The sequence below is a fragment of the Arthrobacter echini genome, assembly GCF_004803505.1.
Classification (GTDB): Bacteria; Actinomycetota; Actinomycetes; order Actinomycetales; family Micrococcaceae; genus Arthrobacter_D; species Arthrobacter_D echini.
The window spans coordinates 1-205,568 of the sequence record NZ_SSWH01000007.1; the positions used below are offsets into that span (position 1 = coordinate 1).

Annotated in this window: 183 protein-coding genes, 5 tRNA genes and 1 other RNA gene; 111 read left to right on the plus strand and 78 right to left on the minus strand. The window is 68.3% G+C overall.

What is annotated here, in order from left to right:
• The coding region (locus tag E8P82_RS08980) for a zinc metalloprotease (RefSeq protein ID WP_246021162.1) at positions 1–1,362 on the minus strand (1,362 nt) is incomplete at its 3' end.
• A gap of 567 nt (positions 1,363–1,929) precedes the next feature.
• Between E8P82_RS08980 and E8P82_RS08985 the strand changes: the two genes are divergently transcribed.
• From E8P82_RS08985 to E8P82_RS09035, 11 genes are all read left to right on the plus strand, one after another.
• The gene (locus E8P82_RS08985) at positions 1,930–3,156 is read left to right on the plus strand and encodes a TadA family conjugal transfer-associated ATPase (RefSeq protein ID WP_136454174.1); all 1,227 of its coding nucleotides are present in this window, start codon (positions 1,930–1,932) and stop codon (positions 3,154–3,156) included.
• Positions 3,153–4,010: a type II secretion system F family protein gene (locus tag E8P82_RS08990; RefSeq protein WP_136454176.1), complete on the plus strand. Its 858-nt coding sequence runs from the start codon at positions 3,153–3,155 to the stop codon at positions 4,008–4,010. Before E8P82_RS08985 ends, E8P82_RS08990 begins: the two co-directional genes overlap by 4 nt.
• Positions 4,007–4,948, plus strand: coding sequence for a type II secretion system F family protein (locus E8P82_RS08995; protein ID WP_136454177.1), 942 nt, complete (start codon positions 4,007–4,009; stop codon positions 4,946–4,948). Before E8P82_RS08990 ends, E8P82_RS08995 begins: the two co-directional genes overlap by 4 nt.
• Before the next feature lie 56 nt (positions 4,949–5,004).
• Positions 5,005–5,250 carry a hypothetical protein gene (locus E8P82_RS09000; RefSeq protein ID WP_136454179.1) on the plus strand — a complete coding sequence of 82 codons (246 nt, stop codon included), beginning with the start codon at positions 5,005–5,007 and terminating at the stop codon, positions 5,248–5,250.
• Between the two features lie 22 nt (positions 5,251–5,272).
• Entirely contained in the window at positions 5,273–5,671 is a 399-nt protein-coding gene (locus tag E8P82_RS09005; RefSeq protein WP_246021164.1) for a TadE family protein, read from the plus strand.
• Positions 5,652–6,218: a hypothetical protein gene (locus E8P82_RS09010; RefSeq protein WP_246021166.1), complete on the plus strand. Its 567-nt coding sequence runs from the start codon at positions 5,652–5,654 to the stop codon at positions 6,216–6,218. The genes E8P82_RS09005 and E8P82_RS09010 overlap by 20 nt, the downstream gene beginning before the upstream one ends.
• Positions 6,215–6,718: a pilus assembly protein TadG-related protein gene (locus E8P82_RS09015; RefSeq protein WP_342773232.1), complete on the plus strand. Its 504-nt coding sequence runs from the start codon at positions 6,215–6,217 to the stop codon at positions 6,716–6,718. Before E8P82_RS09010 ends, E8P82_RS09015 begins: the two co-directional genes overlap by 4 nt.
• A 52-nt stretch (positions 6,719–6,770) precedes the next feature.
• Positions 6,771–7,892 carry a peptide chain release factor 2 gene (gene prfB, locus E8P82_RS09020; RefSeq protein WP_136454180.1) on the plus strand — a complete coding sequence of 374 codons (1,122 nt, stop codon included), beginning with the start codon at positions 6,771–6,773 and terminating at the stop codon, positions 7,890–7,892.
• A gap of 185 nt (positions 7,893–8,077) precedes the next feature.
• The gene (gene smpB / locus E8P82_RS09025; RefSeq protein WP_136454182.1) at positions 8,078–8,551 is read left to right on the plus strand and encodes an SsrA-binding protein SmpB; all 474 of its coding nucleotides are present in this window, start codon (positions 8,078–8,080) and stop codon (positions 8,549–8,551) included.
• A 92-nt stretch (positions 8,552–8,643) separates the two neighbouring features.
• Positions 8,644–9,011: a transfer-messenger RNA gene (gene ssrA / locus E8P82_RS09030) on the plus strand.
• Between the two features lie 96 nt (positions 9,012–9,107).
• Positions 9,108–9,335 carry a hypothetical protein gene (locus E8P82_RS09035; protein WP_136454184.1) on the plus strand — a complete coding sequence of 76 codons (228 nt, stop codon included), beginning with the start codon at positions 9,108–9,110 and terminating at the stop codon, positions 9,333–9,335.
• A gap of 31 nt (positions 9,336–9,366) precedes the next feature.
• Here the strand turns inward: E8P82_RS09035 and E8P82_RS09040 are convergent, their stop codons facing one another.
• The 11 genes from E8P82_RS09040 to E8P82_RS09090 form a co-directional block, all read right to left on the minus strand.
• Positions 9,367–10,467 (minus strand): carboxylate-amine ligase, encoded by a 1,101-nt coding sequence (locus tag E8P82_RS09040; RefSeq protein WP_136454185.1) that lies wholly within the window; start codon positions 10,465–10,467, stop codon positions 9,367–9,369.
• A 39-nt stretch (positions 10,468–10,506) separates the two neighbouring features.
• Positions 10,507–11,298: a metal-dependent transcriptional regulator gene (locus E8P82_RS09045; protein WP_246021168.1), complete on the minus strand. Its 792-nt coding sequence runs from the start codon at positions 11,296–11,298 to the stop codon at positions 10,507–10,509.
• Positions 11,295–12,218, minus strand: a complete 924-nt coding sequence (locus E8P82_RS09050; protein WP_136454187.1) for a metal ABC transporter permease — start codon at positions 12,216–12,218, stop codon at positions 11,295–11,297. The genes E8P82_RS09045 and E8P82_RS09050 overlap by 4 nt, the downstream gene beginning before the upstream one ends.
• 1 nt (position 12,219) lies before the next feature.
• The gene (locus tag E8P82_RS09055) at positions 12,220–12,981 is read right to left on the minus strand and encodes a metal ABC transporter ATP-binding protein (protein WP_136454513.1); all 762 of its coding nucleotides are present in this window, start codon (positions 12,979–12,981) and stop codon (positions 12,220–12,222) included.
• A 5-nt stretch (positions 12,982–12,986) separates the two neighbouring features.
• Entirely contained in the window at positions 12,987–13,904 is a 918-nt protein-coding gene (locus E8P82_RS09060; RefSeq protein WP_136454188.1) for a metal ABC transporter substrate-binding protein, read from the minus strand.
• 31 nt (positions 13,905–13,935) lie between these two features.
• The gene (locus E8P82_RS09065; protein WP_136454190.1) at positions 13,936–14,688 is read right to left on the minus strand and encodes a class I SAM-dependent methyltransferase; all 753 of its coding nucleotides are present in this window, start codon (positions 14,686–14,688) and stop codon (positions 13,936–13,938) included.
• 30 nt (positions 14,689–14,718) lie between these two features.
• The gene (hisN, locus tag E8P82_RS09070) at positions 14,719–15,528 is read right to left on the minus strand and encodes a histidinol-phosphatase (protein ID WP_136454191.1); all 810 of its coding nucleotides are present in this window, start codon (positions 15,526–15,528) and stop codon (positions 14,719–14,721) included.
• A gap of 135 nt (positions 15,529–15,663) precedes the next feature.
• Entirely contained in the window at positions 15,664–15,867 is a 204-nt protein-coding gene (locus E8P82_RS09075; RefSeq protein WP_136454193.1) for a cold-shock protein, read from the minus strand.
• 173 nt (positions 15,868–16,040) lie between these two features.
• Complete coding sequence (rsgA, locus tag E8P82_RS09080; protein WP_136454195.1) at positions 16,041–17,171, minus strand: ribosome small subunit-dependent GTPase A; 1,131 nt, start codon at positions 17,169–17,171, stop codon at positions 16,041–16,043.
• The gene (aroA, locus tag E8P82_RS09085; protein ID WP_246021170.1) at positions 17,168–18,532 is read right to left on the minus strand and encodes a 3-phosphoshikimate 1-carboxyvinyltransferase; all 1,365 of its coding nucleotides are present in this window, start codon (positions 18,530–18,532) and stop codon (positions 17,168–17,170) included. Before aroA ends, rsgA begins: the two co-directional genes overlap by 4 nt.
• Before the next feature lie 4 nt (positions 18,533–18,536).
• Entirely contained in the window at positions 18,537–19,142 is a 606-nt protein-coding gene (locus tag E8P82_RS09090) for a DoxX family protein (RefSeq protein ID WP_425456018.1), read from the minus strand.
• Positions 19,143–19,311: 169 nt separating this feature from the next.
• On the opposite strand from E8P82_RS09090, the gene E8P82_RS09095 reads away from it, so the two are divergent.
• Both E8P82_RS09095 and rsrA read left to right on the plus strand, forming a co-directional pair.
• Positions 19,312–20,151 carry a sigma-70 family RNA polymerase sigma factor gene (locus tag E8P82_RS09095; protein ID WP_425456019.1) on the plus strand — a complete coding sequence of 280 codons (840 nt, stop codon included), beginning with the start codon at positions 19,312–19,314 and terminating at the stop codon, positions 20,149–20,151.
• A complete protein-coding gene (gene rsrA / locus E8P82_RS09100) occupies positions 20,148–20,408 on the plus strand; it encodes a mycothiol system anti-sigma-R factor (protein ID WP_136454198.1) in 261 nt (86 codons plus the stop codon). Before E8P82_RS09095 ends, rsrA begins: the two co-directional genes overlap by 4 nt.
• Positions 20,409–20,555: 147 nt before the next feature.
• Here the strand turns inward: rsrA and E8P82_RS15500 are convergent, their stop codons facing one another.
• Entirely contained in the window at positions 20,556–20,630 is a 75-nt protein-coding gene (locus tag E8P82_RS15500) for a 50S ribosomal protein bL37 (RefSeq protein ID WP_136454518.1), read from the minus strand.
• A 129-nt stretch (positions 20,631–20,759) separates the two neighbouring features.
• Between E8P82_RS15500 and E8P82_RS09110 the strand changes: the two genes are divergently transcribed.
• On the plus strand, positions 20,760–21,725 hold the full coding sequence (locus tag E8P82_RS09110; protein WP_136454199.1) for a zinc-binding dehydrogenase: 966 nt from the start codon (positions 20,760–20,762) through the stop codon (positions 21,723–21,725).
• A 47-nt stretch (positions 21,726–21,772) separates the two neighbouring features.
• Here the strand turns inward: E8P82_RS09110 and E8P82_RS09115 are convergent, their stop codons facing one another.
• The 6 genes from E8P82_RS09115 to E8P82_RS09140 form a co-directional block, all read right to left on the minus strand.
• Complete coding sequence (locus E8P82_RS09115) at positions 21,773–23,554, minus strand: ABC transporter ATP-binding protein (protein WP_136454201.1); 1,782 nt, start codon at positions 23,552–23,554, stop codon at positions 21,773–21,775.
• Positions 23,554–24,585 carry an ABC transporter permease gene (locus E8P82_RS09120; protein WP_136454204.1) on the minus strand — a complete coding sequence of 344 codons (1,032 nt, stop codon included), beginning with the start codon at positions 24,583–24,585 and terminating at the stop codon, positions 23,554–23,556. Before E8P82_RS09120 ends, E8P82_RS09115 begins: the two co-directional genes overlap by 1 nt.
• A gap of 9 nt (positions 24,586–24,594) precedes the next feature.
• On the minus strand, positions 24,595–26,127 hold the full coding sequence (locus E8P82_RS09125; RefSeq protein WP_136454206.1) for an ABC transporter permease: 1,533 nt from the start codon (positions 26,125–26,127) through the stop codon (positions 24,595–24,597).
• Between the two features lie 103 nt (positions 26,128–26,230).
• Positions 26,231–28,021, minus strand: a complete 1,791-nt coding sequence (locus E8P82_RS09130) for an ABC transporter family substrate-binding protein (protein WP_136454208.1) — start codon at positions 28,019–28,021, stop codon at positions 26,231–26,233.
• 242 nt (positions 28,022–28,263) lie between these two features.
• Entirely contained in the window at positions 28,264–28,863 is a 600-nt protein-coding gene (locus E8P82_RS09135) for a GDSL-type esterase/lipase family protein (RefSeq protein WP_136454210.1), read from the minus strand.
• 103 nt (positions 28,864–28,966) lie between these two features.
• Positions 28,967–32,893 (minus strand): multifunctional oxoglutarate decarboxylase/oxoglutarate dehydrogenase thiamine pyrophosphate-binding subunit/dihydrolipoyllysine-residue succinyltransferase subunit, encoded by a 3,927-nt coding sequence (locus tag E8P82_RS09140; protein WP_136454212.1) that lies wholly within the window; start codon positions 32,891–32,893, stop codon positions 28,967–28,969.
• Positions 32,894–33,069: 176 nt separating this feature from the next.
• On the opposite strand from E8P82_RS09140, the gene guaB1 reads away from it, so the two are divergent.
• The 6 genes from guaB1 to E8P82_RS09170 all read left to right on the plus strand — a co-directional run bounded on the left by guaB1 (position 33,070) and on the right by E8P82_RS09170 (position 40,152).
• Complete coding sequence (gene guaB1, locus E8P82_RS09145; protein WP_136454215.1) at positions 33,070–34,521, plus strand: GMP reductase; 1,452 nt, start codon at positions 33,070–33,072, stop codon at positions 34,519–34,521.
• Between the two features lie 310 nt (positions 34,522–34,831).
• The gene (locus E8P82_RS09150) at positions 34,832–36,253 is read left to right on the plus strand and encodes a hemolysin family protein (RefSeq protein WP_136454217.1); all 1,422 of its coding nucleotides are present in this window, start codon (positions 34,832–34,834) and stop codon (positions 36,251–36,253) included.
• The gene (locus E8P82_RS09155) at positions 36,250–37,347 is read left to right on the plus strand and encodes a hemolysin family protein (protein WP_136454219.1); all 1,098 of its coding nucleotides are present in this window, start codon (positions 36,250–36,252) and stop codon (positions 37,345–37,347) included. The genes E8P82_RS09150 and E8P82_RS09155 overlap by 4 nt, the downstream gene beginning before the upstream one ends.
• 100 nt (positions 37,348–37,447) lie before the next feature.
• Entirely contained in the window at positions 37,448–38,350 is a 903-nt protein-coding gene (locus E8P82_RS09160) for a metal ABC transporter solute-binding protein, Zn/Mn family (RefSeq protein WP_136454221.1), read from the plus strand.
• A gap of 47 nt (positions 38,351–38,397) precedes the next feature.
• Positions 38,398–39,237, plus strand: coding sequence for a metal ABC transporter ATP-binding protein (locus E8P82_RS09165; protein WP_136454224.1), 840 nt, complete (start codon positions 38,398–38,400; stop codon positions 39,235–39,237).
• A 3-nt stretch (positions 39,238–39,240) separates the two neighbouring features.
• The gene (locus E8P82_RS09170) at positions 39,241–40,152 is read left to right on the plus strand and encodes a metal ABC transporter permease (protein ID WP_136454227.1); all 912 of its coding nucleotides are present in this window, start codon (positions 39,241–39,243) and stop codon (positions 40,150–40,152) included.
• A 61-nt stretch (positions 40,153–40,213) separates the two neighbouring features.
• Here E8P82_RS09170 and E8P82_RS09175 read toward each other — a convergent pair whose 3' ends face one another.
• Entirely contained in the window at positions 40,214–40,684 is a 471-nt protein-coding gene (locus E8P82_RS09175) for a Fur family transcriptional regulator (RefSeq protein ID WP_136454230.1), read from the minus strand.
• 79 nt (positions 40,685–40,763) lie between these two features.
• On the opposite strand from E8P82_RS09175, the gene E8P82_RS09180 reads away from it, so the two are divergent.
• Complete coding sequence (locus tag E8P82_RS09180) at positions 40,764–41,420, plus strand: MBL fold metallo-hydrolase (RefSeq protein ID WP_136454233.1); 657 nt, start codon at positions 40,764–40,766, stop codon at positions 41,418–41,420.
• Positions 41,421–41,428: 8 nt separating this feature from the next.
• Here the strand turns inward: E8P82_RS09180 and E8P82_RS09185 are convergent, their stop codons facing one another.
• On the minus strand, positions 41,429–42,538 hold the full coding sequence (locus tag E8P82_RS09185; RefSeq protein WP_136454235.1) for a PLP-dependent cysteine synthase family protein: 1,110 nt from the start codon (positions 42,536–42,538) through the stop codon (positions 41,429–41,431).
• 187 nt (positions 42,539–42,725) lie between these two features.
• On the opposite strand from E8P82_RS09185, the gene E8P82_RS09190 reads away from it, so the two are divergent.
• Together E8P82_RS09190 and E8P82_RS09195 are read left to right on the plus strand one after the other, a co-directional pair.
• Positions 42,726–43,553, plus strand: coding sequence for a sulfurtransferase (locus E8P82_RS09190; RefSeq protein WP_136454237.1), 828 nt, complete (start codon positions 42,726–42,728; stop codon positions 43,551–43,553).
• Between the two features lie 178 nt (positions 43,554–43,731).
• On the plus strand, positions 43,732–44,157 hold the full coding sequence (locus E8P82_RS09195; protein ID WP_136454240.1) for an HIT family protein: 426 nt from the start codon (positions 43,732–43,734) through the stop codon (positions 44,155–44,157).
• 64 nt (positions 44,158–44,221) lie between these two features.
• Here the strand turns inward: E8P82_RS09195 and hrpA are convergent, their stop codons facing one another.
• The 7 genes from hrpA to E8P82_RS09230 all read right to left on the minus strand — a co-directional run bounded on the left by hrpA (position 44,222) and on the right by E8P82_RS09230 (position 54,060).
• The gene (gene hrpA, locus E8P82_RS09200) at positions 44,222–48,271 is read right to left on the minus strand and encodes an ATP-dependent RNA helicase HrpA (RefSeq protein ID WP_136454243.1); all 4,050 of its coding nucleotides are present in this window, start codon (positions 48,269–48,271) and stop codon (positions 44,222–44,224) included.
• Between the two features lie 34 nt (positions 48,272–48,305).
• The gene (locus E8P82_RS09205; protein WP_136454245.1) at positions 48,306–48,830 is read right to left on the minus strand and encodes a hypothetical protein; all 525 of its coding nucleotides are present in this window, start codon (positions 48,828–48,830) and stop codon (positions 48,306–48,308) included.
• Complete coding sequence (locus E8P82_RS09210; protein ID WP_136454248.1) at positions 48,830–50,278, minus strand: DUF58 domain-containing protein; 1,449 nt, start codon at positions 50,276–50,278, stop codon at positions 48,830–48,832. The genes E8P82_RS09205 and E8P82_RS09210 overlap by 1 nt, the downstream gene beginning before the upstream one ends.
• Positions 50,271–51,314, minus strand: a complete 1,044-nt coding sequence (locus E8P82_RS09215) for an AAA family ATPase (protein ID WP_425456020.1) — start codon at positions 51,312–51,314, stop codon at positions 50,271–50,273. Before E8P82_RS09215 ends, E8P82_RS09210 begins: the two co-directional genes overlap by 8 nt.
• Positions 51,301–51,765 carry a hypothetical protein gene (locus tag E8P82_RS09220; protein WP_136454250.1) on the minus strand — a complete coding sequence of 155 codons (465 nt, stop codon included), beginning with the start codon at positions 51,763–51,765 and terminating at the stop codon, positions 51,301–51,303. Before E8P82_RS09220 ends, E8P82_RS09215 begins: the two co-directional genes overlap by 14 nt.
• The gene (locus tag E8P82_RS09225) at positions 51,762–52,511 is read right to left on the minus strand and encodes a DUF4129 domain-containing protein (RefSeq protein ID WP_136454253.1); all 750 of its coding nucleotides are present in this window, start codon (positions 52,509–52,511) and stop codon (positions 51,762–51,764) included. The genes E8P82_RS09220 and E8P82_RS09225 overlap by 4 nt, the downstream gene beginning before the upstream one ends.
• 532 nt (positions 52,512–53,043) lie before the next feature.
• A complete protein-coding gene (locus tag E8P82_RS09230; protein WP_136454256.1) occupies positions 53,044–54,060 on the minus strand; it encodes an MDR family NADP-dependent oxidoreductase in 1,017 nt (338 codons plus the stop codon).
• Positions 54,061–55,103: 1,043 nt separating this feature from the next.
• On the opposite strand from E8P82_RS09230, the gene E8P82_RS09235 reads away from it, so the two are divergent.
• Complete coding sequence (locus E8P82_RS09235; protein ID WP_136454259.1) at positions 55,104–55,448, plus strand: DUF7882 family protein; 345 nt, start codon at positions 55,104–55,106, stop codon at positions 55,446–55,448.
• A 77-nt stretch (positions 55,449–55,525) separates the two neighbouring features.
• On the opposite strand, the gene E8P82_RS09240 is transcribed toward E8P82_RS09235, so the two are convergent.
• On the minus strand, positions 55,526–56,266 hold the full coding sequence (locus tag E8P82_RS09240) for a DUF981 domain-containing protein (RefSeq protein ID WP_136454260.1): 741 nt from the start codon (positions 56,264–56,266) through the stop codon (positions 55,526–55,528).
• 305 nt (positions 56,267–56,571) lie between these two features.
• Positions 56,572–57,834 carry an MFS transporter gene (locus tag E8P82_RS09245; RefSeq protein WP_168796536.1) on the minus strand — a complete coding sequence of 421 codons (1,263 nt, stop codon included), beginning with the start codon at positions 57,832–57,834 and terminating at the stop codon, positions 56,572–56,574.
• 171 nt (positions 57,835–58,005) lie between these two features.
• Here E8P82_RS09245 and E8P82_RS09250 point away from each other — a divergent pair, with 171 nt between their 5' ends.
• A complete protein-coding gene (locus E8P82_RS09250; RefSeq protein ID WP_136454266.1) occupies positions 58,006–58,398 on the plus strand; it encodes a VOC family protein in 393 nt (130 codons plus the stop codon).
• Positions 58,399–58,572: 174 nt separating this feature from the next.
• Here the strand turns inward: E8P82_RS09250 and E8P82_RS09255 are convergent.
• The 4 genes from E8P82_RS09255 to E8P82_RS09270 all read right to left on the minus strand — a co-directional run bounded on the left by E8P82_RS09255 (position 58,573) and on the right by E8P82_RS09270 (position 61,665).
• Positions 58,573–58,645, minus strand: a tRNA-Arg gene (locus E8P82_RS09255).
• A 94-nt stretch (positions 58,646–58,739) separates the two neighbouring features.
• A complete protein-coding gene (locus tag E8P82_RS09260; protein WP_136454268.1) occupies positions 58,740–60,251 on the minus strand; it encodes an FAD-dependent oxidoreductase in 1,512 nt (503 codons plus the stop codon).
• Positions 60,248–61,108: an FAD:protein FMN transferase gene (locus tag E8P82_RS09265; RefSeq protein ID WP_136454269.1), complete on the minus strand. Its 861-nt coding sequence runs from the start codon at positions 61,106–61,108 to the stop codon at positions 60,248–60,250. The genes E8P82_RS09260 and E8P82_RS09265 overlap by 4 nt, the downstream gene beginning before the upstream one ends.
• Entirely contained in the window at positions 61,105–61,665 is a 561-nt protein-coding gene (locus E8P82_RS09270; RefSeq protein WP_246021172.1) for an FMN-binding protein, read from the minus strand. The genes E8P82_RS09265 and E8P82_RS09270 overlap by 4 nt, the downstream gene beginning before the upstream one ends.
• A 196-nt stretch (positions 61,666–61,861) precedes the next feature.
• Between E8P82_RS09270 and argS the strand changes: the two genes are divergently transcribed.
• The 10 genes from argS to E8P82_RS09320 all read left to right on the plus strand — a co-directional run bounded on the left by argS (position 61,862) and on the right by E8P82_RS09320 (position 75,119).
• On the plus strand, positions 61,862–63,511 hold the full coding sequence (gene argS, locus E8P82_RS09275; protein WP_136454272.1) for an arginine--tRNA ligase: 1,650 nt from the start codon (positions 61,862–61,864) through the stop codon (positions 63,509–63,511).
• A 2-nt stretch (positions 63,512–63,513) separates the two neighbouring features.
• Complete coding sequence (gene lysA / locus E8P82_RS09280) at positions 63,514–65,034, plus strand: diaminopimelate decarboxylase (RefSeq protein ID WP_136454275.1); 1,521 nt, start codon at positions 63,514–63,516, stop codon at positions 65,032–65,034.
• Positions 65,031–66,356 carry a homoserine dehydrogenase gene (locus E8P82_RS09285; RefSeq protein WP_136454277.1) on the plus strand — a complete coding sequence of 442 codons (1,326 nt, stop codon included), beginning with the start codon at positions 65,031–65,033 and terminating at the stop codon, positions 66,354–66,356. Before lysA ends, E8P82_RS09285 begins: the two co-directional genes overlap by 4 nt.
• The gene (thrC, locus tag E8P82_RS09290; RefSeq protein ID WP_136454279.1) at positions 66,357–67,460 is read left to right on the plus strand and encodes a threonine synthase; all 1,104 of its coding nucleotides are present in this window, start codon (positions 66,357–66,359) and stop codon (positions 67,458–67,460) included.
• A gap of 1 nt (position 67,461) precedes the next feature.
• On the plus strand, positions 67,462–68,472 hold the full coding sequence (gene thrB / locus E8P82_RS09295) for a homoserine kinase (protein ID WP_136454282.1): 1,011 nt from the start codon (positions 67,462–67,464) through the stop codon (positions 68,470–68,472).
• Between the two features lie 353 nt (positions 68,473–68,825).
• Complete coding sequence (gene rho / locus E8P82_RS09300; protein ID WP_136454284.1) at positions 68,826–71,150, plus strand: transcription termination factor Rho; 2,325 nt, start codon at positions 68,826–68,828, stop codon at positions 71,148–71,150.
• Between the two features lie 179 nt (positions 71,151–71,329).
• Entirely contained in the window at positions 71,330–72,409 is a 1,080-nt protein-coding gene (prfA, locus tag E8P82_RS09305; protein WP_136454287.1) for a peptide chain release factor 1, read from the plus strand.
• A 2-nt stretch (positions 72,410–72,411) separates the two neighbouring features.
• The gene (gene prmC, locus E8P82_RS09310) at positions 72,412–73,299 is read left to right on the plus strand and encodes a peptide chain release factor N(5)-glutamine methyltransferase (protein WP_136454290.1); all 888 of its coding nucleotides are present in this window, start codon (positions 72,412–72,414) and stop codon (positions 73,297–73,299) included.
• Complete coding sequence (locus tag E8P82_RS09315) at positions 73,296–74,246, plus strand: glycosyltransferase (RefSeq protein ID WP_136454292.1); 951 nt, start codon at positions 73,296–73,298, stop codon at positions 74,244–74,246. The genes prmC and E8P82_RS09315 overlap by 4 nt, the downstream gene beginning before the upstream one ends.
• Before the next feature lie 75 nt (positions 74,247–74,321).
• On the plus strand, positions 74,322–75,119 hold the full coding sequence (locus E8P82_RS09320) for an L-threonylcarbamoyladenylate synthase (RefSeq protein ID WP_136454523.1): 798 nt from the start codon (positions 74,322–74,324) through the stop codon (positions 75,117–75,119).
• Here E8P82_RS09320 and E8P82_RS09325 read toward each other — a convergent pair.
• Together E8P82_RS09325 and E8P82_RS09330 are read right to left on the minus strand one after the other, a co-directional pair.
• On the minus strand, positions 75,105–76,046 hold the full coding sequence (locus E8P82_RS09325; RefSeq protein WP_246021174.1) for an NAD-dependent epimerase/dehydratase family protein: 942 nt from the start codon (positions 76,044–76,046) through the stop codon (positions 75,105–75,107). The two genes, E8P82_RS09320 and E8P82_RS09325, sit on opposite strands and share 15 nt — an antisense overlap.
• On the minus strand, positions 76,043–77,020 hold the full coding sequence (locus tag E8P82_RS09330; protein ID WP_168796537.1) for a glycosyltransferase: 978 nt from the start codon (positions 77,018–77,020) through the stop codon (positions 76,043–76,045). The genes E8P82_RS09325 and E8P82_RS09330 overlap by 4 nt, the downstream gene beginning before the upstream one ends.
• A gap of 193 nt (positions 77,021–77,213) precedes the next feature.
• Here E8P82_RS09330 and E8P82_RS09335 point away from each other — a divergent pair, with 193 nt between their 5' ends.
• The 13 genes from E8P82_RS09335 to E8P82_RS09395 all read left to right on the plus strand — a co-directional run bounded on the left by E8P82_RS09335 (position 77,214) and on the right by E8P82_RS09395 (position 88,732).
• Positions 77,214–79,109, plus strand: a complete 1,896-nt coding sequence (locus tag E8P82_RS09335; protein WP_136454299.1) for a polysaccharide biosynthesis protein — start codon at positions 77,214–77,216, stop codon at positions 79,107–79,109.
• Positions 79,106–80,137, plus strand: a complete 1,032-nt coding sequence (locus tag E8P82_RS09340; RefSeq protein ID WP_136454301.1) for an MraY family glycosyltransferase — start codon at positions 79,106–79,108, stop codon at positions 80,135–80,137. The genes E8P82_RS09335 and E8P82_RS09340 overlap by 4 nt, the downstream gene beginning before the upstream one ends.
• A gap of 150 nt (positions 80,138–80,287) precedes the next feature.
• Positions 80,288–80,782: a hypothetical protein gene (locus E8P82_RS09345; protein ID WP_136454303.1), complete on the plus strand. Its 495-nt coding sequence runs from the start codon at positions 80,288–80,290 to the stop codon at positions 80,780–80,782.
• A gap of 1 nt (position 80,783) precedes the next feature.
• Positions 80,784–81,110, plus strand: a complete 327-nt coding sequence (locus E8P82_RS09350; protein ID WP_136454306.1) for an AtpZ/AtpI family protein — start codon at positions 80,784–80,786, stop codon at positions 81,108–81,110.
• Positions 81,111–81,195: 85 nt separating this feature from the next.
• The gene (gene atpB / locus E8P82_RS09355) at positions 81,196–82,017 is read left to right on the plus strand and encodes a F0F1 ATP synthase subunit A (RefSeq protein ID WP_136454309.1); all 822 of its coding nucleotides are present in this window, start codon (positions 81,196–81,198) and stop codon (positions 82,015–82,017) included.
• A 75-nt stretch (positions 82,018–82,092) separates the two neighbouring features.
• Positions 82,093–82,308: an ATP synthase F0 subunit C gene (locus E8P82_RS09360; protein WP_136454312.1), complete on the plus strand. Its 216-nt coding sequence runs from the start codon at positions 82,093–82,095 to the stop codon at positions 82,306–82,308.
• Between the two features lie 52 nt (positions 82,309–82,360).
• A complete protein-coding gene (locus E8P82_RS09365) occupies positions 82,361–82,915 on the plus strand; it encodes a F0F1 ATP synthase subunit B (protein ID WP_136454315.1) in 555 nt (184 codons plus the stop codon).
• Positions 82,915–83,727 (plus strand): F0F1 ATP synthase subunit delta, encoded by an 813-nt coding sequence (locus tag E8P82_RS09370; RefSeq protein WP_136454318.1) that lies wholly within the window; start codon positions 82,915–82,917, stop codon positions 83,725–83,727. The genes E8P82_RS09365 and E8P82_RS09370 overlap by 1 nt, the downstream gene beginning before the upstream one ends.
• A 99-nt stretch (positions 83,728–83,826) precedes the next feature.
• Entirely contained in the window at positions 83,827–85,461 is a 1,635-nt protein-coding gene (gene atpA, locus E8P82_RS09375) for a F0F1 ATP synthase subunit alpha (protein ID WP_136454320.1), read from the plus strand.
• 91 nt (positions 85,462–85,552) lie between these two features.
• Positions 85,553–86,446 carry a F0F1 ATP synthase subunit gamma gene (locus E8P82_RS09380; protein WP_136454322.1) on the plus strand — a complete coding sequence of 298 codons (894 nt, stop codon included), beginning with the start codon at positions 85,553–85,555 and terminating at the stop codon, positions 86,444–86,446.
• Between the two features lie 82 nt (positions 86,447–86,528).
• Positions 86,529–87,992 (plus strand): F0F1 ATP synthase subunit beta, encoded by a 1,464-nt coding sequence (gene atpD, locus E8P82_RS09385; RefSeq protein WP_136454325.1) that lies wholly within the window; start codon positions 86,529–86,531, stop codon positions 87,990–87,992.
• 5 nt (positions 87,993–87,997) lie between these two features.
• A complete protein-coding gene (locus E8P82_RS09390) occupies positions 87,998–88,291 on the plus strand; it encodes a F0F1 ATP synthase subunit epsilon (RefSeq protein ID WP_136454326.1) in 294 nt (97 codons plus the stop codon).
• A gap of 9 nt (positions 88,292–88,300) precedes the next feature.
• The gene (locus tag E8P82_RS09395; protein WP_136454329.1) at positions 88,301–88,732 is read left to right on the plus strand and encodes a DUF2550 domain-containing protein; all 432 of its coding nucleotides are present in this window, start codon (positions 88,301–88,303) and stop codon (positions 88,730–88,732) included.
• 39 nt (positions 88,733–88,771) lie between these two features.
• On the opposite strand, the gene E8P82_RS09400 is transcribed toward E8P82_RS09395, so the two are convergent.
• Positions 88,772–90,010: an N-acetylglucosamine-6-phosphate deacetylase gene (locus E8P82_RS09400; RefSeq protein ID WP_136454331.1), complete on the minus strand. Its 1,239-nt coding sequence runs from the start codon at positions 90,008–90,010 to the stop codon at positions 88,772–88,774.
• Between the two features lie 66 nt (positions 90,011–90,076).
• Entirely contained in the window at positions 90,077–90,772 is a 696-nt protein-coding gene (gene nucS, locus E8P82_RS09405) for an endonuclease NucS (RefSeq protein ID WP_136454334.1), read from the minus strand.
• Between the two features lie 83 nt (positions 90,773–90,855).
• Here nucS and E8P82_RS09410 point away from each other — a divergent pair, with 83 nt between their 5' ends.
• The gene (locus E8P82_RS09410; protein ID WP_168796538.1) at positions 90,856–91,176 is read left to right on the plus strand and encodes a hypothetical protein; all 321 of its coding nucleotides are present in this window, start codon (positions 90,856–90,858) and stop codon (positions 91,174–91,176) included.
• Between the two features lie 53 nt (positions 91,177–91,229).
• Positions 91,230–92,039, plus strand: a complete 810-nt coding sequence (locus tag E8P82_RS09415; protein WP_136454335.1) for an alpha/beta hydrolase — start codon at positions 91,230–91,232, stop codon at positions 92,037–92,039.
• A gap of 24 nt (positions 92,040–92,063) precedes the next feature.
• Here E8P82_RS09415 and E8P82_RS09420 read toward each other — a convergent pair whose 3' ends face one another.
• Positions 92,064–93,134, minus strand: coding sequence for an AI-2E family transporter (locus E8P82_RS09420; protein ID WP_246021195.1), 1,071 nt, complete (start codon positions 93,132–93,134; stop codon positions 92,064–92,066).
• 297 nt (positions 93,135–93,431) lie between these two features.
• On the opposite strand from E8P82_RS09420, the gene E8P82_RS09425 reads away from it, so the two are divergent.
• The 6 genes from E8P82_RS09425 to E8P82_RS09450 all read left to right on the plus strand — a co-directional run bounded on the left by E8P82_RS09425 (position 93,432) and on the right by E8P82_RS09450 (position 100,551).
• Entirely contained in the window at positions 93,432–95,231 is a 1,800-nt protein-coding gene (locus E8P82_RS09425) for a DUF8094 domain-containing protein (protein WP_136454338.1), read from the plus strand.
• A 55-nt stretch (positions 95,232–95,286) separates the two neighbouring features.
• Entirely contained in the window at positions 95,287–96,243 is a 957-nt protein-coding gene (locus tag E8P82_RS09430) for a co-chaperone YbbN (protein ID WP_136454341.1), read from the plus strand.
• Between the two features lie 127 nt (positions 96,244–96,370).
• Complete coding sequence (locus tag E8P82_RS09435; RefSeq protein ID WP_136454343.1) at positions 96,371–97,180, plus strand: ABC transporter ATP-binding protein; 810 nt, start codon at positions 96,371–96,373, stop codon at positions 97,178–97,180.
• Positions 97,162–98,727: a transporter gene (locus tag E8P82_RS09440; RefSeq protein WP_136454346.1), complete on the plus strand. Its 1,566-nt coding sequence runs from the start codon at positions 97,162–97,164 to the stop codon at positions 98,725–98,727. Before E8P82_RS09435 ends, E8P82_RS09440 begins: the two co-directional genes overlap by 19 nt.
• 241 nt (positions 98,728–98,968) lie before the next feature.
• Positions 98,969–99,577, plus strand: a complete 609-nt coding sequence (locus tag E8P82_RS09445; RefSeq protein WP_136454349.1) for a DUF6318 family protein — start codon at positions 98,969–98,971, stop codon at positions 99,575–99,577.
• A gap of 149 nt (positions 99,578–99,726) precedes the next feature.
• The gene (locus E8P82_RS09450; RefSeq protein ID WP_168796539.1) at positions 99,727–100,551 is read left to right on the plus strand and encodes a PKD domain-containing protein; all 825 of its coding nucleotides are present in this window, start codon (positions 99,727–99,729) and stop codon (positions 100,549–100,551) included.
• A gap of 1 nt (position 100,552) precedes the next feature.
• Here the strand turns inward: E8P82_RS09450 and E8P82_RS09455 are convergent, their stop codons facing one another.
• Entirely contained in the window at positions 100,553–101,878 is a 1,326-nt protein-coding gene (locus E8P82_RS09455; RefSeq protein WP_136454354.1) for an HNH endonuclease signature motif containing protein, read from the minus strand.
• A 176-nt stretch (positions 101,879–102,054) separates the two neighbouring features.
• Here E8P82_RS09455 and E8P82_RS09460 point away from each other — a divergent pair, with 176 nt between their 5' ends.
• From E8P82_RS09460 to E8P82_RS09470, 3 genes are all read left to right on the plus strand, one after another.
• Entirely contained in the window at positions 102,055–102,354 is a 300-nt protein-coding gene (locus E8P82_RS09460) for a DUF3039 domain-containing protein (protein ID WP_136454356.1), read from the plus strand.
• A gap of 84 nt (positions 102,355–102,438) precedes the next feature.
• A complete protein-coding gene (locus E8P82_RS09465) occupies positions 102,439–103,884 on the plus strand; it encodes an MFS transporter (RefSeq protein ID WP_136454357.1) in 1,446 nt (481 codons plus the stop codon).
• Positions 103,881–105,659, plus strand: coding sequence for a DEAD/DEAH box helicase (locus tag E8P82_RS09470; protein ID WP_136454360.1), 1,779 nt, complete (start codon positions 103,881–103,883; stop codon positions 105,657–105,659). The genes E8P82_RS09465 and E8P82_RS09470 overlap by 4 nt, the downstream gene beginning before the upstream one ends.
• A 31-nt stretch (positions 105,660–105,690) precedes the next feature.
• Here the strand turns inward: E8P82_RS09470 and E8P82_RS09475 are convergent, their stop codons facing one another.
• On the minus strand, positions 105,691–106,314 hold the full coding sequence (locus tag E8P82_RS09475; RefSeq protein ID WP_136454363.1) for a nicotinamidase: 624 nt from the start codon (positions 106,312–106,314) through the stop codon (positions 105,691–105,693).
• Positions 106,311–107,684, minus strand: a complete 1,374-nt coding sequence (locus E8P82_RS09480; protein WP_281275788.1) for a nicotinate phosphoribosyltransferase — start codon at positions 107,682–107,684, stop codon at positions 106,311–106,313. The genes E8P82_RS09475 and E8P82_RS09480 overlap by 4 nt, the downstream gene beginning before the upstream one ends.
• Before the next feature lie 89 nt (positions 107,685–107,773).
• Here E8P82_RS09480 and clpS point away from each other — a divergent pair, with 89 nt between their 5' ends.
• The 9 genes from clpS (at position 107,774) to E8P82_RS09525 (ending at position 114,440) form a co-directional block, all read left to right on the plus strand.
• Positions 107,774–108,082, plus strand: coding sequence for an ATP-dependent Clp protease adapter ClpS (gene clpS / locus E8P82_RS09485; protein WP_136454365.1), 309 nt, complete (start codon positions 107,774–107,776; stop codon positions 108,080–108,082).
• A gap of 7 nt (positions 108,083–108,089) precedes the next feature.
• Positions 108,090–108,665 (plus strand): DUF2017 domain-containing protein, encoded by a 576-nt coding sequence (locus E8P82_RS09490; protein ID WP_136454367.1) that lies wholly within the window; start codon positions 108,090–108,092, stop codon positions 108,663–108,665.
• 92 nt (positions 108,666–108,757) lie between these two features.
• Positions 108,758–109,669 carry a glutamate racemase gene (gene murI / locus E8P82_RS09495; protein WP_136454369.1) on the plus strand — a complete coding sequence of 304 codons (912 nt, stop codon included), beginning with the start codon at positions 108,758–108,760 and terminating at the stop codon, positions 109,667–109,669.
• Positions 109,666–110,463, plus strand: coding sequence for an MBL fold metallo-hydrolase (locus E8P82_RS09500; RefSeq protein ID WP_136454371.1), 798 nt, complete (start codon positions 109,666–109,668; stop codon positions 110,461–110,463). Before murI ends, E8P82_RS09500 begins: the two co-directional genes overlap by 4 nt.
• 66 nt (positions 110,464–110,529) lie before the next feature.
• A complete protein-coding gene (gene rph, locus E8P82_RS09505; RefSeq protein WP_136454374.1) occupies positions 110,530–111,318 on the plus strand; it encodes a ribonuclease PH in 789 nt (262 codons plus the stop codon).
• Positions 111,311–111,946 carry an RdgB/HAM1 family non-canonical purine NTP pyrophosphatase gene (gene rdgB, locus E8P82_RS09510; RefSeq protein WP_136454376.1) on the plus strand — a complete coding sequence of 212 codons (636 nt, stop codon included), beginning with the start codon at positions 111,311–111,313 and terminating at the stop codon, positions 111,944–111,946. The genes rph and rdgB overlap by 8 nt, the downstream gene beginning before the upstream one ends.
• An 88-nt stretch (positions 111,947–112,034) precedes the next feature.
• A complete protein-coding gene (locus E8P82_RS09515; protein WP_246021176.1) occupies positions 112,035–112,718 on the plus strand; it encodes a DedA family protein in 684 nt (227 codons plus the stop codon).
• A complete protein-coding gene (locus tag E8P82_RS09520; protein WP_211096845.1) occupies positions 112,715–113,401 on the plus strand; it encodes a GNAT family N-acetyltransferase in 687 nt (228 codons plus the stop codon). Before E8P82_RS09515 ends, E8P82_RS09520 begins: the two co-directional genes overlap by 4 nt.
• Before the next feature lie 46 nt (positions 113,402–113,447).
• A complete protein-coding gene (locus E8P82_RS09525) occupies positions 113,448–114,440 on the plus strand; it encodes an exonuclease domain-containing protein (protein ID WP_136454378.1) in 993 nt (330 codons plus the stop codon).
• A 39-nt stretch (positions 114,441–114,479) separates the two neighbouring features.
• Here E8P82_RS09525 and E8P82_RS09530 read toward each other — a convergent pair whose 3' ends face one another.
• Positions 114,480–115,394, minus strand: coding sequence for an SDR family NAD(P)-dependent oxidoreductase (locus E8P82_RS09530; protein WP_136454380.1), 915 nt, complete (start codon positions 115,392–115,394; stop codon positions 114,480–114,482).
• 40 nt (positions 115,395–115,434) lie between these two features.
• Entirely contained in the window at positions 115,435–116,460 is a 1,026-nt protein-coding gene (locus tag E8P82_RS09535) for an ADP-ribosylglycohydrolase family protein (RefSeq protein WP_136454383.1), read from the minus strand.
• A 77-nt stretch (positions 116,461–116,537) separates the two neighbouring features.
• Between E8P82_RS09535 and E8P82_RS09540 the strand changes: the two genes are divergently transcribed.
• The 4 genes from E8P82_RS09540 (at position 116,538) to E8P82_RS09555 (ending at position 122,445) form a co-directional block, all read left to right on the plus strand.
• Positions 116,538–117,716 (plus strand): exonuclease SbcCD subunit D, encoded by a 1,179-nt coding sequence (locus E8P82_RS09540; protein WP_136454386.1) that lies wholly within the window; start codon positions 116,538–116,540, stop codon positions 117,714–117,716.
• Positions 117,713–120,778, plus strand: coding sequence for an AAA family ATPase (locus E8P82_RS09545; RefSeq protein ID WP_168796540.1), 3,066 nt, complete (start codon positions 117,713–117,715; stop codon positions 120,776–120,778). Before E8P82_RS09540 ends, E8P82_RS09545 begins: the two co-directional genes overlap by 4 nt.
• Positions 120,779–120,847: 69 nt before the next feature.
• Entirely contained in the window at positions 120,848–122,176 is a 1,329-nt protein-coding gene (locus E8P82_RS09550) for an MFS transporter (protein ID WP_136454390.1), read from the plus strand.
• Positions 122,177–122,262: 86 nt separating this feature from the next.
• The gene (locus E8P82_RS09555) at positions 122,263–122,445 is read left to right on the plus strand and encodes a hypothetical protein (RefSeq protein WP_136454392.1); all 183 of its coding nucleotides are present in this window, start codon (positions 122,263–122,265) and stop codon (positions 122,443–122,445) included.
• 32 nt (positions 122,446–122,477) lie between these two features.
• Here E8P82_RS09555 and E8P82_RS09560 read toward each other — a convergent pair whose 3' ends face one another.
• From E8P82_RS09560 to bcp, 12 genes are all read right to left on the minus strand, one after another.
• Positions 122,478–123,275, minus strand: a complete 798-nt coding sequence (locus E8P82_RS09560) for an alpha/beta fold hydrolase (protein WP_136454395.1) — start codon at positions 123,273–123,275, stop codon at positions 122,478–122,480.
• Positions 123,276–123,368: 93 nt separating this feature from the next.
• Complete coding sequence (locus tag E8P82_RS09565; RefSeq protein ID WP_136454398.1) at positions 123,369–124,289, minus strand: oxidoreductase; 921 nt, start codon at positions 124,287–124,289, stop codon at positions 123,369–123,371.
• A 112-nt stretch (positions 124,290–124,401) separates the two neighbouring features.
• On the minus strand, positions 124,402–124,875 hold the full coding sequence (locus tag E8P82_RS09570; RefSeq protein WP_136454399.1) for a MarR family winged helix-turn-helix transcriptional regulator: 474 nt from the start codon (positions 124,873–124,875) through the stop codon (positions 124,402–124,404).
• A 31-nt stretch (positions 124,876–124,906) separates the two neighbouring features.
• A complete protein-coding gene (locus E8P82_RS09575; protein WP_136454402.1) occupies positions 124,907–128,230 on the minus strand; it encodes an efflux RND transporter permease subunit in 3,324 nt (1,107 codons plus the stop codon).
• A gap of 50 nt (positions 128,231–128,280) precedes the next feature.
• Complete coding sequence (locus E8P82_RS09580) at positions 128,281–129,774, minus strand: malate:quinone oxidoreductase (protein ID WP_281275789.1); 1,494 nt, start codon at positions 129,772–129,774, stop codon at positions 128,281–128,283.
• A gap of 111 nt (positions 129,775–129,885) precedes the next feature.
• Positions 129,886–131,604 carry an ABC transporter substrate-binding protein gene (locus E8P82_RS09585; protein WP_246021178.1) on the minus strand — a complete coding sequence of 573 codons (1,719 nt, stop codon included), beginning with the start codon at positions 131,602–131,604 and terminating at the stop codon, positions 129,886–129,888.
• Between the two features lie 177 nt (positions 131,605–131,781).
• The gene (locus E8P82_RS09590; RefSeq protein ID WP_136454405.1) at positions 131,782–132,516 is read right to left on the minus strand and encodes a fasciclin domain-containing protein; all 735 of its coding nucleotides are present in this window, start codon (positions 132,514–132,516) and stop codon (positions 131,782–131,784) included.
• A 402-nt stretch (positions 132,517–132,918) separates the two neighbouring features.
• Entirely contained in the window at positions 132,919–133,827 is a 909-nt protein-coding gene (locus tag E8P82_RS09595) for a carbohydrate ABC transporter permease (protein WP_211096846.1), read from the minus strand.
• Position 133,828: 1 nt separating this feature from the next.
• Positions 133,829–134,755: a carbohydrate ABC transporter permease gene (locus tag E8P82_RS09600; protein WP_136454408.1), complete on the minus strand. Its 927-nt coding sequence runs from the start codon at positions 134,753–134,755 to the stop codon at positions 133,829–133,831.
• Positions 134,756–134,826: 71 nt separating this feature from the next.
• Complete coding sequence (locus E8P82_RS09605; protein ID WP_136454411.1) at positions 134,827–136,065, minus strand: ABC transporter substrate-binding protein; 1,239 nt, start codon at positions 136,063–136,065, stop codon at positions 134,827–134,829.
• 245 nt (positions 136,066–136,310) lie between these two features.
• Positions 136,311–136,392: transfer RNA gene (locus tag E8P82_RS09610), tRNA-Leu, on the minus strand.
• Between the two features lie 70 nt (positions 136,393–136,462).
• Positions 136,463–136,936, minus strand: coding sequence for a thioredoxin-dependent thiol peroxidase (gene bcp / locus E8P82_RS09615; RefSeq protein ID WP_136454414.1), 474 nt, complete (start codon positions 136,934–136,936; stop codon positions 136,463–136,465).
• Between the two features lie 153 nt (positions 136,937–137,089).
• Between bcp and E8P82_RS09620 the strand changes: the two genes are divergently transcribed.
• The gene (locus tag E8P82_RS09620) at positions 137,090–137,602 is read left to right on the plus strand and encodes a MarR family winged helix-turn-helix transcriptional regulator (RefSeq protein WP_136454417.1); all 513 of its coding nucleotides are present in this window, start codon (positions 137,090–137,092) and stop codon (positions 137,600–137,602) included.
• Between the two features lie 204 nt (positions 137,603–137,806).
• The gene (locus E8P82_RS09625) at positions 137,807–138,565 is read left to right on the plus strand and encodes a sigma-70 family RNA polymerase sigma factor (RefSeq protein ID WP_168796541.1); all 759 of its coding nucleotides are present in this window, start codon (positions 137,807–137,809) and stop codon (positions 138,563–138,565) included.
• A 33-nt stretch (positions 138,566–138,598) separates the two neighbouring features.
• Here the strand turns inward: E8P82_RS09625 and E8P82_RS09630 are convergent, their stop codons facing one another.
• Positions 138,599–139,567 (minus strand): glycosyltransferase family 9 protein, encoded by a 969-nt coding sequence (locus E8P82_RS09630; protein WP_136454422.1) that lies wholly within the window; start codon positions 139,565–139,567, stop codon positions 138,599–138,601.
• 139 nt (positions 139,568–139,706) lie between these two features.
• On the opposite strand from E8P82_RS09630, the gene E8P82_RS09635 reads away from it, so the two are divergent.
• From E8P82_RS09635 to E8P82_RS09665, 7 genes are all read left to right on the plus strand, one after another.
• Positions 139,707–140,255, plus strand: a complete 549-nt coding sequence (locus E8P82_RS09635) for a D-glycero-alpha-D-manno-heptose-1,7-bisphosphate 7-phosphatase (protein WP_136454425.1) — start codon at positions 139,707–139,709, stop codon at positions 140,253–140,255.
• Positions 140,252–141,364, plus strand: a complete 1,113-nt coding sequence (locus E8P82_RS09640) for a glycosyltransferase family 9 protein (protein ID WP_136454427.1) — start codon at positions 140,252–140,254, stop codon at positions 141,362–141,364. Before E8P82_RS09635 ends, E8P82_RS09640 begins: the two co-directional genes overlap by 4 nt.
• Positions 141,361–142,359, plus strand: a complete 999-nt coding sequence (locus E8P82_RS09645) for a glycosyltransferase (RefSeq protein WP_136454429.1) — start codon at positions 141,361–141,363, stop codon at positions 142,357–142,359. The genes E8P82_RS09640 and E8P82_RS09645 overlap by 4 nt, the downstream gene beginning before the upstream one ends.
• Positions 142,356–143,636, plus strand: coding sequence for a glycosyltransferase (locus E8P82_RS09650; RefSeq protein ID WP_136454432.1), 1,281 nt, complete (start codon positions 142,356–142,358; stop codon positions 143,634–143,636). Before E8P82_RS09645 ends, E8P82_RS09650 begins: the two co-directional genes overlap by 4 nt.
• A gap of 74 nt (positions 143,637–143,710) precedes the next feature.
• Complete coding sequence (locus tag E8P82_RS09655; protein ID WP_246021199.1) at positions 143,711–144,316, plus strand: D-sedoheptulose-7-phosphate isomerase; 606 nt, start codon at positions 143,711–143,713, stop codon at positions 144,314–144,316.
• Between the two features lie 88 nt (positions 144,317–144,404).
• Positions 144,405–145,772 carry a PfkB family carbohydrate kinase gene (locus E8P82_RS09660; protein ID WP_136454434.1) on the plus strand — a complete coding sequence of 456 codons (1,368 nt, stop codon included), beginning with the start codon at positions 144,405–144,407 and terminating at the stop codon, positions 145,770–145,772.
• A gap of 55 nt (positions 145,773–145,827) precedes the next feature.
• Positions 145,828–146,568 carry an SDR family oxidoreductase gene (locus E8P82_RS09665; RefSeq protein WP_136454436.1) on the plus strand — a complete coding sequence of 247 codons (741 nt, stop codon included), beginning with the start codon at positions 145,828–145,830 and terminating at the stop codon, positions 146,566–146,568.
• On the opposite strand, the gene E8P82_RS09670 is transcribed toward E8P82_RS09665, so the two are convergent.
• Entirely contained in the window at positions 146,534–147,688 is a 1,155-nt protein-coding gene (locus tag E8P82_RS09670) for a glycosyltransferase family 9 protein (protein ID WP_136454439.1), read from the minus strand. The two genes, E8P82_RS09665 and E8P82_RS09670, sit on opposite strands and share 35 nt — an antisense overlap.
• A 249-nt stretch (positions 147,689–147,937) precedes the next feature.
• On the opposite strand from E8P82_RS09670, the gene E8P82_RS09675 reads away from it, so the two are divergent.
• Genes E8P82_RS09675 through E8P82_RS09690 form a run of 4 tightly spaced genes read left to right on the plus strand, consistent with a single transcriptional unit; the run spans position 147,938 to position 152,026 of the window.
• A complete protein-coding gene (locus E8P82_RS09675; RefSeq protein WP_136454442.1) occupies positions 147,938–149,347 on the plus strand; it encodes an aldehyde dehydrogenase family protein in 1,410 nt (469 codons plus the stop codon).
• Positions 149,347–150,918, plus strand: a complete 1,572-nt coding sequence (locus tag E8P82_RS09680) for a PfkB family carbohydrate kinase (RefSeq protein ID WP_136454444.1) — start codon at positions 149,347–149,349, stop codon at positions 150,916–150,918. The genes E8P82_RS09675 and E8P82_RS09680 overlap by 1 nt, the downstream gene beginning before the upstream one ends.
• Positions 150,915–151,778, plus strand: a complete 864-nt coding sequence (locus E8P82_RS09685) for a glycosyltransferase family 2 protein (protein WP_136454445.1) — start codon at positions 150,915–150,917, stop codon at positions 151,776–151,778. Before E8P82_RS09680 ends, E8P82_RS09685 begins: the two co-directional genes overlap by 4 nt.
• 59 nt (positions 151,779–151,837) lie before the next feature.
• Positions 151,838–152,026, plus strand: a complete 189-nt coding sequence (locus E8P82_RS09690) for a DUF2795 domain-containing protein (RefSeq protein WP_136454447.1) — start codon at positions 151,838–151,840, stop codon at positions 152,024–152,026.
• Between the two features lie 86 nt (positions 152,027–152,112).
• Here the strand turns inward: E8P82_RS09690 and E8P82_RS09695 are convergent, their stop codons facing one another.
• From E8P82_RS09695 to E8P82_RS09710, 4 genes are all read right to left on the minus strand, one after another.
• Positions 152,113–153,375, minus strand: a complete 1,263-nt coding sequence (locus E8P82_RS09695) for a M20 family metallo-hydrolase (protein WP_136454538.1) — start codon at positions 153,373–153,375, stop codon at positions 152,113–152,115.
• 35 nt (positions 153,376–153,410) lie between these two features.
• The gene (locus tag E8P82_RS09700; protein WP_136454449.1) at positions 153,411–155,138 is read right to left on the minus strand and encodes an amidohydrolase; all 1,728 of its coding nucleotides are present in this window, start codon (positions 155,136–155,138) and stop codon (positions 153,411–153,413) included.
• A gap of 12 nt (positions 155,139–155,150) precedes the next feature.
• Positions 155,151–156,473: an MFS transporter gene (locus E8P82_RS09705; protein WP_136454450.1), complete on the minus strand. Its 1,323-nt coding sequence runs from the start codon at positions 156,471–156,473 to the stop codon at positions 155,151–155,153.
• A 140-nt stretch (positions 156,474–156,613) separates the two neighbouring features.
• Positions 156,614–156,934: a hypothetical protein gene (locus E8P82_RS09710; protein WP_136454452.1), complete on the minus strand. Its 321-nt coding sequence runs from the start codon at positions 156,932–156,934 to the stop codon at positions 156,614–156,616.
• A gap of 719 nt (positions 156,935–157,653) precedes the next feature.
• Between E8P82_RS09710 and E8P82_RS09715 the strand changes: the two genes are divergently transcribed.
• Positions 157,654–159,090: an MFS transporter gene (locus E8P82_RS09715; protein ID WP_211096847.1), complete on the plus strand. Its 1,437-nt coding sequence runs from the start codon at positions 157,654–157,656 to the stop codon at positions 159,088–159,090.
• Positions 159,091–159,133: 43 nt separating this feature from the next.
• Here E8P82_RS09715 and E8P82_RS09720 read toward each other — a convergent pair whose 3' ends face one another.
• Entirely contained in the window at positions 159,134–159,475 is a 342-nt protein-coding gene (locus E8P82_RS09720; RefSeq protein WP_136454453.1) for a hypothetical protein, read from the minus strand.
• Between the two features lie 117 nt (positions 159,476–159,592).
• On the opposite strand from E8P82_RS09720, the gene E8P82_RS09725 reads away from it, so the two are divergent.
• A complete protein-coding gene (locus tag E8P82_RS09725; RefSeq protein ID WP_136454455.1) occupies positions 159,593–159,793 on the plus strand; it encodes a hypothetical protein in 201 nt (66 codons plus the stop codon).
• A gap of 85 nt (positions 159,794–159,878) precedes the next feature.
• On the opposite strand, the gene E8P82_RS09730 is transcribed toward E8P82_RS09725, so the two are convergent.
• Both E8P82_RS09730 and E8P82_RS09735 read right to left on the minus strand, forming a co-directional pair.
• On the minus strand, positions 159,879–160,346 hold the full coding sequence (locus tag E8P82_RS09730; protein ID WP_136454457.1) for a hypothetical protein: 468 nt from the start codon (positions 160,344–160,346) through the stop codon (positions 159,879–159,881).
• 111 nt (positions 160,347–160,457) lie between these two features.
• A tRNA-Lys gene (locus tag E8P82_RS09735) sits at positions 160,458–160,530 on the minus strand.
• 170 nt (positions 160,531–160,700) lie between these two features.
• Here E8P82_RS09735 and E8P82_RS09740 point away from each other — a divergent pair.
• Positions 160,701–161,672, plus strand: coding sequence for a 2-hydroxyacid dehydrogenase (locus E8P82_RS09740; RefSeq protein ID WP_136454458.1), 972 nt, complete (start codon positions 160,701–160,703; stop codon positions 161,670–161,672).
• A gap of 29 nt (positions 161,673–161,701) precedes the next feature.
• Here the strand turns inward: E8P82_RS09740 and E8P82_RS09745 are convergent, their stop codons facing one another.
• The gene (locus E8P82_RS09745; RefSeq protein ID WP_246021180.1) at positions 161,702–162,160 is read right to left on the minus strand and encodes a hypothetical protein; all 459 of its coding nucleotides are present in this window, start codon (positions 162,158–162,160) and stop codon (positions 161,702–161,704) included.
• 178 nt (positions 162,161–162,338) lie between these two features.
• On the opposite strand from E8P82_RS09745, the gene ilvD reads away from it, so the two are divergent.
• The 5 genes from ilvD (at position 162,339) to serA (ending at position 169,561) form a co-directional block, all read left to right on the plus strand.
• Entirely contained in the window at positions 162,339–164,042 is a 1,704-nt protein-coding gene (ilvD, locus tag E8P82_RS09750) for a dihydroxy-acid dehydratase (RefSeq protein WP_136454460.1), read from the plus strand.
• Positions 164,043–164,355: 313 nt separating this feature from the next.
• Positions 164,356–166,245 carry an acetolactate synthase large subunit gene (locus tag E8P82_RS09755; protein ID WP_136454462.1) on the plus strand — a complete coding sequence of 630 codons (1,890 nt, stop codon included), beginning with the start codon at positions 164,356–164,358 and terminating at the stop codon, positions 166,243–166,245.
• A 2-nt stretch (positions 166,246–166,247) separates the two neighbouring features.
• Complete coding sequence (ilvN, locus tag E8P82_RS09760) at positions 166,248–166,760, plus strand: acetolactate synthase small subunit (RefSeq protein ID WP_136454463.1); 513 nt, start codon at positions 166,248–166,250, stop codon at positions 166,758–166,760.
• A 58-nt stretch (positions 166,761–166,818) separates the two neighbouring features.
• Positions 166,819–167,844: a ketol-acid reductoisomerase gene (ilvC, locus tag E8P82_RS09765; RefSeq protein WP_136454465.1), complete on the plus strand. Its 1,026-nt coding sequence runs from the start codon at positions 166,819–166,821 to the stop codon at positions 167,842–167,844.
• A gap of 127 nt (positions 167,845–167,971) precedes the next feature.
• Positions 167,972–169,561, plus strand: coding sequence for a phosphoglycerate dehydrogenase (serA, locus tag E8P82_RS09770; RefSeq protein ID WP_136454543.1), 1,590 nt, complete (start codon positions 167,972–167,974; stop codon positions 169,559–169,561).
• A gap of 4 nt (positions 169,562–169,565) precedes the next feature.
• Here serA and E8P82_RS09775 read toward each other — a convergent pair whose 3' ends face one another.
• Positions 169,566–170,600, minus strand: a complete 1,035-nt coding sequence (locus tag E8P82_RS09775) for a S1C family serine protease (protein ID WP_168796542.1) — start codon at positions 170,598–170,600, stop codon at positions 169,566–169,568.
• 58 nt (positions 170,601–170,658) lie between these two features.
• Entirely contained in the window at positions 170,659–170,796 is a 138-nt protein-coding gene (locus E8P82_RS15025; RefSeq protein ID WP_168796543.1) for a hypothetical protein, read from the minus strand.
• 231 nt (positions 170,797–171,027) lie between these two features.
• Here E8P82_RS15025 and E8P82_RS09780 point away from each other — a divergent pair, with 231 nt between their 5' ends.
• Together E8P82_RS09780 and metG are read left to right on the plus strand one after the other, a co-directional pair.
• Positions 171,028–171,975: an acetamidase/formamidase family protein gene (locus tag E8P82_RS09780; protein ID WP_136454468.1), complete on the plus strand. Its 948-nt coding sequence runs from the start codon at positions 171,028–171,030 to the stop codon at positions 171,973–171,975.
• Between the two features lie 46 nt (positions 171,976–172,021).
• Positions 172,022–173,596, plus strand: coding sequence for a methionine--tRNA ligase (gene metG, locus E8P82_RS09785; RefSeq protein WP_136454470.1), 1,575 nt, complete (start codon positions 172,022–172,024; stop codon positions 173,594–173,596).
• Positions 173,597–173,642: 46 nt separating this feature from the next.
• Here metG and E8P82_RS09790 read toward each other — a convergent pair whose 3' ends face one another.
• From E8P82_RS09790 to E8P82_RS09810, 5 genes are all read right to left on the minus strand, one after another.
• Entirely contained in the window at positions 173,643–174,182 is a 540-nt protein-coding gene (locus tag E8P82_RS09790; protein WP_136454472.1) for a hypothetical protein, read from the minus strand.
• A 66-nt stretch (positions 174,183–174,248) separates the two neighbouring features.
• A complete protein-coding gene (locus tag E8P82_RS09795; RefSeq protein ID WP_136454473.1) occupies positions 174,249–176,843 on the minus strand; it encodes an ABC transporter permease in 2,595 nt (864 codons plus the stop codon).
• A 1-nt stretch (position 176,844) separates the two neighbouring features.
• Complete coding sequence (locus tag E8P82_RS09800) at positions 176,845–177,621, minus strand: ABC transporter ATP-binding protein (RefSeq protein ID WP_136454475.1); 777 nt, start codon at positions 177,619–177,621, stop codon at positions 176,845–176,847.
• 131 nt (positions 177,622–177,752) lie between these two features.
• A complete protein-coding gene (locus E8P82_RS09805; protein WP_136454544.1) occupies positions 177,753–178,433 on the minus strand; it encodes a response regulator in 681 nt (226 codons plus the stop codon).
• A 143-nt stretch (positions 178,434–178,576) separates the two neighbouring features.
• Positions 178,577–179,794: a sensor histidine kinase gene (locus E8P82_RS09810; RefSeq protein WP_136454477.1), complete on the minus strand. Its 1,218-nt coding sequence runs from the start codon at positions 179,792–179,794 to the stop codon at positions 178,577–178,579.
• A gap of 111 nt (positions 179,795–179,905) precedes the next feature.
• Here E8P82_RS09810 and E8P82_RS09815 point away from each other — a divergent pair, with 111 nt between their 5' ends.
• Together E8P82_RS09815 and E8P82_RS09820 are read left to right on the plus strand one after the other, a co-directional pair.
• The gene (locus tag E8P82_RS09815; RefSeq protein WP_136454478.1) at positions 179,906–180,958 is read left to right on the plus strand and encodes a 3-isopropylmalate dehydrogenase; all 1,053 of its coding nucleotides are present in this window, start codon (positions 179,906–179,908) and stop codon (positions 180,956–180,958) included.
• A gap of 90 nt (positions 180,959–181,048) precedes the next feature.
• Positions 181,049–182,155, plus strand: a complete 1,107-nt coding sequence (locus E8P82_RS09820) for a branched-chain amino acid aminotransferase (protein WP_136454480.1) — start codon at positions 181,049–181,051, stop codon at positions 182,153–182,155.
• A 26-nt stretch (positions 182,156–182,181) separates the two neighbouring features.
• Here E8P82_RS09820 and E8P82_RS09825 read toward each other — a convergent pair whose 3' ends face one another.
• Complete coding sequence (locus tag E8P82_RS09825; RefSeq protein ID WP_136454482.1) at positions 182,182–183,771, minus strand: putative bifunctional diguanylate cyclase/phosphodiesterase; 1,590 nt, start codon at positions 183,769–183,771, stop codon at positions 182,182–182,184.
• Positions 183,772–183,866: 95 nt separating this feature from the next.
• The gene (locus tag E8P82_RS09830) at positions 183,867–184,901 is read right to left on the minus strand and encodes a hypothetical protein (RefSeq protein WP_136454483.1); all 1,035 of its coding nucleotides are present in this window, start codon (positions 184,899–184,901) and stop codon (positions 183,867–183,869) included.
• Positions 184,902–185,110: 209 nt separating this feature from the next.
• On the opposite strand from E8P82_RS09830, the gene E8P82_RS15030 reads away from it, so the two are divergent.
• The 7 genes from E8P82_RS15030 to E8P82_RS09860 all read left to right on the plus strand — a co-directional run bounded on the left by E8P82_RS15030 (position 185,111) and on the right by E8P82_RS09860 (position 191,931).
• Positions 185,111–185,251, plus strand: coding sequence for a hypothetical protein (locus tag E8P82_RS15030; RefSeq protein WP_168796544.1), 141 nt, complete (start codon positions 185,111–185,113; stop codon positions 185,249–185,251).
• 195 nt (positions 185,252–185,446) lie between these two features.
• The gene (locus E8P82_RS09835; RefSeq protein ID WP_136454485.1) at positions 185,447–186,220 is read left to right on the plus strand and encodes a fumarylacetoacetate hydrolase family protein; all 774 of its coding nucleotides are present in this window, start codon (positions 185,447–185,449) and stop codon (positions 186,218–186,220) included.
• 83 nt (positions 186,221–186,303) lie between these two features.
• On the plus strand, positions 186,304–187,812 hold the full coding sequence (gltX, locus tag E8P82_RS09840; RefSeq protein ID WP_136454487.1) for a glutamate--tRNA ligase: 1,509 nt from the start codon (positions 186,304–186,306) through the stop codon (positions 187,810–187,812).
• Positions 187,813–187,932: 120 nt separating this feature from the next.
• Positions 187,933–188,004: transfer RNA gene (locus E8P82_RS09845), tRNA-Gln, on the plus strand.
• Positions 188,005–188,068: 64 nt separating this feature from the next.
• Positions 188,069–188,141, plus strand: a tRNA-Glu gene (locus tag E8P82_RS09850).
• 140 nt (positions 188,142–188,281) lie between these two features.
• Complete coding sequence (locus tag E8P82_RS09855) at positions 188,282–190,093, plus strand: dynamin family protein (RefSeq protein WP_136454488.1); 1,812 nt, start codon at positions 188,282–188,284, stop codon at positions 190,091–190,093.
• Entirely contained in the window at positions 190,090–191,931 is a 1,842-nt protein-coding gene (locus E8P82_RS09860; protein WP_246021188.1) for a GTPase, read from the plus strand. Before E8P82_RS09855 ends, E8P82_RS09860 begins: the two co-directional genes overlap by 4 nt.
• Positions 191,932–192,005: 74 nt before the next feature.
• Here the strand turns inward: E8P82_RS09860 and E8P82_RS09865 are convergent, their stop codons facing one another.
• Positions 192,006–192,725 carry an IclR family transcriptional regulator gene (locus E8P82_RS09865; protein WP_136454490.1) on the minus strand — a complete coding sequence of 240 codons (720 nt, stop codon included), beginning with the start codon at positions 192,723–192,725 and terminating at the stop codon, positions 192,006–192,008.
• A gap of 160 nt (positions 192,726–192,885) precedes the next feature.
• Here E8P82_RS09865 and leuC point away from each other — a divergent pair, with 160 nt between their 5' ends.
• From leuC to E8P82_RS09895, 6 genes are all read left to right on the plus strand, one after another.
• Complete coding sequence (gene leuC / locus E8P82_RS09870; protein WP_136454491.1) at positions 192,886–194,352, plus strand: 3-isopropylmalate dehydratase large subunit; 1,467 nt, start codon at positions 192,886–192,888, stop codon at positions 194,350–194,352.
• Positions 194,353–194,360: 8 nt separating this feature from the next.
• Positions 194,361–194,960 (plus strand): 3-isopropylmalate dehydratase small subunit, encoded by a 600-nt coding sequence (gene leuD / locus E8P82_RS09875; protein WP_136454493.1) that lies wholly within the window; start codon positions 194,361–194,363, stop codon positions 194,958–194,960.
• Between the two features lie 158 nt (positions 194,961–195,118).
• Positions 195,119–196,468, plus strand: coding sequence for a UDP-N-acetylglucosamine 1-carboxyvinyltransferase (murA, locus tag E8P82_RS09880; RefSeq protein ID WP_136454495.1), 1,350 nt, complete (start codon positions 195,119–195,121; stop codon positions 196,466–196,468).
• 12 nt (positions 196,469–196,480) lie between these two features.
• Positions 196,481–197,269 (plus strand): lysophospholipid acyltransferase family protein, encoded by a 789-nt coding sequence (locus E8P82_RS09885; RefSeq protein ID WP_136454496.1) that lies wholly within the window; start codon positions 196,481–196,483, stop codon positions 197,267–197,269.
• Positions 197,266–198,309 (plus strand): NAD(P)H-dependent glycerol-3-phosphate dehydrogenase, encoded by a 1,044-nt coding sequence (locus E8P82_RS09890; RefSeq protein WP_136454498.1) that lies wholly within the window; start codon positions 197,266–197,268, stop codon positions 198,307–198,309. Before E8P82_RS09885 ends, E8P82_RS09890 begins: the two co-directional genes overlap by 4 nt.
• Complete coding sequence (locus E8P82_RS09895; protein ID WP_246021190.1) at positions 198,306–199,448, plus strand: D-alanine--D-alanine ligase family protein; 1,143 nt, start codon at positions 198,306–198,308, stop codon at positions 199,446–199,448. The genes E8P82_RS09890 and E8P82_RS09895 overlap by 4 nt, the downstream gene beginning before the upstream one ends.
• 28 nt (positions 199,449–199,476) lie before the next feature.
• Here the strand turns inward: E8P82_RS09895 and E8P82_RS09900 are convergent, their stop codons facing one another.
• Positions 199,477–200,526 carry a YeiH family protein gene (locus E8P82_RS09900; RefSeq protein ID WP_136454500.1) on the minus strand — a complete coding sequence of 350 codons (1,050 nt, stop codon included), beginning with the start codon at positions 200,524–200,526 and terminating at the stop codon, positions 199,477–199,479.
• Between the two features lie 118 nt (positions 200,527–200,644).
• Entirely contained in the window at positions 200,645–204,178 is a 3,534-nt protein-coding gene (locus E8P82_RS09905; protein WP_136454501.1) for a bifunctional proline dehydrogenase/L-glutamate gamma-semialdehyde dehydrogenase, read from the minus strand.
• A gap of 145 nt (positions 204,179–204,323) precedes the next feature.
• On the opposite strand from E8P82_RS09905, the gene E8P82_RS09910 reads away from it, so the two are divergent.
• The gene (locus E8P82_RS09910; RefSeq protein WP_136454503.1) at positions 204,324–205,241 is read left to right on the plus strand and encodes a LysR substrate-binding domain-containing protein; all 918 of its coding nucleotides are present in this window, start codon (positions 204,324–204,326) and stop codon (positions 205,239–205,241) included.
• Positions 205,242–205,568: the final 327 nt, after the last annotated feature.

Below are 205,568 nucleotides of genomic sequence, written 5' to 3' on the forward strand. Positions count from 1 at the left end.
GGTACGCCGAGAGATCAGATCATCGGTGCCATTACCGTTGAAATCCCCGGCATTGACGACCATCAACGACCTGTCAAGCACCACAGGAACCGGCTTCGGAACCACAGGAGGCTTCGGAACCACAGGAGGCTTCGGCACAACCGCCGTCGTCACCTTCGGAGTCACGGTGACTGTGGCACCTGCCGAGGTCACGGAGTCGATCCGGACCTTGGTCCCCGCGTGAGTAGTGAAGGTCTGACCCTGCTGCCAGGTGAGCGAGGTGTTCCCCCACCCGGAGATCCGGGAGTTGGGCGTCAGCGCTACCGAGGCGTTGTCGTCCCATCCGAGGATGTCCTTCTTGGTGATCTTCACGCCCCGGTTGCCGCCGACCGCCGTCGGGCCGTCATAGCCGACCGGGAGCCGCGCCTCGAGATAGTAGACGTCCTTGCTGACCGGATCGGTGAACTTGGCGGCGCGTCCTGCTGCGGTTCCCGCCCACGCCTTGAGATCGACCCGCGTCGACGCGGACGGCGTGCCGAGATTCCGGATCTCCTTCCCGTTGCCGAAGCCGCCGTATTCCCACATGAAGGCGTTGATGCGCGGTGAGCTCACCTGGGCGTACCCCATCAGGTCGGAGGTGTCGCTGTACTCCGCCGAGTAGCACTCCTTGTCCGTCCAGGTACCTCCGGCCTGCGGCACATCCGAGCGTCCGTTGCTGCAGGCGAGCGAATTCGCGTGATGCAGTCCGAGGACGTGGCCGAACTCGTGGGTGACCACGTTGTTGGTCAGCGCGGAAGGGTACGGCATGATGACGCGGCCGCTCGTGGCGCCGTCGGTGAAGCCGCCGCCGAGGATTCCCCAGGAGCCGTTGTAGTTCAGTTCTGCGTGGGGGACGAAGATGATCAGCGCTTCGTAGGGGCGGTACTGCCACTTCAGCTCGTCCGAGACAGTTTTCATGATGGTGCCGTAGGAGTCCGTGATCTTTGCTGCGGACTTGTGCCGGAACTCGTTCACCTTCGAGAGGGACAGCCGGCCGGCTGAGGAGGAGTTCCAGTACTGGCTGGCGCTCACAATGGAGTTGCGCGCCGCCGTCATGTTGATCGCATCGGTATCGGCAACCGTCTTCCCCGACAGTTGCACACTGACCAGTGTGACCTTGAACGTACCCGTTCGAGGCGCGAGCGCCGCTGTTCCTCCGCTTCCGTCAGGGCTCGACGGCGCTGCCGACGTCTTCGCGGGGGCGTCCACGTAGTGTTCGCCGTAGCGGGCATTGGAGTCGGGATCGTCGAGTGGGTTCCAGTCCAGATCCGGGACGAAGGAGGTGATCTCTTCCGCTGCAGGCTTGGGCTCGGCGGACTCTTTCGGTGCGGCTTGCGTCGGCACTGTTTGGGCCGGCACTGTTTGGGTCGGCGCCGTTCGGGTCGGCTGCGCCTCCGGCGTCGTCGGAACGTCCCCCGTGGCAGGTGCCGGCTGCGCCGGGTCGGCGGGGCCGGAAGGAGCGGGGGCGACCGGCGGTGCGGTCGGCGTCGCCGTCGTGGGTGAGGGAGTCGGGGTTGCATCGAGTGCTACTGCGGGGACCGCACTGCCTATGAGACCGAAGGACAGTAGAGCGGCGCACAGAAGCCGGGCAGGGGAGGGCAAGGTCACGGGTTTCTCCAGCAGAATCCGGGCGTCAGCCAGCTAATGAATCCCGTGCAGACTACATATCCGATATCTCCATAACGAGAGTTTCGTAAGAGAGACAGGAATGCTGGGTTAAACCTGCGAGTAACCGGCGACTCCCTTTGCGTGTCGCCCCTGTGGAGGACTACTTCGCGTCCGGAACGGTACTACTCACATATTCCGGTTTCCCTTCTCGGGCAGGACTGCTTTCAGTAGGGTGAAATCCGGTGTGAACCGCAGTGGTTCCGCTGGTACGCCGACGAGGGTGTCGGGCACGCGGGAGTAGTGATGGACGCAGTGCGCATGATCGAGGACGAGGTGCGGGAACTGATCCGCAGGCGCGGACTTGACCCTGCCCTGCAGGCTGCCGAGGTGCAGTTGCTCGTGAGCGACGTGGTGGCGGACTACGAGGACCGCTCGGTCCTCGGCGTGCTGCCGCCGATCGGCAGACTCGACACGGCGCGCAAGCAGATCTACGACGCGGTCGCCGGGTTCGGTGCGCTGCAGCCACTGCTGGACGACCCCTCCATCGAGGAGATCTGGATCAACGCCCCGTCCCAGGTCTATGTTGCACGCGATGGGGAGTCCGAGTTGACCGCGCTCTCCTTCAGCGATCAGCAGGTACGCGATCTGGTGGAGAAGATGCTGAAATCCTCGGGGCGTCGTCTCGATGTCTCCTCGCCTTTCGTCGACGCCTCTCTTCCGGACGGGTCCAGACTGCATGTGGTCATCCCCGAGGTCACCCGGAAGCACTGGTCCGTCAATATCAGGAAGTTCATCGCTCGTGCCTCGAGACTGGAACACCTCGTCGAGCTCGGTACCCTGTCTCCGCAGGCGGCGCGATTCCTCGGGGTCGCTGTTGCCAGTGGGCTCAACATCCTGGTGTCCGGCGCCACGCAGGCGGGCAAGACGACCATGCTCAATTGCCTCGGAGCGGCGATAGGCCCGAGGGAACGCGTCATCACGGTGGAGGAGATCTTCGAGCTGCAACTGCCGCTGCGCGACGTCGTGGGGCTCCAGTGTCGGCAGCCGAACCTCGAGGGACACGGCGAGATCCCGTTGCGGCGACTCGTCAAGGAGGCCCTGCGGATGCGCCCCGATCGTCTGATCGTCGGGGAGGTACGCGAGGCGGAGACCCTCGACATGCTGATCGCACTGAACAGCGGCCTACCGGGGATGTGCAGTGTCCACGCCAACAGTGCGCACGATGCGATCACGAAGATCTGCACCTTGCCCCTGCTCGCCGGCGACAACATCTCGAGCGGCTTCGTCGTACCGACAGTGGCATCCTGCATTGATCTCGTGGTGCACTGCGCCCGGCTGCCCGGTGGCCAGCGCCGGGTCATGGAGATCATGGCACTCGGTCGGCGCGTGGAGAACGGCGTGATCGAGTCCTCGGACGTCTTCAGTCGCAGGGACGGCGCGCTGCAGCTCGCAGCCAGCGCAATGCCCGCCGAGGACAAGTTCGCCGCAGCCGGCGTCGACATCGCTTCCCTGTTGGGCGCGGGCGCATGAGTACCGCACTGGGGGTCCTGCTCGGAATGGGCCTGGTGCTCATCTGGTGGTCGTTCTGGGAGCGTTCGAGTAGTCAGCGCGTCCGAAGGGCTCGACGCGCGCCCATCGCAGAGCTTCTGCTGCGTGCCGGGGTGGAGCGGGTCTCGCCGAGCGGGCTGCTCGCCTCCTGTGCGGCTGTGGGCGTCCTGGTCCTGCTGCTCGGTTTCGTCCTGACCGGATCAGCGCCCATCGCCCTGTGCTTCGGGCTCTTCGGCGCTCTCCTGCCCCTCTCGATCGTCAGATGGCGTGCTGCGCGACGCACGGCCTCGCTGCGCGAGCTGTGGCCGGAGGTCGTGGACCACCTCCGCTCAGCCATCCGCGCAGGGCTCTCGCTTCCGGAGGCACTCATCCAACTCGGGGAGAAGGGGCCGGTGGAGCTGCGACCCGCCTTCCAGGGGTTCGGTTCCGATTACAGGGCCGGCGGCCGCTTCGACGACGCACTCGGTCAGCTGAAGGAGCGTCTCGCAGATCCTGTGGCCGACCGCATCGTCGAAGCGCTCCGCCTCACGAGGGAAGTCGGTGGCTCGGACCTCGGGCGCCTGCTCGGCACTCTGTCGGAGTTCCTGCGCGACGCGGCCCGCACCCGCAGTGAGCTCGAGGCGCGGCAGTCGTGGACCGTCAACGCCGCCCGGCTGGCGGTCGCCGCTCCCTGGTTCGTGCTCCTGCTGCTCTCCACACGACCCGAAGCCGTCCGCGCGTACAACACGGCCGGCGGCGTGGCCGTGCTCCTGGGCGGACTGCTCATCTCGGTACTCTGCTATCGCGTCATGCTGCGCGTGGGAGCGCTGCCCGAGGACCAGCGGGTTCTGCGATGAGCCCCGTCCTGGCACTCGCGGCCCTCTGCGGGGTCGTTCTCGGATCAGGCCTGTGGATCGCCGTCGTGCGCCTGCCGATGATGCGATCGACATCCCTGACAACGCGCGTCTCACCGCAGCTTCGCGCCGTGGACGTGAGATCCCGGCTCCTGGCGGATAGTCCGGCGAATGTCACGCCGTTCGGGCCCCTGGAGCGCATCATCCGTCCGGTCCTCACGGACGCCGTCGCTTGGTCCCACCGCTTCAACCCGGCAACCGCAGCGCTCACCCGTCGGCTGGCACAGGCCGGGAGGAACCAGTCGACGACGGACTTCAGGGCACAGCAACTGCTCTGGGCCGCAGCAGCACTGGCGACCTCGACGCTCATCATGCTCCTCCTCGCAGCCTCGGGATCCGTCAGCGTTCCTTTCGCGGTCGTGATCATCGTCGTGTGTGCCGTCCTGGGCTTCGTGGGGAGGGACTATGTCCTCTCCGTGGACATCAAGCGGCGCGAGGCCCGCATGCTGGCACAATTTCCCAGCCTGGCGGAGCTTATGGCCCTGGCCGTGTCGGCGGGGGAGAGCACGACGGGGGCGCTCGAGCGGATCAGCAGAACGGCGAAGGGCGAACTCGCCGAGGAGTTCGTCCTGGTGCTGGCAGCCACCCGGGCGGGCACGCCCCTGGCGGAGGCTCTGCAGCACTTCTCCCACCGGACACGTCTGGCCCCGCTGGCACGGTTCGTCGACGGCATCACGGTCGCCGTGCAGCGAGGGACGCCCCTTGCGGATGTTCTCCGCGCCCAGGCGCAGGACGTGCGTGATCTCGCCAAGCGCGAGCTGATGGAATCCGCAGGGAAGAAGGAGATCGCCATGATGGTCCCACTGGTCTTCGGAGTGCTTCCCCTCACTGTTCTCTTCGCCGTGTACCCGGGTATCGCGCTGATCAATCTCGGTTTCTGATGTACACCTGCCACCTACCCACACCGACAACCGATCCGACACCAGGGGGTACCCTCATGAGAATACTGACCACCACCACTCGTAGCAGTCTGATGCTCCTGACAGCTGTGACCTCGGTCCTGGGCCGGCTGAGCGCCCTGACGGGCCCACAGCGAGGGACGGACGATCCCGAGCGTGGAGATGTGCCCGGCTGGGTGATGATCACGCTCATGTCCGCGGTACTCGTGGCCGCACTCCTGGCCATTGCCGGTCCGGCACTGGAGGGACTGTTCAATCAGGCGATCGACCAGGTCTCGCCCTAGCGTGGTCCGGCTCAGGCGGGCGGTGTCAGGGGGGCCGGACGAGCGCTCCGGGGACGCCGAGCGCGGCGCTGCCGTGGTCGACTTCGCCCTCGTCGGTGGGCTGCTGACGGTCATCTTCATCGCCGTCATCCAGCTGACCCTCGTCCTGCACGTGCGGAACACCCTCATCGACGCAGCCGCATCGGGAGCCCGCTACGGCACCCTGGCGGATCGCGATCCGGAGGACGCGATCGGCCGCGCCCGGGAACTCATCGAAGGCTCACTCGCCGACTCCTACGGCTCCGACGTCTCGGTGGGTGAGAGTACGGTCGCCGGTGTCAGAACCCTCGAAGTGGTGGTTCGTGCTCCGCTACCCGTCATCGGTCTGATCGGCCCCGCCGGGCTGCTGGAGGTCCGCGGTCATGCCGCGTTGGCATCCTGAGCGGACGCTGCTCCTCGGCGCGCTCGCGAGGCCGCATGTGCGGACACACGCACGAACACGCGCGCGGACGATCGCCCGGTCGGCGGGTCCGGGTCCATCGACGATCGGATCCCGCGCCGGCAGACACGAAGCAGACGACCGCGAGCGGGGCAGTGCCGTCGTGGAGTTCGTGTTCCTCGGCGTGCTGCTCCTGATTCCTGTCGTCTACCTGGTCCTCACGGTCGCCCAGCTCCAGGGCGGTTCCTTCGCCGTCGTCGGAGCTGCGGACCAGGCTGCCAAGGTCTACGTCGATGCGGCGACGCCGGCACAGGGGGAGGAACGAGCTCGGGAAGCGGTCCGTATCGCCCTGTCGGATTTCGGCTTCAGCCAGGATCAGGCTGCGATGGAGATTTCCTGCAGCGCCCAGTGCCTCGCGCCCGGTTCCCTCGTGAGCGTCGTCGTCCGGCTGGAGGTCCCGTTGCCCCTCATGCCCGCCACCGCCGGTTCCTCGCCGGCAGCAGCGACGGTGGACGCCGCCGCAACGCAGATCGTGGAGCGGTACGGGTGACGACGTCCTCGGAGCGGCAGAAGGCGACGCCTGGGACAGCTGCGCCGCCACCGCACGACGACGACGGGCAGGTGGCGGTCCTGGTCATCGGCTATCTGCTGATCTCGCTGCTCGTCGTCACGGTCGTCCTCGCGGTGACGAGCGTCTACATCGACCACAGGAAGCTGCTCTCGGTCGCCGATGGCGCAGCGCTGGCGGCCGCGGACGACTACAGCATCGACGTCGGAGGTGGGAGCGCGGCGGGAGGTGGCACGACGGCGCCCCTGCCGGTCCTCGAGGGCGCCGGCGTGGAACGATCCACGGCGGGCTATCTCGCCTCGACCGGGGCTGCCGCCCGGTTCGACCAGCTGTCGATCGACCCGGCCACCGGTGCTCCCGACGGCCGGACCGCGAGGGTGGTCCTGAGCGCCGTCGTCCATCCCCCGATCGTCAACTTCCTCGTCCCCGACGGCATCCCGATCCTTGCCCGGGCTGACGCCCGTGCCCAGCTGGTCCGGTGAGCCGCCTGCTCCTCGAGGCCCCTGTACGGCGATGACGTAGGCTGGAACCACCATGGCAACCACCGATTTTCCCGCGGAGATCCGCGCCCTCCGCGCCCAGTACCAGTCCATCGAGCAGGTCTCGGATGTCGAGGGGATCCGCAAGGACATCGAGGAGCTCAGCCAGGAAGCCGGTGCTCCCGACCTCTGGGACGACCCGGCCGCTGCGCAGAAGGTGACCTCGAAACTCTCGCACCGTCAGTCGGCACTGGAGCGGCTCGAGACCCTGGAGAGCCGGATCGACGACCTGGAGGTCCTCGTCGAACTCGGCGAGGACGAGGCGGACGAGGACTCCCTCGCCGAGGCGGAACGGGAACTCGTCACGCTCGGCAAGGCGCTCGACGAGCTCGAGATCGTGACGCTGCTGGCCGGCGAGTGGGACGAGCGCGAGGCCGTCGTCACCATCCGCTCGGGCGCCGGGGGAGTGGACGCCGCCGATTTCGCCGAGATGCTCCTGCGCATGTATCTCCGCTGGGCGGAACGCCACGGCTACCCCACCGCGATCCTCGACACCTCCTACGCCGAGGAGGCCGGCCTCAAGTCGGCGACGTTCGAGGTCAAGGCGCCGTACGCGTTCGGCACCCTCTCCGTGGAGGCGGGCACGCACCGACTCGTGCGGATCAGCCCCTTCGACAACCAGGGCCGTCGGCAGACCTCCTTCGCCGCCGTGGAAGTGATCCCGCTCATCGAGCAGACCGACGTCATCGAGGTGCCGGACAACGAGATCCGCGTCGACGTCTTCCGCTCCTCCGGACCCGGCGGACAGTCCGTCAACACCACCGACTCCGCCGTCAGGCTCACCCACCTGCCCACCGGCGTCGTGGTCTCCATGCAGAACGAGAAATCGCAGATCCAGAACCGGGCCGCGGCGATGCGCGTGCTGCAGTCCAGGCTCCTGCTCCTGAAGAAGGAACAGGAGGACGCCGAGAAGAAGGCGCTCGCGGGAGACGTGAAGGCGTCCTGGGGAGACCAGATGCGCTCCTACGTGCTCAACCCCTACCAAATGGTCAAGGACCTCCGGACGAACCACGAGGTGGGCAATACCTCGGCGGTCTTCGACGGCGAGATCGACGACTTCATCGACGCCGGCATCCGGTGGCGGACCGACAACCGCAACGACGCCGGGAACAGCTGAGCTCCGGCTTCGGCACTGCCGAGCGCTGCATCTCGGCAGGGACGACGCACACGAGCGTCCCACCTCCCTCCGGAGTCGGCAGGGAAGCACCCCCGAGGCGCTCCGCGTGCACCACGTCGTAGAATGGAGAGTACTGTCCTCCAGCGGTTCCCCCTCCGCAGCAGTAGTGAAGAAGGAGCTCCGCCGTGCCGAAGGAAAGTGGCCGGAAAGTGGTGGCCACGAATCGGAAGGCCTTCCACGACTACGCCGTGCTCGATACCTATGAGGCGGGTATAGCCCTGATGGGCACCGAGGTGAAGTCCCTGCGGGCCGGGCGTGCCTCGCTGATCGACGGCTATGCGGTCTTCTACAACGACGAGCTCTGGCTCGAGGGCATCCACATCTCCGAGTACTCACAGGGCAGTTGGACGAACCACGCCGCACGGCGGCGGCGCAAGCTGCTGCTGCACCGCGAGGAACTCACCAAGATCTCGCAGAAGATCAAGGAATCCGGCTTCACCCTCGTTCCGCTGCAGCTCTACTTCCTCAACGGTCGGGCGAAAGTGGAGCTCGCCGTGGCGCGGGGCAAGCGCGACTACGACAAGCGCCAGACCCTCCGGGAGAAGCAGGACAACCGGGAGGCACTGCGCGCCATGCGCGAGAAGAATCTCGGTGCGTGAGGGTTCTTCACCACGACGCGATGTGCGCTAGAATGGTACAGTCGACCTCGCGATACGCGCGGCGGCCCAGGTATCACTTGATAACTGAACATGGGGATGACAGGTTTCGACGATGTTGGTCGCGACAGGGGAAGCGTGCCGAGGATACAGGGTTATCTCGTAAACGCTCCTTGTAAAACAATAAGTGCCGAACAAAAGCGCACTGACTTCGCTCTCGCTGCCTAAGCAGCCTAGCTAGTCCGTCAGACCGGGTTTGCTCTCGCCCCGGACCCTGGCGTCATTCAGAGGGCCACTGCTCCCGATCCTCATTGTAGGGATCGGGGGGACTCTTATACAACTGGGCTCGGCAGCCACTCGTTCGCACGATGGCTGGAGCCGAGAAAAACCGACGCGAACTGCGCACGGAGAAGCCCTGACAACACTGCATCGGACGCGGGTTCAATTCCCGCCATCTCCACGAATCACCCGAAGCGCCTCACCGGTCCCCGGTGGGGCGCTTCGTTGTCGGTGACGAATCAGCCCCGGGGCGTCCTGCGCCGCGAACTACACTTGGCCCATGAGCTGGACAGACAGGCCGCCGTCGTGGCTCCCGCCGCTACCGCCACCGAAGCGCGGTCGCGCCCTGATCGTGCTCGGCTGGGTCCTGGTCGGCGGAACCTTCGTCTTCATCTTCGTCATGAGCTACCTCGGCGGCACCCACACCCTCTACACCCTGCTCCCGCTGCTGCTCGGACTGCTGTGCATCATCGTCGGGCTCCTGCGACGCGACAGCCGCCAGCGGTAAGCGGGTTCGGGCGTGCGCGACGTGTACTTCGTCAGGCTTCCTGCGTGAACGTGTCCCGATACAGGGACAACAGGGCGTCGATGCCGCCGTCGCGCAGTGCCCGGCGCTGGCGCTCGGATCCGGTACCGCGCTCGGCAACGGTCGCGAGTCCCGCCTGCACGCGATCGACGTCGCCCTCGGACTCGAGCGCCGGCCCCACATGGTCCAGGAACGTCCGGAGGAGGTGCCCGGCGGGAACGGGTTCCGCCGTCGCGAGGTCCACGAGATGGTGGTTCAGCCCGTCCCTGGCCGCCTGCCACAGCGCGGCATCCAGCAGTTCGGGATCCGGGTCCAGCAGTGGTGCATCCGCTTCGGCCTCGCGCAGAGCCGTGACCACGAGGGCACGGGTGAGTGCGCCGAGGAGCACGGCGTCCTGGGCCTGAAGCTGCACGTCGCAGGCACGGAGTTCGAGGGTGGGGAAGTTGTCCGAGAGGCGGGCCACCCAGGTGAGCACTCCGCGGTCCAGGATGGCACCGGTACCACTCAGTCTGGTGATCCGGCGTTCGTAGTCGGCCACGTCGGCGAACACCGGCGGGATCCCCTGGACGGCCCAGCGGCGGTAGTGGATCACACGCCAGCTGCCGAAGCCGCTGTCCCTGCCCATCCAGTAGGGCGAGTTCACGCTGAGGGCGGTCAGCAGCGGGATCCAGGGTCGGATCCGGTTCAGGGCCTGGATCCCGCTGTCCTGGTCCGGTATTCCCACGTGGACGTGCAGTCCGTTGACGAACTGGTCGCCGACGATGCCCGGTGCGCTCACCCGCAGGTCCTCGTAGCGCTGTTTGTCGGTCAGCTCCGGGTAGTCCTGACGGATCCAGGGAGCGGTGGCGGTCGCGGCGGCGATGCTCTGGACCCGGGACGCCGCGCGCTGGAGCGTGCGGCGGAAGTTGAGCAGTGCCGCCTGCGCGTCCGGCAGCGTCTCGCAGACCGGCGTCGCGGTCTCGATCTGGCAGGACAGCAGCTCCCGCTGGATCTCCTCCGGGGTGATTCCCGGTTCTGCCTCGAGCAGCTCCTGGACTTCCGCGGCATGGTGGGCCGGCAGTCCGGAGTCCGGTTCGAGGAGCAGGTACTCCTCCTCAAGGCCGAGAGAGGTCATGGGGATGGCTCCGGTTCCGGGGGACGGCGACAGTTGCAGCTACGGGCTCAGTCTAGGAGCGGATGCGTCAGCGACACGAGTCGGGCTGATCGAACCGCGCTCGGCTCGGCCATCCTCGACGGTGCAGCCGGGGTGGGGCGTGCTGCTCTCGATCCAGAGCGCGGCGGCGAGCATGCCGTCGATGGGCAGGGGAGTGGTTGCTGCTCCGACGTGCAGTTCCAGCGCGGATCCCGCGCCGCGCCGGCCGAGCAGGAGCTCGTCGTCGAGCGCGATCCCGTGCCGGTCGAGGAAGCGCAGGACGCCGGGATCGTCATCGCTCACACGGGCGAGCGTACCCGTGTGGCCCTCGTCCAGGGAATCGAGGCGGAGCGCCGCCGGGTAGTGGACGGTGCCCTCGCGGGTGGGGATCGGATCCCCGTGCGGGTCCCGTGACGGGTGGTCCAGCTTCGCTGCCAGGCGCTCGATGAACGCTGCGGAGACGGAGTGTTCGAGCAGTTCGGCCTCATCGTGGACCTCGTCCCAGCCGTAGCCGAGTTCCCGGACGAGGAAGGTCTCGATGAGCCGGTGCCGCCGGACCATGGCCAGCGCGAGCCTGAGCCCGGCGGGGGTCAGGCTGATCGGACCGTACTTGCGGTGATCGGCCAGCCCCAGCTCCACGAGCTTGGCCACCATACCCGTGACGGAGGAGTTCGCGACGGACAGGCGCGTGGCCAGATGGCTGGCGGTGATGGCCCCGCCGTGCCACTCGGTCGAGGTGTAGAGGACCTTCACGTAGTCCTGGACGCTCGTCGACTCGATGCTCAGCACATTGCCGCGCCGGGTCGCCATCATGCGTCCTGGGACAGGACGGCGTCGGCTGCGCTCCCGGTTCGTGCCGGGGCACCCTCGCGTCCGCCACGCGTCGAGCGTCGGCGTCGTGCGAGCTGCCAGAGCAGGCCGTCAGGGCGGGCCACGAGGTACACCACGGTGAACACGAGCGCCTGGCACAGGACCACCGCGGCGCCGGTGGAGATGTCGAGGTAGTAACTGGCGTAGATACCGGCCACGGACGCGATCACGGTGAGGGAGACCGACATGACGAGCATGCGATCGAAGCTGCGCGTGAGCAGGAACGCGGTGGCGCCGGGGGTGACGAGCATGGCGACGACCAGGATGATGCCCACCGCCTGGAGCCCGACGACGACGGTCAGTGCGAGGAGGCCGAGCAGGAGCGCCGAGAGGCGGCGCGTGTTGATCCCGATCACGTGCGCATGCGTGCGGTCGAAGGCCAGCAGCGTGAGATCGCGTCGCTTCAGCAGCAGGACGGCCAGCGTGAGCGCTCCGAGGACCAGCACCTGCCAGACCTCGCCCGTCGAGACGCCGAGGACGTTGCCGAAGAGGATGTGCATGAGATCGATCTGGGACGGCGTCGCCGAGACGATCGCCAGTCCGGAGGCGAAGAGGGCGGTGAAGACCACCCCGATCACGGTGTCCGCCTTCAGCCTGGTGGTCGAGCGGACCACCCCGATGAGAGCCACGGCCCCGGCGCCGAAGACGAAGGCACCGATGGAGAAGGGCAGCCCCACGATGTACGCGAGGGCGACCCCGGGCAGGACGGCGTGCGAGACGGCGTCGCCCATGAGGGAGAAGCCCATCAGGATGAGCCAGCAGGACAGCACGGCGGCCACGACGGCGGCGGCGACGGTGACGGCGAGCGCACGCGTGAGGAACCCGTACTGCAGGGGTTCCAGGAAAAAGGCCACGAGGTCCATGTCAGGAGTCTCCTTCGCCGGAGGTGGGTGCTACCGCCTGGCCGAAGGCCAGCGCGAGATTCTGCGGGGTCAGGACCTCCGTGGGATCGCCGTGGGCGAGCACGCTGCCGTGCAGCAGGATGGCCTCGTCGCTCAGCGCCGGCGCTCCCGCGAGGTCATGGGTGGAGACCAGGACGGAACGGCCCTCGTTCCGCAGGGTCTTGAGCAGGTCGATCATGGTGCTCTCACTCGTTCTGTCCACGCCGGCGAACGGTTCGTCGAGCAGGAGCAGCCGTGCGTCCTGGGCGATGCTCCGGGCGATGAACACGCGTTTGCGCTGGCCTCCCGAGAGCTGGCCGATCTGCCGACGACGCAGCTCGGCCAGACCGACCCGCTCGAGTGCGTCGTCGACGGCACTGCGGTCGGCGGCGCGCAGTCGTCGCGTGAGTCCCAGCCGTCCGTAGAGACCCATCGCGACGACGTCCGCCACCGAGACCGGGAAGGTCCAGTCGACGTCCTCGGTCTGCGGCATGTACGCCACGAGCTGGCGCTTCCGAGCCTGCGTGGTCGGCAGGCCGAACAGCGACACCTCGCCGGCGTCGGGTGCGACGAGTCCCATCAGTGCCTTGAAGAGGGTGGATTTCCCCGAGCCGTTCACGCCGATCAGTGCGCAGATCCTGCCGGGCGCCAGCGCGATGCTGACGTCGTCCAGTGCGCGGACGTGCCCGTAGGTGACGCCGAGGTGATCGACCTGAAGCACGGGAGCCGACTGTTGGGTGGACATCATGGTCACGCGGCGAGCCCTTCGGTGATGACGCGCAGGTCGTGGCGGATGAGGTCGAGGAAGCCCGGAACCGGTCCGTCCGCCTCGGAGAGGGAGTCGACGTAGAGCGTGCCGCCCAGGGTTGCCCCGGTGGCTTCGGCAACCTGTTCCTGGGCCGAGGGGTTGATGGTCGACTCGCAGAAGACGGTGGGTACCTCGTGCTCCATGACGAAGTCGATGACGCTCCTGATCTGGCGGGGGGTCCCCTCGGCGTCGGAGTTGACCGGCCAGATGAACGCCTCCTGGAGTCCGAGGTCCCGGGCCAGGTAGGAGAATGCGCCCTCGCAGGTGACCAGGGCGTTCGCTTCGGCCGCTGCCAGGTCGGCGTGGAAGCCCGTGGTGATGTCGTCGAGCTCGGCGTTCAGCCGGTCACCGTTCCGCTCGTAGTCCGCGGAGTGCCCGGGATCGAGGTCGGAGAGGGCTGCGACGATGTTGTCGACGTAGACCTGCGCGGCCACGGGTGACATCCAGGCGTGCGGGTTGGGCAGCCCCGAGTAGTCACCGGATCGGATGTCCACCGGCTCCACACCCTCGGACAGCACCACGTGCGGGGCGTCGACCGAGTTCAGGAATCGCTCGAACCAGCGTTCGAGTCCCAGCCCGTTGTCGAGGATCAGATCAGCGCCCTGGGCCCTGACGAGATCCGACGGCGTGGGCTCGTAGCCGTGGACCTCCGCCCCGACCTTCGTGATCGACTCGACGCGTACGTGTCCGCCGCCCACCTGATCGGCCAGATCGGCGAGGACCGAGAAGGTCGTCAGGACCAGCGGTCGATCATCCTGGTCCCCGGGTGGCGCGGGTGCTGCGCATCCCGGGACCAGTGCCAGGATGCCCAGGAGGCCCACGAGCAGCCGGAGGACTCGGCGTCGCGAATTTTTAGGCATGCCTAAATATAGCAACGTCTGGAGCGGCGACTCATGTCCTCGATGCGCGCCAGGCGTGGGTGTAGTAGGGGATGCTTACGGTGGCATCCGGCGCGAAGGCCAGGTACTCGGTGAGATACCACCAGAGATTTGCCTCCACCCTGGTCCGCAGGGCATCGGACGCCCGCCGGTAGTAGCTGCGGGAGCGGGCGAGCTCGACGACGTCGGGCACGGCCAGTTGCTGCCTCCAGCGGACCAGCAGCTCCTCCGTGCGTCCGAAACGTGGGCCGAAATCGGGCCGGTACTCCGGCGAAAAGACGTCGCCCGCGTGCATGATGCGCGAGAGCCGGTGGACCCAGTGGTGTGAGACGTCCAGCTGATTCCAGACCACGGCGAGCCGGCCACCCGGCCGCAGGACGCGTGCTGCCTCGGCGGCCGCAGCGGGCTGGTCGATCCAGTGCCAGGTCTGCGCGAGGGTGAGCAGGTCGGCGGAGGACTCGGGCAGGCAGGACTCCTCCGCAGTGCCGACGGTCACGGGCACCTCGGGGAGCCGGCGGGCGAGCACGCCCAGCATGTCCTGAGAGGGATCCACGGCGCTCACCTGCAGTCCACGCTCCACCAGGAGGTCCGTGAGGATTCCCGTACCGGCGCCGACATCGGCCGCATGCACGGCGCCGGCGGGGATCAGCCAGTCGACGATCCCGGCGGGATAGGAAGGGCGGACGCGGTCGTAGCGCTCGGCCCCGGACAGGTACGCCCGGGCCAGCGTACGACGGCGCTCGTCGTCGAGGCGGGGTCCGCTCACGCGTGCGGCCGGAAATGCGCGGGGGAGGAGCTAGAGCAGATCATCCACGTCGGGGTTGAGAGTCCGCAGCGCCTGGCTGTGGAGGGCGCCGTTGGTCGCGAGCGCATTGCCCCCGAAGGGACCGTCCTCGCCGTCGAGCGAGGTGAAGCGGCCCCCGGCCTCCGTGACGATGGGAACGAGCGCGGCCATGTCGTACAGATTCAGGTCCGGTTCGCACGCTATGTCCACGGCTCCTTCGGCCACGAGGCAGTAGGACCAGAAGTCGCCGTAGGCGCGCGTACGCCACACCTGGTCGGTCAGCGCCACGAAGCTCTCGAGGGCGCCGCGCTCCCGCCAGCCCGACAGGCTCGAGTACGACAGGGAGGCATCCGCGAGGCGGGAGATGTTCGAGACCCGCAGGCGCTGCGCGGCGGCGAGCGACTTGCCGGTGTAGGCGCCCGTTCCTTCGGCGGCCCACCAGCGCTTGCCGAGGGCGGGGGCGCTGACGAGTCCGACCACGGGTCGTCCGTCGTCGACCAACGAGATCAGCGTCGCCCAGACGGGCACACCCCGGATGAAGTTCTTGGTCCCGTCGATGGGATCGATCACCCACCGGCGCGAGCCCGCCCCGGTGCTGCCGAATTCCTCGCCGAGGACGGCGTCGCGGGGCCTGGCCCGCGAGAGCTGGCCCCGGATCGCGTTCTCGGCACTCTTGTCCGCATCGGTCACCGGACTCAGATCCGGTTTCGTCTCCACCCGCAGATCGAGCGACCTGAAGCGGGACATGGTCTGGTCGTCCACGGAGTCGGCCATGATGTGGGCGAGCCGGAGATCGTCGTTGTAGCCCTGCGTGTAACTCATAGCGATCAACCTATCGTCTCGACTCCCGCAACCTGCGCGTCGGCGCGGCGAGTCAGCACAGCAGGAAGCCACCGCGGGCTGACGCCGCACGGTGGCTTCCTGTCTTCTCCCCGATCGAGCGGGGAGAGGGGAGAACTAGAGAACGGTGATGTTCTCGGCCTGGGGACCCTTGGGGCCCTGGGTGGTCTCGAAGTCGACCTTCTGGTTCTCGTCGAGGGAACGGTAGCCGTTCGAGTTGATCGCCGAGAAGTGCGCGAACACGTCGGCGCCGCCGTCATCGGGAGCGATGAAGCCGAAGCCCTTTTCGGCGTTGAACCATTTCACTGTGCCAGTAGCCATGCTGTGTCTCCTTGCCTTGAGTGCCCCGACGTTCGGGGCACATCGTGAAGTTCGTTACCCGCTTATCGTCACAAGCTGTCGAACTCCAGGTGGAGGGTCAAGGCTCAGAATCATAATGCGCAAACAACAACGCTGTTCACTCTACCAGCGATCCGCCCGCCGGCGAGCCGGTGCTACTGGTGTCCGAGCTCCTTGGCCTCATGGGCCTGTCCGCGCAGCTCGGCGGTGCCGGCTCCGAGCAGTCTGCGCAGGCTCGCGAGGCGCACCAGCCCGGACTCGCCCGCGAGTCCCTCCTCCACGAAGCTGTCCAGCCCGCAATTGACGGCATTGACGTCATGGAGGCAGCCGCGCTCGCAGCGTTCCGTTCCCGGTTCCAGGTCCGGGAAGGCCTGCAGGATCCGGTCGGGGTCCACGTGAGCCAGTCCGAAACTCCTGATGCCCGGCGTGTCGATGATCCAGGTCCCGGGCGCGGCATCGGCAGCCTTCAGGGCCAGGGCCGACGACGATGTGTGGCGTCCCCTGCCCGTCACGGCGTTCACGCCTCCCGTGGCGCGCGTGGATCCTGTGAGCGCGTTGACCATGGTCGACTTCCCTACCCCCGAGTGGCCGAGCAGTACGCTCACCTGACCGTCCAGTTCGGCGCGCAGCGCGTCGACCGCCCCGTGGGACAGCCGTGCCGAGTCGCCGTCGTCGGAGGTGGTCTCGACCCCGGTGCCCTCGTCCGTCCTGCTGATGATCACGCGCAGATCCAGGTGCTCGTAGTTCGCGAGCAGCGGGGCAGGATCCCGCAGATCGGCCTTCGTGATGCACAGCAGCGGGTCGATCCCGGCGTCGTATGCTGCCACGAGTGCGCGGTCGATGAAACCGGTCCGCGGCTCGGGATTGGCGGCGGCGACGACGATCACCAGCTGGTCGGCGTTGGCCACGACCACGCGTTCCACCGGATCGGTGTCATCCGCGCTGCGGCGCAGCACGGTCCGTCGCTCCTGGATGCGCACGAGTCGCGCCAGCGAATCGGGCCCGCCGGTGAGATCACCCACGAGAGCCACCAGGTCACCGGCCACCACCGGCTCCCGGCGCAGCTCCCGTGCGCGGGCGGCGATCACGATCCGCTCCTGCGCGGTGTCCTCCTCGACGACCGCGGTGTACCGGCCGCGGTCCACCGTCACGATCCGCCCGGTGACCGCGTCCTCGTAGGCGGGCCGATTCTTGGTGCGGGGGCGCGAGCCCTTCTTGTTGGGACGGATACGGACGTCGGACTCGTCCCAGGACCGTGAGCCACGGCGATTGCCGACCTCACTCACAGCAGGCCGTCCGCACCCGACGAGGCGTTCTCCGCCTGACGTAGCGGGTGCGCCGTGCCGGTCACGGCGGCCCAGCGCCCGGGGAAGTCGGGCATGGTCTTGGCGGTGGTGCCGATGTTCTCCACCTCGACCCCCTCCACCACGAGCCCCAAAATGGCCCCGGCGGTCGCCATCCGGTGATCGTCGTAGGTATGGAAGACGCCTCCGTGCAGTGCTGCCGGCCGGATCAGCAGACCGTCGGCGGTCTCCTCGGCGTCGCCTCCGAGGCCGTTGATCTCCGCGACGAGTGCCGCGAGCCGATCGGTCTCGTGGCCACGCAGGTGGGCGATGCCGGTGAGCATCGACGGCGTCGTCGCCAGCGCGCACAGGGCCGCGAGGGTGGGTGCGAGTTCCGACGTATCGGCGAAGCTGCCGCCGCGCAGTGTCGGGCCACCCGAGACGGTGAGGACGTCGCCGTCGAGGTCCACCGAGGCTCCCAGCAGCGGCAGGATGCTCCGCCACCGGTCGCCCACCTGCGTGGTGGTGCCCGGCCAGTGACGCACCCTGACGGTTCCGCCGGTCACGACGGCGGCAGCGAGGAACGGTCCGGCGTTGGAGAGATCGGGCTCGACCGTGATGTCGAAGGGGTTGATCTTTCCGGGTGTGATTCGCCAGTGGTTCGGCACGGAGTCATCGACCGCCACACCCACGGCGCGCAGGACCTCGACGGTCATCCGGATGTGATCGAGGCTCGGAACGGGGGCACCGACGTGCTCGAGGTGCAGGCCGTCCGTGAAGCGTGCCCCCACGAGCAGAAGCGCGGAGACGAACTGGGAGGACGCCGAGGCGTCGATCGCGAGCCGCCCGCCGCGGATGCCACCGCCGCCCGTGATCGAGAAGGGGAGGCTGCCCGCTCCGGCGTCGTCGAGGTGCAGGCCGAGTTCGCGCAGCGCGGTGATGATGCTGTCCATGGGACGACGGCGCGCATGCGGATCGCCGTCGAAGACCGTGGTGCCCGGGACGAGCCCGGCCAGTGGCGGTACGAAGCGCATGACGGTGCCGGCGAGGCCGCAGTCGATGGTGCGGGGCGCAGGCCCGCTGTCCGGTGCCAGGGGATGCACGCGCAGATCCGGCACGGAGCCCGAATCAGCCGGCAGCTCCTCGACGACCGCGCCGAGGCTCCGTAGCGCATCGATCATCAGGGCGGTGTCCCGCGAGGCCAACGGCCTTCTGATGATGCTCGGACCATCGGCAAGCGCGGCGAGGATCAGGAACCGGTTCGTCAGTGACTTGGAGCCCGGGATCGAGACCTCCGCATCCACGGGACGAGTCAGGTGGGGGGCAGGCCAGAGATCCTGACCCCCACCTGATACTGCCGTCACGGAGCTAGGAACCGACGACGTCGGATGCAGTCTTCCGCACGGCCTTGTCGGCCTTCTTCAGCTGCTTGCGCGCGTCCTTGCGCACCCCTGCAACGTTCTTGCGGGCACCCGAGGCCAGGTGCCCGGCACGCCAGGCGACGCCCGGGCGACCGTTGGTGTCCACGGCAGCCAGCAGGACCGCGCCGACGAGGGAGAGATTCTTCAGCAACTGCGAACGCCGGGCCTTCTTGTCCTCGGGAGTCTTGGCGTCCGCCGCACGGTAGTCCACCATCGTGTTCACCGTCGCGGTGATGGTGAGCAGCAGCGCGGACAGGCGCGAGAAACGCCCGATGCCGAGCAGCAGGGCTGCCCCGACCTGGGTTGCCCCGAGCACCTGGCCCACGAGCTTCTCGTTGTCGGTGACTGCTCCGAGGGAGGGAACCACCTTGGTGGCCCCGGCGAGGACGGGCTTGAGCTGGGGCGCGGTGGTGCCGGCATTGCGGAGCCTCTCAACACCCGAGAGGACGAAGCTGCCGGCGATGAGGGGTCTGGCGAGTACACGGACAAGGGTCATAACTGCCTCCAGGTTCCCGGCGAGCTGCGCCGGGCTCGGTTGTGTTGTACGAAGCATGCCGACTCTAGTTTGGCACGACCGCTCATGCGGGGCGATCCTCGCTCCACGGGCCAGTGGTACCTGACCCGTGGTAGTACGGCCAGTAGGTGGCGGACCGGAATAAGCCAACTGCCACCGGGGTTGGAAAGGACAGGACGAACAGGTCGGCGGAGAGGTGACACAACGGATGACGGGTACACGTACCGAGACAATCGAGAGGTCGGACTTCCAGCTGTCAACGAGCCCTCAGCACGATCGGGCCACAGCCCGCGGGGAGCGTGGCCGAGTAGACTTCAGCTCGATGAATACAACAGCACCCGTGGGCAGCAATCCGGCGGAAGACGCCGAGCTCGACGTCTCGATGGAATCGGACGTCGATCGCAAGGCGAGGTTCGAGCGCGACGCGATGCAGTACGTCGACCAGCTCTACTCCGCAGCGATGCGGATGGCGAGGAACCCCAGTGACGCCGAGGATCTGGTGCAGGAGGCCTACACCAAGGCCTTCTCCGCCTTCCACCAGTACAAGCCGGGAACCAACCTCAAGGCATGGCTGTACCGGATCCTGACGAACACCTACATCAATCTGTATCGGAAGCGTCAGCGTGAGCCGTTGCAGTCGCACTCCGACACGATCGAGGACTGGCAGCTCGCCAAGGCCGCCGAACACACCTCCAGCGGCCTGCGCTCCGCCGAGGTCGAGGCGCTCGATCATCTCCCCGACTCGGACGTGAAGAGCGCGCTGCAGTCCATTCCGGAGGACTTCCGCCTCGCCGTGTATTTCTCCGACGTGGAGGGCTTCGCGTACAAGGAGATCGCGGAGATCATGAACACGCCCATCGGGACCGTGATGTCCCGCCTGCACCGCGGCCGCAAACTGCTGCGCGACAGCCTCTCCGAGTACGCACACGAGCGCGGACTCGGCGCTGCACGCGGTTCGGGCACCAGTACCAGCACAGGAAACGGAAATACTGCCCCTGCGAAGACAGCGGCGGCGTCGACGACCAAGGAACAGGAGACGACGAAATGAGCGACTGCCGGAATCTCGGCGACTGCGCCGACTCGAGGATCGAGCGACTCTACGAGTACCTCGACGGCGCGCTGTCGCAGCAGGATCTCGTGGACATCAAGCAGCACCTGGATGCGTGCCCGGCATGCGCCGAGGAATATGATCTCGAACGCGTGATCCGTTCCGTGGTGAAGCGCTCCTGCACCGAAGTGGCTCCTGACACGCTGAAGGCCGATATTCTCGGTCGCATCAATCACCTCAGGACCGTGAATCACTGAGAGCACGGAATGCCCGGGTGCTGACCGCCCCCGGGGTCCGCGAAGCCGGCATTGTCGCGGCGAGGACGCGGAACCAGGTCGGGCCTACCAAGAAGGACCTCCGAGACCCAAGGGTGTCGGAGGTCCTTCTCGTTCATGCTGCCTGGATCAGGCGTTGGGGCGCTTGCCGTGGTTCGCGCTGCTGCGCTTCCGGTCGCGGCGCTTGCGTGCTCGCTTGCTCATGGCTGTCTCCTTCTCCACATAGGCTCGGCTGGCAGGACTGCTCCTGAGTATCCCACACAGCCGGGCACGTCCGCCAAAGCGTGCGCTTAGGATGAGGAGCACCATTCGCCACCGAAGGAGCACACGTCTATGCGCGCGGTCTATGCTGCAACCCAGTCCGGAGACAATCCCCTGACCGGACTCACGGTCGGTGAACTCGAGGTACCCGAGGCTCCGGCGGACTTCCGACGGGTCCGGGTTGTCGCGTCGAGTCTGAATCACCACGATCTGTGGTCGCTGCAGGGTGTGGGACTGCCCGGGGAGCGCCTGCCGATGGTCCTCGGCTGTGATGCGGCCGGGGTCGACGACGACGGCAACGAGGTGATCGTCCACGGTGTGGTGTCCTCACCCGAGTGGCGCGGTGACGAGACGCTGGATCCCAGACGGTCGCTGTTGTCCGAGCGCTATCCGGGGACCATGGCCGAGTACGTCTGGGTACCGGAACGCAATCTCGTGCCCAAGCCACCGGAACTGTCTTTCGAGGAGGCGGCCTGCCTGCCGACCGCATGGCTCACCGCGTACCGCATGCTCTTCACGGTCTCACCGGCGATGCCGGGGTCCACGGTCCTCGTGCAGGGCGCAGGAGGCGGTGTGGCCTCCGCGGTGATCTCCCTGGCTGCCGCTGCCGGGTTCCGCGTCTGGGCCACGAGTCGCAGTGAGGCCAAGCGGCAGCGTGCCCTGGAACTCGGCGCGGACCAGGTGTTCGACGCCGGTGAGCGACTGCCCGACCGCGTGGACGTCGTGTTCGACTCGGTGGGGGAGGCCACCTGGGCCCATTCGCTCCGTTCCCTCGTGCCCGGTGGAGCGGTAGTGACCTGCGGTGCGACGAGCGGGCCCGCTCCTTCGGCTGATCTGAACCGGGTGTTCTTCCTCCAGCTGCGCGTGCTGGGGTCCACCATGGGCACCAGGGAGGAACTGCTCCGCCTCGCCCGTTTCCTGGTCATGACGGGCGTCCGTCCGGTCATCGACGACGTCCTTCCCCTCGACGACGCCGCCGCCGGCTTCCAGCGACTGCTCGACGGCGACGTCTTCGGAAAGATCGTGTTCCGCCACTGAGTCCCCCGTCACTCGGGCGGGCGGTTCCCGACGGTCGCGAACCGCCCCTACTCCTCGGAGCCGGCGGCTAGGATCACGGAGCGTTGCTCACGGCGCATGGACTGCTCTTGCGGATCGGGTACGGGCGCGGCGGCGAGCAGCCGTCGCGTGTAGGGATCCCGCGGATACTTCAGGACCTGTTCCGTGCTGCCCTGCTCCACCAGGCGCCCCTTGTTGAGCACGGCGATGTGACTGGCGAGGAGTTCGACCACGGCGAGGTCGTGGCTCACGAACAGGCATGCGAAACCCCGCTCCCGCTGCAGGTCCTGCAGCAGTTCGAGCACCTTGGCCTGCACCGAGACGTCCAGCGCGGAGGTCGGCTCGTCGGCGACGAGAAGATCCGGCCGGAGGGACAGGGCTCGGGCGATGCCCACGCGCTGCCGCTGCCCACCGGAGAGCTCGTGGGGATATCTGTTCCGGAAGGCGACCGGGAGCTGCACGTCCTCCAGCAGGCCGGCTACGCGGGTGTCCAGCTCCTCGCGGCCCAGCTTCTCGTGGAGCAGCAGGGGCTCGCCGATGCTGTCGCCGATGGACAGCCGCGGATTCAGGGAGGCTGCAGGATCCTGGAAGACGATCGCGAACTTCTTGCGTAGCGGCTTGAGCTTGCGTGCGCTGAGCGTAGTGATATCGGTGCCGCCGATCGTGATGCTGCCACCCGAGGTCCTGATCAGACCGGTGACGGCCCGGGCGATCGTGGACTTGCCCGACCCGGACTCGCCGACGAGGCCCATGACCTCACCCGGATTGATGGTGAGCGAGACTCCGCTGACGGCCTTGAAGGGCGGCTGACGGAAGCGGCCCGGGTACTCGATGTCGACGTCGACGAGTTCCAGCGCAGGCTCGACCCCCGAGGCATTCTGGCTCTCCTGGGCCACCCGTGCTTCCTCGGCATACTCCTCGTGGATCTGCAGGCGCCCGTCCACGACCTCGACATCGGTCAGCACACCGCCGACCTTCGACCCGAGGTGGGGCACCGCCCCGAGGAGCTGCTTCGTGTAGTCCTGGGTCGGGGAGGAGAACAACTGTGCGGTCGGAGCGGCCTCGACGATCCGGCCCTTCTCCATCACGACCACGTGATCGGCGAGGTCGGCGACGACCCCCATGTCGTGCGTGATGAGCAGCACGGCACTGTTGAGGCGTTTGTTCAGGGTGCGCAGCAGCTCCAGGACCTCGGCCTGCACCGTGACGTCGAGCGCCGTCGTCGGTTCGTCGGCGATGAGCAGCATCGGGTCGTTGGCCAGGGCGATGGCGATCATGGCGCGCTGGCGCTGGCCGCCCGAGAACTGGTGGGGGAAGGAGTCGTAGCGCCGCTCCGCCTCAGGGATCTCGACCATGAGCAGCAGCTCGATGGCCCGCTTCTTCGCGTCCGCTGGGGAGAGCTCGGTGTGCTGCTCGATGGCTTCGCGGATCTGCTCGCCCACGGTCAGGACGGGGTTCAGTGCCGTCATGGGCTCCTGGAAGATCATGGCGATGTCGTTGCCCCGTACCTTGCGCAGCGTGCTCTGCGGAGCGCCGATCAGCTCGTTGCCGAGCATCTTCGCGCTGCCCGTGCAGCGCCCGTTGCGGGGCAGCAGGCCGAGCAGGGCCAGCGAGGACATGCTCTTGCCAGATCCTGATTCCCCGACGATCGCGAGGATCTCGCCGGGCCGGATCTCGTAGGAGACGTCCTCGGCCGCCATGACCCATTCGTTGTCCACGTTGAACTCGACACCGAGTCCCGAGACCGCGAGGATGGGCCCGGTGCCGACCGGGGTCTGTTCGTCGGTGATGACGACGGTACTGGAGCTCATTACTGCTTCACCCTTGTCTGCTTGGGATCGAACGCATCGCGGAGACCGTCACCGATGAAGTTGACGGCCAGGGCGATACCGATGATGAAGGCGCCGGGCCACAGGAACAGCCATGGACGCACCGTGAGCGCGGAACGGTTGTCGTTGATGGCCTTGCCCAGCGAGGTGTCCGGAGCGGTCACCCCGAGCCCGAGATAGCTCAGCGCGGTCTCGAGCAGGATCGCGCCGGAGATCGCCAGCGTCGTCGAGACGATGATCACGCCCACCGTGTTGGGCAGGATGTGGCGGAAGATGATCCGGGCCGAACTGGCCCCCACGGATTTCGCGGACTCGACGAACTCCTTCTCGCGCAGTGACAGGAACTCGCCGCGGACCAGGCGCGCCAGACCGGTCCAGGTCACGACGCCGAGGAACAGGGCGAACGGGACGATACCCGCCCTGGCGACGATCCCGGCCACCGCAGCTGCGATGACCAGGGTGGGGATGGTGATGACGACGTCGGTGATGCGCATCAGGACCGCCTCTGTCCAGCCGCGGAAGTAGCCCGCGATCGCGCCGACCGTGGTGCCGATGACCATGGCCACGAGCCCGACGATGAAGGCGATGATCAGAGAGGTCTGCGTGCCGCGCATCGTCAGGGCGAAGTAGTCACGCCCGAGGACGTCCTGCCCGAAGGGATGCTCACCGAGGCTGAAGGGCCACAGCGTCAGGGTGGGCCTGCCCTCGTTGAAGCGGTCGGCCAGGACGTCGTACTCCTTGTCCCACCAGCCCGGGATCCCGGCGTACCCGATGGAACTGAACGCCAGGATGATGATCAGGATCAGCAGGGTGATGCCGGCCAGGGCGCCCTTGTGCCGGAAGAACCGCTCCCGGATCAGGCGTCCCTGGCTCTTGGCCTCGGTCTGGACGCGGTCCACCTGCTGCTGTGTGCGGGGTTCCGTCGCGATGTCGGAGTCCTGGGTCAGCAGGTTCAGCTCCGACAGTTCGACCGATGCGCGGGAGTCGTCCGGCTGCTTGTCGTTCGTACTCATGGGTCAGTCCTAGCTCAGGGTGATGCGTGGATCGAGGAAGGCGTAGGCGATGTCGGCCAGCATGTTGAAGAGCACTGCTGCTGTACCGACGACCAGGAAGAACGCCATGACCGGGCCGGGGTCCACCGCGTTGATGCCGTCGACGAAGAGCTTGCCCATGCCGTTCCAGCCGAAGACCTGCTCGGTGATGACGGCGCCGCCCAGCACTCCGGCGAAGTCGAAGGCCATGAGCGTGGTGATCGGGATCATCGCGTTGCGGAAGGCGTGCTTGACCAGGACCGTCCGTTCGCTCAGGCCCTTGGCCCTCGCGGTGCGGATGTAGTCCTGGTTCATGACGTCGAGCTGGCTGGCCCTCGTGTACCGGGTGTAGGTGGCGAAGGAGATCAGTGTCAGGGCGATCGTCGGCAGCACCAGGTGCAGCGCGTAGTCGAGATTGATCTCCCAGAAGGTGCCCTCCAGATTGGCGGACTGCGACCCCGTGGTGGGGATGGGACGCCCGCCGGCCTTGGCTGACAGGGTGGGATAGGCCTGGAGCAGGCGATCCAGGACGATCAGCAGGCTCACCGAGACCGCGATCACCGCGCCGATCCTTGCCGCCTGGGTCCGGAAGGGGCCCCCGATGACCCCGGCCACCACGTAGGAGATGACGGCCAGCAGGATCACCAGAGCCACGAGTACGAGCCAGTTCGGATCGTTCAGGAGCGGGACGGACGCGAGATAGCCCGCGAAGCTGACCGCTGCGGCAGCGAGCGCGGCATGGAGCACGCGACGACGTCGGAATCCTGCGAGCAGTGCCGTCCACAGCACGGCGATGCCGGCAGCGGAGACGAGCATGCCCACGACGCCGAGACCCGGCGTCACGAACCACCCGGTCACGAGCAGCAGGTAGAGCCCCACGGCCGTCACTGCGGCGGCGACGGCGAAGACGACGAGTCGTCGCCGGCGGTCACCGCCGACGACCACCGCCCAGATCACGCCGGCGACCACCCCTATCAGGGCGATCGTGAGATAGGAGAACTGTGGATTGTCCAGCCAGGTGTTCAGGTCGATCGCCAGGTACTGCTTGAGCAGGGTGGAGAGCCAGAAGAGCGGCAGGGAGAACAGCAGGAACGAGACGAAGGTGATCGAGTAGTCAAAGACGCTGTACTGGCGGATCGCGGTGACGATGCCGACGACGACGCCGAGCACCAGCGCGAGGACCGTGGCGACCACGACGAGGCGCAGCGTGGAGCCGATGGCGTTCTCGAGCTGCGGCAGGACGGCGGCACCGGTGCGGTCCTGCCCGAGCGTGCACGAGACCCCGCCGGGGACGAGACAGTGGCCGACATCCTGCAACCAGAGGAAGTAGCGGGGGATCGGCGCGACGTCCAGATTCATGGCTGCTGTCCGCGCGGCGATGGTGGCGGCCTTCTGCGGGCCGCTCGTCTCACCCAGATCCTCGAAGGGGTCGCCCGAGGAGATGGTGAGGAAGTACATCAGGGTGGTCGCCGCGAGCGTGATGAAGAACGAGATGATGGTGCGCTTGACGATGAAGTAGAACACGAAGGGGCTCCTAGGAGGCGCTGCAGACGGCGGCGGTAGCTGGCACGGGGACGGGCAGGCCCGCAGGCCTGCCCGTCCTCACGCGGTCATCCGTGGACCGCTGTCAGTTCTGCTTCGTCCAGGTGTAGGCATTCCAGGTGATGCCGGACTGCGTGGGATTCAGTTCGACACCCTGGAGGTCTGACGTGTACCCCGCGAGACTCGGGTTCGCGTAGAGCACCACGTTGTACTGGGTGTCGGCGAGTGCCTGTTCGAGCTCGGTCTTCAGCGGGACGACCTGCTCGGAGTCGGTGCTGGTCGCGATGTCGTCCCAGAGGCTGTCCACCTCGTCATTGGTGTAACCGCCGAAGTTCTGCTCCCCGTCGGTGACGTAGATGGACTGACCGGAGGCCACGAGGCCGCTGCCGGACCAGCCGAAGATCACGGCATCCCACGCTCCGGGCTGCGGGAGTTTGGCGCTCCACTCGGCTTCGGGCTGCGGCGTGATCTCGAAGCCGGCCTGGTCGCACGAGTTCTTCACGAGGGCCACCTGGTCGGCACGGAGCTGACTCGTGGAGGCGAACATCATGGAGACGGGCACGGGCTCGGTCTTGCCGGCCTCCTCGAGGAGGGACCTGGCCCTCTCGATGTCGGCGACGCCGTCGCCCTGCGCGGCGGGGGCGCCGTCGAGCACGGTCTGGTAGTCGTCATGGCTCGGCTGGTACTCACGAAGATTCAGGACGGAGCCCTCGGGGTCCACCGGGGTGACGAACTTGTCCACCATGTCGGCCTTCGGGATGCAGGCTGCGAAGGCCTGACGTACCCGCAGATCCTCGAAGACGGCGCCGGGACGCTGATCCAGGTCGATGTGCGAGAACGTGAAGGACTGACCGGTGTCCACGGTGACGGTATCGCCGATCTGCTCGAGCGCCGTCTTGGTGTCCACCGTGGGGCTGGAGGGATCGATGATGTCGACGTCGCCGTTCTGGAGTGCCTGCACGGCCTCCTCGTCCACGACCGTCCTGAAGACCATGGTCTCCGTCTGTCCGGCACGCTCCTCGCCCCAGTAGTCCTCGTTCCTGACCACCGTGAGGGTGCCGTTGACCGCGTTGTCCAGCTTGTAGGGACCCGAGGACGGCAGCAGGGCCGTATCCGGCAGGCTGGGCAGATCGGCCTCGTAGGCCCAGCCGGTGTTCCAGAACTCGGCCACAGGAGTGAGCGCGTCGCGGTCGTCGTTCTGAATGGCGTCGACCAGCGCGGCGCCGTCGCCGTCCGCCGAGAGTCCGCCCTGCTCGGCAGCGATGTGCGCCGGCATGAAGGTCCCGGTGGTGAACAGGGCCTCCCAGTCGGCGTAGGGCTTGTCGAAGACGACCTCGAACTCCTTGTCGCCGGGCTCGCCCTCGATCATCTGCATCTGCGAGAAGCCGTTGGTGGAGGAGGCCTGGAAGAGGTCGGCCTCCTCGCCGGTCTCCTCGTCCTCCTCGCCGGTCGGGTGCGTCCCTGACATGGCGGCCCAGCTCAGGAGCACGTCGTCGTAGTCGATCGGTGTTCCGTCGGACCAGACAGCATCGTCATTGATGGTGTACTCGATGGTCAGGGGATCGTCGCTGGTCTTCTCGTAGCTCCCGAAGTCGGTGTTCTGCTCGAGCGTCCCTGACGGGCTGTACGACACGAATGCACTCGACGTCAGATTGTCGACATATCCGTTGTAGACCGCGTTGGTGGCGGCGGTGTTGCCGTTGTAGGCCGTCGGTGCCTGGCTGATCGCGATGGTGATGGTCGAGGCCAGATTCTCGTCCGAGCCCGATGATGCGGCGGAGTCGGAGTCGGAGGTGCCGCCGGCCGAACCACAGGCGCTCAGCATGAGCGCTCCGATGGAGAGAGCGGCGAGCGACATGGTGCGCTTGTTACGCATTCGATAGTCCTTACTGTGCTGGGTGCGAGGAACACAGGAAGGTCCCCCGAAGCGAGAAGCCGCAGTGACGGCAATCACACGGGGACAGCATAGCGAACAATCGTTGCCTGCGTCACTCAGTGAGTGCCTGCCCGGCCATTCGTTATCCGCACGAGATCTTCGTACGGGAGCGGGCTCACGCACGGAACACGACGACGCCCCGGGGAGCGGAGGCTCCTCGGGGCGTCGTCGTGCACAGGTGGTTACTCGGGCGTCGGGATGTCCAGCCACTGGAACCAGCCCCGGTGCAGGACGAGCCAGGCCATGAGGCCGTATCCTGCCTGCCCCGGCAGGCCGCCATTGGCTGCCAGATCGGTACGCCACTGCTCGTGTGCCAGGAGGGGCTTGAAGGTATCGACGAAGACGTGCTTGCGCCGGGTCGTGACATCACCGAAGGCGGCCGAGAGATCGGCGAGCCGACGGTTCCGCTCCGCATCCAGACCGGGCGGAGGCCCGACCACGAGAGCCTTGACGCTCAGCTGGGATGCGCCGTCGAGGATATTCGCGAGATTCAGTCGGCTCCTCGCCGTGGAGAGGTCCAGATCGAGGTCACGCTCGGAGAGCCCGATCACCAACCGGTTCTCGTGACCCTCGGCGAACCGGCGGCCCGTCTCCTGCTGCCACCTGGCGGCCAGCGCCTCGGTGCCCTCACCGGGTGCGGCGAGGCTGTACGCCTCGACGACGGCGCTGTCGGCCCGGGTCCTGGCGAGCACCCGCCCGAACCAGCCCAGTGCCCGGGGATCACCGAGACCCGCGAGGAGTTCGTCACCCACTGCGGTGAGCCGGATTCTGCGTATGTCCACTGGTCCCTCGGTGTGCTGGTCTTGAGCGTGGTCCACGCCGGACGCCGGCCGGCCACTCGGGCTCGCCGGGTGGGAGGAACCCACCCGGCGTCGTGCTGGGGCGTCAGCGCCCGAAGACCTTCTTGACCAGGGCTTCCTGCTCCACGGCGTGGGTCTTCGCCGACCCCGTCGCGGTGGAGGCGGACGCCGGTCGAGAGGCCAGGCGTACCGGGCGGTCCAGCTCCGGGGGGAGATGCAGACCGATGAACGGCCACGGACCCTGGTTCGCCGGCTCGTCCTGCGCCCAGACGATCTCCGCCTTCGGGTAGGCGGCCAGCGCCTCCTTGATCTCCTCGAGCGGGAGGGGGTAGAGCTGCTCCACGCGGACGATCGCCGTCGTGCGGTCCTCGCTCTTCTCCCGTGATGCGAGCAGGTCGTAGTACAGCCTGCCGGAGACCAGGATCACGCGCTCGACGTCGTCGCCCGGAGTCTGCAGGGTATCCGGGATGACGGGTCGGAACGTGCCCTGCGTGAAGTCCTCGATCGAACTCGCCGCGGCCTTCAGGCGCAGCAACTGCTTGGGCGTGAACACGATCAGCGGTTTGTGCGGACGGCTGTAGGCGTGGCGGCGCAGCAGGTGGAAATGCGAGGCCGCGGAACTGGGGTTCGCCACCACCATGTTCTCCTCGGCGCACATCTGCAGGAACCGCTCGATCCGCGCGGAGGAGTGATCCGGGCCCTGACCCTCGTAGCCGTGGGGCAGCATCAGCACGAGGGAGGACCGCTGCCCCCACTTCTGCTCCGCCGAACTGATGAACTCGTCGATGATGGTCTGGGCGCCGTTGACGAAGTCACCGAACTGCGCCTCCCAGATCACGAGCGCGTCGGGACGCTCCACCGAGTAGCCGTACTCGAAGCCCATGGCGGCGTACTCGCTCAGCAGCGAGTCGTAGATCATGAACTTCGCCTGGTCCTCGGCGAGATCGTCGAGCGGCAACCATTCCTGGCCGGTGACGCGATCGTGGAAGACGGCATGGCGCTGCACGAAGGTGCCGCGACGCGAATCCTGACCCGCGAGCCGCACGGGCACACCCTCCATGAGCAGTGAGCCGAAGGCCGCCATCTCACCGAAGCCCCAGTCGATCCCGCCCTCGCGCGACATCTGCTCCCGCTTCTCGAGGAGCGACTTGAGTTTGGGGTGCACGGTGAATCCGTCCGGAATCGCGGTATGCGCCGCTCCGACACGCGCGAGCTGCTCCGCGCTGATCGCGGTGCGCGTCGCCTCGCGCTCCCCGTTTCCCGACTGCTGGGCGGAGGGTAGCTCGAGGTCCGCCACGGCGTGCAGATCATCCGTGACGATCGGCATGGGTGAGGTCTGCGCGGCATGCGTCTCGGCGAAGACCCGCTCGAGCCGCTCCTGGTAGTCACGCAGCGCCTGCTCGGCCTCCTCCTGCGTGATGTCGCCACGGCCGATGAGCGCCTCGGTGTACAGCTTGCGCACCGACCGCTTCGCCTCGATGAGGTTGTACATCATGGGCTGCGTCATCGAGGGATCGTCACCCTCGTTGTGGCCCCGGCGGCGGTAGCAGACCATGTCGATCACGACATCCTTCTTGAACCGCTGCCGGAACTGGTACGCCAGCTGTGCCACACGCACGACGGCCTCGGGATCGTCGCCGTTGACGTGGAAGACCGGCGCCTGCACCATCTTGGCCACATCCGTCGAGTACACCGAGGAACGCGAGGAGGTGGGGCTCGTGGTGAAGCCCACCTGGTTGTTCACGATCACGTGGACCGTGCCCCCCGTGCGGTAGCCGCGCAGCTGGGAGAGATTCAGGGTTTCGGCCACCACTCCCTGACCGGCGAAGGCGGCGTCACCGTGGATCAGCACCGGCAGGACGGGGAAGGACTCGCCCTGGTCGAGCAGATCCTGCTTCGCACGCACGATGCCCTCGAGGACGGAGTCCCCGGCCTCGAGGTGGGAGGGATTGGCCGCGAGGTAGACCTTCGTGCGGTTCCCGGCGTCGGAGGTGAAGGTCCCCTCGGTGCCGAGGTGGTACTTCACGTCGCCCGAGCCCTGCACCGAGCGGGGGTCCTGGGTGCCCTCGAACTCACGGAACACCTGGGCGTAGGTCTTGCCGGCGATGTTCGTCAGCACGTTGAGCCGACCGCGGTGCGCCATGCCGATGGCCACCTCGTCGAGGCCGTCGTCGGCCGCTCCGGAGAGCACGGCGTCGAGCAGGGGAATCAGGGACTCCCCGCCCTCGAGCGAGAAGCGCTTCTGCCCCACGAACTTGGTCTGGAGGAAGGTCTCGAAGGCCTCCGCCGAGTTCAGCTTCTCCAGGATGCGCAGCTGTACCTCGCGGTCCGGCTTCGAGTACGGATGCTCGAGCTCCTCCTGGAACCACTGCCGCTCCACCGGATCCTGCAGATGCATGTACTCGATACCCGTGGTACGGCAGTAGGCGTCGCGGAGCACACCGAGCATATGACGGAATTTCAGCATGGGCTTGCCGCCGAAGCCTCCCGTGGGCCACTCACGATCGAGATCCCACAGGGTCAGGCCATGCGTACGGATATCGAGGTCGGCGTGCTTGCGCTGGACGTACTCGAGCGGATTGGTGTCCGCCATGAGGTGCCCACGGACGCGATAGGCGTGGATGAGCTGCTGGATCCGGGCGACCTTGTTGATCTGCTCATCCGGATCCACCTGTATGTCGGCACTCCAGCGCACCGGCTCGTAGGGGATCCGGAGGGACTCGAAGATCTCGTCGTAGAAGTTCTGCTCACCGAGCAGCAACTGGTGGATGATGCGCAGGAACTCGCCGCTACCCGCGCCCTGGATGACACGGTGGTCGTAGGTGGAGGTCAGTGTGATGGTCTTGCTGATCGCGTGCTTGGCGAGGATCTTCTCGCTCGATCCCTGGAACTCCGCCGGGTACTCGAGGGCGCCGGCACCGATGATGCAGGCCTGGCCCTTGGACAGGCGCGGGACGGAGTGGACCGTGCCGATCCCGCCGGGATTGGTGAGGGAGACCGTGGTCCCGGCGTAGTCGTCCGCCCCGAGCTTGCCCGAGCGGGCCTTCTTCACGAGTTCCTCGTATGCGTTCCAGAACTCCGAGAAGTTCATGGTCTCGGCCTTCTTGATGTTCGGTACCACGAGCGAGCGCGTGCCGTCGGGCTTGGGCATGTCGATCGCGAGGCCGAAGTTCACGTGCGCGGGCTGCACGGACGACGGCTTGCCGTCGATGACGTCGTAGTACACGTTCTGGGACGGGAACTGCGCAAGTGCGCGGATGATCGCGTAGCCGATGAGATGCGTGAAGGAGACCTTGCCGCCACGGGCTCGTGCGAGGTTGCTGTTGATGACCACCCGGTTGTCGATCAGGAGCTTGGCCGGAATGGTCCGCACGCTCGTCGCGGTCGGGACGGTGAGGCTTGCCTCCATGTTGGTGGCGATCGCCTTGGCGGGGCCGCGGAGCACGCTGACCTTGTCCTCGTCCATCTGGTCGTTGCGGTCCGAGGCCGGCAGCTGGGCCGGGATGGGGGTGGCCTTCTTCTCTTCCTGGGCGTTCTCCTCGCCGGCTTTCTTCGCGGACTCCTTGGGTACCGGCGGCTTACCGCTCTGCTGGGTACGGGCCGGGCTCTCGCCCGAGGCCTTGGGCGCCTCTGCCTCGGTCTTCACGACCGGCAGTTCCCTGGTGGGCGGGTTCGACGTCGTGCGTCCGGCCTGGGCGCGGTCCGTCGCCGGTGCACCCGCCGATCCGTCAGAGGCTGCAGGGGCGACCACAGCAGCAGGTTCCGCGGCCGAGCCGACAGCGGCACGACCGCTCTCCGCGTCGTCCGAGGTATTCTTCGGCTGCGCTGCGGCCTTCGCATTCGCGTCGTCCGATTCCTTCGATGAGCCCTCTGCGTCGAAGGAATCGAAGAGTTCCCACCACTTCTTGTCGACCGAGTGGCGGTCCTTGCGGAATTGCTCGTACAGTTCGTCAACGAGCCACTCGTTCCCGCCGAAATCTTCAGGTAAACGGTGGCTGGTTTGTTCTGACACGTCGAATACGCCTCTTCCGTAAGTTGCCCTGAGCGCGAAGCGGTCAGCAGGATCGGCAGTTGCGCCTGGTCCGGACCCTGTCCAAGTGTAGTGACAGGATCGCGCAACAATCCAATCAGGTGCGCCACCGACTAGACTCCTTGCGGCTGTCCGACCGGCCCACGACAGGGAGAACCATGCGCTTCGTCAATCCGCCCACCACCGATCTCACCTACTCCGACGTGTTCCTCGTGCCGTCCGCCTCCGAGGTGATCTCCCGGTTCGACGTGGATCTTTCCTCCGATGACGGCACGGGGACCACGATCCCGCTCGTGGTCGCCAACATGACGGCGGTGACCGGCAGGCGCATGGTCGAGACGGTCGCGCGCCGCGGGGGCATCGGCGTCCTGCCGCAGGACGTACCGACGGAGGTCATCGCCGAGGTCACGCAGTGGGTCAAGGACCGTCACCCGATCTTCGAGACCCCGCTGAGTCTGGGGCCGAGTCATACCGTGATCGACGCGCTCCACCTCATGTCCAAGCGGGCGCACGGTGCCGTCCTGGTGGTCGACGACGCCGGCAGGTGCATCGGCCTGGTGGGGGCCGCCGACTGCGAGGGGGTGGACCGCTTCGCCTCGCTCGCGTCGGTGATGCGCCCGGCCCCGTCCGCGATCGAGGCCTCCGCGTTCGACGCGGACGGGCCAGCGGCCCTGCAGCGGGCGTTCGAGGAACTGGACCGTGGGCACGTCCCCCTGGCACCGGTGGTGCGCGACGGCGTCCTGGAGGGCGTCATCACCCGCACGGGCGCGCTGCGCTCCACCATCTACACCCCTGCCCTGGACGCGGCCGGCAAGCTCCGCGTAGCTGCAGCTGTCGGTATCAACGGCGATGTCGAGGCCAAAGCGACAGCCCTGCTCGACGCCGGCGTCGACGTCCTCGTCGTGGACACCGCGCACGGACACCAGCGCAAGATGCTCGATGCACTGGCAGTCGTGCGCGGGCTCGACCCGGACGTCCCGATCGTCGCCGGCAACGTGGTCAGCGCCGATGGCGTCCGTGATCTCGTCGCCGCCGGGGCCTCCATCGTGAAGGTCGGCGTCGGCCCGGGTGCCATGTGCACCACCCGCATGATGACCGCCGTCGGACGCCCGCAGTTCTCCGCCGTGCACGAGTGCGCGCAGGCCGCTGCCGAGCTCGGCGCCCACGTCTGGGCCGACGGCGGCGTACGCCACCCGCGCGACGTCGCCCTCGCGCTCGCTGCCGGTGCCTCCCAGGTGATGATCGGCTCCTGGTTCGCGGGAACGTTCGAGAGCCCGGGTGACCTCCATACGGACAATGACGGGCGGCGGTACAAGGAGAGCTTCGGGATGGCGTCCGCCCGCGCCGTGCAGAACCGCACACAGCACGACGACGTCTTCGCGCGGGCCCGGAAGGGTCTGTTCGAGGAAGGCATCTCCACCTCCCGGATGTACCTGGATCCTGCCCGCCCGGGCGTCGAGGACCTGCTGGACATGATCACGGCGGGCCTGCGCAGTTCCATGACCTACGCGGGAGCCACCTCGCTCGCCGAGTTCCGGGAGCGGGCCCTCGTCGGGATCCAGTCGACCGCCGGATACGAGGAGGGCCGCCCGCTGCAGCAGAGCTGGTGAGCGGGTCGGAACCGGTCCACTCCTGCGCCCGGGTACGCTACGAGCAGGATCTGTAGGGTTCCAGGCGTCGGAGCCGCTAAACTGGCCCTCTTATGGACAGCCCTTCTAGGAGCCGGCTCGACGCCGGCAATCCTTCCTCCCGTGCCCATGCGCTCGCTGCGTCCGACCCGGACCGGCCGTCCGGGACCGACCCGGTGACGGTCACGGCGATCCTCCCGACCGAATCCGCGGACCCTCTCGAACCCGGGCCGCTTCGCGTCCCAGGAAGTACTTCGGGGATGACCGCCTCCGGTACGGGAGGTCGGTAGCGGTGGAATGGATCTACCTGGCCGCGGGCCTGCTGCTCATCGCCGGTACCGGTTTCTTCGTCGCCGTCGAGTTCGCCCTCGTGGCACTCGACCAGACCTATGTCCAGCGGGCAGTGGACGATGGTGACACGCGGGCCGAGCCACTGCTGCGCTGTCTCAAGACGCTCTCCACGCAGCTTTCCAGCTGCCAGCTCGGCATCACCCTGACCACGCTGCTCACCGGGTACGTGATGGAGCCCTCCGTGGGCCGGCTGCTCGAGACCCCACTGGCGGCGCTCGGGCTGTCGGATGTGCTCATCGCCTCGACGTCGATCGTCATCGCCATGGTGCTGGCCACCCTGCTGTCCATGCTCCTGGGCGAGTTGGTGCCGAAGAATCTCTCGATCGCGCTGCCGTTCAGGGTCGGTCGCGCCCTGGCACGCCCGCAGCTGATGTTCACCTCCGTCTTCAAGCCCGCGATCATCGTGCTCAACGGTTTCTCGAACCGGGTCCTGAACATCTTCGGCCTGGAGGCCAAGGAGGAGATCTCGGGAGCCAGGACGGCATCGGAGCTCTCTTCCCTGGTTCGGCGGTCGGCGGAGATGGGCACGCTCGATCAGGGCACCGCGACCTTCCTGGCCAGGACCTTCAGCTTCTCGGAACAGACCGCGGCCGATGTCATGACACCGCGCATCAGGATGGAGGTCATCGACTCGGACCAGACGGTCGCCGACGTGGTCGAGGCGGCCCGCCGCACGGGCTTCTCGCGCTTCCCGCTGGTCGGTGACTCCGCCGACGACATCCGCGGCGTGGTCCACGTCAAGAAGGCCGTGGCCGTGCCACGGGACAAGCGCGCGGAGCTGCCGGCCGGCACGATCATCACCGATGTGCTGCGTGTGCCCGAGACCGTCCACCTGGACTCGCTGCTGAGTGAACTCCGCGAGGCGAATCTCCAGCTCGCCGTGGTGCTGGACGAATACGGGGGTACCGCCGGGGTGGTGACCCTCGAGGATCTCGTGGAGGAGATCGTCGGCGAAGTGGCGGACGAACACGATGCATCGAAGCCGGGTGTCCTGCAGAGCGCTGCGGGGGACTGGTTCTTCCCGGGTCTCATGCGCCCTGACGAGGTATCGGTGCAGATCCCGGGTATCGCCGTCCCGGACGAGGCCGGCTACGAGACGGTCGGTGGGTTCATGATGGCCGAACTGGGCCGCATCGCCGAGCCCGGTGATGTCGTTCAGCTCCCGTCCGGATCGTTGACGGTGGAGCGTATGGACGGCCGCCGTATCGACCGCATCCAGTTCCGTCCGGCGCCGCCTGCGGAGAACGACGACGCCGTCCTCCCCGAACACGAAGCGGTTCCGGCCGAAACTCCTGAGGAGCAGCGGCCGCGACCGGCCTTCGCGGGCAGTACGGGCAGCACGGCGATCAGGAGCGAGCGATGAGTGACTGGGTGGGAATCTTCTGGCTGGTCGTCCTGCTCCTCGGCAACGCCTTCTTCGTGGCCTCCGAGTTCGCGATCGTCTCCGCGCGGCGAAGCCAGATCGAGCCGCTTGCCGACGAGGGCTCGAAGCGCGCGAAGACGGCCCTGTTCGCCATGGAGCATGTCTCGCTGATGCTCGCCTGCTCCCAGCTCGGCATCACGGTGTGCTCGCTGCTGATCCTGCAGGTCGCCGAACCGGCCATCCACCATCTCTTCGTGGTGCCTCTCGAAGCGGTGGGCGTGCCTGTGGCGCTTGCCGGTGGCATCGCCTTCGCACTGGCCCTGGTACTGGTGACCTTCCTCCATGTGACCTTCGGCGAGATGGTGCCGAAGAACATCTCGGTGTCCGTGGCGGACAAGGCCGCCCTCGTCCTCGCGCCTCCGCTGGTGATGATCGCCCGCGTGGTGAACCCGGTCATCAGCTCGCTGAACTGGCTGGCGAACCACATCCTGCGCGCGCTGAAGGTGGAGCCCAAGAGCGAGCTGTCCTCGACCTACACGCTCGAGGAGGTGCAGTCGATCGTCGAGGAGTCCACCAGGAGCGGCCTGGTGGACGACGAATCGGGCCTCATCTCGGGCGCCCTCGAGTTCTCGGGCCAGACCGCGGAGACCACGATGGTCCCGTTCGACGAGCTGGTGACGGTGCGCACCGACGCCACTCCCGAGGATTTCGAGCGCGCGGTGGGCCGGACGGGTTTCTCCCGATTCGTCATGGTGGACGAGCACGGCAATCTGACCGGGTACATGCATCTGAAGGACGTCATGTCCCTCCCGCAGGCCGCGTACCGCAGGCCCATCACCGAGAACAGGGTGCGCACGCTCGCCAATCTGTCGGTGGACGACGAGATCGAGGACGCCCTGGCCGTCATGCAGGGCACGGGCTCCCACCTGGCGCGTGTGCTGGGCCCCGATGGTTCCACGCGCGGGGTCCTCTTCCTCGAGGACGTGATCGAACAGCTCGTCGGCGAGATCCGGGACGCGACCCAGAACCAGGGAGCGCGACGCAGCGGGAGTACGGCCCGCACGGAGAGCACGGAGGTGCGCGCCAGACGATGATCGCGGCATGACGCAGGGAACCACACGCCGACCGGGATGGGCTAAACTCGGTCCGTTATTGTAAACAGTTCTCATTAGCTCGATCGAGGTTCGAATGCCCATGTACCGCAGGTCGGCCCTGCCCGCGCTCCTCGCGGTGACCGTCCTCGCTCTCGTCAGCTGTGGCGGCGACGCAGGAAGTCCGGCCGTGCCGGACAGCGGCGACGACGCGATCTCCGTCGTGACCAGCACCGATGTCTTCGGCTACATCGCCGCGCGGGTGGGAGGACCGGAGGTGCAGGTGACGCCCATTGTCGACGGTCCCGGACAGGATCCGCACTCCTACGAACCCTCGGTGCAGGACAAGCTGACGGTGTCCAAGGCCGACCTCGTCGTCGACAACGGCGGTGGCTACGATCCCTTCCTCGGGCGGCTCGCGGAGGACACCGGCGTCGGACCCGTGCTGACCGCGGTGGAGCTGTCGGGGCTGGGACCGGAGGTTGCCAACGAGCACGTCTGGTACAGCCTTCCGGCCATGGAAGCCCTCGCCACTGCCATCGCAGAGGAACTCGCCCGTCTCGACGAGCCGAATGCGCAGGACTACCGCGCGCGCGCCGCCGCCTTCATCCAGGAGCTCTCTCCCATCAGGGACCGGCTCGATGATCTCGATGCGGACGGTCCCGGAGGCAGCGTCGGTGTCACAGAGCCCGTTCCGGTCTACCTCCTCGAGGCGGCCGGACTCGAGAACGTCACGCCCCCGGCCTTCACGGAGGCCATCGAGGAGGGCACCGATGTTCCGGTCGCCGCGATCGAGGAGATGACGACACTCGTCTCGAACGGCACGCTGGCCTTCCTCGCCTACAACGAGCAGACGGAGAGTCCGCAGACCGAGCTGGTGCGCTCGAGCGCGGACGAGGCCGGTCTTCCGGTGCTGGACTTCAGCGAGACCCTGCCCGAGGGCGAGGACTACGTGTCCTGGATGAGGGCCAACACCGAGAACATCGCAGCCGTCCTCGAACCATGAGGGGCGCACCACTCTCCTTCGCCCCCACGACAGACTGGAAGTCGCCCATGGCCTCGACGAACCCCGGACCGGCAGCACCGCCGAAGCAGGCCGCGGTCCGGCCGGCGGTCAGTCTGCGGGGAGCGGGGCTGTCCTTCGGCACTCGCACGCTCTGGCAGGGGCTCGACGTCGACATCATGCCCGGGGAGTTCCTCGCCGTCCTCGGGCCCAACGGGTCGGGCAAGACGAGCCTGCTGAAGGTGCTGCTGGGGCTGCAGGCGCTCGATGAGGGAACGGCCCTGCTCGACGGCCGGCCGGTGGCACGGGGATCACGGGCGCTGGGCTACATCCCGCAGCAGAAGTCCTTTCCCCCCGAGACCCCGCTCAGGGCACGCGATCTCGTGGGGCTCGGCGTCGACGGCCATCGCTGGGGGGTCCGCTGGAGGACGCAGGGCTACACCGAACGGGTGGATGCCCTCCTCGAGGACGTCGGGGCACGCTCCTACGCCGATACGCCGGTGGGACTCCTCTCCGGTGGCGAGCAGCAGCGACTCCGTGCCGCACAGGCGCTCGCGGCCGATCCCGCTGTTCTGCTCTGCGACGAGCCGCTGCTCTCCCTGGATCTGCACCACCAGCAGGCGGTCAGTGCGCTGATCAACCGGCAGTCCCACGAGAGGAACAGCGCCGTGGTCTTCGTGACCCACGAGATCAACCCCGTGATCGACTATGTCGACCGCGTCCTGTACCTGGCGGACGGCAGATTCCGGGTGGGAGCACCGTCCGAGGTCATGACGAGCGAGGTGCTCTCCGATCTCTACCGCAGCCCCGTCGAGGTCCTCGAGAGCAACGGCCGGATCGTCGTCGTCGGGCTGCCCGATGCCACGACCCACCATCACGAGGTCGTCTGAGGCGTGGACTTCCAGGAGGCCCTGGCGGCTGTCTTCACCTTCGACAACTACGCCGAGCTCCTGCCGCTCGTGCGCAACTCGCTGCTGGCAGGAGCCGTCCTCGGGCTCCTCGGCGGCCTGATCGGCGTCTTCGTGATGATGCGCGATCTCGCCTTCGCCGTCCACGGCATAGCGGAACTGTCCTTCGCCGGCGCCGCCTTCGCACTGCTCGTCGGGGCGAACGTGGTGGCAGGCTCCCTCGTCGGGTCGGTCCTCGCCGCCCTCGTCCTCGGGCTCATGGGTATCCGGGCCCGCGACAGGAACTCCATCATCGGGGTGGTGATGCCGTTCGGCCTCGGTCTGGGGATCCTCTTCCTCTCGCTCTACGAGGGCCGCGCTGCGAACAAGTTCGGGCTCCTCACCGGCCAGATCGTCTCGGTCGACGACGTGCAGCTGGGTCTGCTGGTGGGCAGCGCCGTCGTGGTGATCGTCGTCCTCGCGGCCATCTGGCGTCCGCTGACCTTCGCGAGCGCCGATGCGGATCTGGCCGAGGCACGCGGTGTTCCCGTTCGTGGTCTGTCGATCCTGTTCATGGTGCTGCTCGGCGTCGCCGTGGCCCTGTCCATCCAGGTGGTCGGTGCGCTGCTGGTGCTCTCGCTGCTCATCACGCCCGCTGCAGCGGCGCTGAAGCTCACCGCGGCTCCGGGGCGCGTCGTCGTCCTCAGCGTCGCGTTCGCCTGCGTCTCGGTGGTGGGCGGGATCCTGCTCGCCCTAGGCGGACGTGTCCCTATCAGCCCCTACGTCACCACGATCTCGTTCGCCATCTACCTGGCCTGCCGCCTGATCGCCTCACGCCGCGTCACCGGTACCGCCGGCCGCAGAACCGTCAGCGCCTCCGCCCGCGGCTCCGGGGTTTCCCCCACGCCGTCGACCTGAGCTGACAGCGCCGAGCGCTGAGCTGGTGTCGCCGCTCAGTCACCGGAGATCCCGGCAGCACTCAGGTGCGGTTCCGCAGCACCGTGCACTCGGGACACACGCCCTGGATCTCCACGGTGTGCGCGGCATCGGTGAAACCGTACTCGGCAGCGATGCGTCCGGCCCACTGCTCGACGGCGGGCGCCTCGATCTCCACGGCCCTGCCGCAGTACGTGCACAGGAGGTGATGATGGTGGTGCTCCACGGCGCACCGCCGGTAGACCGCCTCGTTGTCCGCATTGCGCAGGACGTCCACCAGGCCGTCGTCGGCCATGGACTGCAGGATGCGGTAGGCGGTGGGCAGCGAGACGGACGCTCCACGCTCGCGCAGCACCCGGTGCAGTTCCTGCGTGCTCACGAAGTCGTCGAGATCGTCGAGCGCGGCGCTGACCGCCCGACGCTGACGGGTCATGCGCTGTTCGGAGCCCCTGCGGACCGGGACCGGGGCGCCGGCGCCTGCCGCGACCGCACCGGGAACTGCTTCGGGCGTCATCTCACTTCCCTTCCGTGGGCCTGCCGGCGCCCTGCATGAGCTTCCAGATTATCAGCGGCGTCAGGGGTAGTGTGGGGCCATGCAGCTGACCAAGTTCTCCCATTCCTGCGTCCGGCTCGACCAGGACGGCTCCGTGCTCGTCGTCGACCCGGGTGGTTTCTCCGAGGTCGACGAGGCCCTCGATGGCGCCGACGTCATCCTGATCACCCACGAGCACCCGGACCACATCGACCAGGAGCGCGTGGTCGCGTTCCTGCAGGCGAACGCCGCCGTGGAGCTGTGGGCACCGGCCGGGGTGATCGACGCGCTCGGTGACGCACTCGACGGGGCCACCGACCGGCTGCACGCCGTGGGGGGCGGGGAGGAGTTCTCCGCCGCCGGGTTCGAGCTCAGGACCTTCGGGAACCAGCACGCGCTGATCCACCCGCTGATCCCCGTGGTCGGCAATGTCGGCTTCCTGATCAACGGCTCCCTCTACCACCCGGGCGACTCGTTCACCGTGCCGGACGGTGTGGAGGTCCGGACGCTCCTCGTGCCCGTGCACGCTCCGTGGTCGAAGCTCTCGGAGGTCGTCGATTTCGTCATCGCGGTCAGGGCACCGCGTGCCTTCCAGATCCATGAGGCGCTGCTCAGCAAGCCGGGTCTCGATCTCTTCGAGGGCAATCTGACGCGGCTCGCCGAGCCCTTCGGGACGGCCTTCAGGCATCTGGCACTCCGCGAGTCCGTCGACCTCTGACGGCGGTCTCAGCCGGGGTACGCGCCTGCTCCGTCCAGCGTCGGCGGCCAGGAACCGGTGGCGAAGAAGTCCTCGAGGACAGCCAGCGCACCCGTCGGGTCCAGGCCGCGGTTCGCCAGCCAGGCGTCGTCGTCGTACGTTGCCGCGTAGCGGTCCCCGGAGTCGCACATCAGCGACACGATGCTCCCGGTGCGTCCCTCGGACACCAGATCGGCCACCAGCTGCCAGACACCCCAGAGGTTCGTGCCGGTGGAGGGCCCGGCATGCAGACCGGTGAGCGTGCGCAGGTGCCGGGCGGCAGCGACCGACGCCGCGTCCGGGACCTGGATCATGGTGTCGATCACGCTCGGGACGAAGCTCGGCTCCAGGCGTGGCCTGCCGATCCCCTCGATGCGGGAGGGACGCCCGCTCGGCCGGGAGCCGGGGTTGGCCCACGCCGGGTAGAAGGCGGAGTTCTCCGGGTCGACGACGGCGAGCCGCGTGGGGTGCCGGTGGTAGCGCAGGTACCTCCCGATGGTGGCGCTCGTACCCCCTGTGCCGGCGCCGACGACGATCCAGGCAGGCAGCGGGTGCGGTTCGAGGCTCAGTTGGCCGAAGATCGATTCGGCGATGTTGTTGTTGCCGCGCCAGTCCGTGGCCCGCTCGGCGAACGTGAACTGGTCCATGTAATGACCCCCGGTCCGCCGGGCCACGGCTTCGGCCTCGGCGTAGACGTCCGAGGCGTGCTCGACGAAGCGGCACGTACCGCCGTACTGCTCGATCAGCGTGATCTTCTCGGGACTCGTGGTGGCCGTCATGACCGCGACGAACTCGAGGCCGAGCAGCTGTGCGAAATAGGCCTCGGAGACCGCGGTGGACCCGCTGGAGGCCTCCACGATGATGGACCCCTCCGTGATCCAGCCGTTGACGAGGCCGAACAGGAACAGCGAGCGGGCCAGGCGGTGCTTCAGGCTTCCCGTCTGGTGTGTCGACTCGTCCTTGAGGTAGACCTGCACGCCCCAGTGCTCCGGGAGCGGCACCGCGAACAGATGCGTATCGGCGGATCTGTTGCTGTCGGCCTCGATGCGCCGCACGGCGTCGTCGGCCCATGATCTGTCCGCGGAGCTGAACCGTGCCATCGGGCCAGCGTACAAGCCGCACCCCGATCCGGCGGACGCGGGCGGCGGACGAGCACCGATGGGTGCGGGCACAGATCGGCGCGGACACTTCTTGGTGCACGCCCGCCGGTGTGGTGGACTGGCGTGCATCAGGACCGGTACGCGAAGGACCTCGCGTGCCGGTCATCCGTTCCGACAGGAGATCTCGATGAAGACTCTGATGGATGTGCAGGAACTGCAGGACCGGATGACCTCCGGCGCGCAGCTGATCCTGCTCGACGTGCGCTGGGCCCTGGGCGATCCCCACGGCCATGAGAACTACCGTGAAGCCCACATCCCCGGTGCCGTGTACGTGGACCTGGAGACCCAGCTGTGTGCCCCGGGCGGCCCGGGTCTGGGGCGCCATCCGCTGCCGGACGCCGAGGCGTTCCAGGAATCGGCCCGGCAGTGGGGGCTCGACGACGACTCCACCGTGGTGGCGTACGACGACTCCGGCAATCTCGCGGCGGCCCGCCTCTGGTGGCTCCTGCGCGACGCCGGCTTCGGCTCCGTCAGCCTGCTCGACGGCGGCCTGAGCGCCTGGCGTGCTGCCGGCTTCGACGTGGAGGGCGGTCAGGAGCAGCACTGCGTGGGCTCCGTGACCCTCTCCAGCGGGCACATGCCCGTCGTGTCGATCCCGGATCTGCTCGATGACGCCTCGGTGGACGTCGTGCTCGACGCCCGCGCGGGTGACCGCTTCCGCGGCGAGCAGGAGCCCGTGGACCCGAAGGCCGGCCACATCCCGGGTGCCGTGAGCGCCCCCACCGCGGAGAATCTCGGCCCGGACAGGCGCTTCCGGTCCGCCGCGGACCTCCGCCGCCGGTTCAGTGCACTCGGCGCCGACCAGGGGAACGTGGCGGTGTACTGCGGCTCGGGGATCACCGCCGCACACGAGATCGCCGCACTGGAGATCGCCGGGATCAGCGCGTCGCTCTTCCCGGGGTCCTGGTCGCAGTGGTCCACCACCGAGGGGCTGCCCGTCGCTACCGGCGCCTGAGCGGGCAGTACGCCCCCGTGCCGGTCCGGCGGATCACCACTGGTCCGCCTGGTCCGGTCGCGGTAGCGTCGAGGGCATGCACCCAGGACGCCCCGCACCACCACCGCTGCGCGGCCGTGTGCGGCTGCCGGGCGGCTCCGACCGGAGCTCGCCGCCCACCGATACATCAGGAGCACCCATGGCGACCATGTTCACGAAGATCATCGACGGTGAGATCCCGGGGAGGTTCATCTGGCAGGACGACGACGTCGTCGCCTTCCTGACGATCGCACCCATCACCCCCGGCCATACCCTCGTGGTCCCGCGGCGGGAGATCGTGCACTGGCTGGAGGCCGAGCCGGAGCTGCTCTCCAAGGTGATGGCGGTCGCCCAGAGGATCGGCCAGGCGCAGGAGAAGGCCTTCGACGCGCGGCGCGTCGGTGTCCTCATGGAGGGCTACGAGGTGCCGCACTTCCACGTCCACGTATGGCCCACGCAGTCACCCGCGGACTTCGACGTCAAGCGTGTGGATCTCTCCCCGGATCCCGCGGCGCTGGACGAGGCGGCACAGAGACTGCGCGACGCCCTGCGTGACGCCGGCCAGGGGGAGTACGTCTCCGACTGACTCCTCACTGCGACCGGCTCCTCACCGGCCCCGGCGCTGAGCCGTCGGGGCCGGTGACGCCGTGCTATCGGCGCGCCTCGGCGAGAGCCTCGTTCAGCGCCGTCCGGATCCGCTTCTCCGACACCGAATAGGCCGTCCCGAGATCCTGGGCGAACAGACTGACCCGCAGTTCCTCGATCATCCACCGTATGCGCCTGAGAGAGGGCGGACGGTACCGGCCCGCGGCCAGGGATGCGGCGGCGTCGTCGTAGTCGTCCTCGAGGCGCTGGACGGTGGCCATCGAGAGGCCGTCGCGCTGCACGTTCGTGGGGAGCTTCTCGAGCCTGATCTCGATCGCCCGCAGGTAGCGGGGGAGCTGGGCGAGCTGCGCATAGCCTGTCGCGGCGACGAAACCCGGGTACACGAGGTGCTCCAGCTGACTCCGGATGTCGTTCAGCGCCGTGATCAGCGCCAGACTCGTGGTGCCCTTGAGCTGCTTCTGGATGCGCCGCGTACTGGAGAGCACCTTCTCCACCGTCGCCGTCACGGTGAACACCGTATCGATGAGCTCGGCGCGCACCATTTCGTAGAGTCGGTCGAAGGCGTCCTCGCTCCAGGGAAGCTCCGCGGGGACGAGCTTGTCGATGGCCGCCAGGGTGCAGTCGCCGATCAGCTCGGCCACGCTCCCGTGCGGGTTCTGGCTGAACGTGAGCTTCTCCGTGTTGCTCAGGTGCTCCAGTATGTACTTCGCCGGGCTCGGGATGCGCAACGCCAGGAGCCTGATGATCCCTGCGCGCATGACGGTGGCCTGTTCACTCGCCGTCGGGAGGACCCGCAGCCCCACCGAGGTGCCCTCGTCCACGATCGCGGGGAAGCCCGTCACCCGGTGGCCCGCGACGGAGCGCGAGATCTCACGCTCCACGGTGCCGAAGACCCAGGTCCTCTCGCCGGTGCGCTCGGCCACGGCAGGAGCCTCCGCGAGGGCGACGCCACCGCCTGAGCCGGCAGCGGGACTGGCGGCAGCGGACGCTGCGCGGCTCGCGTCCCTACCGGTGCCCTGCCCACCGCCGGTCTGCCTGCCAGCCGGTCCCGTTCCGGCGCGTGGCCGACCCGGTCCTCCACGGCCCGCTCTTCCACGCCCCGGTGTGGCCGCCGGACGCGTGCTGCCCGGCGTCGCTCCCAGGGATTGCGCGATGGCCCGGCTGACGGCGGGGGCGAGGGACTCCTTGAGTGCTTCCAGATCGCGGGACTCGTCCAGGACGCGCCCGTCGGCGTCAACCACCCGGAACCTCATCAGCAGGTGCTGCGGGACGGCGGACCAGTTCCAGGAACCCGGAGGGATGATCTGGCCGCGTGCACGGCGCAGGACGAGCTCCAGCGACGTCTCGAGGTCGTCGTGCGCGGGATCCGCATCCGCGGCCAGGGCCGCGACCGCGGTACGGGCGACGTCGGGAGCCGGGACGAAGTTCTTCCTTACCTGCTTGGGCAGCGATTTGATGAGGGCCGTGACGAGTTCCACGCGCTGGCCGGGGATCTGCCAGCGGAACGGCCCCGCGTCGAGCTGATTGAGGAACAGGACGGGGATGGTGACGGTCACGCCGTCGTGCGCCCCCGGTGTCAGCGGCGAGAACTCATAGGTCAGCGGGAGCTCGAACCCCCCCTGGTGCCATGTGGTCGGGAACGCCGTCTCGTCGAGCTCGGCGGCGTCGTCGCTGCGGAGCTGGTCAGGGTCGAAGTCGAGCAGGTCGGGACGATCGTGGCGTGCCTTCTTCCACCAGGAGTCGAAGTGCCGCTCCGAGACCACGTCGGGACCGATGCGCTGGTCGTAGAACTCGAACAGGGTCTCGTCGTCCACCCGCAGGTCCCGGCGGCGCAGGCGGTTCTCGAGCTCCTCCACCTCGGCCAGCCGTGCCTGGTTGCGGCTGAAGAAGGTGTGGTGCGTCTTCCAGTCGCCCTCCACGAGAGCATGGCGGATGAACAGTTCCCGGGCGAGCTCGGGATCGATCCGGCCGTAGTTGATGCGCCGCTGCGGGACGATCGGCACGCCGTAGAGCGTGACCTTCTCGTACGCCATGACCGAACCCATCTTCCGGGACCAGTGCGGTTCGCTGTAGGAGCGCTTCACCAGGTGCGGTGCCACCTGCTCGGCCCACAGCGGATCGATACGCGCCACCACGCGCGCCCACAGCCGCGAGGTCTCCACGAGCTCCGCGGCCATGACCCAGTCGGGGGACTTCTTGAACAGCGACGAACCCGGGAAGATCGCGAAGCGGGTACCACGCGCTCCGGCGTACTCCCGCTTGCGCTGGTCGTACAGGCCGATGTTGCTCAGCAGGCCCGCCAGGAGGCTGATGTGGATCGGCTCGTGCAGGCCCACAGGATCCACGGGGCCGGAGTCCAGCGTGATGCCCAGCGGTTTCGCGAGCTGGCGCAGCTGCTGGAACAGATCCTGCCACTCCCTCACGCGCAGATAGTTGATGAACTCCGCCCGGCAGAGTTTGCGGAACTGCGTGGAGGACAGTTCGTCCTGCTTCTGCTGCAGATACCGCCACAGATTCAGATAGGCCGTGAAGTCCGAGTTCTCGTCCACGAAGCGCTTGTGCTTCTCCGCGGCCTGCTGCTGCTTGGCGGGCTGGTCCGCCGAGGGTCGCTCCCGCGGATCCTGGATGGTCAGGGCGGCGGCGAGAACCATCACTTCCTTCACCGCCCCGCGCTCGCCCGCCTCGACGATCATGCGTCCGAGGCGTGGATCCACGGGCAACTGGGCGAGCTTGCGTCCCACGGGGGAGAGGCCGCCGTCGTCCTTCAGGGCTCCGAGCTCGCGCAGCAGGGTCACGCCGTCGTTGACGGCCTTCGACTCCGGAGGTTCCACGAACGGGAAGTCCGCGATGTCCTTCGGCCCGCGCGTGACGCCCAGCGCCGCCATCTGCAGGATGACTGCGGCGAGTGAGGTGCGCAGGATCTCGGGTTCGGTGAAGGGACGGCGGGCGGCGTAGTCCTCCTCCGAGTAGAGCCGGATGGCAATGCCGTCGGAGACGCGGCCGCTACGGCCCGAGCGCTGGTTCGCCGACGCCTGCGACACACGCTCGATCGGCAGGCGCTGCACCTTCGTACGGTGCGAGTAGCGGGAGATGCGCGCCGTCCCGGTGTCGATCACGTACTTGATGCCGGGCACGGTCAGGGAGGTCTCGGCCACGTTGGTCGCGAGCACGATCCGCCGGTGACTGCCCGTGGGGCGGAAGACGCGGTGCTGTTCCTCGAGCGAGAGCCGGGCGAACAGGGGCAGCACCTCCGTACCACGCAGGCGCGGGGTCGACTGGATCCTGGCGCGCAGCACCTCTGCGGCGTCGCGGATCTCGCGCTCGCCGGAGAAGAACACGAGGATGTCTCCCGGCGCCTCCAGCGAGAGCTCGTCGACGGCGTCGGCCACGGCGTCGAGCGGGTCGCGTTCCTCCTCCAGCTCACTGTCCGCGCCGCTCGCGGTATCGCCGTCGTCGAGCCCGCCCGGCGGCTGGTCGAGGGGCCGGTACCGGATCTCCACGGGGTAGGTGCGGCCGGAGACCTCGATGATCGGTGCCGGCGAGGTGACCTCGACGGCGGCGTCGGCCACGAAGTGCGCGGCGAAGCGCTCGGGGTCGATGGTGGCCGAGGTGATGATGACCTTCAGGTCCGGGCGCTGCGGCAGGATGCGCTTGAGATACCCGAGGATGAAGTCGATGTTCAGGCTGCGCTCGTGGGCCTCGTCGATGATGATGGTGCTGTACTTGCGCAGCAGCCTGTCGTGCTGGATCTCGGCCAGCAGGATGCCGTCGGTCATGAGCTTGAGCTTCGTCCTGCGGCCCACGGACCCGGTGAAGCGTACCTGGTAGCCCACCTCCTCGCCGAGGGTCACCTGCAGTTCCTCTGCGATGCGCTCGGCCACGGTGCGGGCGGCGAGCCGACGCGGCTGGGTGTGGCCGATCATGCCGTGCTCGGCAAGGCCCAGCTCGAGGCACATCTTGGGGATCTGGGTGGTCTTTCCCGAGCCGGTCTCCCCGGCGATGATGACGACCTGGTTCGCGGCGATCGCGGCCATGATGTCCGCGCGGCGTTCCGAGACGGGGAGATCGGCGGGGTAGGAGATTGTCAGTGCCATAGTTGCCTACCAGTCTAGTTCCCCGTCTCCTGCGTCATCGGGGCGTGCGTCCCACCAGCCACAGGGACCAGCCACTCACGGCCGCCACGCCCGCGATCACCACGGCGAGATTCGAGCCATCATCGTCGAGGAGCAGCGCGAGGACCGCGACGGGCTGCGCGACGGCCTGGATGCGCAGGTAGGACAGGGCCAGCTCCCGCAGTGCCAGGAGGCTGATCCAGCCGTGACGCGGCAGGGGCAGGAGCAGCAGATACAGCACGAAGAGCAGATGGAGGCCGGCGACGAAGACGGGAAGCCAGGGCCACCCGGACGGCGTACTGACGGCGTAGGGCACCACCAGCAGGAGCAGGGAGAGGCAGACGAGACCGGTGGAGGGCAGGACCGCCGCGACCACGGCCACGACGAGGGGGAGTGCGAGCCACGCGGAACCGCCCCACACCACTGCTCCGAGCAGGACAGCGACCAGGGCGGCGGTGCAGCGTACTGTCCAGAGGGGCAGGAGTCCTCCGCGATCGGGAACTGCGCGTACACCGGCGGGCTGCGCCGCGCGACGTGCCATCAGCGGATGCCCCGTGCCGTGCCGGGGGCAGCGGACAGGCCCGCACCCCTGCGGGACTGGCGTGCCAGCAGCCGAAGGCCGGTGTCGAGATCCGTCCCGGCGGCGTCCGGCAGCGGTGCGCCGTGCTCGCGCTCGGACTGCCGGCCGGGTTCATCCTGCACGGACCCGGACAGGACGGTGATCCCCTCGGTCTGCAGGTCCTCCAGCAGCAGCCGACGTCGCAGGAGGGTCAGGCGGACGGTCTGGTCCTGCGCCCTCGAGGACTCGGTACGCTGCAGCACGGGCACGCAGTCCACGCCGATCACCGGGTGGCCCTGCGCGTGCCAGAGACGCAGCAGCCGCGCAGGCTCCTCGTCGAGGAACGCGGAGAAGATGATCACCACCGCTCCCTGGGGTGGGACGGGATCGCGGCGGTGCCGGCGGCGCGGCACCACGGACATGCCCGCAAGACGGGTGCGGATCTGCTCGAGCTGTCGTGATCCCGCTGCCGAGCGCAGGGGTCGGCGCGTACCGGAGAGATCATCGAGCCCCACACGGTCTCCTGCAGCGAGATACGACGCCGCGACAGTGGCAGCCGCAGTCCTGGCAACATGCAGCGAGCCCTGCCCGAGGGTGGACGTGCCGGCCGCGAACCAGTCCTCGGTGGACGCCGGCAGATCGTTCGCCCGGTCGACGACCAGGACCACCGAGGCCTCGGCGTCGGCGAAGGTCCGCCGCACCATGAGCATGTCCTGGTCGGTGGAGCGGCGCGCCGTGGCACGCCAGTCGATGCGCCGCTGCTGGTCCCCCGGCTGCATCGGGGCGATGGATCTCAGCTCGCCGCCCTCACCCGGGCGTCTCGAGGTGTGGGATCCGCTGAGTCCGCTCAGACGTCTGGACACCGGCCGGGCGAGCGTAGGACCTACCTGCGGCAGCACGCTGACCCGGACCGGCGGCGCCTGCACGAAGTCCGTGGGTCTCACCACATCGGCGGAGACTCCGGCCGAGCCGTAGGACAGCACCGCGATCTCGCCGGAGACCGGGATGTCCGCGACCAGGGGGCACTCCTCGTCCGCCTGCAGGACCAGACCGTCGGCGGGACACCCGGGAGCGGCCAGGGTGATGGCCACGAGCGACGGCGCCGCCAATGTCTTCGTGGGCTCTTCCTTGGGCCGGGGCGTGAGCAGGAGCCGGAGGGTGCTGGTGCTGCGGGTCAGGTGCCGATCGGTGGAGATCAGGACCAGGGGCTCGGTCCCACTGCGTGCTCCGGTCCTGTGATCCCGGCCGGACAGGGCGAGGAGGGCGAAGGGGACGGCCAGGGCCACGGTCCCCGGACGCCCCGGGACGAGGCCGGCGACGACACAGATCAGCGTGAGGATCACCGCGAGCGCCCAGCCGGGGGAGCGGGTGGCGCCCCTGCCCCTGGCCGTGCTGCCCCTGGCCAAGCCCGGCCCTGTGTCCCTAGCCATGCTGTCCCTGGTCACGCGGCACGGTCGATGGCGTGGGAACCTCGGCCAGGACGTCCTGGACCACCCGCTCCGTCGAGACTCCCTGCGCCCAGGACGACGGCGTCAGGGTGAGTCTGTGGGCGAGGACGGCGACGGCGGACTCCTTCACGTCCTCCGGAAGCACGAAGGAGCGACCGTCCAGCACGGCGAGCGCCCGGCCCAGCAGAACCAGGGCCTGGGAACCGCGGGGGGAGGCGCCGACGTCGATCGCCGGGTGCGTACGCGTCGCGCCGGTGAGTCGCACGGCGTAGTCGATGACGTCGTCGTCCACGTCCACGGTCTCCACGGCGGCCTGCAGGGCCAGCAGTCCCTCGGCGGTGATGACGCTCTCCACGTCGGTGGCGTCCCGACGTCGCCCGATGCGGCGGGCGATGATGTCCTGTTCGCCGCCCGGGCCGGGGTAGCCGAAGCGCAGCCGGACCATGAAGCGGTCCAGTTGGGCCTCGGGCAGAGGGTAGGTGCCCTCGAACTCGATGGGATTCGAGGTCGCGAAGACGTGGAAGGGACGGCGGAGCAGCAGGGTGGTGCCCTCTGCCGAGACCTGACCCTCGGCCATGGCCTCCAGCAGGGCGGACTGGGTCTTCGGGGAGGTCCGGTTGATCTCGTCGGCCAGGAACAGACCCGCGAAGATCGGTCCGGGCCTGAACTCGAACTCCCGCGTGGCCGGATTGAAGATCGAGGAGCCCGTGACGTCCGAGGGCAGCAGATCCGGGGTGAACTGCAGACGCCGGAAGTCCAGGCCGAGGGCCTGCGCGAGGGTCTTGGCCGCGAGGGTCTTGCCGAGACCGGGCAGGTCCTCGAACAGGACGTGTCCACCGGCGAGCACTGCCGCGAGCGCGAGGCGCAGCGGCTGGGCCGCGCCCACGACGACGGTCCCCGTGGTCCCGAGCACCTCGCGTCCGATACGCGCCGCCTGAGCCGGTTCCATGACGGAAGCGGACGTCGAGTCGGTGCCATCGACCACCGTGCGGGTGCTCCCCGGATCAGGGTTCGTCATGGGTTCTCCTGGTGGGTACGGGCGGGTCGCGGTGCAGCATGACCTCTTCGAGGTCGTCGATGATGGTCCGGAGTTCGCGGTGCCCGAGTTCGGCGGGCACGGGGCCGGCGGCGAAGGCGGCGAGCGTGGTGGGCACAGGTGCCGACCCGCGCGCTGCGACGACTGCGCGGGCGATCGTGTGGGTCTCGAGGATCGCGCGCGTACCGGGTTCGCTCGCGGAGAGGGAGAACTCCAGGGCCTGCAGATCCGCCAGGCCGGTCACCGGACGGGGAAGGGGAGCCAGTGCCGGCCGCGGCGCGTCGACGGACTCCAGGACGCCGTTGGCGATCCCCGCGGTGAGACCTGCGCCGACGAGGACCACGGCGTGCGCGGGGTCGAGTCCGAAGAACCAGCCGGCCACGAGCCCGAGGACGGTCAGGACAGCGGTGATCACCCAGGCCGAGGGCTTCATCGGCGCACCGGACGGTCGCTCGGGACAGCGGCCGCCAGCAGCCGGATGCTCCGGAGTGCGATCTCGCGATCGGCGGCGCCGAGGGCATCACGCCCGTCGTGGTGGCTGCGCGCGAAGCGGGCACGCTGGTACAGGCGGTTGAGAGTGGTCAGTGGCTCCACGGGCAGGTCGAGGGCCGTTGCGGCCGCCGAGGCGAAGTCCGACGTCGTCTGGGTCGGGCGGCGCGGTAGCCCCGCCCGGGCGCACAGCCGCTCGAAGTCCAGCCAGCAGCGGATCACGGCGTCGGAGGCATCGGCGTCCTGTATCAGGAGCTGCTCGGCGGTGCGGGTCCAGGTGGGCAGGGCCTCGGCGACGGGATCGAGAGCACTTGGCGGGCGAACCTGTGCCTCGTCGAGACTCCCGCCCCTGATCGTCGGGCGGGACCTCAACCGCAGAAGATACCGCACCACCAGGGCCAGCAGGGAGACGGCCAGCAGGAGGAGGACCGCCATGGTCAGATCCGGGTCGATCACGATGCGGTCGCCGTCGTCGATCAGTGGTGCCGGGGTCCCCTCGGCGGAGGGCGTGGGAGTACTCACGGATTCCACCGGCTCCACGGTCCCATCGATGACCGGCCGCGCGGAGAACGTGCCCACGGACGCGGCCGCCAGGATGGCCAGGAGGAGTACGACGACGGTGAGAACATACGGTGCACGGGCAGGCCCTGTCCTCGGGCCGCCAGGACGCGCGGTGCGCTTCGTTCCCACGATCCCCCTGCCGGTGGTTGCTGTCCGGGCCCGGTGGGCCGCGTGCTGTGGAGCCTACCAAAGCTCTTGCACCGCTGGACCGGGGTCCGACGGCGGTCCGGGTCGCGGGTCCGGGTGCCTCTGGTCGGCGGTCGATCCCACGTGTGGCCTCGCTTCGGTGGGATCAACAGGTCCTTCCCTGACATCAGCGGCCAGCTGTGGGATCGGAGGGTGCATCCGCGCCGATCTCCCACTTTTCGGACGCCAGCTGTGGGATCGACCGGTCGACGGCGGTCGATCCCACTCTTCACGCAGCTTCCGCGGGGTTGGCTGCTCCTTCCCGGACGTCAGCGGCCAGCTGTGGGATCGGAGGGTGCATCCGCGCCGATCTCCCACATTCCGGAGACCGTGATGGCCCACTCCTGTCCTCACATGCCCGAGACCTTGACCGAGAGCTCTTCCTCGAGGTCGCGAGTGTCGAAGACATTCCGAACGGGTTCGTTCACGGGCCGGTACGCCAGGACGATCGCTCGAGTATCCACGGGTCTCGCCCTCACACGGCCACGATCACCCGGCCACGAGTTCCACCACCGAGTTGGGCCGCGAAAGCCTCCGGAACCCTGTCGAAACCCTCGAACACCGTGTGCAGACTGGTGACCGTACGATCACGAATCCACGAACCCACCTCCTGCTCGAAGGCCGCTCGCAGGTCCTCGTGCTCGGTGACGGTGAAGCCCCGCATCGTGAGCTCATGCGAGATCATCCGGAGGTAGTTGGACGGCCCCTGCGGCGAACTCTGCCCGTACTGGGACACTGCTCCGCAGATCACTACCCGTCCGTGCATCTGCAGCTGGTCCAATGCTGCTTCCAGGAGCGGTCCACCCACGTTGTCGAAGTAGAGCGTGATGCCGTCCGGGGCTGCGGCGCCCAGAAGCTGCGCCGGGTCGCCCTCGCGGTAGTTGATGCAGCTGTCCGCACCCAGCGCCTCGACCAGTGCGGCTTTCTCCGCGGAGCCCGCACTGCCGATCACACGGGCGCCCTTCGCTGCGGTGAACTGCACGACGCAACTGCCCACTCCGCCCGAGGCAGCGGAGACGAATACGACGTCCTCAGGCTCCACCTGACCCACCTGGGCCAGTCCTACCCAGCCGGTGAAGCCCACATGGCCGAGTACCGTGAGGTGGTACTCCAGCGGCAGATCCCTCACGTCGTCGCGGACCCTGCGCAGCTCGCTGGCGGGGACGACATCCTCGGTCCGCCAGGACGCCCACTGCTGCACCACCAGGTCTCCCGGGGAGAAACTCTCGGCCTTCGACTCGATGACCTCCATGACTGCATCACTCTGCGGGACTTCTCCCACAGCCATCTGCGTCCGGGTGCTCGGCCCGGAGCCACCCGAGATGCGATTCGCCAACCCTGCATTCAGACCGAAGCGCAGTGCCTTGACGAGCACCTGACCGTCCCCGAGCGCTGTGTCGATCTCGGTTTGCACTACCTCGAAATCGTCGGGCCGGAACTTCTCCTCGACGAAGCTCGCCAATCGGATCTCGTGAATCTTCCGCCGAGTCATGGTGCCTTCCTCCTAAGCATTCACGTCGGTGGTGCCTGTGCGTCCGTGGTTCCGCGAAGGCCACTGCTCCAATCCCTACCAGGTGGTTCTGGCAGCGGGAAACGATGACGGGCATTGCACGGTCTCCGACAGCTGACCGGCCGCGCCTCCTCATGCGCATCTCATATACCGAATGTACGCTGGGCTCGTCTCCATCAGCGTTGCCGATGCGCGCGCCCACCTTTCCGATGTCAGTGCCCGAGTGAAAGGTGCAGCAGTGGTCAGCGAGCGGCGTTCTCGAGCGGCGCAAACGACGAGTACCCGTCGTCGTGCGTGCTGGACAGTATGAGCGGAGGCTCGAGGCCTTTGAAGACGCCGACGACGTCAAGGCGTCTGCCGGGGCGATGGCCGAGGAACGCTCCAGTCCCACTGTTCGATGCGTTCGTACGGGATCGGCTGATCGATCCCACATTTCAGTCGTACGCAGTGGGATCGACCGGCGCGACGGCGACCGATCCCAGATATCAGCAGCCGGTGGTGGGATCCACCGGCTGATGTCCGGTGAATCCCACTCATCCCGTAGCGGCACGCCCGATGACGTAGACGAGCTCCCAGCCGTCGATGTCGTTCCGGGGCGACGGCTTCAGCTCCGCGTGTCCGACGACGGCGCCTCCGGCAACCACGGCCCACACGGCGACTTGTCCACGGGATACACATCGGAGAAGATGCGGTGGAACAGAGCGCGATCGGCGTCCTCGGTCTCCAGGCCGTCGCCGACCTAACGGACAACCTCAGGGTCCTGGAACAATGCGACGAACGACTCCTCGTCCGAGGTCGTGTACGGGCGTAACTCGACGGGATCGCTGCGGAGGATGGGGGAAGGACTCCCGGTACTGCTCATAGGAGCAAGTCTGCCCGTTCCACGGCGACCGGCTCACTCCCGCTCATCTCGACGTCGGTCAGGGTGCCATACCGGTTCCATTAACTTTGCCTCGAGAACCGCTTACTCTTGGCACAGGCAGGTTCCGCGGTGGCGAGTAGCAAGGTGTCGGGAGGACGCTGCTATGGGCACGATCCGAATCGGTGGGTACCAGGACGATCTCGTGTTCACGATGCCGGACAATCTGACGCGAAGCATGCAGGCGGTCATCATCATGACCTTTCGGGCCGGCAGGGGACTGTTCCTCAGATCCTCTGGAGCGGTGGACGGGCGGAGTGCTGCCATGAACGTCTGGCTGGCACCCTCCCAGCCCGTCCGGTTCGAGTACGAGGCCGACGAGGTGCCGGAGCCGCACGCGGGGCTGACCAAGGTTCTGCTCAAGTCCGTCGATGCACTGGGTGGGGTGATCCTGCCGACTCAAGGGGATCTCGACAGGGCAGCTGCGGGCCCGGAGGAGTCGGATGGCTAGTTTGAAGACGTCCGCTTCTGTGCGACGGCATTGAGCCACGATGGCTTCGAGCCCGAAAGTTCGTCCGTGCCGTCTACCTACGCCTCCGGCATGGTGTTGACGATGAGACCGATATGCGTGTAGAAGTTCATTGCTCCGAAGAGCAGGAACACAATTCCTGCCACGAGCCAGAGGATGCCGACGGTGCGGACAAGAGGCGTCAGCCTACCGAGGGATGAGAACGTCCTGAGCGCGAACGGGAACAGCACCGCGCCCAGACCGATGAGGGCGAACAGCCCGGAGATGAACACTGCTTCGATCATCGGGGAGCCAGCAAAGGACCCGGCGACGGGTTCCTCGGGAGGGGCCGCGAACAGTTGGAAGATGAGTCCCGCTGCGGCGATCCCGAACAGAGCCAGGCCCAGGCCGACGACGAAGACCCCAAGTGGACCTGCGACGCTCGCAGCTTCTGCAGCCCGATCCTCCGCCTCGGTGATCTGGTCGCCTCGCTTCCACAGGTACAGAGCGGTCGCCAGCAGCAGCACGCCGAAGGCGAGGCTGGTCTCGCCGAAGACGATGTTGTCGAAGGGGAAATACCGCGCGAACGGCCAGGTCAGGGTCATGTGCAGACCGGTGACTGTCAGCAGGAACCCGAGGACGCCGGCGGTGAGCGCCCAGCCCTCGGGTTTGAAACGTTCGCTGCGCGTCAGGGCGCGTCCGATCATCACCACGAAGATGAGACCAGCACCAGCAGCGACCGACATGATGGTGTTGTAGGTCGGCATCTGGGTCCAGTCGATGACGAGGCCCGAATCTCCTCCGGTAAAGAAGTCGTCCATCGAACACCTCTCCTTCTATGTCCTTCTCGTCGTGCCGCAGCGAACCACCAAGCGACACGTTCATCGGCTCCGGCCTCGTTCATACCGAGATCGGCGTCCGTCTCCCGCTGCGATGGCCTCTTCAATCTAATCGGGGGAGAGGTCCATGACCATCGGCGTACGACCCTTCACGAACGACCGGAAAGCGCGGTATGGAAGTTACAGGCCACTGAATCCCATTACCTCGGTCGGGCACTCTCCTGTGACGGCGAGCGTCTGGTTCGATCAGGAACCCAGCCGCAGGAGCCGGCTTGCTCCAAGTAGCCTCACGTGACGGGGTCTGCCGCTGAAGGCATCACTGCGCTCGGTGCTGGTCTGTCCACGACGCCGAGTCTGATGATGGCCCACGGCCCCAGCACTGTGCCTGAGAAAATGACGGCGCCGGCGACCAGGCAGGTGACGGGCCAGGGGGTGGAGTCGTACAGGATTCCCGCGATCGCTGCCCCGATCGCTGCTCCGAGGAGTGTCGAGGCGGTATAGATTCCCATCGCCGCTCCGATCTGGTGAGGATACTTTTCTGTCACGACTGCCTGTTCAATCGGTATCACCATCGCCCAGGCCACACCGCACAGAATCCACAGCGCCGCTATCACCACGGGCCCGGCCGCATAAGCCAGGGAGATGGCGAACAGGCCGCTGAGGGCCGAACCGGCGGCCATGGCCCTGCGGCGTCCTATTCGCAGGACGACCGCGTGCATGAGCGGTGGAAGGACTCCCAGGGCGATAGCTCCCGGGAGGAAGACATAGGCGATCCCAATAACACCAAGATCCAGTTCGCGCTGAAGATGCAGGAGCACCAGGATCCCGACCATGCTCTCGGCCAGGGATGTCACCACAGTGGCGACGAGCATCGGGCGCAGCGATTTCGCCATGGCACGGGCGCCGCGGGTGGTCGGCGATGCCGGGATCCGAGAACCGTCGTGGTCGCCGGCTGTCCCGTCCACCGGAAGTGCCGGATGTCCGTTCGGCGTGCCTGGGCTGAGGAACAGGATCAGTGCACCGATCAGGCATGCCCCGGCGCAGGCCAGGAAGACCAGTGGGAACGAGTCGAACTGACCCAGAAGCAGCAGGCCGGCGACGAATGCGATCCACACACCGGTCTCCTGCACCGACATCAAGCGGGCGAAGACCCCTGCGTCCGATCGGAGCTGCTCTCCGACCATGGCGCGGAGGGCCACCCACAGGAGTGCACCGCCGATGCCGCCCAGTATGGCTGCGGCATAGGCGAGGGCCAGCGACCCGGCCAGCGCATACCCCAGGCACGAGAGCCCGTAGAGGACGGCGCCGAGACCCGCGACGACCTCACGCTTCCGGGTGTCGGCCAGGTACCCGGCAACGGGACGGGCGAGGAAGGAGACGATGAGCTCGACGGAGACCAGGAAGCCCACGTTCGCCGGAGTGGCGTGCAGAGCGATACCCGCCCAGAGCGGGGTGAGGAAGTCGAGGAGCTCGATCGGCCCGTTCGTCAGTCCGGCTGCTGCCAGGGCGGAGCCCAGACGTGTGCGGCGTGGTGCTTCCCCCTGATGCATGAACCCGATGCTATCTGTCGGGTGATTTCGTGCGGTGGAGAATGCGCTGCGACACACTGCTCTTGTATGACCGATCTTGTATGACCAGGACTCGTCGAAGCCCGCAGCCCTGCCCGACATCGGCCAGCGAGGATACCGGGAACGACGTCGTGAAGCTGGTTGGATCGCACCATGACCAGCTTCGTTTCCCATACGTCCATCGACTGCGCCGATGCCTACGGGCTCTCCGAGTTCTGGAAGGGCGTGCTCTGCTACGTCGACGTCGACGACGACCCCAACGAGCCGGGTGACGAGGAGTGCATGATCCTCGATCAGGACGCCGGCCACCGCCTGTTGTTCATCGAGGTCGCGGAGGGCAAGACGGTGAAGAACCGCATGCACCTGGATCTGCGGCCGCGGACGGGCACCCGGGACGAGGAGGTTGCGCGGCTGCTCGTCCTCGGAGCCACTGAGCTCGCCGACCGTCGCGGGGTCCACGGCCCCGGAACCGGCTGGGTCGTTCTGGCCGACCCCGAGGGCAACGAGTTCTGCGTCCTGCGTTCCTACCGCCAGATACAAGCTTAGGCGGGAAGGCCGGTCCGACGTCGATCCCACTCTTCCGGTGGGTGTTATGGGAACGACAGCCCCTGCCCAGTCCTCGCCGCCGAGGACTGGGATCGACGAGGGTCCACAGTCGTAAAACAGGACCGCCGCCAGCCCTTGGGGCCGACGGCGGTGGACTCTACGCGAGTCGTTCTGTGCCCTCGATAGGATTCGAACCTACGACCTTCTGCTCCGGAGGCAGACGCTCTATCCCCTGAGCTACGAAGGCGGAAACGGGGTTGATCCCGTACCCGAATGGGACTCATCGAGCTTAGCAGGTGCGGTCGGGGTGGGAAAACGTCGGGCAGCGGGAAACGCCGTCCTCAGTACCCCAGGAAGGCATCGGTCCGCACACGCGAGACTCCCGCCACGCGCAGCTGAGCGCGGACCTCGCGGATGAAGTGCGGCGACCCGGAGACCAGGACCGTTCGCTCCGTCAGATCCGGCACGGCGGCCAGGAGCAGCTCGGCGGTCGGCTCCGCGCCCGCACGGGTCCAGCCCGGAGGAAGAGTCGACGCGTCAAAGCCCCCCGGGCTGAACAGCACCACGCGCGTGCCCAGCTCCTGCAACTCGTCCCGGAACGCGACGTCCTGGTCGTCCCGCACCACGTAGACCAGGACGACGTCGCGCTCCTCGCCGCGGGCGGCCACATCGCGGAGCTGGGAGATGAACGGCGTCACGCCGATGCCGCCGGCGACGAGCAGCAGGGGCGCGGCTGCATCCCGCGGCAGGAGGAAGTCGCCGCCGACCACCGTGCCCGTGATCCGGGCGCTCCCGGGCAGCGAGAGGAGTGCCTTCTTCAACGAGCTCCCGGACTCCGACGTCCGCAGAGCGAAGCTCACGGCGTCGGTCCGCTGGGGTGCGGAGGTGATGCTGAAGACCCTGCGGCTACCGCGGCTGTCGGTGCCCTGATGCGGCAGGTCCAGCTCCATGTACTGACCGGCCCTGAACCGTACCGGTCGTGCGGTGTCGAACACGAGTTCCGTGCTCGTCGGTGTGAGCTGCCGCGACCCGGAGAAGATCAGCCGTACGCCCCGGCGCTGGCCCAGGAGGAAGGCCACCACGTTGCCGATCACGAGGGCGAACTCCGGGCCGAGGAACACCGGCCCGATGGAGAGCTGCAGGGCGAACAGGGCCGCGACGAGTCCGGCATAGAGCCATTGCTGCCAGCGCAGCGGAGGCAGGGTCAGCGGCTCGGTGAGCATGAAGCCGAGCAGGAACAGGACCGGGTACGAGGTCACCACGAGCTGCAGGCCATCACCGAGCGCGAGACCGCCGAGAACTAGCTTCGTGACGAGGAGGCCCAGGGCGACGACGAGGAACACCGCTCCCATGGACATCTTCCGCATCCGGTACAGGATGAGGAAGGCTCCGAGGGCGACGACGGGCAGCAGGTAGGGGTTGGCGACCCACCAGGCGGCCGCTCCCACTCCGGACAGCGTTGCGACGACGGCGCCCATCGCCGCCGGATTGACGATATGGCGGCCCCGGAACGCCAGCAGGAACTTCGACGCGCCCGCTGCCACACCGGCCGCGAGGACTCCGCCCAGCCCGGCGGTGGTGTCCGAGGGGAACATGATGAGGAAGAGGATCAATCCCGTGATCAGGGATGAGTCCCCGTGGGGGCGCAGGCGCAGGATCAGCGCCATGAGGCGCGTGCCGATGAAGGTGCCGCCCACCGAGGCCACGAGACTGCCGGCGATCTCCGCCGGCGTATAGGCGAGCAGGCCGGTGACGGAGAGCAGAAGCGCCTCGGCCGCGAGGGCCAGGAGCAGGGCCAGCACCAGCCGGTACATGCTCACTCGGCCCAGCAGGGCGTCCAGTGCTGCGGTCATGGGAACAGGGCTCCTCGGAGTGGGTCGGAGAGACGGGCGCGTCCGTCCGAGTACACCAGCACGTAGTCGAACTCGAAGGACCGCGAGAGGTCGGCGGGGTCCGCGAAGAACAGTGCCGTACACAGTCCGTCGGCGGTCATCGCGTCAGCCGCCAGGACCCAGGTGGCGACGACGGTGTCCACGCAGCGCCCGGTCCGTGCGTCGATGATGTGGTGCAGCCCGTCGCCCCAGACACGCCGGTTCGACGCCGAGGCGCACAGCGCGCCGCTGCCCAGCTCCACAGTACCGATCGCCAGCGAGGCGTCGTAGGGATGCTCGAGGGCCACGGTGATCGAGCCGGGTCCGCTCCGGCGCATGTCACCACTCGCGTCGACGATCACGTCGTCGTGACCTTCGCTGAGAAGGTACTCGAGCATCAGATCCACGAGCTGGCCCTTGCCCGCGGCGCCGACGTCGAGCAGTGCCGGTTCCCGCACGGTGATCGTGTCCCCGCCCCACCGAAGGACGGCGTCCCAGACCCGGGCGGGGGAGGGCGCCGTCGTCGGGACGAAGGAGTACCCGGCATCGTACCCCTGTTCCGCGAGGCGCTCGCCGACGAGGGGAGACACCGCACCGTCCGTGAGATCGTGCAGCGAGCGCAGCAGGCGACCCAACGCCGTCCCGTGCGGTGGCAGGGGCAGTGAGCCTCCCGACGCCGAGAGCGCCGTGACGCCGGAGTCGGCGCGGAACCTGGAGTAGAGCGCGTCATAGTCCTCGGCGAGCCGCAGGAGTTCTGTCCGCTGCGCCGGGAGCAGGGGCATGCTGCTGTCCACGCGCCAGCTCGTGCCGATCGCCGCGAACTCGAACGACTGGGTCATGGGGACTGGAACCGTGCCTCGCTCCTGATCTTGTCGGCGGCATCGTTGAATCCGCCGCTGGTCAGGGAGGAACCTGCCACCTTGTCCACCGAGAGCTCGTCGAGCCTCCTGCCGACGATCGCCTCCGAGATGCCGCCTGCGAACCGCTCCTGGTAGACCGTGGTGGTCGGGTTGTCCGGCATGGGCTCCACCTCGACGGCGGTCACCACGTCCGTTTCGAGGGTGAGCGTCACGCCGATCTCCTCGGGCCCGGCAGGGGACTGGTAGCTCCCCGTCTCGCTGTACTCGCCGTCCTGGTAGACCTGCCCGTCCGGTCCGGCCCCGGCAGGCTGCTCGGCGGCCGCCGGGTCGCCGGACGGGGCCTCGGTCGTCGCAGCATCGCCGTCCGCCGAGGCGCCGGCGCACCCGGCGGCGCCGAGCATCGAGACGGTGGCCAGCATCGTGAGGGCTCGCCTGTGACGGTGTGAGCCGGGGCCGGAGTGAGGCGCCGACGGCGGGGTGGACTGCGGGGCGGACGATGCTGCGGGGCCGAGGGCGGTCGAGGGTGGTCTGGTCACGGGGTGCTCCTGATGCATCACACGGCGGGACCGGGCGGACGATGGTTCGCACGGCGTGGACGGCCAGGTACCTGTGCGGGCCATACCACCCTCCCATGCAATCATCCGTTCCTGACGGTGTCCCGGACGGCCGCCGGAGTCGCGTCACGCACTGCCGCACTCCGGCCCCGTGCAGCCACGCCGCTATGCTGGACGAGTGACTCCCGACGAACTCTCCTCCGCCATTTCCGCCTGCCTCCGGACCGCCGTCGAGGCCGGCGACTTCAGCGTCGAGCTGCCGTCGGAGGTACGGGTGGAGCGACCGAAGAATCGTGAGCACGGTGACTGGTCCACGAACATCGCCCTGCAGCTCGGCAAGAAGGCGGGGATGAATCCGCGGGACTTCGCGCAGCTGCTCAGCACCCGGCTGGCGGGGATCGACGGCGTCAAGAGCGTCGACATCGCCGGTCCCGGTTTCCTGAACATCACGCTCGACGTCGGAGCCGCCGGGGAGCTCGCCCGCACCATCGTCGACGCCGGACCCGCCTACGGGACGAACGACACTCTCGTGGGCCAGAAGATCAATCTGGAGTTCGTCTCCGCCAACCCCACCGGACCCATCCACATCGGTGGCACGCGCTGGGCCGCGGTGGGGGACGCGCTGGCCCGCATCCTCCAGTCGCAGGGTGCCAGTGTGACGCGGGAGTACTACTTCAACGACCACGGCGCCCAGACCGAACGGTTCGCGCGCTCGCTGTACGCATCGGCGACGGGGGAGGGAGCTCCGGAGGACGGCTACGCGGGCCAGTACATCGTGGACATCGCCCAGCGCGTCCTCGCGATGGAACCGGGCATTCTCGACCTCGAGCGGGACGAGGCGATCGAGCGTTTCCGCGCACTGGGCGTCGATGCGATGTTCGGTGACATCAAGACGTCGCTGCACGACTTCGGGGTCGACTTCGACGTCTACTTCCACGAGCACTCCCTGTTCCGGGACAATTTCGTCCAGGATCTGCTGGATCAGCTGAAGGCCTCGGGGAACCTGTATCTCGAGGACGGCGCCTGGTGGCTGAGGTCGACGGACTTCGGCGACGATCGCGACCGCGTGGTCATCAAGTCCGACGGCTCCCCGGCGTACATCGCGGGTGATATCGGGTACTTCGTCAACAAGCGCCGCCGCGGGTTCGACCTGAACATCATCATGCTGGGCGCGGACCACCACGGGTACGTGGCCAGGCTCAAGGCTGCCGCCGCGGCACTCGGGGACGACCCCGACGCCGTCGAGGTCCTGATCGGCCAGATGGTGAATCTGGTCAGGGACGGCGCGCCGGTCCGGATGTCGAAGCGTGCGGGAACCGTGGTGACGCTCGAGGACCTGGTCGACGCCGTCGGTGTGGACGCCGCCCGCTACACCCTGTCCCGCTTTTCGGCCGACTCGAACATCGACATCGACCTGGATCTGCTCACCCGCCACACCAACGAGAACCCCGTGTTCTACGTGCAGTACGCCCATGCGCGCACGCACGCCGTCGCCCGCAATGCCGTCTCGGCCGGGGTGGACACCAGCGCGTTCGACGCCGCGTCCCTGAGCCACCCCACGGAGGGCGAGCTGCTCGCGGCGCTCGGCCAGTTCCCCGGCGTCGTCGCACAGGCCGCCGCGTTCCGCGAACCGCACCGCGTGGCCCGCCACCTCGAGGTCGTCGCCGGCGCCTACCACCGCTGGTACGACGCCCGCCGGGTAGCCCCGCTCCGCGGCGAGGCCGTGGAGGACGTCCACCGCTCCCGGCTGTGGCTGAACAATGCGACGCAGCAGGTGCTCGTCAACGGACTGACACTGCTCGGCGTCTCGGCGCCGGAGCGGATGTGACGATGACGACGACGGATCAGGCGTCACCGCTCGCCCCCGACTGGCTCAGCGTCCCGCAGGACCAGGCACAACTCGAGGCGAAGCTGTGGGCCGAGGACGTGCGTCGTGACCAGGACGGCGTCCTCGAGATCGACGGCGTCAGCGTCACCGAGCTCGCCCGGCAGTACGGGACGCCGCTGTTCGTGGTCTCCGAGCGTGATTTCCGCGCCCGCGCCAGGAGCTTCCGTGCGGCGTTCGACGAGGCGTTCCGCGGGTTGGGCGACGGCGTGGACGTGTTCTACGCGGGCAAGTCCTTCCTGTGCACCGAGGTGGCGCACTGGGTCCGCGAGGAGGGCCTGGGACTCGACACGTGCTCCGGCGGCGAGCTCGCCGTCGCCCTGCGAGCCGGTCTGCCCGGCCACCGGCTCGGCCTGCACGGGAACAACAAGTCGGCGGCGGAGATCATCCGTGCCATCGATGCCGGGCTCGGGCGGATCGTGGTGGACAGTCTGCAGGAGGTCACCCTCGTGGGGGATCTGGCAGTGGAGCGCGGGCGGACCGCCAAGGTGATGCTCCGCCTCACCCCCGGTGTCCACGCTCACACGCACGAGTTCATCGCGACGGCCCACGAGGACCAGAAGTTCGGCCTGTCCATGGTGAGGGAGCCGGCAGCCGGGCGGGTCTCAGCTGCCGACGACGGCGTCTCGCCGGCCGATCTCGCCGTCGCCGAGGCACTTGCTCACCCGGGGATCGAGCTGCTCGGGGTGCACTGCCATATCGGGTCGCAGATCTTCGAGCCGGAGGGCTTCGAGCTCGCCGCGCGGCGGCTCCTGGCTTTCCTGGCCCGGCTGCGCGACACGCACGGCGTCGAGCTGCCCGAACTGGATCTGGGCGGCGGCTACGGCATCGCCTACACCGAGGCGGACGAGCCACGTCCGGCCACCGAGATCGCCCGCGCCATGGCCGCCGTCGTCGGTTCGACCTGCCGTGAGCTGGACCTGCGCGTTCCCCGCATCTCGATCGAGCCCGGACGGGCGATCGTTGGGCCCTCGACCTTCACGCTCTACACCGCGGGTACGACGAAGACGGTCCACGTCGATACCGGGGGAGCAGGCGGACGAGCCCAGGGCACCGCGGCCACAGAGCTCCGCCGCTACGTCTCGGTGGACGGCGGGATGAGCGACAACGCCCGTCCGGTGCTCTACGGGGCGGACTACTCGGCCGTACTGGCCTCCCGTACCCCCGAGGCCGCGCCCGTGCTCTCCCGCGTGGTCGGGAAGCACTGCGAGAGCGGCGACATCGTGGTGCGCGACGTCTACCTCCCCGGGGACACCGGTGCCGGTGACCTCCTGGCCGTCCCCGGAACCGGCGCCTACTGCTGGGTGCTGGCGAGCAACTACAACTACCTGGCGCGCCCGCCCGTGGTGGCGGTGGCCGACGGCGCAGCGCGGTTGATCGTCCGGGGTGAGACCGAGGAGGATCTGTTCCGCCGGGACGTCCAGCGCGAGCCCGCTACGACATCAGGAGACCCACGGACCGTATGAACACCTCGACGCCCCCCTCGCCCATCCGCATAGCCCTGCTCGGCTGCGGCACCGTCGGCTCGCAGGTGGCCCGCATCCTGCTCGCGGACGCCGAGGATCTCGGCAATCGTGCCGGTGCCCCGCTCGAGCTCGTCGGCGTCGCCGTCCGCACCCTCGACGCCCAGCGAGACGTCGAGCTTCCGGACGGTCTCCTCACCCTCGATGCCGAGTCGCTCGTGGCGAACGCGGACATCGTGATCGAGCTCATGGGCGGCATGGAGCCGGCGAAGTCGCTGATCCTCCGCGCGATCGACCACGGGGCCGCCGTGGTGAGCGGCAACAAGGCCCTGCTGGCCCAGGACGGCCCCGAGCTCTACGAGCAGGCCGACGCGGCGGGCGTGCAGTTGTCCTACGAGGCAGCCGTCGCCGGTGCCATCCCGATCCTGCGGCCCATCCGCGACAGCCTGTCCGGGGACCGGATCACGCGCGTGCTCGGGATCGTCAACGGGACCACGAACTACATCCTCGACCAGATGGATTCCACCGGAGCCCGGTTCGCCGACGCCCTGAAGACCGCTCAGGACCTCGGGTACGCGGAAGCCGATCCCACGGCGGACATCGAGGGGCACGACGCCGCCGCCAAGGCCGCGATCCTGGCGTCCCTGTCCTTCCACACGCGCTTCGCCCTCGAGAACGTGTTCTTCGAGGGCATCACCTCCGTCACGGCCCAGGACATCGCCTCCGCTGCGGAGGACGGGTACGTGGTCAAGCTCCTGGCCATCGCGGAACTGCTCGGGGACGCCTCGGGCGCGGACGGCGTCGGGGTCCGCGTCCACCCCACGCTGCTGCCGCGCTCCCACCCGCTGGCCGCCGTGCGCGGGGCGTTCAACGCCGTCTTCGTCGAGGCGGAGAACGCCGGCGAGCTCATGTTCTACGGTCAGGGCGCAGGCGGCACGCCCACGGCGTCGGCCGTGCTCGGCGACGTCGTGAGCGCCGCGCGCCGCATGGTGCTCGGCGGCCCGGGACGCACCGAGACGACCACCGGGCACGTTCCCGCGCTGGGCATCGACGCCGTGCGCACGAGCTACTGCATCGCCCTGCAGGTCGTGGACGAGCCGGGCGTGCTGGCTCAGATCAGCCGGCTCTTCGCCGCGAACGGGGTCTCCATCGAGACGATGCGCCAGCGCATCCGGCCAAGCGGACCCGACGGGAGCACCACCGCCGAGCTGCGCATCGTCACGCACCGGGCCCTGGAGGCATCCCTCGCAGCGACCGTGCGGCAGGTCGCCGAGCTCGAGGTCATCACCGCCGTCTCATCCGTTCTTCGAGTAGAGGGAATCTAAGTGGCCCACCAGTGGCGCGGAGTGATCCGCGAGTACGCCGAACGTCTGCCCGTCACGGAGGCCACCGAGGTGATCACGCTCGGCGAGGGAGGAACCCCCCTCGTGCCTGCCCGGCAGCTGTCGGAGCTGACCGGGTGCAGGGTGTATCTGAAGGTCGAGGGCATGAATCCGACCGGATCCTTCAAGGATCGGGGGATGACCATGGCCATGACCGCAGCCGTGGCCGCCGGTGCCAAGGCCGTGGTGTGTGCATCCACCGGCAACACCTCGGCGTCGGCCGCTGCCTACGCCACCCAGGCCGGTATCACCTGCGCGGTGCTCGTACCGGACGGCAAGATCTCGATGGGCAAGCTCAGCCAGGCGATCGCCCACGGCGCGCAACTCCTCCAGGTGGACGGCAACTTCGACAACTGCCTCGACGTGGCACGCAAACTCTCCGAGTCCTACCCCGTGTTCCTCGTGAACTCCGTGAACCCGGCACGGCTCGAGGGCCAGAAGACGGCGGCCTTCGAGGTGGTCGACACCCTCGGGGACGCGCCCGACTACCATCTGATGCCCGTCGGCAACGCCGGGAACATCAGCGCGTACTGGAAGGGATACAAGGAGTACGCGGCGCCGTACGCGTCGATGCATCACGGCGAACTCGCGCCGGTCGCCACGCGCACGCCGATCATGTGGGGCTTCCAGGCGGAAGGTGCGTCTCCGCTCGTCAAGGGTCACCCCGTCACGGAGCCGGATACCATCGCCACCGCGATCCGGATCGGCAATCCCGCCTCCTGGGACTTCGCCGTCGCCGCCCGGGACGAATCGGGCGGACTCATCGAAGCGGTCACCGACGAGGAGATCCTCGACGCGCACCGCTGGCTGTCCTCACGGGAGGGCGTGTTCGTGGAGCCCGCGTCCGCGGCCGGGGTCGCCGGTCTGCTCAAGAAGCACGCCGAGGGCAAGGTCCCGTCCGGCAAGACGATCGTCATCACCGTCACGGGCCACGGGCTCAAGGACCCGCAGTGGGCCCTGCGCACGGCGGACGGCGCGGACATCGAGCCCACGAAGGTGGAGTTCGACGTCGTGAGCGTCGCTGCAGCGCTCGGTCTCGAGGACTGAGATGGCGCGACTGCCGGCAGTGCCGGTGCTACCGGACCTCCTGGCGCTGCCGGCCGTGGAGAGCGATCAGGAGGTCACGGTCCGCGTCCCGGCCACGAGCGCCAATCTGGGCCCGGGCTTCGACGCCCTCGGTCTTGCCCTGACGCTCCACGACACGGTGCGGGTACGCACGACGACGTCGGGCGGTACCATAGTGCGCTCCACGGGCGAGGGTGTCGAGGCCCTGCCGACGGACGAGAGCCATCTCGTCGCCGCATCGCTGATCAGCACGCTCCAGCGGGCAGGCCATCGCGTGGCCGGGCTCGAGCTCGACACGATCAACGAGATCCCGCACGGCCGGGGGCTCGGATCATCGGCGGCGGCGATCGTCGCCGGTGTTCTCGCGGGCAATGCACTGCTCCCCGAGCAGGAGCGGTTCGATGCCGCGCAGCTGCTGCAGTGGGCCGCGTCGCTGGAGGGCCACCCCGACAATGTCGCTCCCGCCCTGATGGGTTCGCTCGCGATCTCCTGGGAGAGCGGCAGGGTCTATCACAGTACCCGCGTGGAGATATCGCCGGAGGTCGTCCCGATCGTCGTCGTGCCCGATTCCGCGCTCTCGACCGACAGCGCGAGAGCGCTGCTCCCGACATCGGTCTCCCACGGGAGCGCGGCTGCCAACGCAGGCCGTGCGGCCCTGCTCGTCCACGCGCTCGGCGTCGAGCCGTCGCTGCTGCTCGCCGCGACACAGGACGCGTTGCATCAGGAGTTCCGCGCGCAGGCGATGCTGCCGAGTGCAACGCTCATGCGGGGGCTTCGCGCAGCGGGATTCGCGAGCACCATCTCCGGAGCGGGCCCGAGCGTCCTGACGCTCGCGGTGGGAGACGCCGGCGCACGCGCAGCGGAGGAGGTCATCCGGCAGCTGCTGCGTGAGGGCGGGCAGGTGTCGAACCAGGGCGGGATACCGGCGAAATGGCGCATTCTCCGGCTCGCGGTGGAGCAGGAAGGTGCTAGTGTGGAAGTGCACCAAGGGTAGTGATCGTACCGGCACACAGCGTGTGCCCTCGGTATTGCCGTGTTTCCAGAGCTACTGCGTCGCACTGACGCTCTTCGTTCTCGAGGCACTGTGTGCTCCTGCTGATCCGGCCGTCCTCCTGATGGACGCCGCCGACACCGCAGTTCCCCTTCAGCAGTTGCGCACCCTCGGTGTAGCCTCCGATCTTTTCCTCGTGCAGGCGGCTCGACGCCGCTGCACCTGGACATCCGCAGGCTTCCAGCACGTCCAGCCGATGCCGGATCATCACCGGCCGCCCGGACCGCATCGCGGCACAGGCAAACCATCGCGGACCACCGATCAGATGGCCGCCCGACGAGGGGGAAGGATCCTTCGTGACTGAAACCACTGACCTGTTACCAGGTGTGGCCACCCAAGACGCTGCAGCAGCCGGCGCACCAGCTTCGAAGAGCAGCGGCCTTGCAGGCCTGAAGCTCGCTCAACTACAGGCCCTGGCCGGTCAGCTCGGCATCACCGGTGGGTCGAGGATGCGCAAGAGCGATCTCGTGTCCGCCATCTCCGACCATCAGCGCGGCGGCGCCGTCGCGGATCGCCAGCAGGCCACGCGCCCACGCAGCGCCGATGCAGAGAGCCCCGCAGCCGCGGCCGACGCTCCTGCCACCTCACCGGCCGCTGCCCCCGAGGGCGAGCAGTCCTCGACCCCACAGTCCGCGCCCGCCGAGCGCCAGCCCCGCACGCGCAACCGTAATCGGCGCGCAGTCAGCGACGGCGTCGTCTCCACCACCGCGGCCGAGACCGGCACCGCGTCCGAGACCGGCACCGCGGGCGAGGGTCCGGCCGAGACGACGGCGTCCCCGAATTCCTCGGCCCCGACCGACGAGCAGCAGGAGCGCGGTGATCGCGAAACCGGCAATCGGCAGTCGCGCAATCGCCGCAACCGCAGGGGTGAGGACCGCGCTGACGCTCAGTCCGAGCCGGGCGAGACCCAGGACGGCTCCGGGAGCCCGGCCCAGGAGAACGCCGGGGAGAACGCATCGACCGACACCCAGCCGGCACAGGGCGAGGGCCGCGGCGAGCGTCGGACCCGCTCGCGCAACAATCGCGACGACTCCTCGAACAACGGCTCGGGGAACACCTCCGCACCCGCCGACGGTCAGAGCAACGGCCAGGGCGACAAGCAGAGCAACGGCCAGAGCGACAACCGGAACGACGCGCGCAGCGACAAGCAGAACGAGAACCGCAGCGACAACCGGAGCGACGCGCGGAGCGACAACCGGAGCGACGCGCGGAGCGACAACCGGAATGAGAACCGCAGCGACAACCGGAATGAGAACCGCAGCGACAACCGGAATGAGAACCGCAGCGACAACCGGAACACCTCGAACGACGACGAGGGTCGCGGTCGCAACCGCCGTAACCGCTCCAATCGCGGCGGGAACTCCGGCGAGGACCGCAACAACAGGTTCCGCGACCGCAACGACCGCAACGACCGCAGGCGGGGGCGCAACCAGAACCCCGACGTCGACGACGTGGAGGTCACCGAGGACGACGTCCTGCTGCCCGTCGCAGGCATCCTCGACATCCTCGAGAGCTACGCGTTCGTGCGCACCTCGGGATACCTGCCCGGTCCCAACGACGTCTACGTCTCGCTCGCCCAGGTCAAGAAGCACGGGCTGCGCAAGGGCGACGCCGTCGTCGGGGCCATCCGCGCTCCGCGTGAGGGCGAGACCCAGGCGAGCACACGCCAGAAGTTCAACGCGCTCGTCCGCGTCACCTCGGTGAACGGCAAGCCGGCGGAGGAACTGACGGATCGCGTCGAGTTCGCCAAGCTCGTACCGCTCTATCCGTCGGACCGGCTGCGCCTCGAGACGGATCCGAAGAAGATCGGTCCGCGCGTGATCGATCTCGTGGCTCCGATCGGCAAGGGTCAGCGCGGGCTCATCGTGTCCCCGCCGAAGGCCGGCAAGACCCTCATCCTGCAGTCGATCGCCAATGCCATCACGATCAACAACCCTGAGGTGCACCTCATGATGGTCCTCGTGGACGAACGTCCCGAGGAAGTCACCGACATGCAGCGCACGGTCAAGGGCGAGGTCATCGCCTCGACCTTCGATCGGCCGGCCGACGACCACACCACCGTCGCGGAGCTCTCGATCGAGCGGGCCAAGCGCCTCGTGGAGATGGGCATGGACGTCGTCGTGCTGCTGGATTCGATGACACGCCTGGGACGCGCCTACAACCTGGCCGCTCCGGCGTCGGGCCGCATCCTCTCCGGCGGCGTCGACTCCGCGGCGCTCTACCCGCCCAAGCGTTTCTTCGGCGCCGCTCGCAACATCGAGAACGGTGGGTCGCTCACCATCCTCGCCACCGCTCTCGTGGAGACCGGGTCCAAGATGGACGAGGTCATCTTCGAGGAGTTCAAGGGCACCGGCAACATGGAGCTGCGGCTGTCGCGCAATCTCGCGGACAAGCGCATCTTCCCCGCCGTCGACGTCAACGCCTCCGGGACGCGCCGGGAGGAGAATCTGCTCTCGCCCGACGAGGTCAAGATCATGTGGAAGCTGCGCCGTGTGCTGTCGGGTCTCGAGACCCAGCAGGCCCTGGAGCTGCTCACCAACAAGATCCGGGAGACGCAGTCCAACGTGGAGTTCCTGATGCAGGTCCAGAAGACCACGCTGGGCTCCAAGGACTCCGACTAGCACCCTGGCCAGCCGTCCGGGACCCGCCAGTAGGCGGGTGTCCCGGGCGGCTGCTGCTGTTAAGCCGGTGGTTCCGGCGCCGAGATCGCACTCGTGACCGCTCCAGCCCCGATCGGGTGGTCATTTCTGCCGTCTCGTCCTTCATAGACTGGCTGCACACGCCGAAAGAGGTACACCCGATGTTCGAATCCATCCAGGGACTGCTCGACGAGCATTCCGAGCTGCAGGACCAGCTCGCCGATCCGGGGGTCCACGCGGACCAGGCGCTGGCGCGCAGGCTCGGACGCCGGTACGCCGAGCTCGGACGGATCGTCGACGCGCACAACCGGTGGAGGACGATCGGCGACGATCTCGAGGCAGCGCGGGAGATGGCGGCCGAGGACCCGGAGTTCGCCGCGGAGGTGCCCGACCTGGAGAACGAGCTCGCTGCGGCGCAGGAGAGGCTGCGCCGACTGCTGATCCCGAGGGACCCCAATGACGGCCGGAACGTGATCATCGAGGTCAAGGGCGGTGAGGGCGGCGACGAGGCCGCCCTGTTCGCGGGGGACCTGCTGCGCATGTACACCCGCTACGCCGAGTCCCGCGGATGGAAGACCGAGATCCTCTCCGCCACGGAGTCCGATCTCGGTGGCTACAAGGACGTCCAGATGGCCATCAAGGGCTCCTCCAACGATCCTGCCGAGGGCGTCTACGCCCGGCTGAAGTTCGAGGGCGGCGTGCACCGGGTGCAGCGCGTGCCCGTCACCGAGTCGCAGGGGCGCATCCACACCTCCGCCGCGGGCGTGCTCGTCCTGCCCGAGGTCGACGAGCCGGAGGAGGTCGAGATCAGCCAGAACGATCTGAAGATCGACGTCTACCGTTCCTCGGGTCCGGGCGGACAGTCCGTCAACACCACGGACTCGGCGGTCCGGATTACGCACCTCCCCACCGGGATCGTCGTGGCCATGCAGAACGAGAAGTCGCAGCTGCAGAACCGTGAGGCGGCCATGCGCGTGCTCCGCTCACGCATCCTGGCGCACGAGCAGGAGAAGATCGACGCCGCGAACTCGGACATCCGGAAGTCGCAGATCCGGACCATGGACCGCTCGGAGCGCATCCGCACGTACAACTACCCGGAGAACCGGGTGGCCGACCACCGCACAGGGTACAAGGCCTACAATCTGGACGCCGTGATGAACGGTGAGCTGGAGCCGGTGGTGCAGTCGGCGATCGAGCTGGACGAGCAGGCCCGTCTCGACGCCATCGGCGCGGACGAGTAGTCGTGGAGGACGCGCTACGTGCTGCCGAGCAGCAGCTCCGGGAAGCCGGCGTTCCCAGCCCACGCGTGGATGCCGAGTTGCTCGCCGCACACCTGCTGGGGGTCTCACGGGGTCGTCTGCAGGCGCTCGTGCTGACCGGGATCCCCGCTCCGGAGGGTTTCGAGGAGTTGGTAGGGGAACGGGCCGCGCGTGTACCGCTGCAGCATCTGACCGGCACGGCGTTCTTCCGCCGCGTCGAGCTCTCCGTCGGCCCGGGGGTCTTCGTGCCGCGGCCGGAGACGGAGTCGGTGGCGCAGCTCGCGATCGATCGGGCGCTGGGGATGGAGCGGCCGAGGATCGTCGATCTGGGCACGGGGTCAGGTGCGATCGCTGCAGCCATCGCGGACGAGGTCCCCGGAGCCGAGGTGCACGCCGTCGAGCTCAGCGAGCTCGCTCTCGCCTGGGCGGCACGCAATCTCGAACCGTTCGGGGTGCACCTGACGCAGGGAGACCTGGCGACGGCGCTGCCCGAGCAGGACGGCTCGTTCGACGTCGTGGTGTCCAACCCGCCGTACATCCCGGTCGGCGCGGTCCCGGTGGATCCCGAGGTCGCGGAGCACGATCCGGAGGAGGCACTCTACGGCGGGGGCATGGACGGGCTGGACCTGCCGCGTGCTGCCGCCACGACCGCCGCCAGGCTTCTCGGACCGGGCGGCTACTTCGTCATGGAGCACGCCGAGACGCAGGCCGCCGACGTCGCCGACTTCCTCGAGCGGATGGGCTCGTGGACCGCGGTGACCACACACCAGGACCTGACGGATCGTGACCGGGCGACGAGCGCGGTGCGCAACGGAGAGCGATCCGGCCGGATACCGACGACGCCGACGACGCCCACGACGGGCACGCGATGACGCGTGAGGCCGGAACCGGGCCCGACGGCGCGGCGTCGACGGACCCTGCTGTGCCGCCACCTGCCGTCGCCGTCGCCGCCGTGACCTACGACCGGCCCGGGGAGCTCGCCCTGCTCCTGGACAGGCTCGCGGCGCAGAGCGCGCCCATCCGGACGATCGCCCTCGTGGACTCGGGGACCACACCGGCCCGTGACGTCGTCGATGCCTTCGACGGCCCGCTGGACTACCTGCGCTCGGAGGCCAATCTCGGGGGAGCGGGCGGCTTCGCCTACGCGATCCTCGCCGCCGTCGCGAGCGGCGCCGAGTGGATCTGGCTGATGGACGACGACGGACACCCCGAGGACGAACGCTGCCTCGCCGAGCTGCTCAGCGCGGCGCAGGAGCACCGCCTCGACGTCGTCAGTCCGCTGGTCGTGGCGACCTCCGATCCCACCAGACTGTCCTTCAACTTCCGTATCAACGGACTGCTCACCAACGACCGCGCCACCCTGGAGGCCAGGGGCTATCTGCCGAACATGGTCCATTTCTTCAACGGTGCGCTCATCCGCGCGGAGGTCTTCTCGAGAATCGGCCTGCCGGACATGAAGTACTTCATCCGCGGGGACGAGGTGGATTTCCTCGCGCGGGTCAGAAGGGCCGGTCTGCGCTACGGGACGCTGACGAGCGTGGCCGTGCGTCATCCCGCGACGTGGTCCGAGATGAAGCCGATCTTCGGGGGCTTCCTCACCCCGGTGATCCCGGACGGCGACTTCAAGCGTTTCTCCTACTTCCGGAATCGCGCGTACCTGGCCCGCAAGTACCGCAATCCGCGGTGGTTCGGGGCCGACGTCATCGGGTTCCCCTACTACTTCCTCACGCAGCGCGACATCGGGGGACTGCGGGCCTGGTTCGCCGCCTATTCGGCCGGGCTGCGGGGCCGGGGCTTCGGCCCGCCGCCGTCCTCCTGAGGCAGTGCGCGGGAACCGGTCAGCACGGGTGCCGCCGATGTGCGTCGTCACGTTCGGCAGTGGAAGGATGACATGGTGATATCCAGCTACGACTGTTCCGATCCCGCCCAGCGAAGCCAGGGACTCTCTGCTGCCCACCAGGCCGTGGAGCTCAAGCAGTGCGTCGTCCTGCCGACGGACACCGTCTACGGGATCGGTGCGGACGCCTTCTCCCCACAGGCAGTGGCCACGCTGCTCGCCTCCAAGGGGCGGGGGCGCGCCATGCCACCTCCGGTCCTGATACCCCGGATCCAGACACTCGACGGACTCGCGGTAAACGTCCATCCTGATGCACGGGCGCTCGCCGAGGCATTCTGGCCAGGGGCACTCACCCTGATCTGCCACGCGCAGCCCTCACTGAGCTGGGACCTCGGCGACACCATGGGAACCGTCGCGCTTCGCGTGCCCGACGACGACGTCGCCCTCGAACTGCTCGCGCTCACGGGCCCGCTCGCGGTCTCGTCCGCGAACCGGACGGGCCGGCCGGCGGCCACGACCGCGGCCGAGGCTGCGGCCCAGCTCGCCGAGTCGGTGGCCGTCTATCTCGACGCGGGGCCACGGGCCGACGACGGTATCGCCGGCTCGACCATCGTCGACGCGACGGGCGAGGTGCTGCGGATCGTCCGGCAGGGGACGCTGTCGCTCGCCCGCCTCCGCGAGGTGGTGCCGGGTCTTGCCGGCAGCGAGGACGCCGAGGTGACGCCCGCTCCTGCGGGTACGGACGATGAAGTGGTGGGGCCGCCTGCCGCCGGGGCGTCAGCGGTGGATCGGTCGGCGCCCGGACCAGCGGCCGACGGATCGGCTGACGGATCGGCGGCGTCAGCCGGCACGTGAACCCCGGTTCCCGCCGACGTGGGCCAGGACGTCCTGCACCCGGGGCTGCGGGACCAGGCCCTGCGCCGCGGCCCACCCGGGAACCTGGTCCTGGCCGAACCACAGGAGCTCGGTGCGGCGCACCTGTGCATCGAGGCGTCCGCCCAGCAGGGACGAGACGACGAATCCGGTCCCGACGGCGATCCGGCACAGGACGGCCGGCAGCAGACGCGGTCGTCCGCCTGCGGCCTGGAGCGCGGAACGTACTGTGAGTCCTTCCCAGGGCTGCAGCACGATCCTCGGCACTTCGGAGCGGTGGCGACCGATCATCAGCACGAGATCGGCCAGGGCGTCGACGGAGGTGATGGGCGAGTGCGCCGTACCGGGAGCTGCGACCGAGGCGAACGGCGACGCGGCGAGCTTCCCGAGCGACGTCGTGGTGCCCCGGTCCGGGCCCTGCACCGAGGTGGCCCGCAGGATCACCACCGGCAACTGCGCGGTGTCCATGGCCGCCAGTGCCTGTTCGCCGAGCGCCTTGCTGCGCGAGTAGGCGGAGAACGGACGCACGGTGGCCGTCTCGTCGAGCACGTGGGTGCGTCCCTGGACGGAGGCGCTGCTGAGCTGGATGACGCGGCGTACCCCGGCTGCGGCCGCCGCTCGGGCGATCACCACGGGCAGCAGAGCATTCGCGCCGAGCAGCTCCGTGCCCGCAGGTGCCGACGGGGTGGCCAGCCCGGCGGCGTTGACGACGACGTCGTGACCTCGCAGCGCTGACTGCAGGGCGCCGTGATCGGTGCGGGCGGCCTCCGCCAGCAGTTCCGGCACCGTCTCGGCATCCGTGGCGAAGCGGGGTGCCACGACGGAGCAGGCCTCGATCCCCGCTGCATCGAGAGCGCGCAGCACGGCAGACCCGACGAACCCGCTGCCTCCGACGACCGCCCAGCTCACCGGGATGCTCCCGCCGCTCCGGAGCTTTCCGTCAGTGGGGGCTCAGGGCGCCAGGTCGGATCATGGAGGATGATTCGCGCGGCACGCCAGCCGCGCCACAGCGCGCCGAGTCCGGACAGGGAGCGCTCGACGGCGATCAGCCGGACGATCTCCTTGCCCGCCGACAGGGCGGTGCCGAGGCCGAATCCCACCCTGCTGAACCGGTCGTGCAGCTGGAGATAGTGCGCCAGATGACCGCGATTGCGCATCCCGCAGAAGCGTGAGAGATCACTCGAGTCGTTGAGGTGCCGCACGCCGAGATCGATCTGGCGTTGGGCGCGCGTCTTGCGCAGGACGAAGGAGTCCACGTACGCCACGGGGTACCGCTGCGAGATGAGCCAGCCGTACGTCGTGTCGTCCCCGTTGAGGAAGAACCTGGCGTCCGGCAGCCCGATCTCCCGGACCACGTCGGCGGAGACCAGCATCCCCTCGAAACAGCCCACATTCGTATGGAAGACCGGTGAGTCCACGAAGACGTCGCCGCGGACCGGTAGGTGGACCCCGAGAGTGTCGTTGAGGAGATGCTGCCAGAAGAACGGCTCTCCGGCGGCGTCGTACCGGCGACCGTGGATGCAGGAGTAACGCCGCATCCACGGCTGGAAGGATGCCAGCGCATCGGGGAGGGCGACGACGTCGTCGTCCATGAGCCAGAGCCACCGGGCCCCCTCGGCGAGAGCGCGCACCATGCCGGCGGCGAACCCGCCGGAGCCGCCGATGTTCTGCGGCAGCCGTTCGACCACGAGCGGGAAGGGCAGCTCGGCGGCGGCGAGGATCTCCGGCGTCTCATCGGTACTCGCGTTGTCCACCACGACGACGCCGTCCGGGCGCGGGTCGAGCAGCGCGATCGAGTGCAGGAGCTGCTGCAGATAGGAGGCCCGGTCGAAGGTCGTGATGATGATGAACACGCGCTCGGCGCCGACGTCGGGGACGTGCAACAGATTCCTTCCCGGCCGCGCCGAGGCGGTGCACAGCGATCAGGGCACACGCGGTGCAGTTGGTATTCTCTTCGTGGACGCAAGTCTATTACACCGTGCTCCGCCCCTGCCCGGAACGCTCCGGTACCACTGCTGCCGGACACGAGCCGTGCAGCACCGGGAACGCGGGTACGGTCTGGCACTGTTAGGACATATGGGACTCACGGAACACAGGGACGAGCACGGGGGCGCTTCCGGCACCCCGGGGTCCACCAGGGGGACGACATCCCCAGGTGACAAACCCGCGATCTGGCTGTGGTCGCAGTACCTGCTCGACGCCGTCGCGTGGATCGTGGCGATCCTGCTCGCCCTGATTCTCCGGTACGAGCTGCTGGTCAACGAGATCAACGTACCCGGCGTCGTCGTGTTCTGCGCCGTGGCGGTGATCTCCCAGCTCGGCGTGGGGCTGAGTTTCGCGCTCTACCGCGGCAGATACAGCTTCGGCAGCTTCCACGAGGCGAAGCTGCTGGTCATCGTGGCGGTCCTGGTCGGCGTCATCCTCGTGCTCGTCAGCGTCGCCTTCTTCCCGGTGCTCGCGGTGCCACGGAGCATCGGCGTCATCGCCTTCCCCTTCGCCTGCATGTTCCTGGCGGCCACGCGGTATCTCAAGCGCATGTACGTGGAGAGCAAGACGAAACCGGGTGAGGACGCCCAGCGCACGCTGATCTACGGAGCAGGCTTCCTCGGGAACTCGCTCGTGGACCGGATGATGAAGGATCCAGGATCCCCCTACTTCCCCGTGGGCCTCATCGACGACGACGCCTCGAAGAAGCATCTGAGGTTGTCCACCGTGCCGGTCCTCGGCTCGATCGACGACCTGCGCGAGATCGCCTCGCGCACTCGGGCGTCGGTCCTCGTCCTCGCGTTCGCCGACGTCGAGGCCGCGCAGGTCCGCCGGATCTCCGATCTGGTGGCCGGTCTCGGGATCCGGGTGCTCGTGCTGCCACCGCTGCGCGACATCCTCGGCGCGCCCGGCGCTGCCATCACCGACTTCCGCGAGGTGGCCGTCGAGGACCTCATCGGGAGGCGGCCGGTGGACATCCACCCCGACGAGGTGGCCGGGTACATCACCGGCAAACGCGTGCTCGTGACCGGCGCCGGGGGCTCGATCGGCTCCGAGCTCTGCCGGCAGCTGGACGGGTTCTCGCCCGCGGAGCTGATCATGCTGGACCGGGACGAGACGGGCCTGCAGACCACCCAGATCTCCCTCACCGGACGCGGACTGCTCACGGGCCGCGACACCGTCCTGGCAGACATCCGCGACGCCGACGCGCTCCTGGACATCTTCGAGGACCGCAGACCCCAGGTGGTCTTCCATGCGGCGGCCCTGAAGCATGTCTCCCTCCTGGAGCAGTACCCGGAGGAGGCCTGGAAGACCAACGTCCAGGGTTCGCTCAACGTCCTGCGAGCCTCGGCAGCGGTGGGCGTGACGAACTTCGTCAACATCTCGACGGACAAGGCGGCGGATCCCACCAGCGCCCTCGGTCACTCCAAGCGGGTGGCGGAGAAGCTCACTTCCTGGCATGCGGAGCGGACCGGCCAGCAGTACGTCTCGGTACGCTTCGGCAACGTGATCGGGAGCCGGGGCTCCATGCTTCCGCTCTTCACCGAGCAGATCCGCAACGGTGGGCCCCTCACCGTGACGGACCCCGAGGTGACCCGCTACTTCATGACCATTCCCGAAGCGTGCCAGCTCGTGGTCCAGGCCGGGGCCATCGGCAAGGGAGGCGAGGTGCTCATCCTCGACATGGGTGAGGCCGTGAAGATCCTCGATGTGGCTCAGCGCATGATCGCCATGTCCGGCAGGGACATCAGGATCGTCTTCACCGGTCTGCGGCCGGGGGAGAAGATGCACGAGGACCTCATGGGAATCGGGGAGAACGACTCCCGGCCGCTGCACCCCAAGATCTCGCACACCTCGGTGGCGGCGCTCGATCCCACCCGGCTGAGTCTGCAGCAGTGGAAGGCCGACGGCGGCTTCGGGCAGCGCAGTCTCGAGTCCGCCGGCAACGACCAGCGCACCCCGGACGTCGCGGAGCCGCTGTCATGAACCCGCTGCTCCTGGTCGTCGGCCTCGTCGCGCTGGGACTGTCCCTGCTCCTGCCGATCGTCGTGGCACCCCTGCTGCGCCGACTTGGTGTGCTCGACATCCCGAACGATCGTTCCTCGCACACGACGGTCGTGATCCGGGGGATGGGCGTCGCCGTCGCCGTCGCCGTCCTCGTCGCGCTGGCCCTCTCACTCGCCACGCGTCTCGTCGCCGTCGACCGCTCGCTGATCCTCATCATCTTCTGCATGGTCGCTGCCGCATCGGCCCTGGGCTGGATCGAGGACTTCCGGGGGCTGTCGATCAGGACCCGCGCCTCCGTGCAACTGGGCATCGGCGCGGTCGGTACGGCTGCCCTCGCGACGACGATCAACGAGAGCAGCTACTGGTGGGTCCCGGTCGGGGCCATCGCCGTGGCCACCTACACCAACGCGGCGAACTTCATGGACGGCATCAATGGGATCTCCGGCATGCACGGGATCGTCGTCGGTGGCTTCTACGCGTGGGCGGGAGTGCTGAGCGACCAGTTGTGGCTCACGGTCGCGGGTGTGGTGGTCGCCGCCGCATTCGCGGGATTCCTGCCCTGGAACCTCGGCCGCGGCTTCGTGTTCCTCGGCGACGTGGGCAGTTACCTGCTCGGCGCCTCGGTCGCCGCGATCGCCGTGACGGGATTGCTGGCCGGAGTGTTCCTCGAGTACCTGCTCTCGCCGGTACTGATCTATCTGGCGGATACCTTCGTCACGTTCCTGGGGCGGGTACGTCGCGGGGAGCGACTGTACGCAGCACACCGCCACCACGTGTACCAGCGGCTCACCGACACCGGGCTGACCCACGTCCAGGTGGCGATCTTCGTCAGTCTCATGTCGGCGCTGACCGGCGCCGCCGGATTCGTCGCCGCGACGGCTCCACCCGCACTCGCGGTCGGTGCCGCCGTGGCGACGGCCGTCGTCGTCGCGCTGTACCTGTACTCGCCGCGCTTCTTCCGTGCTCTCACCGGCTCCCGAACCTCCGGCAGGGCCGTGGGGAACTGAGCCCGTGCCGTCGTGGTGCGGTAGGCTGGTAGGCGCCGGATACGGACCGACCGAGGGCCGTATCAGTGAGGCTTCCCCGCCGCGGACCGGCCGGGAGCCGCCGGGAGACATCGACAGAGCGGACAACGCGTGCCACGACCGGATCATCCGATGACCGGAGCCGATCGACACCCCCTGATAGAGGTCTCCGCCCCCACAGCGTCCCCCTGGCTGAGGATCCTCGGCCGCAGCACCCTCGCCGGATCGGTGACAGCTCTCGTCCTGGCAACAGCGGCGCTCATCGCGACCTCGCCGGAGGCGGCGTCGAGCGTGCTGCTGGGTGCGGTCCTCGTCATCGTGTTCTTCGGCATCTCCCTGCTCATCGGACATGTCGCCGGGGCATCGAACCCATCGGGTGCCCTCGGCCTCTTCGTGCTCACCTATGCGATCAAGGTGGTCGGATTCGGGGCGGCCCTGTTCATCCTCGGCACGCCCGCGTGGCTGGATCCCACCTGGTTCTTCGTCAGTGCGCTCGTGACCGTGATCGTGTGGCAGATCGCGGAGATCAGGACGTTCTCACGCATCCGGACCCTCCGCTACGACGACGAGGCGCCGGCACTCACGCCGCTCACGGCGCCGAAGGACCCCTCGAGAGAAGGACGCTGACATGGCAGGCCGGACGGCACGAGCCCCTGAACCGGTGGAGCCGGTGGAACCCGTGCGCGCACGCGACGACGGACGGTATTCCAACGGTGGCTACAACGCCGGCATCGCGGTCTTCAGCTACATCGTTGGCGGGATCCTGGTGTGGAGTTTGATAGGCTGGGGCCTGGATTATGTCCTCGACACGCGCTTCCTGGTGCTGTTGGGAGCGTTCCTCGGTGCAGCAGGGGGTTTCTATCTCTCCCACATGCACAATCTCATCCGGCACCACTCCGATGATCCGCCCAGCGGGTCCGGGACGGCATCCGGATCCGGGACAGGAACGACATGACGTCCACAAGTTTCATGACTCGGACCAGTAATACGGTGGCCGAACACATCCTGCCCAACGATGGACACTGCAGAGAGGAAACGCGTTGATCGCGCTTGCGCTCCCGGCCACGACAACCGACGACGGCTTCATCGCCCCCACGATCGAGGACACCCACTACCCCAACATTCTTCCCTGGGGGGGCGAGTACGGTGTGATGTTCGAGGCCGGCTTCGGCAAGCAGATGGCGCTGATGATCCTCTCCGTGATCATCATCGCGACGTTCTTCCTCATCGCCTCACGACGTCGGCAGCTCGTGCCCGGCAAACTCCAGTTCCTCGGGGAGTCGGCCTACGGGTTCGTGCGCAACTCCATCGGCAAGGACATCATCGGCGGCCGGGACTTCATGAAGTACGTCCCCTGGCTGTTCACCGCGTTCTTCTTCGTCCTGGTGAACAACATCTTCGGCGCGATCCCGCTCCTGCAGATCCCCACGTTCTCGCACCCGGGCAGCGCCTACGCCATCGCCGCGATCTTCTTCGTGCTGTGGGTGGGCATCGGGCTCAAGAAGCACGGGCTCCGCTACCTGAAGCTGGCCGTGGTCCCCTCAGGGGTCCCCTGGCCCATCCTGATCATCGTGGTGCCGATCGAGATCATCTCGAACTTCATCGTCCGCCCGGTCACGCACTCGCTCCGACTGTTCGCGACCATGCTCGCCGGACACCTCATCGTGACGCTCGCCGGATCGGCCATCGCCTACATGGTGGGAAGCGGAAGCATCCTCCTGCAGGGGACCAGCGTGCTCGTGCTCCTCGGCTTCATCGCGATGTACATGCTCGAGGCACTGATCATGGTCCTCCAGGCCTACGTGTTCACGCTGCTCGCCGCGATCTACATCGAAGGCGCGCTGCACGCCGACGCCCACTGATTCACACATGTCTTCCCCGTCGGGGATGATCCCAAGCAACCTGTCGCACCCGTGCGGCATCTTGAAAGGAACACAATGGAAGTACAGGGTAGCCTCAACCTCGTTGGATACGGTCTCTCCGCGATCGGCGGTGGTATCGGTGTGGGTCTCGTGTTCGCGGCCTACATCAACGGTGTCTCCCGCCAGCCCGAGGCGCAGCGTGTCCTCCAGCCCATCGCCTTCCTCGGCCTGGCACTCACCGAGGCGCTCGCCATCCTCGGCCTCGTCTTCGCGTTCGTCATCGGCGCCTAGCGGCGTCCGCTCCCGGAAGATGGTCGACACGTTGAAGAAAGAGGGGTGACACATGCTCAGTACAGCGATCATGGCGGTAGAGACCACCGCCAATCCGCTGGTCCCGAACGTCTGGGAACTGCTGGTGACCGTGGTCGGCTTCGCGGTTCTGCTGTTCATCGTCGTCAAGTACGTCATGCCGGCGTTCGAGAAGACCTTTGCAGAGCGCACGGAGGCGATCGAGGGCGGTATCGCCAAGGCCGAGGCTGCCCAGGCCGAAGCCGATGCGGCTCTCAGCGAGTACAGGCAGCAGCTCACGGACGCCCGTACCGAAGCCAATCGCATCCGCGAGGAAGCGCGTGCCGAAGGCGCCCAGATCCTCGCCGATCTCAAGGCGAGGGCTGCCACGGAGTCCGCTCGGATCACCGAGCAGGCGCAGGTCCAGATCGACGCCGAGCGGCAGGCGGCCCTCGTCTCGCTCCGGTCCGAGGTCGGCATGCTCGCGACCGAGCTGGCAAGCCGGATCGTCGGCGAATCACTTGCGGACGACGCCCGCTCCTCGCGCGTGGTCGATCGGTTCCTGGCGGATCTGGAAGCCTCCTCGCAGAGCGCAGGTGCAGCACAGTAATGGCCGGTATCTCTAGCGTCTCCCTGGCCACGGTGCTCGAGGAGCTCGAGCCGACGCTCTCCGGGGCGAGCCTGGCGCTGGCCGAGGAGCTCTTCGGGGTTCTGTCGATCCTCGATTCCAGTGCAGGACTGCGCCGGGCGCTCACGGATCCGTCGCGCACCGGCGAGGACAAGGCGACCCTGGTCGACCAGCTGATCGCCGGGCGCGTCTCCGCGGAGGCCTCGGACGTGGTCCGGAGGCTGGTCGAGGAGCGCTGGGCAGGTGTCCGGGACCTGGGAGACGCTCTCGAGCAGGTCGCGGCGACCGTGGTGATCGCGGTGGCGGAGCAGGGCGAGGGTGCCCAGGGGCTGGATCGGCTGGAGAACGAGCTGTTCTCCTTCATCCAGGTCGTGGCCTCCGACCACGACCTGCAGAGGGCGCTGTCCCAGACGCAGGCGGCGGATGAGTCGAAGATCGAACTCGCGCTGAAGCTCGTCCCGGGGGCGGGGCCGGCCGGAGCCCTGCTGATCACGCAGGCGGTGCGAGCGCCCCGCGGGCTCAAGCCGGCGGCGCTCGTCGACCGGTTCCTTGAGCTGGTCGCAGCACGTCAGCAGCGCTGGATCGCGCACGTGAGCGTCACGCAACCACTTCAGGCCAACCAGTTCGAGCGGCTCGAGGCGGGCCTGAACGCGTTGTACGGCCGGGAGCTCAAGATCAACGTCACCGTCGATCCCTCGCTCATCGGCGGGGTCCGTGTCAGTGTCGGGGACGAGATGGTCGATTCGACGGTCGTCACGCGACTGTCGGAGCTGCGTCGGAAGCTGGCAGGGTAGGCGCATGCGCGCCGTCGGAGCCGAGTCACATCCACAGATACATCCACCGGTCGCCGGGCACGCCGCGGGGACCTACAACACAGGAGAGCAGGGACTGAGATGGCCGAATTGACCATCAACGCCGAAGACGTCCGCAGTGCGTTGAACGACTTCGCGGCGTCTTACGAGCCCGGTAATGCGGAGCGTGTCGAAGTAGGACGCGTGAGTACCGCAAGTGACGGAATTGCCCGTGTGGAGGGTCTGCCCTCCGTCATGGCCAACGAGCTGCTGCGATTCGAGGACGGCACGCTCGGACTCGCGCAGAACCTCGACACCCGCGAGATCGGCGTCGTGGTCCTCGGGGACTACACCGGGATCGAGCAGGGACAGGAAGTGCACCGTACGGGCGAGATCCTCTCGGTCCCGGTGGGCGATGCCTTCCTGGGCCGTGTCGTGGACCCGCTGGGCCAGCCCATCGACGATCTCGGGGAGATCGCGGCGGAGGGTCGCCGCGCGCTCGAGACGCAGGCTCCCGGGGTGACGCAGCGCAAGTCGGTGCACGAGCCGATGCAGACCGGACTCAAGGCCATCGACGCCATGATCCCGATCGGTCGCGGTCAGCGTCAGCTGATCATCGGTGACCGGCAGACCGGCAAGACCGCTATCGCCGTCGACACGATCATCAATCAGAAGGCCAACTGGGCCTCGGGGGACGTGGACAAGCAGGTTCGCTGCGTCTACGTGGCCATCGGCCAGAAGGCCTCGACCATCGCCGCCGTGCGTCAGACGCTGGAGGAGAAGGGTGCGCTGGAGTACACGACCATCGTCGCCTCCCCTGCGTCCGACCCGGCGGGCTTCAAGTACCTCGCTCCCTACGCGGGGTCCGCGATCGGTCAGCACTGGATGTATGCCGGCAAGCACGTCCTGATCGTCTTCGACGATCTGTCCAAGCAGGCCGAGGCGTACCGCGCCGTATCGTTGCTGCTTCGCCGTCCGCCGGGACGCGAGGCGTACCCGGGTGACGTGTTCTACCTGCACTCCCGTCTCCTCGAGCGTTGCGCCAAGCTCTCCGACGATCTGGGGGCGGGCTCCATGACGGGGCTGCCGATCATCGAGACGAAGGCGAACGACGTCTCTGCGTACATTCCGACCAACGTCATCTCGATCACGGACGGCCAGATCTTCCTGCAGTCCGACCTGTTCAACGCCAACCAGCGTCCTGCTGTCGACGTCGGGGTGTCGGTCTCGCGCGTCGGTGGCGCCGCACAGGTGAAGTCGATGAAGAAGGTCTCCGGAACGCTGAAGCTGGACCTCGCCCAGTACCGCGACATGCAGTCGTTCGCGATGTTCGCCTCGGACCTCGATGCGGCCTCACGCCAGCAGCTGACCCGCGGTGCTCGCCTGATGGAGCTGCTCAAGCAGGGACAGTACTCACCCATGCCCGTCGAACAGCAGGTGGTCTCCATCTGGGCCGGAACCAGCGGCTATCTCGACGACGTACCGGTGGAGGACATCAACCGCTTCGAGACGGAGTTCCTGGAGCATCTCGGCCACAGGTCGCAGATCCTCACCACCCTGGCCCAGACCGGGAAGATGGAGGACTCCACGACCGAGGAGCTGAAGAGTCAGATCATCGACTTCAAGCAGGGATTCTTCGGTCAGGGTGCCGACGGCTTCAGTGCCGGGCACGAGGAGCACGAGGCGATCGACGCCGACTCGGTCGAGCAGGAGAAGATCGTCAGGCAGAAGCGCTAGGGAACCGGCGGGGCCGGGAGGACAGGATCCTCCCGGCCCGCAGGACCCCGGCACGATCGCTTCCAGGACGGGAGCGAAAGAAAGGACACTCATGGCAGCCCAGATCCGGGTCTACCGCCAGAAGATCGCCTCGACCACGTCGACGCGGAAGATCTTCAAGGCGATGGAGCTGATCGCGACGTCTCGCATCGGCAAGGCACGCTCGCGTGTGTCGGCGGCCCTGCCGTACGCCAATGCGATCACCCGTGCGGTTTCAGCCGTATCCTCGCAGACGGAGGTCGATCATCCCCTGACGACGGAGCGCAGTGAGGTCAGGCGGGCCGCCGTTCTCGTCCTCACCTCGGATCGTGGTCTTGCCGGGTCCTACTCGGCGAGTGCCCTGAAGCAGGCCGAGGGCCTGTTCGAGGTACTGCGTGCGGACGGCAAGGAGATCCAGGCGTACGTCGTCGGACGCAAGGGCCAGCAGTACTTCGACTTCCGGCGTCGGGACTACGAGCGGGTGTGGACCGGAGGAACGGACGCTCCCGAATTCGAGACCGCGCGTGAGATCGGGGAAGCCCTGCTGTCCACCTTCCTGACGGACTTCGAGGAGGGCGGAGTGGACGAGATCCACGTCGTCTACACGAAGTTCCGTTCGATGGTGGTCCAGGAACCAGCCGTGATGCGTCTGCTCCCACTCGAAGTGGTCGAGGAACAGGTGCAGCAGCCCGGCGACCTGCTGCCGCTCTACGAGTACGAGCCGGCACCGGAGGAAGTCCTCGACGCCCTGCTGCCGCGCTACATCGAGTCCCGGATCTTCGCGGCGATGCTGCAGTCCGCGGCCAGCGAGCTCGCGGCGCGCCAGCGGGCCATGAAGTCGGCCGGCGACAACGCGACGGAGCTGATCAAGCAGTACACCAGGCTCCGCAACACCGCGCGCCAGGCGGAGATCACGCAGGAGCTCTCCGAGATCGTCGCCGGCGCAGACGCGCTCAGCGCGTCCTGACGTCCTCCCCGGAGTTCCCACGGACGCCGGGCGCACCATCAGCTAGATGCCCCACGCCAGCTACATGAATGAAGTGAGAGAGATGACTGCCAACACTGTCGAACGCGGTACGGACTCCGTCACCCCCGGCGCCACCGGCCGCATTGCACGCGTCATCGGCCCGGTTGTCGACGTCGAGTTCCCGGCCGATGCAATTCCCGAGATGTACAACGCCCTGACCACCGAGGTCACCCTGAACGGTGAGACCCGCAAGATCACGTTCGAGACCTCCCAGCACCTGGGTGACAGCCTCGTCCGCGCCATCTCACTGCAGGCGACCGACGGACTCGTCCGCGGCACCGTGGTCCAGGACACCGGAGCGGCGATCTCGGTGCCGGTCGGTGAGGGCGTGAAGGGCCACATCTTCAACGTCCTGGGTCAGCCCCTGGACGTCGAGGAGTCCGCGCTGGAGATCTCCGAGCGCTGGCCCATCCACCGCAGCGCTCCCAGCTTCGCCTCCCTCGAGGGCTCGACGGAGATGCTCGAGACCGGTATCAAGGTCATCGACCTGCTCACCCCGTACATCAAGGGTGGAAAGATCGGGCTCTTCGGCGGCGCCGGAGTGGGCAAGACCGTGCTCATCCAGGAGATGATCACGCGCGTCGCCCGCAACTTCGGTGGCACCTCCGTCTTCGCCGGTGTGGGCGAGCGGACGCGCGAGGGCAACGACCTCTGGGTCGAGATGGAGGAGGCGGGAGTGCTCAAGGACACCGCACTCGTCTTCGGCCAGATGGACGAGCCGCCGGGAACGCGTCTTCGCGTGGCACTGTCGGCCCTGACCATGGCGGAGTACTTCCGCGATGTGCAGAACCAGGACGTGCTCCTGTTCATCGACAACATCTTCCGGTTCACGCAGGCCGGTTCCGAGGTCTCGACGCTGCTGGGCCGCATGCCGTCCGCCGTGGGCTACCAGCCCAACCTGGCCGACGAGATGGGCCTGCTGCAGGAGCGCATCACCTCGACCAAGGGGCACTCGATCACCTCGATGCAGGCCATCTACGTCCCGGCCGACGACTACACCGATCCCGCTCCGGCCACCACGTTCGCGCACCTGGACGCCACGACGGAGCTCTCCCGGGAGATCGCCTCCCGTGGCCTGTACCCGGCCGTGGATCCGCTCACGTCGACCTCGCGCATCCTGGACCCGCAGTACATCGGTCAGGACCACTACAACACGGCGGTCCGGGTCAAGCAGATCCTGCAGAAGAACAAGGAACTGCAGGACATCATCGCGATCCTCGGCATCGACGAACTCAGCGAGGAGGACAAGGTGGTCGTGGCGCGGGCGCGCCGTATCCAGCAGTTCCTCTCGCAGAACACCTACACCGCCAAGCAGTTCACCGGGGTCGAGGGGTCCACGGTGTCCATCAAGGACACGATCGAGGGATTCGCCGCCATCGCCGACGGCGATCTGGACCACATCGCGGAACAGGCCTTCTTCAACATCGGCGGACTCGACGACGTCGAGCGCCAGTGGGCCAGGATCCAAGAGCAGAGCGGCAGCTAGCACCGATGGCATCCAACGGTGAACTGGAGGTCGAGATCGTGGCCGCCGACCACTTCGTGTGGTCGGGTGCCGCCCGCTCGGTCAGTGCCCGCACCTCCAACGGTGATATCGGGATCCTGCCCGGTCACACCCCGATCCTCGCGGTCCTCGAGGCGGGGGAGCTCGCCGTGGTACCGGTGAGCGGGGAGCGGATCGTGGTGGGGGTCGACGGCGGTTTCTTCTCCGTCGACTCGAACCGCGTGGTGATCGTCGCGGACAACGCGCAGGTCGGTGGTTCAGTGCCCTCGGAAGCGCCCTAAGGTCCCACGGTGGAGCCTCTGGGAGCGGCGTTCGGTGTCCTGGCGGTCGGGTTCGCCCTGCTCATCGGCGTGCTCGGTGCTTTCCTGCTCCGCCGGTACCACCTCGCGCGTGCACTGGGCACCGTCGACGCCTCCATCCGCCTTCCGCCCAGCGGCTGGCGGGTGGGGGTCTGTCGTTATACGGACCGGCATCTGGAGTGGCTCAGTCTGCTCTCGCTGAGTCCGATCCCCAGGTTCCGGTTCCTGCGCAGCTCCCTCTCCGTCGCCGGGTGGCGGACAGCCACGGACGCCGAGCGCACGCGGGTCCCGCCCGGCGCGATCATCGTGCAGCTCACCCACGACGGGGAGTCGTTCGACCTCGCCATGCAGTACGACGTCTACGCAGGTCTGTCCTCGTGGATCGAGGCCGGTCCGGTGATCGGTATCGGCACCTGGCGCTGACGCTCAGATGTGGTGGGCCGACCCGGCGCTGCCGGGCGCTCAGGCATCGAGTTCGAGCGGACGTACCCACACACCGTTGCGCAGCACGCCTCTGAGCTCGAGTCCGGGCGTGACGATCACGGCATCCGCCCGCAGTCCGAGCCCCAGGCAGCCGAGCTCGTCGGACACACCGAGGACGGCGGCGGGCACCGCCGTGGCCGAGCGGACGGCGTCGCGCAGATCCACTCCCGCTGCGACGGTGGTCCTGACCACGTCGAGCAGGGTGCCTGAACCGCCGGCCAGGGCGCCCGTCGCCGTGAGCACCGCCGTGCCGTCCACCAGGGTGATGTCGCTGCCGCCCAGTCGGTGGATCCCCGATTCGGTGCCCGTCGCTGCGTTGGAATCACTGACCAGGAGGATGTTCTCCGAGCCGGCGATGGTGAAGGCCATGCGGACCGTGTCGGCGTGCAGGTGCACGTTGTCGGCGATGAGCTCGACGGCGATCTCTCCCGCATGGGCGCGCTGCAGCAGCAGCGGTACCGGGCCCGGGGAGCGATGGTGGATCGCGGGCATCGCATTGAAGAGATGGGTGGCCGTGGGCCTGCCGCTGAAACCTGCGAAGCCCGTGGAGGCCAGTTCCTCGTTGATCAGATCCAGCGCCGCCCCGGTCTGCTCCGAGGAACTGTCCGTGTGCCCGATGGAGGGGATGACGCCGTGCATCACGAGCTCGTAGACGAGGACGTCGCTGCCGCGCAGCTCCGGGGCATAGGTCATGGAGGCAAGGTGTCCGCGACCCGCCGCGACGAGCCGCGCGACGTCGTCCTGGACGGGTAGCCGGAGAAACGCGGGATCGTGAGCGCCGCTGCGCTCCGGCGAGAGGAAGGGCCCCTCGGCGTGGATGCCTGCGAGCAGACCGGCGTCCGCTGCGTCGGCGAGCCGGGCGAAGGACCGCTCGAGGTCCGTCAGCGGTGCGGCGACGGTACTCGCGAGGACGGACGTCGAACCGCTGCGATGGAGGTGCCTGGTGGCCGTCTCGATGTCCGCGGCCGAGCCCGAGGTGAAGTCTCCTCCGGCGGCACCGTGGCAGTGCAGATCGATGAGCCCCGGGAGCACCAGATACCCCTCGGGAAGGCGCAGCACGGGTTCGGTGACCGGGTCGGATCCCGGAGACCCCTCCGGGGCCGGACCTACCTCGGTGATGCGGGTGCCGTCCCAGCGCAGGACGCCGTCCTCGACGATCCCCGCTTCGGTCACCAGGCGGCCGGAGAGGGCAGTGGGCGTTCCGTTCGACAGGACCATGGTCGCCAGTCTAGGCGGTCCCCTCACGGACCGGCCGGAAGCGGGAGCGGCGGGACCCGGACGATACTAGAACAGGCGGGAGGCGCTGTCGTCGACGCCGCGCATGGCATCGTAGTCGAGCGTGAGGCAGTCGATCCCGCGGTCCGCGGCCAGGACGCGGGCCTGCGGCTTGATCTGCTGGGCGGCGAAGACGCCGCGAACGGGTGCGAGGTTGGGGTCCCGCCCCAGCAGCTCCAGGTAACGTGTGAGCTGCTCCACGCCGTCGATGTCCCCGCGCCGCTTCAGCTCGATGGCCACGGTGCGTCCCTCGGGGTCGCGCGCCAGGATGTCCACCGGACCGATGGCCGTCATGTACTCGCGGCGGATGAGGGTGGAGCCGGCGCCCAGGAGATCGATCTGCTCCGCGAGGAGGCGTTGCAGATCGGCCTCGACGCCGTCCTTGACGAGTCCCGGATCCACACCGAGATCGTGCGAGGAGTCGTGGAGCTGCTCCCGGATGGCGATCACCAGCCGGTCATCCGTCTTGGCGTGCTGCACCGTCCAGATCTCGATGATCCCCTCGGCACGCTCGGCGTCGTCGGGCTCGGTGACCCGGAGGGAGGCCGGGGGGCTCATCCAGTTGAGCGGCTTGTAGGAGCCGCCGTCGGAGTGGACGAGGACGGAGCCGTCCGCCTTGACCAGGAGCAGCCGCGTGGCCAGAGGCAGATGAGCCCGGAGCCGGCCGATGTAGTCGACGGAGCAGCGGGCAATGACGAGACGCACGACGACGACTCTACCGTCCGGTGAACGGTACTGGTGGTGCTCGGGGTGCGAAGGGAGGGGGCGCCGAATGGCAAACTGGGGTGGTGCCCCGTTCCAATCGTCCGAAGCGACCCGTGGTGGCGCGGTCCAAGTGGACCGCGCCTGCAGAGATCGATCTCGAGCGTGCCCGCGCGGGGATACCGCAGCACGAGTCGGCGCCCGACGGGGAATGGGCGGTACGGCGCATCACGGAGCGCAATGCATCCAAGACCTATACCTGCCCGGGCTGCAACAGGTCGATCCTGCCCGGAACAGCCCACCTCGTCGTCTGGCGCGAGGACTCCTTCTTCGGTCACGAGGCCGCTCTGGCCGACCGCAGGCATTGGCACGTGCGCTGCTGGCAGACCCGGAGCTTCCGCTACTGATCAGGTCAGTGCCGGTGCAGGATAGAAGCGTCCCGCCGATTTACACTGGGGCCATGTCCAGTGAATCCCCCGAATACACGTTCACCACCGCCGACAAGGCCACCGAGATCCGCGCCTCGACCGTTCTTCCCGCGGATCGCCGCAACATCGAGCTGCGCACCGAGGATTCCCTGACGCTCGTCGGTGAGCTGGCCACACCTGCCGGACGTCCACCCGTGGCGACCCTGGTGATGCTGCACCCGCTGCCCACCCACGGTGGCTTCATGGATTCCCACGTCTACAGGAAGGCCTCCTTCCGCCTGCCGGCGCTGGCGGATCTGGCGATCCTGCGCTTCAACACGCGCGGAACGTGTTCGCCCAGGGGCTGCAGCGAGGGCACGTTCGACGGCGGCGACGGCGAACGACTGGACCTGCAGGCCGCCGTCGACTGGGCGCGGGCCGAGGGACTGCCGGACATCTGGCTCGTGGGCTGGTCCTTCGGGACCGAACTGTGCCTGAAGTACGGTGCCTCGGTGCCGATCGCGGAGCACATCAAGGGCGCCATTCTGCTCTCACCCCCGCTGCACCGCGCCGATGACACGGATCTGGACTCCTGGCGCGAGAGCGGGCTGCCCCTGAAGGTCCTCGTGCCCGAACTCGACGACTATCTGGTTCCGGCCGACGCCGTCGACAGATTCGCACGCGTACCGCAGGCCGAGGTGCTGGGAGTCGACGGCGCCAAGCACCTGTGGGTGGGCGAGAAGTTCGCGGGCCGGGTACTGAACGAGATCGTCGGCACGGTCAGGCCCGACGTCGAGCTTCCCCTGCCGACGCAGTGGACCGGCCCGGCCGCCGTCGCGCCGGCCCCGCTGCCCACGGGCTGACGGGCCGGGTCGCTACGGGAGCGCCTACAGATCGTCCTGGCGGGCGATGAAGACCTCCTTGAGCAGCAGCATCACGGCTGCCGCCGTGGGGATCGCGATCAGGGCACCGAGGACACCGAGCAGGCTGCCGCCCGCGATGACCGCGATCACGGCGACGGCTCCCGGCACGGCGACCGCTCTGTGCATGATGCGCGGCGAGATGAAATAGGCCTCGATCTGCAGGTAGGCGATGTAGGGGACGGCGAAGAGCAGCGCCGTCTCCCAGCCCACGGTGAGCGCGATCAGGCTCACCAGCACGGCGGCGATGGTCCCGCCGACGAGTGGGATGAACGCCAGCAGCGCGACGACGAAGCCGAGGAGGACGGAGAACGGAACGTCCACCACCGACATCAGGACGAAGGCGAAGGTACCGTTCAGGAGCGCCACGCATGCCTGACCGATCACGTACAGCCCGACGCTGCGCGTGATCTCCTCCGCGAGTGCCTCGACGCGCGGTCGGCGCGAGCGCGGGGCGAGGCGGTACGCCCACCTCTTCATGCCGGGAAGACTCGCCAGGAAGTAGAGGGTCAGCACGAGGACCACCAGGGTACCGAACAGGCTGCCCAGGATCACCGTGCCCACGCCGAGGACGCCGCCGAAGATACCGCCCACGGCGTCGCTGTTCGCGAGGAACCTGTCGATCTCCGCGGTGACGCGGTCCCGCACCTGGAACTGGTCGTCGAGCGTGACGAAGAACTCGGAGTTCAGGAAGTCCTCCGCGTATCCCGGTGCCCGGGCGAGGACCTGGGAGGTCTGGGTCACGATCGTGGGAATCAGCAGCGCGAAGAACAGGGCGACGACGCCGACGAGGATCGAGACCACCACCGCTATACCCGCGGGCCGGGGTACGTGGCTGAGCTCGAGCCGACGCACCACAGGGTCCAGACCCAGCGCGATGAACAGTGCGGCGCCGATCCAGACGAGGAGTTCGCCCACATTGGTGACGATGAAGAAGGCCAGCAGGGCGAGTCCCACACCGACACTCGTCATGAAACCGAAGTAGATGGGATGGTGGCGCACGCTCGCCCGATCATCGCCGCTTCCGACGGGACGCAGGAGCGGCTGATCGCTCGGGACGTCCTGGTGGTCTGTCAACGACGGGTTCTGCTTTCGGGTGAGCGGGGGCCTCTGTCGCGGTCTAGCGAAAACCCTAACAGCCACGGACCCACGGACGGCGGCCCCGGCGACCTGTTTCCCGAGCACCTCGGTCCAGGGCTCGGGCTACCCCTCGGCCCGAACGATCTTCGATAGCATCGTGGATACGATTGGGTATTCCTCAGCGGTTCCGGTCCGGCCGCGATCTCCCGGGCGACAGGGACCTGGTGGTCCGCAGCAACCGACGATAGGCGACGCGTGCGTGTGAAGGCGGCAGTACCCATCATCGTCGCGGGGCTCGTGCTGATGCTGGTCGGCATCGGGCTGCAGACTCTCTGGAAGCCTGCCGAAACGCTCACGTCCAGCACGACGCGGCAGACGACCTCGGCTCCCGTGACGGTGATCCTGCCCGAAGCCCGTGGTCGACAGAGCGCCGATGTCGAGGTCACCGTCGACGGCGAGGGTCCCTTCACCCTCGCGGTGGGCCGGGCGTCCGACGTCGAGGCCTGGGTCGGTGAGGCCGCACACCTCAGCGTGACCGGCATCGATGAGGACGTGCTCTCCACCGAGTACACTGAGGGCGAGGCCTCGGTGCCCGATCCCCGGGGTAGCGACCTGTGGATCAGCGAGGAAGCCGTGCAGGGCAGCACCAGCTACCGGTGGAGTGAGCCCGTCGAGGGGGAGTGGTCCATTCTCCTGGCGACCGGCGGCCGGACGACGGCACCGACGCAGATCTCGATCACCCGGCCCAACGACCAGTCGGCATCCCTTGCCCTGCCACTGATCATCGGTGGCGCACTCGTCGTCGTCCTCGGGATCGCACTGCTGTTCATCGCGCCGCGCGACCGCTCGGGGCAGGGCCGCCCGGACGCCCCCGGCCGCCGTCGTCCGCCCGGCCGCGCCCGGGCGGCCGACGGCGGCCGGGGCGGAGCGCCGTCGACCGCCGCGCCGTCGATCGCTGCTCCGCGCGTGATCCTGGTACTCGTCGGTCTGCTCGGCGCCGGATCCCTCCTGGCCCCGCTGCCCGCCCTGGCAGCGGTCCCGGTCGACGTCGAGCGGATACCGGACACGGCAACTCCGACAGCGACAGCCACTGCCATTGCCTCAGCCACCGGCGACCCTGAACCACCGCTGGCGACGGGCGCGCCGTCGCCCGGAAGCGTGGCCAGTGGCCCACCGGTGGTTCTCGAGGAACAGCTCGAGCGCATCCTCAGGGCCGTCGCCGGGACGGTGGCGGCTGCCGACGCCGCGTCCGATCCGGACCTCCTGGAACCCCGGGTGGACGGCGCGGCCCTCGAGACCCGGGCGGCCGCCTACGCTCTCGCTGCCGCGGATGCCGGGCTGCCCGCCCCGGCGCCCGTCGCTGCCGCTCCCGTCCTGCTCGACATGATCCCCACCGATGATCAATGGCCGCGTACGCTCGTGGCACTCACGCAGGGCACCGACGACCCGGTGCCCCAGGCCCTGCTCCTGGTCCAGGAATCCCCCCGGGAGAACTACCGGCTGGTCTCGGCCGTGCAGATGCTGCCCGGCAGCACGTTCCCCACGCCGCCGGTCCCGGGCGCCACCGGGCCCATCCCGCTCGACGAGGACGGCGCACTGAAGCTCGCTCCGCAGGAAGCGGTCAGGGCCATCGCCGATGTCCTCACCGAACCGGACGGCGACAACGAGCGGATCTTCGAGGAGAACTCCTTCGCCGAGGCGATCACCCGCTTCCAGGCGGAGGTCCGGGCCGATCCCGGCAACAGTGCGGCAACCATCTCCTTCACGCACCGGGCGCAGGAGGAGAGCACCCAGGCCCTGTCGACCGGTGACGGCGGGGCGATGGTCTTCGGCTACCTCAGGCACGCCTACTCCAGCGTTCCGGCCTCCGGCGACGACGCGATCGACCTCGGGGGAACCGTGTACGAAACACTGACCGGCGAAGCGGCCAGCGCCACGGGAATCGACATCAGCTACGGGGAAGCGGTGATGATGTACGTACCGCCTGCGGGCAGTAGTGACCAGGTCCGCGTCGTCGGGGCAGTCCAGCAGTTGTTGTCCGCTCAGCTGCGCTGACAGCGCTCCACGCGGACCATCCAGACCAGTAGCAGTTCCAGAGAGAGGTAGAGCATTGTCTACACCAGCACAGCGCGGCGGAATGCCGCCGTCGAGCATGAACCTTCGCGGAGCAGTGGACCTGTCCGCACTCAAGGCGCGGGCGGAGGCCGCCGCACGACCCGATGCGGGGAGGCAGGGCGCCGGTGCACCCAGCCCGTACATCGTGGAGGTGACGGAGCAGACCTTCCCACAGCTGGTCCAGCTCTCGGCGCAGGTGCCCATCATCATCAATCTCCGCTCCACCTACAGCGACCAGTCCAACCAGGTGACGGCGGTGCTCGAGGCCGCCACGATCGCGTTCGACGGACGGATCCTGCTCGCCCACGTGGATCTGCAGGCGCAGCCGCAGATCGCCCAGGCACTCCAGGCGCAGGGAGCGCCCACCGTGGTCGCCGTCGTGAAGGGGCAGCCGGTTCCCCTGTTCGAGGGATTGCTCCCCGCGGAGCAGATCCAGGCGTACCTCGACGAGCTGATGAAGGTCGCCGAGGCCAACGGCGTCACGGGCACGCTCAACGATGGCTCGCAGCCGGAGCCCACCGGAGCGGAGGAGCCACCCCTGCCGCCCCTGCACCAGGAGGCCTTCGACGCCATCGAGCAGGGCGACTTCCAGGCGGCCGCGTCCGCCTACCGGCGAGCGCTCGCGGAGCAGCCGGCCGATGCGGACGCGAAAGCCGGTCTCGCGCAGGTCGAACTGATGGGGCGCATGCAGGACGTCGACGCCGCCGAGGTACGCCGTCGTGGCGCCGACGAACCCGAGTCGCTCGAGGCGCAGCTCGCGGTGGCCGACGTCGATGTCACGGGCGGGCACGTGGAGGATGCGTTCAAGCGCCTCGTCGACTTCATCGCCCGCAGCAGCGGCGAGGACCGGGACACCGCGCGCAAGCGCCTGCTGGAGCTGTTCGACATCGTCGGTGCCGGTGATCCGCGCGTCACGGCAGCACGCAGCGCCTTGGCGCGGGCACTGTTCTGAGCAGCCGCGGCAGCGGCGTCCCGCGCTGCCGGTGCCGGCGCACCTCGGACGTGCGCCGGCACCGTGACACGGTCCCTCCTCCTCCGGGATGACGAGGGATCACCGGGCGCGTTGCTAGCCTGAGGCCATGAGTTCTCTCGTGCCACCGCCCTCGGACCAGGACAATCCGCACGCCCGGCCGGGAACGCCGGCACTGAGTATCCGCGGCCTGGCCAAGCGTTTCGGGGACAAGGTCGCCGTGAACGGGGTGAATCTCGAGGTGCCGTCGGGCTCCTTCTTCGGGCTCGTCGGTCCGAACGGGGCAGGCAAGACGACCACGCTGTCCATGGCGACCGGATTGCTGCGCCCGGAGCACGGTCAGGCACTCGTCCACGGCGTCGACGTGTGGCAGAACCCGCTCGAGGCGAAGAAGCTGATGGGGATCCTGCCCGACGGAGTGAGACTGTTCGACCGGCTCAGCGGCGAGCAGCTCGTCACGTATGCAGGTCTGCTGCGCGGGATGGACCGGGCCACAGTGGCCGAGCGGACCGGTGATCTGCTGAGGGCGCTGGACCTCACAAACGACGCCGGCACTCTGGTGGTCGACTACTCGGCCGGTATGACGAAGAAGATCGCCCTGGCCTCGGCGCTCATCCATGCTCCGAAGCTGCTCGTCCTCGACGAGCCCTTCGAGTCCGTGGATCCCGTCTCGGCGGCGAACATCCGCGACATCCTCACCGGCTACGTGCGCTCGGGTGGTTCGGTGATCGTCTCGAGCCACGTGATGGATCTGGTGCAGCGCATGTGTGACCACGTGGCCGTCATCGCCGCGGGTACCGTGCTCGCTGCCGGCACCATCGACGAGGTGCGCGGCGAAGGCACGCTCGAGGACCGCTTCGTGGAACTCGTCGGCGGTCGCAACACGACGGAAGGGCTGTCATGGTTGCGCACCTCCTGAGACTCAAGCTGACCCTGCTACGCAATTCGCTCAGACGCAGCACCGCTCAACTCGTCGGGGTGGTGCTCGGCGGGCTGTACGGGCTGGGGCTGCTGTCACTGATCGTGGTCGGCCTGATCCTGTTGGGCTCCCAGGACCTCGAGCTGATCCGCACCATCCTGGTGATCGGTGGATCCGCCACGGTGCTCGGGTGGATCGTGATCCCGATCGCCGTGTCCGGTATCGACATGACGCTCGATCCGGCACGCTTCGTGACCTTCACGATCCCGATGCGTCAGTTGCTGGCGGGCCTGGTGCTCGGCGGACTGGTCGGTGTCCCCGGGATCGTGACGCTCATCGCTGCACTGGCACAGGTGATCACCTGGATCCGGTATCCCGCTGCTGCTCTGATGGCGCTGGTCTGCGGGCTGCTCGCGGTTCTCCTCTGTGTCGTCGCCTCCAGGTTCGTGACGACGGCGGTCTCCTCGCTGACGGGGTCACGTCGGTTCAAGGACGTGAACGGAATTGTGGCATTCCTCCCGCTGTTCTTCCTCGGCCCGATCATCGCGGGCCTCGCGGCGGGTTTCCAGAGTGCACCGGGCTTCGCGGAACGACTCGCCGACGTGCTGGCGTGGACCCCCTTCGGAGCCCTGTGGGCGGCACCGGCCGACGTCGCCGCCGGTGACCCGGGACTCGCCGTCGTGCGTCTGCTCATCGGTGTCGCCACCCTGGTGGTGTTCCTGTTCCTCTGGGGTCGCAGTCTCAGCCACGCGCTGGTCACGCCGGCCTACAACGCCGTCACCAAGAAGGCAGCCGGGAACCTCGGCTGGTTCGACCGATTCCCGGCGACTCCTGCCGGTGCGGTGGCCGCGAGGGCGTTGACCTACTGGTTCCGGGATCCGCGGTACGCGGCCTCGCTCGTCCTGATCCCGCTGCTGGCCGTCCTGTTCTTCATCTCCGGAGGGGGTGTCGGAGGGGCCTTCGCGTTCGTGGGACCCATCGCGGCATTCCTGCTGGCGTTCTCCATCACGGCCGACATCTCCTACGACAACACGGCGTTCAGTCTGCACATCACCACGGGTGTGAGTGGGCGTGATGACCGGCTCGGCAGGGCTGCTGCGCTGCTGGTGTTCGCTCTTCCCGCGACACTGATTCTGACCGTGGTTCCACTGCTCCTGGCCGGGAGGCCGGAGGACGTCCCGGTGCTGCTCGGACTGGCTCTCGGCCTCCTGCTCAGCGGCACCGGGCTCTCGAGCTTCGTCTCCGCGCGGTACACCTACAATGTTCCGCTTCCCGGGGACAGTGCCTTCAAGACGCCTCCCGGCACGAACTTCTTCGCCTTCGCCGTTCAGTTCGGGGCGTTGTTCGTGACACTGCTGCTGGCGCTACCGGAGATCGTCCTCGCGATCGCCTACTTCGTCACCGGGAATGACTTCCTCGGCTGGCTGACACTGCTGGTCGGCGTGGCGCTCGGCGGAGTCCTGTTGGTGGTCGGTATCCGGGCGGGTGGCCGGTGGTACGACCGCAGGGCTCCTGAACTGCTGCTGGCGGTCTCGAACAATCGCTGACGGCGTTACCCGGACGGCGTTACCCGCACTGCGTGCACCGATGTGCGCTGCGTCTGCATGTTTCGCCTGCGTTTTTCGGGTCCGCACACTTCGGGCGACTGCACCTGTGTACAACCTGTCGAGGAATGGTCCTACCGGGTTATGCTGATGCGCATTCCGGCGGAGCAGGCGGTTGCGATCGGGGAGTCACATGGTGTGTGCAGAGGGTCGTCGACGGGCCGTTCCCCTACTGGTGGGTGCAGTGAGCATCCTGCTGCTGGCGGGCTGTACCGGGTCTGTGGATTCGTCGGACGGCCCGACATCCGACGTGAGCTCGTCGCAGGCCCCTTCTGCGGGTGCGACATCGTCGCCGACCGCGTCGGCTTCAGCCGCACCTGAGCCGTCTCCGGCATCATCGGCTGGCCCTGCTGTCAACATTCCTGTTCCTGTCAAGCCTGCCCTGGCTGACGAGAACTCGGCGGAGGGTCTGGAGGCCTTCACGGAGTACTGGTTCGAGCTGTTCTCCTATGGCTATGAGACCAACGACTGGGCACCGTTCGATGCGGTCACCGATCCCGGCTGTAGGACATGTGCAAAGACACGGGAAGTGGTTGCAGATTACTATGCCAACGGCGGCTGGATGGACGGTGGGAAATTCGAGCTACTCGATTTCGGTACTGATCTTCAGATGAATACGTCGGGGTCTTTTCAAGCGTACGCTGAGTATCGACAAGCTGACCTGATCTACTATGATCCAACCGGTAGTGCCACGCCTGCGGATGCTCCTGAATCTTCTGTGAATGCAATATTTGCATTATACGAAGATGACGCTTGGTACATGCTGGATTTTGGGAAACCTGAGGGTACATGATGCGTTATCTGCACTCTGTACTCATTCTGCTTGTTTTTTCACTTTTCATGCCGCCTGGTTTGCCGATAGCTGATGCAGCTGATGGTCCAACAGCTTTCGCTGAACAGAATGAATTTGGGGCAGTAAATTCTAAGCAGTCGAGAAAATCGATGCTTTCGGCACCGTCGGTGCGCACCGAGAATCTTCCCTCTCCTGCCCCACCCGCTCAACCTGCCGCCCTACCCGTGAACGACGGGATCGACTACACCTACGTCCGCGCGTGCACCGCAGGCCAGAGGAGCAACCTCGATCCCGCCACCTGTCCGACCATGAATGCCCAGTGCGACGCCCAGGACGATGGCGTACTGGTCAACTGGATCGAGGTGGACAGCAACGTCCAACCTGCAACCCGGACTCCGACCGGCCGGTCATCCTGCATGTATCCCGGCGAACCGCCCGTTGCACCCGTCGAGGGAGCCGCCGCAGAGGAGGAGGCACCCATCGTCATCACCCTCGAGGAGTTCCAGAAACAGCCCGTCCTCGCAGCGCTGATCGTGTCCCAGCCGTCGAACTTCGGACTGAAGAACGCTCACTCGAACATCTTCGCTCAGGCGCAGGAGCAGGAGTTTGCGTTCGAGTTCAGGGATGCGGCCATCGTGCTCAAGGCCAGACCTGTTTCCTATCAGTGGAACTACGGCGACGGAACCAGTGCCACAACCCTCGTGCCGGGTGGACCCGTGGACGGCAACTCCTTCGACGTCGAAACCCCGACGAGCCATCAGTACGCCGAGACGGGAGACTTCGAGCTGACCCTGACGACATTCTTCGCCGGGGACTACTCAGTGGACGGTGGGCCGTTCCAACCGGTGGCCGGTGAGGCTGCTGTCGTGTCCGAGCCCCACCTCATGAGCATCTGGCGCACGAAGGGTCACAGTGTGAGCCAGGACTGCATCGAGAACCCCACCGGTATCGGCTGTGAGCCCCCCGAGCGCTAGCTCAACCGGGCGGCGCCTCGACTCCGCACTCGTACACGGCGCCGGCCGGAGAGGTCGCCGTCAGCACTCCGCCGTCCTCCTGTTCGTAGTGCCAGATGCCCTCGCTCTTCAGCATGTGGTGCTTGCGGCACAGGTGAGCAAGATTGTCGTGGGAGGTAGGTCCGCCCTGGGACCATGGTCGGGTGTGATCCAGTTCGCAGCGGGACGCCGGAACGGAGCATCCCGGATGTCGGCAGGTTCTATCGCGGACCCGCAACCATTTCTTCAGATCGGCAGGTACCGCGTAGCTGGAGCGACCCACGCTGAGTACGGCTCCGGTCTCGGGGTGGGTGAGCAGGCGGGTGAATGACGGAGCATGCGCAGCCAGCCGACGCGCTATGTCTGCCGGGATAGGACCGTACCCCTCGAGATCGGCAGGAGCATCATCCACGGCAAGAAGCGTCAGGACAGGAACGGTGACGTTGATGTGGGCCCGAACCGGCGCGTGATACTCCGCGCCGACGCGACCAGGACCAGCAGCGTCGACAGCGTCGCCTTGGTCCGAAGTGTACGGTGCCCGGTCGGCCGACCACCCGGAGTCCTCGCTCGGGGCGTCGTCGAGCAGCAGATCGGTGAGGACGTCGGTGCGCAGCTGCGGAAGTGTGCGCCGTTCTTCGGGAGCCTCCAGGGTTCGCGCGAGGCGAGTCAGACGGGCATCGATCGCCGTTGCATCCGTGGCATCCAGGAGGACATGGAGCCATGCCATGGCGTCGTCGGCCGGTTCGAAGTCGACCCGCCTCCGCAGCGATGCAGCCCGCCGACGTCCCTCGAGTGCATCGGGATGCACCTCCGTCCTGAGCTTGCGTGCTCGGTACGCAAGACGTGACACGGTGGTGGTGACGGCAATGGGGAGCAGCCTGTCCTCGACGAGCGCGGCAGTGCCGTGGGGCAGGCCGGCGTATTCGTGCAGGAGTGCCGATGCGTGATTCCACGAGATCTCACCGCCCCGCAGCGCACTGAGTGTCCGAGGGTGATGATTGACCAGGAGCGCAGAATGCTGGACGAGGCGATGCGCGGCCCGCTCGGAGATACGCAGCAGACACGCGATCTCGGTGGCAGTCGTCGTGTCTGCAATATTCGTCTTCCGCCGTTCCTGGCGAATGCACTCTTCCTTCGCTCTGGATTCACTGGAATACATGGTGTCCAGCAAGCGCTCCTCGAAGAGCTCCCGCAATTGTTCGGTGGTGGCCGCGATCTCCGCGTCGATGCGGGCTTTCTCGGCGCTCAGCGAAACAAGTAGAGCGGAGATCCGCTCGAGTTCCACACATTGCTCCGCGTTCGTTGCCATGTCTTCATTGTCCCGCGCGCCACTGACATTTCCGCGTCCGCAGGACCCGAATGGAGCCTTTCCCGGTTATTTGTGGAAAAGTTTTCGGAGGGGCCCGGGAAGGACGGTGCGGACGATGGTGACAGGACAGTCCCGGACCCTTCTTCGGCCGGTGCATCGGACGATAGACTGGATCCATGACTATGCCTGCTGATCCCTTCGAGAACGACCCCCTGGAGTCCGGCACCGGTGGCTCCACCGCAACGATCGAACGCGAGGAACTCCGGCAGGAGGTGGAGCCCGGGGACGCGGAACGCTTTGCGCACTATGTCCGCAAGGAGAAGATCATGGAGTCCGCGTTCAGCGGAGAGCCCGTGATCGCTCTGTGCGGCAAGGTGTGGACCCCCGGCCGCGACCCCGAGAAGTTCCCGGTGTGCCCGGAGTGCAAGGAGATCTACAACGGTCTTCGACCGGGCAAGGACGACTCCGACAAGTAGCAGCCCCGCCTGGAGCGCACGAGTTCGGCCGCAGCCCGGGAGACCCACCAGAACACGACCAGGACAACCAGAACACCGGGTGCAATGAAGAACGTCAGGAACGACGCCGTCGGGGCAATGTCACCCGAGCTGCGACCCCTCACACTCGGGATCCTCGCCATCATCACCTGCGCCGCATTCGAGGCGATGGCGGTGGTGACGGCGATGCCCGTCGTAGCCCGGGAACTCTCCGGGGAGTCGAGCTACGGTCTGGCCTTCTCCATGTACCTGACGGCGTCGCTGCTCGGCACTGTCGTCGCCGGCTCGTGGTCCGATCGCAAGGGCCCCGGTCCGGCGCTCGGTGTCGGTATGGCACTGATGATCGCTGGACTCCTGGCGGCAGGTGCTGCCCCCGACTTCTGGCTCGTCACCGTCGGCCGCGCCGTGTCCGGCCTGGGCGGAGGGTTCATGATCGTGGCGGTGTACGTGGTCATCGGACGATCCTTCCCGCAACAGGTCCAGCCCGTGGTCTTCGGGTGGCTCGCCGCCGCCTGGGTTCTCCCGGCACTCGTCGGTCCCGTGATCGCGGGCTTCGTCACGGTACAGTTCGGCTGGCGGTGGGTCTTTCTCGGCGTGGCTCCGATCGTGCTCGCAGCCTTCCTCCTGGTCCGGCCCAGGACCCGGAGGATCGGCCCGCTGGAGGCATCGGACACAGGTCCTGCCAAGGCCCGGACCCTTCGTGGATTCGGGCTCGCCGGCGGAGTGTTCGCAGCGCAGTGGGCGGTGGTGCGACTGGCCGATACCGCCCGTTCGGACGCCGGTACCGTGTGGAGTCTGGCTGTCCTGGCAGCTGCGGGAGTCGTCGTCGTCCTCCTCGTGCTGCCGGCCCTGCTGCCCAGGGGCACGATGGTCCTGGCGCGTGGTCTGCCCAGCATCATCGCCACGCGCGGGTTCGTCAACGTCGCCTTCTTCGGCACCGAGGCGTTCATCCCGCTGATGCTCGTGACCTCGCGCGGCATCGACCCCGGTACGGCAGGTCTGACCCTGAGCGCCGGCGCGATCGGCTGGAGTGCCGGGTCCTTCGTGCAGGCGCGCGTGAGCTTCGACCGGAAGTGGCTGCTCGTGGCCGGTTCCTCGATCCTCTCGCTGTCGCTCGGTGGATTCGCCCTCGCGACGACGGCGGAGGCACCGCTCGGCGTCCTCGCCCTCGTGTGGGCCTTCTCGGGGTTTGCGATGGGCATGACGCTCTCGAGCACCTCCGTCCTGGTACTCAAGCTCTCGCAGCAGCACGAACAGGGACGGAACTCGGCAGCCCTGCAGATCTCGGACCAGCTGGGTGGAGTGGTCGGAACGGCTGGGGCCGGAGCCCTTTTCGCACTCCTGCGCGACGACGGGAATCCGGGACACCTGCCCACCTTCGTTGTGATCTGGCTGGCTCTGTGGGTGTTCACGGCAGCGGGTATAGTTTCGGGTCTGAGAGGGGCGAGCTCAGCTGAGGACGGCCCCGATCGCACACCCAGCAAGTCGATGGAAGGTACTGTCCCGGCGTGAGTAGTGACACCCTGTTCGGTGCCGGCGCGACCCTGCCGCCCGCGTATCCGGAGCGCGCTGCCTGGGGCACGGCGCCCAAGCTGCGCCAGTGGCAGAGCGAGGCGCTGGAGAAGTACTTCCGTGAATCCCCGCGTGATTTCCTGGCCGTCGCTACCCCCGGTGCGGGCAAGACGACCTTCGCGCTCCGGGTGGCCACGGAGCTCGTGGACCGCGGTGTCGTCAACCGCGTGACGATCGTCGCTCCCACCGATCACCTCAAGCGCCAGTGGGCCGACGCGGCTGCGCGGGTGGGGCTCGCGATCGACCCGAACTTCAGGAACGCCGACGGCCGCCACGGCGGGGCCTTCATCGGCGTCGCCGTGACCTACGCGCAGGTGGCCAGCAAGCCCATGCTGCACCGCGCCAAGACCGAGGCCGCCCGCACGCTCGTCATCCTCGACGAGATCCACCACGGGGGCGACGCGCTCTCCTGGGGGGAGGGCATCCGTGAGGCCTTCGATCCCGCCGTCCGCCGTCTCGCTCTCACGGGGACGCCCTTCCGGTCCGACACCGCGGCGATCCCGTTCGTGGAGTACGCCGAGGATCGCGACGGGATCCGCCGCTCGAAGGCCGACTTCACCTACGGCTACGGGCAGGCGCTTGGCGACCACGTGGTCCGGCCCGTCATGTTCATGGCCTATTCGGGGCAGATGCGCTGGCGGACCAGCGCGGGCGAGGAGATGGCAGCCTCGCTCGGTGAGTCGGCCGTGACCAAGGACGTCACCGCCCAGGCCTGGCGCACCGCACTGAACCCGACGGGGGAGTGGATCCCGTCCGTCCTCGCCGCGGCGGACAAGCGACTGACGGAGGTCCGCCGCACCGTCCACGACGCCGGCGGCATGGTCATCGCGACCGATCACGAGGACGCCCGTGCCTACGCCGGTCAGCTCAAGCGCATCACGGGCGAGTCGCCGACGGTCATCCTCTCCGACGACGCCAAGGCCTCCGCGAAGATCGAGGACTTCTCCTCGGGGGACAAGCGCTGGATGGTCGCCGTCCGCATGGTGTCCGAGGGCGTCGATGTCCCGCGCCTGGCCGTCGGTGTCTACGCCACCTCGACCGCGACACCCCTGTTCTTCGCCCAGGCCGTGGGACGCTACGTCCGCGCCCGACGCCGCGGTGAGACGGCGTCGATCTTCCTGCCCTCGGTGCCCAATCTCATGGCCCTGGCCAATCAGCTCGAGATGGAGCGCGACCACGCCCTCGACCGCCCCGGGAAGGACGACGAGGGATTGGGCCTCGAGGACGATCTGCTGGAGGCAGCGAACCGTGAGGACAAGGCTTCGGACTCCCTGACGAAGCAGAAGTTCGAGGCGCTCGAGTCGCAGGCGTCCTTCGACCGTGTCCTGTTCGACGGCGGTGAATTCGGCACGGGAGGCGAGATGGGCAGTGAGGAGGAACTGGACTTCCTCGGCATCCCCGGTCTGCTCGACGCCGATCAGGTGGGTCATCTGCTGCGCCAGCGCCAGCACGAGCAGCAGTCGAGGCGCAGCAGGGGGCCGGCTGCCGCACCGAAAGCAGAGCCGGCCGTGGTGGATCACCGACAGCTCACGGAACTCCGCGGGCAGCTGGCGAAGAACGTCTCCGCGTGGGCCGCACGCACCGGAATGCCGCACGGCCAGGTCCACACCGAGCTGCGGCGCCAGTGCGGCGGGCCGGCCGTGGCACAGGCGAACGAGGACCAGCTCCGGCGCAGACTGCAGAAGCTGCAGGACTGGTTCATCGGCAGGAAGTAGGGGAGACGTAGGAAGCAGGAAACGGGCCCGCTCAGCGCACCAGTTCGGCGCCCGCCGACTCCAGCTCCTCCAGGGTCTGCTCGGAGCGGTCCTCGTCGACACCACGGGTCAGTGCCGTGAGCACGGAGACCGAGTACCCGGCCTCCAGTGCGTCCAGAGCCGTGGCGCGGACGCAGTGGTCCGTCGCCAGGCCCACGACCGCAACCTCGTCGACGTCGTGGTCCCGCAACCAGTCGTCGAGCGTCAGCGGGTTCTCGGCCGGCTCCGCAGTGTCGCCGCCGAGCTTCTGATCGCCCGTCGGTACCTCGTCGTCCGGTGCCTTGACCCCCTCGAACCCGGAGTAGGCGGCCTCGAACTGGCCCTTGCGGAAGAAGGCGTCGACACTCTCGATGTCCAGATCCGGGTGGAAATCGGCGCCCTTCGTCGCGGCGACGCAATGAACCGGCCAGGAATCGACGAAGTCGGGCGACTCCGAGAAGTGTGCCCCCGGATCGATGTGCCAGTCCTGGGTCGCGACCACGTAGTCGTAGGTTCCGGCGTGTTCGTCGATGTGATCGCTGATCCCTGCTGCCGTCCGGGCTCCGCCGTCGACGGCGAGGGACCCGCCCTCACAGAAGTCGTTCTGGACATCGACGATGATCAGGGCTCGGGTCATGATGCTGGCTCCTCGTACTCGGTGGGGATGACGGGTTCGCCGCGCTGCAGGCGCCGGCATGCTCCCGGCAGTTCGACGACGGATCGGGCGTGCCGGTCCGCGGCGCGGGTGACGGCGGACGGACCGGTCCAGCCGTCGAGGACGACGCCGTCCCGGACGAACTGTTCCACGAGCGGACGGTCGTTGCCGTCCTCGGTCGGTTCGATACCGACCCCCACGACCTCCGCCTGCGCCACACCCTTGGCGTCGAGACGCCGTAGTGCATGCTTCAGTCCGCCCACGGAGGCCTTGTTCTTCGATGCCTTGGCGACCGCGACGAACACGCCGTCGTCGTCCTGGCGACTGACGAGCTTGTAGACCATGCCGGCCGTCGGCGCGCCGGAGCCGGTGACCAGCGAGGTGCCGACCCCGTAGGAGTCCACCGGAGCGGAGGCGAGGAGTCCGATGGCGAACTCGTCGAGATCGGAGGTGACCACGATCCGCGTGCTGCTGTTGCCGAGGTCGTCCAGGAGCTGGCGCACCCAGCGTGCCTGGGCCACGAGGTCGCCCGAGTCCAGCCGGACGGCCCCGAGCTCGGCTCCCGCGACCTCGACGGCGGTCCGCACGCCCTGCTCGACGTCGTAGGTGTCCACGAGCAGCGAGGTGCCGCGACCCAGTGACGCCACCTGCGCCTCGAAGGCCGCCCGCTCGGAGTCGTGCAGGAGGGTGAAGGAGTGCGCCGCCGTTCCCACCGTGGGAATGCCGTACCGGCGGCCCGCCTCCAGATTGGACGAGCTGGCGAAGCCGCCGATGATCGAGGCCCGGGCCGCGGCAACCGCGGCCTCCTCGTGCGTGCGGCGTGAGCCCATCTCGATGCAGGGCCGGCCGGCCGCGGCGCCGGTCATGCGTGAGGCAGCGGAGGCGATCGCGCTGTCGTGATTGAGGATCGACAGGATCAGGGTCTCGAGGATGCAGGCCTCGGCGAACGTGGACTCGACGGTCAGGATGGGGGAGTGCGGGAAGTAGACCTCGCCCTCGGCGTAGCCCGAGATGGAGCCGGTGAAGCGGAAGTCGGCGAGCCACGCCAGCGTCGAGTCGTCGACGACGCGGTGGTCGCTGAGGAAGGACAGCTGCGGATCGTCGAAGCTGAAGGAGGCGAGCTCCTCCAGGAGCCGGCCCGTTCCGGCCACCACGCCATAGCGCCGGCCTGTGGGCAGGCGGCGCGCGAAGGCTTCGAAGACCGAACGGCGGTGGGCGGCGCCCGAGTGCAGCGCCGCCTGGAGCATCGTGAGTTCGTACTGGTCGGTGAAGAGGGCACTGTTCGGTGTCCTCGCGGTGCCCGGCGGAAGGCTCTGGGCGGCAGGCGAGACTGTGGTCTGCTGGTCGGTCACTGTCAAAACGATAGCCGGGCCTGCGCTGTGTGCGTAGCCGAACCCGGGTGCGGCCCGATGCGATGCCGATGCGAACTAGAATCGATCCCATGACAGTAGGCTTTGCAACCGGCACCGACACGCAGGAAGCGGTACGGACGGCCGGGAACACCGACCTCGATCAGCCCTGGGTCGTGGTGGTCTGGAACGACCCGGTGAATCTGATGAGCTACGTGAGCTACGTGTTCCAGAACTACTTCGGGTACAGCGAGGCCAAGGCCCGCTCCCTCATGCTCGAGGTCCACGAGGAGGGCCGGTCCGCGGTCGCCTCGGGCACCCGCGAGAAAGTGGAACAGGACACCGTCGCGCTCCACTCCTACGGACTGTGGGCCACCTTCGAGAAAGCCGGAAGCGAGTAGCCGATCCATGGCAAAACCGTTCAAGTCCACCCGACGCGGGATCACCGGAGCGCTGGAACCGGGTGAGGCACGCCTGCTCGGCGCGCTGCTCGACGACGTCGTCTCCATGCTCGAGCCCGAGACGGCGCCCAGTGAGGATCCGCTCGCAGCACTGGTGGGGATGTCCGACGCCGACGCCGCGGCGACCGCCCCCGACGACTCCGCGGTCCACAGGCTCCTGCCCGACGCCGTCCGCGGGGACGACGACGAGGCGCTGGCGTTCCGCCGCCTGACCGAGCGCTCCCTGCGGGAGCAGAAGATCGGCGCGCTGCGCGGAAGTGCGCTGCTGATCGAGTCGAATCCGATGACCCTCAATCACGACCAGGCCCGGCTGCTCGCGCAGGCTCTCAACGACGTCCGGCTCGTGCTCGCGGACCGCCTGAGCATCGAATCGGAGGAGGACGCCGAACGCCTCCACGAGATCGCCGATTCCAAGGACGTCGAGAACGTGGAGTCGTATCTGGCTCTCGTCTACAACTTCATCACCTGGCTGCAGGAGTCGCTCGTGCAGGCCCTGCTCAAGGCCTCCAAACTGCAGCGCTGATCCTCACGCCCGCCGGGGGCAGGTCCGCGTGTGATCAAGGCCACGGGTGCTCGAATAGTTTTCGTCAGCAGCACGCCCTAGTGTCAGTGGTCATGAGTTCCATGCCAGCGAAGGCGGACCGCAGCGAAGCGCCCATCGGGATCTTCGACTCCGGCGTCGGAGGGCTGACGGTCGCTCGCTCCGTCATAGACCAGCTGCCCCACGAATCGACCATGTACGTCGGGGACACCGCGAACGGCCCCTACGGGCCCCTGCCGATAGCCCGCGTTCGTGCCTACGCGCTCGGTGTCATGGACGAGCTCGTCGATTCCGGCGTGAAGCTCCTGGTGATCGCCTGCAACTCGGCGTCGGCCGCAGTGCTGCGCGATGCCCGGGAACGGTACACCGCGCGCTACGGGATCCCGGTGATCGAGGTGATCCAGCCCGCAGTACGCCGCGCGGTGGCCGCCACCCGCTCGGGCCGCGTGGGGGTGATCGGCACGACGGCGACCATCGGTTCCCGGGCCTACGACGACACCTTCGCCGCGGCCACGCATCTTCAGCTCACGTCGGTGGCGTGCCCGGCGTTCGTCGAGTTCGTCGAGGCGGGCATCACGGGAGGCGCGGAGCTGCTGCGTACGGCCGAGGAGTACCTTGCACCGCTGAAGGCCGCGGACGTGGACACGCTCGTGCTCGGCTGTACCCACTACCCCCTGCTCACCGGGGTCATCTCCTACGTCATGGGCAACGGCGTCACGCTCGTCTCGAGCGCCGAGGAGACGGCGAAGGACGTCTACCGCGCCCTCGTCTCCCACCAGCTCGAGCGTTCCGGGTCCGATCCGGGGGCGCATCGGTTCGTCGCCACGGGAGACGCGGCGAGTTTCGAGGTCCTCGCCCGGCGCTTCCTCGGCCCGGAGGTCCTCAGCGTGCAGCACCTGGACCACGTCGCCGCGCAGTACCCCACCGGCAGCCTCGCGCGCATCACGCCGGACATGGCCGCCGCAGCGGGAGCGCAGCGATCATGAAGCTCACGATCGTCGGCTGCAGCGGATCCTTCCCCGGCCCCCAGTCACCGGCGTCCTGCTATCTCCTCAGCGCCGAGTGGGAGGGCCGCACCTGGCGGATCCTGCTCGACCTGGGCAACGGCTCGCTCGGTGCCCTGCAGCGCTACACCGATCTGCGGGGGATCGACGCCATCTTCCTGTCGCATCTCCATCCGGACCACTGCATGGATCTGTGCGGGCTGCACGTCGCTGTCCGGTGGGATCCTGCGGGCTGGGAGAGGTCCCGCATCCCCGTCTACGGGCCCGCGGCGACGGCCGACCGGATGGCCAGCGCCTACGGCCTCGAGCTCGATCCGGGGATGCACGAGGACTTCGACTTCCGCTCCTGGGCCGATCGCTCAGCGGTCTCCGTGGGTCCGTTCACCGTCACGCCGTACCAGGTGGTCCATCCCGTCGAGGAGGCCTACGCCCTGCGGGTCGAGGCGCCCATGACGGGCCTGGACGGTGATGTCACCTCGCGGGTGCTCGCCTACTCCGGCGACACCGACACCTGTGAGGGTGTCCTGGACGCTGCGCGCGACGCCGACTTCTTCCTGTGCGAGGCTGCCTTCCACGAGGGACGCGACGATGCCATCACCGGTGTGCACCTGACCGGCCGGCGCGCCGGTGAGATCGCGACCCGGGCCGCCGTGAAGCGGCTGCTCCTGACCCATCTGCCCATCTGGAACGACGCGAACGTCTCCATCGGGGAGGCGCGGGAGAGCTACGACGGTCAGCTGGCCGTGGCCGTCGCCGGTGTGTCCTACCAGGTCTGAGACCGGAGGCAGGACAGCCCGGTCCTGAACGGGGTCCCGCGCCGGGCCCCGTCTAGACTGGAAATCATGACCTCCGCGAACTCCTCACCGGCAACCGATCCCGGCACTGCATCCCAGCCACCGCGCGCGGACGGCAGGACGCCGGACGAACTGCGCCCCATCAGCATCACGCGGGGCTGGTCGAAGCAGGCCGAGGGCTCCGCCCTGATCGAGTTCGGTGACACCCGGGTCCTGTGCACGGCGTCGTTCACGGCCGGTGTGCCCCGCTGGCTCAAGGGTGAGGGAACTGGCTGGGTGACCGCCGAGTACGCCATGCTGCCCCGCGCGACGAACACGCGCTCGGCGCGCGAGTCGGTCAAGGGCAGGATCGGGGGTAGGACCCACGAGATCTCCCGCCTGATCGGCCGGTCGCTGCGCTCGGTCATCGACACCAAGGCTCTCGGGGAGAACACCATCGTCCTCGACTGCGATGTCCTCCAGGCCGACGGCGGCACCCGGACCGCCGCGATCACGGGCGCCTATGTGGCCCTCGCGGACGCCATCGCCCACGCGAAGGAGAAGAAGCTGATCCCGGCCTCGGCATCGCCGCTGACCGACACCGTCGCCGCGATCAGCGTGGGCATCATCGACGGCGTCCCCATGCTCGATCTTCCCTATGTCGAGGACGTCCGCGCCGAGACGGACATGAACGTCGTCGTCACCGGCTCGGGGGCGTTCGTCGAGGTGCAGGGCACGGCCGAGGGTGCACCCTTCGACCGTGCCGAGCTCGATGCCCTGCTGGACCTGGCACTGCAGGGGACATCCCGGCTCGCCGAGATCCAGCAGGATGCCCTCGGGGACTCCCGGAATGGCTGATGCCGCGCAGCCCCGCCTCGTGCTGGCCACCCGGAACGCCGGCAAGCTGCGTGAGCTGCGCGACCTGCTGCGCGGCACGGTGCCCGGGCTCGACGTCGACACCCAGGTGATCGATGCAGCGGCCGCCGGCGCTCCCGACGTCGTGGAGAGCGGCGTGAGTTTCCAGGAGAACGCGCTGCTCAAGGCCGAACAGACCGCCCGGGCCACCGGGCTCGTCGCCGTCGCCGACGACTCGGGCCTTGCCGTGGACGTCCTCGGGGGCGCACCCGGCATCTTCTCCGCCCGGTGGGCCGGTACCCATGGTGACGACACCGCGAATCTCGAGCTCCTGCTCGCCCAGCTCGCCGATATCCCCGCAGAGTATCGGGGAGCCGGCTTCGTCTGCGCTGCGGCGCTGGCTCATCCGCCCGACGCCGCAGGCAGCAGCCACGTCGAGAGCGGCCGGCTCGACGGGCGCCTGCTGGGTGCTCCGCGGGGGACCGCAGGCTTCGGCTACGACCCGATCCTCGTCCCGAAAGGGCTCGACCGCAGCTGCGCCGAACTCTCCCCCGAGGAGAAGAACGCGATCAGCCATCGTGGCATCGCCTTCAGGGCCCTGCTGCCCCACCTGGTCCGCGCGCTCGCCTGAGCGTCAGCCAACCCCTCTGACACCACCACCCGTCAGGGTCCACCGCAAGCCGGCCGTCGCACAGGACGCCCGAAGAGGAAGACACATCGTGAGTTTCACCCAGGCAGTCGGCACATTCCAGGTCGCCACCACGACGACGTCGGACGGCTCCTCCCTCGGCGGCGTCGCGGACTGGGCCGTCGGTCTGATGGAGACCATCGGCGCGCCCGGCGCAGGGCTGGCCATCGCCCTCGAGAATCTCTTCCCGCCGCTACCGAGCGAGGTGATCCTTCCCCTGGCCGGGTTCACCGCGAGCCGCGGGAACTTCTCCCTCGTCGAGGCGATCATCTGGACCACGCTGGGCTCGGTCGTCGGAGCCCTCGCGCTCTACGCCATCGGTGCCTGGCTGGGACGGGACCGCATGCGCCGCCTCGTCTCGAAGGTACCGCTGGTGGACCTGGAGGACGTCGACCGGGTGGAGGCGTGGTTCGACCGGCACGGGTACCGCGCCGTCTTCTTCGGCAGGATGCTCCCGATCTTCCGGAGCCTGATCTCCATCCCGGCCGGTATCGAGCGCATGCCCGTGGCGAAGTTCCTGCTCCTCACCACTGCGGGCAGTCTGATCTGGAACTCGATCTTCGTCCTGGCGGGTTTCTACCTGGGCGAGAACTGGGGGGTCGTCGAGGAGTACGCCGGGATCTTCCAGTGGATCGTGATCATCGCCGTCGTCCTGTTCCTCGGCTACTTCGTGGTCTCGAAGATCCGCGCACACCGGCGGAAGCGGGCCCAGTGAGCGAACCGCACGAGTACTCCGGTGCACCGGAGTCGCTGATTCGGATCTGGCCGCTCTTCGGGCTGGTCATCACCACGCCGCGGCTCGTCCTGACCCCGGTACGCGACGAGCACCTGCCGGAGCTGATCGACGCGGCGCTGAAGGGCATCCACGATCCCGCCGAGATGCCCTTCAGCGTGCCCTGGACCGATGCGCCCCCGGATGCCCTCACCGCCGGGACCGCCGCGCACGTGTGGCGGACCAGGGCAGAGGTCGCAGCCCAGGCCTGGACGATCAGCTTCGCCGTCCTGCACGAGGGACGCGTGATCGGCCTCCAGGATCTGATGGCCCGCTCCTTCCCGCTGCTGCGCAGGGTGCACTCCGGCTCCTGGCTGACCAGGCAGGTCCAGGGCAGGGGACTGGGTACCGAGATGCGCGCCGCGGTGCTGCAGTTCGCGTTCGACCACCTGGGCGCGACGTCGGCCGTGTCCGAGGCGGCGGACTGGAACCGGGCCTCGCTCGGGGTCTCACGCCGCCTCGGGTACACCCCGAACGGCACCACGCTGATCGAGGCCCGCCCCGGAGAGACGGAAGTGCAGCAGCATCTCGTCCTGTCCCGCGAGGACTTCGTCCGGCCTCGCTGGGCGGCGGGCTACCGCGGCGTGGAGGCAGCGCGGGAACTGCTCACTGGTGGCGCGGTGTAAGCGCCGAGGATGAGGGAACCGGTCGGGAACCCGGTAAAGTAGGGGCGTGGGAATCACGTTCACGGCCATCGACTTCGAGACAGCGAACGGGTTCCGCGGCTCACCCTGCGCCGTCGGCCTGACCAAGGTCAGGGACGGGCGGATCGTGGAGGAAGCCTCCTGGCTCATGCGGCCACCTGCCGGCCACGATCATTTCGACTCCCGGAACATCGCGATCCACGGCATCACCGCGAGGATGGTCGAGGATGCCCCGCGCTTCGGTGAGCTCTTCCCCGAGATCGGCGGATTCATCGGCTCGGACGTCCTCGTGGCACACAATGCCGCCTTCGATCTCGGCGTCATCCGCTCCGCCCTCGAGGTGTCATCACTCCCCGGGCCGGCCTGGGACTACGCCTGCACCGTGCTCCTCTCCCGCCGGAGCTACTCCCTGCCGTCCTACTCGCTGCCCTTCGTCGCGGAAGCCGCCGGAGTGCCGCTGCTCAATCATCACGACGCCGTCGAGGACGCCCGCGCGTGTGCCGGCATCATGATGGACATCGCGGCCCGCTTCGACGCCGCATCCGTCGAGGAGGTGCTGGAGATCCACAGCCTCCCGCTGTCGCGGTCCGAGCAGTACGCTCCGGGGGTCGATGACGTCTCGAAGGCCACCCGGACCGCCCTGGGCCGTGCTGCGACGTCGACCGGCTGGTCGGGCTGGCCCGAGGAGGGCCTGAACCCGAGTCCCGACACGCAGGCGGACCCCCACCATCCGCTCTACGGCCAGACCGTGGTCTTCACCGGAACCCTCGGCATACCGCGTCCGCAGGCGAAGCAACGAGCCGCGCGGCTCGGCGCCCAGCCGGCCAGTTCGGTCACGCGACGCACCACGATGCTGGTGGTGGGCGACGGCTTCGTCGTCGCCGACCTGCGCCACGGACGGGTCACCGGAAAGGTCCGGCGTGTGCTGGAGCTGAAGGAGCGCGGCCACTCGATCGACGTCCTGTCGGAGGACCAGTTCCTGCAGCTGACCGGCGTATCCGCACCGTCGGGCGGACGATAGCCCGTTCTGCACTGACGCTCGAGATCCCCACAGGAACACTCAGAAGCGCAGCTCGATGCCGGTGAGACGCTCCGAGAGGTCGATGAGCCGGGACGCGGCGTTGCTGTCGCGGGCATGGCGCTTGACCGGGACCAGGGTGGGCCGGCCCTTCAGCTGGAACCAGCCGGCAGGCCCGCAGTAGGCGCCGTTGGGGATCGACCGGTCGGTCACCGCCCGCACCAGCGGCCAGGCGCCGTCGTCCTTGCCCTGGGCCACGGTCGACATGGCGCGCTGCTGCCACCCGGGCGCATCCTTGTGTGCCGCGACGCCGGGGCGGTCGGGGGTGAGCATACCCACGGCGAAACCGGGATGAGCCACCACGCTCGTGGCGCGGCTGCCGGTCAGTTCGAGCCTACGCGCGAGCTCGAGACCGAAGGCCGTGACAGCCAGTTTCGAGGTCGCATACGCCTGGGCGTTCCGGTACGACGACGGCTGCAGGGACGACGGCGTCAGCCTCGCCCAGCGGTGACTGATGCTCCCGAGGTGGGCTATGCGCGCACCTGCGGCGGAGAGGGCGGGCAGCAGCTGGGCGATCAGCGCATAGTGACCGAGGTGGTTGGTGCCGAACTGCAGTTCGAAACCGTCCGCCGTCGTCTGCCGCTCGGCAGAGCCCACCACGCCGGCGTTCGCCAGGAGCCCCGAAAGTGCCCCTCCCGCCGTGATCGAGCCCACGGCGGCCCGGATGGAGGAGAGGTCGGCGAGATCGAGCTCCTGGAAGGCGACATCGGCCTCCGGGTACCGCCCACGGATGGCACTGATGGCCCGCTCCGCCTTGTCCTGGCTGCGCGAGGCCATGACGACGCTCGCTCCGGCTGCGGCGAGCTGCTCGCAGGCGAAGTAGCCCAGACCCGCGTTGCCGCCGGTGACGAGGATGCGCCGGCCTGAGAGGTCGGGGAGTTCGCGTGGATTCCACATGCTCCCCAGCCTAGAGGCACGCGGTCCGTCCCCGGTGCACTCAGGTGCCCGTCGTCGCGGCCAGAAGCTTCCGCGCCATCGTGCGGACGACCTCGGGTGTGCCGGGGGAGGAGAGGTACGCGGACGGCAGCGCCGCGGTTCCGTGGAGAGCACCCAGGACACCGCCGGTCAGCGATGCCGCTATGACAGGTGAGGCATCCGCGGCGCCGGGAGCGACGGCCCGGGCGAGCGCCGTCGCCATCTGCTCATCGGGAGAGTCCGTCGCCGCCGTGCCCTCCCGTACGGCCTGCAGGGCGGCAGCCAGCGTCCCGGCCGCTGTCGGTGCTGCCGCAGGTCCTGCGGGAGCGGCTGCATCGCGTGTCGGACCGGGACCGTCAGGGGCACGGTCACCGAGTGCTGCGGTGAGGGATCCGCCCTCGATGACGAGGGAACGGATGATGCCGCTGTAGGCCGCGGCGGGCTCCGTGGCCCCGGTGCCGCCGTGGGTGAGTGCTGCGGCGTCGAGCGTGAGCCGCTCGACCATGGTCGCGGGGATGCGCGGGACGAGGCCGAAGGGGGCCGAGCGCATCAGGGCCCCCGGTCCGGTCGACCCCGCATTCAGGGGCCGGGCCCGCGTGCCCATCTCGCCCGAGAGAAGTGCGCGGACCGTGTCCTGGTCCGGGTGCTCCGCAGGCGGCAGATCGGGCTGCAGGTCCAGCCACCGTGGCGGCGGCGCGGGAGCACTGGCCGGAGGATGTTCGCCCTGGTGGTCCAGCCAGCGCAGGTACGCGAGCCACAGGCAGGCCGTCTCGTCGGCGGCGACGCCGTCGTTGGCCCACTCGAGGGCCTCGATCAGGCCGTCGGTGCTGTAGAGCGTCAGGGAGGTGGCATCGGAGACCGCGAGCGGAGCCGGATCCACGAACGCAGCACGGGGATCACCGCCCGTGGTGTGGAGCAGCCCGTAGGCGTCTCCTGCCATGATCCCGAGGAGACATCCCAGGACCCGGTCCTCGTAGCTGGTCGGCGCCGGCTCGGCCGCGCCCTGATCGGTGGTGGCGGTGCTGTCCGCCCGGCTGTGGTTGGTCACCTCCTCAGTCTAGGGAGCCTGCCGGTCCCGGGGCCCTGGTTCCGCGAATGTCATGGAGCGGCGGTAGCGTGAAATGCATGAGGATCCTCCACACGTCGGACTGGCACCTGGGCCGCTCGTTCCACGGCACGGGCATGCTCGATGCGCAGCGGATCTTCATCGACAATCTGGAGAAGACGGTGCGCGAGGAGCAGGTCGACGTCGTTCTCGTGGCCGGGGACGTGTACGACCGCGCGCTGCCGGCCGTCGACGTCGTCGCCCTGTTCGATGACGCGCTGGAACGATTGACGGGTGCCGGCGCGCAGATCGTGATCAGCAGCGGCAACCACGACTCGGCCACACGACTCGGTTTCGGAGGGCGCATCCTCGCCCGGGGCGGAGTCCACCTGCGGACCCGCCTCGAGGATGCCGCACGCCCGGTGACGTTCCCGCTCGGCCCCGAGGCCGAACTGGCCGTCTACGGCGTGCCGTACCTGGAACCCCGTATGGTGGCCGGAACCCTGCAGGCCAAGAACCCGACGCATACCGCCGTCATCGGCGCCGCACTCGAGTCGGTCCGTACCGATGTGCGGTCCAGGGGCGGAGAGGGCCGAATCGTGTCGATCGTCATGGCGCATTGCTTCGCGGCCGGGGGAGCGGGCTCCGACAGCGAACGCGACCTGGCCATCGGCGGGCTGGGAGCTGTTCCCGTGGAGCTCTTCGACGGCTTCGACTACGCGGCCCTCGGCCATCTGCACGGTCGGCAGCAGCTCTCGGAGACGGTGCGCTATGCGGGTTCTCCCCTGGCCTATTCCTTCTCCGAGGTGCATCAGGACAAGGGAGGCTGGCTCCTCGACGTCGGGGCCGAGGGCATCACCGCGGTCCGCTCCGTGCACTGGCCGGCCGCGCGTGCCCTGGCGGTCCTGCGTGGAACACTGGCCGAGGTGCTGGTGCGCGAGGACCTGGAGTGGGCACGGAACGCGTACTGCCACATCACGCTGACCGACCCCGAGCGCCCGGCGCGTGCCATGGAGCGCCTGAGGGAACGCTTCCCCGATACCCTCGTGCTGGCGTTCGCGCCCGAGGGCGGCGCGGCTCCGGATGCCCGCAGCTACGGTCGGCGCATCGCCGATGCACGGGACGACGCCGAGATCTGCAGCGGTTTCCTGGAGCACGTGCGCGGCAGGAAGGCCTCCACCGAGGAAGTCGCCCTGATCCGCTCGACGGTCGACACCGCGCTGAGTCTGGCGCACGAGAGCCAGGTGATCCTCCCGTGAGACTCCACCACCTCGAGCTCCAGGCCTTCGGGCCGTTCGCCGACCGCCAGCAGGTGGACTTCGACGCGCTCTCGAGCCAGGGCCTGTTCCTCCTCAACGGTCCCACGGGCGCGGGGAAATCGAGCGTGCTCGACGCCGTCTGCTTCGCCCTGTACGGATCGGTACCCGGCGTGCGCCAGGGCGCCAAGCGGCTCAGGAGCGATCACGCTGCCGCGTCGGTCGCGCCCGAGGTCATGCTCGAGTTCTCCACCGCCGATCGTCGCTTCCGGGTGACCCGCTCACCCGCCTGGGAGCGGCCGTCACGGCGGGGGAGCGGCACGACCACGGAGCAGGCCCGGACGCTCCTCAGTGAACTCGTCGGGACCCGCTGGGTGGACAGATCCACCCGGAACGACGAGGCGGGACTTGCGCTGCAGTCGGTCCTGGGCATGGACAAGGAGCAGTTCACCAAGGTGGTGATGCTCCCCCAGGGAGAGTTCGCGGCCTTCCTGCGCGCCGACGCCACCTCCAGGAGGGAGCTGCTGCAGCGACTGTTCTCGACGACGCGCTTCGAGGACCTCGAGCGATTGTTCGCGGAGCAGAGTCTTCGGCTCTCACGTGACGTCGCAGAGCAGGAGGGCAGGCTGGATCGACTGCTGCAGCGCGCGGTCGACGAGGCAGAACGCCATGGTCTCGCAACCGATGCCGAAACGGTGTCCACGGACGTCGACTCGCCGACCGACCGGGCGGCGTCCATGGACGCCCTCGTGGCTGCGGTGCGGAGCCGACGGGACACCGTCGCCGAGGAGCACATGGCTCTCCAGGAACAGAGTGTGCTCGCCGACGGCGCTCTGGCCTCGCTTTGCGGCAGACGCACGCGCCACGGGTTGCTCAGCTCTCTTCGGCAGCAGCAGCGTGAGCAGGATCAGCAGGCGGCGGGGATCGCGACGATGAGTGAGGCCCTGCGCCGTCATGACAGGGCGCAGTCGCTCGCCGCTGATCTGCGCCTCGACGAGGAGATGAGAGCGGGCGTCGAGCATGCCGCTGCAGCACACGCTGCCGCCCTCGAACGGACCCGCGACAATGGCACTGCTCTGAAGTACCTCGAGGCGGATCCCGCTGGGCCGGGCGCCCCGGAGCTCTCCGGTGAAGCACTGACCGGGGCCTGTGCCGCCTCGGCTGCTGCGCTGGCCGTCCTGCGGGCGGCGCTTCCCGACGAGCAGCGGCTGCTCGGGATCCGCTCCGAGATCCGGACACTGGGTTCGAGTATCGATGATCTCGATGATCGGGTCCGGGACACCACCGAGGCGCTGGCCCTCGTCCAGCGCCGGCGCGCGAGCGATCTCGACAGTCTCGTCCCTCTCCGCAGGGCAGCCGAGGGCGTCCCTCGGCTGCGTGCCGAGCGGGACGCCGCAACCGCCGCCGAGCAGGCGGTACAGGACCATCGGTCGGCGCAACTACGCCGCACTGCAGCCGACGAGCGTTTCCGGGAGGCGTCCGAGCACTTCCTGACCCTCAAGCAGCACTGGCTGTCGATCCTCCAGCGCAGGCTCGAACAGGCAGCGGATGAACTGGCGGAGCACCTCGTGGACGGCGAGCCGTGTCCGGTCTGCGGCAGTCCGGACCACCCGGACCCCGTGTCCTCGTCCGGCGGGGAAAGGGTCACGCTGGATCAGGAGCAGTCCGCACGCAGGGATCAGGACGACGCGGAGGCCGCGATGCACGCGGCGCGGGACGTGCGCGAGTCCGTGCTGCTCCAGCTCGCGGAGTTCGGAGCGGCCATCGGCGAGCTCACCCCCGAGCAGGCGGCGGAGGCAACCCGGGCCGCGGAGCGGCGGCTGGACGAGGCCGAGGCCGCGGATGCCCGGTCCGCGGTGGTCGAGGAGAACGTGGAGCGGCTCACGCAGGAGGCCGAACAGCGGGCAGCCGAAGTCGAGGACCTGCGCGAGCGACGGAACGATGCAGGGTCACGCCGCTCCTCGCTGCAGGAGCTGGAGGCCGAACTGGAGCTACGCCGCGCCGGACTCCTGGCAGGTGCGCCTTCCCTGGCCCACCGGATCGAGGACGTCCAGGGCGCTTCGGAGGACCTGGCCGCGCTCCGGTACGCGGAGGAGACACTGAGCCGCGCCCGCGCCGATCACGCAGCCTCGCGCCGGCGGCTCGAGGAGGCCCTGCGCGAGACCCTGTTCGACTCCGTCGACGAGGCTCGCACCGCGCTTCTGGCGGTGGAGCACCGTGACCGGATCGAACGATCGATCAGGGAGCACGAGGTCACCGGGCACCGCCTCGACGCGGCATGGGACGACGACGCGGTGCGCGAGGCTCTCGCCGAGGAGCAGGCGGGTCTGCGGGCGCCGACCGACGAGGAGGAGAGAGTCGCCGCGGACAGCGCCGACGACCAGCGCGCACGGGCGCAGCAGGCCGGTATCAGTGCAGAGGTCCTGGCGCACTCGGTGACGCAGCTCGAGGCGTACTCGCGCCGGCTCGCAGACCTCGAACGGGCGGTCGGCCCCCTCCGCGAACGGGCCCGCCTCGTCAGTGCGGTGGCGGAGACAGCACGCGGCGCCGGGGAGAACGCCTACAGGATGCCGCTGGCGACCTACGTCCTCGCCTCACGCCTGGAGCAGGTGGCAGCGGCCGCCACCGAGCGGCTCGTGGAGATGTCGGACGGGCGCTACCAGCTCGTCCACAGCGACGCACGGGCGGGCAACAGGAGATCCGGTCTCGGGCTGAACGTGATCGACGGATGGACGGGCAGCAGGCGGGACACCTCCACGCTCTCGGGGGGAGAATCCTTCATGGCCTCCCTCGCCCTCGCCCTCGGGCTCGCCGACGTGGTGCAGCAGGAGGCGGGGGGCCTGGACATCGAGACGCTCTTCATCGACGAGGGTTTCGGGTCCCTCGACGAGCAGGCACTCGAGCAGGTCATGGATGCTCTCGAGGGTCTGCGCAGCGGCGGCCGGGTGGTGGGGCTGGTCAGCCACGTACCCGAGATGAAGCAGCGCATCGGTGCGCAACTGCAGGTCGTGAAGGGACGGCAGGGATCGGTTCTTCGTCTCGTGGACGAACCGGCCCGGGTGTAAACTTGGGATGCTACGGGTCGGGCGCATCGGGAGGAGGGACGATGCGCGTCGAATGGACCCGGAAAGCACATGTACAAGAATCCTTCACCAGTCTCCTCCGAGCACCCGACCCCTGATCCGAGGGGACGGGATACAGCACCTGTCCGGCGTTCGCGCCTCGGCAGGTTCGGCGTTCTGCCCCGACTCGCAGGGTCCTCCTTCCTCGTCATCGGCTTCTTCGCCAGGCTTCCGCTGGCGATGCTCACCGTCGGCGCTCTGACGCTGGTCACCACCGCCAGTGGCTCCTACGCCGCCGGTGGGTTCGCGGCCGGCGCCGTCGGCCTCGGCTCCGCGCTGGGAGCACCACTGCTCGGGTTCCTCGCCGACAGGCTGGGCCAGCGCAGCGTCCTGCTGGTCTCGGCAGTCCTGAACACGCTGGGTATCGCCGCCCTCGTGGTCGTGACCCTGCTGACCGAGGACTTCAGCTCCGGTGCGCTCGCTGTGGTCCTGGTCTCGGCGTTCGCGATGGGGTTCACCTGCCCGCAGATCGGCCCCCTGGCCCGGGTGCGCTGGATGGCCATGACGCGGCGCCGTCCACGCACCGTGCTGGACACCGCCCTGTCCTACGAGGGGACCGCGGATGAGCTCACTTTCGTCCTCGGGCCCGCGCTCGTGGGTCTGCTCGCGAGCCTGATAGCTCCGTGGCTGCCCCTCGCCGTCGCCGCGGTCCTCACGATCACCCTCGTGAGCGCCTTCGCCGTCCACCCCACGGTCCTGCACAGCGACGCGCGGTCGAGCCCGTCCCATGACGATGACACCGACGATCCCGAGGTTTCGAGCGCGGCGTCCAGGCGTGTCCGCACGGTGTTCGTGCTGCTGCCGGTGGCCGGCATGCTGGCGATGGGAACGTTCTTCGGTTCCACGCAGACGTTCCTCACAGCGTTCCTGGGGCAGTTCGACGCCGCCGAGTCCGCGGGCCTGGTCTACGCCACCCTGGCGCTGAGCTCGGCGTTCGCGGCGCTCTCGGTGGCGTACTGGCCCGAGAGGTTCGCCCACACGCGGCGCTGGATCGTCTCGGCCGTCGGGATGACCGCGGCGGCCTCGGCACTCGCCCTCCCGGGCGGGATCATCGGCATGATGGTGGTGCTGTTCGTCCTGGGGATCTTTGTCGGACCGACCATGGTCACGATCTTCTCGATCGGTTCGGTGGTCGCTCCGCCCACCGGACTGGGCACCGTCATGACGATGCTCGCGAGCGGGATCGTCGCCGGCACTGCCCTCGGCGCCGGTCTGGCGGGAGCGCTCGCCGAGACCTCCGGCGCCGCGGCCGCCTCGATCGTGCCACTCGGAGCAGCAGCAGCCCTGCTCCTGCTCGGCGGCGTGGCAGCCGTCGCGCTCAGGAAGGTCTCCCGCGACTGAGCTGAGCAGTGGCTGTCCATCCCCATGTCAGGAGCATAGGATCGATGCGGATTCACAGTGCAGAAGGACACGATGCGGGAGGCGACATGAGTACCGAAGGCACACAGCACCAGGGCGAGGACGACGCGGACAGGCCGGAGGGGAACGAGCCGGACGGGACGGGGCCCGAGGGCACCATCCCCGTCAGCGACGACGGCGTTGCCGCAGCCTCGAGCGACGAACCGAGCCACTTCAACCCCGAGGAGGACGAGGGCGGCTCCGAGCAGTAGTCGGCGGAGTCCGTCGTCGGGAACGTAGCCCGCTACGCGAGGAAGTCGAGCGCAGCGAGCTTGAAGGTCCTCGAGGTGATCGCGCTGGCGTGGGTCCTGCCCGGAAGGGTCATGATCCTGGCGTCCGGAGCCGACTGAACGAGGTCGTCCAGACCGAGAGCGTACGGGTCCTGGTCGCCGGCGACCAGGAGCACCGGCATCCCCGGCACGGCATGATGCGGGTCGAACGGCTCGGTCTTGATCGCCGAGACCATAGCCAGGAGCGAGGGCAGATCATTGTCCGGTCCCAGCCGGGCCATCCGCAGCAGATCCACGGTGATCCCGTCGTCGGGCTCGGGCCCCCCGGCAAGGAAGCGCTCGGCACCTGCCAGGTCGAACGTCGCGAGCGGGTCGCCCGCACCCGGCCCACCGAGCACCATGCGCCGGACGAACTCCGGTTGGGTGGCACCGAACTCCCAGGCAAGCCGCGAACCGAGCGAGTAGCCGATCACGTCCACGCCGGAGGACGGCTCGTTTTCACGAAGCGGTCGCACGCGCTCGTCGGCCAGCATCTGGAGGATGTCCGCGCGCATCCGGCTCGGCGTGTAGGCGCCGGCATCGGCGGGCGCCGCGCTGGCGCCGTGCGCCGGGAGATCGATCATGAGCACGTTCCGGCCCGCCTCGTTGAGGATCCGCACCCACCCCGTGTCCACCCAGTTCTGCTCCGACGACGACCCGAAGCCGTGCAGGAGCAGCACCGGTGGTGCCGGGAGAGCGTCGGGGGCGTCGCTGCGTGACATGGTCAGCTGGGGGTCGTTGCCCTCCACAGTGTGTACGGGGTGATGATCCATGCCCTCATCGTAGGGCCGGCGGGACGCCTCGCCCGCCTCGTGCCTGCACCATGTCGGAGCAGGACCCCGGCGTCGGTGCGCTGCCGGACACACTCACCCCGCCGGCTGCAGGGCCGCGTAGTCCACACCGGTCAGTTCGACGCTCCGGTTCCACAGCCGCACGGCGATGTCGCGATCGAGGACGCGCGTGGCCGGTGCCACCAGGCGCGGGGCGCCGCGCGTCTCACCGGGACCGGAGGGACCGTAGTAGTCTCCGCCGTGGACCTCCGGTGAGGTGGCCGCGTAGAGCGTCGGCAACGCCCCGGCGGCGTCGGACTGCGTCAACCGCTTGAAGAGGTTACCGACGACGTCGAACACGGCCGGAGTGTTCATGCCCGCGGTCAGATTCGTGTTGGCCACGCCAGGGTGTGCGGCCACGGAGGTCAGCTCCCATCCCGCGTCCCGCGCGCGCCGGTCGAGTTCGACCATGAAGTACAGATTGGCGATCTTGCTCTGCCCGTAGGCCTTCCAGCGCCGGTAGCCATGCTCCGACTGCAGATCGTCGAAGTCGATCCGGCCGCGCTTGTGGGCGAGGCTGGACAGCGTCACGACGCGCGCCGATCCGGCCTCCCGCAGGTGCTCGAGCAGGAGCCCGGTCAGAGCGAAGTGTCCCAGATGATTGGTGCCGAACTGCAGTTCGAAACCGTCGGAGGTCGTGCCCTTGGGTGTCGCCATGATGCCGGCGTTGTTCACCAGTACGTGGAGTGGTCCGCTGAAAGCGGCGGCGAACTCCCTGATGGATGCCAGGCTCGCCAGGTCGAGGATGCGCATCTCGACCTGATCGCTGCCGGTCCGGGCGCGCACGCGTTTCTCGGCCTCGCGTCCGCGCTGTTCGTCGCGGCAGGCAAGCACCACCTGCGCTCCGGCGCGGGCGAGCCCGATCGAGGTCTGGAGCCCGAGACCGCTGTTGGCGCCGGTGACCACCACCCGCATGCCGGTCAGGTCGCCGATCGCATCCGCTGTGAAGCCACTCATCGAATTCCTCTCGCCTGGCACGCCCTGCCCGGACGGGTGCTGCCCGCCCGACGTCGAGGAACGCCGCCCGTACCAGCATAGGGTCGGGCGGGGAGCCGCTGCACGTCGATCGTCACCGGCCCAGGCGCGCGCTGATCCTGTCGGTCAGCGACTTCAGTTCTTCCATCTCGCCGGCGTCCAGGATCGGACCCAGCACCTCCTGGATACGATGCACGTGGGCGGATCCGATGCGTCGCTGCAGTGCTCGTCCTTCATCCGTCAGGGCCACCTCGACCCCGCGCTGATCGCTCCGGGCCGGCCGCTTCTGCAGCAGGTTCTTGGCCTCCAGGCGATCGACCATCCTGCTCAGACTCGGCTGGCTGATCAGCAGGTGATTGTTCAGTTCGTTCAGGCGGGTCCAGCCGGCGGGACGGCGGGTCAGATTGAACAGGACGTCGTACTCGGCGATCGGAAGCTCACCGAACGCGGGGTCCTGCCGGATGCGGCGCATCAGGGACACCTGTGCCCTGAAGAGCGACTCCCAGGTCTCCGCCGACTGGCGCACCGACGGCGTACCGTCCTTCGGACTGTCCGGTTCAACCACCATGTCCGACATCCTCCTCCTTCGATCCGCTTCGTCAGGCCGCACCGGCGGCAGTGCGTCGCAGGGCACGGTCCTCGCGGCGGCCCTCCACGAGCCTGTAGAGCACCGGAACGAGGATCAGCGTCAGCGCCGTCGACGAGATGAGCCCCCCGATGACGACGACGGCCAGCGGCCGGGAGATGAATCCACCCTCACCGGTCAGTCCCAGTGCCATCGGGATGAGCGCGAAGATCGTGGCGAGGGCCGTCATCAGGATGGGGCGCAGCCTGCGCCGTGCTCCCTCGCGGATGGCCTCCGCGACCCGCAGTCCGGGGACACCGTCCCGCGGCAGCCGGTACTGGTTGATCAGGTCGATGAGCACGATCGCGTTGGTGACCACGATACCGACGAGCATCAGCATGCCGATCAGCGACGGAAGACCGAGCGGGATCCCCGTGATCAGCAGCAGTGCGATCGCACCCGTCGCGGCGAACGGGATGGACACCAGCAGGATCAGCGGCTGCACCAGGCTCTTGAAGGTCGCCACCATGATCACGTAGACAATGGCGATGGCAGCCCAGAGCGCGAGGAACAACTGCCCGAAGGACTCGGCCTGCTCGGCCGTCGCCCCGCCGACGGTGGCTTCGGCGCCGTCGGGCAGGTCGATGCCCTCGAGCCGGTCCGTCACGGCGGTCGACAGCGTGCCGAGGTCGTCGTCGACGGGAGTGATCGATACCCGTGCGGTGCGCTCACCGTCGGAGCTGGTGATCGTGAGCGGAACCTCGACCTCCTCGACCGAGGCGACATCCGTGAGGGGAATGGGCCCCTGGGCTGTAGGCAGCTGGAGCGTGCGCAACTGCTCCAGGCTCGTGATCTCCGTGCCCTCGCCGACCAGGACCGGGAAGTCGTCGGCGTTGAAGCGGACGCTCCCGGCCGGAATGGGGCTGATGCTCCCTCCGAGCAGTGCTGCGATCTGTCCCTCGGTCAGGCCGGCTTCGACGGCTGCCGCACGATCGACGTCGATCTGGACCTGGGGCTGGGCCGCCGAGAGGTTGCTCGTGATCTCTCCGGTGCCGTCGAGGCCTTCCATTCCCTCGAGGACGGCGGCATTGGCGGCGTCGAGGGAATCGGGGTCGGGGGCGGTGATGTCGATGTCGATGGTGCTCGCGATGCCCAGGCCGCCCTCCTGGCCCGCCACCGTGATCTCACCGGCTCCCTCGAGCTCGTCGAGTTCCGCGCGGATCGAGTCCTGCAGCGCTTCCTGGTCGGCCTCCTCGTCCGTGATGACGGTGAAGGATGCGACGGACGACCCGCTCGAGAACTGGGCGGCGAAACCACCCTGGGCGTTGCCGATGGTCAGCTGCACGTCCTGGACCTGCGGATCATCCGCCAGGATCTCCTCCGTCCGGCTCGCCGCCTCCTCCGTGGTCGCGAGACTGGATCCTGCCGGGAGTCGCTGCGTGATGGACAGGGAGTTCTGTCCGGACCCGCCCAGGAGGTTCGTCGGCAGGAACGGCACCATTGCTGCCGTGGCGCCGAGGACGATCAGTGCCGCGACCAGGGTGATGACGGGGTGGCGCTGGGTCGTGGTCAGGATCGGCAGATATCCGCGCTGGAGCACGGACGGCCGGTCCGCGGGCGCTGCCTCGTGGGCCCCGTCGTCCTGGGCGTCGGCGGAGTGGCGCCCATGATGCGAGGCCGATACCGCTGTCGCTGCGGCCGGTTCCGCCGATGCTGCGGGCGCTTCTGCAGGGGAGGAGGTCGACCGCGGGGAGGATGTCCGCGGCAGGATCCAGTACGCCAGTACCGGGATGATGGTCAGGGAGACCGCGAGCGAGGCCAGCAGTGCTATGCCCGTGGTCACCGCGAAGGGCCGGAAGAGCTCGCCGGCCAGGCCGCCCACGAAACCGATGGGCGCGAAGACGGCCACGGTGGTCAGCGTCGACGCGGTGATGGCGCCGGCGACCTCGCGGACCGCGGTGAGGATGGCCTGCCGCTTCTCCTCCCCGTATCCGAGGTGGCGCTTGATGTTCTCGATCACCACGATCGAGTCGTCGACGACACGGCCGATGGCGATGGTCAGCGCCCCGAGCGTGAGCAGATTCAGCGAATAGCCCGCGACGGAGAGCCCGATGAATGTGATGAGCAGGGACAGGGGGATCGAGATCGCGGTGACGATCGTGGAGCGTACCGAGAGCAGAAAGATGAGGATCACGAGCACGGCGAAACCGAGCCCGAGGATCCCCTCCGTCGTCAGGTCGTCGATGCTGCTCTCGATGAACGGCGCCTGGTCGAAGACCACCGTGATGTCGGCAGCGTTGCCGAGCTCCGCCTCGAGCTCGGGGACGAGGTCCGTGATCTGCTGGGAGATCTGCACGGTGTCGCCGTCGGGCACCTTCGTCACGGTCAGTGCGAGGGTCTCGACGCCGTTGGTACGCGTGATCGAGGTGGGGGCATCGTCGGCCAGCGACACGTCGGCGACCTCGCCGATCGTCACGATCGGTGCGGGCGCGGGTGCGGGCTCGGGATCTGCCGGGAGCTCGGGTACCCCGGACGGCGGCACCGCTGGGGAGTCCGGGGTACCCGTGTCGGGCGCGGCCGGCGGCGTGCCGGCGTCGCCGGAGGGACTCCCCGATTCCGCGGGCAGGACCGGCAGCGCCGCGATGTCCTCCAGCGACCCGATCCGGCTGCCCGCCTGGATGGTCAGGGAGCGGGGGTCGTCCTCGAGGGTACCTACCGGGAACAGAGCACCGTTGTCCTCGAGCGTGCTGGTGAGATCACCGACGGTCAGTCCCGCGTCCTCGAGGGCGCCGTCACGGGGCAGGATCGCGACGTGCTGGGTGCTGCCGCCGGAGATGTCCGCGGTTCTGACGCCCTCGATCTTCTGCAGGCGGGGGACCGTGAGCCGCGCGAGGTCGCCGTTGAGCTCGCTGAGGGACTCGTCCGAGGACACGGCCATGAAGACGATGGGCAGGTCGTTGACGCTGCCCGCCAGTGACTGGGGCTCGACGCCGTCGGGCAGTGCCGGCCGGACAGCCGAGATGGCCCGGTCCACCTGGGCGCGTGCCCGGTCCAGGTCCGTTCCGTACACGAAGACGAGATTGACCGTCGAGACGCTGGTGCGGGACGTCGACGTCGAGGATTCAAGACCCTCCACTCCGCTGAGCGCGGCCTCCAGCGGTTCGCTGACCTGCTGGTCGAGGTATTCCGGCGATGCTCCTGTCACGGTGGAGAGCACCGTGATCTGGGGGAACTCCAGTGAGGGGATGAGTTCCTGTTTGAGTGACCCGAGCGTGATGAACCCGAAGACCGACGCCAGGATCGTGATGAGCGCGATCAGGGCGCGATTGGCAAGGGATAGCTGAGCCAGACGGAACAAGAGGAACCTGCCTTAGGTGCTGACGGTGGCCTGGCCGGCTCCGCCGCGAGTTACTTGAGTTTGAGGACCGAATTGGTCAGCGACTGGACTTCTGCGGCCAGGCTCCGATTGTCGTTGAGTTTGACGCCGTACCCGGGCAGCATCTCCTTGAGCTTGGGCTCCCAGGCGGAGAAGTTGCGGGGGAAGCATCGCTTCAGGAGTTCCACCATGATCGGTGCGGCCGTGGAGGCTCCCGGCGAGGCGCCGAGCAGGGCGCCCACCGATCCGTCCGAGGAGGTGATGACCTCGGTGCCGAACTGCAGGATGCCGCCCTTCCCGGGCGCCTTCTTGATGACCTGTACACGCTGGCCGGCGGTGATCAGTTCCCACTCGTCGCCGTCCGCCGACGGGATGAACGCGTTGAGGGCCTCGTTCTTCGCGTCGCGGTTCTTGAGCACCTCGGTGACCAGGTACTTCGTGAGGGCCACATTGTCCTTGGCGACCGCGAGCATGGGGACGAGGTTCGACGGACGGATGGACCCGGGAAGATCGAGGTACGAGCCCTCCTTCAGGAACTTGGTGGAGAAACCGGCGTAGGGGCCGAAGAGGAGGGAGCGCTCGCCGTTCACAAAGCGCGTGTCCAGGTGCGGTACGGACATCGGGGGAGCCCCGACGGACGCCTGCCCGTACACCTTCGCATCATGCTGATCGACGATCCCGGGATTCGTGCTGCGCAGGAACTGACCCGAGACGGGGAAGCCCGCGAATCCCTTGCCCTCCGGGATGCCACTGCGCTGCAACAGGTGGAGGGCGCCCCCACCGGCGCCGATGAAGAGGAACCTGGTGGTGACCGTGGTGGTCTCGCCCGAGGCCCTGTCCTTGACCTTCACGTCCCAGCGTCCGTCGGAGGCACGCTCGACGTCGAGCACGTCGAAGCCGAAGTGGAGATCGACGCCCGTCCCCTCCAGGTAGCTGGTGAGCTGGCGTGTGAGGGAGCCGAAGTCGACGTCGGTGCCGCCCTCCACACGGGAGGCCGCAACCGGCTGCGACGGGTTGCGTCCCTTCATCAGCAGCGGAGCCCACCCGGCGATGGTGTCCTGGTCCTCGCTGAACTCCATCGTGCTGAACAGCGGTTGCGGCTTGAGCGCCTCGTGGCGTCTGCGCAGGTAGTCCGCGTTCGCCTGACCCCAGACGAAGCTCATGTGGGGGACCTGGTTGATGAAGGTACGGGGATCGCCCACGTGTCCCTCGGACACCATGTGGCTCCAGAACTGGCGTGAGACCTGGAACTGCTCGTTGATGGCGACGGCCTTGGCGGGATCCACGGAGCCGTCCGGACCGGCGGGGGAGTAGTTCAGCTCACACAGTGCGGAGTGCCCGGTACCCGCGTTGTTCCAGGGGTCGGAGCTCTCGAGGCCGACGACGTCGAGCCGTTCGAACAGGGAGATGTCCCACTCGGGCTGGAGCTGACGGAGGAAGGACCCGAGTGTGGCGCTCATGATGCCGCCGCCGATCAGGACGACGTCGGTTGTCCTGGCGGGGGTGCCCTGCTTGTTCTTGATCAAGAGTCTCTCCAGTCACGAGGTACTAGCAGACAAAGCGTAGCCTCTGGCGGTGACCTTGTTTAAATCATCCCATGCACCCCGTGAGCAGGCCACGGAGCACAGCGGCGGGTCTCACCCGGAGGGCGCCGGTTCCGGTTCCACGTCGGCAAGATCGATCCTGTTGAAGACCTCGTGCATGACGGGACTCACGGGGTAGCTCAGAACGCGTGGACTCATCGCCAGAGCGGACACGGGCAGGGCCAGCGGTACGGCGGGAAGCCGGTCGGAGATCTGCGCGCTGATGTCGGCATAGGCATCCCGGCGCTCCTGGCCGGCAGGAAGACCGCGCGCGCGGGTGATCTTGCTCACCAGCTGTGGGTCGTCGTAGGCGAACTCGTCGCTGTAGGTGCCGAAGAGATCGCCGGTGAAGTTGTCCGGATCCTGATAGGTGCCACTCCAGCCCAGGAGGTGGAACGCCCGGTCGCCCGGCTGCTGGACGGCGTCGACGTACCCCTCGCCCCAGTCGATCGGCACCGGCCGGATGTTGAAGCCCGCCGCCACGAGCTGCCTGCTCAGCTCGGCGTATGCCTTCTCGGGCGAGGGCAGGTAGGGCCGGGAAACGGAGCGCGGGTAGTAGAAGGGAAGCTCCCTGCCGTCGTAACCGGCGTCGTCGAGCAGGTCCCTGGCGAGCTCGGGATCATAGGAGTAGTCGGTGACGGTCTCAGTGCTGATACCGAGCTTCTCGGGAAGGAACTGCGCGGTGCTCCTCGTCCCGTCGAGGAACCGGCCCTCGATGAGCGCCGGCTTGTCGATCGCGTGCGCCACGGCCTGGCGGAAGAGCGGGTCGTCCACACCGGGGAAGTCCTGGTTCATCCCGAGATACAGCACCGAGTAAGGATCCCGCTGGAGGAACTGGAAGCCGTTGCGGGCCAGGTCCACGGCGCTGTCGACGGAGATGAAGTCGTAGCCATCGATGCGCCCGGAGGTGAGGGCACGTGCGCGTGAGTTTGCATCGGGGATGGTGGTGAAGACCACGCGGTCCACCTCGCCGCGCTCGCCCCAGTAACCGTCGAAGGAGTCGAGTCGCACCTCACCGGGTTGCCAGGACACGAGTTCGAACGGTCCGGTGCCCACCGGCGCTGTGGCGAATCCCGAGGTGGGAACGCCGCTCCTGCTCGGGTTCAGCTCCCCCGTCCGGTTCGCGGTGAAGGCGGCGGGGGAGCCCATGGCGAAGCCAGGGGCAGCCAGCGCAGGGATCAACGAGGTCGTTCGGCGGGCGAGCTGGAGGGTGAGCGTGTACTGCGATGTCGCCGTGCACCCCTCGTAGAGGCTCAGCTCGGGCTGGTCCGAGAATGCCCTGAAGACTCTCTCGAAGGCCAGCAGCGGTCCATCCTGCCGGGCAGCAGGGGGCAGGGTGTACCAGCGATCGAAGTTCGCGCAGACGGCAGCTGCATCGAAGGGTTCTCCGTCCTGGAAGAGAACGTCCTCCCGGAGTGTGAACTCGTACGTCCGACCGCTGTCGCGCTCTTCCCATGACTCGGCGAGGAGGGGCGTGGGCTCGGAGGTGAGCGGGTCGACGCCGACCAGGCCCTCCATCAGCTGGCGTGTCACGCGGTACGACTCGGTGTCGTTCGCGAGCGCGGGATCGAGGGTGAACGGATCAGCGGCCGCACCGAACGTGAAGGTTCCCGGATCGCCTGCGGCCGAGCTGCTGGCGACCGGCTGCGGCGAGACCTCCGCCGCGGTGCACGACACGAGGGCGAGGGAGGCAACCAGCGCGGCTCCGGTCAGGACCCGGCCCGGGGAACGCCCCGCACGGTGCCCGGGACAGCGCGCGGCAGCAGTGTTCACGGGCGGATTCTCCGATGGGCATGGTGGCTGAAGACCCCAGTGTAGGTGATGGCTCTGATCATTCAGCCCTGCGACGCAGGGGTCCGTCCGACGACGAACCCCCTCTTCGCGCGGATGAGGGGGTTCGTCATACATCCCTGGACCGCGTTAGAGGTTCGGACCAGGGAAACCGGTGGACTAGCTCGTGGGGGGCATCAGAACCGCGTCGATGAGGTAGACGACGGCATTGGAGGTCTGGACGCCTCCGCAGACGACACTGGCATCATTGACCATGAGCTCGTCCCCGGAACCGCTGACCTCGACATCCTCGCCCTGGAGTGTGGTCTGGGTGGTTCCCTCTATGTCGGCGGGCTGGATCATGCCCTCGACGACGTGGTACGTCAGGATGTTGTTCAGGCCCTCGGTGTCGGTCTCCAGTTCCGTGACGGTCTCTTCCGGCAGTGCCTCGAAGGCCGAGTCGACCGGAGCGAAGACCGTGAACTCGCCGCTGTTGAGGGTGTCGACGAGATCGACATCGGGATTGATGCCACCGGAGATGGCGGCCGTGAGCTGGCTGAGGATCGGATTGTTGGACGCTGCATCGGCGACGGGAGCGAGTGCCATCCCGTCAACGGAGGCATCACCTTCCGGATTCTCGGCTGCATAGTCATCGCAGCCCGGGCCCACGAGGTTCGCTGCGGGATCCATCATGGCGTCGGCGGAGGCCGACGGCTCCATGCCGGCCATCCCGGTCTCCGTTGGCATGCTGCTCTCGGGAGCCATGGAGGTCTCCGGAGCCATGCTGGTCTCGCTGGCCATGCTGGTCTCGGCGGCATCGGATGCCGTGTCGTCCCCACCGCAGCCTGCAAGGCCGAGCATCGAGATTGCGGCGATTCCGAGGATCGAGAGATTCCTGCGCTGTGTGGTTGCCATGTTCATTTCCTCCATAGATGCGACCCGGCGGCTGCCGGCGGCCCGTGACGTGCGGTGGAACACATCGTGACGATGTCTCACAGCTCATTCGGGTGATCGACGCCGGCGGATGGGTTCAGGAACGCAGAAAGAGAAAAATCGTCGGAGCACGTGGTGCCGACGAGGAACAGGTAGTCACTACTCATGCAGGAGGCATCGTCGCGGATCTACTGTGCGTTCATGACGTACTCGGAGCACAAATGCCAATGCTGTGGCGAGGAATCGGACGCCGTGTTCTGCGAGGAGTGCCGGGCGGACCACGCGGACTGCTGACCCGGGAGCGGGGAAGCGGACGGGAGCGACGCCGGTGATCGTGATCCGGCTCGAGCGGACGCGCCGCCGCACTCGGCAGCAGCGGGTGCACTACTTGACGGATCCAGCGGTGAGTCCTCCGATGAGTCTCTTCTCGATGAGGGCGAACAGGATGATCACCGGGACGATCGCGACGATCGACAGCCCGAAGACGTACTGCCAGCTCGTCGCGTACTGGCCGATGAACTTGGTGAGGGCGACGGAGAGCGGCTGGTTCTCCGCGGTCGACATGATGACCAGGCTGGCGGCGAATTCATTCCACGAGGCCACGAAGGTGAAGATGATGGCGGTGACGATGCCCGGCCAGACGAGCGGCAGATTGATCCGGAAGAGCACGCTCAGTCGGCTCGCCCCGTCGAGCTGGGCTGCCTCGTCGACTTCCTTCGGGATCCCGGCGAAGAAACTGTGCATGATCCACAGCGCGAAGGACAGGTTGAAGGCCGCATTGATCAGGATCATGGCGAGCCAGGTGTCGTTGAGGTCGAGCACGAGCATCTGCCGGAAGAGCCCTGCCGTGAGAACGGCCGGCTGGAGCATCTGCGTCACGATGACGAGGAACAGGAACGCCCACTTGCCGGGGAAACTGAAGCGAGCAGTGTAGTAGGCCGCGGGTGTGGCGACGAGCAGGACGAGCAGGGTCGCGAACACCGCGATGATCACCGTGGAGATGAAGTTGTACGGCAGCGGGGTCTCGGGGGTCGACCACATGGTGAGGTAATTGCCGACCTGCAGTCCGTCCTGCGGGAGGTAGCGGGGAGGCACGGCGAGGATCTCCGATCGGGTCTTCAGCGACCCGACGAGCATGATGAGGTACGGGACGAGGAAGACGACGATGATCAGTATCCCCACGACGACGCGCGTCACCATCCACTTCCGGGTGACGCCGTCGGCGCCGTACTTCCGGGCGCGGCTGGTCGAGGGTGCCGACGCAGGAACCTCCGGTGGTGCTGCAATGGCCATCTCAGTCCTCTTTCATCGGTTTGACGATCTTCACGTACGCCGCGACTATGACGATCACGATGGCGAAGTTGAGCACACTCAGTGCGCTTGCGAGGTCCAGACGCCGGTCGAACTGGAGGACCTTGAAGATGTAGGTCATCAGGGTGTCGGCGTCGTAGCCGGGGATCGACCCGGTCATGATGCGCAGGATCGGCAGATTGTTGAAGACATTGATGACATTGATGAGTACCGCCACCGCAAGCGCACTGCGCAGTTGCGGCAGGATCACCAGGAAGTACGTGCGCACCCTGCCTGCGCCGTCCATCTTCGCCGCTTCGAGGATATCCGCCGGGACCGCCTGCAGACCCGCGAGCAGCGTGTAGGTGGTGAAGGGGATGGAGACGAAGATGCCGACGACGATCGCCGCGCCCAGGGCCGCCGTGACGTTCTTCGTGAAGCCGTAGGGGCTGTCGAGTATCCCGATGTCGACGAGGAAGGTGTTCATGATGCCGTAGTCACGGTCCAGCCCGTAGTAGAACACCGTGGTCGTCATGACCACACTCGCGGCCCAGGGGACCACGACCGCCATCCTCACCAGCGTCCGGCCGGGAAAGGGCTTGTTGAGGAAACTGGCGAGCGCGAGCGAGAGGATGACGGTGAGGGTCACGACCACCGTGACCCATACGACCGTGTTCAGCAGGATCCGGGGGAGGTTGGGATCGGCAAGTACCCGGCTGAAGTTCGCGAACCCCACGCCTTCGATGTTCGTTCCCGCCTGGCTGATCCGCCGGGTGGAGTTGTAGATCATGTAGGCGGCAGGGAACACGACGACGCCGAAGATCAGGATCAGTACCGGCCCGATCCACGGAAGCGCTGCGACGAAGCTCTCCCGGTTCCGGACACGCGCCCTCCGGATACGCGTGATGGGGGGCTGCTCGAAGGTACTCATGGGTACTGACCGTTCTTTCCGGGCGGGAGGGGAACCGACGAGGACGAGCCGGTGCCCCCGGCTCCGATGCCTCAGCTCGCGGCGTCGGCCCTCGCCTGGATCTGCTCGAGGACGGAAGCGGGGTCCTGTGTCTCCAGCAGGCCCATCAGTGACTTGAAGGCACCGTCGGTTGCGTTCCACGCCGGGTTGGACGTCGGGTAGAACTCCGCGGCCGGCAGCATCTCGAGGAACGGCTGCAGCGTCTCGTCCGATGCCATGGCCTCGGCCCCTGATTTCGTGGTCGGGAGGAAGCCCTCGGTCTGCACCCAGTCGACATACTGGTCATCGGCGAAGAAGAAGTCCATGAAGGAGGTGATGGCTTCCTGCTTGCTCTCGTCGTTCCTGAAGGCCATGAGGCGGTCTGCCACGCCGAGGGTGGCCGGCTCCCCGGTATTCGTGGGCACATTCGCGATCCCGTAGTTCAGGTCGGGGTTGGCCTCCTCGATCTGGCCGACCGTCTGCGGAAGGGCGTAGACCATCCCGATCCTGCCCTGCAGGAAGACGTTGAGCATCGGCGTACGCTGTGTCGCGCCGGGGTCGGGCTGCGTGAGTCCGTCCGTGATCATCTGCTTCATGAACTCGGCCGCCTCGAGGTTCTCCGGGGTGTCGACCGTGATCGTGGACTCGTCTCCGAAACCACCGCCGTTGCCGGCGAACCAGATGAGAGCCTCGCCCTGCGCTTCCTCGGAACCGAGCGGCATGCCGTAGCCGGGAGTGCCCGTCGCCGTGATCTTCTCGGCGGCGTCGTGCATTTCCTCCCACGTCGTGGGTGGGGCCTCGACGCCCGCGGCGTCGAACAGATCCTGGTTGTAGAACAGGGCGCGGGCAGAAGCCAGAAGAGGCAGTGCGTACTGGGTTCCCTCGAAGCTCTCGTTCACGGCGAAGGACTCCTGGAAGTCGTCCAGGGTGTCCGCGGATGCGACGTCCTCGGCGGGATAGAGCAGGCCTTCCGAGGCGAAGGCCGAGAATGCGCCGCCGTTGTAGATCTCCGGGGCCTCGCCCGCCTGGATCTTCGTCTGCAGCACTGATTCGAGGTTCTCCCAGGATTCGATCTGCAGATCGACCGTGACACCCTCATTGGCTGCCTCGAAATCCTCGATCACACCCTCCCACAGGGCCCTGGTGTCGTCGGAGTAGCTGGGGACCAGCATGTCGATCGTGGTGTCCCCCTCCGATCCGGCGGACGTGTCACCACCGAAACCGCAGGAGGAAACAGCAAGCGTGCCGATGGCAGCCATCGCCATCATCGTCGTCCTCGTCGTGCTTTTCATTGCTGGATTCCTTCTCGAGATGGTCCCGGAACAGGGATGGGCCAGGAGCGAAGAGGTCGTCAACCCCAACAACTGCTGAATCAATGTGATCGGAGCAAGGCCCCAGAAGTCAGTTGCGAGCATCCATTTTCCACAGCATGCCGTGACGCAGGTCTCAGGTCAAGTGTTTCGTGAGGCACTGTGATCCGGCCGTGTCGACACCGGGAGAGTGTCCTCCGAGGAGAATCCGATCAGGCGTTGCACTGTGCGCAAGAGGGGACTTGAACCCCTACGTCCGAAGACACTGGAACCTAAATCCAGCGCGTCTACCAATTCCGCCACTCGCGCGAGGGATGCCGCTCCGGCGAGGGCACCCGTTCCCTGCCACTCTAGCGTTCGATCCGTGGCACCGCAGGACCTACTGATCGATCCCGAGATCCCGTCGCAGCTTGGCCACATGACCGGTGGCCCGCACGTTGTACTGCGCGAGCGAGACCTTCCCCGTCGCATCGATCGCCACCGTCGACCGGATGAGCCCCTCGTAGGTCCTGCCGTAATTCTTCTTCTCCCCCCAGGCCCCGTAGGCTCCCGCGACGCGATGATCCTCGTCCGAGAGCAGCGGGAACGTGAGGGACTCCTTCTCGGCGAACGCCTCGAGCTTCCCTACCGGATCCGGTGAGATCCCGAGGACGGTGAATCCGGCAGCGCCGAGCGAGGCCAGGTTGTCACGGAAGTCGCACGCCTGCGTGGTGCACCCCGGTGTCGCGGCTGCGGGATAGAAGTACACGATGACCTCGCTGCCCCTGAAGGAGGACAGGGTCACGCTTCCGCCCTCCTGGTCGGGAAGGGTGAAGTCCGGCGCGGGTGTACCCGGGACCAACTGCTGCGTCATGCTGACTCCTCGACGATGATGGACCACCAGCAGCGGGATCGCCCTCCGGTGCAGACGGGAACTGTGACGAACCTCCCGAGCATCCAGCCTAGCTATCATGGAGCTGAGATCAGGCACCTGGCGCGGCGGGTGAGCGAGCACGAGGAAGGTTCCATGCGCAATCTGGACCACTGGTCCACGAGTCGCCTGCTCACGACGGCGGCACGCCTCGTGGAGCACGCATGGACGGAGCGGCTGAACAGCATCGGGGTCACACATGCCGGTGTCATCGCTCTCGGCGTCCTCTCGGAACAGGGCGCGATGACCCAGGCGAGGCTCGCCGAGCATGTCCGGGTGCAGGCACAGACCATGGGGAAGACTCTTTCCCACCTGGAATCGAGGGGGTGCGTTCTCCGGGAGCCGCACGATGCGGATCGGCGATCGCAGCTCCTGTCCATCTCCGCCGTCGGTCGCCAGGTGCTCGATGCGACCGATGACATCGAGCCGACCCTCGTGACCGACGGCAGCCTGGCGTCCGAGGAATTCCGGGGCCGGCTGGCGGCGATCATCACCGAGCTGGGGGCGTCGCGGTGGACGTGGACCACCTCCGCCGATGCAGCCGGTACCGAGCCTGATACCGAGGACCCGACGGGATCGGGATCCACTGCCGGTCTGCCGTCCTTATAGCTCCTGGGGATGGATAAGGGAAGGTGGTGGAGCGAAGTGGCGCCATGCACGAGGACGGTTGCATAGTTCTCCATCGCCTGTTCTGTTGGAACGTGTGAATGCTCATCCGACGACGACGACCGGCCTTCCGGGTCCGGCCACGTTCCTGGTACCGACGGCGGACCAACCGGTGACACCCTCGCGTGCCCTCCTGCTGGTGCTGTCGTGACACGGTCGGGGGCGCGGCTGGCCGCAGCGCTGCAGGACGACATCGTGCTGCGCCACCTGGGCCTTGCCGAGTCCGTCGCGCGCTCCTTCGCCCTGTCCGGTCCGGAGGCCGCCGATATCCGCCAAGTCGCCTACCTCGGCCTCGTCAAGGCGGTCCAGCGTTTCGATCCGGCTCGTGGCGTGCCCTTCACGTCCTTCGCCGTTCCGACGATCACCGGCGAGGTCAAGCGGTACCTGCGCGATTCCTGCTGGGTGATCCGGCCGCCGCGGCAGGTGCAGGACCTGCGGACCGAGATCATCAGGACCGCACCGGCACTGGCCCAGCGGCTCGGACGCGAGGCGACCGCGCGGGAACTGGGGCGCGAACTCGGCTGGTCCGAAGCGAGGATCCTCGAGGCGCAGGCATCCCACTCCAGCCTCCGCCCCGAGTCCCTGGATGCTCCCTCCGATGGTCTGGGCTGGGCCGAGACCCTCGCGGCCGGATCGAGTCAGCTGGAACGCAGCGACGACATGATCTCGCTGCGTGGAGCCGTGAACGATCTCGGGCCGGACGAGAAGGAGCTGCTGTACCGCCGCTACTTCATGGAGCAGACCCAGCAGACCATCGCCGACGCGCTGGGGATGTCGCAGATGCAGGTCTCACGGGCCCTCGCGCGGATCCTCGTGCAGCTGCAGAAGACTCTGCTCGCATCGCCGGTCCAGGACCTTCCGGTGCGGGGTGCAGCGGTCGCAGGAACTGGAACGCCCGGTGCGTGAGCGCTCCTGCCGGAGGTCGAGCCGGTGCCACAGCTATCCGACGCCGTGATCCGCCGCGGCCGCGAGTACCTGCTCCACGGTGACGGCCAGCAACGCAGGATCAGGAGCGGGCGAGAACGTCTCACCGCGGCGTACCGAGGCATCCGTCAGGACGGTATGCGGACCCGGTGGCGGACCCCACTCGGAGGCAGGTGCCGGTCCGAACAGCACGACCGAGGGCCGCGCATAGGCGGAGGCCAGGTGCGCGGCACCCGTATCAGCCGAGATGACGAGCGCTGCGCCGGCGATCAGCCCGGCGAACACATCGAGCGGCAGTTGCCCCGCGGCCACGGTGTCCTCGGGCAGGCCGGCGGCGTCGGCGACCGCGAGCGCGCGCGGGCGCTCCTTCCCGCTGCCGGTGAACAGGATCTGGTGTCCGGCGGCCGCGAGTCGCCGGGCCACCTGTGCGAACCGCTCGACGGGCCACAACCGACTCCCGTAGGCGGCCCCCACATGCACCACGACGGCGCCCGGCGCAGGGTTCGTGACCGCCGGGATGACCAGGCTGCAGTCCAGCGGGTCGGCCGGTGCGCCGTGCCAGGAGACCAGGGATGCCCAGCGCTCCCGCTCGTGGACGCCGTCCTGCCATTCGGGACCCTCCCAGCCGGGCGAGCGATGTCCCATCCGCACTCTCGCGCCGATCTCCTCGAGCCGCCCGCGGCTCTCCGGGCCGTTGCCGTGGAGATTGACGGCGATGTCGATCCGCCCGTGGTCGATGGGCAGGGGATCGTCCAGTCCGTGCGTCGGGAGGAGATCGTCGACCGCGTCGGTCAGACCGACGACGGGCCGGAGCCACTCCTGCGCGGCGTAGAGGATCCGGTGGTCCGGGAAGGCACGGCGCAGACCCTTGAGAGCGGGGACGGCGACGAGGAGGTCACCGAGCTTCAGGGCGCGCAGGGCCAGCAGCTCCGGGCGTCCGTCCGGTGCGGGGGTGGAGCCGGGGATCGTTGCCTCGGAAGTCATGCGGTTCATCCTGCCAGAGGTCCGGTCCGGCCCGGTGAGGCGCTGCCGGAGGAGAGATAGGGCCTCCGGAGGATCCGGCGAGGCGAAGAAGTTCGGTCCGGAGTGTTTAGCAGTGCTCCTTCGCGGGAACTGAACCAGTATGGATCTCTCACCCGGACGCCCGCGGACCGCTCCGCGGGCCGTCCTGTTCGATCGCGACGGAACCATCGTCAGGGACGTCCCCTACAACGGTGACCCCTCGCTGGTGGAGCCCATGCCCGGTGCCCGTACCGTGCTCGAGGACCTGCGCTCGCGCGGTGTCCGCGTGGGCGTGGTCACCAATCAGTCAGGGATCGCCCGCGGCCTCGTGACCCGGGAGCAGGTCGATGCCGTCAATGCGCGGGTCGAGGACCTGCTCGGCCCCTTCGACGTCTGGGAGGTCTGCCCCCACGGAACGGCGGACGGATGCGCGTGCCGCAAACCCCGCCCGGGCATGATCCTCTCGGCGAGTGATCGGCTGCAGCTCGATCCCGTCGACGTCGCGGTGATCGGCGACATCGGGGCGGACATGGGGGCTGCCGCGGCCGCCGGAGCGCGCGCGGTGCTCGTCCCGACGAGCGTCACCCTCGTGGAGGAGATCCAGGCGGCACCCGCCGCCGCCGGCACCCTCTCCGACGCCGTGGCCATGCTGTGGGAGGGCCGCGCATGAGGCGCCGCGTCCTCGTGGCCCGCCTGGACAGCGCCGGTGACGTGCTGCTCGCCGGCCCCGCGGTCCGGGCCATCGCTGCCGGCGACCACGGCGACTCGCCCACCGACGTCGTCCTGCTGTGCGGACCGCAGGGAGCCGCGGCCGGCCGGTTGCTGCCCGGCGTGAGAGAGGTCCTCACCTGGTCGGCTCCGTGGATCGTCGACCCCGCGCCGGAGCCGACGCCCGAACTGATCGGCGAGCTCCACGACGCCGTCGTGGCCCTCGCGATCGACGAGGCCGTGATCCTGACCTCCTTCCACCAGTCCCCGCTGCCGCTGGCCCTGCTGCTGCGCCTTGCCGGAGTGCGCCGCATCGCAGGGGCCTCGGTGGACTACGCGGGCTCGCTGCTGGACGTCCGCCTCCGGCCCGGGGAGGACTTCGACGAGGACCAGCCCGAGGCCGAGCGGGCCCTGGGGATCGCGGAGGCCGCGGGCTACGCGCTGCCGTCCGGCGACGACGGTGCCCTCCAGGTCACCGGACTTGCCGAGTCCGCGGAGCTGGCGGACCTCGTGGGCCACGAGCCCTACGTCGTGGTGCATCCGGGTGCGGCCGTACCCGCCAGGGCCTGGCCCCCCCTGCACCACGCAGCCGCGGTCGAACTCCTCACCGCAGCCGGGTTCCGGGTGGTGGTCACCGGCGGTCCCGGTGAGACCGGGCTGACAGCCACCGTTGCCGGCCCGGAGGCCCTCGACCTCGGTGGCAGGACGGACCTGGCCACCCTGGGTGCCGTGCTGGCGGGAGCGTCCGTCGTGATCACCGGCAACACCGGACCCGCACATCTGGCCGCTGCCGTGGGCACGCCGGTGGTGTCCCTGTTCTCGCCGGTGGTCCCGGCCGTCCGGTGGGCACCGTATCGTGTGCCTGTGGAACTGCTCGGGGACCAGGACGCCGCCTGCGCGCTCAGCAGGGCGAGGATCTGTCCCGTCCGGGGTCACCCGTGCCTGTCGAACGTCTCGCCCGAGGACGTCGTGGATGCCGTCCTGCGGCTCAGCTCCGGAATATCGTCACTCGGCTCACGCCGCAGTATCGGCCGTACGGACGGCCGCAGAACCACGAGGGGAAAGCGATGAGAATCCTGCTCTGGCATGTCCACGGAGGGTGGACCGATGCCTTCGTCAGGGGTGGACACACCTACGTGCTGCCCACGCGACCGGAGGGCGGTCCGTGGGGGCTCGGCAGGGCCGGACGCGACTGGCCCGGGACGGTCCTCGAGGTCCCGCCGGAGGAGCTGGCGGAGGCCGACATCGACGTCGTCGTCCTGCAGCGCGTGGAGGAGCTCGCCGAGTGCGAGCGGCTCCTGGGACGCACTCCGGGCCGTGATCTGCCCGCTGTGTTCGTCGAACACAACACCCCTCGCCGCGACACGGTGGGAACCATCCATGCCCTGGCGGACCAGAGGGACGTGCCGGTCATCCACGTGACCCACTTCAACGAGCTGTTCTGGGACAGCGGGAGGGCCAGGACCACGGTCATCGAGCACGGGATCGTGGATCCGGGGTATCTCTACACGGGGGAGCTGCAGCAGCTCGCCGCCGTCATCAACGAACCCGTCCGGCGGGGTCGGATCACCGGGACCGATCTGCTGTCCCGCTTCGCCGGCGTCGCGCCGCTGGAGGTGTTCGGCATGGGAACGGACGCACTCGGGGACGCGCTGGACCTCGATCCGACCGAACTGCGCATCGGAGGAGACCTGCCCACTGCCCGCCTGCACGCCAGGCTGGGACGCTCACGCGCCTACGTGCATCCGCTACGGTGGACCTCCCTGGGACTGTCCCTCCTGGAGGCGATGCACATCGGTCTGCCGGTGCTGGCGCTGGCGACCACGGAGGCATCCCGCGCGGTGCCGGACGGCGCCGGCGCCATCTCGACCAGGGTGGAGGATCTGCTCAGGATGGCGGCCCGCCTGATCGCGGACCCCGACGAGGCCCGCGCGCGGGGTCTCGCCGCACGCGAGGCGGCACTGGCGCACTACGGGCTCGGGCGGTTCCTCGCCGACTGGGACGATGTGCTGGACGCGGAATCCTCGCGGTTACGATCACCGGTCATGGAAGGCAGGGCGCAGTGAGAATATCAATGGTGTCCGAGCACGCGAGTCCACTCGCCGCGCTCGGCGGAGTCGACGCCGGCGGGCAGAACGTGCACGTGGCCGAACTCTCACTCGCCCTCGCGCGTCGCGGACACGACGTCACGGTCTACACGCGCCGCGATGATCCGGCACTACCGGCCCGGGTCCGCACCGATCCGGGGCTGGAGGTGGTCCACATCGACGCCGGCCCCGCGCGCGTGGTCTCCAAGGATCTCCTCCTGCCGTACATGGATGCGCTCGCCGACGGCATCGTCGCCGACTGGGGTGAGGACACACCGGATGTGGTCCACGGGCATTTCTGGATGTCCGGTCTCGCGGCACTGAACGCCGCACGCCAGGCCGAATGCTCAGGGCGCGTGGTGAAGGTCATCCAGACCTTCCACGCACTGGGAACGGTCAAGCGGCGGCATCAGGGCGCCGAGGACACGAGCCCGGCCGAGCGCCTCGCGCTCGAGGCGATGGTGGGTCGCAGCGCCGACCACGTGGTCGCGACCTGCTCGGACGAGGTGCTCGAGCTGGCGGCGATGGGAGTGCCGCAGGGCTCGGTGTCCATCGCCCCCTGCGGCGTCGACGTCGATCTCTTCACGCCCTCCGGTCCGGCGCAGGAACGCGGACGCGCCCACCGCATCATCAGCGTCGGCCGCCTCGTACCACGGAAGGGCATGGACCTCGCGATCCACGCCCTCGCCGAGCTGGACCGGAGCGACGTCGAGCTCGTGGTCGTCGGCGGGGCCGGGAACTCCAGCGACCTGCAGGGCGATCCCGAGGCGCAGCGGCTCCGCGCGCTGGCGGCGCAGCTCGGCGTCGCCGATCGGGTGATCCTGCTCGGTCAAGTCTCCCGAGCCCGCATGCCGGCGGTCCTCCGCAGCGCCGACGCCGTCGTCTGCGCACCCTGGTACGAACCCTTCGGCATCGTTCCGCTCGAGGCCATGGCCTGCGGCGTACCCGTCATCGCGGCCGCTGTGGGCGGCCTGCTGGACACCGTCGTCGACGGCACCACCGGGCTCCACACCCCACCGCAGAATGCGGGAGCCATCGCGGCTGCGATCGCCGCTGTCCTCGCCGACCCGGTCCGGGCCCGCGAGCTCGGGGAGAACGGCCACCGTCGGGTGCTGGCGCGCTACTCCTGGGACCGGATCGCCGCCGACACGGAAATGGCCTATCTCGCCGCGCTCGGGACGGCAGTACCAGGATCGGCCGGGGTTCGGCGCAGCGCCGCACGACCCCTCGAGAGCACAGGAGGACGGGTACTGTGACCACGGAACTGTCGGACACCGAAGCACGCGCGGGCGTCGGGGCGCCGGGCTCCGCCTGCGCGCTCGACGCGGAACTGGTGGATTCGGAGCAGCTCGTGCTGTCCCACCTGCAGGCGCTCACCCCGGCCATGGAATCGCTGGCGCTCAATGCCGGCACCCTCGCGGGCTGGGGACTGGAGCTGGCCACGCGGCTCATGGCGGGTCAGCGCCTGCTCGCTGCCGGCAACGGAGGCTCCGCCGCGGAGGCGCAGCACCTGACGGCCGAGCTCGTGGGGCGGTTCGACGGTGAACGCGAGCCGTTCTCCGCGATCTCGCTGCACGCCGAGAGCTCGGCGGTCACGGCGATCGCGAACGACTACGGCTTCGAGCGCGTGTTCGCCCGCCAGGTGAGCGCGCACGGCAGGGAGGGGGACATCCTCATGCTGTTCAGTACCAGTGGCAGGAGCCCCAATCTCCTGCACGCGGTGGACGCGGCGCGAGCCGCCGGGATCACCACCTGGGCGCTGACGGGGGCCGGCCCCAATCCGCTGACCGAGTGCGCCGATTCCTCCGTGGCCATCGACGCCGTCTCCGCCAGCGCCCAGGAGGGCCACCTGATAGCCCTGCACGCCATCTGCCGTGCGTTCGACGCCGCGGTGCGCCGTCGTCGTCAGGAGCAGCGATGCAGTCAGGAGCAGTGATGCCGGGCGGATCAGCCGTGTCCGGCGGAACAGCAGGACCGGGAGAAGCAACCATCCCGGGAGCAGCAGCACCATCGGAGGAACAGCAATGAGGATCGTCGTCGTCGGAGATGTGCTGCTCGACACGGATCTGTCCGGGGCAGCGGGCCGCCTGTCACCGGACGCGCCCGTCCCGGTCGTCGACATCGACACCGTGCGGCGGCGCGCCGGGGGCGCCGGGCTCGTAGCACGCATGGTGCAGGGTGAGGGACACGAGGCCGTTCTCGTCACGGTGCTCGGGGACGACGACGCCGCCGGGCTCCTGCGCGCTGAACTCGACGGCATCCAGGTCATCGAGGGCCACTCGGGTGCCCCTACCCCCGTCAAGACCCGCATCCGGGCCTCGGGCCAGGCCGTGGTCCGCTTCGACGAGGGGTGCGCGCCACCTCCCGTCCCCGACGTCACCGCCGGGATGCTGGGGGCCCTCACCGGAGCGGATGCCATCATCGCCGCCGACTACGGCCGCGGTCTCCTCGCCAACCCGCAGCTGCGGGAGCACCTGGAGTCCCTCGTCGGCTCCACTCCCGTCATCTGGGATCCGCACCCGCTGGGAGGGACACCCGTCGCGGGGGTGGCCGCCGTCACCCCGAATCTCGGTGAGGCGCTTCGCTTCGCGGAGGTGCGCGGCTCCGGCACGCAGGCCGCAGCGGCGTCCGCCGATACCCTGCTGTCGAGGTGGGGCAGTGCTGCCGTGATCGTCACGATGGGTGAGCACGGCGCCCTCGTCGCCGCTGCCGGTCTGCTGCCCCAGGTGGTACCCGCGCCGCGCGTGAGCGTGTCGGACCCCTGCGGCGCCGGTGACCGGTTCGCCGCCGCGCTCGCCGTCGGGCTCGCCGAGGGTGAGGCCATCGATACCGCCGTCCGCCGGGCGACCGGTGCCGCCGCGCAGTTCCTCGGACGCGGCGGCATCACGGCGATGGCCCCTGGCACCGAACCGGCGTTGCACCAGCTGCCCGTCGACGGATTCGATGCCCTGGACGTGGCGCGGCGGACGCGCGAGGCCGGTGGCACCGTCGTCGCCACCGGCGGGTGCTTCGACCTGCTGCATGCGGGGCATGCGCGGACGCTGGCGGCGGCACGTGCGCTCGGTGACTGCCTCATCGTGTGCCTGAACTCCGACGAGTCCGTCCGTGGGCTCAAGGGGGAGCACAGGCCCATCATCAGGCAGGACGACCGCGCCGAGCTGCTGTCGGCGCTGGAGTGCGTCGACGCCGTGCTCGTCTTCTCCGAGTCGACACCGGAGAACGTGCTCGCCCGCCTGCAGCCGGACATCTGGGTCAAGGGCGGGGACTACGCGGCCGAGGATCTCCCGGAGGCAGCACTGATGAGCAGCTGGGGCGGCAGGACCGTCACCGTGCCGTACATCCCCGCACGGTCCACCACGAAACTTGCAGCGGCGCTCGCCCGCGTCGGCTGACACCCCCGCACATCCTCGCCCGGGTCCTCCGGGCGTACGCAACGAAAGGAACAGCATGAGCGAGAACACCCAGGTCGAGAATCCTCCCGCGAACTCCTCCGGCAGCAGCTTCAACCCCGGACGCGTCCTGGTGACCGGCGGAGGCTCCGGCCTCGGCGCGGCGGTCGTCCAGGGAGTCATCGCTGCCGGCGGAACGCCCGTGGTGCTCGACCGCGACATCAGCCGCGTCAGCGGCGTGAAGGCCTTCGAGGTCGACGTCGCCGATCGTGGAGCCGTCGAGGAAGCGGTCCGGGCCGCCGCCGAGATGCTCGACGGGCTCGACGCCGTGGTCACCGCGGCCGGCATCGACCGCTGCGGTGCGCTGGACTCCGTGGCCGCCGACGAGTGGGAGAAGGTGATCGGCGTGAATCTCATGGGTACCGCCTCGACGGCGCGCGCGGCGCTGCCTCACCTCAAGCGGACCCACGGCCGCCTCATCACGGTCGCCTCGACACTCGGCATCAAGGCCGTAGGCGACGCGACGGCCTACTGCGCCTCGAAGTTCGGGGTCATGGGCTTCTCCCAGGCCCTGGCGGCCGAGACCGCAGGCCGGATCGGTGTCACGACCATCATTCCCGGCGGCATGAAGACCCGGTTCTTCGACGATCGGGACGAGCAGTACAAGCCGCAGGACGACTCGCGGCTGAACGATCCCGAGCGGGTGGCGGAGGCCATCCTCTTCGCTCTCGCTCAGCCGAAGAGCTGCGAGATCCGCGAGATGGTCATCGCCCACGCAGAAGAAGGCTCGTGGCCCTGAGTTCCGCCACGTCGGCGTAGACGGCGCCGGGCTGGACGGAGGCGACGAGTGAGTCATCGTGCTCGCAGCGTTCGGCCGTCCAGCCCACCTGGCGCAGATCGGCCCCGCACGTGGGGCAGTGCGTCACCCAGGAGAAGTGCAGGCGGTGGAGTGTGCGGCCCACCGGCCCCGCGTTGATCACGTTCCCGATCCAGAACACTCCGACCGTGGGTGTACCCAGGGCCTGTGCCAGGTGCCTGGGCCCGCTGTCGTTGCCGACCACCACGGTGCTGGCTCCGAGCACCCCCAGCAGCTCGCCGAGGTCCAGCCGGCCGGCCAGGGAGCGGACCGACGCGGTGGGCAGTTGCGCCAGGGCGAGGCGGACGATCTCCTCGGCGGCCGGGACGTCGGAGGCGTCCCCCACCACCACCACCTCGCAGCCGTCGGCTGCGGCGCGTACGGCGACCTCCGCGAACGACGACGACGGCCAGCGGCGCCTGGGATCCGTGGCACCGGGATGCAGTGCGATCACCGGTCCCGGTCCGAGCAGCTGACCCGCACGCTCGGCGTCGCGCGCGGTCAGGGACAGGCGCGCCTCGGGCTCGACGGGTGCGGCACCGGCCAGTCCCACGACTTCCAGGGCGCGGAACACCTCCTGCTGGTAGTAGACGTACGGAATGGTCCGCTCCAGTGCGACGGCGTCGTGCGTGCGTGTGCCGATGGTGTGACGCGCTTCGAGGCGCAGCAGGAACGGATTGGAGTTCCTCCCGCCACCGTGCAGCTGCACCGCGAGATCGAAGGATCCGCGTACGGTGTCGAAGAACTGTTCGACGGCGGCGGGGTCGCTCTCACCCGGTCGCACTCCGGGGTGGACCGGTAACTCCACGACCTCGCTGACGGACGCTTCCCTGCCCGTCAGGAGTGCGGCGTGAGCGGGCATGCCGAGGAGTGTGATCACCGCCTCCGGGTACCGGTTCTTCAGCGCCGCGATGGCGGGGAGGGCGAACATGAGATCTCCCAGGCCACCACCGCGCAGCACGGCGATGGTGCGGATGTCCTCGAACGGGGCGAGCAGGGGGCCGACGGATCTGCCCGGATCCTGCCGCCCGCCGAACGCCGCCGTCGTCTCTGGCTGCTGCATGTCGTACGTCCTTCGTTCGTGGTGCGGGTGCCCGGACGCCGTGCGCTGCCTGCTCCTCGAGGGGAGCACTTCGTCCTCAGCCACCATGCTAGGTGTTCGGGCCAGGGCGCCGGCAGCCCGCCGGATCGGTGGAAAATACCGCCCGGACTGTGTGAACGGCCCGATCCTGGGTATCTGACCAGTAGACGTGCGGCGCGAAGCGGCCGCTGCACGACCACCTGCACCATTGATCCATCCTCGAGGAGCGCAATGTCCATCGACGCCCAGGCACCCACCCGACGTGACGTGAGTGACGAGCATTCCATCACCATCCATGATCCGGCGGACGGGTCCGAAGTGGGCTCCGTATCCTTCGCCACGCGCGAGGACGTCCTCGCCGCGCTCGAGCAGGCGCGGGCCGTCCAGCCCGGTTGGGCGGCGACCAGCACCGCAGACCGCGGCGCGGCACTGCGTCGCGCGGCCGACGCGCTGCGCGGGTCGGCGCAGGACCTGGCGGAGCTGAACACCCGCGAGACGGGCAAGCCGATCGGCGATTCGCTCGGCGGTGTCGACGCCGCTGTCGCCACGCTCGAGCAGTACGCCGAGCTCGGCCCGGTGCACCGCGGACTCAGTCTGCGCGGCGCGGTCACCGCCACCGATTACACCGTGGCCGAACCGCGCGGCGTCGCCGTCCTCCTGACGCCCTGGAACGACCCGGTGGCTGTCGCCGCGGGCCTGATCGGAGCCGCACTGGTCACCGGGAACACCGTGATCCACAAGCCGAGCGAACGCTGCCCGCACGTGGGCGAGCTCCTCGGCGAGCTCCTGGCGCCCGCGTTCGGCGAGGGTGTCCTCACTACGCTGACCGGTGGTTCCGCGGTGGGGCAGCTGCTCACGGAGCAGACCGGCGTGGACGTCGTCGCGCACGTGGGATCGAGCGCGGCCGGGGCTGCGATAGCCCGCGCGGCCTCCGTGACCGGCGCGCACGTCATCCGGGAGAACGGCGGCAACGATCCGCTCATCGTCGACGCCGACGTCGATCCTGACTGGGCTGCGGCCCAGGCGGCCCTCGGCGCCTTCGCCAACGCGGGTCAGATCTGCACCTCCGTGGAACGCATCTACGTGCATCAGGACATCGCCGAACCCTTCCTCGCAGCCCTGGCGGGCCAGGCGCAGAGCCGCAGCGAGAGCGGTAGCTTCCCGCCGCTCGTCGACCGCCGCATGCGCGACGCCGTCGAGGCGCACGTCACCGAGGCCCTCCAGCTCGGTGCCCGGTGTCTGGCAGGTGGTGTCACGCCGACCGGACCCGGCTCCCACTACCCGCCCACCGTCCTGACGGAGTGCACCGAGGCCATGTCCGTGATGACCGAGGAGACCTTCGGTCCCGTCGCACCGGTGACCGTGGTCGGAAGCTTCGAGGAGGGCCTCCGGTTGGCGGCAGCAGGTCCCTACGGCCTGGCCGCCTCGGTGCTGACGGGAAGCATCGCCCACGCCCAGCAGGCCATCGCCGCGCTCGCCGTGGGTACCGTCAAGGTCAACGCCGTGTTCGGCGGCGCGCCCGGAGGCTCCGCGCAGCCGCGCGGGATCAGCGGCGCAGGCTTCGGCTACGGGCCCGAACTGCTCGACGAGTTCGCCCTCGTGAAGGTGGTCCACATCAGTTCTCCGCAGCAGGGCGCCTGATGACCGACAATCACGAGGTCGGTGTCACCGCGTCAGGCACACCGTCGGGTACGCCGACCGGCGAGCTGTCCGGGGTCCGTGGTCTCGCGGCCTGGGTGCCGGCCGCGATCGCTGCCGAGGCACCGCTCGTCACCGTGGTCGGCGACGCCATCCTCGACGGCTGGTGGAGCGGCACGATCGAGCGGCTGTGCCGTGAGGCGCCCGCGCCCGTCGTCGACATCCGACGGCGCGACTACGCCGCGGGCGGCGCCGCCAACACGGCGATGAATCTGGCCGCACTCGGGGCGAGGGTGCGCATGTGCGCGGTGATCGGGGCGGACGACGCCGGGGACCGGCTCCGCGGCATCCTCGAGGAGGCAGGGGTGTGCACCGCGGATCTGGTGCAGGACGAGCGCGTTGCCACCACCACCAAGTACCGCATCGTCGGCGCGGGCCAGGTCATGCTCAGGATCGACGACACGCACGAGAACCCCCCTGCGGCGGCCGTCCAGGTGCTGGCCGAACGGGTGGCCGGTGCGGTGGCCGGTGCCGACGCCGTCGTCGTCTGCGACTACGGCTCGGGCGCACTCGACGACGCGGTCCGCGACGCCCTCATCGACGCGACCGCGAGCGAACCGGACGCGCTCGTGGTCGTCGACGCGCACGACACCGCCGCCTGGTCCGCTCTGCGGCCGGACATCGTCACGCCCAACGCGCAGGAGGCGGCGGCGGTCCTGGATCTGCGTCTGGACCCGCGCTCGGACCGCGCAGCACGCGTGAGCACACGGCGTGACGACCTGCTGGACGCCACCGGTGCGGCCGCCGCCGTCGTGACCCTCGACCGCGACGGCACCGTCCTGCTCGGCCGTGACGGCGAGGACCACCGCACCTGGGCCAGGCCGGCCGACGAGAAGCAGGCCTCCGGCGCCGGGGACACCTTCGTGGCCAGCCTCACGGCGGCCCGGGCCGCGGGACTGCCGCTGTCCACGAGTCTCGATCTGGCGCAGGCGGCCGCCGACGTCGTCGTCCACCGGCCCGGCACCTCGGTGTGCACGACGGCGGATCTCACGCGCCATCTGCAGTCCTTCGCCGATACGGCGCTGACCACGGCCGAACTGCTGCGCAGGGTCGAGGAGGACCGCGCCGACGGCAAGCGGATCGTGCTCACCAACGGCTGCTTCGACGTGCTGCACCGCGGTCACACGCGCTACCTCAATCAGGCCAAGCAGCTCGGCGACGTCCTCGTGGTCGCGCTGAACGACGACGACGGCGTGCGCCGGCTCAAGGGCCCGGACCGGCCCATCAACTCCATCGCCGACCGCGCCGGGATCATCGCCTCCCTGAGCTGCGTGGACTACGTCAGCGTGTTCAGCACCGACACCCTGGTGCCCCTGATCGAGCTCCTGAAGCCGGACGTCTACGCCAAGGGTGGCGACTACACGGCCCAGATGCTGCTGGAGACCCCCAGCGTCGAGGCCAACGGCGGCACGGTCAGCATCCTCGACTACGTCCCCGAGCGCTCCACCGCTGCCGTGGTGAGCCGGATCCGCTCCCTGCCGGCGCCTCTGCCCACCGGCGATGATGCCCCGTGACACCCAGACCGTCGGGGCAGTGGGCTGCGGACACACCGGGGCGCGAGCCGCTCGTCGACGTCCTGATCCCATCCTTCGGACGGCCCGGCGAACTGGCCGTGACCCTGTCCGGCCTCGCGGCGCAGGAGGGGGTGCCCTTCCGCGTCATCGTGAGCGACCAGAGCGACGGCGACGCACTGCCCCTCGAGCAGTCGGCGGTCCAGGCCATGGTCCGGGTCCTTCGGGCACAGGGGCGCTCGGTGCAGCTCGAGCGGCACCTGCCGCGTCGCGGGCTCGCGGAGCACCGCAGCTTCCTCCTCTCCCTGACGAGGGCGCCGTCCGTGCTCTTCCTCGACAACGACGTCTGGCTCGAACCGGGATCGCTGGACCGGATGAGCCAGGCCCTGCGCAGGGCGGGCTGTGGTTTCATCGGCTCCGCCGTGCAGGGTCTGTCCTATCTCGACGACAGCAGGCCGGCCGAGCGGTCCACGCTGAGTCTGTGGCCCGATGATGCGGTGGAGCCGGAGCGCATCCGGCCCGGGACCGAGGGGTTCGAGCGCTGGCCGCTGCACAATGCCGCGAATCTGGCGCACGCCGCCGTCGAGCTCGCCATCCCTCCGGGCGAGTGGCGGCTCTACCGCGTCGCCTGGGTGGGCGGGTGTGTCCTGTTCGACCGGCAGAAGCTGCTCGACGTCGGCGGATTCGACTTCTGGGACCAGTTGCCGGCGGAGCACGCGGGGGAGGATGTCGCGGTCCAGTGGCGGGTCATGGAGCGTTTCGGGGGCGCCGGCATCATTCCGTCGGGGGCCGTGCACCTCGAGGCTCCTACCACGGTGACCGACCGTGGCACAGACGCTGCCCAGGTGGTCCTGGGTCAGTGACAGGAGTTCCCGTCCGGGGAGCGCCTGCAGCAGATGGAACCGACACGAAGGAGCAGCACATGGCAGATCCGAGCCCGATCGATCTTCAGAAGGCCCTCAAGGGCATGGACTACCCGGCGTCGAAGGACGATCTGGTGAAGCGCGCCGAGGACAACGGCGCCGACCCGTCGGTCATGGAGACCCTCCAGGGTCTCCCGGACCGCCAGTTCGACTCGCCGGCGGACGTGAACAAGGACGCCTCGAACTAGGAGTTCCTCCCTCCGGCGGTGGTGACTCCTTCCGCGAGCCACCACCGCCGATGGACCTGCGTTCCACGGTAACGAGCGAGGGCGGGTCAGCCACCGGCGACGAAGTCGCCGCCGACCACGCGGCGGAGCACCTCGGTGAGGAGGTCGACACCGGCGAGCATGTCCTCGTCCCGGGTCAGTTCCTTCTCGTTGTGGGAGATGCCGTCCACGCTCGGGACGAAGAGCATGATCGTGGGGACGATGTCTTTCATGTTCGTCGAGTCGTGGCCCGCCAGAGTGCGAACGGTGCCGTAGGTCAGACCGAGTTCCTCTGCCGCTGCGGCGGCCAGCGCCATGCCGGAGGCGTCATAGGCCTTCGACGCCCAGATGTGCTCGGCGCCGCGCTCGATCGACACGTCGGCGCGCTCCTCGATGGCTGCGACCCGCCGGTGCAGCTCGGCATCGGCCGCTGCCAGCACGTCGTGGTCGGTGCTGCGCAGATCGACGAGCAGGTCCACGCGGCTCGCCACCACGACGGGGGAGTTCGGGAACACCGTGAACTCGCCGCACGAGGTGATGACCGCGTGCTCGTCGGTGGAGAACTCGTCGGCGATCTCACGTGCAGCGGCCACCAGCAGCGATGCACCGAGCAGGGCATCATGACGGTCGGCGATGACGGTGGCGCCGGTGTGTGCCTGTTCGCCGTGCACGACGAACTCGTACTTGTTCGCGCCCCAGGTGGATTCCACCAGCCCGATGGAGAGCCCGTGGTCCTCCAGCGAGCGCCCCTGTTCGATGTGGATCTCCAGGTAGGCCGCGACCTCCAGACCGAAGTCGCCGACGGTGCCGATCGATTCCAGTGCCTCACGCACCGTGGTGCCGCGCGGATCGGTGGTCGCGAGGACCTGCTCGACCGGGAGCTTGCCCGTGAACACGGCACTGCCCATCATCGAGGGCTTGAAGCGGCACCCCTCCTCGTTGAACCAGTTGATGACGGCGATGTTGAACGCGGGGGCAGAGGCATCCGCCAGGGCCGCCCGGAGGCGGATGGCCGCATGTGCGGCAGCGAGCACTCCGTAGGCGCCGTCGAAGCGCCCGCCCAGCGGCTGGGAGTCCAGGTGGGAGCCCATCGCCACGTAGGGCACCCCGGGGACGAGTTCGAGCAGCGCGAACTGGTTGCCGACGGCGTCGTAGCGGACCTCGAAGCCGTGGCCCTCGACGAGCCCTCGGAACCAGTTCCGCGTCTGCCCGTCGGCCGCTGTGCCGGCCTGGCGGTCCACCCCTCCGCCGGTAGTGGCACCGAACGTGCTCATCGAGCGGAAGTCGGCGAGGAAGGCTCGGGCCGCCTCGTCACGTTCGGTGGAGTCCATGCCGTCGGGGGAGGCGGTGGTGGAATCGGTCGTGCTCATGCTGCGGCTCCGTTCGGCCTGGTGGATTCGGTGGGGACGCCGTCGAGGGTGGAGTGGGTGAATCGGCCGCCGACGAGCGTGGCCAGGACGTCGAGTGCGGCGATGTCCGGGGCGTCGAGCGGCGAACCGGAGAGGACCGCCAGATCGGCGAGCTTCCCGATACGCAGCGAGCCTTTCTCGGCCGCGGTACCGGTGGCGGCGGCACCCCAGGAGGTGTAGGCGCGCAGCGCCTCCTCCGGTGAGAGTCCCTCCACGGGGGCGCCGTCGTCGTCGGCACCCCCGAGGACACGGCCGGTGGAGGTGCGGCGGTCGACCCAGGCCTGCATGCCGCGGCGGACGTTGTTGTCGGACACCGGCAGGTCGGAGGAGCCGGCGAGCAGACCGCCGGCGTCGACGACGGAGCGGCCGCGGTAGAGCCAGCCCTCCCGGTCGGGGCCGACGAGGGCTGCCATCTGGTCGCCCAGCGGGCCGATGAAGGCGGCCTGTGGCGTGACGGCGATACCGTGGCGGGCAGCGAGGTCGACCTGGTCAGGTCGGGCGATCCCGAAGTGCTCGATCCTGTTGGGCAGCAGATTGGCGCCGTAGGCGTCCTGGCAGGTGACGATCAGGTCCAGGGCCAGGTCGATGGCGGCGTCGCCGATGGCATGCAGGGCGATCGGCCAGCCGGCCCGGTAGACAGCGGTGACCGCATCGCGGTAGGCGGTCTCGTCGTCGAGCAGGTAGCCGCGGGTGTGCGGGTGGCCGCAGAAGTCCTCGGTGACGGCGGCGGTGGTGCCGAGCAGGGAGCCGTCCAGGAAGACCTTCACCGGTCCGAGTGAGAGCCAGGCATCACCGAAGCCGGCCCTGATCCCCAGATCCAGCCCCCGGCCGGGGGACCCGTGCAGGTCCTCGGCGTGGGCGGCGATCTGGTGCAGGGCGTCGAGGGTGGGCATCAGCTGGGCGCGCGCGTGCAGGCGGCCGGTGCTGCGGGCGTGCTGGTAGGCGTCCACTTCCAGGGGGCTGTGCCCTATCCATCCGGCGGCGATGCCGGCCTCGGTGAAGCTGGTGATGCCTTCGGCGGCGTACCGGGAGGTGGCGGCGTCGAGCGCATCGACGATGGCGGCGCGCGAGTAGGGCAGCAGCAGGTCCTGCACGAGCCCCTGGGCGGCCTCCTCGACGACCCCGGTGGGTCGGCCCTGGCCGTCGCGGCGAACGGAACCACCCACCGGGTCCTCGAATCCCGGCTCCAGGGCACCGGCCAGCGCCAGGGTTGCCGTGTTGGTGATCGCCTGGTGGCCCGAGACGTGTCTCAGGTACAGCGGACGGTCGCCGGTGACGGCATCGAGCCGGGCGATGTCGGGGAAAGCGCCACCGTGGTGCTCGTGGTTGAATCCGGTGCCGTGCAGCCAGGCGCGGCCGGCTGCCCCGCCGTCGGGCTTCTCGTCCTCCTCCAGTCGTGCCGCCTCGGCCTCGAGCAGGGCGTAGAGCTCGTCGAGGCCGCGGGCGTGCTGCAGGTCCACCGACTCCAGCCCGAGGCCCCACCAGGTGGTGTGGCAGTGGGCGTCGATGAACCCGGGCACGATGGTTGCTCCGGCGAGGTCGATCTCACGGGTGGCGGTGCAGCCGGCGAGCTCGTCGTCGAAGCCTGCGATGCGCCCGTGCAGGATGCCGATGCTGCGCGCGCGGGGGCGCTCGTCCTCGAGGGTGATGATGTGGGCACCGCGCAGGATCAGGTCCAGGTTCATGCGCAATCCCTCCTAGTGCCGGAAGCCGGGCAGGTCCACGCTCATGCGCGGTGCGAGATACCCGGCGACGGCGGTGAACAGCGACAGGACGACGAGGATGGTGGCAGCAGGCCACCACTGCCTGTCCGCAGCCGCGGTGAGACTGACGGCCAGCAGCGGGATGAAGCCGGAGAGCATGCCGGCCACGTTCTGGGAGAATCCGACACCCGTGTAGCGGGTGGTCGCCGGGAACAGGCCGGTCATCACCGTGCCCGATGCCGCGTAGGGGAAGGACAGCGTCGCAACGGCCAGGACCACACCCAGGACCACCAGCACGTCGTTGCCGCTGGCAACCAGGAGGAACGCCGGCACGGCGACGACGGCGGAGAGCAGTCCGCCGTAGATGATCACCTTGCTGCCGCCGAAGCGTTCGCCCAGCCGTCCGCCGATGATCAGCACCGGAATCTCCACGACGGCGGCGACGATCGTGGCGAGCAGCATCAGCGAGGCGCTGTAGCCCAGCACCGTCGTGCCGTAGTAGACCATGAACGCGGTGACGAGGTAGAAGCCGCCCACACCGAGCAGCGCGGCGGCCATGCCGACGATGATGTGCTTCCAGCTCTGCTTGAGCACGGTGCGGATGGGTGCCTTCTCGGTGGCTCCGGCCTCCAGCAGCTCCGCGAAGACCGGGGACTCGTCCAGCCGCGAGCGGATGAACAGGGCCAGCAGCAGCATCGGGAAGGCGGCCAGGAACGGGATGCGCCAGCCGAAGGAGGTGAAGGACTCCTGCGAGAAGTACAGCGTGGCCAGGAAGAAGCCGCCGGAGGAGAGGATGGTGCCGATCGGGGAGCCGATCTGCGGCAGGGCGGCGTAGCGGGCGCGGCGCTTCAGCGGCGCGTTCTCCACGACGATCGTCATGGCCCCGGACCATTCACCGCCCACGAAGAGTCCCTGGAAGATGCGCAGCAGGACCAGCAGGATCGGTGCGGCGACCCCGATCGCCGAGTAGTCGGGCAGCAGTCCGATCAGCCCGGTCACCAGGCCGATGCCCACGATCGTGATCATCAGGGTCCTGCGACGGCCGATCCTGTCGCCCATGGCGCCGAAGAACATGCCCCCCAGGGGACGGGCCACCAGGCCCACGCCGAACGTGGCGAAGGAGGCCATCGCGGCCGCCGTGGGGTTCTCGTTGGTGAAGTAGTGGACGTTGAAGATGAGCGCTGCGGCGGCACTGAAGAGGAAGAAGTCGTACCACTCCATGGCGGTGCCGACCAGGGCTCCCATGGCGACCTTCGTGGCTTCCTTGTCGGTGACCTGGTGGGTCGCTCCCGCTTCGAGATTGGTCTGCTGGGTCATGTGTGCCTCCACACTGGTGCTCGGGGCGGGACGGCGGGACTGCCGCGCTGAGGGACTGCCACCAGTCTCGCAGCGTGAGGAGGCTCACTCCAAGGGACGTTCGGCACGGGTTCATCGGCGTTCCTCTCACGCGTGATGCGTTAGCCCCACCACGAGCACTCCCCGCTGCCGGCGCAGAACTCCGCCGTACCGGCGAGCAGTCCTTCGAAGCGCTGATCCGCAGCCTGCGCTGCACGCGCCCCTCGGGCGAGCCGGACGAGCTGCGGGACATCACGCTGGACATCGCCACCGACGTCGGGGTCTCCCGCGCCCGCGTCGACATCCCCGTCGACGCGGCAGGGACTGGTCGCATCGGTCTTCGGGGTGACCGCGGCATCACCGACCGTCGTCGAGCGGGCCGCCACCGCGGTTGGTCTAGTCGTGCTCGACACGGACGTGGTGATCGGGGTTGCCGACTTCATGCAGCGCTTCCACCCGCCTTCGTCCGCTACGGAACCCGACCAACTTCCGGCCGTGCCACGCTCCGCGACGTGTGTGCCCGACCACCGTAGCCGCATCGACGATCGACGATCGACGATCGACACACCGTGGTGCCATCATGGCACCACGAAGAGGATGAACTTGCGGGACGTTCCCGACGATGTGTACGCAGCGCTGGCGGCGCGGATCCTCGGCCGTGAGGTTGGAGGGCTGCGTCTGGCTTAATGGCGACAGCCTGCTAGAAGCGTCGCGCGACTGATTCAAGGTGGTCGCGGTACTGCCGCCACAACGTATCGTCCCCAACAGCCATGGTGTCGTTGCCTTTCCGACGATTGGCGCTTCCGTCGACAAGTTCACGTCGGCCTATTTCCACGTGATCGCATCGCGACCCTCCTGCAGATACCGGTGCAGGTTCGCCTTGAGATCATCATTCATGCGCGTCAGGCTGCCGCACTGTCATACTCCCGGCAAGCGCTCAGCGGACAGCTCCCGGTGAGGCGGCGCTGAAGTTGCATACCTCCCGGGCAGCACACGCGTATGATGGTCAGTCCTCGCCTCCCAGGGATCATCGACTGCACAAACAGCAGCCGGTAGGGTCGGCCGACTACGAGTCGGTCACAGAATGATCATGACCGACGATTGGAGTTCTGGGCAGTATGAAGACCTTGCGTACCTGGTGGAGTTGCGGGCGGTGCAACACATGAGCAACACGCTTCCGTTTCCATGCACTGGTGGGGCCGTCGCCGCACAGGTCAAGCAGCCGGCGGGTCTGAACAAGCGGGGAACCCTGATCTCCACGATCCTGGGTTCGAGCCTGGCGTTCGTCGTCGGATCGATCATCAACGTCGCTCTGCCGCAGATGCAGCAGGAATTCGAGGCCGGGGCAACCGGAGCGCAATGGATCGTCAATGCCTACCTGTTGCCGTTGGGTGCCCTGGTCCTGCTCGGTGGTGCTCTTGGTGACAAGTACGGGCGACGGCGGATCTTCCTGGCAGGACTCGTGATCTTCGCTGTCGCGTGTGTCCTGTGCGCGGTCGCATGGAGCTTCCCGGTGCTCTTGCTCGGGCGGGTCCTGGAAGGCGTCGGCGCCGCGATGCTGGCACCCACGTCCCTCGCAATTCTGGCCGACGGCTTCTCCGGGCGTGAACGAGGCGCTGCCATCGGTACCTGGACGGCTGCGAGCGCTGCTGCGGGGGCTGCAGCACCGCTCCTCGGCGGGGTGATCGTCGATGTCGCCGGCTGGCGCTGGGCATTCGTGCTGATGGTGCCGCTGTCCCTCATCGCTCTGGTGGTCGCCTTCCGCTCCGTGCGCGAGAGCCGGGCCGACGCCGAGGAGAGTGCGCCCCTGGACTGGGTCGGTGCAATCCTGTCCGGGGTGGGCCTGTTCGCCCTGATCTGGGCATTGATAGCACTGCCGGATCGTGGCCCGACAGGCGTGGTCTGGGGTGCGCTCGGGTTGGGGATCCTTCTGCTCGGCGCCTTCGTCCTCGTCGAGCATCGACTCGGGGATGCTGCGATGACCCCGCTCGTGCTCTTCACCATCCGTACCTTCTCCGGCCTGTCGATCCTGACGTTCTTCCTCTACGCCGCTCTCGGCGGGCTGATGGTCCTGCTGCCCTACGTCCTGATCGAGGAGATCGGATACTCCGCCACCGGAGCCGGCGCCGCGATCCTCCCCTTCCCGCTCCTGATGTTCCTTCTTTCCCGCTTCGTCGGTGGAACCCTGTCCGAGCGATTCGGCACCAGAACCCTGTTGACGGTCGGTTCCAGTCTGGTCGCTGCGGGCTTCCTCCTGTTGTCGGCCGTCCCCCCGATGGACGTGAGCTACTGGCGTCACATCCTCCCCGGGCTCGTCGTCCTCGCCTGCGGGATGGCCACCTCGGTGACCCCGCTGACCACTGCGGTGCTCAACAGTGTGGGGCAGCGCTACACGGGCGTTGCCTCAGGGGTGAACAACGCCATCTCGCGCATCGGCGGTCTGGTGGCAACGGGCCTGCTCGGGCTGGTCCTCATCGGTTCCGCCGACAACCTCCTGGAAGGGTTCGCCGCCGCAGCCTGGGTGGGAGCGGGGCTTGCATTGCTCAGCGCCGTCACGGCCTTCCTCCTCGTCCGCGATACTGCGGAATCGGCCGACTGACGGCGCCTCGCGACTGCTATGCATCCTGACCGCGGACGAGCCATCAGAATGATTCCCTGCGACGATGCATCCGCGTCTGCCGTTCCAGGGTAGCTGCGCGCCCTATCAAAGCCCAGAAGCCACCGACGACGACGATTCCAGGCAGACTCAGAACAAGCAACAGGGAAAAGACGATTTCCAGATTTGCGGATTCAGGGCTCGGTGGTGCGTCAAGTCTGCCCTGCATCATTACCAGGATGAACCACGCGATGACGGCAAGACCGACCACCCACAGGTATCGCACCCAAGCTCGCAGGTCGGGTTCTCTCCTGAGAACGAGGAACCCGACGACCAGAACGCCGATTGGCAACGCGGCGAAGCCAAGCATGAACCAGATGAGTTCCATGGGACTCATACTTGCGCATAGTTGCGTCGAAAGATCGCTCGACGGTTCTCCTGGTGTCCGTTGGCGGTCCCATCGCCGCCCTGTCGCTGCGCCTAGTATGGCGGTATGGGGACTGTCGTGGATGAGGAGCGACGGCATGTCGTTCCGATCGTGGTGGTAGGGGTATTGATGACCGCAGCGTATGCGTTGATCGGTGCGCTGCAGATCCTGGTGTGGAACCCGTTGGCGGCAGTTCCCGACATGAACCGTGACGAGATCAAAGCTGCGATGTCCGCCGCCGCAGACACCACCTCCTCTCCAACAGAACCTGATCGGTGAAAGAGGTCGTTGACGTTATCGACCACGAGCGGGTATGAGTGTGGGGCGGTGAAGGCCTTGCATGTGCGCGGTACTGCACGCCGCGTCAGGGCGGTGACGAGCCCCGACGCGATCCGATGGCTCCGGCGACGCTCTGCTCGAGGGAGTCGATCGTCGCATCGGGCAGGACGATCAGCCCGTCGAGCTCACGGCGTGCCCGGCGGTACGCGGCCTGCCGTTCGGCTGCGGTGGCGGCGTCGTCCACTGCCACGGTGACGAGCTTGCGTGCGGTCTCCAGGCGGGTGCGCTCGTCCACCGTGAAGCCGCTGGCCTTCACGCGGCGCGCCTCGGTCTCGGCGACCTGGAAGGCGACGTCGTAGGCGGTGACGGCGGACCGGTAGGCAGCGAGATCCTCGGGATCCACGTGCGCTGCGTTCGGGTGCTCGAGTCGGTACAGCTCCACCCTACGTCGGTGACGCTTTTCCGCAGCCTCCGACCAGCCCTCGAAGGCGAGCGCGGAGAGCGGGAGCACGAGCCACCAGTAGTCTCCGGCGACGGCGAGGAGTTCGTTCACGGGACCATCGTAGGCGTCCACCACTCGCACCGGCCGCGTCGGCACGACATTCCCGGACAGAACGATTCCCCGCCCCTCAGGCGGCGAGACCTGACGAGCGGGGAATCGAAGTGCACCCCTCGGGACTTGAACCCGAAACCCATTGATTAAGAGTCAATTGCTCTGCCAATTGAGCTAGAGGTGCGTGGCGTCTTCCTTCCCGGTTTGACCCGGTCCGGCGATCCGCAACAGCACTGAACATTACCAGCATCCGCGCTGAATCATGAAACCAGCGCACGTGGTCGGCTCTGATATACCGGCGGTGGGGTCGCAGTGCCGGACCCTGCCCGGGGATGCGCACACTAGGCTGACGGCATGACGACTCCCGTGCCGGACGCCGACCACCGACCAGTGCGCACCCTCAGCGTCCCGACAGCCGAGCTCAGGGATGCCCTCGCCGACGCCTCACCGCAGGTCGACGTGGTGCTCTGGGACTTCGACCACGCGCCCGACGGCGTGGATCCCGCCCATCTCGACGCCGTCGTCCTGCCGTACACGGGCGAGGCCGATCTGGCCGGAGCGCTCGCCGCGGCCACCAACCTGAAGCTCGTCCACACGCAATCGACCGGCTACGACGGCGTCGCGGGCCTCGTGGGACCGGACGTCGCGATCGCCACGGCAGCCGGCGTCCACGCCGCCGCCACGGCGGAACTGGCCGTCGGACTTGCCCTGGCATCGCTGCGCGGCATCGACGACGCCGTCCGGCAGCAGGCCGAGGGCGTGTGGCGCAGCGCACGCTATCCGGGCCTGGCCGATCGCAGGGTGCTGCTCGTAGGCGTCGGTGGCATCGGTCGTCAGATCCTCAGGCGGCTGGAGACCTTCGAGACCGAGATCACGCGGGTGGGCAGTGTCGCCCGCGACGACGAGCGTGGCCACGTCCACGGAAGCGACGAACTGGAGGAGCTCGCACCGCACCACGACGTCGTCATCGTCATCACGCCGCTGACCGACTCGACGCGCGGACTCATCGGGCGGCGGGTGCTGGCGGCGCTGCCCGACGGCGCGCTGGTGGTCAATGTGGCGCGCGGACCGGTCGTCGACACCGAGGCCCTGACCCGCGAGGTCATCGCCAGCCGGCTGCGAGCCGCGCTCGACGTCGTCGACCCGGAACCGCTGCCGTCGGGCCATCCGCTGTGGAGTGCGCCGGGAGCACTCATCACGCCGCACAACGGCGGCAACACGGGCGCTTTCCCACCGCGCATCCGCGCACTGCTCCACCGCCAGATCCGCGTCCTCGGAGAGGGTGGGGAACCGGACAATCTGGTCCGGCGGGGCCCCTGGCAGTGACCGTTCCGGCGCAGGGTGCCCGCGGTGCCTCAGGCCAGGGCGATGAATGCCTCCATGAAGGCGGTGAAGTCCACGAGGTCGTCGGTCTGTTCGAGGAGCATCGGTGTACCCGGGCCGATGTCGAGCACCGGTTCGGCCTCGAGGCCGAACCGGAAGACCCGCCCGGTGCTCGTGCCCACCTCGTAGCTGCCGTCCTCCCACTGGAGAGCGTGGGCCAGATTGGTCATGTTCACGTCGGAGGGCACGCCCGCGCTCGTGATGCCCGAGAGGTCCGTCGGGGCGATCATCAGTTCGGCGGGCTTCCAGCGGTAGCCGACGACGAATGCCGTTCCCGTGCCGTCCCCGATACTGGCACCGTGCCGGAAGGCGACCACCAGGTTGTAGTCACCGTAGTTCGGTATCTGCCGGTCGAAGACGCCTCGGAGCGCGTTCTTCAGTCCCTGCCCACCCTCGAGCGGTGAACCTGATCCGGAATCTTCGGAAGTCATATCACGCCGCTTCGCTAGGAGGCTGTCGGTCTGGTCCCGTCGGGGAACCGGTCGCGGTACATCCGTCCGCCGGGCTGGGAAGATCACCCTCCGAGCCAGCCTACCGGAGCCTGCAGCGGCTGTAACAGGACAGTCATACTGCCGAAGGCGACCCTTGCACACGCCTAGACTCTCCCCTATGAGTGTGGAGACGACCCCGGACATCAAGCCCAGAAGCCGTACTGTCACGGACGGTATCCATGCCGCCCCGGCCCGCGGCATGTTCCGGGCGGTCGGCATGGGGGACGACGATTTCGCCAAGCCGCAGATCGGCGTCGCAAGTTCCTGGAACGAGATCACGCCCTGCAATCTGTCCCTCAACCGCCTCGCCCAGGGCGCCAAGGAGGGTGTGCATGCCGGGGGAGGGTTCCCCATGCAGTTCGGCACCATCTCCGTGTCCGACGGCATCTCCATGGGACACCAGGGCATGCACTTCTCCCTCGTCTCCCGCGAGGTCATCGCCGATTCGGTGGAGACCGTGATGGAAGCCGAGCGGATCGACGGCTCGGTGCTCCTGGCAGGCTGCGACAAGTCCCTGCCGGGGATGCTGATGGCCGCCGCGCGCCTCGATCTGGCGTCCGTGTTCCTCTACGCCGGCACCATCATGCCGGGCTTCGCGAAGCTCGAGGACGGCACGGAGAAGGAGGTCACCCTGATCGACGCCTTCGAGGCCGTGGGTGCGTGTGCCGCCGGGACGATGAGCCGGAAGGATCTCGACAGTATCGAGCGCGCCATCTGCCCGGGCGAAGGAGCCTGCGGCGGCATGTACACCGCTAACACGATGGCGTGCATCGGTGAGGCGCTGGGGATGTCGCTCCCCGGGTCGGCGGCCCCTCCCTCGGCCGACCGCCGCCGTGACATGTTCGCCCGCAAGTCCGGCGAGGCCGTGGTGAATCTGCTGCGCCTCGGGATCACCGCCCGCGACATCCTGACCAAGAAGGCGTTCGAGAACGCCATCGCGGTGACCATGGCCTTCGGCGGATCCACGAACGCCGTCCTGCACCTGCTCGCCATCGCCCGCGAGGCGGAGGTGGACCTCACCCTCGAGGACTTCACGCGCATCGGGGACCGCATCCCGCACCTGGGGGATCTCAAGCCCTTCGGGCGCTACGTGATGTTCGACGTCGACAAGGTGGGCGGCGTCCCGGTGATCATGAAGGCACTGCTCGACGCCGGGCTGATCCACGGTGACTGCCTCACCGTCACCGGTAAGACTGTCGCCGAGAATCTCGCGGAGATCGACCCGCCGGATCTGGACGGCAAGATCCTGCGGGCGCTCGACAATCCCATGCACAAGACCGGGGGTATCACGATCCTCCACGGCTCGCTCGCTCCCGAGGGTGCCGTGGTCAAGAGTGCAGGCTTCGACGCCGACGTCTTCGAGGGGACCGCGCGCGTCTTCGAACGCGAGCAGGGTGCCCTCGACGCCCTCGACGCGGGGGGTATCCAGGCGGGCGACGTCGTCGTGATCCGCTACGAGGGACCCAAGGGCGGACCGGGCATGCGCGAGATGCTCGCCATCACCGGAGCCATCAAGGGCGCAGGCCTCGGCAAGGATGTCCTCCTGCTCACCGACGGGCGCTTCTCCGGCGGGACCACGGGACTGTGCATCGGGCACGTGGCGCCCGAGGCCGTGGACGGCGGACCGATCGCCTTCGTGCGCGACGGCGACCGGATCAGGGTGGACATCGCCGCGAAGAGCTTCGACCTGCTGGTGGACGGGTCCGAACTCGATCGGCGCAGGGTCGACTGGTCCCCGCTTCCCGCACGCTACACCAGGGGTGTGCTCGGCAAGTACGTGAAGCTCGTGCACTCGGCGTCGACCGGTGCCTACTGCAGTTGACCGAGGGGTCGCTGTCCACGCACTGGACGCGAATGTCCACGATGTGAGACGAGCAGGGGAACGTTTGACACGCTTTCCGGGGGCCGGGGACACTACAGGTATGCATTCCGCACCCGTAGTCGTCATTCTTACCCAGCGCGTGGTCTGAAGCCCGTTCGGTAGACGACTTCACCCACGCGTAACCCCTCGAAGAGCCCCACCGGGCTGAGGGGTTTTTTTGTTGACACGATCTGTCGACACAGTTCGCGCGGGAGAAGGTGCGTCCGCAGTCATAGCAGCAGCAAAGCAGTAACCGTTCCGAAGGAAGTTCCAGATGTCCAAGGGATCGCCCATCAGCCCAGCGCTGTTGGCAGCAAGGCCAGCACCGCAGGCAGCGCCTGTACGAAATGTGGCCCCGGAGCGTGACGCGGCGCCGGTCAGCGCCGTCCGTGGCCCGAACACCGTCGTCGCGCCCATCCCGATGCTCGGTTCCGCGGCGATCGTACGGTCCCTCGAGGAACTCGGGGTCGATGACATCTTCGGTCTGCCCGGAGGGGCGATCCTGCCCACCTACGACCCGCTGATGGCCTCCTCGAAGCTCCGCCACATCCTCGTGCGCCACGAGCAGGGCGCCGGGCACGCGGCCCAGGGCTATGCCATGGTCACGGGCCGGCCCGGGGTATGCATCGCGACCTCGGGTCCCGGCGCCACCAATCTCGTCACGGCGATCGCGGACGCCCACATGGACTCCGTACCCATGGTCGCGATCACAGGTCAGGTCTCCAGCGCGGTCATCGGCTCCGACGCGTTCCAGGAAGCCGACATCGTCGGCATCACCATGCCGATCACCAAGCACTCCTATCTCGTGACCGACGCCCAGGACATTCCCAGGGTGCTGGCCGAAGCCTTCCACATCGCCACCACGGGCCGTCCGGGACCGGTGCTCGTGGACATCGCCAAGGACGCCCAGCAGGGCGAGATGACCTTCTCCTGGCCGCCGAGGATCGAACTGCCCGGGTATCGTCCGGTACTCCGCGGGCACGCCAAGCAGGTCCGCGAGGCCGCCCGCCTCATCGCGGAGTCGCAGCGGCCGGTGTTCTATGTGGGAGGCGGCTGCATCAAGGCGCACGCCGCCGCGGAACTGCTGGAACTCGCGGAGCTGGTCGGCGCCCCCGTGGCGACCACCCTGATGGCGCGGGGAGTGTTCCCGGACTCGCACGAGCAGCACGTGGGGATGCCCGGGATGCACGGCGCGGTCTCGGCCGTGACCGCTCTCCAGCAGTCGGATCTGCTGATCACCCTCGGGGCACGCTTCGACGACCGCGTCACCGGTGTGCTCTCCAGCTTCGCCCCGAACGCGAAGGTCATCCACGCGGACATCGACCCCGCCGAGATCTCCAAGAACCGTCTGGCCGACGTGCCGATCGTGGGCTCGGTGAAGGAGATCATCCCCGAGCTGACAGCGGCGCTCCGTGGTGCCTTCGATGCGCAGGGCCGGCCTGACATCTCCGCCTGGTGGAAGACGCTGGACCGCCTGAGGGAGACCTACCCGGTGGGCTTCACGCAGCCCGACGACGGCCGTTCGGCACCGCAGCAGGTCATCAAGCGCATTGGCGAGCTCACCGGACCAGAGGGCGTCTTCGTCTCCGGTGTGGGGCAGCACCAGATGTGGGCCGCCCAGTTCATCCAGTACGAGCGCCCCCATTCCTGGCTCAACTCCGGGGGCCTGGGCACCATGGGGTACTCGGTGCCCGCGGCGATGGGGGCCAAGGTCGGCGATCCGGACCGCGTGGTGTGGGCCATCGACGGTGACGGCTGCTTCCAGATGACCAATCAGGAACTCGCCACCTGCGTGATCAACAACATCCCGATCAAGGTCGCGGTCATCAACAACTCCTCGCTCGGTATGGTGCGGCAGTGGCAGACCCTGTTCTACGAGGGCCGGTACTCCAACACCGATCTGAACACCGGTCACGACACCGTGCGCGTACCGGACTTCGTGAAGCTCGCCGACGCCTACGGGTGCGTGGGGCTGCGCTGCGAGCGGGACGAGGACATCGACGCGACCATCGAGCAGGCGCTGGCCATCAACGACCGCCCCGTGGTGATCGATTTCGTGGTCAGTCGGGACTCGATGGTGTGGCCCATGGTCCCGTCCGGCGTGAGCAACGATCTCATCCAGATAGCCCGCGGCATGACACCGACGTGGGAAGAGGAGGACTGACCATGGCACGCCACACCCTCTCCGTCCTCGTCGAGGACGTCCCCGGTGTCCTGACGCGCGTGGCGAGCCTGTTCGCACGTCGGGCATTCAACATCAACTCCCTCGCCGTCGGACCGACGGAGGTTGCGGGCATGTCCCGCATCACCGTGGTGGTCGAGGCCGAGGGTGACCTGCTGGAGCAGGTCACCAAGCAGCTGAACAAGCTCGTCAACGTCCTGAAGATCGTGGAGCTGACCACCGAGCAGTCGGTGCAGCGCGATCATGTCCTGATCAAGGTCAGGGCCGACGCCGCGACCCGTCTGCAGGTCACGCAGGCCGCCGACCTGTTCCGCGCATCCGTCGTCGACGTCGCGATCGACTCACTGATCATCGAGGCCACCGGGACCGCCGAGAAGCTCTCGGCGCTCCTGTCGGTCCTCGAGCCGTTCGGTGTCCGCGAGATCGTCCAGTCGGGCACCCTCGCGATCGGTCGCGGCGCGAAGTCGATGAGTGAGCGCGCGCTGCGCAGCGCCTAGCGCCGCACCGACAGTCCTTCCCAGTCCTACCCGATACCCCGACAGAGGAGAAACACCCGTGACCGAGATGTTCTATGACGACGATGCAGATCTGTCCATCATCCAGGGCCGCACGGTGGCCGTCATCGGCTACGGCAGCCAGGGCCACGCCCACGCGCTGAGCCTGCGTGACTCCGGCGTCGACGTGCGCGTGGGGCTCAAGGACGGATCCTCATCACGGGCCAAGGCCGAGGCCGAGGGCCTCCGGGTGCTGTCGGTGGCCGAGGCGACCGCCGAGGCGGATCTGATCATGGTGCTCACGCCCGACCAGGTGCAGCGCCACGTCTACAAGGAGGACATCGCCCCGAACCTTCAGGCGGGCGACGCGCTGTTCTTCGGCCACGGCTTCAACATCCGCTTCGGTTACATCGAGCCACCCGCTGACGTCGATGTGGCACTCGTGGCACCGAAGGGACCGGGTCACATCGTCCGCCGGGAGTTCGAGGCCGGCCGCGGTGTCCCCGATCTCATCGCCGTCGAGCAGAATCCCTCGGGTTCGGCCCGCGAACTCGCGCTCTCCTACGCGAAGGCGATCGGCGGCACGCGCGCCGGCGTCATCGAGACCACCTTCACCGAGGAGACCGAGACGGATCTCTTCGGTGAGCAGGCAGTGCTCTGCGGTGGCACCTCGCAGCTCGTGCAGTACGGCTTCGAGACGCTCACCGAGGCCGGCTACCAGCCCGAGGTGGCCTACTTCGAGGTACTCCACGAGCTCAAGCTGATCGTGGACCTCATGGTGGAGGGCGGCATCGCCAAGCAGCGCTGGAGCGTCTCGGACACCGCCGAGTACGGCGACTACGTCTCCGGCCCGCGGGTGATCACCCCGGACGTGAAGGAGAACATGAAGGCTGTCCTGGCGGACATCCAGAGCGGGGCCTTCGCGAAGCGGTTCATCGACGACCAGGACGCCGGAGCGCCCGAGTTCACCGCGCTGCGCAAGAAGGGTGAGGGCCACCCCATCGAGGCCACGGGACGAGAGCTCCGCAAACTCTTCTCGTGGATCAAGACGGACGACGACTACACCGAGGGGTCCGTCGCACGCTAGCGGCGCATCCATGTCCCGGCAGGGCACGTGCTCGACGGCGAGCAGGTGTCCTGCCGGAGCCATGTCCGGCCCCGCTCACGTTCCTGCCCTCCCGACCCCCTCAACGACTCCTGAAGGAAGCCCCGTGATACCCAAGCCCGTCGTCCTCATCGCCGAGGAACTCTCGCCCGCCACCATCGATGCCCTCGGCCCCGACTTCGAGATCCGCAGCACCGACGGAGCGGACCGCGGTCAGCTCCTGGCGGCCCTGGCCGACGTCGACGCCGTCCTCATCCGCTCCGCGACCCAGCTGGACGCAGAAGCCATCGGCGCCGCACCCAAGCTCAAGGTCATCGCCCGCGCGGGCGTCGGCCTGGACAACGTGGACATCAGGGCCGCCACCCAGGCAGGCGTCATGGTGGTCAATGCCCCGACGTCGAACATCATCTCCGCTGCCGAACTCACGGTGGGTCACATCCTCAGCCTCGCCCGGAACATCCCGCAGGCCAGTGCCGCCCTGAAGGCGGGGCAGTGGAAGCGCTCGCTGTTCTCGGGCAGCGAGCTCTACGAGAAGACGATCGGGATCATCGGGCTGGGACGCATCGGGGCGCTCGTGGCCGAGCGGCTGCAGGGCTTCGGCACCACCATCCTCGCCTACGACCCCTATGTGACCTCGGCGCGAGCGGCCCAGCTCAACGTGCAGCTGGTGTCCCTCGAGGAGCTGCTCCGCGCGTCGGACTTCGTGACCATCCACATGCCGAAGACCCCCGAGACCCTCGGCATGCTCGGCGCCGAGGCCTTCGACCTCATGAAGGACACCGCATACGTGGTCAACGTGGCGCGCGGCGGGCTCGTGGACGAGGTCGCGCTCCACTCCGCGCTCGAGGACGGCCGGCTCGCCGGCGCGGGCATCGACGTCTTCGTCGAGGAGCCGAGCACCGATCTGCCGTTCTTCACACATGATCGCGTGGTGGTGACTCCGCACCTGGGAGCGTCCACCGACGAGGCACAGGAGAAGGCGGGCGTCTCGGTCGCCAAGTCCGTGCGGCTCGCCCTCGCCGGGGAACTCGTGCCCGACGCCGTCAACGTGGCCGGCGGCGTCATAGATCCCGCGGTGCGCCCCGGCATCCCGCTCATGGAGAAGCTCGGACGTATCTTCACCGCGCTCACGCATGACTCCCTGACCCAGATCGAGATCGAGGTGGCCGGCGAGATCGCAGCCCTCGACGTGAAGGCGCTCGAGCTCGCAGCGCTGAAAGGTGTCTTCACGGACATCGTCTCCGAGCAGGTCTCCTACGTGAACGCGCCCGTCCTGGCGGAGCAGCGCGGCGTGGCGGTCCGCCTCGTCACCACCGCCGAATCCGAGGAGTACCGCAATGTGCTGGCCCTCCGTGGTGCGCTCTCGGACGGGTCGCAGATCTCGGTGGCCGGGACCCTGACCGGACCCAAGCAGGTGGAGAAGCTCGTGGGCGTGAACGGGTACGATCTCGAGATCCCCATCAGCGACCACCTGATCGTGCTGCTCTACGCGGACCGCCCCGGGGTGATCGGCACCCTCGGCCGCCTCCTGGGTGAGCACGACATCAATATCGCGGGCATGCAGGTGGCGCGGAGTCGCGAGGGCGATCAGGCGCTGTCCCTGCTCACGGTGGACAGTTCGGTACCTCAGCAGGTCCTGGAAACCATCCGGGCCGAGATCGGCGCGAGTGTCGCACGTGAAGTGGACCTGCAGGACTGACGCTTCAGAGCTCTCCGGGGTCACACTCGACGGGCGGGCCGGCAGGGCGGGTGACCTGTGCTATGCGCCAGGCAGTTCCGTCCCATTCCATCTGGTATCGATTCGTCCAGATGGAACACTCCTGGCCCTCGGGGCCGTCGGCGGCGGACTGCTCGGTACGTAGTTCCACATCAGCGAGGAGTACGTCCCCCTCACCGGTGACCTGCTCCAGCGTCAGCGTCCGCCAGTACGTCGTGAGAAGACCGCTCCGCCAGGTCTCGAGACCACCGAGCGACTCCTGGAGTTCCGGAGTGAACACCGCGAATGCTGTCTCGTAGGCGCCGTGGTTGATCGACTGGCCGTGGACGAGCAGGCTCTGGGCGATGTTCGTCGCCTGGTCATGGGTCGACTGCACATCGATGACGACGTCGGCGCTGGTGGATTCTTGTCCGCCGTCGCAGGTCTCGGGCGGAACGGGTACCGTGCGCTGCTGCCACTCGGTCGAGGCCTGGTAGGCGCGCGGCCCGGACACGGCGTAGGCCGTCCCCTCCGCGCTGAAGTCCTCTGCGGTCCCGGTCCCGAGCACCCAGGTTCGCTTCGCGCTCATTACTCCGGCGACCTCCCCGTCGATCGTGATCAACGGTCCACCACTGTTCCCCGGGTTCACGGCTGCATCTGTCTGGATGAGGGGCTGCGCGGTCCCGGAGGCGGTGGGGTCCACATTCAGGCCACTGACGGCACCACGGGTGAAGGTGAGATCGGCGCGCAAGGGGTAGCCGAGGGCCGCGACCTCCTCACCGACGGCGGGATCGGCGTCGGTGAACGAGAAGATATGGCCACTGAGGTCGGTGGTCGTTCTGAGCAGCGCGAGATCCGCCTCGGAATTGATACCGAGCACCTGCGCGCTCGTCACCTCACCGCCCACGGCGACGTTCAGTGCTGTGGCGCCCTCCACGACATGTGCGGCGGTGACGATAAGATCGTCGTCGACCAGGAATCCCGTGCCCTGCCCTGCGGCGTCGCATGTGGTGACCGTGAGACGGGCGACTCCCGATTGCACGGTTTCGACGGTCGCGGGCCAGGAAGGTGATGGAGGCGGAGGGAGTGAGGGCTCGGGGTCAGAAGGGACGGTGGTCTCGACGGGCGGTTGCGTCGTCGGCGGTGGAGCTGGTGTGGTCACCGGCGGCGGCGGCGGTGGTGGTGGTGGTGCCGTCGCCCCACCGGCCGGCGAAGGGCCGCCCGGCACGGTGATGCATGCACTGGTGGTGCCGAGGACCAGGAGCCACACGGCGCCCATCTGCAGTCGCGTTCTGCCAGCATGATCCTTCATGATGTCCTCGATTCCGGGCGCGGCCGACCACTTGTGATTACGGTCGCACCAAGAGGACACTGCCACAAGTGGTTCGACTACTCGCTTTCGGGTGAACCTGAGCCGTGGGTACAGGTACCGTACGGAAGAATGCCCTTCTCGAGCAGAAAGGATCCGTATGAGAACACACCAGCTTCCCGCCGAGCAGTCGACGGCGGTCCAGGTCCTCTCGCGGGACACCTCGCCCGTCCTGCGGGTGGAACCCGGGGACCGCGTCGTGGTCGAATCTCTGGACGCCTGGGGCCATCTGGAACGGCAGGTGGCACCGGGGGAGCCGGGCAGCTACCGGTTCCCGGACCGGATCGGGCACGCGCTCACGGGGCCCATCGAGGTGGCGGGAGCCGAGCCGGGGGACACCCTCGCCGTCCACTTCGAATCGCTCGAACCGTACGAGTGGGGGTGGACCGTCGCGAACCGGCAGGACGACGCCTTCCTGCGCGGTCTCGGGCTCGACGGCGCGGAACCGGCGTGGCTGCTCTGGGACCTCGACCGGAGGATGGGCTCGGGGACGAACCAGTTCGGACACAGTGTCCTGCTGTCCCCGTTCCTCGGCGTGGTGGGCCTGCCGCCGGCCGAGCCGGGGGAGCACTCCACGACGCCGCCCCGGACCGCCGGGGGCGGAAACATCGACTGCCGTGAGCTGACGGCGGGTTCCACGCTGTTCCTCCCGGTCACGGTGCCCGGCGCGCTGCTCCATCTCGGGGACGGGCATGCCGCTCAGGGCGACGGCGAGGTGGGCGGCACGGCGATCGAGTGCGGCATGACGACGACCTTCACCGTGGACCTCGTGCAGGATGCCCCGCTGGAGGTCATCCACGCCCTGACGCCCACCGCGCGCATCACCTTCGGCTTCGACGCCGACCTGAACCGCGCGACGTCGGAGGCACTCGGTGCGATGCTGACGTGGCTGCAGCAGCTGTACGGGCTGGAACGGAACACTGCGCTCGCCCTGGCGAGCTCCGTGGTGGATCTGCGCATCACGCAGATCGCCAACCGGACGTGGGGCGTGCATGCGGTTCTCGGGCTCGACGCCGTGCTGGAGAGCGGTGCCATCAACGCCGGCTGAGCGGCAGGCTTGGGCGAATGAGTGCCCACCGGGGTAATTTCGTAGGGTGACCTCCCCAGCCGAGACGAAGCCCCCGTACTACCTCACCACGTCGATCTCCTACCCCAACGGCGTCCCGCACATCGGGCACGCCTACGAGACGATCGCCGCGGACGCCCTGGCCCGCTTCAAGCGGCTCGACGGCTATGACGTGATGTACCTGACGGGTACCGACGAGCACGGCCTGAAGATGCAGCAGGCCGCCGATCGCGAGGGGATCCCCGTCCGTGAGCTGGCCGCACGCAACGCCCTGGCGTTCCGGAGGATGAACGACGTCGTCGGCACCTCCTACGACCGGTTCATCCGCACCACGGACGAGGACCACTACGCGGCCGCAACGCAGATCTGGAAGCGTATGGAAGCTGCCGGTGATCTCTACCTCGACACCTACGCCGGCTGGTACTCGGTGCGGGACGAGGCGTTCTGGCCCGAGGACGAGACCGAGGTCCGTGAGGACGGTGTGCGGTACGCGAGCCAGACCGACACCGAGGTCACCTGGACCGAGGAGGAGAGCTACTTCTTCCGGCTCTCCGCCTACCAGCAGAAGCTGCTGGACCTCTATGCGGCGGAGCCGGAATTCTGTGCCCCGCAGTCCCGCTTCAACGAGGTCATCTCCTTCGTGCAGCGCGGCCTCGAGGATCTCTCCGTCAGCCGCACCACGTTCGACTGGGGTGTGCCCGTACCGGGCAATGACAGGCACGTCATGTATGTGTGGGTGGACGCGCTCACCAACTACCTGACCGGTGTGGGTTTCCCCGACACGGACTCGGAGGCGTTCCGCAGGTTCTGGCCGGCCGATCTCCACGTGATCGGCAAGGACATCTCCCGCTTCCACGCCGTCTACTGGCCCGCCTTCCTGATGTCCGCCGGGCTCGAGCTCCCGGGACGCGTCATGATCCACGGACACCTGAACAACCGCGGCGTGAAGATGTCCAAGTCGCTCGGCAACACCGTGGCACCCGAGGACTGGGTGGAGCAGTACGGTCTGGACCAGACCCGCTTCTTCCTGCTCCGCGAGATCCCCTTCGGGGCGGACGGCTCCTACAGTCACGAGGCGATCGTGGGCCGCATGAATGCCGACCTCGCGAACAATTTCGGCAATCTCGCCCAGCGGTCGCTGTCGATGGTGGCCAAGAACTGCGACGGCGTCGTACCCGCACCCGGGGACCTGGAACCTGCGGACACGGGGATCCTCGAGAAGGCCCACGCCCTGCTGGAGACGAGCCGCGCCGCCTACGAGCGCCAGGAGTTCTCCCGGGCGCTGGAAGCCGTGTGGCTCGTGCTCGGGGACACCAACGCGTACTTCGCGGAACAGCAGCCCTGGGTGCTGCGCAAGACCGATCCCGAGCGGATGCGGACCGTGCTCTACGTGACCCTGGAGGTCCTGAGAGTCGTCGCGATCCTCTCACAGCCCGTCATGCCCACCGGCGCCGGCCGCATCCTCACACTGCTGGGTCAGGGGACAGGGGAGAATGCCGAGGCTCGATCCTTCGACGCCCTCGGTCGGCGGATCGAGCCGGGAACGCCCCTGCCCGCACCGAGCCCGGTGTTCCCGAAGTACGAGGAACCAGCCGAGGGCTGATCCGCTCCCGCGCAGCTGTGCCGACCGACCCTTGCCGACGTCGTTCTCAGCGCCGCCGGAAGCGATCGGCGGCAGTCGCCGTCATGATCCCTGCCACGAGCTCCTGCTGGCCCCGGCAGTCTGCGAGCGAGCGCTCGATCGCGGCATGACCCGGAACGCCCTCACCCGCCCGCGCCCAGTCCTCCAGCGGCACGGCGAGCAGGGTCAGCCACAGGGCCTCCTTGCCCTTGAGCACGGAGAGCAGTGATTCGAGTTCCAGCTGGGCTCCGCCGCTCGCCGTCCGTCGACGGGGATTGAGCGGATTGCGTGCGGAGACCAGCGCCATGACGCGCGCGAGAGACTGCTTGGGCAGGCTCGGCCGGTGTCCCAGCGCCTTGATGAGCCGCTTGAGCATCGCCCGCTCCTCACGGACGGTCATCCGCAGCCGGCCGAAGTCCGCCTCGTACTGTGTACCCGTCCACGAGCTGTGGGCGGCGTCGAAGAGGCGGATGCCGTTCGAGGCACCCATGAGGTGCAGATCGAGATACGGGTAGAGCGTCGAGGGGTCGAACCGTGCTGCTGGCGTGCGCTCCGTGTCCGGCGTCATCGCGGGTTCCTTCCGTTCGTACCCAGCGCCGGGGTCGGCGGGAACCCGCAACGATACCGGGCGGCCTCACTCGGTCGCCAGTCCCGCCACCGGCGAGAGCCTCGCAGCGCGTCGGGCGGGGAGCACGGAGGCGAGCAGACCCGCAGCGACGGCGACTCCGAGCACCGCGATGAGCTGGCCCACCGGCACCGACACGCTCACGTCCGCGATCCCGCCGAGTGCCGATCGTGTCCCGAGCCAACCGTAGAGAATGCCGAGAACGCTGCCCAGCAACGCCGCGACGCCGGCGATGAGCACGGCCTCGACGGCAAGCATCCCGCGGAGCTGACCGCGCGTGAGGCCGAGTGCGCGCAGCAGGGAGTTCTCCCGCCGCCGTTCCAGCACGGACAGCGACAGCGTGTTGGCAACCCCGATCAGTGCGATCAGCACCGCCACCGCGAGCAGGCCGGTCACGATCAGCAGCATGACGTCGATGATCTCGTTGAAGGCGACCCGCTCGAGGGCGGCTCCACTCACCTGGTACTCCGGGACACCGGTGACGTCCACGATCCGGGACTGCACATCCCTCACTGCTTCGGTGTCCATCCCGGCGTCGAGCCCGAGCCAGAAGGAGCTCCCGACGTACGACGCGAGGGTTTGTGCTGCTGGTTGCTGATCCTCCGGAACAGGACCCGCGAGGTACGTCGCCAGGGCATCAGGCGGGGCACCACCGAGGCGCTCGGCGGTCGCCCTGCTGATGATCGGCACGAAGAACGCGGCATCTGTCGTGACCACGGGGAGGGCCGAGGGGCCGTCGCCGCCGTCGAGCACCACCTCCTGGTCGGTCCAGCCCTCAGGTGCCAGGACCACGCCGTCGGTGAGCTCCTTCCCCTCCGAGCGCAGAACACCCTCGAGAGCTGCGGGATCGGTCGCGTAGACGAGTGACCCGCCGTCCTTCCTCGCGAGCATGACCGGCGTGAGTTCCACGACGCTCCGGACGCCGTCGATACCGAGCAGGACCGATGCCGTGTCCTCCGGTGAGGTGGTCGCAGCCGTCGTGCCCGGCATCACGACGGACGAGGCACCGATACCCGCGACCTCGAGATCGACGGTGTAGTTCCGGTCCAGTTCGGCGTCGAAGGTGGACCGCGCGCTCTGCCCGCCGACCATCACCATGGCCACGAGCGTGACACCGACCATCAGCGCCACCGACGACGCGGTGGTGCGGGCAGGGTTCCGTACGGCGTTGACGGCGGCCAGGGTACCGGGGACACCCAGCGGACGGGCGATCCGGCCGACAGCGGCGACACTCGCAGGCACGAAGAACGGTGCCAGCAGGACGACGCCGAGGAAGGACGACGCGCCGCCTGCGACCGCCGGGACCAGTGAGGCCCTGAGTGCCCCGACGGCGAGCAGTGCCACACCTGCGCCGAGGATCACCAGTCCTGTTGCGAGGCGGACCCGCCCACTCCTGCTCCGGACGGCCACGGGATCGCTGGGGCGCAGGGCGGCGAGCGGCGCCACGCGGGTAGCAGCGCGCGCCGGCAGGAGGGCGGCCAGGAGCGTGACGGACACCCCCACGGCCACTCCGACGAGGGCGGCGGCCGGAGGGACGGCCAGCACCGCGAAGGAACCGAACTCGGTCTGCCTGGCCAGCCCCACGAGCCCGGCCATGACACCGACGGCGAGAAGGACGCCGAGCACCGAGCCGACCAGACCCACCAGGGCCGCCTCGATGAGTACCGACGAGCGGATCTGCCGTCGGTCGGCGCCGACGCACCGCAGGAGGGCGAGCTCACGCGTGCGCTGGGCCACGAGGACCGAGAAGGTGTTCGAGATGACGAGACCGGCGACGAGGACGGCCACGGCGGCGAATGCGAGGAGGATCAGGGTCAGTGCATCGTCACCACCGGAGAGCTGCGCCACGTCGGCGAGTGTCTGCTCCTCCGCCGTGCGTACCACGAGGTCGGCAGTCCCAGCGGTGGAGGTGCCGGCCAGGACAGAGGAGATCTCCAGGGCCACCGCACCGGTGTCGGCGGCAGGGTCGAGGGCGAGCTGGACATTCTGCAGGATGGTCTCTCCGCCGTTCAGTGCGCGGATGACCGATTCGGCGGCGAGGATCTGCATGCCGCCGGCGAGTCGCGGATCGGCACTCGGCTCGATCAGCCCCGTCACCAGCAGATCCGACGACACCGTGTCGGACCCTGTAGCCCCGGCCATGCCGCCGCGATCGAGAGCTATCACATCGCCCGGTACCACCTCCAGGCGCGCTGCCGAGGCGGCATCGAGCGCCACCTCGTCGGGCTGCGACGGGTAGGAGCCACTCGTGACCACGGCGGGTTCGAGGCCGTCCGGAGCCGTGCCGGTCAGGACCGCGAAGGACGTCGTCGAGCCGGTGCTGATCCGGCCGTAGCCGCGCTCGAGACCGTGGACGCCCTCGACCCCGTCGACGGCGGCGAGTTCCTCGACCACCCCGGCGGGTACGTAGGGTGTGTCCTCACCGGTGACGACCAGGTCGGCTCTCGCGTACGAGGCGCCGATGCTCTGACCGAGGCTTGCGTTCGTGGTGGCACCGACCATGAGGGTGGCGGAGAGGAAGGCGACGCCGAGCATGACGGCGATGCCGACGGCGATGAAACGCCGGGCGTGCACCCGAACCTGTGCCAGTGCCAGCTGCAGCATCTCAGCTCCCCAGTTTCGCGAGCGCCTGCAGGATCGCCTCCGGGGAGGAACGCTCGAGTTCGCCGACGAGGGCTCCGTCCTTGAGCAGGACCACACGGTCCGCATATGCTGCGGCCACGGGATCATGGGTGACCATGACGATGCTGCGGCCCATCTCGCGGCAGCTGCGCCGCAGCAGCGAGAGCACCTCGGCGCCCGTCGCGGAATCCAGGTTGCCGGTGGGCTCGTCGCCGAAGATGACATCCGGTCGGGTCAGGAGTGCCCGGGCGACGGCGACGCGCTGCTGCTGGCCACCGGAGAGCTCGTGCGGGCGGTGTGAGAGCCGGTCGAGCAGCCCCAGCGAGGAGGAGATCTCCTGCAGCCAGCCCTCGTCGACCGCGGTGCCCGCGAGGGTGACGGGCAGCGTGATGTTCTGCTTCGCCGTCAGGGTTGGCACGAGATTGAAGGCCTGGAAGACGAAGCCCACCCGCTCGCGCCGCAGCCGGGTCAGCTCGGCGTCGGGCAGATCCGTGATCTCCGTACCGCCGATCCAGAGCCTGCCCGCATCGATGTTGTCCAGCCCCGCGAGGCAGTGCATGAGCGTGGACTTGCCCGAGCCGGAAGGGCCCATGATCGCGGTGAAGCGCGCCCGCTCGAAGTCGAGGGATATCTCGTGCAGGGCACGCACGGCGGTGTCGCCACGCCCGTAGCTCTTGGAGACGCCGCGGGCGGACAGAGCGGCCGAGGTGGCGTCGACCGGGAGCGGCTGCTGCGCTGGGCTGTTCGTGGAAGTGGTCATGGTCCCACGCTATGGCCGCCGGCCACTCCTGGAATCGGCGCAGGGACCCGGATCCAGGCCGGCTTTCCTCATCCCACGGAATGAGCGACGCCGGGCCCGGTATCCGTCGGTGGGACGGGTCCGCCCGGTGCTCAGGGGCGGACGACGCCGGTCTCGTACGCCATCACGACGGCCTGGACGCGATCACGGGCCCGAAGCTTCGCGAGGATATGGCTGACGTGCGTCTTCACGGTGGCCTCGGAGAGATACAGCCTCGTCGCGATCTCCGGATTGGACAGACCGCGGGCGATGAGTTCGAAGACCTCGTGCTCGCGGGAGGTCAGGCGCTCGACGGCCGCCTGGTGGGTGTCCTGGCCGGGGGAGGGACGGCGTAGCAGTGGCGCCACGTGGTCCAGGAGGCGGCGAGTGGTGGACGGCGCGATGACGGCGTCGCCCCGATGGACCGTCCTGATGGCCTCGAGCAGTTCCTCGGGTGGCGCGTCCTTGAGGAGGAATCCGCTGGCTCCTGCCTGGATGGCAGCCAGAGCGTACTCATCGAGGTCGAAGGTGGTCAGGACCACGATGCGCGGTGCGATGGCGGGCTGACCGCGGTCCGCCGACGTGTGGCTCGCGAGGATCTGCCGGGTGGCCTCGATGCCGTCCATGCCCGGCATGCGCACGTCCATCATGACGACGTCGGCGTGCGTCACGGTGAGCGCTTTCACCGCGTCCTGGCCGTCCGCGGCCTCACTGACCACCTCGAGATCGGGCTGGGAATTGATGAGCATCGCGAAGCCGCTGCGCACCAGGTGCTGATCGTCGACGATCGCCACCCGGATCGGGGGAGGTGTCGGGATGTGCTCGAGGTCCGGCGACAGCCCGGCGTCGGACTCATGCCGCCGAGCGGTGTTCCTGGTGCTGTCCACATCGGTCCGTTCTCTGAGGTGTGGTGCGTGCTCGGTGAGGGTCCGGGCAGCTATGTCGGGGTGTAGGGGATGAAGGCTTCCACACGGTAGCCGCCTCCGACGCGCGGTGCCGCCGTGACCACTCCGTCGTAGAGCCGGACGCGCTCACTCATTCCGGTGATGCCCTGCCCGGCGCCGGCCGTCCCGGGCAGCGGTGCTGCTCCGCGTCCGTCGTCGTCCACAGCCACGGTGAGGCCACGGCCGCCGTAGTCGAGGGAGACCTCGGTGGTCGAATTCTCGCCGGCATGCTTGAGTACGTTCGTCAGCGACTCCTGCACCACGCGGTAGGCGGTGAGTTCGGCGCCGAGGGGAAGCGGCCTGAGCGGGGTCCCGATGCGGCGACAGGAGACCCGCACACCTGCGCGGCGCACCGATTGGACGAGCGCGTCGATGTCGTCGAGCGTGGGTACGGGACGCGTCGAGGAGCGCTCGTCGCCGCGCAGCACGCCGAGGAGCCGGCGCATCTCCTGCAGCGAGCTTCGTCCCGTATCGGCGATGGTGGCGAGGGTCTGTACCGCGAGTTCCGGGGCGTGCGCGCTCGCGTACCGGGCGCCGTCGGCCTGCGTGATGATCACCGACAGCGAGTGGGCCACGACGTCGTGCATCTCGCGGGCTATGTGGCTGCGCTCGTCGGCCGCGGCGAGATCGCGCTCCTGCTGCCGTTCCACTTCCAGCCGCCGTGCCCGGTCCTCGAGGGCCTGGAGGGTCATCCTGCGGGAACGGGCGAGATCGCCGAGGGTCCAGGCGAGCAGGACGAGCGCTTCGACGAGGAAGAGCACCAGGAGGAACTGCGGGAGCGCACTCAGCACGGAACTGCGTGCGCCGAGGCCGAACAGATCGCCGTACTGCACGATGCCGACGGCCGTTCCCGTCATGGCCAGGATGAGGGCTCCCAGGCTCGCCCAGCGCGGGCCGTGGGCAGCCAGCGTGTACACCGTGACGAGGATGGCGAGCTGACCCGGCACCGGCTGTACTCCGATGAGGAGCTGCAGCACGCAGATGCCGGCGACGATGCCGGCGGACAGGAGTACCTGGGATCGTCGCCAGGCCAGCGGCAGGACAAGCGCCAGGGAGACGATCACGAGCTGCCAGTACCCCTCGAAGCCCATGTTCGAGAGAGGAAGACCGAAGGGGAGGACGAGCAGCAGGAAGAGTCCCACCGCGAGGCACGCGTCGATCGTTCCGGGGTGTGCGCGCAGCCAGCGTGCGAGCCGGAGGTGCAGATCCATGTGACCAATGTAGGTCGCAGCCATCACCGGCCACATCCGCCGACGGAATGAGCCGCGTCTCACCCAGCGGACCGACTGTTGCGGCCCGTGGCGCTTTCCTACGCTGGGGTCATGACTGCTGCCCCGCACCGACTCGACATCGCCGTGATCCCCGGAGACGGGATCGGGCCCGAGGTGACGCGGGAGGCGGTGAAGGTACTGCGCGCGGTGACCGGTGACGACGTCGACCTCGCTCTCACCGACTACGACCTCGGCGCCGACCACTGGCTGGCGACGGGCCAGACCCTGCCCGATGCGACGCTGGAGCAGCTGCGGACCCACGATGCCATCCTCTTCGGCGCGGTGGGCGCCGCTCCGGGGGACACCCGCATCCCCTCCGGACTCATCGAACGCGAGCTCCTGCTCAGGCTCCGCTTCTCCCTCGACCACTACGTCAATCTCCGGCCCTCCCGCCTCTACAGCGGCGTTCCGAGCCCGCTGGCCGATCCCGGCGTCATCGATTTCGTCGTCGTGCGGGAGGGAACGGAGGGGCCCTACACCGGCAACGGTGGAACCCTGCGCGGCGGTACACCGCACGAGGTGGCGACCGAGGTCTCGCTCAACACCGCGCACGGTGTGGAGCGCGTGGTCCGGGACGCCTTCGCCCGGGCAGCTGCGCGCCGCGGCAGGCTGACGCTGGTCCACAAGCACAACGTGCTGGTGTATGCCGGTCGGCTGTGGAAGCGCATCGTCGAGGCGGTCGCCGCTGAGTTTCCCGACGTCGTCCACGACTACCTGCATGTGGATGCCGCCATGATCTTCCTGGTCACGGATCCCTCCCGCTTCGACGTGATCGTGACGGACAACCTGTTCGGTGACATCGTGACCGATCTCGCTGCTGCGGTGACGGGCGGAATCGGACTCGCGGCGTCGGCGAACCTGAACATGGATGGAAGCGCGCCGTCCATGTTCGAGCCCGTCCATGGGTCTGCGCCCGACATCGCGGGCCGGCAGCTCGCCGACCCCACGGCCTCGATCCTCTCGGCGGCACTGCTGCTGCGGCACGTCGGTCTGGACGATCCGGCGGCGCGCATCGAGCGGTCCGTCGCGGAGGACATCGCCTCCAGAACCGGGAGCCGGAGTACGGCCGCCATCGGCGACGCCATCGCCGCCGCCGTGTCCTAAAGTGGTCATACATCCCCGGTGCCACGGCACTGACCACCCACGGGCGACGGCGGCCCTGCCGCGTTCGGCTCGTTCCAGCGCGGAGGAATCATGGTAGCCACCGATACCCACTTTGCCCAGCACCTCTCGACACAGCGGGTTCCGGCCGGGAAGCGGGAGGCCATCCTGGCTGATCCGGGCTTCGGCAACTACTTCACCGACCACACGGCGATCATCGACTTCAGCGCGGATACGTCCAACGTGGGGAACTGGCACGACGCGCGGGTGGAGCCCTACGGTCCGATCGCCCTGGACCCGGCAGCCGGTGTGCTGCACTACGGCCAGGAGATCTTCGAGGGCATGAAGGCCTACCGGCACGACGACGGATCCATCTGGACCTTCCGTGCCGACGCCAATGCCGCACGGCTCAATCGTTCGGCGATCCGACTCGCCCTGCCGCAATTGCCGGAGGAACTGTTCCTGGAGTCCTTGCGCCAGCTGGTGAGCGTCGATCAGGACTGGGTCCCCACGCGCGACGGCGACAGTCTGTACCTGCGGCCGTTCATGATCGCCACGGAGGCGTTCCTCGGCGTGCGCCCTGCACGCGAGGTGTCCTTCCGCGTGATCGCCTCCCCGGCCGGCAACTACTTCGGGGGTGAGGTGAAGCCCGTGGACATCTGGGTCTCGCGCACCTATGCGCGCGCGGGACGCGGCGGCACCGGTGCGGCCAAGGCGGGCGGCAACTACGCGTCGTCCCTGGTGGCGCAGATGGAGGCCGAGGCCCACGGCTGCAAGCAGGTCCTGTTCCTCGACCAGTTCAATCACAATGCGGTCGAGGAACTCGGAGGAATGAATGTCTTCTTCGTCTTCCGCGACGGTTCGATGGTCACACCGGCGCTCTCGGGGACCATCCTCGAGGGCATCACGCGCGCGTCCGTCATCCAGCTCGGCCGGGACCGGGGGCTCCACGTCACCGAGCGCACCATCACGCTCGACGAGTGGCGTGACGGCATCGCGTCCGGCGAGATCACGGAGGTCTTCGCGTGCGGTACGGCGGCCGTCATCACACCGATCGGGCAGCTGCGCGACGGCGACGAGCTGATCGGTGCAGCCGGTGCTCCGGCCGGCGAGGTGACCATGTCCATCCGCAGCCAGCTGCTGGGTATCCAGGCCGGACTCCTCGAGGACACGCACGGCTGGCTCACGCGCCTGGTGTAGTGGCCGGTGAGTGCAGGGCAGACGACTCAGCGCACGGCCGGGATCCCCGTGTCGTCGATCTCGTTGAGCTCGTCCATCTCGTCGCGCTCTCCCAGGTAACGGGTGGCACCGAGGAGTGCGCCCATCTCGTCCGCCGGCAGCGGCTTGCAGAAGTAGAAGCCCTGCCCGCTGTTGCACCGCATGGCCCTGAGCTGATCCGCCTGCTGACGCGTCTCGATGCCCTCGAACACCGCCTCGAGACCGGCGGCCGTGATCAGTTGCAGGATCGCTGCGACGAACTCGAGCTGACCCGGTCTGGTGTTCAGCTCGGTGAGCAGCGAACGGTCCACTTTGACCATGCTGACCGGCAGTTCGCGCAGATAGCTGATCGAGGAGTATCCGGTCCCGAAGTCGTCGATCTCGATGCCGACGCCGAGCTGTTTGAGGCTCAGCAGTGAGTACATCTCCACCTCGCCGCGAGTGACGATCGCGGTCTCGGTGATCTCGACGACGAGGCTGCTGGCGGGAAGATCGAGTTCACGCAACAGCGCCCGCACATGATCCACGAGGTCGAGCTGTTTGAGTTCGACGGCGGAGAGATTGACCCGGAGCTGGAAGTCGTCGTCGAGCGCCAGCTCCTTCTTCCATCGAGCGAGCTGTCGCAGGGAGGTGGACATCACCCAGCGGTCGAGATCGTGGATCACCCCGATCTCCTCCGCGAGCGGGATGAACGTGTCCGGTGGGATGAGGCCGCGCACCGGGTGCTGCCACCGGACGAGGACCTCGACTCCCAGGATCCGGTTCGTGGCGAGTTCGACGACCGGCTGATAGTGCAGCACGAGCTCGGTCGAGGCGATGGCGTCCCGCAGCTCGGCGGCCATCTGGCTGCGGAGCTGCCGTGAGTAGAGCATGACCGGCTGGAAGATCTTGATGATGTTGCGGCCCTCACGCTTGGCCGCGTACATGGCCGTGTCGGCGTCCAGCAGCAGCTCCTCAGCACTCTGGTTCGTTGTGCCGATGCGGATGCCGACGCTCGCGCGGCATTCGATATCGACCGCATCGACCCGGATCTTCTCCGCGAGCGCTTCAACGGCCCTGCGTGCCACCTGCAGGGCGATGTCCAGCGTTGCACCGGGAAGCAGGACGGCGAACTCGTCGCCGCCGAGGCGCGCCACGAGATCGCTCTCGCGCACCACCCTGTTGAGTCGGTGCGCGACCACCTGGAGCACGCGGTCGCCGGTGTCGTGACCGAAGCGATCATTGATGTTCTTGAAACTGTCCAGGTCGAGGAGCAGGAGAGCCGGGGGCAGGGCTCCCTCGGCGATCTGACCGAGGGCTTCCTCGATCCCGTCCATCAGGGCCACGCGATTGGCGAGTCCCGTGAGTGCGTCCGACATGGCCATCTTCATCATGTCGACATGGGCCTGGCGGAGCATGGCCGTGCGGCTCTCCACCCGTTTCTCGAACTGCTCGTAGACCTGCTGGAGCTCTTCGGCGAGGAGATTCACGCCGGTGATGACGGCGTCCACCTCGTCCCTGGCGCTGGAGGGCTCGAGACGACTGCTGAGCTCTCCCTTGGAGAGCCGGACGATGCTCTCGACCAGCATCGCGAGTCGGGGGTCCTTGTCAGCGCTCATCGGACCCAGCCTACCGTCAGGCAGAGATTCATCCGCAGCGGAATGGCCAGGTTAAGCGAGCGCGGGGAGGTGACGCCGGAAGATTTCAGCCACACCTATCGCTGCTGAAGATCGTCGATGAGTTGCCTCGCTGTCGCTGCCCGGTCCTGGGCGCCGGACTGCAGGAAGAGGTCCTCGCCGAGCTCGAGCTGAGTGATGGCATCCGCAGTGCTGCCACTTTCGGCCAGCGCCTGTCCGAGGAGGAGGTGGGCCTGGGCAGCGGTGTGTGATGCGACGAGGTCCTTATGGTCGATCACTGAGTGCAGCAGCTCAGTCGCTGTATCGAACTGACCCGTCAGGACAAGCCAGTGAGCGCGCGTGAGCTTGAGTTCCTCGCGGTCCCGGTCAGTGCCACCGATGATGAAGTTGGCCATTTCAGCCCGCTCGATGCACTCGAGAGTCTCAGACTCGACGACGCCTGCAGAGAGTCGAAGCGACGCCGATGCTCGGTTGAACCGGGACCAGAGATCGAGGTCGTTCATGGGAGAGATAGTTTTCGCAGCTAGCCGATGGTAGTAGACGCCCTCGTCAATCTGCTTCAGTAGGAACGCAACATTTCCCATGGCCCAGTAAGACTGACCTGCATAGGGGCTCTCAGGGTGGGACACCAATATCGCAGCAAGACTTTGGCTCTCCTGCCAGGCAGCCTCCCTTTGATCGCTATCGGCCAGAGCGGCAATGAGTGCATTTAGCGCCTCTACCAGTATATTTGGTTGCCCTATCTCACTCGACGCGATCTCGACGGCGTGTCGGCCGGCGGCGATCGCGGGTGCCAAGTCACCACTACCTTGCAGAGCGAAGGAAATCAAACTTGAGACCCTCGCGCTGAGTGCTTTCGAGCGCTGTGTCAGAGGATGGTCGGCGAGCCGCTCTGCTATCGCCGCTGATTCCCTCATCATTCCCTGCTTCCTCGCGCACTCGGATACGAGGAAAGTGGCGTTCCACCACGACAGATCGTCTCCATCGTGCTGCGCGGATGATGCGAGTTGTCTTGCAACATTTTTGGCGCCCGCGTAGTCGCGACGGTTCCATGCGTCGCGGGCCTGCAGTTCGAGCAGCAGCCGTGCACCGACCGCTTCGTCGTAGGCCATGACCCTCTTCAACTCTCCATCTGACATAAGGCTGTATCCCTCATTATTAGGGCTCTTCTTTGGTAGAGCGACCCAAGCTGGGGATTTATGAAGAATCTGTTCAAGGTTGTTACAAAAGTGACTGGTGTGGCTTACGATGAAAAGCGAGCCGCCCGTGGTACTACGCGCGATGCTCGCAACCACTGAAATCACTACATAAGGATGTCTTCATGAAGCGTTTTACCTCAGCCCTCGTTCTCGCCACCATGCTCGTCACCGGTTCTGCCGCAGTCGCAAATGCTGCTCCTGCGAAGGCCGGTTCCGACGTGCCGGTGTCATCCGTAGACCGTGTAAACAACTGGCCCTTCTAGGTCCCTATCGGCCGACCGGCGCCTTTCGTTAGGTACCGGGCCACATCGGTAGGCTGAGCAGACAAATACCGCGGGCGCCCTCCACTGGGGAGGGAGCGTCCGCGGTATCTGTTTAACCACGTATGACGAATCTTTACGGGCTACGCGATGCCGGGGGAGTGCAGAGGTCAGCACGCCGGGCACTAGGCTGGTTCAATGCGAATCGCACGCTTTGTCGTCCAGGATGACCCAATGTTCGGAGTGGTCGAGGGTGCCACCGGAAGTGAGGAGATCGCCGTCATCCAGGGCGATCCCTTCTACAACGGTATCGAGCCCACCGGTGCGCGCCACGCGCTCGAGGATGTGCGGCTGCTCGCCCCGGTGATCCCGCGCAGCAAGGTAGTGGGGGTCGGGCGCAACTACGCCGACCACATCCAGGAGATGAACAGCGAGACCCCGGCAGCTCCACTGCTGTTCCTCAAGCCCAACACCTCGGTGATCGGCCCGGGGGACCCCATCATGCTCCCCTCCTTCTCGGACCAGATCTCGTACGAGGCCGAGCTCGCCATCGTGATCGGGCGCATCTGCAAGGACGTGCCGCTGGAGCGCGTGGACGACGTCGTCTTCGGCTACACCTGCGCCAACGACGTGACGGCGCGCGACGTCCAGAAGACCGACGACCAGTGGGCGCGGGCCAAGGGCTTCGACACCTCGTGCCCCATCGGTCCGTGGATCGAGACGGATCTGAATCCCGACAACCTCAGGATCACCGGCGCGCTCGACGGCGATCTCCGCCAGGACGGCTCCACGAGCGAGATGGTCTGGGGCGCCCGCGAACTGGTGTCCTACGTCTCGCAGGCGTTCACGCTCCTTCCGGGTGATCTGATCCTCACCGGAACACCTGCCGGCGTCGGACTGATCACCGACGGCCAGCGGTACGACATCGACATCGAGGGCATCGGACGCCTGTCCAACATCGCGCGCCGCTGAGCGGCTGCCTCGTCGGGCCCGGCCGGTGGAACGAGCGGTACGGCGCGAGGAGCCATGATGGTCCCATTTAGACTGGGACCATCATGACTACTGCCGCCGAAGTACCGACCGTCACCGATACCACGCCCGTCAGGGTCCGGTTCTGCCCCTCACCCACGGGTACACCGCACGTGGGACTGATCAGAACCGCGCTCTTCAACTGGGCGTACGCGCGTCACACCGAGGGGAAGCTGATCTTCCGCATCGAGGACACCGATGCGGCCCGTGACAGCGAGGAGAGCTACCAGCAGCTCCTGGACGCCATGAACTGGCTCGGCATCGATTGGGACGAGGGAGTCGAGGTGGGCGGACCCCATGCACCCTACCGCCAGTCGCAGCGCGGTGAGCAGTACCGGGACGTCATCGACCGGCTCCTCGAGGCCGGTCATCTGTACGAGTCGTTCTCGACACCCGAGGAGGTCGAGGAGCGTCACCGGGCCGCCGGGCGCGACGTCAAGCTCGGCTACGACAATCACGACCGCGACCTCACGGCCGAGCAGAAGGAGTCCTTCCGCGACGCCGGCCGCACCGCCGTCCTGCGCCTGAGAATGCCCGACGAGGACATCACCTTCTCGGATCTCGTGCGAGGCGAGATCACCTTCCGTGCCGGCAGCGTGCCGGACTTCGCGGTCGTGCGCGCCAACGGCGCCCCGCTCTACACGCTCGTCAACCCGGTGGACGACGCCCTCATGGGCATCACGCACGTCCTCCGCGGCGAGGACCTGCTCTCCTCCACGCCTCGCCAGGTGGCGCTGTACCGGGCGCTGATCGACATCGGCGTGGCGCGCTACATCCCCCTGTTCGGTCATCTGCCGTACGTCATGGGCCAGGGCAACAAGAAGCTCTCCAAGCGCGACCCGGAATCCAATCTGTTCCTGCACCGCGAGCGCGGCTTCATCCGCGAGGGGCTGCTGAACTACCTCTCCCTGCTCGGCTGGAGTCTGTCGGCGGACCAGGACATCTTCTCCGTACAGCAGCTCGTCGAGAACTTCGACGTGCGTGATGTACTTCCCAATCCGGCGCGCTTCGATCTCAAGAAGGCGGAGGCGATCAACGGTACCCACGTCCGGTTGCTCGACCCCGCCGAGTTCCGCAGCAGGCTCCTTCCCTACCTCGTCGCAGCCGACGTCATCGGTGCGGCGCCCACCGAAGCCGAGCTGAGGACCGTGGCCGAAGCCGCCCCGCTCATCCAGGAGCGCATCACCCTGCTCGGTGAGGCCCCGGAGATGATCGGGTTCCTCTTCAAGGCCGACGACGCCGTCGACATCGCCGACGACGCCCGGAAGGGGCTGCCGGACAACGCCGGCGCGGTGCTCGATGCAGCCCTGACAGCACTCGAGGGCGTCGCGGCCTGGGAGACGGACGTGCTGCAGGCCGCGCTGCGCGAGGCGCTCGTGGACTCGATGGGGCTGAAGCCGCGCGTCGCCTTCGGGCCGGTCCGCACCGCGGTCTCGGGTCGCAGGATCTCCCCGCCGCTGTTCGAGTCGATGGTGATCCTCGGGCGGAAGTCCTCCCTGGCACGCCTTCGTGCCCTGCGCGCGACTCTCGGCTGACAGGCAGCAAGCAGGCGGGCGTTTTGCAGTTCCCGGCTCCGGTCCGGTAACGTTGTTTCTCGGCGCGGCGCGGAAACGTGGTCGGATCCCAGCAGGATTCGGGACTTCGAGGAACGCCCTTGGGGTATGGTGTAATTGGCAACACACTGGTTTCTGGTACCAACGTTCTAGGTTCGAGTCCTGGTACCCCAGCGCACTCCGGCTCGTTCCGGATGGCACAAGCAGGTCAACAGCAGTAGTAGCATGGAACAGTACTGGCCCCATCGTATAGCGGCCTAGTACGCTGCCCTCTCACGGCGGTAACGCGGGTTCGAATCCCGCTGGGGTCACAGATGTCCGAGAGGACACTGAAGGAAGTCCCGGACGCTCAGGCGTCCGGGACTTTCCTCGTCGAGGACGGCGTTTGCTGCCCCGCTCGAGCAGGCGCCCGCTTCCCGGAACCGTGTGCGGCGGCTGGCATGATGGAGCGATGAGCACACCTCCCGTCGCCGGCCAGGCCCAAGGGATCTCCCTTGCGCTGCAGGAGGTCGACGCCGGACTCGAGGGTCTGGTCTTTCCCCTCCACCTCGCGAGTTCGGCCGCGGGCCGGGCCTCCGCCACTGCGGCTCGCTCACAGCTGAACGACTACCTCCTGCCCCGGCTGGCCAGTCTCGACGCGCCGCTCGTCGCCGTGGTCGGCGGATCGACGGGTGCGGGGAAGTCCACGCTGGTGAACGCCCTCGCAGGACGTCCCGTAGCGACGACGGGAGCAGTGCGTCCCACGACGCGGCAGCCCCTGCTGCTCCATCATCCCGACGACGTCCACTGGTTCGACGACGCGCGCATCTTCCCCACCCTCGGCCGCGTCCGGCTCGCGGGCGACGACGACGGAACCACGCGCGGGTCCGGGGCGGCATCGGGGCTGACCCCGCCCCGGGGATCGCCCCCGCAGGGGTCCGTACCGGCCGGGGGGACGCTGCTGCTGCGACCCGAGCCGACGCTACCGCGGGGCCTCGCGCTGCTGGACGCACCCGACGTCGACTCGATCGCCGACGAGAACCGCAGGCTGGCCGCACAGCTGCTCGCAGCGGCGGATCTCTGGATCTTCGTCACGACCGCCAATCGCTACGCCGATGCCGTTCCATGGACGTTGCTGGCCGAGGCCGGGCGGCGGGACGTGCTGGTCGCCGTCGTGCTCGACCGGGTGCCGGACGGTGTGGAGGAGGAGATCAGGAGCGATCTGCTGAGCCTGCTCTCCGCCGAGAATCTGGGTCACGCACCGATCTTCGTGGTGCCCGAGGTGAAACTCGGGACGGACCGCATGCTCCCGGGGGACGTCGTCCAGCCGATCACGGACTGGCTACGGGCTCTGGCGGCGGACGCCGAGGGGCGACGTGAGATCTCACGACGCACGGTACGGGGAGCGATGAACGCCCTGGCGTCGCAGGTCGATGACGTCGCGGCCGCCGTCGCGCAGGAGCAGAGCGTGGGGGATGCACTGCGGACGGCGGTCGACGGCGCCTACCGGGACGCGCTCGACGGCGTCCTCGCTGCCACGGAGGACGGCCGCCTGCTCCGCGGGGAAGTGCTGGCCCGCTGGCAGGACTTCGTGGGGACCGGGGAGTTCATGCGTGCGCTCGAATCGAGGGTGGGGCGGGTACGGGAGCGCATCACCGGTTTCTTCACGGGCAGACCCGCTCCGGCTGACACAGTGGCCGAGGCCATCGGAAGCGGACTGCAGACCGTCATCGTCGAACAGGCGGCGCAGGCGGACGAGTCAGCACGACGCCGCTGGCGCACCGAGCAGGCCGGGGCCGTGCTTTTGGAGGACGTACCGCCCTGGCAGAGCGAGGCGTTCTCCTCGGACGTGGCGCGCGAGATCCGGGCGTGGCAGCAGGATCTGCTCGAACTCGTGCAGGCCGAGGGGGCAGGCAAGCGCTTCACCGCGCGCATGCTCTCCTTCGGCGTGAACGGCATAGCGGTGTCCCTCATGGTGGTGGTCTTCGCCTCGACCGGTGGACTGACCGGGGGCGAGATCGGCGTGGCCGGCGTCTCGGCCATCGCGGGCCAGAAGCTCCTCGAAGCGATCTTCGGCGATGATGCGGTACGGCGCCTGGCGGTGATCGCCCGGCGGAATCTGTCCCGTCGCGTGGACGGCCTGCTCCGCAGCGAGCGCGCCGCCTTCGACCGCTGCCTCGAACCACTGTCGCACCAGACCCCGGCGGAGACACTGCATGTGCTGGCCCGTCGGCTGCGGTCAGTGCTGCCCACGCAGGCCAGCGCCGAGGAGCCCGGGGCATGAGCGGGCAGGAGAGCGCCGTCGAGCACGCGATGGCCGCCACGGCGCTCACCGGGGTGCTCGGCGAGCTGCACCGGGCGCTGGAGCTCGGCCGGGGTCGCGTGCCCGGGGACGTCCTGGAGCACCTGGACGCCATGCTGGAGCGGGCCGATGACCGCCGGTCGCTGTCCTCGGAGCACACGGTGGTCGGGCTGTTCGGGCCGACCGGGAGCGGGAAGTCCTCCCTGAGCAATGCGCTCAGCGGCACCGCTGCTGCGCGGGTCGCCGCACGGCGTCCGACGACGTCGGAGCCGCTGGCGCTGGTCTGGAACAGGCAGGGAAGCGAGGAGCTGCTCGACTGGCTGGGTGTGGGCCGGCGCGTCGAGCTACCCGCCGGCGCGCCGCTCGTGGGCGGGCCGGGCAGCATCGGGCGGTCCGCCCCGGCGCCGGGCAGCTCTGCGCCGCAGGCAGCCGCTGACCGGTCGGAGGATCCTGCGGAAGTGACCGGCCGGCAGGGACGGGCGAAGGGCCTGCGCGGGCTGGTCCGGCAAATCGGCCGGGGCCGCCCGTCGCCGTCGGACACCGATGCCGGCGCGGCGCCGCCGCGGGAGGCAGCCGCTCCGGGCGCGGGTCTGATCCTGCTCGATCTGCCCGACTTCGATTCGATCACGCAGCAGCACCGGGAGGTGGTGCTGCGCCTCGCCGGACAGGTGGACGTGCTCATCTGGGTGGTCGATCCGCAGAAGTACGCCGATGCTGCCCTGCACCACGGATTCCTGCGCAACCTGGCGACGCACCAGGCCGTGACCCTGGTGGCGCTGAACCAGGCGGATCGGCTGGAGCAGGACGATCTGGCAGCCGTCCTGTCCTCGCTGCGCGGCATCCTCGCGGACGAGGGGCTGGAGGGGGTCCGGGTCATTCCCGTGTCCGCGCAGACCGGTCGGGGCGTGGACGAGCTGGCCTCCGCCGTCAGGGACTTCGCGCAGGGCCGGGCAGCAGCAGGGCTCAGACTCCGGGCGGATGCCGCCCGCGCCGCAGCACAGCTCGTGCCGTTCGTGGCGCACACCCGCGTGCCCGGTCCCACCGATCAGGCACGGGCCGTCCTGTCGGAAGAACTTGCCGGGGCAGCAGGTGTTCCACTCGTCGTCGACGCCGTCCGGAGCTCCTACCGACGCGATGCGCGCTCGGCCACCGGGTGGCCGGTGACCCGCTGGCTGGGCGGCTTCCGGCCGGATCCGCTGAGGCGGCTGAATCTCCGGCGGCAGGAGGTGGCTCCCGAGGTGAGCCGGTCCTCGATCGTACGCGCGCAGCCGGCGCAGCGGGCCGCGGTGGACCACGCCCTGCGCGTCTTCGGCGCGGCGGCGGCGGGCGACGTCGTCGAACCGTGGCAGACATCCATCCGCGACGCCGCGCGCGACACCGCGGGTCAGCTCCCGGACTCCCTCGACACCGCCGTCACGGGCACCGACCTGGAGACGGGCGGGCGGCCGTGGTGGTGGGTGATCCTCGGCGTCCTGCAGTGGATCGCCTTCGCGGCGCTCGTCGCGGGAGCCGGCTGGCTCGGCGTCCTGGCCGTACTCGGCTTCCTGCAGCTGCCCGCCATCGACATGCCGCGCGTGGAGGGCTTCCCGCTGCCCACGCTGCTGATCATCGGGGGAGTCGTGGCGGGACTCCTGTTCGCCGGTGTCGCAGCGGTGCTGGCACGCTGGGGTGCCCGGCGTCGGGCGGCGAGAGTACGCCGACGCCTGCTCCTTGCCTGTACGGCGGTGGCCGACGACGTGGTCCTGCGACCGGTGCTGGACGAGGTGCAGCGGTGCAACGAGTTCGGCGACGCCGTCCTGACGGTGACGGGCGAGCGCTGACAGCGCCGCGGCCGATGCGCCCGGCCGGCTGGCGTCCCCACCCGTGCCGGTGGCTCAGGACCGACGCCTGCGTATCAGGCGGCGCTCTTCGCGACGGCGAGCGTCAGCTGCTTGCCGGCGTCGGAGACGGCCTCGGCGTGGAGGCGCCCGGGCTGGCGCGTGAGCCGTTCCATCGGTCCGGAGATGGACACGGCGGCGATCACCCGACCGGTGGGGCCGCGCACCGGGGCGGACACCGAGGCGATACCTGCCTCGCGCTCGCCGAGACTCTGCGCCCAGCCACGACGCCGGACTCCGGCCAGCACGGTGGGCGTGAAGCGGGCCTGCTCCAGTCCCTCCAGCAGGCGGTCGTGGTCCTCCCAGGCCAGCAGGCACTGCGCTGCGGATCCGGCCCTCATGGAGAGCCGGGTGCCCACGGGAATGGTGTCGCGCAGGCCCACCGGTCGCTCCGCGGACGCCACGCAGACGCGCCACTCGCCCTGCCGGCGGAACACCTGGGCGCTCTCGCCGGTGGCGTCGCGGAGGCCGAGGAGTACCGGACCGGCTGCGGCGATGAGCCGGTCCTCCCCAGCGGCCGAGGCCAGCTCCACGAGCCGGCTGCCGAGGACGAAGCGGCCCTGCATGTCCCGCCCGATCAGCCGGTGGTGTGCCAAAGCGAGAGCCAGTCGGTGAACGGTCGGCCGGGCCAGCCCGGTCGAGGAGACGAGCTGGGCGAGCGTGCTCGGTCCCGCCTCGAGAGCGTCGAGGAGGGTGGCCGCCTTGTCGATCACTCCGACGCCGCTGGAGTTGTCCATAAGGTGATATTGCCGTCTCATAATCTGAGACGCAAGTAGTTGGAGTGGCACCTCGGCGCGGGCGGTGCTTGAGTTGGAGCACCGATAGCACAGCAGACGAGAACAGTGCGCGCCGCTTCCGATCGGGAGTGGCGCACAGGAGCGGAACAGGACGAAGGTCATGGGCAGGACACTGGCAGAGAAGGTCTGGGACGCACATGTGGTCCGCAAGGGCGAGGTCGTCGGCACCGAGGCGCAGCCGGACCTCCTCTACATCGATCTGCACCTGATCCACGAGGTCACCTCGCCGCAGGCCTTCGAGGGTCTCCGTCTGGCGAACCGTCCGCTGCGCCGACCCGATCTGACGATCGCCACCGAGGACCACAACACGCCCACGCTGGCGATCGACAAGCCCATCGCCGATCCCACCAGCCGGACGCAGATCGAGACACTCCGTGCGAACTGCCGGGAGTTCGGGGTCCGGCTCCATTCCCTCGGTGACGCCGAGCAGGGCATCGTCCACATCATCGGCCCGCAGCTCGGCCTGACACAGCCGGGTCTGACGGTCGTCTGCGGTGACTCGCACACCTCCACCCACGGCGCGTTCGGCGCCCTCGCCATGGGGATCGGGACCTCCGAGGTGGAGCACGTCATGGCCACCCAGACCCTCTCCCTCAAGCCCTTCAGGACCATGGGCATCACGGTGGAGGGCACCCTGAAGCCGGGCGTCACCTCCAAGGACATCATCCTGGCGATCATCGCGAAGATCGGTACCGGCGGCGGGCAGGGTTACGTGCTGGAGTACCGCGGTTCAGCCATCCGGGCTCTGTCGATGGAAGCACGCATGACCATCTGCAACATGTCCATCGAGGCCGGTGCCCGCGCAGGCATGGTGGCGCCCGACGAGACGACGTTCGAATACCTGAAGGGACGCCCGCACGCACCGCAGGGCGCTCAGTGGGACGCCGCCGTCGCCGACTGGCGTGAGCTGCGTACCGACGACGACGCCGTGTTCGACGCCGAGGTCTTCCTCGACGCCGACGACCTGGAGCCCTTCGTGACCTGGGGGACCAATCCGGGCCAGGGTGTCTCCCTCTCACAGGCCGTGCCGTCGCCGGACGACTTCGCGGACGAGAACGACAAGGCCGCCTGCACCCGCGCGCTGGACTACATGGCGCTGGAGGCCGGGACGCCCATGAAGGACATCCGGGTGGACACCGTGTTCCTCGGCTCGTGCACCAACAGCCGCATCGAGGATCTTCGGATCGCCGCCGACATCATCCGGGGCCGGAAGAAGGATCCGCAGATCCGCATGATGGTGGTGCCCGGGTCCGCGCGGGTCCGCCTCGAGGCGGAGGCCGAGGGCCTGGACCGGGTCTTCACCGACTTCGGTGCCGAGTGGCGCTTCGCGGGCTGTTCCATGTGCCTGGGGATGAATCCCGACCAGCTGGCACCGGGGGAGCGCTGCGCCTCGACGTCCAACCGCAACTTCGAGGGACGCCAGGGCAAGGGCGGACGCACGCATCTGGTCTCGCCCGTGGTCGCCGCCGCAACCGCCGTCCGTGGCACGCTCAGCTCACCGTCGGACCTGGACCCGCGACCCGGCACGGACGTGCACGCCGCCGGATCCACGATCACCGCAGCCTAGGAGCCTTCATGGAGAAGATCACCACCCACACCGGCATCGGTGTCCCGCTGCGCCAGAGCAACATCGACACCGACCAGATCATCCCCGCGCTCTATCTCAAGCGCATCACGCGGACCGGTTTCGAGGACGCGCTCTTCGCGCAGTGGCGGAAGGACGAGGACTTCATCCTCAACCGCGAACCCTACGCGCGCGGCTCCGTCCTCGTGGCCGGACCGGACTTCGGCACCGGGTCCTCACGCGAGCACGCCGTCTGGGCGCTGAAGGACTACGGGTTCCGGGCGGTGCTGTCCTCGCGCTTCGCCGACATCTTCCGCGGCAACTCCGGAAAGCAGGGACTGGTCGCGGCGCAGGTCGCCCAGGACGACATCGAGCTCATCTGGAAGATCCTCGAGAGAGAACCGGGCACCACCGTGACCGTGGATCTCGTCTCCCGCAGCGTGCAGTGCGGCTCCGTGAGCGCGCCGTTCCAGTTGGACGACTACACGCGGTGGCGGTTGCTCGAGGGACTCGACGACATCGGTCTGACGCTCCGGCAGGAAGCGCACATCACGCAGTTCGAGGCGCACCGCCCGGCCCACAAGCCGACGACGCTTCCTGTGCGTACCTGACGCTCACGGGGAAGCCGGCGAATCCCGTGCACTAGCATCTTTCGGTGGTACACGGCACGGATCGTGTCGATATTTCTGTCTGCTGGAGCATGCTCCTATGCTTGAACGGGCAACGTCCGGTCCGTGCGGACTTCACTTCTTCAGGAAATCAGGTATTCATGGGTAGCGTTCTGACCATTCGCGGCGGCATCCCTCTGAGAGGCAAGATCTCGGTCCGCGGTGCGAAGAACCTGGTCCCGAAGGCGATGGTGGCCTCCCTGCTGGGTAACACGCCGTCGATCCTGCGCAACGTCCCGGAGATCAAGGACGTCGACGTCGTCACGAGCCTCCTGCAGCTCCACGGTGTCGAGGTCACCAAGGATCCCGTCACCGGGGATCTCACCATGGACCCGGTCAACGCGAAGATGGCGCAGTCCAAGGACATCGACGCCCACGCCGGCGACTCGAGGATCCCGATCCTCTTCTGCGGACCACTCATGCACAGCATCGGTGAGGCCTTCATTCCGGACCTCGGTGGCTGCAAGATCGGCGACCGCCCCATCGACTACCACCTCGAGGTACTGCGGAACTTCGGCGCCATCGTCGAGAAGCGTCCCGGAGGGATCTCCATCTCCGCTCCCAAGGGACTCCATGGCGCGAAGGTGGCCCTGCCGTATCCCAGCGTCGGCGCCACCGAGCAGGTGCTCCTCACGGCCATCCGCGCGGACGGCATCACCGAACTCTCCAACGCCGCCGTGGAACCGGAGATCATGGATCTCATCGCCGTCCTGCAGAAGATGGGCGCCATCATCACGGTGCAGACGGATCGCGTCATCCGCATCGAGGGCGTAGCAGAGCTGACCGGGTACAACCACAAGGCCATCTCGGATCGCAACGAGACGGCGTCGTGGGCCAGTGCGGCGCTGGTCACCAAGGGCGACATCTACGTGGAGGGGGCACGCCAGCTCGATCTCACGGCCTTCCTCAACACCTACCGGAAGATCGGCGGCGCGTTCGACGTCGACGACGACGGCATCCGCTTCTACCACCCCGGCGGTGAGCTCTCGCCCCTGGTCCTCGAGACGGACGTGCACCCCGGGTTCATGACCGACTGGCAGCAGCCGCTCGTCGTCGCCCTGACACAGGCGGCCGGCGTGTCGATCGTGCACGAAACCGTCTACGAGAATCGCTTCGGTTTCACGGAGGCCCTGATCCGCATGGGTGCGAGCATCCAGGTGCATCGCGAATGCCTCGGCAGTGTGCCCTGCCGGTTCGGGCAGCGGAACTTCCTGCACTCGGCCGTCATCTCCGGGCCCACGAAGCTGCGGGGAACGGATATCGACATCCCCGACCTGCGTGGCGGCTTCAGTCACCTGATCGCTGCACTCGCCGCCGAGGGAGTCTCCCGTGTGACCGGGATCGAGCTGATCAATCGCGGCTACGAGCGCTTCCAGGACAAGCTCGAGGGCCTCGGCGCCGATTTCGACCTCACGGAGGACGCCCCGGCTGTCGCCGTGGCGCAGTCCTAGAGGTTCGAGCAGGTGGGGGAATCTCGCGGCTCGAGAGCCATGTTCACCTTCCTCGCCTCCTGGGTGAGACCGGCCATGAACGCGATGCTCGGCAAGGAGTGGCTCGGGCAGGACCGGCTGCCGCGGGGAACGGGCATCATCGTCTGCCCCAACCACGTCACCGAGATCGACCCGCTCGTGGTCGGCCACTTCCTGTACAGCCAGGGGATCATGCCGCACTTCCTGGCGAAGGCGTCCCTGTTCTCGCTGCCCGTCGTCGGAACCCTGCTGCGCACCATCAAGCAGATCCCGGTGGAGCGCAGCACCGCCGGGGCGAACCGCTCGCTCGAGGCGGCACGCGAGGCGCTGGCCGAGGACGGCGGGATCGTCATCTACCCGGAGGGCACCCTCACGCGCGATCCGCAGATGTGGCCCATGAAGGGCCGCTCGGGTGCTGCTCGACTGGCACTGCAGACGGGTGCACCGGTGGTGCCGATCGCGCAGTGGGGCGCCCAAGAGCTCTTCCCACGCTACGCCACACGGTTCCAGCTGTTCCCCCGCAAGCGCGTCCGCCTGCTCGTCGGGGAGCCCGTCGATCTGAGCGATCTGCAGGGCGCGCCCCTGACGAAGGGGACGCTCGACACCGCGACCGACCGGATCCTCGACGCGATCACCGAGCTGCTCGCCGAACTCCGCGGCGAGGACGCGCCGGCTGAGCGCTGGGATCCGATCGCGAAGCACCAGAAGCCCACCGGGCGCCGCTTCGAGGTGCACGACGACGGCGATTCCCCCGCCGGCCCCGTGACGGGGGACCAGCTGTGAGCGACGCATCGCCCCGGGCGGTCCCGGCGAAGATCGCCGTCCTCGGTTCGGGGAGCTGGGGCACCACCTTCGCCAAGGTGCTCGCCGACGCCTCGCCCGCCACGCACGTCGCCCTCTGGTCGCGACGCGCCGAGGTCGCGGTGGAGATCACGGAGCGGCACCGGAACTCCCGATATCTCGGTGACACCCGGCTACCGGGGAACGTCACGGCCTCCGACGACGTCGCAGCCGTCCTCGCGGACAGCGCCCTCGTGATCCTCGCCGTACCCGCCCAGACGCTGCGCGGGCAACTCCCCGCGTGGCGCGCGTCCATCCCGGAGAACGCCGTCGTCGTCTCGCTCATGAAGGGCCTCGAGGTGGGGACCGACGCCCGCATGAGTGAGGTCATCGCGGAGGAACTCGCACTTCCGGCCGATCGGATCGCCGTGCTCTCCGGACCCAATCTGGCCCTGGAGATCGCCCGCGAGGAGCCCACCGCATCCGTGGTGGCCTGCCCCGACCACGGGACCGCCGCGTGGATCGCCGCTGCCTGCACGGCGTCGTACTTCCGGCCGTACACCTCCACCGATGTGATCGGCGTGGAGATCGGCGGCATCGTGAAGAACGTGATCGCCCTGGCCGTGGGGATCTGCGAGGGACGCAGCATGGGGGACAACACCAAGGCGTCGGTGATCACCCGCGGACTGGCCGAGACCACGCGCCTGGCCGTGGCGCTCGGCGGCAGACCCGAGACGATGGCGGGACTGGCCGGGATGGGGGACCTGATCGCGACCTGTTCCTCGGCGCTCTCGCGCAATCACACGGCCGGGCGGTTGCTGGGTCAGGGGCTCACCCTCGACCAGGTGACGGTGCGGATGAACCAGACCGCCGAGGGGATCAAGTCGGCCCGGGCCGTCCTCGACTCCGCCACGAAGCTCGATGTGGACATGCCCATCACCGCGGCCGTCGTGGCCGTACTCCAGGGACAGCTGGCCGTCGACGACCTCGGCGCCCGTCTCCTGGCCCGCAATCTCAAGCCGGAAGGCGACCCCGCACAGTGACCAGCGTAGTTCCCGCACGCTCCCGCAAGCCCCGCGTGCTCGTCCTCTTCGGCGGGCGCTCGAGCGAGCACTCCGTCAGCTGCGTGACGGCGGCCGGCGTCCTGGAGGCCATCGACCGCACCAGGTACGACGTCGTGCCCGTGGGCATCACGCGGTCGGGCCAGTGGTCACTGGTCTCCGGGGACCCTTCCGCGTGGTCACTGCGCTCCGATGTGCTGCCGGAGGTGACCTCCAACGGGCAGACCGTGGTCATGGGAGCCGCCGTGGACGGCAGCGACGGTCAGGAACTGCTCGTCGCCGCCCCGGGAACGGTCCCGGAGAGCATCGGCGCGGTCGACGTCGTGCTCCCGCTGCTGCACGGCCCCTTCGGTGAGGACGGCACCCTGCAGGGGATGCTCGAGCTCGCCGACATGCGCTACGTGGGGTCCGGCGTCCTGGCCTCGGCGGTGGGCATGGACAAGCACTACATGAAGGTGGTCTTCGCCTCGGCCGGGCTCGAGGTGGGCCCCTACGAGGTGATCACCGACCGCCAGTGGCGCACCGACGCCGAGGCGTGTCTGGAGCGCGCGTCGAGGCTGGACTTCCCGCTCTTCGTGAAGCCGGCACGTGCCGGCTCCTCGCTGGGGATCACGCGCGTGGCGGATCCGGCAGGGCTCCGGAGCGCCGTCGACGCGGCACGGGTGTTCGATCCCAAGGTGGTCGTCGAGGCCGGTGTCGAGGGCCGCGAGATCGAGGTGGCCGTGCTCCAGGGTCACGGCCTCGAGGGCCCGCGCACCTCCCTGCCGGGGGAGATCGCGGTGCAGCCCGGGGGCGGCGCGTGGTACGACTTCGAGGCCAAGTACGTCGACGGCGCAGCGGCCGAGCTCACCTGCCCCGCGGAGCTGCCCGACGAGGTCACCGACCGCCTGCGGCGCCTGGCGGCCGAGGCGTTCGACGCCGTCGGCGGCGAGGGGCTGGCGCGCGTGGACTTCTTCTACACGCCCGACGGACGCCTGATCATCAACGAGATCAACACCATGCCCGGGTTCACCCCGATCAGCATGTATCCGCAGATGTGGGCCAAGTCCGGGCTGGGGTACACCGAGCTGATCGACGAGCTGATCGAGCTCGCGCTGGAGCGCGGCACGGGTCTGCGCTGAGCGGACGTCGTCATCCGTCCGGTCCGGCTCATGTCAGGGCCAGCACGCCGAGCAGGGAGATACCGGCCAGCAGCACCGTGGACAGCGCGCCGACGGCGGCGAAGCGGCCCCCGCTGTGCAGCAGGCGTCGGATGTCGATCCCCGCGCCCAGACCGAACATCCCGGCCGCCAGGAGGATGGTGGTCAGTGTCCGGCCGACGTCGAGCGCCGGCTCGGGCAGGACGCCGGTGGAGCGCAGGATCACCATGGCCAGGAATCCGAGCACGAACAGCGGGACCAGGGGGGTCCTGCTGCGCAGCTGCTGAACCCCGTCCGACGCCTCTTCCGTGGTTCCGTCGCGCAGAGAGCGTGCCGTGTGCCGGCGTTCACCGATACTCGCCAGGGCCGCGACCGGTGCGAGCATCAGCACCCGGCCGAGCTTCACCACGGTCGCTGACGCCAGCGCCGTCGCCCCGGCGGTACTGGCCACGGCCACCACCTGCGCCACCTCGTGGACGGCGAGCCCGGACCAGATGCCGAACTCGGCAGCGTCGAGGCCGACCAGCACGTTCAGCAGCGGGAGCGCGAGGATCATGAGTGAGCCGTAGAGGGTGACCATGGCGACGGCGGAGGCCACCTCGTCGTCGTCGGCGTCGGCGATGCCCTGCATACCCGCGATGGCCGACGCCCCGCAGATGGAGAACCCGGCGGCCATCAGGAGTGCGCCGGCCCGGCTCAGGCCGAGCCACCGGCCCAGCCAGGTGGTCGCGGCGAAGCTGATGGCCACGGTCGCCACGATCAGCAGGATCACCTGCGGACCCAGGGCCAGGATGTCCGGCAGCGCGAGCTGCAGACCAAGCAGCACGACGCCGGCGCGCAGCAGGCGCTTGGTGCCGCCGCTGATGCCGGGCCGGAGGGTCGCGGTGTAGAGACCGGTGTTGCCCAGGAGTATCCCGAGGATCAGGGCCAGGACCAGTGCTCCCAGGAGAGTCTGTACGCTGGCGAGCAGCATGGCGATGCCCACGCCGACGGCCATGACGAGAAGACCCGGGAGCCACGCGGAGAATGGGGCGCTACGGGTACGGGTTGTGCTGCTCATCGATGCTCATCGATCCTTCCGGCTGTCGGCGCCGGTCCCCATCCTGCCGCACCCGTCCCGAAACAGCAGAAATGACCGACGCGGAGGGTCTAGGTGGTCATTTCTGCTGTTTCGGCAGCTAGATGATGCTCTCCGTCAGGTGGTTCGGCGTCCCGAAGCGGTGTGCGGTGATGCTGACCGCCTGCTCGTGCAGGAAGGGCAGCATCTCCACCCGCCCGGACTCGGTGACGGGCTGCGCGTAGATCGCGACGTCGGGGCGTCCGCCTGTCGCCTCGCTGAGCGCCGTCGTGTCCTGACCGATCAGCCTGATCCGGCTCGCATCCAGCGTCGCTGCGCGTGCGAGCCAGGCGTCGTCGTCCTCGATGGTCAGGGACTCGGCCTGCGCTGCGATGGCCGATCGGAGTGCGCTCGGAAGGTCCACCCCGCTCGAGACCGTGACGGTGGCGCCGGCGGCACCGGCTGCGAGCAGTACGCGCACCAGATCGACGACGGGCGCAGCCGCGGCGAGCCGGACGGTCACCGGGTGGGGCAGGTAGCGGAAGAGATTGCGTTCGGCCGAGAGTGCCGAGGCGTCCTTCACCTGCCCGAACTCGCTGTTCCAGGCCGCGGCGTCCGAGGCGGCGGAGCGCTCCAGGCGGGCGACGTCGGCGTCGGGCAGACCGCTGGTGCGCGCGGCCTCGAGCAGGGGCCGGGCGGCGGGGAGGGGAGCATCCTGCGCCGTCGACTCCCTCGAGGACCAGGTCCCGAGACCCACGAGGTAGTTCGGGCCCCCTGCCTTGGTGCCGGCGCCGACGGCGGACTTCTTCCAGCCGCCGAACGGCTGCCGCTGGACGATCGCTCCCGTGATACCGCGGTTGACGTAGAGGTTGCCGGCCTGGACGCCGTCGAGCCAGGTGGCGATCTCGTCGCCGTCGAGTGAGTGGATACCGGAGGTCAGACCGTACGCGATGTCGTTCTGCAGCGCGATGGCCTCCTCCAAGGTCTCTGCCGTCATGATGCCGAGGACCGGGCCGAAGTACTCCGTCAGGTGATACGTGGAGCCGCGCCGCACACCGTAGCGGACACCCGGGCTCCACAGCCGCCCGGTCGCGTCGAGCTGCTGCGGCTCGATGATCCAGGCCTCACCCTCGCCGAGCGTGGTCAGCCCGTCGAGGAGTTTGCCCTGCGCCGGCTCCACCACCGGACCCATCTGCGTGGTGGGATCCTCGGGGTACCCGACCTTCAGGGAGGACACGGCGTCGACGAGCTGATTGCGGAAGCGCTGGGAGGACGCGACACTGCCCACGAGGATCACGAGCGAGGCCGCGGAACACTTCTGGCCGGCATGACCGAACGCCGACTGAGCAATGTCCTTCGCGGCAAGATCGAGATCGGCACTCGGGGTGACGATGATGGCGTTCTTGCCGGAGGTCTCCGCGAGCAGCGGCAGATCCGCGCGGAACGAGCGGAACAGCTCGGCCGTCTCGTAGCCGCCGGTGAGGATGACGCGGTCCACGCGCGGATCGGAGATGAGCTGCCGGCCGAGGTCGCGTTCCTCGAGGTGCGCCAGACGCAGTACCTCCCGCGGCACGCCGGCATCCCAGAGAGCCTGCACCATCACCGACCCGGAGCGACGCGCCTGGGCGGCGGGCTTGATGATGACGGCGGATCCGGCAGCCAGCGCCGCGAGCGTGGATCCCGCCGGGATCGCGACCGGGAAGTTCCACGGCGGCGTGACGACGGTGAGCTTCACGGGCGTGTAGGAGGCGCCGTCGACGTCGTCGAGCTCGCGGGCGCGCTCCGCGTAGTAGTGGGCGAAGTCCACCGCCTCGGAGACCTCGGGATCACCCTGATCGAGGGTCTTGCCCGTCTCGGCGCCCATCACCTCCATGAGCTCGGCCCGTCGTGCCTCGAGGGCGTCCCCTGCCCGGTGCAGGACGGCGGCGCGCTCGGCACCGCTCAGCGCTCCCCAGGGACCCGCGGCCGCGACCGCGCCGGCGATCGTCTCCTCGAGCTGGTCAGCGCGGCTGAGCATGGCTGTCTCCACGAGATCGTTGCCGAGGTCCGAGGTGGGAAGACGATCGAGGATGGCCCTGCCCCAGGCGCGGTTCTCGGGGAGGGAGGGATCGGTGTCGGGAGTGTTCGTGAAGCCGTCGCGCGGGTGGGAGTCCTCCGGCCCGGTACGATCCTGCCTGCGGCTCCGCGGCGGGATCGAGGTATCCAGTTCGGTGAGCGAGGCGAGGAAGCGCTCCTTCTCGCGCTCGAACAGGGCCTCGTTCTCGGAGAGCTCGAAGACCGCCGACATGAAGTTGTCCTGGCTCGCGCCCTCCTCGAGGCGGCGGATCAGGTAGGCGATGGCGACGTCGAACTCGCTCGGGTGGACCACAGGTGTGTAGAGCAGGAGGGAGCCGACGTCGCGCTTGACGGCCTCGGCCTGACCCTGCGCCATGCCCAGGAGCATCTCGAACTCGATGCCGTGGCGCACGCCGCGCTCGCCGGCCAGCAGCCAGGCGAAGGCCAGATCGAAGAGATTGTGGCCGGCGACGCCGATGCGCACGTTGTCGATGTGGGCCGGCTGCAGTGCGTAGTTGAGGATGCGCTTGTAGTGCGTGTCGGAGTCCTGCTTCGATCCCCACGTGGCCAGCGGCCAGTCGTGGAGCGAGGCCTCCACCTGCTCCATGGGCAGATTGGCTCCCTTGACCACGCGGACCTTGATGCTCGCACCGCCCGCCGACCGCCGTGCGGCGGCCCACTCCTGCAGGCGGATCATCGCTGCGAGGGAGTCGGGCAGATAGGCCTGGAGGACGATGCCGGCCTCCAGATCCTTGAACTCGGGCCGGTCGAGGATCGCCATGAAGACAGCGACCGTCAGGTCCAGGTCCTTGTACTCCTCCATGTCGAGGTTGATGAACTTCGGCGTCTCGGACCGGGCGGCGAGGGCATAGAGCGGTGCCAGCTTCTCGGCCACGTCGCTCACGGCCTCGTCGAACGCCCATGCGGGGTGCGGGGCCACGGTGGAGGAGACCTTGATGGAGACGTAGTCGACGTCGGGGCGCTCGAGCAGCTTCACGGTGCCCGCGAGCCGCCGGTCGGCCTCGTGCTCGCCGAGCACGGCCTCGCCGAGGAGATTGATGTTCAGCTGGACGTCGTCGCGCTTGATCCTGGCGATGGACCGGCCGAGGCGGGCATCGGAGGCGTCGATGATGAGGTGCCCCACCATCTCGCGCAGTACCCGCCGGGCGATCGGGATGACGATCTGCGGGAGGATCGGGGCGACGACGGCGCCCACCTTCACGGCGGAGCGCATGTACCAGGGGAGGAAGGCAGGAACCTTCGGGGCGATGACGCCGAGGTTGCGCGCGGCGACCGACAGATCCTCCGGCCGGATGACGCCGTCGACGAAGCCGACCGTGAAGGCCAGCCCGTCCGGATCCTTCAGCACACCGGCGAGCTGCTTGGCGGAGGTCTCCACAGGGATCTTCGAGGCCTCGGTGAGCCAGCGGCGTACGAGCGCGATCGATTCCTCCGGCAGCGTCGCCGGGATCTCCGCGGTGCCACCGGGGCCGGTGGAGAAGTGGGCAGCGGTCTCGGGGCCGGGGGTGTGGCCCGGCGTCGCTGCGTGTGATGCCCGGGTGGGGGCGGTGCCCTGGCGGGCCGGGAGCTGGGTTGTCATGGCAACGGCTTTCGGTCGGGCGGCTCGCACCGCGCGCAGAATGAAGCAGCTACTTCACCTTCAGTATCCGCCGACGCGTAGCATGGGGAAAAGCGATGAATGCCAAAGGGTATTGGTCGGTGAACCTGATGAATCGGGGCCTTACATGCTCGACCTGCGACGCCTGAGACTCCTTCGTGAATTGAAGATCCGGGGGACACTCGCCGACGTCGCCGCAGCACTGAACTACAGCCCGTCCTCGGTCTCCCAGCAGCTCGCACTCCTGGAGAAGGAGGCGGGCGTGGACCTGCTGCGGAAAAGCGGCCGCCGCGTGGTCCTGACCCCGCAGGCCGAGGTGCTCGTGGCGCACACGGCGGAACTACTCGAGACCCTCGAGCGCGCGGAGGCCAAGCTCGCAGCCTCCCTGACCGCGGTGGCCGGCACCGTGAGGATCGCCGTGTTCCAGTCGGCTGCCCTCGCCCTCATGCCCGAGGCCCTGACCGCCGTCGCGCGGGACTATCCCGACGTGCGGGTGGAGATGGTGCAGCGTGAGCCCGAGAGCGCGCTGTATGCCACGTTCGCCGGTGACTTCGACCTCGTGATCGCCGAGCAGTACCCGGGCCATGCGGCTCCCCGCCATGCGGAACTGGACCATGTCCCCTTGACCGCGGACGCGATACGGCTCGCTGTACCGACGTCGGGCCCGCAGTACGCCGGGATCTCCTCGGTGGCGGGCGCTTCCTCCGCAGCCTGGGTGATGGAACCCCGGGGAGCGGCGTCGCGGCACTGGGCTGAGCAGGCCTGCCGCCGGGCCGGGTTCGAGCCCGATGTGCGCTACGAGACCGCTGATCTGCAGGCCCAGATCAGGCTCATCGAGTCAGGCAATGCCGTGGCTCTCATGCCCGATCTCGTCTGGACGGCGCGCACGGTTCCGGTGCGGCTCATCGGTCTCGGGGAGTCCGCCGAGCGAGCCATCTTCACGTCGGCGCGCCGGGCCGGGGCGGACCGTCCCGCCATCAGGGCCGTGCGTGAGGTCCTCGGGGCAGCCGCAGCCGGTGTCCGGCCTCCGCGGGGTGCGGTCTGACGTCGTCGGGGTCCGACGCACGTCCGTGGTTCCGTCGATCCCGCTCCTCGTGCGGCGCGGGTGGGATCGACGTCGTTCATCGCGTGGATCCCACTCCTCATGCGGTATCGGTGGGAGTGACGCCGTTCGCGCGTCAATCCCAGTCCTCAAGCGCCGGAAGTGGGATTGGTCGTTCGTTCCCACTGGGCCGGTCGGGGTAGTGGGATCGACCGTGCGGCGTCGGATCTCAGGCGGTTTCGGGCAGGTCGATCCCACTCCTCATGCGGTATCGGTGGGAGTGACGCCGTTCGCGCGTCAATCCCAGTCCTCAAGCGCCGGAAGTGGGAT

Coding starts and splice junctions, on each gene's coding strand:
- E8P82_RS08985 (WP_136454174.1), top strand. CDS start 1,930: ATGGACGCAGTGCGCATGATCGAGGACGAGGTGCGGGAACTGATCCGC.
- E8P82_RS08990 (WP_136454176.1), top strand. CDS start 3,153: ATGAGTACCGCACTGGGGGTCCTGCTCGGAATGGGCCTGGTGCTCATC.
- E8P82_RS08995 (WP_136454177.1), top strand. CDS start 4,007: ATGAGCCCCGTCCTGGCACTCGCGGCCCTCTGCGGGGTCGTTCTCGGA.
- E8P82_RS09000 (WP_136454179.1), top strand. CDS start 5,005: ATGAGAATACTGACCACCACCACTCGTAGCAGTCTGATGCTCCTGACA.
- E8P82_RS09010 (WP_246021166.1), top strand. CDS start 5,652: ATGCCGCGTTGGCATCCTGAGCGGACGCTGCTCCTCGGCGCGCTCGCG.
- prfB (WP_136454180.1), top strand. CDS start 6,771: ATGGCAACCACCGATTTTCCCGCGGAGATCCGCGCCCTCCGCGCCCAG.
- E8P82_RS09035 (WP_136454184.1), top strand. CDS start 9,108: ATGAGCTGGACAGACAGGCCGCCGTCGTGGCTCCCGCCGCTACCGCCA.
- E8P82_RS09040 (WP_136454185.1), bottom strand. CDS start 10,467: ATGACCTCTCTCGGCCTTGAGGAGGAGTACCTGCTCCTCGAACCGGAC.
- E8P82_RS09045 (WP_246021168.1), bottom strand. CDS start 11,298: ATGATGGCGACCCGGCGCGGCAATGTGCTGAGCATCGAGTCGACGAGC.
- E8P82_RS09050 (WP_136454187.1), bottom strand. CDS start 12,218: ATGGACCTCGTGGCCTTTTTCCTGGAACCCCTGCAGTACGGGTTCCTC.
- E8P82_RS09055 (WP_136454513.1), bottom strand. CDS start 12,981: ATGTCCACCCAACAGTCGGCTCCCGTGCTTCAGGTCGATCACCTCGGC.
- E8P82_RS09060 (WP_136454188.1), bottom strand. CDS start 13,904: ATGCCTAAAAATTCGCGACGCCGAGTCCTCCGGCTGCTCGTGGGCCTC.
- hisN (WP_136454191.1), bottom strand. CDS start 15,528: ATGAGTTACACGCAGGGCTACAACGACGATCTCCGGCTCGCCCACATC.
- E8P82_RS09075 (WP_136454193.1), bottom strand. CDS start 15,867: ATGGCTACTGGCACAGTGAAATGGTTCAACGCCGAAAAGGGCTTCGGC.
- E8P82_RS09090 (WP_425456018.1), bottom strand. CDS start 19,142: ATGCTTCGTACAACACAACCGAGCCCGGCGCAGCTCGCCGGGAACCTG.
- E8P82_RS09095 (WP_425456019.1), top strand. CDS start 19,312: ATGACGGGTACACGTACCGAGACAATCGAGAGGTCGGACTTCCAGCTG.
- rsrA (WP_136454198.1), top strand. CDS start 20,148: ATGAGCGACTGCCGGAATCTCGGCGACTGCGCCGACTCGAGGATCGAG.
- E8P82_RS09110 (WP_136454199.1), top strand. CDS start 20,760: ATGCGCGCGGTCTATGCTGCAACCCAGTCCGGAGACAATCCCCTGACC.
- E8P82_RS09115 (WP_136454201.1), bottom strand. CDS start 23,554: ATGAGCTCCAGTACCGTCGTCATCACCGACGAACAGACCCCGGTCGGC.
- E8P82_RS09120 (WP_136454204.1), bottom strand. CDS start 24,585: ATGAGTACGAACGACAAGCAGCCGGACGACTCCCGCGCATCGGTCGAA.
- E8P82_RS09130 (WP_136454208.1), bottom strand. CDS start 28,021: ATGCGTAACAAGCGCACCATGTCGCTCGCCGCTCTCTCCATCGGAGCG.
- guaB1 (WP_136454215.1), top strand. CDS start 33,070: ATGCGCTTCGTCAATCCGCCCACCACCGATCTCACCTACTCCGACGTG.
- E8P82_RS09155 (WP_136454219.1), top strand. CDS start 36,250: ATGAGTGACTGGGTGGGAATCTTCTGGCTGGTCGTCCTGCTCCTCGGC.
- E8P82_RS09160 (WP_136454221.1), top strand. CDS start 37,448: ATGTACCGCAGGTCGGCCCTGCCCGCGCTCCTCGCGGTGACCGTCCTC.
- E8P82_RS09165 (WP_136454224.1), top strand. CDS start 38,398: ATGGCCTCGACGAACCCCGGACCGGCAGCACCGCCGAAGCAGGCCGCG.
- E8P82_RS09175 (WP_136454230.1), bottom strand. CDS start 40,684: ATGACGCCCGAAGCAGTTCCCGGTGCGGTCGCGGCAGGCGCCGGCGCC.
- E8P82_RS09180 (WP_136454233.1), top strand. CDS start 40,764: ATGCAGCTGACCAAGTTCTCCCATTCCTGCGTCCGGCTCGACCAGGAC.
- E8P82_RS09185 (WP_136454235.1), bottom strand. CDS start 42,538: ATGGCACGGTTCAGCTCCGCGGACAGATCATGGGCCGACGACGCCGTG.
- E8P82_RS09190 (WP_136454237.1), top strand. CDS start 42,726: ATGAAGACTCTGATGGATGTGCAGGAACTGCAGGACCGGATGACCTCC.
- E8P82_RS09195 (WP_136454240.1), top strand. CDS start 43,732: ATGGCGACCATGTTCACGAAGATCATCGACGGTGAGATCCCGGGGAGG.
- hrpA (WP_136454243.1), bottom strand. CDS start 48,271: ATGGCACTGACAATCTCCTACCCCGCCGATCTCCCCGTCTCGGAACGC.
- E8P82_RS09205 (WP_136454245.1), bottom strand. CDS start 48,830: ATGGCACGTCGCGCGGCGCAGCCCGCCGGTGTACGCGCAGTTCCCGAT.
- E8P82_RS09210 (WP_136454248.1), bottom strand. CDS start 50,278: ATGGCTAGGGACACAGGGCCGGGCTTGGCCAGGGGCAGCACGGCCAGG.
- E8P82_RS09215 (WP_425456020.1), bottom strand. CDS start 51,314: ATGACGAACCCTGATCCGGGGAGCACCCGCACGGTGGTCGATGGCACC.
- E8P82_RS09220 (WP_136454250.1), bottom strand. CDS start 51,765: ATGAAGCCCTCGGCCTGGGTGATCACCGCTGTCCTGACCGTCCTCGGG.
- E8P82_RS09230 (WP_136454256.1), bottom strand. CDS start 54,060: ATGACTCGGCGGAAGATTCACGAGATCCGATTGGCGAGCTTCGTCGAG.
- E8P82_RS09235 (WP_136454259.1), top strand. CDS start 55,104: ATGGGCACGATCCGAATCGGTGGGTACCAGGACGATCTCGTGTTCACG.
- E8P82_RS09240 (WP_136454260.1), bottom strand. CDS start 56,266: ATGGACGACTTCTTTACCGGAGGAGATTCGGGCCTCGTCATCGACTGG.
- E8P82_RS09245 (WP_168796536.1), bottom strand. CDS start 57,834: ATGCATCAGGGGGAAGCACCACGCCGCACACGTCTGGGCTCCGCCCTG.
- E8P82_RS09250 (WP_136454266.1), top strand. CDS start 58,006: ATGACCAGCTTCGTTTCCCATACGTCCATCGACTGCGCCGATGCCTAC.
- E8P82_RS09260 (WP_136454268.1), bottom strand. CDS start 60,251: ATGACCGCAGCACTGGACGCCCTGCTGGGCCGAGTGAGCATGTACCGG.
- E8P82_RS09265 (WP_136454269.1), bottom strand. CDS start 61,108: ATGACCCAGTCGTTCGAGTTCGCGGCGATCGGCACGAGCTGGCGCGTG.
- lysA (WP_136454275.1), top strand. CDS start 63,514: ATGACGACGACGGATCAGGCGTCACCGCTCGCCCCCGACTGGCTCAGC.
- E8P82_RS09285 (WP_136454277.1), top strand. CDS start 65,031: ATGAACACCTCGACGCCCCCCTCGCCCATCCGCATAGCCCTGCTCGGC.
- thrB (WP_136454282.1), top strand. CDS start 67,462: ATGGCGCGACTGCCGGCAGTGCCGGTGCTACCGGACCTCCTGGCGCTG.
- prfA (WP_136454287.1), top strand. CDS start 71,330: ATGTTCGAATCCATCCAGGGACTGCTCGACGAGCATTCCGAGCTGCAG.
- E8P82_RS09315 (WP_136454292.1), top strand. CDS start 73,296: ATGACGCGTGAGGCCGGAACCGGGCCCGACGGCGCGGCGTCGACGGAC.
- E8P82_RS09335 (WP_136454299.1), top strand. CDS start 77,214: ATGGGACTCACGGAACACAGGGACGAGCACGGGGGCGCTTCCGGCACC.
- E8P82_RS09340 (WP_136454301.1), top strand. CDS start 79,106: ATGAACCCGCTGCTCCTGGTCGTCGGCCTCGTCGCGCTGGGACTGTCC.
- E8P82_RS09345 (WP_136454303.1), top strand. CDS start 80,288: ATGACCGGAGCCGATCGACACCCCCTGATAGAGGTCTCCGCCCCCACA.
- E8P82_RS09350 (WP_136454306.1), top strand. CDS start 80,784: ATGGCAGGCCGGACGGCACGAGCCCCTGAACCGGTGGAGCCGGTGGAA.
- E8P82_RS09360 (WP_136454312.1), top strand. CDS start 82,093: ATGGAAGTACAGGGTAGCCTCAACCTCGTTGGATACGGTCTCTCCGCG.
- E8P82_RS09365 (WP_136454315.1), top strand. CDS start 82,361: ATGCTCAGTACAGCGATCATGGCGGTAGAGACCACCGCCAATCCGCTG.
- E8P82_RS09370 (WP_136454318.1), top strand. CDS start 82,915: ATGGCCGGTATCTCTAGCGTCTCCCTGGCCACGGTGCTCGAGGAGCTC.
- atpA (WP_136454320.1), top strand. CDS start 83,827: ATGGCCGAATTGACCATCAACGCCGAAGACGTCCGCAGTGCGTTGAAC.
- E8P82_RS09380 (WP_136454322.1), top strand. CDS start 85,553: ATGGCAGCCCAGATCCGGGTCTACCGCCAGAAGATCGCCTCGACCACG.
- atpD (WP_136454325.1), top strand. CDS start 86,529: ATGACTGCCAACACTGTCGAACGCGGTACGGACTCCGTCACCCCCGGC.
- E8P82_RS09390 (WP_136454326.1), top strand. CDS start 87,998: ATGGCATCCAACGGTGAACTGGAGGTCGAGATCGTGGCCGCCGACCAC.
- E8P82_RS09400 (WP_136454331.1), bottom strand. CDS start 90,010: ATGGTCCTGTCGAACGGAACGCCCACTGCCCTCTCCGGCCGCCTGGTG.
- E8P82_RS09415 (WP_136454335.1), top strand. CDS start 91,230: ATGTCCAGTGAATCCCCCGAATACACGTTCACCACCGCCGACAAGGCC.
- E8P82_RS09435 (WP_136454343.1), top strand. CDS start 96,371: ATGAGTTCTCTCGTGCCACCGCCCTCGGACCAGGACAATCCGCACGCC.
- E8P82_RS09440 (WP_136454346.1), top strand. CDS start 97,162: ATGGTTGCGCACCTCCTGAGACTCAAGCTGACCCTGCTACGCAATTCG.
- E8P82_RS09450 (WP_168796539.1), top strand. CDS start 99,727: ATGCTTTCGGCACCGTCGGTGCGCACCGAGAATCTTCCCTCTCCTGCC.
- E8P82_RS09455 (WP_136454354.1), bottom strand. CDS start 101,878: ATGGCAACGAACGCGGAGCAATGTGTGGAACTCGAGCGGATCTCCGCT.
- E8P82_RS09460 (WP_136454356.1), top strand. CDS start 102,055: ATGACTATGCCTGCTGATCCCTTCGAGAACGACCCCCTGGAGTCCGGC.
- E8P82_RS09465 (WP_136454357.1), top strand. CDS start 102,439: ATGAAGAACGTCAGGAACGACGCCGTCGGGGCAATGTCACCCGAGCTG.
- E8P82_RS09475 (WP_136454363.1), bottom strand. CDS start 106,314: ATGACCCGAGCCCTGATCATCGTCGATGTCCAGAACGACTTCTGTGAG.
- clpS (WP_136454365.1), top strand. CDS start 107,774: ATGACAGTAGGCTTTGCAACCGGCACCGACACGCAGGAAGCGGTACGG.
- E8P82_RS09490 (WP_136454367.1), top strand. CDS start 108,090: ATGGCAAAACCGTTCAAGTCCACCCGACGCGGGATCACCGGAGCGCTG.
- murI (WP_136454369.1), top strand. CDS start 108,758: ATGAGTTCCATGCCAGCGAAGGCGGACCGCAGCGAAGCGCCCATCGGG.
- E8P82_RS09500 (WP_136454371.1), top strand. CDS start 109,666: ATGAAGCTCACGATCGTCGGCTGCAGCGGATCCTTCCCCGGCCCCCAG.
- rph (WP_136454374.1), top strand. CDS start 110,530: ATGACCTCCGCGAACTCCTCACCGGCAACCGATCCCGGCACTGCATCC.
- rdgB (WP_136454376.1), top strand. CDS start 111,311: ATGGCTGATGCCGCGCAGCCCCGCCTCGTGCTGGCCACCCGGAACGCC.
- E8P82_RS09530 (WP_136454380.1), bottom strand. CDS start 115,394: ATGTGGAATCCACGCGAACTCCCCGACCTCTCAGGCCGGCGCATCCTC.
- E8P82_RS09540 (WP_136454386.1), top strand. CDS start 116,538: ATGAGGATCCTCCACACGTCGGACTGGCACCTGGGCCGCTCGTTCCAC.
- E8P82_RS09550 (WP_136454390.1), top strand. CDS start 120,848: ATGTACAAGAATCCTTCACCAGTCTCCTCCGAGCACCCGACCCCTGAT.
- E8P82_RS09555 (WP_136454392.1), top strand. CDS start 122,263: ATGAGTACCGAAGGCACACAGCACCAGGGCGAGGACGACGCGGACAGG.
- E8P82_RS09560 (WP_136454395.1), bottom strand. CDS start 123,275: ATGGATCATCACCCCGTACACACTGTGGAGGGCAACGACCCCCAGCTG.
- E8P82_RS09565 (WP_136454398.1), bottom strand. CDS start 124,289: ATGAGTGGCTTCACAGCGGATGCGATCGGCGACCTGACCGGCATGCGG.
- E8P82_RS09570 (WP_136454399.1), bottom strand. CDS start 124,875: ATGGTGGTTGAACCGGACAGTCCGAAGGACGGTACGCCGTCGGTGCGC.
- E8P82_RS09590 (WP_136454405.1), bottom strand. CDS start 132,516: ATGGCAACCACACAGCGCAGGAATCTCTCGATCCTCGGAATCGCCGCA.
- E8P82_RS09595 (WP_211096846.1), bottom strand. CDS start 133,827: ATGGCCATTGCAGCACCACCGGAGGTTCCTGCGTCGGCACCCTCGACC.
- E8P82_RS09600 (WP_136454408.1), bottom strand. CDS start 134,755: ATGAGTACCTTCGAGCAGCCCCCCATCACGCGTATCCGGAGGGCGCGT.
- E8P82_RS09605 (WP_136454411.1), bottom strand. CDS start 136,065: ATGAAAAGCACGACGAGGACGACGATGATGGCGATGGCTGCCATCGGC.
- bcp (WP_136454414.1), bottom strand. CDS start 136,936: ATGACGCAGCAGTTGGTCCCGGGTACACCCGCGCCGGACTTCACCCTT.
- E8P82_RS09620 (WP_136454417.1), top strand. CDS start 137,090: ATGCGCAATCTGGACCACTGGTCCACGAGTCGCCTGCTCACGACGGCG.
- E8P82_RS09630 (WP_136454422.1), bottom strand. CDS start 139,567: ATGACTTCCGAGGCAACGATCCCCGGCTCCACCCCCGCACCGGACGGA.
- E8P82_RS09635 (WP_136454425.1), top strand. CDS start 139,707: ATGGATCTCTCACCCGGACGCCCGCGGACCGCTCCGCGGGCCGTCCTG.
- E8P82_RS09640 (WP_136454427.1), top strand. CDS start 140,252: ATGAGGCGCCGCGTCCTCGTGGCCCGCCTGGACAGCGCCGGTGACGTG.
- E8P82_RS09645 (WP_136454429.1), top strand. CDS start 141,361: ATGAGAATCCTGCTCTGGCATGTCCACGGAGGGTGGACCGATGCCTTC.
- E8P82_RS09660 (WP_136454434.1), top strand. CDS start 144,405: ATGAGGATCGTCGTCGTCGGAGATGTGCTGCTCGACACGGATCTGTCC.
- E8P82_RS09665 (WP_136454436.1), top strand. CDS start 145,828: ATGAGCGAGAACACCCAGGTCGAGAATCCTCCCGCGAACTCCTCCGGC.
- E8P82_RS09670 (WP_136454439.1), bottom strand. CDS start 147,688: ATGCAGCAGCCAGAGACGACGGCGGCGTTCGGCGGGCGGCAGGATCCG.
- E8P82_RS09675 (WP_136454442.1), top strand. CDS start 147,938: ATGTCCATCGACGCCCAGGCACCCACCCGACGTGACGTGAGTGACGAG.
- E8P82_RS09680 (WP_136454444.1), top strand. CDS start 149,347: ATGACCGACAATCACGAGGTCGGTGTCACCGCGTCAGGCACACCGTCG.
- E8P82_RS09690 (WP_136454447.1), top strand. CDS start 151,838: ATGGCAGATCCGAGCCCGATCGATCTTCAGAAGGCCCTCAAGGGCATG.
- E8P82_RS09695 (WP_136454538.1), bottom strand. CDS start 153,375: ATGGACTCCACCGAACGTGACGAGGCGGCCCGAGCCTTCCTCGCCGAC.
- E8P82_RS09700 (WP_136454449.1), bottom strand. CDS start 155,138: ATGAACCTGGACCTGATCCTGCGCGGTGCCCACATCATCACCCTCGAG.
- E8P82_RS09705 (WP_136454450.1), bottom strand. CDS start 156,473: ATGACCCAGCAGACCAATCTCGAAGCGGGAGCGACCCACCAGGTCACC.
- E8P82_RS09710 (WP_136454452.1), bottom strand. CDS start 156,934: ATGAAGTCGGCAACCCCGATCACCACGTCCGTGTCGAGCACGACTAGA.
- E8P82_RS09715 (WP_211096847.1), top strand. CDS start 157,654: ATGAGCAACACGCTTCCGTTTCCATGCACTGGTGGGGCCGTCGCCGCA.
- E8P82_RS09720 (WP_136454453.1), bottom strand. CDS start 159,475: ATGGAACTCATCTGGTTCATGCTTGGCTTCGCCGCGTTGCCAATCGGC.
- E8P82_RS09740 (WP_136454458.1), top strand. CDS start 160,701: ATGACGACTCCCGTGCCGGACGCCGACCACCGACCAGTGCGCACCCTC.
- E8P82_RS09745 (WP_246021180.1), bottom strand. CDS start 162,160: ATGACTTCCGAAGATTCCGGATCAGGTTCACCGCTCGAGGGTGGGCAG.
- ilvD (WP_136454460.1), top strand. CDS start 162,339: ATGAGTGTGGAGACGACCCCGGACATCAAGCCCAGAAGCCGTACTGTC.
- E8P82_RS09755 (WP_136454462.1), top strand. CDS start 164,356: ATGTCCAAGGGATCGCCCATCAGCCCAGCGCTGTTGGCAGCAAGGCCA.
- ilvN (WP_136454463.1), top strand. CDS start 166,248: ATGGCACGCCACACCCTCTCCGTCCTCGTCGAGGACGTCCCCGGTGTC.
- E8P82_RS15025 (WP_168796543.1), bottom strand. CDS start 170,796: ATGCATCACCGTGCCGGGCGGCCCTTCGCCGGCCGGTGGGGCGACGGC.
- E8P82_RS09780 (WP_136454468.1), top strand. CDS start 171,028: ATGAGAACACACCAGCTTCCCGCCGAGCAGTCGACGGCGGTCCAGGTC.
- E8P82_RS09790 (WP_136454472.1), bottom strand. CDS start 174,182: ATGACGCCGGACACGGAGCGCACGCCAGCAGCACGGTTCGACCCCTCG.
- E8P82_RS09795 (WP_136454473.1), bottom strand. CDS start 176,843: ATGCTGCAGCTGGCACTGGCACAGGTTCGGGTGCACGCCCGGCGTTTC.
- E8P82_RS09800 (WP_136454475.1), bottom strand. CDS start 177,621: ATGACCACTTCCACGAACAGCCCAGCGCAGCAGCCGCTCCCGGTCGAC.
- E8P82_RS09810 (WP_136454477.1), bottom strand. CDS start 179,794: ATGGATCTGCACCTCCGGCTCGCACGCTGGCTGCGCGCACACCCCGGA.
- E8P82_RS09815 (WP_136454478.1), top strand. CDS start 179,906: ATGACTGCTGCCCCGCACCGACTCGACATCGCCGTGATCCCCGGAGAC.
- E8P82_RS09820 (WP_136454480.1), top strand. CDS start 181,049: ATGGTAGCCACCGATACCCACTTTGCCCAGCACCTCTCGACACAGCGG.
- E8P82_RS09825 (WP_136454482.1), bottom strand. CDS start 183,771: ATGAGCGCTGACAAGGACCCCCGACTCGCGATGCTGGTCGAGAGCATC.
- E8P82_RS09830 (WP_136454483.1), bottom strand. CDS start 184,901: ATGGCCTACGACGAAGCGGTCGGTGCACGGCTGCTGCTCGAACTGCAG.
- E8P82_RS15030 (WP_168796544.1), top strand. CDS start 185,111: ATGAAGCGTTTTACCTCAGCCCTCGTTCTCGCCACCATGCTCGTCACC.
- E8P82_RS09835 (WP_136454485.1), top strand. CDS start 185,447: ATGCGAATCGCACGCTTTGTCGTCCAGGATGACCCAATGTTCGGAGTG.
- gltX (WP_136454487.1), top strand. CDS start 186,304: ATGACTACTGCCGCCGAAGTACCGACCGTCACCGATACCACGCCCGTC.
- E8P82_RS09855 (WP_136454488.1), top strand. CDS start 188,282: ATGAGCACACCTCCCGTCGCCGGCCAGGCCCAAGGGATCTCCCTTGCG.
- E8P82_RS09860 (WP_246021188.1), top strand. CDS start 190,090: ATGAGCGGGCAGGAGAGCGCCGTCGAGCACGCGATGGCCGCCACGGCG.
- E8P82_RS09865 (WP_136454490.1), bottom strand. CDS start 192,725: ATGGACAACTCCAGCGGCGTCGGAGTGATCGACAAGGCGGCCACCCTC.
- leuC (WP_136454491.1), top strand. CDS start 192,886: ATGGGCAGGACACTGGCAGAGAAGGTCTGGGACGCACATGTGGTCCGC.
- leuD (WP_136454493.1), top strand. CDS start 194,361: ATGGAGAAGATCACCACCCACACCGGCATCGGTGTCCCGCTGCGCCAG.
- murA (WP_136454495.1), top strand. CDS start 195,119: ATGGGTAGCGTTCTGACCATTCGCGGCGGCATCCCTCTGAGAGGCAAG.
- E8P82_RS09900 (WP_136454500.1), bottom strand. CDS start 200,526: ATGAGCAGCACAACCCGTACCCGTAGCGCCCCATTCTCCGCGTGGCTC.
- E8P82_RS09905 (WP_136454501.1), bottom strand. CDS start 204,178: ATGACAACCCAGCTCCCGGCCCGCCAGGGCACCGCCCCCACCCGGGCA.
- E8P82_RS09910 (WP_136454503.1), top strand. CDS start 204,324: ATGCTCGACCTGCGACGCCTGAGACTCCTTCGTGAATTGAAGATCCGG.